The following is a 170186-nucleotide window of genomic DNA, read 5'->3' on the forward strand; positions in this document are numbered from 1 at the left end:
CTTCCAGAAGGCGGGCGTCGAGGCGAAGTTCGGCTGGACCTGGGACGAGTACTTCACCGCGCTGCAGACGATCCAGGACAAGCTCAAGATCGCCGGTGACACCGGCTACTTCAGCATCATGTACCTCTACGACCTGTACCTGCGTCAGAACGGCAAGGCCTTCTTCACCGACAGCGACCTCGGCTTCACCGAGGACGATGTGACGCAGTGGTGGGAGGACGGCTACAAGCGCGTGAAGTCCGGGCTGGTCGCCGACCCGAAGAAGATCGAGCAGGTCAAGCCGAAGTCCGGTCTCTCGGCGGGCCTCGCGGCGTCCGAGTTCACCTGGGACAACTTCTCCATCCGCTACGAGGGCGAGGGCGAGTCGGACTACGGGCTCGCGCCGATCCCCACGACGGACGGCAAGAACACCGGTCAGTACCTCGGCTCGCTGATGCTGAGCGCCTTCTCCGGGACCAAGCACCCGAAGGAAGTCGCCCAGTTCATCGACTTCATGGTGCACGACCCCGAGGCCGGCAAGATCATGGGCTACGACCGCGGCATCCTCTCCACCACCGAGCAGTACGCCGCCTTCAAGCCGACCGACGCCAACAACAAGGGCGTCGCGGCCTACGAGGACGAGGTCGCCAAGGCCGACGCCCTCGGGAAGATCACCCCGCACCCGTCCGGCGCGGACGTCATCGAGGCGGCCTTCCTGCGGATCGGCGGTGAGGTCGCCCAGGGCAAGACCAAGCCGGCCGACGCCGCGAAGGCGCTGTTCAGCGAGGCCAAGGCCGCGTTCGCGGGCTGAGGGGACGTACCACCATGACGCTCGTCAAGGAAGCGCCCGCGCGCCCGGCGAAGAAGCGGTCCGCCGCTCCCGTCGCCGGGCGGCGCGGGCGGCGCCGCGAGAACCTCGCCGGCTATCTCTTCATGTCGCCGTGGATCGCGGGATTCCTGCTGCTCACGGCGGGGCCGATGATCGCGTCCCTCTACTACGCGTTCACCAGCTACAACCTGTTCACGCCGCCCCGGTGGGTGGGGCTCGACAACTTCACGACCATGTTCCAGGACCCGCGCTGGCAGAAGTCGGTCGAGGTCACCCTGAAGTACGTCGTCGTGGCCACACCGCTGAAGCTCCTTCTCGCCCTCGGCGTGGCGCTGCTGCTCGCGCAGAAGCGGCGCGGTCAGGCCCTGTACCGGGCCGCCTTCTACATGCCGTCGCTCATCGGCGCCAGCGTCTCGGTGGGCTTCGTGTGGAGGGCGCTGTTCTCCGACGACGCCGTCGTGGACCGTACGCAGAAGATCTTCGGCGCCGACGTCGGCGGCTGGATCGGCAACCCGGACTACGTCCTGTACTCCCTGGTGGCTCTCAGCATCTGGCAGTTCGGCGCCCCGATGGTCATCTTCCTGGCGGGGCTCAAGCAGGTGCCGCAGGAGCTCTACGAGGCCGCCGAGATGGACGGGGCGGGTCCCCTGCGGCGGTTCTGGAACATCACGCTGCCGATGATCTCCCCGGTGCTCTTCTTCAACGTGCTGCTGGAGTCCATCCACGCGTTCCAGGTGTTCGGTTCCGCGTACGTGGTCTCCGACACCCGGTGCGGGCCGGCCGACGCGACCCTGGTCTACACCTGTTACCTCTATCAGAAGGGCTTCAAGGAGGCCCAGATGGGCTTCGCGTCCGCGATGGCCTGGACCCTGGTGGTCGCGGTGGCGCTCGTCACGGCGGTCCTGTTCTGGTCGCAGAAGAAGTGGGTGCACTACGAGGAGGCCGCCAAGTGACCAGTGCCACCAGCCCCGCGGTGCGCCCGGCGCACGAGCGGCGGCGCATCGGATCCCTCGCCTGGCACGTGGGCGCGGTCCTCGTGCTCGCGGTCGTCCTCTACCCGGTGGTCTGGGTGCTCGGCGCCTCGTTCAAGCCGAGCAAGGACATCATCGCCAGCCTCGACCTGCTGCCCACCGAGCCGGTCTGGGCGAACTTCTCCGGGCTCGCCGACGGCATCTCCGGCATTTCCATCACCAGCTTCTTCACCAACTCGCTGATGTACGCGGGCCTGGCGGTGGCCGGGGTGGTGCTCTCCAGCTCGCTGACGGCGTACGCCTTCGCCAAGATCCGGTTCGCCGGACGGAACCTGCTGTTCACCCTGATGATCGGCACCCTGCTGCTGCCGTACCACGTGCTGCTCATCCCGCAGTACGTGCTGTTCCGCAACCTCGGCTACATCGACACCCTCGTGCCGCTCGTCGCGGGCAAGTTCCTGGCCACGGAGGCGTTCTTCGTCTTCCTGATGGTCCAGTTCATGCGCGGGCTGCCGCGCGAGCTGGACGAGGCCGCCAAGCTCGACGGCTGCGGGCACCTGCGGACCTACTGGTCCATCGTGCTGCCGCTGAGCCGCCCGGCCGTCATCACCAGCGCCATCTTCACGTTCATCAACGCGTGGAACGACTTCATGGGGCCGTTGATCTACCTCAACACCCCGTCCAAGTACACCGTTTCGCTCGGCCTGATGATGTTCCGCGACCAGGAGGGCATCTCCAACTACGGCAGCATGATCGCGATGTCGCTGGTGGCGCTGGTGCCGGTCATCGCCTTCTTCATGGCTTTCCAGCGCTATCTCATCGACGGCATGGCGACCTCCGGACTGAAGGGCTGACGACGTCACCATGGCGCAAGCACGAGTGAAGCCCCGCAGGGAGTCGGTGTTCGGCGAGCGCTTCGCCGTCTTCGCCGAGTGTCTGCTCACCGGAGTGTGGATCGCCGTGGCCTGTCTCGGCGTCGTCACCTACCCCGCGGCCTTCGCCGCCGGCGCACGGCACCTGCGGCGGCGTACGACCCACCAGACCGGCGGCCTGAGGGCGTTCGTCGCGGACTTCCGGGCGGCCCTGCGCGGCGGGTGGGCCGTCGGGCTCGCCGGGTGGGCGGCGGTCGCCGCGGTCCGGGTGGACGTCCTGGCCGTGCGGGCCGGGGTTCCCGGCGGGCCGCTCGTCGGGGCCGTCGGGATCCTCGCGCTGCTCGGGCTCGCCGTGGCCCTGTTGCGAGCGGCGGCCCTGTGGACTCCGGGCCACTCCTGGCGGGCGCTGCTCGCGGACGCCGGGCGGCGGACCGTGCGCGATCCCGTCGGGTCCTTCCTGGTCGTCTGCGGGCTGGCCGTCGTCGTCCTGTCCGCCTGGGTCGTCGCGCCGTTGGCGGTCCCGGTGCTCGGGGCCGTCGCGGCGGCGGCCGTCGCCGTCGAGGAGCGGTACTCGCACCGCTGACGGCCGTTCCCCGCATCAGGCCGGCGCCCCGGGCGCCGTGTCTCTGTCTGTCATGCCCCTGACCACCCCTGCACCCGCACGGAAAGGAAAGGCTGCATCTCATGTCTCCCATCCCCCGTAGGTCCCTCCTCAAGGCGGCCGCCGTCGCCGGCGCCGCCGCTCAGTTCAGCTGGGCCCTGGGCGCCAAGGACGCGCAGGCCGCGCCCGCGGCCGCCGCGGCCGACGCCGATCCGGTGACCCTGGACTGGCTCGAGGACGGCGGACTCGGCGCCGCCCCCGGATCCACGCTCGGCGTGCCCTGGCCCATGGGCACGTACCAGGAGGACCAGACCTTCGCGCTGACGGACGCCGACGGCAAGGACGTCCCCGTACAGTCCTGGCCGCTCGCCTACTGGCCGGACGGCTCGCTGAAGTGGACGGCCCACGCGGTCGGTTCGGGCTCCGGCAAGCTCACCCTCGCCGCCGGCACCCCGGCCGCGCCCGCCGAGAAGGTCACCGTCGACAAGAGCGGCGGCACCATCGACGTGTCCACAGGCGTCATCACCGCGAGGATCGCCAAGGCGGGCGCCACGATCGTCAAGTCCGTCACCCGCGGTTCCACCGAGATCGCCAAGAACGGCCGGCTGGTCCTGATCAGGCAGCCCGAGATCGAGGACGAGGACCAGGGCACGGTCAGGACGGAGCACTTCGAGGGCGCCGTCGACGGCGTCACGGTCGAGCAGTCCGGCCCGGTCCGCGCGGTCGTCCGCGTCGACGGCAAGCACCGCAAGGGCAGCCGCAGCTGGCTCCCGTTCTCCATCCGCCTCTACTTCTACGCGGGCGCCGACTCCTTCCGCATGGTGCACACCATCACCTACGACGGGAAGCAGGAACCCGGCAAGGCGAGCGGCGACTTCATCCGCGGGCTGGGCGTCCGCTTCACCGTCCCGATGCGCGACGAGTCCTACGACCGCCACATCCGCATCGGCGGCGAGGGCACCGGTCTGCTGCGCGAGGCGGTCAAGGGCATCACCGGTCTGCGCCGTGACCCCGGCGCGGCGGTGCAGGCGGCCCAGTACGCGGGCCAGAAGCTCCCCGACCCCGCCACCTGGGACCAGCGCGTCACCACCCGCCTCCCGTACATCCCCGAGTGGGGCGACTACACCCTCTCCCAGCTGTCCGCGGACGGCTTCGCGCTCCGCAAGCGCACCAAGCAGGGCTACGGCTGGATCGGCGCCGGCGGCGGGAGGCGGGCCTCCGGCTTCGGCTACGTCGGCGGGGTGAGCGGCGGCCTCTCGTTCGGCCTCAGGGACTTCTGGGAGAAGCATCCCGCGCAGCTCGACATCCGCGACGCGCACACCGACGAGGCCGAAGTCACCCTCTGGCTCTGGTCGCCCGAGGCGCAGCCCATGGACCTGCGCTTCTACCACGACGGCATGGGCCAGGACACCTTCCCCGAACAGCTCGAAGGCCTCAACATCACCTACGAGGACTACGAGCCCGGCTTCGGCACCCCCTACGGCATCGCCCGCACCTCCGAACTCCTCTTCTGGGCGAACGAGTCGACGCCCGCCCCCGAGAAACTCGCCGAGCAGGTCGAGGCCGTACGGGTGCTGCCCCAGCTCGCCGCCCCGCCCGGGCAGCTGATCAAGGCCAAGGTGTTCGGCCCGGGCCTGTACGCCGAGCCGGACCGCTCCACGCCCGCCAAGGCGAAGATCGAGGACCACCTCGACTTCCTCTTCACCTACTACAAGGACCAGGTGGAGCAGCGCCGTTGGTACGGCTTCTGGGACTACGGCGACATCATGCACACCTACGACACCGTCAGGCACCAGTGGCGGTACGACATCGGTGGCTACGCCTGGGACAACTCCGAGCTGTCACCGGACCTCTGGCTCTGGTTCGCCTATCTGCGCAGCGGCCGCGCGGACATCTTCCGCTTCGCCGAGGCGATGACCCGGCACACCGGTGAGGTCGACGTCTACCACCTCGGCCAGTGGGCGGGCCTGGGCACCCGGCACGGGGTGCAGCACTACGCCGACAGCGCCAAGCAGCAGCGCATCGCCAACACCACCTACCGCCGCTACTACTACTTCCTCACCGCGGACGAACGCGTCGGCGACCTCATGCACGCCAACGTCGACTCCGACGAGACGTTCCTCGCGCTGGACCCGCTGCGCAAGATCCGCACCGAGCCGTACACCCCCGACCGGCACGCCCTGTCGATCGGCTTCGGCACCGACTGGAGCGGCCTGGTGTCGGCGTGGCTGACCGAGTGGGAGCGCAAGGGCCCGAAGTGGGAGAAGGCGAAGGCCCGCGTCCTGTCCACCATGGAGACCATCGGCGCCCAGCCCAACGGCTTCGTGCAGGGCAGCGGCCTGTACGACCTCGACACCGGCAGGTTCGCGGTGGCCACCACTCCGGTCGTCGGCGTCTCGCACCTGTCCGCCGTCTTCGGCCTCAACGAACTGTGCGCCGAACTCATCCACCTCGTCGACATCCCGAAGTTCAAGGAGGCGTACCTGGACTACTGCCGCTACTTCAACGCCACCAAGGCGGAGCAGGCGGCGCGCTACGGCAGCAACTTCGGCACCCTGCTGCTCTTCCAGGGCCACTCGCGTCTCGACGCGTACGCGGCCGTCCAGACCGGGGACGAGGTGCTCGCCAAGCGGGCGTGGACCAAGTTCTACAACTCCGACGGCTACCTGGAGTCCGCGCCGTGGAAGACGGAGCCGCTGAGCGGCCCCGCCACCCTGGTCGCGGGCGACGAGGCCGCCTGGGTGTCCACCAACGACACCGCCCTCTACGGCCTCGCCGCCATCGAGAACCTGGCCCTGCTCGGCGACAAGATGCCGTAGCGCGCGGCTAGTTCATCCTCCCCAGGACCTCCCGCACCCGCCGGACATCGCGCAGTCGCTGCTCGTACGTCGCACCGAGTGCGAGCAGCAGCAGCCCGGCGAGGGCGGGCGGCACCCAGCGGGGGAGCGCGTCGGTCACCTGGACCAGATACGGGGCCAGTTCGTGCAGCGTGACCAGGGCGAGCACCGAGCCGCCCAGCACGAGCGGGGCCCGCAGCCGGTGCCGGGCGCCCAGCAGGGTGAGCAGCAGCCCGGCCGCGCCCAGCAGCAGCGGGCGGGTCCACTCGACGTCGGTCCAGGCCGTCGCGAGGCTCGGCAGGAGCGTCACGGTGAGACCGGGGCCGTACGCCGTCCAGGACGAGGCGGCCGGGTCGCGGCGCCTGCGCAGGGCTCCGACGAGCAGCGCGGGGACCGTGACCGGCAGCGTGTACGCCTCCGGGAGCTCCACCTGCCAGGCCGCCAGCCGGACCCAGGCGGCCAGCACGAACAGCGCGACGGCCGCGTAGCCGACGTCCCGGCGGTCGGGACGCGCGGCCGTGCCGGCCGCGATCACCGCGCACAGGGACAGCACCAGGGCCAGCAGCGGCGGGTCGGCCACCGCGAGACCGACGGCGACGAGCCCGGCGACGGACCCCGTGACCTCGACTGCCACCGTCGTCACCGCGTCACCCGAGCGCGCCGCGAGCAGGGCCGCGGCCGCCGGGACGACGAGCACCAGCAGCGCGACGAGTTCGGGCCGCCAGCCGGCGGACGCTCCCGCGGCGCAGGCCAGGGCCGTGGCCCAGCCCAGGGCGGCGGCCGCGGACGCCGCCGTCTGCCGGCCGCGCCACGCGGCCACCGCGAACACCACGGTCAGCGAGGCGAGCACGGCGAGGGCCGCCTGCTCGGCGGCCAGCGACGACAGGCCGACGACGAGGGAGCCGAGCAGGGCGAGCCCGGTGGCCGTCCGCGCGGCCGGCGGCCCCTGGGGCGCGGGCCCCTGGAGCACCGGCGTCAGGAGCGCCGGCACGCTGAGTCCCTGGATCAACAGGCCCACGGCGTAGGGAAGTTCCAGCGCCGCGGGCGTGACCAGCACCGCGGCCCAGGCCAGCGTCAGTGCGGCGGGCAGGGCCCGGGGGCGCCACTTCTCGTCGCGGACCGCCGTGACCGACACCGCGGCGACCGCGAGGAGGACCAGCGGCACCGTGACGGCGTACGGCGGCCAGAAGGCGTCGACCGTCACCGCGGCACGGGCGTCGGCCGGCGCACCGGACCAGAGGTGCCCCAGCCACGCCACGGGCCCCAGCAGTGTGACGCCCACGGCAGGCACCGCCCACAGCACGGCGCCCGCCTGGACGACACCGGAGGCGAGCACGACACCCCGGCGCACCGCCACCGGACCCCGCGCGGCGGCCAGCAGCGCGATCCCGCAGGCCAGCCAGGCCGGCACCACCCAGTCACCGGCCACCGACACCCGCAGGAAGCCGCCCACTCCGGCCACCCCGCACAGGGCGCCGGCCGCCGCCAGACCCGTCGCGAGCCCCGCCCCCGGCGCGAACCGGGCCGCCCCCAGGGCGATCGCCGCCGCCAGGAAGAGGAGCGCCGCCGCACGGGCGGCGTCGGCCGGACCTGCCGCTCCGAGGCAGAACAGGCCGGCCGCCAGGACGCCGACGCCGCCCGCGCCGAACGCGCACACCGCGGCGACGAGGCGGACCGGCCGCTCGGACGCCCGGAGCGCGGCCCCCGCGTCGCACGCCGCCGTCAGCAGCACCGCGGCCGTGACCGTGAGCGGGCCGCCACCGGCCGCGATCGTCCAGAGCGCCAGGGGGAGTTGCGCGACCGCCAGGGCGGCCGGCCGGGGCAGCCGCAGCGAGGCCGCACCCGGCAGCGCGGCGAGCGCCGTGCCGTACGCCGCCCACAGCGCCGCCAGTGCCGTCGAGGCAGCCGCCGCGTACGTCGTCCCGTCCGCCGCGGTGAACACGACCTCGTGCAGCGCGTACGCGTCCAGCACGGTGAGCGCGAGTCCGAGGCCCGCCACCGACTCGGCGGTCGACCGCAGACCCCGTCGCAGCAGCGCCACGGGCGCGCCGAGCACCGCCAGGGTGACCGCGCCCAGCACCAGGGAGCGCCCGGCGATCCCCAGATGCCCCCAGCTGACCAGGGTGAACACCATCGCCGCGACGGTGAGCAGGACGCCGCCGAGCAGCAGGAGCACGTTCTGCACGCCGGGGGCGGTGGCCTCGGGGCGTACGGAAGGGCCGGGCTGCGCGGGGCGGCTCGGCCACGCCGGCGGGGCCGGCTGCTGGAGCATCGTGATCAGCCAGGCGCGGCGGGCCAGCAACTGGGCCCGGCGGGCGTCCAGTTGCCGGAGCTCGCCGTCGAGGAAGCGCAGCTCCTCGGCCGGAGGCGGGAAATACGTCATGTGACGGAGTGTGGTCGGCGTCACGCCCGACGGCATGAGCGCACGTACTCAGAACGTACTCAAATGCCCTCCGCCCCGACCCCGGGCCGTCGCCCCGGCCCCCGGACGGGCACACTCGGCCCATGGACTGGACCCGGTACCGCTTCCGCAGCCTGTGGGCCCTGCCCGCGCCGCCCGCCCGCGTGTACGAGGCGCTGGAGCGGGCCGAGGACTACCCGCGCTGGTGGCGCCAGGTGCGCGAGGTGACCCCGGTCGACGGGACGACCGGCGTGATCCGCGTCCGCTCCTTCCTCCCGTACGACCTGACCTTCACCGCGCGCGAGGTGCGGCGCGACGCCGCGGCCGGGGTCCTGGAGATCGCGATGACGGGCGACCTCGACGGCTGGGCGCGCTGGACGGTCACCGCCGACGGCTCGGGCACCCTCGCCCGTTACGACCAGGTGGTCCGGGTCGACAAGCCGCTGCTGCGGCGGCTGGCCGTCCCCGGGCGGCCGGTGTTCCGTCTCAACCACCGGCTGATGATGCGGGCCGGACGGCGCGGACTGACCGCGTACCTCGAAGCGGTTTGAAGGAAGCCCGCGAAGACCTGTATTGTTCGGTGCGTTCCCGGGCGATTAGCTCAGTGGGAGAGCGCTTCGTTCACACCGAAGAGGTCACTGGTTCGAACCCAGTATCGCCCACCGGGAAAAAGGCCGGTCCGCAGCACGCGGACCGGCTTTTTCGTGCCGTGGCGCCCCGGCCTAGGCCGCCGCCGGCAGCTCCGGGCGCAGCGGCCAGGAGGTGTCCACCGTCTCCGGGGTGCCGCTGCGCGCGAACCACGCCTGGAGCCCCCGCGCCTGCGCCGCGTGCCAGGTCGTCTGGAGCGTGTGCAGCTCGGCGGGGGACAGGCGTTCCAGACGGGCCGCGAACCGCCGGCCCAGAGCCCGGACGACCTCCAGCGCGGCCAGCGCGTCCGCCGCCGCGTCGTGCGCGTCGGCCAGCGTCACGTCGTAGTGCGCGCACAGGTCGGTGAGCGTGCGCCGGCCCTTGCGGTAGCGGTCCAGATGCTTGTCGAGGACCCGTGGGTCCAGCACCCGCAGCGGCGTCGCGTCCAGCCAGTTGCCCAGCGCGGAGGCGCGGTGCCTGCGCAGCTCGCGGTCGAGCAGCGTCAGGTCGAACGGCGCGTTCATCACCACCAGCGGACGCCCCGCGGCGGCCTGTTCGGCGAGCAGCTCGGCTATCTCGAACATCACGGGCGACGGCCAGCGGCCGTTGCGCTGGAGGTGATCGTCCGTCAGCCCGTGCACCTCCGTCGCCCCGGCCGGCACCGGCACGCCCGGGTTCACCAGCCAGCGGCTCACCCTCGGCCGGACTCCCGGCGCGTCCTGGACGACGAGGGCGGCCGACACGATCCGGTCGGTCTCCACGTCGACGCCCGTCGTCTCCGTGTCAAAGGCGGCCAGAGGCCCCTCGTACCAGTACGTCATACCCACACAACCCCTCGTTCACCCACGGCAGCTGACGCCCCGTCTTCTGCCTGTTTGGTGATACCCGGGCTGTTTGCGCCGTACGCCGGAAGGACACAACACGAGTACGGGTCAGCCCAGTTCAGCGGCCCGTCACGGGGACTGGCTTTGCGTGGAAGGCTGTTGGTCATGGCGATAGCGCAGCCCGAGCGGGGCGGGCTGCTGCCCGAACGCGAGGGCCTTCATCGCGGCACGCTCGCCACCACCGCCTGCATGGAGACACTGCAGGTGGGCTACCTGCACGCCGTCGCGGCGGCGGCGGGCTGCTCGCTGTCCCAGCCGTTCCCGGACAACGGCATCGACTGGCACGTCAGCCACAGCGCGCCCGGGCACACCGTCGACGACGAGGTCACCATCAAGGTGCAGCTCAAGGCGACCTACCAGATCCGGCCCGCCCCGCCCGGCCCCTTCTTCTCCTTCACGCTCGACAACGACCACCTGCGCAAACTCGCCCGCACCCCGGTGTCGGTGCACAAGATCCTCGTCGTGATGCTCGTCCCGCGGTCCCAGGAGCAGTGGCTGCTCGCCGGCCACGACTGCCTCGCACTGCGGCACTGCTGCTACTGGGTCAATCTCGCCGGCCACCCGATCACCGGCCGGACCCGGACCACCGTGCGGATACCGACCACACGCATCTTCGACGACCGGGCGCTGTGCGAGATCATGACGCGGGCCGGGACGGGAGGCAGACCATGACCCACCGCCCCCTCGACGAACCACTGCGGGCCGTGCGGCCGCACCCGGAGGCCCACTGGAACCGGCCCCCCGAGCCCGGCGAGGTCGACCCGGCCGTCCTCGGCGCCCTGCTGCGCCGGCACGGCTGGCAGCGGCGTGGCGGCGCCGCCGGACGCTACGGCCGCTGGACCCCGCCCGGACCGGGCGGCGGCGGGACGAGCCTGCTCGTGCCGGAGAGCCGGGCCTTCCCCGACAGCGACGACCTGCTCGGCGAGGCGCTGCTCGCGCTGGCCCGCAGCGGCACCCCCTCCGCGCGCGAGGTGCTCGTCGGGCTCGCCGTCCCCAGCGACGAGATCCGCTGGTGGCGGGACACGCCCGCCGGGCCGGCCGGGACCGCCTCCTGGCCGGTCGAGGAACAGCTGCGCGCCGCCGCCCGGCAGATGCTGCTGGCCGGCGCGCTCGCCACGCGCGCGCGTGCCGGGTACTACGGCGCCCGGCACCGGCGCGCCGCCTTCGCGATGCTGGAGAGCGTCCTGGTCGGCTCCGCGGCCGGTGGACGCCGTCTGACCGCCTTCGTGCCGGTGACGGGCGCCCGCCCGCTCGCCGTCCGCCTCCACCAGGCCCTGTACGCGGTCCGGGAGGCCGTCGACTACCAGCGGGCCACCGGCGGCATGGAGGCCTTCGACGGCGCCGTGGAGGCAGGCGCGAGCCGTGAGCTGACCGAGGCGCTGATCACCCTCGTCCGGGGCACCGAGGGCGCCCGGATCGCCGTCGAGTGGGCGCCCGCCGCCGGGATCCCCGAGGCGTGCGCCGCGGCGGGCGAACCGGTCGAGTTCTCGCCCGGGGACCTGTCCGTGCTGCGCGAGGCGGGCGCCCGCTATCTCCGGGCGGAGCCCTCCGAGCCCGTGCGGATCACCGGCACGGTCGTCCGGATGCGCAGGCCGGGACCGCGCGGCGCGGGCAGCGTGAGGCTGCGGGTGCTGGCCGGCGCCGACATCCCGCACGTCCGGCTCACCCTCGACGAGGAGGACTACCGCGTCGCCGGGCAGGCCCACCTGGTCGGGCTGCCGGTACGGGTGCAGGGCCGGCTGGAGAGCAGGGGCGGGTTCCGCAGGATCTCCGGCGCCTGCGGGGTCGTACCCGTGCAGGTCGACGAGGCCGAGCGGGACCGGATGATGAAGTCGGCGCAGGGGAACACGGGGGGCTCGGACTACTTCGAGGAGGCCGGTGAGGGGGAGCGGATCGGGGACTGATTTCGCGGTCGGCGGGTGCGGGTCGGTACGATCGCCTCTTGCGCGCGCCCAGCGTATGGCGCCGCACCCACCTTCAGTCAGGAGATACCGGTGTCAGACGTCCGTGTGATCATCCAACGCGATTCCGAGCGGGAAGAGCGCACGGTGACGACGGGCACCACGGCCGCCGACCTCTTCGCCGGCGAGCGCTCGATCATCGCCGCGCGCGTGGCCGGCGAGCTCAGGGACCTGTCGTACGTGCTCGTCGAGGGCGAGGAGGTCGAGCCCGTCGAGATCTCCTCCGCCGACGGCCTGAACATCCTGCGCCACTCCACCGCGCACGTCATGGCCCAGGCCGTGCAGGAGCTCTTCCCCGAGGCCAAGCTGGGCATCGGCCCGCCGGTCAAGGACGGCTTCTACTACGACTTCGACGTCGAGAAGCCGTTCACGCCCGAGGATCTCAAGGCCATCGAGAAGAAGATGCAGGAGATCCAGAAGCGGGGCCAGAGGTTCGCCCGCCGCGTGGTCACCGACGAGGCCGCCCGCGAGGAGCTCGCCGACGAGCCGTACAAGCTCGAGCTCATCGGCATCAAGGGCTCGGCCTCCACCGACGACGGCGCGGACGTCGAGGTCGGCGCCGGCGAGCTGACGATCTACGACAACCTGGACGCCAAGACCGGTGACCTGTGCTGGAAGGACCTCTGCCGCGGTCCTCACCTGCCCACCACCCGCAACATCCCGGCGTTCAAGCTGATGCGCAACGCGGCCGCCTACTGGCGCGGCAGCGAGAAGAACCCCATGCTCCAGCGCATCTACGGCACCGCCTGGCCCTCCAAGGAGGAGCTGAAGGCCCACCTCGACTTCCTCGCCGAGGCCGAGAAGCGCGACCACCGCAAGCTGGGCAGCGAGCTGGACCTTTTCTCCATCCCGGAGCAGATCGGGTCCGGCCTCGCCGTCTTCCACCCCAAGGGCGGCATCATCCGCCGGGTCATGGAGGACTACTCGCGCCGCCGCCACGAGGAGGAGGGCTACGAGTTCGTCTACACCCCGCACGCGACGAAGGGGAAGCTCTTCGAGACCTCGGGCCACCTGGACTGGTACGCCGACGGCATGTACCCGCCCATGCAGCTCGACGAGGGCGTGGACTACTACCTCAAGCCCATGAACTGCCCGATGCACAACCTGATCTTCGACGCGCGCGGCCGTTCCTACCGTGAGCTGCCGCTGCGCCTCTTCGAGTTCGGGACCGTGTACCGGTACGAGAAGTCGGGCGTCGTGCACGGCCTGACCCGCGCACGCGGCTTCACCCAGGACGACGCGCACATCTACTGCACCCGCGAGCAGATGGCGGAGGAGCTCGACAAGACGCTCACCTTCGTGCTCGGCCTGCTGCGCGACTACGGCCTGGAGGACTTCTACCTGGAGTTGTCCACCAAGGACCCGGAGAAGTTCGTCGGCTCCGACGACGCCTGGGAGGAGGCCACGGAGACCCTTCGCCAGGTCGCCGAGAAGCAGGGCCTCCCGCTCGTGCCCGACCCGGGCGGCGCCGCCTTCTACGGCCCGAAGATCTCCGTGCAGACCAAGGACGCCATCGGCCGCACCTGGCAGATGTCGACCATCCAGCTCGACTTCAACCTGCCGGAGCGCTTCGACCTCGAGTACACCGGCCCCGACGGCGCGAAGCAGCGTCCGGTGATGATCCACCGTGCCCTGTTCGGCTCGATCGAGCGGTTCTTCGCGGTGCTCCTGGAGCACTACGCGGGCGCCTTCCCGGCGTGGCTGGCCCCCGTCCAGGCGATCGGCATCCCGATCGGCGACGGACACGTGGAGTACCTGGAGAAGTTCGCCGCCGCCGCGAAGAAGCGGGGCCTGCGGGTCGAGGTGGACTCCTCCTCCGACCGGATGCAGAAGAAGATCCGCAACGCCCAGAAGCAGAAGGTGCCCTTCATGGTCATCGCGGGCGACGAGGACATGTCCGGCGGCTCGGTCTCCTTCCGCTACCGCGACGGTTCGCAGGAGAACGGCATCCCGTTCGACGAGGCCATCGCGAAGATCGCGAAGGTCGTCGAGGAGCGGACGCAGGTCTGACCCTGTCGTGTCCGGGCCCCCGGGGAGTTCACTTCTCCGGGGGCCTCACGTCGTCCCCGGCCCGTGCGAACCGCTGCATCAGATACGACGAGAACGAACCGGTCACCGCGCCCAGCAGCGCGAGGCCGCAGCCCATCAGCACCACCGCGACCAGCCGCCCCATCGGCGTCACCGGGACGACGTCGCCGTAGCCCACGGTCGCCAGCGTGGAGACCGCCCACCACAACGCGTCGCCGAACGTGCGGATCGACGCGTCCGGGGCGGTGTGCTCGTAGTGGTACACGGCCAGGGCGGCGGACACACCGAGCAGGGTGGACGCCAGGCCCGCGTACAGCATGACCCGTGCCTGGAGGGCCAGCCGGGGCGCCTCCTGGCGGCGGTCCTGCATGGCGTCGTAGACCCGCACGATGCGCACCGGCCGCAGCAGGGGCAGCACGACGACCAGCGAGTCCAGCCAGTGCCGGTGGACGAAGCCGGGGCCCTCGCCGCTCAGCCGCCAGCGCACCACGTAGTCCACGACGAACATCGCCCAGGAGCCGTAGAGAACCGCCAGGCTCAGGTCGTACACCGGGCCGGGCAGTCCCGCTCCCAGGATCCGCACGCCGTACGAGACGAGAAAGAGCAGTGAGGCCACCGCGAGCGGGGTCCCCGCGCGCCGCTCCCAGCGTGCCGTCCGGTTGTCGTCGTCCACCGGCCAAGCTTGGCCGAGGCCCCCTCTCCCGCTGCCCCGCCGACACGCCGCGAACGGGCGAAGCAATATGCTGCCTTGCATGACGAGTGAGCCGGAGCAGCAGATCGGAGTGGGCACGCAGGACGCGTTCCAGCGGCTGTGGACCCCCCACCGGATGGCCTACATCCAGGGTGAGAACAAGCCGACCGGCCCGGGCGCCGACGACGGCTGTCCCTTCTGCTCGATCCCGGCCAAGTCCGACGAGGACGGGCTGGTCGTCCGACGGGGTGAGCACGTGTACGCGGTGCTGAACCTGTACCCCTACAACGGGGGTCACCTGATGACCGTCCCCTACCGGCACGTCGCCGACTACACCGACCTCACGGCGCAGGAGACCGTCGAGCTCGCCGAGCTGACGAAGCAGGCGATGACCGCCCTGCGCCTGGCGTCCGGCGCGCAAGGCTTCAACATCGGCATGAACCAGGGGACCGTCGCGGGCGCCGGCATCGCCGCCCACCTGCACCAGCACATCGTGCCCCGCTGGGGCGGGGACACGAACTTCATGCCGGTGGTGGGCCACACGCGCGTGCTCCCGCAGCTCCTGGCGGACACGAGGAAAATGCTCGCCGAGGCCTGGCCGACCCCGGCCTAGATCCGGGCCCGCGCCGTCCCGACGGCCAGGGGGACGGCTTGGCCCGGCCGCGATTCCGTACCCGGCCCGCAAGCCCGGACCCGGCAGGGGTTCTCTGCCCGGCCCGCCGGTCCCGGCCTGCACGGGGGTCCACGGCCCGGCCCGCCGGTCCCGGCATGGCTGCGGGTCTCTGCCCGGCCTGCTGATTGCGGCCCGCCCGGCGTTCTAGGACGAGGCCGTTCAGCGGCCGAGAGCAGGGGTCCGGGGGTGCGGGGCGCAGCCCCGGGGGACCGGCGCCCCGGGCGCCCGCACGATTCCGGCCCCCCGCCGGAGGCCTACGCGTCGTAGCTGTCGGCCTTGCGCGGGGACACGTCCTGCACCGCGCCGCTCAGCGCCGACGAGCGCGAGCTGAACTTGTCGATGTCGACGTCGTGCTCCTTGAGCACCTTGATCGCGGCCGTGTGCACCACGCGCAGCACCGGCGTGGCCGCGCGCAGCGCGTCGTCGGCCATGAAGCGGTGCCGCCACGGCTGGTCGGCCCAGGCGTGCCGCAGACCGAAGGGCTCGGGCAGGCCGATGGAACCGCCGAGCCACTTCAGCAGCGGCGGATACCAGCTGATCGTCGCCCGCGCGGCCAGCCGCACCACCTCGTCGGGGGTGACCAGCGGAAGCTTGACCGTCCGCGTCTCCCAGAACCGGACGCTCTTGGCGACCTCCTTGGTGGGAGCCTCGGACTTCGTGGTGAACAGGCCGTTCACGGGGCCCAGGGCATGCCCGGTGACCTCGATGCGCAGCGTCTCGTGCAGCACCGTCACCGTGATCAGCATGGTGATGATCAACTGGCCGTCCCAGAGAGGCCACTGGACGCCCAGGTAGTGCCGGTCGCCGCCGCCGAACTGCTGGTTGTTGCAGATGTCCTCTATCGCCCGCGGCTTGACCTGGTACGCCTCGACGTCGGTGCCCTCCGGCCGGGCGACCGCCTTGGCGTTCTCGCCGACCGGGGTGACGATCCAGTGCCGGACCGAGGGCGGCGGGAAGCCGCCGGTCTTCAGGCTCTGTCGGGGCAGCAGCTTCAGCTGGTCGTGGATGGCCCGCACGACCGTCCAGCTGCGGAACTCGTGGACCCCCTTCACGGGGTCGAGCGGGGTCAGCTCCTCGGCGAGATGCCAGGCGCCCCAGCGCGTGCCCATGCCGAGTATGCCCTTGGGGCCGGCGTAGAAGACCGAGTTGGACTGCTGCTCGGCGCTGAGCCGGGCCAGGGACTGACGCAGCTGCTCGGCCGCCGTCTGGTTCGGGCTGGTCGGCACGGCCTCGGGGACCTTGGCGCCGACGCTGCTGCCGGACAGCAGGCTGTCCCAGCGCTCCCGCAGGTCCGTCGCGGTGCCCTCGCAGATCCGCTTGGCCAGGAACCAGCCGGCCACGGGCGCCACGACGCACCCGCGCGCGTACCAGCCCACGATGCCGCCGAACGGCATCTTGACCAGGAAGAGCACGGCCAGCGCGCCCACGGCGACGAGCAGCCCGGTGCCGATGCCGGAGACCCGTTTGTTGTCCAGCTTCCCCATCGTCGCCCGCAGTTGGAAGACGAGCAGCCACACCAGCAGCCCCGGCAGGAAGAGCACGCCGCAGAGCAGCATCACGCCGGTCAGCTTCTGGTCGCGCTCGCGGCGGATGCGGTTGGCCGCGAGGCAGTGCTCGACGACGGCCTGCGGCTCACTGCCGAAGGACTGGATGAGCGGCTTGCGGCCGACCCCCAGCATGCGGTCGATCACCGCCTGGGAGAACGCCTCGCCGAGGTTGGGCCGGAAGATCTTGGCCCAGCTGCGCCCGGGATTGACCGCGGTCTGGTGCCATTCGTTGTCGGCCTTCTTGATGTCCTCGACCGGGTTGTCCCGGTAGGCCGCAGAGGCCAGCGCGAAGGTCGGTGTCTGCCCCCCGTCGCCCGTCTGCGGCACCTGTGGTCCGAAGATGTCCGCGTAACCGCTGTCAACGGTCATTCCCGCCCCCGATCGCCGCCGCTCCCGCTTCTGCGGCTTTCCCGACTTCCGTACTTCGCACACCTGTTGATCAGGTCATCAGCGTATCCGCAGGCGGCGGCGTCCGTCGGCGGACGGCCGAAGCCGCCCGCCGGATCGGAGGGAAACCTTCCACTACGGTGCCCCACCGGCCACTTGGGAGCCGGCGGGCATCAACCGTCAGTCGCTCCGCGCCTGTTGGCGGACCTTCTCGGCGACCTGGGCCGGCATCGGCTCGTGCCGGGCGTACGTCCGCCGGAAGCGCGCCGTGCCGTGCGAGAGGGAACGCAGGTCGACCGCGTACCGGCCGATCTCGATCTCGGGCACCTCGGCCCGGACGAGGGTGCGTCCGCCGCCGGTCTGCTCGGTGCCCAGCACCCGCCCGCGGCGCCCCGACAGATCGCTCATCACGGCGCCCACGTACGCGTCGCCGACCAGCACGGTCACCTCGGCCACCGGCTCCAGCAGATGGATCCGCGCCTCGGCCGCCGCCTCGCGCAGCGCCAGCGCGCCGGCCGTCTGGAACGCGGCGTCGGAGGAGTCCACCGAGTGCGCCTTGCCGTCGAGCAGGGTGACCCGGATGTCGACCAGTGGATGCCCGGCCTCCACCCCCTTGGCCGCCTGGGCCCGCACGCCCTTCTCGACGGACGGGATGAACTGCCGGGGCACCGCGCCGCCGACGACCTTGTCCACGAACTCGATGCCCGCGCCGCCCGGCAGCGGTTCCACCTCGATCTCGCAGATGGCGTACTGGCCGTGGCCGCCCGACTGCTTGACGTGCCGCCCGCGCCCGCCGGCCGTCGCCGCGAACGTCTCCCGCAGGGGCACCTTGTGCGGGACGACGTCCACCTGGACCCCGTAGCGGGAGCGCAGCCGTTCCAGCGCCACGTCCGAGTGGGCCTCGCCCAGACACCACAGGACCACCTGGTGGGTCTGCTGGTTCTGTTCCAGCCGCATCGTCGGGTCCTCGGCGACCAGTCGGGCGAGGCCCTGCGAGAGCTTGTCCTCGTCCGCCTTGCTGTGCGCCTGGATGGCGAGGGGCAGCAGCGGGTCGGGCATCTGCCAGGGCTCCATCAGGAGCGGGTCGCCCTTGGCGGAGAGCGTGTCGCCGGTCTCCGCGCGGCCGAGTTTCGCCACGCACGCCAGGTCGCCCGCGATGCAGTGCGTCAGGTTCCGCTGCTGTTTGCCGAACGGCGCGGACAGCGCGCCGATGCGTTCGTCGACGTCGTGGTCCTCGTGGCCGCGGTCGGCGAGACCGTGCCCCGAGACGTGCACGGTCTCGTCGGGGCGAAGGGTGCCGGAGAAGACCCGGACCAGCGAGACCCGGCCCACATAGGGGTCGGACGAGGTCTTCACGACCTCCGCGACCAGGGGCCCGTCCGGATCGCAGGCGGTCAGCTCGCGCGGCTCGCCGTCGATCGTCGTGACCCGGGGCGCCGGTCGCTCCAGGGGCGTCGGGAAGCCCCTGGTGACCAGTTCCAGCAGTTCGACCGTGCCGAGGCCCTGCCGGGCGCCCTCGGCGGCCGGGGCGGCCGCGAGAACGGGGAAGAACGTGCCGCGCGCGACGGCCCGCTCCAGATCCTCGATCAGCGTCTTGACGTCGATCTGCTCGCCGCCGAGATAGCGGTCCATGAGGGTCTCGTCCTCGCTCTCGGCGATGATCCCCTCGATCAGCCGGTTGCGGGCCGTCTCGATGGCCGGCAGCTGGTCCTCGCCCGGCTCGGACTCCTTGCGCTCGCCGGTGGAGTAGTCGAACAGTTTCCGGGACAGCAGCCCGGTCAGCCCGGTCACCGGCGCGTGCCCGTCGGGCCCCTCGGGCCCGTGCAGCGGCAGGTACAGCGGGAGGACCGCGTCCGGGTCGTCGCCGCCGAAGGCCTCCGCGCAGATCCGCGTCATCTCCTCGAAGTCCGCGCGGGCGGCCTCCAGGTGCGTGACGACGATCGCGCGGGGCATGCCGACCGCCGCGCACTCCTCCCACACCATCCGGGTCGAGCCGTCCACGCCGTCCGACGCCGAGACCACGAAGAGGGCCGCGTCCGCGGCGCGCAGACCGGCCCTGAGTTCTCCGACGAAGTCGGCGTATCCGGGGGTGTCGAGGATGTTGACCTTGATGCCGTCCCAATCGACCGGCACCAGGGAGAGCTGTACCGAGCGCTGCTGCCGGTGCTCGATCTCGTCGTAGTCGGAGACGGTGCCGCCGTCCTCCACGCGGCCCGCCCGGTTCACCGCTCCCGCCGTCAGCGCGAGAGCCTCCACCAATGTCGTCTTGCCCGATCCGCAGTGGCCGACCAGCACCACATTCCGTACGGACGCGGGGTGGTCGGCCGCTGTAGCCCTGCCGGCGGCTCCGGGATGTGCATTCGCCTTGTCGCCCATTTCCTTGCCTCCCGAACACGGTGAGGTCACTGGGGGCGCGGGCACGGCGGCCCCGCGTGCGATGGCGGCTCCGGCGACGCCCGCGGTCCTTCGAGCTTTCCACTCCCGTCACGGCTCGTCCATACGGGGGACGGGACCCGGCCGAGACCCGGACGGGGTCGCGCCATGACACGGGGGTCCGGGTGCCCGACCGTCGCACACACGCGCGCGTGGCTACGATGGGCCAGCCGGCGGCCAGCAGGGGCCGCGCGGCGACACCGACCCTCGGGAAGGCCATGCTGAACAAGTACGCGCGTGCATTCTTCACGCGTGTCCTCACACCGTTCGCCGCGTTTCTCATCCGCCGGGGTGTGAGCCCCGACACGGTCACGCTTCTCGGCACCGCCGGCGTGATCGCGGGCGCGCTGGTCTTCTACCCCAGGGGCGAGTTCTTCTGGGGCACGATCGTGATCACGCTCTTCGTCTTCTCCGACCTGGTCGACGGCAACATGGCCCGCCAGCTCGGCCGGACCAGCCGCTGGGGCGCGTTCCTGGACTCCACGCTCGACCGGGTGGCCGACGGCGCGATCTTCGGCGGCTTCGCGCTCTGGTACGCGGGCAACGGCGACGACAACGTCCTGTGCGCCGTCTCGATCTTCTGCCTGGCCAGCGGCCAGGTGGTGTCGTACACCAAGGCCCGGGGCGAGTCGATCGGCCTGCCGGTCGCCGTCAACGGGCTCGTGGAGCGCGCCGAGCGCCTGGTGATCTCCCTGGTCGCGGCCGGTCTGGCGGGTCTGCACGCGTTCGGTGTGCCCGGCATCCAGGTGCTGCTGCCGATCGCGCTGTGGATCGTCGCCGTGGGCAGCCTCGTCACCCTGATCCAGCGGGTCGTCACGGTCCGCCGCGAGTCGGCCGAGGCGGAGGCCGCCGCGACCCGGGAGAGCGGGCAGACCCCGGAGAGCGGACCGACCCCCGAGACGCCGCAGACCCCGCAGTCCCCCCGGACCCCGCAGTCACCAGGACACGAGGCGCAGGGGAGCGAGGCCGCGAAGTGAGCGTCCAGGAGCGTCTGGCCGACGCGCTGTACGGCCTCGGCTGGAGCACCGTCAAGAAGCTCCCCGAGCCGGTCGCCGTACGCCTCGGCCGCACCGTCGCCGACCTCGCGTGGAAGCGGCGCGGCAAGGGTGTGCTGCGGCTCGAGAGCAACTACGCGCGCGTGGTGCCCGACGCCGGCCCCGAGCGCCTGGCCGAGCTCTCGCGCGCGGGAATGCGCTCGTACCTGCGGTACTGGATGGAGTCCTTCCGGCTGCCGGCCTGGAGCGCCGAGCGCATCACCGACGGCTTCACCGCCAAGGACCTGCACCATCTGACCGACGGCATCGCCTCCGGCCGGGGCGTCATCCTGGCCCTGCCGCACATGGCCAACTGGGACCTGGCCGGCGCCTGGGTCACCACCGCGCTCCGCACGCCCTTCACCACCGTCGCCGAGCGACTCAAGCCGGAGACGCTGTACGACCGGTTCGTCGCCTACCGGGAGGGCCTCGGCATGGAGGTGCTGCCGCACAGCGGCGGCAGCGCCTTCGGCACCCTGGCGCGGCGCCTGCGCGACGGCGGGCTGGTCTGCCTGGTCGCCGAGCGCGACCTGTCCGCCTCCGGGGTCGAGGTGACCTTCTTCGGGGACACCGCCACGATGCCCGCAGGACCCGCCCTGCTCGCCCAGCAGACCGGCGCGCTGCTGCTCCCCGTCACGCTCTGGTACGACGACTCGCCCGTCATGCGGGGCCAGGTGCATCCCCCGGTCGAGGTACCCGAGTCAGGTACGCGGGCCGAGAAGACGTCTGTCATGACACAGTCGCTGGCAGACGCCTTCGCCACCGGCATCGCCGACCACCCGGAGGACTGGCACATGTTGCAGCGGTTGTGGCTCGCGGATCTCGAACCGCGCCCGTCGGACGGGGAGCCCGCGTGAGAATCGGCATCGTCTGCCCCTACTCCTGGGATGTGCCGGGCGGCGTCCAGTTCCACATCCGCGACCTCGCCGAGTACTTCATCCGGCTCGGCCACGAGGTCTCCGTCCTGGCCCCGGCCGACGACGACACCCCGCTGCCGCCGTACGTCGTCTCGGCCGGCCGCGCGGTCCCGGTGCCGTACAACGGCTCGGTGGCGCGCCTCAACTTCGGCTTCCTGTCCGCCGCCCGGGTACGGCGCTGGCTGCACGACGGGTCGTTCGACGTCGTCCACATCCACGAGCCGACCTCGCCGTCGCTCGGCCTGCTGACCTGCTGGGCGGCCTCGGGCCCGATCGTGGCCACCTTCCACACGTCCAACCCGCGTTCACGCGCCATGATCGCCGCGTACTCCATCCTCCAGGCCGCCCTGGAGAAGATCAGCGCGCGGATCGCGGTGAGCGAGTACGCCCGGCGCACGCTGGTGGAGCACCTCGGCGGGGACGCGGTCGTCATCCCCAACGGCGTCGACGTCGACTTCTTCGCCCGGGCCGAGCCCAACCCCGAGTGGCAGGGCGGCACGATCGGTTTCATCGGCCGCATCGACGAGCCGCGCAAGGGCCTGCCCGTGCTGATGCGGGCCCTGCCGAGGATCTTCGCCGAGCGCCCGGAGGCCCGGCTGCTCATCGCCGGCCGCGGCGACGAGAAGGAGGCGGTGGAGAACCTGCCGAAGGAGCTGCACGCGCGCGTGGAGTTCCTCGGCATGATCAGCGACGAGGACAAGGCGCGTTTCCTGCGCAGCGTCGACCTGTACATCGCGCCCAACACCGGCGGGGAGAGCTTCGGCATCATCCTCGTCGAGGCCATGTCGGCCGGGGCCCCGGTGCTCGCCTCCGACCTGGACGCCTTCGCCCAGGTCCTCGACCAGGGCGCGGCCGGCGAGCTGTTCGCCAACGAGGACGCCGAGGCCCTGGCCGAGGCGGCGGTGCGGCTCCTGCGCGACCCGGAGCGGCTGGCCGGGCTGCGGGAGCGGGGCAGCGCGCACGTGCGGCGCTTCGACTGGTCGACCGTCGGCGCGGACATCCTGTCGGTGTACGAGACGGTGACGGCCGGCGCGGCCGCCGTGGCGGCCGACGACGACCGGGGATCGGCGGGCCTGCGGGGCCGGCTCGGGCTGGCGCGCGACTGACCCCGCCCCGCCGCCGTGAGGGTCACCGGTAGCCTTGCCGCCCGTGACCGCAACCCTGATCTGGACCCTGGTCGTCCTCGTGGCGATCGGCCTGTACCTGAGCTGGACGGCGGGGCGGCTGGACCGGCTGCACTCCCGTATCGACGCCGCCCGCGCCGCGCTGGACGCCCAGCTGCTGCGCAGGGCGTCCGTGGCGCAGGAACTGGCCACCTCCAAGGTGCTCGACCCGGCCGCCTCGATCGTCCTGTACGAGGCCGCGCACGCGGCGCGTCAGGCCGAGGAGGAGCAGCGCGAGGTCGCCGAGAGCGAGCTCAGCCAGGCCCTGCGGGCCGTCTTCGCGGACGCGCGGCAACTGGACGTCGTGCGCGAGGCGCCCGGGGGAGACGCGGCGGCCCGTGAGCTCACCGAGGCCGTCCGCCGGGTCCCCATGGCCCGCCGCTTCCACAACGACGCGGTGGGCGCGGTCCGCAGACTGCGCCAGCACCGCAAGGTCCGCTGGTTCCGGCTGGCCGGCCACGCCCCGTTCCCGATGGCGTTCGAGATGGACGACGAACCGCCGCCCGCCCTCGCGGACCGCGCGGCCTGAGCCGGTGGACGGCGGGGTGCGCCCGCCGAAAAGGGCCGTCGGCGGGCCCCGTGCGGCCTTCATGATCGACCAAAAGGATCCACGGGCTTGTCATTGGCCCTTGCTGTGGACTGGTCCACTCGCGTTTCCTCAGTGCTGCCCAACCCCCTTTTCCTACGAGTGAGGTCACTCCGTGTCCAGCACGATCTCCGAGAACCAGACCCCCGAGACCGGCACCGCGCGCGTGAAGCGCGGCATGGCCGAGCAGCTCAAGGGCGGCGTGATCATGGACGTGGTCAACGCCGAACAGGCGAAGATCGCCGAGGACGCCGGCGCGGTGGCCGTCATGGCACTGGAGCGGGTCCCGGCCGACATCCGCAAGGACGGCGGCGTGGCCCGGATGTCGGACCCCAACATGATCGAGGAGATCATCGAGGCGGTCTCCATCCCGGTGATGGCGAAGTCCCGTATCGGCCACTTCGTCGAGGCCCAGGTCCTCCAGTCGCTCGGCGTCGACTACATCGACGAGTCCGAGGTCCTCACTCCGGCCGACGAGGTCAACCACTCCGACAAGTGGGCGTTCACCACCCCCTTCGTCTGTGGCGCCACCAACCTGGGCGAGGCCCTGCGCCGTATCGCCGAGGGCGCCGCGATGATCCGCTCCAAGGGTGAGGCCGGCACCGGCAACGTCGTCGAGGCCGTCCGTCACCTGCGCCAGATCAAGAACGAGATCGCCCGGCTGCGCGGCTTCGACAACAACGAGCTGTACGCCGCCGCCAAGGACCTGCGCGCCCCGTACGAGCTGGTCAAGGAGGTCGCCGAGCTCGGGAAGCTCCCGGTCGTGCTGTTCTCCGCCGGCGGCGTGGCCACCCCGGCCGACGCCGCGCTGATGCGCCAGCTCGGCGCCGAGGGCGTCTTCGTCGGCTCCGGCATCTTCAAGTCCGGCGACCCGGCCAAGCGCGCCGCCGCCATCGTGAAGGCGACCACCTTCTACGACGACCCGAAGATCATCGCGGACGCCTCCCGCAACCTGGGCGAGGCCATGGTCGGCATCAACTGCGACACGCTGCCCGAGGCCGAGCGCTACGCCAACCGCGGCTGGTAACCACTGCCATGAGCCACGAAGCCCCTGTCATAGGCGTCCTGGCACTCCAGGGCGACGTCCGGGAGCATCTCATCGCCCTGGCCGCGGCCGACGCCGTGGCCAGGCCGGTGCGGCGCCCCGAGGAACTCGCCGAGGTCGACGGTCTCGTCATCCCCGGCGGCGAGTCGACCACCATCTCCAAGCTGGCCGTCCTCTTCGGCCTGATGGAACCCCTTCGCGCGCGGGTGCGGGCCGGTCTGCCCGTCTACGGAACCTGCGCGGGCATGATCCTGCTCGCCGACAAGATCCTCGACCCGCGCTCGGGCCAGGAGACCGTCGGCGGCATCGACATGATCGTGCGCCGCAACGCGTTCGGGCGGCAGAACGAGTCCTTCGAGGCCGCCCTCGACGTGGACGGCATCGCGGGCGAGCCGGTGGAGGGCGTGTTCATCCGCGCCCCCTGGGTCGAGTCCGTCGGAGCCGAGGCCGAGGTGCTCGCCGAGCACGAGGGCCACATCGTCGCCGTCCGCCAGGGCAACGCGCTCGCCACCTCGTTCCACCCGGAACTGACCGGCGACCACCGTGTGCACGCCCTGTTCGTCGACATGGTGCGCGCGAACCGGGTGGCGGGCTCCTTGTAGGATCTGGGGGTCCCCAGATCCCCGAGGTCTGCGGGAGTTCGGATCAGGTGGGTTACGCGAAGGAGACAGGCAGATGTCCGGCCACTCTAAATGGGCTACGACGAAGCACAAGAAGGCCGTGATCGACGCCAAGCGCGGCAAACTCTTCGCGAAGCTGATCAAGAACATCGAGGTGGCGGCCCGGATGGGCGGCGTCGACATCGAGGGCAACCCGACCCTCTACGACGCCATCCAGAAGGCCAAGAAGCAGTCGGTCCCGAACAAGAACATCGACTCCGCGGTCAAGCGCGGCGGCGGCCTCGAGGCCGGCGGCGCGGACTACGAGACGATCATGTACGAGGGCTACGGCCCGAACGGCGTCGCGGTCCTCATCGAGTGCCTCACCGACAACCGCAACCGCGCCGCCTCCGACGTCCGCGTCGCCATGACCCGCAACGGCGGTTCCATGGCCGACCCGGGCTCGGTGTCGTACCTGTTCAACCGCAAGGGCGTCGTCATCGTCCCCAAGGGCGAGCTGGCCGAGGACGACGTGCTCGGCGCGGTCCTCGACGCGGGCGCCGAGGAGGTCAACGACCTCGGTGAGTCCTTCGAGGTCCTCTCCGAGGCCACCGACCTGGTCGCGGTCCGCACCGCCCTCCAGGACGCGGGCATCGACTACGACTCCGCCGAGGCCAACTTCGTCCCGACCATGCAGGTCGAGCTGGACGAGGAGGGCGCGCGCAAGATCTTCCGGCTGATCGACGCGCTCGAGGACAGCGACGACGTGCAGAACGTCTTCGCCAACTTCGACGTCAGCGACGAGGTCATGGAGAAGGTCGACGCGTAGCTCCGCCGCGGGCTGAGCGCATCCGTCGGGCCGGTGGGACACGTCCTACCGGCCCGACGTCGTTGTCGGTGGCAGCGGATAGCCTGGCGGACGTCAGAGATCACCGTCCACGGACCGCAGCGGCGGTTCAGCCGCGAAGAGGGGAAGACGCGTGCGGGTATTGGGGGTGGACCCCGGACTGACGCGATGCGGTGTCGGTGTCGTCGAGGGCGTCGCGGGCCGGCCGCTCACCATGGTCGGCGTGGGGGTCGTACGAACGCCCGCGGACGCCGAGTTGGGGCTGCGCCTCGTCGGCATCGAGCAGGGTATAGAGCGCTGGCTCGACGAGTACCGACCCGAATACGTCGCCGTGGAGCGGGTGTTCAGCCAGCACAACGTCCGCACCGTCATGGGCACCGCCCAGGCCAGCGCCGTCGCCATGCTGTGCGCCGCCCGCCGCGGCATCCCCGTCGCGCTGCACACCCCGAGCGAGGTCAAGGCCGCCGTCACCGGCAGCGGCCGCGCCGACAAGGCCCAGATCGGCGCGATGGTCACCCGCCTGCTGCGGCTGGACGCGCCCCCCAAGCCCGCCGACGCCGCCGACGCCCTCGCGCTCGCCATCTGCCACATCTGGCGCGGCCCCGCGCAGAACCGACTCCAGCGGGCCGTCGCCCTGCACACGGCCGCAGCACAGACACCGAAAGGCCGTACGGCATGATCGCCTTCGTCAGCGGCACCGTCGCCGCCCTCGCTCCGGACACCGCCGTCCTCGAGGTGGGTGGCGTGGGCATGGCCATCCAGTGCTCGCCGAACACGCTGTCCACGCTCCGGCTCGGCCGGCCGGCCAAGCTCGCCACCTCCCTCGTCGTACGGGAGGACTCGCTCACCCTGTACGGCTTCGTGGACGACGACGAGCGCCAGGTCTTCGAGCTGCTCCAGACGGCGAGCGGGGTGGGCCCCCGGCTGGCCCAGGCGATGCTGGCCGTGCACGCCCCGGACGCCCTGCGCCGCGCGGTGGCCACCGGCGACGAGAAGGCCCTGGTCGCCGTGCCGGGCATCGGCAAGAAGGGCGCCCAGAAGCTGCTGCTGGAACTGAAGGACCGCCTGGGCGAGCCGCTCGGCGCCCCCGTGGTCGGCGCACCGGTCACCAGCGGCTGGCGCGACCAGCTGCACGCCGCCCTGATCGGCCTCGGCTACGCGACCCGCGAGGCCGACGAAGCGGTCGCCGCCGTGACCCCGCAGGCCGAGGCCGCGGACGGCGCCCCCCAGGTGGGCCACCTCCTGAAGGCCGCCCTTCAGACCTTGAACCGCGCCCGCTAGGAGACGTCAGTGAACTGGGACGACACGACCGAAGAGACCGCCCCGGAGCGGTTGGTCGGCTCGGTCGCCGACCGTGAGGACCAGGCCGTCGAGGCCGCGCTGCGCCCCAAGGACCTGGGCGAGTTCATCGGCCAGGAGAAGGTCCGCGAACAGCTCGACCTCGTCCTGCGCGCCGCCCGCGCGCGGGGCGCCACCGCCGACCATGTGCTGCTCTCCGGTGCCCCGGGCCTCGGCAAGACCACCCTCTCGATGATCATCGCCGCCGAGATGGGCGCCCCGATCCGCATCACCAGCGGCCCCGCCATCCAGCACGCGGGCGACCTCGCGGCGATCCTCTCCTCCCTCCAGGAGGGCGAGGTCCTCTTCCTCGACGAGATCCACCGCATGTCGCGGCCCGCCGAGGAGATGCTCTACATGGCGATGGAGGACTTCCGCGTCGACGTCATCGTCGGCAAGGGCCCCGGCGCCACCGCCATCCCGCTGGAGCTGCCCCCGTTCACCCTGGTCGGCGCCACCACGCGCGCGGGCCTGCTGCCGCCCCCGCTGCGCGACCGCTTCGGTTTCACGGCGCACATGGAGTTCTACGAGCCCGCCGAACTCCAGCGGGTCATCCACCGCTCCGCGGACCTGCTCGACGTGGAGATCGACACCGACGGCGCCGCCGAGATCGCCGGCCGCTCCCGCGGCACCCCCCGGATCGCCAACCGCCTGCTGCGCCGCGTACGCGACTACGCGCAGGTCAAGGCGGACGGCAGGATCACCCGCGCGATCGCGGAGGCCGCGCTGAAGGTCTACGAGGTGGACGGCCGCGGCCTGGACCGTCTCGACCGCGGGGTCCTGGAGGCGCTGCTGAAACTGTTCGGCGGCGGCCCGGTCGGTCTGTCCACGCTCGCCGTGGCGGTGGGGGAGGAGCGTGAGACCGTGGAGGAGGTCGCCGAGCCCTTCCTGGTGAGGGAGGGACTGCTCGCCCGTACTCCGCGAGGCCGGGTGGCGACCCCGGCCGCGTGGGCGCACCTCGGTCTCACCCCGGATCGGGGAAATGGACAACAGGACCTCTTCGGGGCGTGACGCGCAGGGCCGCGGCGGAGGTGTTGGCCGGGTCAGGAACCCAGGTGCCATGCTGAGCGTTGTTCCATGCGCGCGGACTCGCTTAGACTCCGCCGATGCCGCCGTTGTCGGCAGCACACAACCCCCATCCAACAGGCCGCTCCATCATCGCGGTCGTCCGAAGGAAGTCCGTCCCGTGAGTCCTGTGACCCTCCTCCCGTTCATCGTGCTCATCGGGGCCATGTTCCTGATGACCCGGTCGGCCAAGAAGAAGCAGCAGCAGGCCGCCGCCATGCGAAACGACATGCAGCCCGGCAGTGGTGTCCGCACCATCGGGGGCATGTACGCGACGGTGAAGGAGGTCAACGAGGACACGGTCCTCCTCGACGCCGGTCCGGGCGTCGACCTGCTCTTCGCGAAGAACTCCATCGGTGCCGTCCTGACCGACGACGAGTACAACCGCATCGTCCACGGCATCGAGCACGACCTGAAGTCCGACTCCGACGTCGTCCCGGACGACGCCTCCTCCCTCACCGGGTCCGCCGGGACCGACGACTCCGTCGACGAAGCTGCCGCCTCCGACGACAAGTCCGTCGACCTCGGCAAGAAGGACGCCACCGACGAGGTGCAGGAGAAGGCCGCCGACGCCGAGCAGGCCGAGGTCGCCGAAGAGCCGAAGAAGACCGACGGCGACTCCGACGCGAAGAAGTAGCCATGTCCCCGGCGCGCACGGGTCCCACCCGTCCGCGCCGGGGCGCGCGCATCTCGCCAGGGGATCCCGACACCATGTCATGGCCGCCGCCGCGCTGACCCGGCGCGAGGCGGCCCGAGAGGGAGTACGAGAAGGTGGCAGCACCTAAGAAGGGCCGGAGCGCGAGTGCCCAGAGCAAGCCAGGGCGCTCGCTGGCCCTGATCCTGATCGCCATCGTGGGGCTCACCGCAGGCATGTTCGCCTCCGGTCACACCACTCCGCGTCTCGGCATCGACCTTGCCGGCGGTACCAGCATCACGCTGAAGGCGAAGTCGGACCAGGGATCAGCGATCAACAAGGCCAACATGGACACCGCGGTCGAGATCATGAACCGCCGTGTCAACGGGCTGGGCGTCTCCGAGGCGGAGGTGCAGACCCAGGGCAGCGACAACATCATCGTGAACATCCCCAAGGGCACCAACTCGGAGAAGGCCCGGGAGCAGGTCGGCACCACCGCCAAGCTGTACTTCCGTCCGGTCCTGGCCCAGGAGGCCACCGGCGCCGCCGTCACCGCCTCGCCGAGCGCGTCCGCGACCGGCTCGTCCAGCGCCTCCCCGAGCCCCTCGGCGAGCGCCTCCGGCACCGGTGAGAAGGCGACCTCCTCGTCCTCCCCGTCGGCCTCCGCCACCTCGCAGGGCCGCGCCGTCACCGACGCGCTGAAGGCCGACGCCACCCCGTCGGCCTCCGCTTCCGCCTCCGCCGGCTCCTCCGCCAGCCCGTCGGCCTCCACGAGCGGCGGCGCCGTCACCGCGGACGACGCCGCGCTCCAGGCCAAGTACGCGGCCCTGGACTGCTCCAAGGAGTCGGTCCGCGCCACGGCCGGCGAGGGCGTCAAGCCCGGGGACACGACCGTGGCCTGCGGTGAGATCGACAAGGTCTGGTACAAGTACCTGCTCGGCCCGGCCGCCGTCGACGGCACCGAGGTCGACAAGGCCCAGGCCGTCTACGACACGCAGACCGCCGCCGGCTGGCAGGTCACCATGGACTTCAACAAGTCCGGCGCCAAGAAGTTCGCCACGATCACCGGCCAGCTCGCGCAGAACACCCAGCCGCAGAACGAGTTCGGCATCGTGCTCGACGGCAACGTCGTCTCCAGCCCGTACGTGAGCTCCTCCATCACCGGCGGCCAGGCCCAGATCTCGGGCAGCTTCACGCAGGAGGAGGCCCAGGGCCTCGCCAACATGCTGTCCTACGGCGCGCTCCCGCTCTCCTTCCAGGAGCAGAGCGTGACCACGGTGACCGCGGCCCTCGGCGGTGACCAGCTGCACGCCGGTCTGCTGGCCGGCGCCATCGGCCTCCTGCTGGTCGTGATCTACCTGGTGGCCTACTACCGCGGCCTGGCGCTCATCGCGCTCGCGTCGCTGCTGGTCTCCGCGGCCCTCACCTACGTGCTCATGGCGCTGCTCGGCCCGGCCATCGGCTTCGCGCTGAACCTGCCCGCCGTCTGCGGCGCCATCGTCGCCATCGGCATCACGGCGGACTCGTTCATCGTGTACTTCGAACGCGTCCGGGACGAGATCCGCGAGGGCCGTACGCTGCGTCCCGCCGTCGAGCGGGCCTGGCCGCGGGCCCGGCGCACCATCCTGGTCTCCGACTTCGTGTCGTTCCTCGCCGCCGCCGTGCTCTTCATCGTCACGGTCGGCAAGGTGCAGGGCTTCGCGTTCACCCTGGGCCTGACCACCGTCCTGGACGTGGTCGTGGTCTTCTTCTTCACCAAGCCGCTGATGACGCTCATCGCTCGGCGGAAGTTCTTCGCGAGCGGCCACAAGTGGTCCGGCCTCGACCCGAAGAGCCTGGGTGCCCAGCCTCCGCTGCGCCGCACCCGCCGTCCCGGCGGTCCCGCCGCCGGCCCCGTCGAGACGAAGGAGGCCTGAGCGATGTCGAAACTCGGTAACCTCGGCGCCCGGCTGCACCGTGGCGAGATCAGCTACGACTTCATCGGCCACCGCAAGCTCTGGTACAGCATCTCGATCCTGATCACCATCACGGCCATCGTCGGCCTGGCGGTGCGCGGCCTGAACATGGGCATCGACTTCCAGGGCGGCGCCGTCTTCACCACCGAGAAGACGAGCGTCTCCGTCTCCCAGGCCGAGGAGTACGCGAAGTCGGCGTCCGGCCACGACGCGGTCGTGCAGAAGCTGGGCAACGGCACGATGCGCATCCAGATCGCCGGCATGGACATCAAGCAGTCCACCGCGATCAAGACCGACCTCGCCAAGGACTTCAAGGCCGACCCGGAGACGATCACCGCCGAGCTGGTCGGTCCCAGCTGGGGCGACCAGATCGCCAGCAAGGCCTGGCAGGGCCTGGCGATCTTCATGGTGCTGGTTGTGATCTACCTGGCCATCGCCTTCGAGTGGCGCATGGCCATCGCGGCCCTCGTCGCCCTGATCCACGACATCACCATCACGGTCGGCATCTACGCCCTCGTCGGCTTCGAGGTCACGCCCGGCACGGTGATCGGCCTGCTGACGATTTTGGGTTACTCGCTGTACGACACGGTCGTCGTCTTCGACTCCCTCAAGGAACAGACGAAGGACCTCACCAAGCAGACCCGCTTCACCTACAGCGAGATCGCCAACCGCTCGATCAACGGCACCCTGGTCCGTTCCATCAACACCACGGTCGTCGCGCTGCTGCCGGTGGCGGGACTGCTGTTCATCGGCGGCGGTTTCCTCGGCGCGGGCACCCTCAACGACATCTCGCTGTCGCTGTTCGTCGGCCTCGCGGCAGGCGCGTACTCGTCGATCTTCATCGCCACGCCGCTCGTCGCCGACCTCAAGGAGCGCGAGCCGCAGATCAAGGCGCTGAAGAAGCGCGTCCTGGCCAAGCGCGCCCAGGTGGCGGCCGGGGAGGCGCCCGCGCCCACCCGCGGCGACGACACCTACGGCGACGAGCCGGAGGACGCCGAGGCCGCGGTCGTCGGCCCGCGCAACCAGCCCGCGTCCCGGGGCCGGGGCCGGGGCCGTCCGTCGGGGAAGCGCCGATGACCGAGCTCACCGACATCACGGCGCTGCTGCACAGCCGCATCCGTGACGTGGCCGACTACCCGGAGCCGGGGGTGATGTTCAAGGACATCACCCCGCTCCTGGCGGACCCGGTGGCGTTCACCGCGCTCACCGACGCGTTCGCCGGGATCGCCGGGCGGACCGGCGCCACCAAGGTCGTCGGCCTGGAGGCCCGGGGCTTCATCCTGGGCGCCCCGGTCGCCGTCCGGGCCGGTCTCGGCTTCATCCCCGTGCGCAAGGCCGGCAAGCTCCCCGGAGCCACCCTCGGCCAGGCCTACGACCTGGAGTACGGCTCGGCCGAGATCGAGGTGCACGCCGAGGACCTGTCCGCCGACGACCGGGTGCTGATCGTCGACGACGTCCTCGCCACCGGCGGCACCGCCGAGGCGTCGATCGCGCTCATCCACCGGGCCGGCGCCTCGGTGGCGGGCGTCGCCGTCCTGATGGAGCTGGGCTTCCTCGACGGCCGTCCCCGTCTCGAGGCGGCCCTCGGCGGCGCGCCTCTGGAGGCGCTGCTCACGATCTGAGCGCGGTCCAGGAGACCGTCGTACGCCGAGCGGGCGGGCCCGGAGGAATCCGGAGCCCGCCCCTGGTGTTTCCCGGTAGACGGCCCTCACATCGGCCTGAAGGCGATCCTGGAGCTCAGGATCGCTACGATGGGTGCTCCGGAGCCTGACCGGGGACCCGGATCGCGCACGAGGAGTCCTCTTGCCAGACGAGGCCCAGCACCTGACCGCCGCCAAGCCCGAGTCCGCCTCGGGTGCCGCGGCCACGCCCGCGTCGCAGGCGAAGGACGACAGCCGGGGGGCGGTCGAGCACGACCGGTCCGCGCCCGTCGACAAGCCGGCCGAGCAGTCCCGGCCCAAGCCGGCCCAGCCCGAGGGCTCCCCGGCCGTGCCCGCCGGGCGTCCGGCCGCCGGGCAGCCGTCGCCCCGCTCCGGCTCCTCCAACCGCGTCCGCGCCCGCCTCGCCCGGCTCGGCGTCCAGCGGCAGAACCCGTACAACCCGGTCCTGGAACCGCTGCTGCGGATAGTGCGCAGCAACGACCCCAAGATCGAGACGTCGACGCTGCGCCAGATCGAGAAGTCCTACCAGGTCGCCGAGCGCTGGCACCGAGGTCAGAAGCGCAAGAGCGGCGACCCGTACATCACGCACCCGCTCGCGGTGACCACGATCCTCGCCGAACTGGGCATGGACCCGGCCACGCTCATGGCCGGCCTGCTGCACGACACGGTCGAGGACACCGAGTACGGCCTGGAGGACCTGCGCCGCGACTTCGGCGACCAGGTGGCCCTGCTCGTCGACGGCGTCACCAAGCTGGACAAGGTCAAGTTCGGCGAGGCCGCGCAGGCCGAGACCGTGCGCAAGATGGTCGTCGCCATGGCCAAGGACCCGCGCGTTCTGGTCATCAAGCTCGCCGACCGGCTGCACAACATGCGCACGATGCGGTACCTCAAGCGCGAGAAGCAGGAGAAGAAGGCGCGCGAGACCCTCGAGATCTACGCGCCGCTCGCCCACCGGCTCGGCATGAACACCATCAAGTGGGAACTGGAGGACCTCGCCTTCGCGATCCTCTACCCCAAGATGTACGACGAGATCGTACGGCTGGTGGCCGAGCGGGCTCCGAAGCGTGACGAGTACCTGGCCATAGTGACCGACGAGGTCCAGGCCGACCTGCGCGCCGCCCGGATCAAGGCGACCGTGACCGGCCGCCCGAAGCACTACTACAGCGTCTACCAGAAGATGATCGTCCGCGGCCGTGACTTCGCGGAGATCTACGACCTGGTGGGCATCCGCGTCCTGGTGGACACCGTCAGGGACTGCTACGCGGCCCTCGGCACGGTGCACGCGCGATGGAACCCGGTCCCCGGCCGGTTCAAGGACTACATCGCGATGCCCAAGTTCAACATGTACCAGTCGCTGCACACCACGGTCATCGGCCCCAACGGCAAGCCGGTCGAACTCCAGATCCGCACGTTCGACATGCACCGCCGCGCCGAGTACGGCATCGCCGCGCACTGGAAGTACAAGCAGGAGGCCGTCGCCGGCGCCTCCAAGGTGCGCTCGGACCAGCCGAGGACCACCGGCAAGGACGACCACCTCAACGACATGGCGTGGCTGCGGCAGCTCCTCGACTGGCAGAAGGAGACCGAGGACCCCGGCGAGTTCCTGGAGTCGCTGCGCTTCGACCTGTCGCGCAACGAGGTCTTCGTCTTCACGCCCAAGGGTGACGTGATAGCGCTGCCGGCCGGCGCCACGCCCGTGGACTTCTCCTACGCGGTGCACACCGAGGTGGGCCACCGCACCATAGGAGCCCGGGTCAACGGACGCCTCGTCCCGCTGGAGTCGACCCTGGACAACGGCGACCTGGTGGAGGTCTTCACCTCCAAGGCGGCCGGGGCCGGGCCCTCCCGGGACTGGCTGAACTTCGTCAAGTCGCCGCGCGCCCGCAACAAGATCCGCGCCTGGTTCTCCAAGGAGCGCCGCGACGAGGCCATCGAGCAGGGCAAGGACGCCATCGCGCGCGCCATGCGCAAGCAGAACCTGCCGATCCAGCGCATCCTCACCGGCGACTCGCTGGTCACGCTGGCGCACGAGATGCGCTACCCGGACATCTCCTCGCTCTACGCGGCGATCGGCGAGGGTCACGTGGCCGCGCAGAACGTCGTGCAGAAGCTGGTGCAGGCCCTCGGCGGCGAGGAGGCGGCCACCGAGGAGATCGACGAGACGGTCCCGTCCCGCACCCGTGGCCGCAAGCGGCGCAGCAACCAGGACCCCGGCGTGGTCGTCAAGGGCGTCGACGACGTCTGGGTCAAGCTGGCCCGCTGCTGTACGCCCGTGCCCGGCGACCCGATCATCGGCTTCGTCACGCGCGGCAGTGGTGTATCGGTTCACCGCAGCGACTGCGTCAACGTGGAGTCGCTGTCCCGCGAGCCGGAGCGCATCCTCGAGGTCGAGTGGGCGCCCACGCAGTCCTCCGTCTTCCTGGTCGCCATCCAGGTCGAGGCCCTGGACCGCTCCCGCCTCCTCTCGGACGTCACCCGGGTGCTGTCCGACCAGCACGTCAACATCCTGTCCGCGGCGGTCCAGACGTCCCGCGACCGGGTGGCCACCTCCCGCTTCACCTTCGAGATGGGCGACCCCAAGCACCTGGGGCACGTCCTGAAGGCCGTACGCGGCGTGGAGGGCGTCTACGACGTCTACCGGGTCACCTCGGCGCGCAGGCCGTAGCCCAGCACGCGAGAGACCCCCGTACGCGATGTACGGGGGTCTCTTCGTGCGTCCGGCCCGGCGGGTCGGCGGCCCGGATCAGCCGCCGAACTCCTGGAGACCCTTCAGGGCCTGGTCCAGCAGCGCCTGACGGCCTTCGAGCTCACGCTCCAGCTTGTCCGCCTTCGCGGAGTTGCCCTGGGCGCGGGCCTGGTCGATCTGCGTCCGCAGCTTGTCCACGGCGGCCTGGAGCTGACCGGTCAGACCCGCGGCACGCGCGCGTGCCTCCGGGTTCGTCCGGCGCCACTCGGCCTCCTCGGACTCCTGCATCGCCCGCTCCACGGCGTGCATCCGGCCCTCGACCTTCGGCCGGGCGTCGCGCGGCACGTGGCCGATGGCCTCCCAGCGCTCGTTGATCGAGCGGAACGCGGCACGCGCGGCCTTCAGGTCGCCGATCGGCAGGAGCTTCTCGGCCTCCTCGGCCAGCTCCTCCTTGAGCTTCAGGTTCTCCGTCTGCTCCGCGTCCCGCTCGGCGAACACCGAGCTGCGAGCGGCGAAGAAGACGTCCTGGGCGCCGCGGAAGCGGTTCCAGAGGTCGTCCTCGTGCTCGCGCTGGGCGCGGCCCGCCGCCTTCCACTCCGCCATCAGCTCGCGGTAGCGGGCCGCCGTCGGACCCCAGTCCGACGAACCGGACAGCGCCTCGGCCTCGGAGACCAGCCGCTCCTTGGTCCGGCGGGCCTCCTCGCGCTGCGCGTCCAGCTGCGCGAAGTGCGCCTTGCGGCGCTTGGAGAACGCCGAGCGCGCGTGCGAGAACCGGTGCCACAGCTCGTCGTCCGACTTGCGGTCCAGACGCGGCAGCCCCTTCCAGGTGTCCACCAGCGCCCGCAGCCGCTCACCGGCGGCCCGCCACTGGTCGGACTGCGCCAGCTGCTCGGCCTCGTCGACCAGCTCCTCCTTGGCCTTGCGGGCCTCGTCGGACTGCTTGGCCCGCTGCTGCTTGCGCTCCTCGCGCCGCGACTCGACGGTCGTCACGAGCTTGTCCAGCCGGTCCCGCAGTGCCTGGAGGTCACCGACCGCGTGGTGCGCGTCGACCTGTTCGCGGATGTGGTCGATCGCGACCTGCGCGTCCTTGGTCGACAGATCGGTGGTCTTCACTCGCTTCTCGAGGAGGCCGATCTCGACAACCAGGCCCTCGTACTTGCGCTCGAAATAGGCCAGCGCCTCCTCGGGGGAGCCTGCCTGCCAGGAACCGACCACCTGCTCGCCGTCGGCCGTACGCACGTACACGGTCCCCGTCTCGTCGACGCGGCCCCACGGGTCGCTGCTCACAGCGCCTCCTCCACATGATGCCTCCGAGGGGCTTCAGCGCCCCCGGGCATCGTCCACAGTTTCGTCACGGCCAACATAGGCGACCGGCGGGCCGCCTGTCCGCATCCAGCGCGACCGAAATTGCGCAGTTGACCGCCCGTTAGTCGTCGGATCGCCGTCAGGATTTCGTGACCGTCGCCTTGTCGATCACGACCGTCGCGTTCGGGGCTCCGTCACCCGCGCCCGTGTTCTCACCGGCGGCTGCGATCTTCGCCAGCACCTTCATGCCGTCGGCCGAGACGGTGCCGAAGGGCGTGTAGCTCGGCGGCAGCTGACTGTCCTGGTAGACGAGGAAGAACTGGCTGCCCCCGGTGTGCGCCTGACCGGTGTTGGCCATCGCGATCGTGCCCGCCGGGTAGATGTTGTTCTTGAGGGTGGCGTCCTTCAGGTTCTCGTCCGGGATGGTGTACCCGGGACCGCCGCTGCCGCTGCCCGTGGGGTCGCCGCACTGCAGCACGTAGATGCCGCTGGTGGTGAGCCGGTGGCACTTGGTGTGGTCGAAGTAGCCCTTGCCGGCGAGGAAGCTGAACGAGTTCACCGTGTGCGGCGCGGCCTTCGCCTTGAGCGCTATGCCGATGTCCCCGCACGTCGTCGCGAGGGTCATCGTGTACTTCGCCGACTTGTCGATCGTGACCGCCGGCTCCTTCTTCCAGGTCTGCGTCTTGACCGAGCCCGCGGCCGCCTTCTCGCACGGGTCCTTGACGGCGCTGGGCGTCGCGGAGGGCGTCGTCTCCGCGCTCGCGTTCGTCTTGTCGTCGTCCTTCATGACACCGGTCGTGTACAGCGCCACACTGCCGATGACGATCACGCCGAGCACCGACGCGATCACCGAGTTGCGCACGCGCGCCCTGCGTCGCGCGGAGGTGCGCCGCTGCTGCTGCCGCAAGAACTTCTCCCGGGCGAGCTGACGCTTCCGCTGTTCCTGGGTGACCACCGGGTTCTCTCCTCGTGCGTCTCGTACGTCGACTGGGACGCGTGCGTCTTGTGAGCCGACCGCCTGCGTGTGCCCCGTACCGTATATGGGTTCGCTGAGGAATCGGCAGCGCCGGTAGGCTCTGACCACTGGCGCAGCCGCCCAGAAGCCCACGCGTATCGACACAAACGAAGGACGATCGTGCTCATTGCCGGGTTCCCCGCCGGGGCCTGGGGGACGAACTGTTATCTCGTCGCCCCCGCCGCCGGTGAGGAGTGCGTGATCATCGACCCGGGCCACCAGGCGGCCCCGGGAGTCGAGGAAGCGATCAGGAAGCATCGGCTCAAGCCCGTCGCCGTCGTCCTCACCCACGGCCACATCGACCACGTGGCCTCGGTCGTCCCGGTGTGCGGCGCGCACGACGTACCGGCCTGGATCCACCCCGAGGACCGCTACATGATGAGCGACCCCGAGAAGGCGCTCGGCCGGTCCATCGGGATGCCGCTGATGGGCGAGCTGACCGTGGGGGAGCCGGACGACGTCCGCGAACTGGCCGACGGCGTCGGCCTGCACCTGGCCGGTCTGGAGTTCTCCGTCGCCCACGCCCCGGGCCATACCAAGGGGTCGGTGACCTTCCGGATGCCCGAGACGGCCGACGTCCCGTCGGTCTTCTTCTCCGGGGATCTGCTGTTCGCCGGCTCCATCGGACGCACCGACCTGCCCGGCGGTGACATGGCCGAGATGCTCGACTCGCTGGCCCGTGTGTGCCTGCCGCTCGACGACTCGACCGTGGTGCTGTCCGGCCACGGCCCCCAGACGACCATCGGCCAGGAGCGCGCCACCAACCCGCATCTGCGGCAGGTGGCGGCCGGCGGCCAGGGAGCGGGTACGCACGCCCCTCCCCGACGAGGAATGTGACGAGAGACCTTCCGTGAGTACCTTTCAGGCCCCCAAGGGCACGTACGACCTGATTCCGCCGCGGTCCGCGAAGTTCCTCGCGGTGCGCGAGGCGATCGCCGCCCCGCTGCGCAACTCCGGCTACGGCTACGTCGAGACGCCCGGCTTCGAGGACGTCAACCTGTTCGCGCGCGGTGTGGGTGAATCCACCGACATCGTCAGCAAGGAGATGTACGCCTTCGAGACCAAGGGCGGCGACCGGCTGGCCCTGCGCCCGGAGGGCACGGCGTCGGTGCTGCGCGCCGCCCTGGAGGCGAACCTGCACAAGCAGGGCAACCTGCCGGTCAAGCTCTGGTACTCGGGTTCGTACTACCGGTACGAGAAGCCGCAGGCGGGTCGTTACCGGCACTTCTCCCAGGTCGGGGCCGAGGCGATCGGCGCGGAGGACCCGGCGCTGGACGCCGAGCTGATCATCCTGGCCGACCAGGCGTACCGGTCGCTGGGGCTGCGCGACTTCCGCATCCTGCTGAACAGCCTCGGCGACAAGGAGTGCCGCCCGGTGTACCGGGAGGCGCTCCAGACCTTCCTGCGGGGCCTCGACCTCGACGAGGACACGCTGCGCCGCGCGGAGATCAACCCCCTGCGGGTGCTGGACGACAAGCGCGAGGCGGTCCAGAAGCAGCTCGGGGGCGCGCCGCTCCTGCGCGACTACCTCTGTGACGCGTGCAAGGCGTACCACGAGGAGGTCCGGGAGCTGATCACGGCGGCGGGCGTGGTCTTCGAGGACGACCCGAAGCTGGTCCGCGGCCTCGACTACTACACCCGCACGACCTTCGAGTTCGTCCACGACGGACTGGGCTCCCAGTCCGCGGTGGGCGGCGGCGGCCGCTACGACGGTCTCTCCGAGATGATCGGCGGCCCCGCGCTGCCGTCGGTGGGCTGGGCGCTGGGCGTCGACCGCACGGTGCTGGCGCTGGAGGCGGAGGGGGTGGAGCTGGAGCTGCCCGCGGCGACCTCCGTGTTCGCCGTCCCGCTCGGCGAGGAGGCCCGCCGGGTCCTCTTCGCCAAGGTCACCGAGCTGCGCAAGCTCGGCGTGGCGGCGGACTTCTCCTACGGCGCGCGGGGGCTCAAGGGCGCCATGAAGAGCGCCAACCGCAGCGGGGCCCGCTACACGATCGTCGCCGGTGAACGCGACCTCGCCGAGGGCGTCGTCCAGCTCAAGGACATGGAGTCCGGCGAGCAGCGGGCGGTCGGCGTCAACGAGATCGTGGCGGAACTGGAGTCGAAGCTCGGCTGACGGGCGCGAAAGCCCGAGGAGGGCGCCGGGTCGGACGACCCGGCGCCCTCGTCATGCGCCACCGCGTCAACCTGGCGGCCGCCCGTTCCTCCTCCCGAGGCCGCCGTCGCCCGGGCACCCCGCGCGTGTGCCGTCGTACGCCTGGCCTTGGCCGGAACCGAACGCCGAGGGGCGCCCGTGCGTACTTCCTTATGCGCACCGAACGGTGCGCACCCGGCCCCGTGCGGCACAATGGCCCTGCCCGAAGATGGTCCAACTCTCAAGTGACGGAATCGGCGTGATGAGCAAGACGACAGTCAAAGACGTCTCCACGGAATCCGAGCCCGACCGCGTCACCACCGCGACCGAGCCCCGGACCGTGGGCGGCAGCCGTGCGTTCGCGATCCTGCTGCTGATCACCGGTGCCGCCGGTCTGCTGGCCGCCTGGGTCATCACGCTCGACAAGTTCAAGATCCTCGAGGCCAAGGTCGCCGGCGAGACCTTCACGCCGAGCTGCAGCATCAGCCCGATCATCAGCTGCGGCAGCGTCATGGAGAGCAAGCAGGCCGCCGTCTTCGGTTTCCCCAACCCGATGCTCGGCCTCGTCGCCTACGGCATCGTCATCTGCGTCGGCGTGAGCCTGCTGACCCGGGCCGCCTTCCCGCGCTGGTACTGGCTGACCTTCAACGGCGGCACCCTCTTCGGCGTGGGCTTCTGCACCTGGCTCCAGTACCAGTCGCTGTACGAGATCAACGCCCTGTGCCTGTGGTGCTCGCTGGCCTGGGTGGCGACGATCACCATGTTCTGGTACGTCACCTCGTTCAACGTGCGCAACGGCCTGCTGCCCGCCCCGGGCTGGCTGAAGCGATTCCTCGCCGAGTTCACCTGGGTCCTGCCGGTCACCCACGTCGGCATCATCGCCATGCTGATCCTGACCCGCTGGGGCGCTGACCTCTGGGCCTGAGCCCGGCGCCGGACAGGCGTCGCAGCGGGCCGCTCACCCGGCGCGGGACAGGACTGTCGGACCTCTGACGTAGGCTCCGACGTGTGGAGCCCGACCTGTTCACCGCCGCAGCCGAAGACCGCCAGGAGAAGGACCCCGCCGGGAGCCCCCTGGCGGTCCGGATGCGTCCGCGCACCCTCGACGAGGTGGTGGGCCAGCAGCACCTGCTGAAGCCGGGCTCACCCCTGCGCCGCCTGGTCGGCGAGGGCGCCACGGGTCCGGCCGGGCCCTCCTCGGTGATCCTCTGGGGACCGCCCGGCACCGGGAAGACGACCCTGGCGTACGTCGTCTCCAAGGCCACCAACAAGCGGTTCGTCGAGCTGTCGGCCATCACCGCGGGCGTCAAGGAGGTCCGGGCGGTCATCGACGGCGCCCGCCGCGCCATCGGCGGCTACGGCAAGGAGACCGTCCTCTTCCTCGACGAGATCCACCGCTTCAGCAAGGCCCAGCAGGACTCCCTCCTGCCCGCCGTCGAGAACCGCTGGGTGACGCTGATCGCGGCGACCACCGAGAACCCGTACTTCTCGGTGATCTCGCCCCTGCTCTCCCGCTCCCTGCTGCTGACCCTCGAACCCCTCACGGACGACGACCTGCGCGGCCTCGTCCGGCGCGCCCTGACCGACGACCGCGGCCTCAAGGGCGCCCTCACCCTCCCCGAGGACACCGAGGCGCATCTGCTGCGCATCGCCGGCGGCGACGCCCGCCGTGCCCTCACCGCCCTGGAGGCGGCCGCCGGGGCCGCCCTGGACCAGGACGAGACGGGGATCAGCCTCCAGACCCTGGAGCAGACCGTCGACCGCGCGGCGGTGAAGTACGACCGTGACGGCGACCAGCACTACGACGTCGCCAGCGCCCTCATCAAGTCCATCCGGGGCTCCGACGTCGACGCGGCGCTGCACTACCTGGCCCGCATGATCGAGGCCGGAGAGGACCCCCGCTTCATCGCCCGCCGCCTGATGATCTCCGCCAGCGAGGACATCGGCCTGGCCGATCCGGGCGCGCTGCCCCTCGCGGTGGCCGCCGCCCAGGCCGTCGCCATGATCGGCTTCCCCGAGGCCGCCCTCACGCTGAGCCACACCACGATCGCCCTCGCCCTGGCGCCCAAGTCCAACGCCGCGACGACCGCGATCGGCGCCGCCCTGGAAGACGTGCGCAAGGGACTGGCCGGCCCGGTGCCGCCGCATCTGCGTGACGGGCACTACAAGGGCGCCGCCAAGCTGGGGCACGCCCAGGGGTACGTGTATCCGCACGACCTGCCCGAGGGCATCGCCGCCCAGCAGTACGCCCCGGACGCCATCAAGGACCGCGAGTACTACGAACCCACCCGGCACGGCGCCGAGGCCCGCTACGCGGACGCGGTCGAGTGGACCAGGCAGCACCTCGGTCGCGACGGGTCCTGAGCACCCTGTAGACTCGCCCGAAGTGCCGCGTCCCGTGCAGTCAGAACAGGACAGTCGGCCGGAGCACCGGTCCTCGGACCTCGCTCCAGGAGCGTCGCGCACCGTCGAAGGTGTCGCGGGCAGCCCATCACCACCCGGGATTCCGGGATCGGTCGGTGGGCAACTCGCGTGCTGCACGTATGTGCCCAGACCAGGGGAGCGGCTGCCCGACAGGTTCCACGCGGACCCGACGGGTTTCCCCGGCTGCGGATGCGACCTCCCTTAACTCTGACAAGCCGGAAATTCTGGAAAGTGAGAGATCGTGGCGAACCAGCCCCGTCCCAAGGTCAAGAAGTCGCGTGCCCTCGGCATCGCGCTGACCCCGAAGGCCGTCAAGTACTTCGAGGCGCGCCCCTACCCGCCGGGTGAGCACGGCCGTGGCCGCAAGCAGAACTCGGACTACAAGGTCCGTCTGCTCGAGAAGCAGCGTCTGCGCGCGCAGTACGACGTGTCCGAGCGTCAGCTCGTCCGCGCCTACGAGCGTGCCTCCAAGGTCCAGGGCAAGACCGGTGAGGCCCTGATCATCGAGCTCGAGCGCCGTCTCGACGCGCTGGTCCTGCGTTCGGGCATCGCCCGCACGATCTACCAGGCCCGCCAGATGGTCGTCCACGGCCACATCGAGGTCAACGGCCAGAAGGTCGACAAGCCCTCGTTCCGCGTCAAGCCGGACGACGTCGTCATGGTGCGCGAGCGCAGCCGTGAGAAGACGCTGTTCTCGATCTCCCGCGAGGGCGGCTTCGCCCCCGACGGCGAGACCCCGCGCTACCTCCAGGTGAACCTCCGCGCCCTGGCCTTCCGCCTGGACCGTGAGCCGAACCGCAAGGAGATCCCGGTGATCTGCGACGAGCAGCTCGTCGTCGAGTACTACGCCCGCTGATCCCTTTCCGGATCGGTCCGCGGCGGACGTAGGACTCCTGCGCCGAGGCCCGTCGTCCCCCTGCCCTTCGGGGCAGGTGGGGCGGCGGGCTTTCGCGCGCCTAATCCGGTACGGAACGCCGGCGTCGGCGCGATAGGCTCGCCTCCAGAGATAGGTGTTCGTCAGACAGGGAGCGGGTGCGCAGTGTCCGGTGGAGAGGTGGCCGGCATCCTGGTGGCCGTGTTCTGGGCGATCCTGGTCTCCTTCCTCGCCGTCGCGCTGGCGAGGCTGGCCCAGACGCTCAGGGCGACCACCAGACTCGTCGCCGACGTGACCGAGCAGGCGGTCCCGCTGCTGGCCGACGCCTCCGCGGCGGTGCGTTCCGCGCAGACCCAGATCGACCGGGTCGACGCGATCGCCACCGACGTCCAGGAAGTCACGTCGAACGCCTCGGCGCTGTCCACCACGGTCGCCTCCACCTTCGGCGGCCCCCTGGTGAAGGTCGCCGCCTTCGGCTACGGCGTCCGCCGGGCCCTCGGCGGCCGCAAGGACGACGTGCCCGCCCGGGAGCCCCGGCGGACCGTGATCGTGGGCCGGACGGTCTCCCGGCGGGAGAAGCGCACGCCCCGTGGAAAGAGGGACTGAGACCAGCGATGTTCCGCCGTACCTTCTGGTTCACCACGGGCGTCGCCGCCGGTGTCTGGGCCACCACCAAGGTCAACCGCAAGCTGAGGCAGCTGACCCCCGAGAGCCTGGCCGCGACCGCGGCCAACAAGGCGCTCGAGACGGGAGCGCGCCTCAAGGACCGCGCGGTGGGCTTCGCGCTCGACGTCCGCGACAACATGGCCCAGCGGGAGGCCGAGCTGGGGGAGGCGCTGGGGATCCACGACGACCCCGAACTCCCCGCGCCCCGGCGGTACACCGCCATCGAGAACCACCGCAGCACCCCCACGTACCCCGAGCACATCGAGAACACGACGTACTCGCACAACCGGAATGAGGACCACTGATGGAGTCGGCCGAGATCCGCCGCCGCTGGCTGAGCTTCTACGAGGAGCGCGGGCACACCGTCGTCCCTTCGGCGTCGCTCATCGCGGACGACCCGACTCTGCTCCTGGTCCCCGCCGGCATGGTCCCCTTCAAGCCGTACTTCCTCGGTGAGGTCAAGCCGCCGTGGTCGCGCGCCACCAGCGTGCAGAAGTGCGTGCGCACGCCCGACATCGAAGAGGTCGGCAAGACCACCCGCCACGGCACGTTCTTCCAGATGTGCGGCAACTTCTCCTTCGGCGACTACTTCAAGGAAGGCGCCATCAAGTACGCCTGGGAGCTGCTCACCACGCCCCAGGACAAGGGCGGTTACGGCCTGGACCCGGAGCGGCTCTGGATCACCGTCTACAAGGACGACGACGAGGCCGAGCGGCTGTGGCACGAGGTCGTCGGCGTGCCGAAGGAGCGCATCCAGCGCCTCGGCATGAAGGACAACTACTGGTCCATGGGCGTCCCCGGACCCTGCGGCCCCTGTTCCGAGATCAACTACGACCGCGGCCCCGAGTTCGGCGTCGAGGGCGGCCCCGCCGTCAACGACGAGCGGTACGTGGAGATCTGGAACCTCGTCTTCATGCAGTACGAGCGCGGCGAGGGCATCGGCAAGGACAACTTCGAGATCCTCGGCGAGCTGCCGAGCAAGAACATCGACACGGGCCTCGGCCTGGAGCGCCTCGCCATGATTCTGCAGGGCGTGCAGAACATGTACGAGATCGACACCTCGATGGCCGTCATCAAGAAGGCCACCGAGCTGACCGGCGTCGAGTACGGCCGGGCCCACGAGTCGGACGTCTCGCTGCGCGTGGTGACCGACCACATGCGCACCTCCGTGATGCTCATCGGCGACGGCGTCACCCCCGGCAACGAGGGCCGCGGTTACGTCCTGCGCCGCATCATGCGCCGCGCCATCCGCAACATGCGCCTCCTCGGCGCCACCGGCCCGGTCGTCAAGGACCTCATCGACACCGTCATCGAGATGATGGGCCAGCAGTACCCCGAGCTCATCACCGACCGCGAGCGCATCGAGAAGGTCGCCCTCGCCGAGGAGAACGCCTTCCTCAAGACGCTCAAGGCCGGCACCAACATCCTCGACACCGCCGTCAGCGAGACCAAGCAGTCCGGCGGTTCGGTCCTCGCGGGCGACAAGGCCTTCCTGCTCCACGACACCTGGGGCTTCCCGATCGACCTCACCCTCGAGATGGCCGCCGAGCAGGGGCTGTCCGTGGACGAGGACGGCTTCCGCCGCCTGATGAAGGAGCAGCGGGAGCGCGCCAAGGCCGACGCCCAGGCCAAGAAGACCGGGCACGCCGGCGTCGGCGCCTACCGCGAGATCGCCGACCGGGCCGGCGCCACCGACTTCATCGGCTACACCGACACCGAGGGCGAGTCGACGATCGTCGGCATCCTCGTCGACGGCGCCTCCTCGCCGGCCGCCACCGAGGGCGACGAGGTCGAGATCGTCCTCGACCGCACCCCGTTCTACGCCGAGGGCGGCGGCCAGATCGGTGACACCGGCCGCATCAAGGTGGACACCGGCGCCGTCATCGAGATCCGCGACACCCAGAAGCCGGTCCCCGGCGTGTACGTCCACAAGGGCGTCGTCCAGGTCGGCGAGGTCACGCTCGGCGCCAAGGCCCACGCCTCGATCGACGGGCGCCGCCGCACGGCCATCGCCCGCGCCCACTCGGCCACGCACCTCACGCACCAGGCGCTGCGCGACGCCCTCGGCCCGACGGCCGCCCAGGCCGGTTCCGAGAACCAGCCCGGCCGCTTCCGCTTCGACTTCGGTTCCCCCTCCGCCGTCCCGACGGCCGTGATGACCGACGTCGAGCAGAAGATCAACGAGATCCTCGCCCGCGACCTGGACGTCCGTGCCGACGTCATGGGCATCGACGAGGCCAAGAAGCAGGGCGCCATCGCCGAGTTCGGCGAGAAGTACGGCGAGCGGGTCCGGGTCGTGACCATCGGGGACTTCTCCAAGGAGCTGTGCGGTGGCACGCACGTGCACAACACCTCCCAGCTGGGCCTGGTGAAGCTGCTCGGCGAGTCGTCGATCGGTTCCGGCGTCCGCCGCATCGAGGCCCTCGTCGGCGTCGACGCCTACAACTTCCTGGCCCGGGAGCACACCGTCGTCGCGCAGCTCCAGGAGCTGATCAAGGGCCGTCCGGAGGAGCTCCCGGAGAAGGTCTCCGCCATGCTCGGCAAGCTGAAGGACGCCGAGAAGGAGATCGAGAAGTTCCGCGCGGAGAAGGTCCTCCAGGCGGCCGCCGGTCTCGTGGAGTCCGCCAAGGACGTCCGCGGTGTCGCTCTCGTCACCGGTCAGGTCCCGGACGGCACGACCCCCGACGACCTGCGCAGGCTCGTCCTCGACGTGCGCGGCCGCATCCAGGGCGGCCGGGCCGCCGTGGTGGCCCTGTTCACGGTCAGCAACGGCAAGCCGCTGACGGTCATCGCCACCAACGAGGCCGCCCGCGAGCGCGGCCTCAAGGCCGGCGAGCTGGTCCGCACGGCCGCCAAGACCCTCGGCGGCGGCGGTGGCGGCAAGCCGGACGTCGCCCAGGGCGGTGGCCAGAACCCGGCCGCCGTCGGCGACGCCGTCGACGCCGTCGAGCGGCTCGTGGCGGAAACGGCGAAGTGAGCCTGCCGATGAGGAAGGGCCGCCGACTCGCGATCGACGTCGGGGACGCCCGGATCGGGGTCGCCTCGTGCGACCCCGACGGGATCCTCGCCACTCCGGTGGAGACGGTCCCCGGCCGGGACCTCCCCGCGGCCTACCGCCGGCTCGGACAACTGGTCGAGGAGTACGAGCCGATCGAGGTCGTGGTGGGTCTGCCTCGCTCCCTCAAAGGGGGCGAGGGCCCGGCGGCGGTCAAGGTCCGCGGCTTCGCCCAGGAGCTGGCGAACAAAATCGCGCCCGTATCCGTACGTCTGGTGGACGAGAGGATGACGACGGTGACGGCCAGTCAGGGACTGCGTGCCTCGGGTGTGAAGGCGAAGAAGGGCCGCTCGGTGATCGACCAGGCGGCCGCTGTGATCATCCTTCAGCAGGCCCTGGAATCCGAACGGGTGTCAGGCAAGGCGCCGGGCGAGGGCGTCGAAGTGGTTGTCTGATCGCGATACGGTAACGTTCCGCGCGATGCGGCGGTGTTCGAACAGCGGCCGCACAGAGAGAGACGGAACGGTGACGGGCCTGAGAAGCCGCGTGATCGCCGCCTCGCGGCTCTAGGGGATCGATGACTGAGTATGGCCGGGGCTCTGGCTCCGAACCGTGGCATCCGGAGGACCCGTTGTACGGGGACGGCGGATGGGAAGGGCAGCAGGCCCCCACGGGCCATCAGCCTGCCTACGGCGGCCAGCCACAGCACCACCACTACCCGCAGCAGCCGCAGCAGCAGGAGTACGGCGACTGGGGCCAGGGACAGGCGCAGCAGTACGACCAGCAGCAGTACGGGCAGCAGCAGTACGACCCGCAGTACCAGGGCTACGACCAGCAGCAGTACGGCGCGCAGGACCAGCAGTACGCCCACCAGGACCCGCAGGCCTACCACGAGGGGTATCAGGAGGGCGGCTGGGACGGCACCGGCACCCATGCCCACGTCCCGTACGCCGCCGACCCCGGTGACCCCTACGGTCAGCAGGCCGCGGCCTACGGCGCCGAGCAGCCCGACTTCTACGGCACTCCCGACGCGTACCCGCCGCCGGAACCGCCCGCGCGTCGCAGAGCCGAGCCCGAACCGGAGCCGGCGCCGGAGGCCGACACCGAGGCCGGGCAGCGGCCCGACTGGGACCCGGGTCCCGATCAGGGCGAGCACGCCTTCTTCGCGGGCGGAGGGGCCGAGGACGACGACGAGCCGGAGGGCCGCGGCGACCGGCGGGGCCGGGGCGGCAAGGGCACGAAGAGCAAGAAGAGCCGCAGCGGCTGCGCCTGTCTGGTCGTCGTGCTGGTGTTCGGCGGTGGCGTCGCGGGCGTCGGATATTTCGGCTACGACTACTACCAGAATCGTTACGCCGCGGCTCCGGACTACACGGGCGACGGCACGAAGCAGACCGTGAGCATCGAGGTGCCCAAGGGCTCCGGCGGCGCCGCCATCGGCAGGCTGCTCAAGGAGGCCGGCGTCGTCAAGAGCGTGGACGCGTTCGTCTCCGCGGTCACGAGCAACCCCGAGGCCGGCGGCATCCAGGCGGGCGCGTACATCCTGCGCAAGGAGATGTCCGCGAAGAGCGCCGTGGAGATGATGCTCGACCCGGCGAGCCAGGCCAATGTGATGGTCACCCCGGGCCAGCGGAACGTGTCCGTCTACAAGGCCATCGACACGAAACTCGGACTCGCCTCCGGTGCCACCAGAAAGGTGGCGGAGAACGAGTACAAGACGCTCGGCCTGCCCGCCTGGGCGAACGACAACGAGGACATCAAGGATCCGCTGGAGGGCTTCCTCTTCCCGGGGACCTACGGCGCGGCCAAGGGGATGAAGCCCGAGGCGGTCCTGAAGTCGATGGTCGCCCACGCCAACGAGGTGTACGGCGAGTACGACCTCGAGGCCAAGGCCAGGACGCTCAAGCTGGAAAGCCCGCTGCAGGTCATCACGGTCGCCAGCCTGGTCCAGGCCGAGGGCAAGACGCACGACGACTACCGCAAGATGGCGGAGGTCGTCTACAACCGGCTCAAGCCGACGAACGACCAGACCAACCAGTTGCTCCAGTTCGACTCGACCTTCAACTACCTGAAGGGCGAGAGCAAGATCAACATCAGCGAGTCCGAGATCAACAGCAACAAGGACCCGTACAACACGTACACCAACAAGGGCCTGACGCCGGGACCGATCGGCAATCCCGGTGAGGACGCGCTGAAGGCCACGATGAATCCGACCACCGACGGCTGGATCTATTTCGTGGCGACCGACGGCGAGAGCAATACCGAATTCGCCAAGACCTACGCCGATTTCCAGAAACTCAAGGACAAGTTCGATGCCAGCACGGGCAACTGACGCCCGCCGGGCCGCGGTACTCGGCAGCCCCATCGTCCACTCCCTCTCCCCGGTGCTGCACCGCGCCGCGTACGAGGCCCTGGACCTCACCGGCTGGACGTACGACCGCTTCGACGTCGACGAGGCGGCCCTGCCCGGCTTCGTCGCCGGGCTCGGCGCCGAATGGGCCGGTCTCTCGCTGACCATGCCGCTGAAGCGCGCGGTCATCCCGCTGCTCGACGAGATCAGCGAGACGGCCGCCTCCGTCGAGGCGGTCAACACCCTCGTGTTCACCGGCGACGGCCGTCGGCTCGGCGACAACACGGACATCCCCGGCATGGTCGCCGCCCTGCGCGAGCGTGGTGTCGAACAGGTCGACTCGGCCGCGATCCTCGGCGCCGGCGCCACCGCGTCCTCCGCCCTGGCCGCGCTGACCAGGGTCTGCACCGGCGAGATCGTCGCCTACGTCCGCAGCGCGGCGCGCGCCGCCGAGATGCGGCAGTGGGGCGAGCGGCTCGACGTCGACGTCCGGATCGCCGACTGGGTGGACGCCGCCGACGCGCTGCGCTTCCCGCTGGTCGTCGCGACCACCCCGGCCGGGGCCACGGACGCCCTCGCCGCCGCGGTGCCGGAGCGCCCCGCCACCCTGTTCGACGTGCTCTACGACCCGTGGCCGACCGAGCTGGCCGCCCGCTGGTCCATGTTCGGCGGCGCCGTCGTCAGCGGCCTCGACCTGCTCGTGCACCAGGCGGTCCTCCAGGTGGAGCGGATGACCGGGCGGGCCCCGGCGCCGGTGGAGGCCATGCGCAAGGCGGGCGAGCACGCTCTCGCCGCCCGCGGGACCGCTCACCCCTCCTGACCCGCCCCGGTTCCACCGTCCGCTGGCTGGACCCTCGACCGGTCGAGGAGCCAGGACGTGGGAGGATCGGAGGTGGCGGGCCAGGGCCGCGCACCCGGTCACGCCGACGACGTACGCGACGGACGCGCGTGCGCAGAGCAGTACCAGGGCGCGAGCACTGAGGAGCATCGTTGAGCAGGCTGCGTTGGCTGACCGCGGGGGAGTCCCACGGTCCCGCACTTGTCGCGACGCTGGAGGGCCTTCCCGCCGGCGTGCCGATCACCACGGAAATGGTCGCCGACCATCTCGCGCGGCGACGGCTCGGCTACGGGCGTGGTGCGCGCATGAAGTTCGAGCGCGACGAGGTCACCTTCCTCGGCGGTGTCCGCCACGGCCTGACCATGGGTTCGCCGGTCGCCGTCATGGTGGGCAACACGGAGTGGCCGAAGTGGGAGCAGGTCATGTCGGCCGACCCGGTCGACCCCGAGGTCCTCGCGGGCCTGGCCCGCAACGCCCCGCTCACCCGCCCGCGCCCCGGCCACGCCGACCTCGCCGGGATGCAGAAGTACGGCTTCGACGAGGCCCGGCCGATCCTGGAGCGCGCCTCCGCGCGTGAGACGGCCGCCCGGGTCGCGCTGGGCGCGGTGGCCCGGTCGTACCTGAAGGAGACGGCCGGCATCGAGATCGTCTCGCACGTCGTCGAGCTGGCCGCCGCGAAGGCGCCCTACGGCGTCCTGCCGACCCCGGCGGACGTCGAGAAGCTGGACGCGGACCCGGTCCGCTGCCTGGACGCGGACGCGTCGAAGGCGATGGTCGCGGAGATCGACCAGGCCCACAAGGACGGCGACACCCTCGGCGGCGTCGTCGAGGTGCTGGCGTACGACGTCCCGGTCGGCCTGGGCTCGCACGTGCACTGGGACCGCCGGCTGGACGCCCGCCTCGCCGCGGCCCTGATGGGCATCCAGGCGATCAAGGGCGTCGAGGTCGGCGACGGCTTCGACCTCGCGCGGGTGCCCGGCTCGAAGGCCCACGACGAGATCGTCACCACGCCCGACGGTATCCGGCGCACGAGCGGCCGTTCCGGCGGCACCGAGGGCGGACTCACCACCGGCGAGCTGCTGCGCGTGCGCGCGGCGATGAAGCCGATCGCGACCGTGCCGCGGGCGCTGCGGACGGTGGACGTGGCCACGGGCGAGGCGACCCAGGCGCACCACCAGCGCTCCGACGTGTGCGCGGTCCCGGCCGCCGGGATCGTCGCCGAGGCGATGGTCGCGCTGGTGCTCGCGGACGCGGTGGCGGAGAAGTTCGGCGGCGACAGCGTCACCGAGACCCGCCGCAACGTGCGGTCGTACCTCGACAGCCTGCACATCCGATGAGCGGGCCGCTGGTCGTCCTGGTCGGCCCGATGGGCGTCGGCAAGTCCACCGTCGGGCAGCTGCTCGCCGAGCGGCTCGGCGTCGGCTACCGGGACACCGACGACGACATCGTCGCCGAGGCGGGCCGCAGCATCGCGGAGATCTTCGTCGACGAGGGCGAGGAGACCTTCCGCGCGATCGAGAAGCGGGCCGTCCGGCGCGCGCTCGCCGGGCACGACGGTGTCCTGGCGCTCGGCGGCGGCTCGATCCTGGACGCGGACACCCGCGCGCTGCTGGCCGGACAGCGCGTGGTCTACCTGGCCATGGACGTCGAGGAAGCCGTCAAGCGCACCGGACTGAACGCGGCGCGCCCCCTGCTCGCCGTCAATCCGCGCAAGCAGTGGCGCGAGCTGATGGAGGCCCGCCGCCACCTCTACGAGGGTGTCGCCACCGCGGTCGTGGCCACGGACGGCCGTACGCCCGAAGAGGTCACCCAAGTGGCCTTGGACGCTTTGGAGTTGAAGGAAGCATGAGCAGCGAGTCCGTAACGCGGATCGGGGTCGGCGGCAGCGCGGGCTCGGATCCGTACGAGGTCCTGGTCGGCCGTCAGCTGCTGGGCGAGCTGGGCGGGCTCATCGGCGACCGGGTCAAGCGGGTGGCCGTGATCCACCCCGAGGCGCTCGCCGACACCGGCGACGCGCTCCGCGCCGACCTGGCCGGACAGGGCTACGAGGCCGTCGCCATCCAGGTGCCCAACGCCGAGGAGGCCAAGACCGCCGAGGTCGCCGCCTACTGCTGGAAGGCGCTCGGCCAGTCCGGCTTCACCCGCAGCGACGTCGTCGTGGGCGTCGGCGGTGGCTCCACCACCGACCTGGCCGGGTTCGTCGCCGCGACCTGGCTGCGCGGGGTGCGCTGGATCGCCGTTCCGACGACCGTGCTGGCCATGGTCGACGCGGCCGTCGGCGGCAAGACCGGCATCAACACCGCCGAGGGCAAGAACCTCGTCGGCTCCTTCCATCCGCCGGCCGGTGTGCTGTGCGACCTGGCCGCGCTGGACTCGCTGCCGGTCAACGACTACGTCTCCGGGCTCGCCGAGATCATCAAGGCCGGCTTCATCGCCGACCCGGCGATCCTCGACCTGATCGAGTCCGACCCCGAGGCCGCCCGCACCCCGGCGGGCCCGCACACCGCCGAGCTCATCGAGCGCTCCATCAGGGTCAAGGCGGACGTGGTCTCGTCCGACCTGAAGGAGTCGGGCCTGCGGGAGATCCTCAACTACGGTCACACGCTGGCGCACGCCATCGAGAAGAACGAGCGCTACCAGTGGCGGCACGGCGCGGCCGTGTCCGTCGGCATGCACTTCGCCGCCGAACTGGGCCGTCTCGCGGGCCGGCTGGACGACGCGACGGCCGACCGGCACCGCACGGTCCTGGAGTCGGTGGGGCTGCCGCTGCACTACCGCTACGACCAGTGGCCCAAGCTGCTGGAGAACATGAAGGTCGACAAGAAGTCCCGCGGTGACCTGCTGCGGTTCATCGTCCTGGACGGCCTGGCCAAGCCGAACGTCCTGGAGGGCCCCGACCCGGCCGTGCTGCTGGCCGCTTACGGGGAAGTGGGCGAGTAGGAACGCGGGACGGGCGAGAAGGTCCGCCCGCTTCCCTTCCGCCCGATTCGCTTTCCGCACCGGGCACTTCGGACCGCCCCCGGCCGTTCACCAAACGACGGCCGGGGGCGGTACCGTTCAGTAGCGAAGAGGGGGTCCGCACCCCTCACAACCAGCGCCCATTGCCTGTACGAGACGGAGTGGCACCGGATGCAGCACGCAGTGGGTTCTCCGCTGCCGCCGCCCCACCAGCCGGGCGGCGCCCCCCAGCAGCGGCCGGGGTACCTCGGCGCCCCCTCGGGCCCGGTCCCGCCCGCGCCCCAGCCGCAGGTGCCCCCCGTCCCGCCTCCGCCCGCCCCGCAGCACGCCCCGGTCCCGCAGGGCACCGACACCACCGGGCATGTCCCGCTGCCGCCGGGGGGTCCGGTTCCCATGCCCAGCGCGCCGCCCCCCGCCGTCGTCCCCGACCCGGCGGCCACCACGCTCGCGGTGCTGCTGATCGGCCCGGCGGGCGCCGGGAAGACGAGCGTGGCCAAGTACTGGGCCGACCACCGCCGGGTGCCCACGGCCCACGTCAGCCTCGACGACGTACGGGAGTGGGTCCGCTCGGGCTTCGCCGACCCGCAGTCGGGGTGGAACGACCATTCCGAGGCCCAGTACCGCCTGGCCCGCCGCACCTGCGGCTTCGCCGCGCGCAACTTCCTGGCCAACGGGATCTCGTGCATCCTGGACGACGCGATCTTCCCCGACCGCCCTGCCGTGGGCCTGGGTGGCTGGAAACGGCATGTCGGCCCGGGGCTGCTGCCCGTCGTCCTGCTGCCCGGGCTGGAGGTCGTCCTGGAGCGCAACGCCGAGCGCTCCGGCAACCGCCGCCTCACGGACGAGGAGGTGGCCCGGATCCACGGCCGCATGGCGGGCTGGTACGGCTCCGGCCTGCCCATCATCGACAACTCCCAGCTGGACGTCCCGACGACGGCGAGGGTCCTGGACGACGTGCTGGCGAGAGCCATCGCCAGCCCACCGAAGTGGTAGAGCGCTCCCGAACGCCGCGGTCCGCCCCGGACCGTTCCCCCGAACGCCCTCCCAACCGGCACGATCCGGCCAATCCTCCTACGCTCGTGTCATGTCAGAGGTCTACGCGTCCCGCCGCACCCGGCTGAGAGAACGCTGCAACGCGAGCGGCAGCGCCACCGCGCTGATCTCCCGCCCCGCCAACGTGAGATACCTCGCGGGTGCGGCCCCGCGCGGCGCCGTCCTGCTGCTCGGCGGACGTGAGGATCTTCTCGTCTGCCCCGACCCGCCCGACGACCGTCCGGACGAGGGCAAGCCGGACGAGGCCCTGCGGGTCCACTGCCTGCGCCGGCGCGGAGGCGATCCCGCGGTCGCCGCCGCCGATCTCCTCGTGGGCGAGGGCGGCGACTCCCTCGCGGTCGAGGAGCATCACCTCACGGTGGCCCGCCACCGCGAGCTGCGCTCCGTCGCGCCCGGGCTCCGCCTCGCCGACCTGGGCGGCGCGGTCGAGCAGCAGCGGGTGGTGAAGGACGAGGAGGAGATCTCCTGTCTGCGGATCGGCGCCGAGATCGCCGACCAGGCCCTGGGGGAGCTGCTGGAGTCCATCCTGGTCGGCCGCACGGAACGGCATCTCGCCCTCGAACTGGAGCGGCGCCTCGTGGATCACGGAGCCGACGGTCCCGCGTTCGCCACCTCGGTCGCCACCGGCCCGAACTCCGGGCGGCGCGGTCACCGGCCCACCGACCGGCGCGTCGAGGAAGGCGACTTCCTCTCCGTCTGCCTGGGGGCGAGCTACCGCGGCTACCGCTGCGAGATCGGCCGCACCTTCGTGATCGGCACGTCCCCCGCCGACTGGCAGATCGAGCTGTACGACCTCGTCTTCGCTGCCCAGCGGGCCGGACGAGAGGCCCTGGCGCCCGGCGCTGCCTTCCGGGACGTGGACCGCGCGGCCCGCCAGATCCTGGACTCCGCCGGGCACTCCGAGGGCCTTCCGGCGCTCACCGGGCACGGTGTCGGACTCGAAATCGAAGAGGACCCGCAGTTGTCTCCCGCGGCCATGGGTAAACTGGACGCTTGCGTGCCGGTCACCGTCGAACCGGGGGTCCACCTCCCGGGCCGGGGCGGTGTCCGGATCGATGACACGCTCGTCGTGCGCCCCGAGGCGGACGGCGGACCCGAGCTACTCACCATCACGACCAAGGAGCTGCTCGCCCTCTAGGCAGGTGCGTGCACCGGGGTCGTCCACGTCAGTCCAGGAGATTCCGCAACCGTGGCTTCCACGAACGACCTCAAGAACGGCCTGGTGCTCAAGCTCGAAGGCGGCCAGCTCTGGTCCGTCGTCGAGTTCCAGCACGTCAAGCCCGGCAAGGGCCCTGCCTTCGTGCGCACCAAGCTGAAGAACGTGCTTTCCGGCAAGGTCGTCGACAAGACGTTCAACGCCGGCGTCAAGGTCGAGACGGCCACTGTCGACAAGCGCGACATGCAGTTCTCGTACATGGACGGCGAGTACTTCGTCTTCATGGACATGGAGACCTACGACCAGCTGATGGTCGACCGCAAGGCCGTCGGCGACGCCGCCAACTTCCTGATCGAGGGCTTCACGGCCACCGTGGCGCAGCACGAGGGCGAGGTGCTCTTCGTCGAGCTGCCGGCGGCCGTCGAGCTCGTCGTGCAGGAGACCGAGCCCGGCCTCCAGGGCGACCGCTCCACCGGTGGCACCAAGCCCGCCACCCTGGAGACCGGTCACCAGATCAACGTCCCGCTCTTCATCACCACCGGTGAGAAGATCAAGGTCGACACCCGCACCAGCGACTACCTCGGCCGGGTGAACAGCTAACCGTGGCTGCCCGCAACACGGCCCGCAAGCGCGCCTTCCAGATCCTCTTCGAGGGCGACCAGCGCGGAGTCGACGTCCTGACAGTCCTCGCGGACTGGATCCGGCTCTCCCGGGCCGACACCCGGCAGCCGCCGGTGAGCGAGTACACGATGCAGCTGGTCGAGGGCTACGCCGGATACGCGCGTCGCATCGACGAGTTGATCTCGCAGTACTCGGTCGGCTGGACGCTGGACCGGATGCCGGTCGTCGACCGCAACATCCTGCGTCTCGGCGCCTACGAGCTGATCTGGGCCGACGAGACCCCGGACGCGGTCGTCCTGGACGAGATGGTGCAGCTGGCGAAGGAGTTCTCCACCGACGAGTCGCCGTCGTTCGTCAACGGTCTGCTCGGCCGGCTCAAGGAGCTCAAGCCGTCTCTGCGTCGCGAATAGCGGCCAGTTCCGCTGGGAGAGCCGGGGGACCGGGCTCCTCAGGAGGCCTGCGGGGCCCTCTGTGGCCCGTCGCACGGTTCCCCGCGCCCCCGGGGGGCGCGAACATGCCGGAGGGCCCACAGCGCACGCTGTGGGCCCTCCGGCATGTTCCGGCCAAAACGGGAGTGGCCGGAACCCTCGGGTTCCGGCCACTCCGGCGGCACGTTTCTGCTGAGCTCTGCGGGACCGCGGGGCCTCAGCCCTCCTCGTGGGAGACCGCGCGACGCGCGTCCGCGTCCAGGACGCCCCAGCTGATCAGCTGCTCGGTCAGGACCGAGGGGGACTGGTCGTAGATGACGGCGAGCGTGCGCAGGTCGTCCTGGCGGATCGACAGCACCTTGCCGTTGTAGTCACCGCGCTGCGACTGGATCGTGGCCGCGTACCGCTGAAGGGGGCCCGCCTTCTCGACCGGCACGTGGGCCAGTCGCTCCAGGTCCAGGACCAGCTTCGGCGGGGGCTCCGCGGCGCCGCCCGGAGTGGTGCCCGGCAGCAGTTCCTGCACGGGAACGCCGTAGAAGTCCGCCAGCTCGGCAAGGCGCTGCACGGTCACGGCGCGGTCGCCGCGCTCGTACGAACCGACCACGACCGCCTTCCAGCGTCCCTGGGACTTCTCCTCGACACCGTGGAGGGAAAGGCCCTGCTGGGTGCGGATCGCCCGGAGCTTGGCCCCGAGCTGTTTGGCGTATTCGCTGGACATATAGCTCCCCGGCACTGGGTCGACGCGGCACGAGCCGCGTGCTGGTAACTCACTGTGAGGTTACGCAGCGTGATTCTTCTGAGTCAAGCCGAATGGTCCACACCGACGCTTCCGTGGTATCCCCGGCCGATTACGCCAAGGGGGTGATCGGGTCGGCCTCCCGGCCTGCTACCGTGGATGGCGCAAATCCGACGTCCTTTAAGGTCCGTCCCGTGAGGCGGAGAAGGAGGTCCGTTTCTTATGGACAAGCAGGACATTCAGCAGGACTCCCGGCAAGAGCAGGATTTCCGGCAGTCCGATGCGCGGCCCGTTCTCGAAGGCCCCGACATCGCGCGGGTGCTGACCCGCATCGCGCACGAGATCGTCGAACGCGCCAAGGGCGCCGACGACGTGGTGCTCCTCGGCATCCCGACCCGGGGCGTCTTCCTCGCCCAGCGGCTCGCCGCCAAGCTCGAGCAGATCACCGACCGCACGATCCCGGTCGGCTCCCTCGACATCACCATGTACCGCGACGACCTGCGCATGCACCCGCCGCGCGCGCTGGCCCGCACCGAGATCCCCGGTGACGGGCTGGACGGCAAGCTGGTCGTCCTCGTCGACGACGTGCTCTTCTCCGGCCGCACCATCCGCGCCGCCCTCGACGCCCTGAACGACCTCGGGCGTCCGCGCGCGGTCCAGCTCGCGGTCCTCGTCGACCGCGGCCACCGGGAACTGCCCATCCGCGCCGACTACGTCGGCAAGAACCTCCCCACGTCGTTGCGGGAGACGGTCAAGGTCCAGCTCGCCGAGGAGGACGGTCGCGACACCGTGCTGCTCGGTGTGAAGCCGGCCGCCCAGCAGTAGCACGCGCGCGCGTGCGGCCCCCGGTGCCGTGCGTCCCACAGCCGTGCCCTGCACGCCCGTGATCTCCCCCGTCTGAACTGCCTTACGGAGCCTGACAGATGCAGCGTCATCTCATCTCGGCCGCCGACCTCACCCGCGACGACGCCGTCCTGATCCTCGACACCGCCGAGGAGATGGCCCGGGTCGCCGACCGGCCCATCAAGAAACTGCCGACCCTGCGCGGCCGCACGATCGTCAACCTCTTCTTCGAGGACTCCACGCGCACGCGCATCTCCTTCGAGGCCGCCGAGAAGCGCCTCTCCGCGGACGTCATCAACTTCTCCGCCAAGGGGTCGTCGGTGTCGAAGGGCGAGTCCCTGAAGGACACCGCGCAGACGCTGGAGGCCATGGGCGTCGACGCCGTCGTCATCCGGCACGGCGCCTCCGGGGCGCCCTACCGCCTGGCCACCTCCGGCTGGATCGACGCGGTCGTCGTCAACGCGGGCGACGGCACCCACCAGCACCCCACCCAGGCCCTCCTGGACGCCTTCACCATGCGCCGCCGACTGGTCGGGCGGGACGCCGGGATCGGCCAGGACCTCTCGGGCAAGCGCATCACGATCGTCGGCGACGTGCTGCACAGCCGGGTCGCCCGCTCCAACGTCGACCTGCTGCACACGCTCGGCGCCGAGGTCACCCTGGTCGCCCCGCCCACCCTGGTGCCGGTCGGCATCGAGACCTGGCCGTGCGAGGTGTCGTACGACCTCGACAGCACGCTGCCCAAGTCCGACGCGGTGATGATGCTGCGCGTGCAGCGCGAGCGGATGAACGCCGCGTTCTTCCCGACCGAGCGCGAGTACTCGCGGCGCTACGGCCTCGACGGCGACCGCATGGCGCGGATGCCCGAGCACGCCATCGTCATGCACCCCGGCCCGATGGTCCGCGGCATGGAGATCACCGCCGAGGTCGCCGACTCCGAGCGCTGCACCGTCGTCGAACAGGTCGCCAACGGCGTGTCCATCCGGATGGCCGTCCTCTACCTGCTCCTGGGCGGCAACGAGCCCGCCGTCAGCCACGCCCGCACCACCGAGGAGAAGTAAGAACCATGAGCAAGATCCTGATCCGAGGTGCGAAGGTGCTCGGCGGCGAGCCGCAGGACGTCCTGATCGACGGCGCGGTCGTCGAGGCCGTCGGCGCGGGACTGCCCGCCGAGGGAGCCGAGGTGATCGAGGCCGGCGGCAAGGTGCTGCTGCCGGGCCTGGTCGACCTGCACACCCATCTGCGCGAGCCGGGCCGCGAGGACTCCGAGACGGTGCTCACGGGCACCCGCGCGGCCGCCTCCGGCGGCTACACGGCCGTGTTCGCCATGGCCAACACCTTCCCCGTGGCCGACACCGCCGGCGTGGTCGAGCAGGTCTACCGGCTCGGCCGGGAGCACGGCTACTGCGACGTGCAGCCCATCGGCGCGGTCACGGTCGGCCTGGAGGGCCGCAAGCTCGCCGAGCTGGGCGCCATGCACGAGTCGGCGGCCGGCGTCACCGTCTTCTCCGACGACGGCAAGTGCGTCGACGACGCGGTGATCATGCGCCGGGCCCTGGAGTACGTGAAGGCCTTCGGCGGGGTCGTCGCCCAGCACGCGCAGGAGCCGCGGCTGACCGAGGGCGCCCAGATGAACGAGGGCGTCGTCTCCGCCGAGCTGGGGCTCGGCGGCTGGCCCGCGGTGGCCGAGGAATCGATCATCGCCCGGGACGTCCTGCTCGCCGAGCACGTCGGCTCCCGGGTCCACATCTGCCACCTCTCCACCGCCGGCTCGGTCGAGATCGTCCGCTGGGCCAAGTCCCGCGGCATCGACGTCACCGCCGAGGTCACCCCGCACCACCTGCTCCTGACCGACGAGCTGGTGCGCAGCTACAACCCGGTCTACAAGGTGAACCCGCCGCTGCGCACCGAGCGCGACGTGCACGCCCTGCGCGAGGCGCTCGCTGACGGCACGATCGACATCGTCGCCACCGACCACGCCCCGCACCCGCACGAGGACAAGGACTGCGAGTGGGCCGCCGCCGCCATGGGCATGGTCGGCCTGGAGACCGCGCTGTCGGTGGTCCAGGAGACGATGGTGGAGACGGGCCTGCTGGACTGGGCCGGGGTCGCGAGCCGGATGTCGTTCAAGCCCGCCCTGATCGGGCGGGCCGAGGGCCACGGGCGTCCCGTCTCGGCAGGTGAGCCCGCCAACCTCACGCTCGTCGACACGGAATACCGTGGGTCGGTGGACCCCGCGGGCTTCGCCTCGCGCAGCCGGAACACCCCGTACGAGGGGCGTGAGCTGCCGGGCCGTGTCACGCACACGTGGCTCCGGGGCAAGGCCACGCTCGTCGACGGGAAGCTCACGTGACATCTGCTGCACTACTGCTCGCGGCCGAGAAGGAATCGGCCGAAGTGACCGACTGGGCCGCGCGGATCGGCTGGGTGGTCGGTCTCGGCCTCTTCGTCGCGCTCGTCTACTGGCTGATGCGCGAGGGCTGGAAGTGGCGCGGCACGCTCCAGGGCGACCTCCCCGAGCTCCCCGCCGCGCCGGACGACCCCGGTCCGGTGAGACTGGGCATGAGCGGCCGCTACCACGGCTCCACCACCGCCGGGCAGTGGCTCGACCGCATCGTGGCGCACGGCCTGGGCACCCGCAGCCGGGTCGAGCTCACGCTGACGGCCGCGGGACTGGACGTCGTGCGCCCCGGCGCGACCGACTTCTTCGTCCCGGCCGCCGCCCTGCGCGAGGCCCGGCTCGACAAGGGCATCGCGGGCAAGGTCCTCACCGAGGGCGGACTGCTGGTGGTGACCTGGGCGCACGGCGGCAGACTGCTCGACTCCGGCTTCCGCTCGGACCACGCGGCCGAGCACGGCGAGTGGGTCGACGCCATCAACTCCATGATCGACAAGACGGAAAACCCGACGGAAACGGAAGGCGCACGATGACGACCTCCACCAGGGGAACCACCAGGGTTCCCGCCGTACTCGTCCTGGAGGACGGCCGCATCTTCCGCGGCCGTGCCTACGGGGCCGTGGGGGAGACCTTCGGCGAAGCGGTGTTCTCCACCGGCATGACCGGCTACCAGGAGACCCTGACCGACCCGTCGTACGACCGCCAGATCGTCGTCGCGACCGCCCCCCAGATCGGCAACACCGGCTGGAACGACGAGGACGACGAGTCGGCCCGCATCTGGGTCTCCGGCTACGTCGTGCGCGACCCCGCGCGCGTGCCCTCCAACTGGCGCGCCCAGCGGTCCCTGGACGACGAACTCGTCGCGCAGAACGTCGTCGGCATCTCCGGCATCGACACCCGCGCGCTCACCCGCCACCTCCGCGAGAGCGGCTCGATGCGCGCCGGCATCTTCTCCGGCGAGGCGGTCGGCCCGGAGACCGACCTCGTCGCGCGGGTGCAGGCCCAGCCGCACATGAAGGGCGCGAGCCTGTACGAGGAGGTCGCCACCAAGGAGGCCTACGTGGTCCCCGCGGTCGGCGAGAAGCGCTTCACCGTCGCCGCCATCGACCTCGGCATCAAGGGCATGACCCCGCACCGCATGGCCGAGCGCGGCATCGAGGTGCACGTGCTCCCCGCGACGGCCTCGGCGGCGGAGGTGTACGCCGTCGGCCCCGACGGCGTGTTCTTCTCCAACGGCCCGGGCGACCCGGCCACCGCCGACGGCCCGGTCGCGCTGATGACCGAGGTGCTGGAGCGCGGGACGCCGCTCTTCGGCATCTGCTTCGGCAACCAGATCCTCGGCCGCGCCCTCGGCTTCGGCACCTACAAGCTGAAGTACGGCCACCGCGGCATCAACCAGCCGGTCCAGGACCGTACGACCGGCAAGGTCGAGGTCACCGCGCACAACCACGGGTTCGCCGTGGACGCGCCGCTCGACAAGGTCTCCGAGACCCCCTTCGGGCGCGCCGAGGTCTCCCACGTCTGCCTGAACGACCAGGTCGTCGAGGGGCTCCAGCTGCTCGACCAGCCCGCGTTCAGCGTCCAGTACCACCCCGAAGCGGCAGCGGGCCCCCACGACGCCGCCTACCTGTTCGACCGCTTCGTTTCCCTGATGGAGGGCCAGCGTGCCTAAGCGCACCGATATCCAGTCCGTCCTGGTCATCGGCTCCGGCCCGATCGTCATCGGCCAGGCCGCCGAGTTCGACTACTCCGGCACCCAGGCCTGCCGGGTCCTCAAGGCCGAGGGCCTGCGGGTGATCCTCGTCAACTCCAACCCGGCGACGATCATGACCGACCCGGAGATCGCCGACGCCACCTACGTCGAGCCGATCACCCCGGAGTTCGTCGAGAAGATCATCGCCAAGGAGCGGCCGGACGCCCTGCTGCCGACGCTGGGCGGCCAGACCGCGCTCAACACGGCGATCTCCATGCACGAGCAGGGTGTGCTGGAGAAGTACGGCGTCGAGCTGATCGGCGCCAACGTCGAGGCGATCAACAAGGGCGAGGACCGCGACCTCTTCAAGGGCGTCGTCGAGGCCGTCCGCGCGAAGATCGGCCACGGCGAGTCCGCCCGCTCGGTCATCTGCCACTCCATGGACGACGTGCTCCAGGGCGTCGAGACGCTCGGCGGCTACCCCGTCGTCGTCCGGCCCTCCTTCACCATGGGCGGCGCCGGCTCCGGTTTCGCGCACGACGAGGAGGAGCTGCGCCGCATCGCCGGCCAGGGCCTCACGCTCTCCCCGACCACCGAGGTGCTCCTGGAGGAGTCCATCCTCGGCTGGAAGGAGTACGAGCTGGAGCTCATGCGCGACAAGCACGACAACGTCGTGGTCGTCTGCTCCATCGAGAACTTCGACCCCATGGGCGTGCACACCGGCGACTCGATCACCGTGGCGCCCGCGATGACGCTGACCGACCGTGAGTACCAGCGGCTGCGCGACATCGGCATCGCGATCATCCGCGAGGTCGGCGTCGACACCGGCGGCTGCAACATCCAGTTCGCGGTCGACCCCGACGACGGCCGCATCATCGTCATCGAGATGAACCCGCGGGTGTCGCGCTCCTCGGCCCTCGCGTCGAAGGCCACCGGCTTCCCGATCGCCAAGATCGCCGCCAAGCTGGCCGTCGGCTACACGCTCGACGAGATCCCGAACGACATCACCGAGAAGACCCCGGCGTCCTTCGAGCCCACGCTCGACTACGTCGTCGTGAAAGCCCCGCGCTTCGCCTTCGAGAAGTTCCCGTCCGCCGACTCCACGCTGACCACGACCATGAAGTCGGTCGGCGAGGCCATGGCGATCGGCCGCAACTTCACCGAGGCGCTGCAGAAGGCCCTGCGCTCGCTGGAGAAGAAGGGCAGCCAGTTCTGCTTCGTCGGCGAGCCCGGCGACAAGGCCGAGCTGCTGCGCGAGGCCGTCCGGCCGACCGACGGGCGCATCAACACCGTCATGCAGGCCATCCGCGCGGGCGCCACGCCCGAGGAGGTCTTCGACGCCACCAGGATCGACCCGTGGTTCGTGGACCAGATGTTCCTGATCAAGGAGATCGCGGACGAGCTGGCCGCCGCCGACAAGCTGCACCCGGAGCTGCTGGAGCTGGCCAAGCGCCACGGCTTCTCCGACGTCCAGATCGGCGAGATCCGCGGGCTGCGCGAGGACGTCGTCCGCGAGGTCCGGCACGCGCTGGGCGTCCGCCCCGTCTACAAGACGGTCGACACCTGCGCCGCCGAGTTCGCCGCGAAGACGCCGTACTTCTACTCCTCCTACGACGAGGAGAGCGAGGTCGCGTCCCGCGAGAAGCCCGCGGTGATCATCCTGGGCTCCGGCCCGAACCGCATCGGCCAGGGCATCGAGTTCGACTACTCCTGCGTCCACGCCTCCTTCGCGCTGTCCGACGCCGGGTACGAGACCGTGATGGTCAACTGCAACCCGGAGACCGTCTCCACGGACTACGACACCTCCGACCGCCTGTACTTCGAGCCGCTGACGCTCGAGGACGTGCTGGAGATCGTCCACGCGGAGTCGCTGGCCGGCCCGATTGCCGGTGTCGTCGTCCAGCTCGGCGGCCAGACCCCGCTGGGTCTGGCGCAGGCGCTGAAGGACAACGGCGTGCCGATCGTCGGCACCCCGCCGGAGGCCATCCACGCGGCCGAGGACCGGGGCGCCTTCGGGCGGGTGCTCGCCGAGGCGGGCCTTCCGGCCCCGAAGCACGGCACGGCCACCACCTTCGCCGAGGCCAAGGCCATCGCGGACGAGATCGGCTACCCGGTCCTGGTGCGGCCGTCGTACGTGCTCGGCGGACGCGGCATGGAGATCGTCTACGACGAGACCCGGCTGTCGTCCTACATCGCCGAGTCGACCGAGATCAGCCCCACCCGCCCGGTCCTCGTCGACCGCTTCCTCGACGACGCGATCGAGATCGACGTCGACGCCCTGTACGACGGCGAGGAGCTGTACCTCGGCGGCGTCATGGAGCACATCGAGGAGGCCGGCATCCACTCCGGCGACTCGGCGTGCGCCCTGCCCCCGATCACGCTGGGCGGCTTCGACATCAAGCGCCTGCGGGCCTCCACCGAGGCCATCGCCAAGGGCGTCGGGGTGCGCGGTCTGATCAACATCCAGTTCGCCATGGCCGGGGACATCCTCTACGTCCTGGAGGCCAACCCGCGCGCGTCCCGCACGGTCCCCTTCACCTCGAAGGCGACCGCGGTGCCGCTGGCGAAGGCCGCCGCCCGGATCTCGCTCGGCGCGACCGTCGCCGAGCTGCGCGCCGAGGGGCTGCTGCCGGCGACGGGCGACGGCGGCGAGCTGCCGCTGGACGCGCCGATCTCCGTCAAGGAGGCCGTGATGCCGTGGACCCGCTTCCGGGACACCTCCGGGCGCGGTGTCGACACCGTCCTCGGCCCCGAGATGCGCTCCACCGGCGAGGTCATGGGCATCGACTCCGTCTTCGGCACGGCGTACGCCAAGTCGCAGGCGGGCGCGTACGGCCCGCTGCCCACCAAGGGCCGCGCGTTCATCTCGGTCGCCAACCGCGACAAGCGCTCGATGATCTTCCCGGCCCGCGAACTGGTCGGCCACGGCTTCGAGCTGCTCGCCACCTCCGGCACCGCCGAGGTCCTCAAGCGCAACGGCATCAACGCCACCGTCGTGCGCAAGCAGTCCGAGGGCACCGGTCCCAACGGCGAGAAGACCATCGTCCAGCTCATCCACGAGGGTGAGGTCGACCTCATCGTCAACACCCCGTACGGCACCGGCGGCCGCCTCGACGGCTACGAGATCCGCACGGCGGCCGTGGCCCGGTCCGTGCCGTGCCTGACGACGGTCCAGGCGCTCGCCGCGGCCGTCCAGGGCATCGACGCCCTCAACCACGGGGACGTGGGCGTGCGCTCACTCCAGGAACACGCGGCACACCTGACCGCGGCCCGCGACTAGCAGCCCTCAGGGGGACACCGGAAACGGTGTCCCCCTCTTCATGACACCTCTTCGCGAGGCTCCTTGGAGGACATGATCATGTACCACCTCTTCTTCCGGCTGGTCTTCCGGCGGATGGACCCCGAGCGCGCCCATCACCTGGCCTTCCGCTGGATCCGGCTCGTCGTCCGGATCCCGGTGCTGCGCACGTTCGTCGCGGCCGCCCTGGCCCCCCGGTACGAGGAACTGCGCACCGAGGCCTTCGGGCTGCGCATGCACGGCCCCTTCGGACTCGCCGCCGGCTTCGACAAGAACGCCGTCGCGATCGACGGGATGTCGATGCTCGGCTTCGACCACGTCGAGATCGGCACGGTCACCGGCGAGCCGCAGCCCGGCAACCCCGCCCAGCGGCTGTTCCGCCTCGTGCAGGACCGGGCGCTCATCAACCGGATGGGCTTCAACAACGAGGGCTCCCTGGCCGTCGCCGCGCGCCTGGCCTCCCGTACGCCCGTCTTCAGGCCCGTGGTGGGCGTCAACATCGGCAAGACCAAGGTCGTGCCCGAGGAGGAGGCCGTCGGCGACTACGTGAAGTCGACCGAGCGGCTGGCGCCCTACGCCGACTACCTGGTCGTCAACGTGTCCTCGCCGAACACCCCGGGTCTGCGCAACCTCCAGGCCACCGAGGCGCTGCGGCCGCTGCTGAGCGCCGTCCGCGGGGCCGCCGACCGCGTGGTGACCTCACGGCGGGTGCCGCTCCTGGTCAAGATCGCCCCGGACCTGGCCGACGAGGACGTCGACGCGGTCGCCGACCTGGCCGTGGAACTCGGTCTGGACGGGATCATCGCCACCAACACCACCATCGCGCGCGAGGGTCTCGGTCTGCGGTCCGACCCCTCGCTGGTGAAGGAGACCGGCGGACTGTCCGGGGCGCCCCTCAAGGCGCGCTCCCTGGAGGTGCTGCGCCGCCTCTACGCGCGCGTGGGCGACCGCGTCACCCTCGTGGGCGTCGGCGGCGTGGAGGACGCCGAGGACGCCTGGCAGCGCATCCTGGCCGGTGCCACGCTGGTCCAGGGGTACAGCGCCTTCATCTACCAGGGGCCCTTCTGGGGCCGCGCGATCCACAAGGGCCTGGCCGCCCGCCTGCGGACGAGCCCGTACGCCACTCTCGCCGACGCCGTCGGCGCCGACGTGAGGAAGACGGCATGACCCTGGAGCCCTTCGGCGCGCGGCTGCGCCGGGCCATGGACGAGCGTGGCCCGCTCTGCGTCGGTATCGACCCGCACGCCTCCCTGCTCGCCGAGTGGGGCCTCGACGACGGCGTCGCCGGCCTGGAGCGGTTCAGCCGCACCGTCGTCGAGGCCACGGCCGACCGGGTCGCCCTGCTGAAGCCGCAGAGCGCTTTCTTCGAGCGGTTCGGCTCGCGCGGCGTCGCCGTCCTGGAGAAGACCGTGCAGGAGGCGCGGGCGGCCGGCGCCCTGGTCGTGATGGACGCCAAGCGCGGTGACATCGGCTCGACCATGGCCGCGTACGCGGAGTCCTTCCTGCACAAGGACGCCCCGCTGTTCTCCGACGCCCTCACCGTGTCGCCGTACCTCGGCTACGGATCCCTGGCCCCGGCCGTGGCGTCGGCGCGCGAGAGCGGCGCGGGTCTCTTCGTGCTGGCGCTGACCTCCAACCCGGAGGGCGGCGAGGTCCAGCACGCGGTACGGGCCGACGGGCGGAACGTGGGCGCGACGATGCTGGCGCACCTGGCCGCCGAGAACGCGGGGGAGGAGCCGCTGGGCTCCTTCGGGGCGGTCGTCGGCGCCACGCTGGGCGACCTGTCGTCGTACGACCTCGACATCAACGGTCCGCTCCTCGCGCCCGGTGTCGGCGCTCAGGGGGCGACCCCGGCCGACCTGCCGCGGGTCTTCGGCTCCGCGGTGCGCAACGTCGTGCCGAACGTGAGCCGGGGTGTGTTGCGTCACGGTCCCGGCGTCGTCGCTCTGCGTGACGCCGTGGACCGCTTTGCGCGAGAGGTCAGGGCGGCCGTGGACACTGCCTGACGGGCGTCGGCCGCCCGACCGGGGGCTCGGTCGGGCGGCTCGGGGGCGACTTGAGTCTGGATACATCCTCAAATCCGGGGGACTATGTCTTAAATGTCCGGCCTGACGGAGGCTGACCAGGACTTTTCCTCTGTTCTCGCTGACTCTGGCGGAGTTGGCCGCTAGTCTCCGACGGAGAGTGAACGGGCAGCGCGTGTTGCTCGTAACTCACCAGGTGTGGGGCGACTAGGTTCCTCACCGGTCCGTATCCGACAGTTCGACATCCGAGGTGACGTAGGCGTGGCTCTTCCGCCCCTTACCCCCGAACAGCGCGCAGCCGCGCTCGAAAAGGCCGCCGCGGCTCGCCGGGAGCGGGCCGAGGTCAAGAATCGACTCAAGCACTCCGGCGCCTCGCTTCACGAGGTCATCAAGCAGGGTCAGGAAAACGACGTCATCGGCAAGATGAAGGTCTCTGCCCTTCTGGAGTCGCTCCCGGGCGTGGGCAAGGTCCGCGCCAAGCAGATCATGGAGCGACTCGGCATCTCCGAGAGCCGCCGCGTGCGCGGCCTCGGTTCCAACCAGATCGCGTCCCTGGAGCGTGAGTTCGGCAGCACCGGCTCCTGATTCCCGGGTGCCGCGGGACGGGAGTCCCAGGCACTCCGGGATTGCTGGAATAATCGCTGCATGGCAGTAAAACTCCGGGGGACGACCCCCGAAACCCCGGACGCACGTCCGCGGCTGACCGTGCTCTCCGGCCCCTCCGGGGTCGGCAAGAGCACGGTCGTCGCTCATATGCGCAAGGAACACCCCGAGGTATGGCTCTCGGTGTCGGCCACGACCCGCAGGCCGCGGCCCGGCGAGAAGCACGGCGTCCACTACTTCTTCGTCACCGACGAGGAGATGGACAAGCTGATCGCCAACGGCGAGCTGCTGGAGTGGGCCGAGTTCGCGGGCAACCGCTACGGCACTCCCCGCACCGCGGTGCTGGAGCGCCTGGAGGCGGGCGAACCCGTCCTCCTGGAGATCGACCTCCAGGGCGCCCGGCAGGTCCGCGAGTCCATGCCCGAGGCCCGGCTGGTGTTCCTGGCCCCTCCCTCCTGGGAGGAACTGGTGCGCAGGCTCACCGGGCGGGGCACCGAACCGCCCGAGGTGATCGAGCGCCGTCTGGCGGCCGCGAAGATCGAACTCGCGGCCGAGCCGGAGTTCGACGTGACCCTGGTCAACACCTCCGTCGAGGACGTCGCGCGTGAGCTGCTAGCCTTGGTCGATGTTGTGTGATTACGAGCCTGTGATCACGACCGGTCTTTTCCCATCCATCGGAAGGTAGAGCGTGTCCTCTTCCATCTCCGCGCCCGAGGGCATCATCAACCCGCCGATCGACGAGCTCCTCGAGGCCACCGACTCGAAGTACAGCCTCGTGATCTACGCGGCCAAGCGGGCCCGCCAGATCAACGCGTACTACTCGCAGCTCGGCGAGGGCCTCCTCGAGTACGTCGGTCCGCTCGTGGACACCCACGTCCACGAGAAGCCGCTCTCGATCGCCCTCCGCGAGATCAACGCCGGTCTGCTGACGTCCGAGGCCGTCGAGGGCCCCGCTCAGTAGTATTTTCGGCTCACAGTGGGTTTCTCCACAGGCCCGGCAGCACGGCTGCCGGGCCTGTGGTGTCTGATGGACTCGTACGCCGGGAGCCGTGGCGTGCGTTTTCCGAGGTCCGGGGAGAAACGGTGGACAAGCCGAAGGTCGTTCTGGGGGTCAGCGGTGGCATCGCCGCCTACAAGGCCTGTGAGCTGCTGCGCAGGCTGACCGAGTCGGGCCATGACGTCCGGGTGGTGCCCACCGCCTCGGCACTGCACTTCGTCGGCGCCGCCACTTGGTCCGCCCTCTCCGGCCACCCCGTCTCCACGGAGGTCTGGGACGACGTCCACGAGGTCCCGCACGTCCGCATCGGCCAGCACGCCGACCTGGTCGTCGTCGCCCCGGCCACGGCGGACCTGCTCGCCAAGGCCGCCCACGGCCTCGCCGACGACCTGCTCACCAACACCCTCCTGACGGCCCGCTGTCCCGTCGTCTTCGCCCCCGCGATGCACACCGAGATGTGGGAGCACCCGGCCACCCAGGAGAACGTGGCGACACTGCGCCGCCGGGGCGCCGTCGTCATCGAGCCGGCCGTCGGGCGGCTCACGGGCGTCGACACCGGCAAGGGACGGCTGCCCGACCCGGCCGAGATCTTCGAGGTCTGCCGCCGGGTCCTGGCCAGGGGCGTGCGGGAACCCGATCTCGTCGGCCGGCACGTCGTGGTCAGCGCAGGCGGCACCCGCGAACCCCTCGACCCGGTCCGCTTCCTCGGCAACCGCTCCTCCGGCAAGCAGGGCTACGCCCTCGCCCGCACCGCCGCCGCCCGGGGCGCCCGCGTCACACTGATCGCGGCGAACACCGGCCTGCCCGACCCGGCCGGGGTCGACGTCGTCCAGGTCGGCACGGCCGTGCAGCTGCGCGAGGCGGTCCTGAAGGCGGCCGCGGACGCCGACGCGGTCGTCATGGCGGCCGCCGTGGCCGATTTCCGGCCGGAGACGTACGCGGCCGGAAAGATCAAGAAGCAGGACGGCCGCGATCCGGACCCCATCGTTCTTGTGCGAAATCCGGACATCCTCGCGGAGGTCTCCGCCGACCGGGCGCGCTCCAACCAGGTGGTTGTCGGCTTCGCCGCCGAGACCGACGACGTCCTCGCGAACGGCCGGACCAAGCTCCGCCGCAAGGGCTGCGATCTCCTGGTGGTGAACGAGGTGGGGGAGCGCAAGACCTTCGGCTCCGAGGAGAACGAGGCCGTCGTGCTGGGCGCCGACGGCAGTGAAACCCCCGTGCCGTACGGGCCCAAGGAGGCCCTGGCCGAAACCGTGTGGGACCTGGTGACGCGGCGGCTGGCCTGACTGTTTGATGCGCTTCCCCGTCGTCCTCCCCCTCGGTCGATTCGGGTGCGGCGACCCTGGCCAACGGTGCTCGGCATTCGGCAGAATGCCCGTGCCGCAGGTCACAGCGCTCCCGAGAGGCGAGACGGGTGGCCCGGTGGAGGGGCACGACCGATAAACTGTTCTCGGACGACGCCGGGCGCAGCTCCTGTCGCGTCCGCCAATGATCAGCCAGCAGCCGCTGCAACCCCAGGGAGCGTTGTGTCCCGTCGCCTGTTCACCTCGGAGTCTGTGACCGAGGGTCACCCCGACAAGATCGCTGACCAGATCAGCGACACCATTCTCGATGCCCTGCTGCGCGAGGACCCGGCCTCCCGGGTCGCCGTCGAGACCCTGATCACGACCGGTCTGGTGCATGTGGCCGGTGAGGTCACCACCAAGGCGTACGCGCCGATCCCCCAGCTCGTTCGCGACAAGATCCTCGAGATCGGCTACGACTCCTCGAAGAAGGGCTTCGACGGCGCCTCCTGCGGCGTCTCGGTGTCCATCGGCGCGCAGTCCCCGGACATCGCCCAGGGTGTCGACACGGCGTACGAGAACCGCGTCGAGGGCGACGACGACGAGCTGGACCGTCAGGGCGCCGGCGACCAGGGCCTGATGTTCGGCTACGCGTCGGACGAGACGCCGACCCTCATGCCGCTGCCGATCTTCCTCGCGCACCGGCTCTCGAAGCGTCTGTCGGACGTCCGCAAGAACGGGACCATCCCGTACCTGCGCCCCGACGGCAAGACCCAGGTCACCATCGAGTACGACGGCGACAAGGCCCTGCGTCTCGACACGGTCGTCGTCTCCTCGCAGCACGCGAGCGACATCGACCTGGACTCCCTGCTGGCCCCGGACATCCGCGAGTTCGTGGTGGAGCCCGAGCTGAAGGCGCTCCTGGACGAGGGCATCAAGCTCGACACCGAGAACTACCGCCTGCTGGTCAACCCGACCGGCCGCTTCGAGATCGGCGGCCCGATGGGCGACGCCGGCCTCACCGGCCGCAAGATCATCATCGACACCTACGGCGGCTTCGCCCGCCACGGCGGCGGCGCCTTCTCGGGCAAGGACCCGTCCAAGGTCGACCGCTCGGCGGCGTACGCGATGCGCTGGGTCGCGAAGAACGTGGTGGCCGCGGGTCTCGCCGCGCGCTGCGAGGTCCAGGTCGCCTACGCGATCGGCAAGGCCGAGCCGGTCGGTCTGTTCGTGGAGACCTTCGGCACCGCCAAGGTCGACGCCGAGAAGATCGAGAAGGCCATCGACGAGGTCTTCGACCTCCGCCCGGCCGCGATCATCCGCGACCTCGACCTGCTGCGCCCGATCTACGCGCAGACCGCCGCGTACGGCCACTTCGGCCGTGAGCTGCCCGACTTCACGTGGGAGCGCACGGACCGCGTGGACGCGCTGCGCAAGGCCGCGGGACTGTAGGTCCCCCTCACGGCGACGCGTCGGGCCCGGCTTCCCCAGGGAGGCCGGGCCTCGGCGTTCACGGGGGTCGGTGCGGCGGGGTGGCCGGTCCGCCCGACGACCTTCGCCGGGCGCCTGCCGGCTCACGGGCGACTCGTCGGTGAAGCCGCGGATCCAGGCGCCGGCGGAAGATCCGGGCAACCTCTTCGACGTCGTCTCCCCGTCCGAGTGCCTGCGGCGCCGGGCGGGTAACCGGGGGGTCGGCGGAGGGACCGTTGTCAGTGGCGTTTGGTAAAAAGGCAAGCGTGAGCAGCGAGAACGGGCAGGGGGACGGTGGTGCGGCCGGGGAGGGCGCGCCGCCGGAGCAGCTCGCGCTGATCCGGGAGAGCGTGCGGCAGGCGAAGACGCCGCGGGCCAAGCCCCGGACCTGGCGGGGGGCCGCGCTGGCCGACGAGCTGCCGGTCGCGCGGGTGCTCGTCGACAAGGGCGTCCTGCATCTGGACCGGTACTTCGACTACGCGGTGCCGGCCGAGCTGGACGCCGACGCCCAGCCGGGGGTGCGGGTCCGGGTGCGGTTCGGCGCCGGGCGCGGGCGGGTGCGGGACGGGCGGCGCGAGGGCGGGGGCCTCATCGACGGGTTCCTCGTCGAGCGGCTCGCCGCGTCGGACTACTCCGGGCCGCTCGCGGCGCTCGCCCAGGTGGTGTCGCCCGAACCGGTGCTGAGCGAGGAGCTGCTGGGACTGGCGAGAGCCGTCGCCGACCGGTACGCGGGAAGCCTCGCCGACGTTCTCCAGCTGGCCGTGCCGCCCCGCAACGCGCGCGCCGAGCAGCGGCCGTCCCCGGCGCCGCTGCCGCCCCCGGCGGCGCCCGGGGCCGGGTCCTGGGCGCGCTACGAGCGAGGGAGCGCGTTCCTCGATTCGCTGGCGTCCGGGGGCGCGCCCCGGGCGGTGTGGAACGCGTTGCCCGGCCCCCGGTGGAGCGAGGAGCTGGCGCGGGCCGTCGCCGCGACGCTCGCCTCGGGCCGCGGGGCGCTGGTCGTCGTGCCCGACGGACGGGCCGCCGCGCGGGTCGACGCCGCGCTGACGGCCGTGCTGGGGGAGGGGCGGCACGCCCTGCTCACCGCGGACGCCGGGCCCGAGAAGCGGTACCGGGAGTGGCTCGCCGTCCGCCGGGGTTCCGTGCGGGCGGTCGTCGGGACGCGCGCCGCGATGTTCGCGCCGGTCCAGGACCTCGGCCTGGTCGCGCTCTGGGACGACGGGGACGACAGCCACAGCGAGCAGCATGCGCCGCAGCCCCATGCGCGCGAGGTGCTGCTGCTGCGCGCCGCGCAGGACGGGTGCGCCTTCCTGATGGGGGGCTGGAGCTGCACCGTCGAGGGCGCGCAGCTCGTCGAGAGCGGGTGGGCGCGGCCGCTCGTCGCCGCGCGGGAGCAGGTGCGGCACAGCGCTCCGCTGGTGCGCACCGTGGGCGACCAGGATCTCGCGCGGGACGAGGCCGCCCGGGCCGCCCGGCTGCCCACCCTCGCCTGGCAGGCGGTCCGGGAGGGTCTGCGGCACGGGCCGGTGCTCGTCCAGGTGCCCCGGCGGGGCTACGTGCCGCGGATGGCCTGCGCGCAGTGCCGCGCCGCCGCCCGGTGCAGGCACTGCTCCGGGCCGTTGGAGGCGCGGGACCAGGGTGCGCTGTGGTGCGGCTGGTGCGGGCGCGAGGAGAACGCCTGGCACTGTCCCGAGTGCGGCTCGTTCCGGTTGCGGGCGCAGGTCGTGGGGGCCCGGCGGACCGCCGAGGAGCTGGGGCGGGCGTTCCCCGCCGTGCCGGTGCGGACGTCGGGGCGTGAGCAGGTGCTGGACACCGTCCCGGGGACACCCGCGCTCGTCGTGTCCACGCCCGGGGCCGAGCCGGTCGCCGAGGGCGGGTACGCGGCCGCGCTGCTGCTGGACGGCTGGGCCATGCTCGGCCGGCCCGACCTGCGGGCCGGGGAGGACGCGCTGCGCCGCTGGATCGCGGCCGCCGCGCTCGTCCGGCCGTCGGGGGAGGGGGGGACCGTGGTCGTGGTCGCCGAGCCGACCCTGCGGCCCGTGCAGGCGCTGGTGCGATGGGACCCGGTGGGGCACGCGGTGCGGGAGCTCTCCGAGCGGGCCGAACTGGGCTTTCCGCCGGTGTCGCGGATGGCGGCGGTGTCGGGGACGGGGGAGGCCGTGGCCGCCTTCCTGGGGGCCGTCGAGCTGCCGGCGGAGGCGGAGCTGCTGGGTCCTGTGCCGGTGCCCGCGGGCCCGGCGGGGCGGCCCCGGCGGCCGGGGGCGCCGCCCCCCGGGGAGGAGTGGGAGCGGGCGCTGCTCCGGGTGCCCCCCGGGCGGGGCGCCGCGCTGGCCGCCGCTCTGAAGTCGGCGCAGGCGGCTCGGATGGCGCGGGGCGGCGAGGAGGCCGTGCGGGTGCGGATCGATCCCCCGGACATCGGCTGAGGGAGGGGGCGGGGTTCGGCACGGGGCGGTCCCGGGGGCGGGGAGGGGCCGGGTGTGCGACTGCCCTCTCGGGCGGGTGCCGAGAGGGCAGGTCGGGCGGAGACGGGAGGGGGATCCGGGCGGTGCGGGACGCGGCGCGTCAGCCGTTGCGCGGACCGGGGAAGGCGGTCGGCCTGGCCTCGTCGCGCAGGGCCGGGGCGGCGACGTCGCGCAGGGCCGGGGCGGCGACATCGCGCAGGACCGGGGAGCCGGCCTCGCGCAGGGCCGGAGCGGCGACGTCACGCAGGGCGGGGCCCGCCGCCTCGCGCAGGGCCGGGGCCGCGGCGTCGCGCAGGGCCGGGCTGCCGGCGGTCGGCTGGGTGGGCATCGACCGGGCCGCCGGAACCGTGGGAACGGCCGGGATGCCCGTGTTCACGGTGACCGTGCGCGCGGCGGCGGGCTCGGCGGGTCGCTCGGCCTCGGCGGTGGCGGCCTGGGCCGCGGCCCGGCGGGCGCCGTAACGGCGGTGCACGGCCTGCTTGGTGACCCCGAGGGCGGAGCCCACCGCGTCCCACGAGAAGCCGAGCGAACGGTCGAAGTCCACTGCCGCGGTGACCAGGGTCTCGACGCTGTCCCGCAGCTCCTGGGCGAGGCGGACCGTCGGGGCGGGGGCGCGTCCGTAGACGACGAAGCCCGTGGACGGGCCGGAGCGGCGGGGGCGGTAGACGTTGCCCAGCTGGGCGGTGAGGGTGCGCAGTGCGTCCACCTGCCGTCGGACGCGCTCGATGTCCCGCACCAGCAAGTGCAGGCTGGCCCGGGCCTGGGCGTCGTGGGTTGCATGGTCGGCCATGAACAAGCCTCTCGAACCGGCGTTGAAGAAGGTGTGGTCAACTCTTTCTTGACCAACGCGGGTTCGCGCCGCTGGTCACGGTGTGGGGGCGTATGGGCATATGCGTACGCCCCCCGGAGAGCGTGGCTCGTGGGGCCTCCCGCCCGTCGGCGGCCCGCCCGGCCGGCGTCATAAACTTGTGCGTCGCCCGTCGTCCGTCCCGCCCGAGAGGCCCCGCCCACTCATGAAGCTCGTCTTCGCCGGTACCCCCGAGGTCGCCGTTCCCGCCCTGGACGCTCTGATCGCCTCCGGGCGGCACGAGGTGGCTGCCGTCGTCACGCGGCCCGACGCGCCGGCCGGGCGGGGGCGCAGGCTGATCGCCTCTCCCGTGGCCCAGCGCGCCGAGGAGGCGGGCATCGAGGTGCTGAGGCCCGCCAAGCCCCGCGACCCGGAGTTCCTGGAGCGGCTGCGGCAGATCGCGCCCGACTGCTGTCCCGTGGTGGCCTACGGGGCGCTGCTGCCCAAGGTGGCGCTGGACATCCCGGCCCACGGCTGGGTCAACCTGCACTTCTCGCTGCTGCCCGCCTGGCGCGGGGCCGCTCCCGTGCAGCACGCCGTGATGGCGGGGGACGAGATCACCGGCGCCTCCACCTTCCTCATCGAGGAGGGGCTCGACTCGGGGCCGGTCTACGGGACGGTCACCGAGGAGATCCGGCCCACCGACACCAGCGGCGACCTGCTCACCCGGCTGGCGTTCGCGGGCAGCGGGCTGCTCGCCGCGACCATGGACGGGATCGAGGACGGCGCCCTCGAGGCCGTCCCCCAGCCGGGTGAGGGGATCACCCTCGCGCCGAAGATCACCGCCGAGGACGCCCACGTCGACTGGGCCGCCCCGGCTCTGCGGGTCGACCGGGTCGTGCGCGGCTGCACCCCCGCCCCCGGCGCCTGGACCACCTTCCGCGGGGAGCGGCTCAAGCTCATCCAGGTCCACCCGGTTCCCGAGCGGACCGATCTCGCCCCGGGCGCGCTTCTCGTCGGCAAGAACAGCGTGCACGTCGGCACCGGCTCGTACGCGGTCGAGCTGCTGTGGGTGCAGGCGCAGGGCAAGAAGCCGATGCGGGCCGCCGACTGGGCCCGGGGCGCCCGGATCGAGCCCGGGGAGGCCGTCGGGGCGTAACGCTCCTGCACGAGCCCCGCCCGGCCCGTGGACCGCGCCCCTGGCCCGCGCGCCCTGCCCGGCCCGACCCGTGGGCCCGCCCGCAGGCCGGCCTCCGTCAGCAAGCTCGTCCGGCGTTTCCACCGACGTACGCTGGACGCACCTTTCTCCTGCAATCCGGAGCACCTTTTCGTGAGCGACCAGCCCCACCGTTCCCGCAAGCCGGGCAAGCCCTACCGCCGGCCTCAGAAGGACCCCGTCCGCATCCTCGCCTTCGAGGCGCTGCGGGCCGTGGACGAGCGGGACGCGTACGCCAACCTCGTGCTGCCGCCGCTGCTGCGCAAGGCGCGCGAGAAGGAGGGACCCGACAAGTTCGACGCGCGGGACGCGGCCCTCGCCACCGAGCTGGTCTACGGGACACTGCGCCGGCAGGGGACGTACGACGCGGTCATCTCCGCGTGCGTCGACCGGCCGCTGCGCGAGGTCGATCCGCCGGTCCTCGACGTGCTGAGCCTCGGCGTGCACCAGCTGCTCGGGACGCGGATCCCGACCCACGCGGCCGTGTCCGCCTCCGTCGAGCTCGCCCGGGTCGTGCTCGGCGACGGACGCGCCAAGTTCGTCAACGCGGTGCTGCGCAAGGTCGCGGCCCACGATCTCGACGAGTGGCTCGACAAGGTCGCTCCGCCCTACGACGAGGATCCCGAGGACCACCTCGCCGTCGTGCACTCGCACCCGCGCTGGGTCGTCTCCGCGCTGTGGGACTCCCTCGGCGGCGGGCGGGCCGGCATCGAGGAACTGCTGGCTGCGGACAACGAGCGGCCCGAGGTCACGCTCGTCGCCCGGCCCGGGCGGGCCACCACCGAGGAGCTGCTCCGGGAGGAGGCCTCGGTCGCCGGGCGCTGGTCGCCGTACGCGGTGCGGCTCACCGAGGGCGGTGAGCCCGGGGCCATCGACGCCGTACGGGACGGCCGGGCGGGGGTGCAGGACGAGGGCAGCCAGCTCGTGGCGCTCGCCCTGGCCAACGTGCCGCTCGACGGAGCCGACACGAAGTGGCTGGACGGATGCGCCGGACCCGGCGGCAAGGCCGCGCTGCTCGCGGCGCTCGCAGCCGAGCGGGGCGCCGCGCTGCTGGCCTCGGAGAAGCAGCCGCACCGCGCGGGGCTCGTCGCCAAGGCGCTGGCCGGCAACCCCGGGCCGTACCAGGTCATCGCCGCCGACGGGACCCGGCCGCCGTGGCGGCCCGGCACCTTCGACCGGGTGCTGATGGACGTGCCGTGCACGGGCCTGGGCGCCCTGCGACGGCGGCCCGAGGCGCGCTGGCGGCGCAGGCCGGAGGACCTCGACGGGTTCGGGCCGCTCCAGCGAGGGCTGCTGCGGACCGCGCTGGAGTCCGTGCGGGTCGGGGGCGTTGTCGGGTACGCCACCTGCTCGCCGCACCTGGCCGAGACCCGGGCGGTCGTCTCCGACGTCCTCAAGCAGTACCCGGAGGCCGAGCTGATCGACGCGCGGCCGCTGCTGCCGGGCGTGCCGGACCTCGGTGACGGCCCCGACGTCCAGCTGTGGCCGCATCTGCACGGGACCGACGCCATGTACCTGGCGCTGATCAGGAAGACGGGCTGAGGCCCGCCCGCCCCGGACGGACAGACGAGAAGGCCGGCCCCCCACCGTCGACGGTGGGGGGCCGGCCTTCTCGCGTGCGGGCGCCTCCGCTGGGGTCAGTCCGTGCCGAACTCCATCGCGGCGCGGTCCAGCAGCTGGTCGTCGTCGGAGACCTCGCCGCGGGAGGCGATGGCCTCGGCGCCGCCCTCCGGCAGCTCCGTCATGGTGCCGATGAGACCGGTCGCGGCCGCCTGGGCGGCGCCGATCGCGGGGCTCCCGCTGCCGATCAGGCCGAGCGTGGCGTACTGCTCCAGCTTGGCGCGCGAGTCGGCGATGTCGAGGTTGCGCATGGTGAGCTGGCCGATCCGGTCCACCGGGCCGAACGCGGAGTCCTCGGTGCGCTCCATGGACAGCTTGTCCGGGTGGTAGCTGAAGGCCGGGCCTGTGGTGTCGAGGAGCGAGTAGTCCTCACCGCGCCGCAGCCGCAGCGTCACCTCGCCGGTGACGGCCGCGCCGACCCAGCGCTGGAGCGACTCCCGGATCATCAGCGCCTGCGGGTCCAGCCAGCGGCCCTCGTACATCAGCCGGCCCAGGCGACGGCCCTCGTTGTGGTACTGGGCGAGGGTGTCCTCGTTGTGGATCGCGTTGACCAGACGCTCGTAGGCCGCGTGCAGCAGGGCCATGCCGGGCGCCTCGTAGATGCCGCGGCTCTTGGCCTCGATGATCCGGTTCTCGATCTGGTCCGACATGCCGAGGCCGTGCCGGCCGCCGATGGCGTTGGCCTCCATCACCAGATCGACGGGGGAGGCGAACTCCTTGCCGTTGATCGTCACGGGGCGGCCCTGGTCGAAGCCGATCGTCACGTCCTCGGTGGCGATCTCGACCGCCGGGTCCCAGAACCGCACGCCCATGATGGGCTCGACGGTCTCGACGCCGGTGTCCAGGTGCTCCAGGGTCTTCGCCTCGTGGGTGGCGCCCCAGATGTTGGCGTCGGTGGAGTACGCCTTCTCCGTGCTGTCCCGGTAGGGCAGGTCGTGGGCGACGAGCCACTCCGACATTTCCTTGCGCCCGCCGAGCTCGGTCACGAAGTCCGCGTCCAGCCAGGGCTTGTAGATCCGCAGGTGCGGGTTGGCCAGCAGGCCGTAGCGGTAGAACCGCTCGATGTCGTTGCCCTTGAAGGTCGAGCCGTCGCCCCAGATCTGGACGTCGTCCTCGAGCATCGCCCGGACCAGGAGCGTGCCGGTGACGGCACGGCCGAGGGGGGTGGTGTTGAAGTAGGCGCGCCCGCCCGAGCGGATGTGGAACGCCCCGCAGGTGAGCGCGGCCAGGCCCTCCTCGACCAGCGCGGCGCGGCAGTCGACCAGGCGCGCGATCTCGGCGCCGTAGGTCTTCGCGCGGCCGGGCACCGAGGCGATGTCGGGCTCGTCGTACTGGCCGATGTCGGCGGTGTAGGTGCACGGGACGGCGCCCTTGTCGCGCATCCACGCGACCGCGACCGAGGTGTCGAGCCCGCCGGAGAAGGCGATGCCGACGCGCTCGCCGGCGGGAAGGGAGGTGAGGACCTTGGACATAGGAAGATTATGCATGAACTCGCATGGTCATGCAAAGGGTGGCCGGGTCTCGGCGCTCTCGGCCTGCTGCACGGGGTCCTTCCGCGGCGCCGGCCGGGTCTCCCGGGCCAGCCGGTGCGGCCACCAGATCCTCGGTCCGATGTCCAGGAACAGCGCGGTGACGAGCACCGACCGCACGATGAAGGTGTCCAGCAGGACGCCCAGGGCGACGGCGAAGCCGATCTCCGCGAAGGCGACCATGGGAAGAGTGGCGAGGGCCGCGAAGGTGCCGGCCAGCACCAGACCCGCCGAGGTGATCACCGAGCCCGTGGCCGCCAGACCGGTCACCACACCCTGCCGGGTGCCCTGACGGGCGGCCTCCTCGCGGATCCGGGTGGTCAGGAAGATGTTGTAGTCGATGCCCAGGGCCACCAGGAACACGAAGACGAACAGCGGGAAGTCCGTCGACTCGCCCGCGTAGTCGAAGAGGTGACGGAACGCCACCGCGCTGAGGCCCAGGGCCGCCGCGAAGGACAGGATCACCGTCCCCACCAGCAGCAGCGGGGCGATCAGGGCGCGCAGCAGGGCGCAGAGGATGAGCAGCACCACGGCCAGCACCAGCGGGATGATCAGCAGGTTGTCGTGGGTGGTCGCCTTGTCCATGTCGAGCAGGGCGGCCGTGCCGCCGCCGACCTTGGCGTCGGCGTCGGGTATCCCGTGCACCGCGTCCCTGACCCGCTCCACGGTCTGCTTCGCGGCCTCGCTGTCGGCCGGGGCGGTCATCGTCGCCTCGAACAGCACCTGGCCGTCATGGACGGGTTTCGTGCCCGGGGGCACCGCGAGGGAGGTGGGCACCACGCCCTCCGTCCCCGCGACCGCGCGGCGGACCTGCCCGGCCCGGCCCTGGTCGGCGATCACCACCAGCGGGTCGCCGCTGCCCGCCGGGAAGTACTTCGCCGACACCTCCTGGCCCGTGATCGAGTCAGGCTTGCCGGTGAACGCGTCCGCGTTGCCGATGCCCTCGGCCCGCAGCTGGATCAGACCGAGCGAGCAGACCGCCAGGACCAGCGCGGTCACGGCCCAGACCATGCGCGGGCGGCGGGCGATGCCATGGCCGGTGCGGGCCCAGACACCGTGTTCGGTGGGGTCCGGGGAGCCGAAGTGCGGGATCACCGGCCAGAAGATCCAGCGGCCGCAGATCACCAGCAGGGCGGGGAAGAGGGTCATCATCGCCAGCAGCGCCACGGCCACGCCGATGGCCGCGACCGGGCCCAGACCGCGGGTGGAGTTCATCTCGGCGAACAGCAGCATCAGCATGCTCAGCACGACCGTGGCGCCGGAGGCCAGGACGGCGGGGCCCGCGCGGTGCAGCGCCAGGGCCATCGCCTCGTGCCGGTCCTCGTGCCGGCGCAGCTCCTCCCGGTAGCGGGCCACCAGGAGCAGGGCGTAGTCCGTCCCCGCGCCGAACACGAGCACGGTCAGGATGCCGGCGCTCTGGCCGTTCACCGTCAGACCGGCGTACTCGGCCAGGAAGTAGATGAGCGCCTGCGCGGTGAACAGCGCGGCGACCACGGCGAGCACCGGGACGACGAGGAGGGTGGGGCTGCGGTAGGTGATCAGGAGCATGACGACGACCACGCCCATCGCCGCCAGCAGCAGGGTCGAGTCGATGCCCTCGAACGCCTCGGAGAAGTCCGCGGAGGTGCCGCCGGGGCCGGTGACGTGCACGGCCAGACCGGCGCCGCCGTCGCCGACGACGTCACGGATCGAGTCGACGGCCGGGGCGATGCGTTCCCAGCCCTTCTCGTCCATGGTGATCGGCACATGGATCTGGGCGGCGCGCGGGTCGGCCGGGCGGTCGTAGACCGGACCGCGGGTCTCGGCGCCGCGGATGCCGTGGCCGGTGAGCTGCCTGAGCTGAGCCGCGTCCTCGGTGATCTGCGCCCGGTCCTCGGCGGTGAGGCCCGCGTCGCGGGCGTAGACCACGACGGCGGGGATCTGCTCCGGCCGGAAGTCCTGCGAGATCTCCAGCACCTGGGTGGACTCCGCCGACCCCGGCAGCCAGGAGGCCGCGTCGTTGTCCTGGGCGTCGGTGAGCTTCTGGGCGAAGGGCGCCATCAGGAACAGCACCACCAGCCACAACGCCAGCACCAGCCACTTCGCACGCCGCCCGCAGACCAGGTGCGCGACACCGCGATTCTCGGCCATGGCTACCCTCCCAGCCGTTCTGTCACCGCCGTGAGCGGCCGCGTCCGGTGAGGGGCGCGGGGAGCCGCGCGATCCGCCCCGGCCGGTCCGCGGACGACGAACAACGCTCCCCCCGCGGGACCGATGCCCGCAACCCTTGGAGGGCATGGCACGCTTGGGTCATGGCCGTGCAGATCAACCCCAGCATCCTGTCCGCCGACTTCGCCCGCCTTGCGGACGAGGCGGAGGCGGTCGCCGGAGCCGACTGGCTCCACGTCGACGTCATGGACAACCATTTCGTCCCGAACCTCACGCTCGGTGTGCCGGTCGTAGAGTCACTGGCCCGTGCGACGGACACTCCGCTGGACTGTCATCTGATGATCGAGGCCCCCGATCGCTGGGCTCCGCAGTACGTCGAGGCGGGTGCCTCGTCCGTCACCTTCCACGTCGAGGCCGCCGCCGCGCCCGTGCGGCTCGCCCGCGAGATCCGGGCGAAGGGCGCCCGTGCCTCCATGGCACTCAGGCCGGCGACGCCCATCGAGCCGTACGAGGACCTGCTGCCCGAACTCGACATGCTGCTGATCATGACGGTCGAGCCGGGCTTCGGGGGCCAGGCCTTCCTCGACATCATGCTCCCCAAGATCCGCCGCACCCGCGAGTTGATCAGCAAGCACGGCCTCGACCTGTGGCTCCAGATCGACGGCGGGGTCTCGGCCTCGACGATCGAGCGGTGCGCCGAGGCGGGCGCCGACGTGTTCGTGGCAGGCTCGGCCGTATACGGGGCGGACGACCCCGCGGCGGCGGTCCGTGGCCTGCGGGCTCAGGCGGAGGCGGCGACCGCCGGCGCCTCCTGGGCATGCGGCCACTGAACCAACCACTTACCGACAGGTATGTGAACGGCTCCCATCAGAGCTGATCAACTGCGCCGGATCTGCGAGGATGAACGGCGTATCCAGAGTGTGAACAGCAGTGAGGAGAACGCCGTGTCGGGTATGTCGGCGGGCCGGTCAGCCATGCGGATGGGACCCGCTGAGCTGGTGCAGGCGGCGGCCATGGCCCGCCGCTTCTACCTCGAGGGAAAGTCCAAGATCCAGATCGCGGAGGAGTTCGGCGTCAGCCGCTTCAAAGTGGCCCGGGTCCTGGAGACCGCCCTCGAACGGGATCTCGTACGGATCGAGATCCGTGTGCCGGCCGAGCTGGACGCGGAGCGCTCGGACGCGCTCCGCGCCCGCTACGGCCTCAGGCACGCCGTCGTGGTCGAGTCCCCGGCCGAGGCGGAGGAGACCACGGACCCCGAGAACCTGGGGGAAGTGGCGGCGGACCTGCTCGGCGAACTCGTCGACGAGGGGGACGTGCTGGGACTGGCCTGGGGCCGGTCCACGATCCACATGGCGGCGGCGCTGGACCGGCTGCCGCCGTGCACGGTCGTGCAGCTGACGGGTGTCTACGACGCCGGCACCGCGGAGCGGGGGTCGGTCGAGGCCGTCCGCCGTGCCGCCCAGGTGTCCGGCGGCGACGCGCACCCCATCTACGCGCCGATGCTGCTGCCGGACGCGGCCACCGCGGCCGCGCTGCGCCACCAGACCGGGATCGCCCGGGCCTTCGAGTACTTCGACAAGGTCACGGTCGCCTGTGTCTCCATCGGCTCCTGGGAGCCGGGCATCTCGACGGTGCACGACATGCTCAGCGACGAGGAGCGGGCGCACTACGCCTCGCTCGGGGTCGCCGCCGAGATGTCCGCGCACCTCTTCGACGCCGAGGGCCGCCGGGTCGGGCGGGACCTGGGCGAGCGGTGCATCACCGTCAAGACCGACCAGCTGCGCCGGGTCCCCGAGGTCGTCGCGATCGCGGGCGGCCAGCGCAAGGCGGCCGCGATCGACGCGGTGCTCCGCTCCGGGCTCGTCACCAGCCTGGTGACGGACACCTCGGCGGCCGACTTCCTGATGACGGCGGGGCCGACCCCGAAGCCCGCCCTCAACCGGTCGGACCCCGACGGGATCTGACCGGTCCCCCGGCAGCAGGTCAGGAGGGGACGGCCGTGACAGCACCGCACGCGTGCTGCCGCGGTTCGTCCCCCGCGTGCCGGTGCGTCCGCTCCGCCCGCTCGCCCTGGTCACCGGCTGTACGGCGGGGCGGCCGGGCCCGCCGATCCCCCTTCGTCCGGGACCGCTGCCCGCGCACGAGCGGGCCTGTCCCCGCGAACACACCGTCGAGACGCCGGGCTCGCGCGACCGCGGGGCCCGGCGCGTTGTCACCGGGCGGGGCGACGAGATCTACTACACCGATGATCACTACGACACGTTCCGGGCGGTGCTGAGATGACGCAGTTCGTGGTCACGCTCGATCTGGACGGGGTGACGGACAAGTCCGCCCTCATGGAGCGCTGCGCCGAGGCCCTCGGCCTGCCCGACTGGTTCGGACGCAACTGGGACGCCCTCGCCGACAGCCTCACCGACCTCCCGGCCCCGCCCGGGGACGGCGGGCTCCAGATCGTCGTACGGAACTGGCGGCCGTACGCCGAGGCGCGGCCGCAGGAGTGGGCGATCGCGCAGGACGTGTTCGCGCAGGCCGTCGACCGAACGCCGGCGCTGTCGGTGCTGCTCGCCCTCGGAGGATCCTCCTAAGACCCCCCTGAGCTGCTTGGACGTTCTGTCCGGGCATCGCATCACGGCCGTCGTGGGAGAATGAAGTACGTGCTTCTCCCCCTGGCTGACCTGTCCGGGGGTCACCTCTGATCGACTGGGATGTGCAGCACGTGCGTTTCCTCAACGACATCCAGCCCGCGTACGACCTCACCTACGACGACGTCTTCATGGTGCCGAGCCGCAGCGCGGTCGGATCGCGTCAGGCCGTCGACCTCGCCGCCCCGGACGGCACGGGCACCACGATCCCGCTGGTCGTCGCCAACATGACCGCCGTCGCCGGTCGCCGGATGGCCGAGACCATGGCCCGGCGCGGCGGACTGGTGGTGATCCCGCAGGACATCCCGATCGACGTCGTCACCGACGTCGTCACCTGGGTCAAGAGCCGCCACCTGGTGCTGGACACCCCCATCGTGCTCGCCCCGCACCAGACGGTCGCCGACGCCCTGGCCCTCCTGCCCAAGCGCGCGCACAACGCGGGCGTCGTCGTCGACGAGGAGTTCCGCCCGGTCGGTGTCGTCACCGACGCGGACCTGAGCGGGGTCGACCGCTTCACCCAGCTCGAGGTCGTCATGTCCCGGGACCTGCTGCTCCTGGACGCCGGCATCGACCCCCGCGAGGCCTTCAACACCCTCGACGCGGCCAACCGGCGTTACGCCCCCGCGGTCGACCGGGAGGGCAAGCTCGCCGGCATTTTGACCCGCAAGGGCGCCCTGCGCGCCACCCTGTACACGCCGGCCGTCGACGCGGCGGGCAAGCTCTGCGTCGCCGCGGCCGTCGGGATCAACGGCGATGTCGCGGGCAAGGCCAAGCAGCTCCTCGACGCGGGCGTGGACACGCTCGTCATCGACACCGCGCACGGCCACCAGGAGTCGATGATCAGCGCGATCCGTACGGTGCGCGCGCTCGACCCACGGGTGCCGATCGTCGCCGGCAACATCGTCTCCGCCGAGGGCGTCAAGGACCTGATCGACGCGGGCGCCGACATCATCAAGGTCGGGGTCGGCCCGGGCGCCATGTGCACCACCCGCATGATGACCGGTGTGGGCCGGCCGCAGTTCTCGGCGGTCCTGGAGTGCGCGGCCGAGGCGAAGAAGTACGGCAAGCACGTCTGGGCCGACGGCGGTGTCCGGCACCCGCGCGATGTCGCCATGGCGCTGGCCGCCGGTGCGTCCAACGTGATGATCGGGTCCTGGTTCGCGGGCACCTACGAGTCCCCGGGCGACCTCCAGCAGGACGCGGACGGCCGTCTGTACAAGGAGTCGTTCGGCATGGCGTCCGCCCGCGCCGTCGCCAACCGCACCTCCGACGAGTCGGCGTACGACCGGGCCCGCAAGGGGCTCTTCGAGGAGGGCATCTCCACCTCGCGGATGTTCCTCGACCCGGCCCGGCCGGGCGTCGAGGACCTGGTCGACTCGGTGATCGCGGGCGTGCGCTCCTCCTGCACGTACGCGGGCGCCGCCTCGCTCGAGGAGTTCGCCGAGAAGGCCGTCGTGGGCATCCAGAGCGCGGCCGGTTACGCCGAGGGCAAGCCGCTGCACGCCAGCTGGTAGCTCCTCGTCGGGCCGCCTGAACGGCGCTCGTCGCCGTCGTCCGGTTCCGGTGCGCCGTGGCGGGTGGCGCGGTTCCCCGCGCCCCGTGCCGGGCGCGTTCAGCCGAGCTGCAACGAATGTGCAGCTCGGCCCGATGAACGCAACGATCTTGCGTGTGTGCGCAAGGTTGCAGCATTACAAGCGCGACGGCCCTGCTCGTAGGGTCGTGCGCTGTACGTAGCGTGGCGGGGACCCCGCTCGGTGGGTTCCTGCTCGCGCAGGTGTGCCGCCGGTCCCCGTCGCGCCGAGAGGCAGACGAAGGAGTCAGCGCGTGCTCGATCAAGGCGCACCCCCGCAACAACGCAGCCGGACCGCCCCCGCGTCCCCCGGGCCCCTCGCGCGTCTCATGCGGCGCAAGCCCGTGGAACACCTGGTCGCCGAGGGTGGACAGGGCGAGGGAGGGTCCCTCAGGCGCTCCCTCGGGCTGTGGCAGCTCACGATGATCAGCATCGGCGCCACCCTCGGCACCGGCATCTTCGTCGTCCTCGGCGAGGCGGTGCCCAAGGCCGGTCCCGCCGTCACGCTCTCCTTCGTGATCGCCGGGCTCACCGCGCTCTTCTCGGCGCTGTCCTATGCCGAGCTGGCGGGCACCATCCCGGTCGCCGGCTCCTCGTACTCGTATGCGTACGCGACGATGGGCGAACTGATCGCCTGGATCTGCGGCTGGTGCCTGGTCCTGGAGTACGGCGTCTCGGTCGCCGCCGTGGCCGTCGGCTGGGGCGAGTACCTCAACGAGCTGCTCGACGGGACGATAGGCGTCACCATCCCGGACGCGCTGTCGGCGCCGCCGGGGGACGGGGGCATCTTCAACCTGCCGGCCCTCATCGTCGTGGTGCTCGCCATGGCGTTCCTGCTCGGCGGCGCCCGCGAGTCGGCGCGCGCCAACACCGTCATGGTGGCCGTGAAGATCGCCGCGCTGGTGCTGTTCTGCGCCATCGGCGTCCAGGGTTTCCGCTCCGGCAACTACGAGCACTTCATGCCGCTGGGCATGGCGGGCGTCAGCGCGGCCGGCGCGACGCTGTTCTTCTCGTACATCGGCTTCGACGCCGCCTCCACCGCGGGCGAGGAGGCCAAGAACGCGCAGCGCGACCTGCCCCGCGCGATCATGCTGTCGCTCGTCATCGTGACGGCGTTGTACGTCCTGGTCGCGGCTGTCGCCGTGGGCGCCAAGCCCTGGCAGCGGTTCGGCGACTCCGAGGCCGCGCTGGCGCAGATCATGCGCGAGGTGACCGGCCAGTCCTTCTGGGGCACCCTCCTCGCCTTCTGCGCGGTCATCGCCATCGCGAGCGTCGTGCTGACCGTGCTGTACGGCCAGACCCGCATCCTCTTCGCGATGTCCCGGGACGGTCTGGTGCCCAAGGTGTTCTCCCGCGTCCACCCGAAGACCGGCACCCCCCGCGCGAACACGGTGATCGTGTCGCTGTTCTGCGGTGTGCTGGCCGCGGCGATCCCGCTGGGCCAGCTGGCGGACGCCACCAGCATCGGTACGCTGTTCGCGTTCGGGCTGGTCAACATCGCGGTCGTGGTGCTGCGCCGGACCCGTCCCGAGATGCCCCGGACCTTCCGGGTGCCGCTCTCCCCGGTGCTGCCGGCCCTGGGCCTCGCCTTCTGCGTCTGGATGATGGGCAGCCTTTCGGCCGTCACCTGGGTGGTCTTCGGAGTCTGGATGGCGGTGGGGCTCGTGTTCTACTTCCTCTACGGCCACCGCCGCTCCCGCCTCGCAGCTCCCGCGCCATCTGAGAAGTGATCGACCCACTGTGCTGAACGATCTCGACGAACGCATCGTGCACGCCCTCGCCGAGGACGCCCGCCGCTCCTTCGCGGACATCGGGCACCTGGTCGGCCTGTCCGCGCCCGCTGTGAAGCGGCGCGTGGACCGGCTGCGGGCCACCGGGGCCATCACCGGCTTCACCGTACGGGTCGACCCGGCGGCCCTCGGCTGGGAGACCGAGGGGTTCGTCGAGATCTACTGCCGGCGCAACACCTCCCCGGAGACCATCCAGCGGGGCCTGGAGCGTTACCAGGAGGTGGTGGCCGCGTCCACCGTCACCGGGGACGCGGACGCCGTCGCCCAGGTCTTCGCCGCCGACATGCGGCATTTCGAGCGGGTCCTGGAGCGCATCGCGGGGGAGCCGTTCGTGGAACGGACGAAGTCCGTGCTGGTGCTGTCGCCGCTGCTGCGCCGCTTCTCCGCGGGCGCCCCGACCTGAGCCGGTCCGCCGATCGGCGGACCGGCAGCCCCTCGGCCCCTCGGCCGGGCGGCCCGGCAACCCCTCCGGCGCCCCCGCCCGGTCGACAGGTCGCCCCGCCGCCCGGGTCAGCACCCGGAAACCGGTGGGCGGCGGCCCGGGAACTGTCTACCATCGGTGTCATGACCTGGCGACATTGATCCACGACCGGCTCCGACGTCCGTCGACTGACCGCCACGCTGTACGCGTACGCGTTCCTCGACGAGTTCGTGCTGCTCTACCCGGTGTACGCGCTGCTGTTCGCCGACAGCGGCCTGTCCGTGGGCGAGATCTCCTCCCTGTTCGTCCTGTGGTCGCTGACCGGCGTCCTGCTGGAGGTGCCCTCGGGCGCCTGGGCGGACGCCGTCTCCCGGCGGACCCTGCTGTGGACCGGCCCGCTGCTGGGCGCGGCGGGCTTCGCCCTGTGGGTGCTGTTCCCGTCGTACGGGGCCTTCGCGGCCGGGTTCGTCCTGTGGGGCGCGCGCGGCGCGCTGGGCTCCGGCGCCCTGGAGGCACTGGTCTACGAGGAGCTGGACCGGGCGGGCGCCGCGGACCGGTACGCCCGGCTCATGGGCCGCGCGCACGCGCTGGGCCAGGTGGCCGTGATGGCGGCGACGGGCCTGGCCGGGCCGGTCCTCGCGGTCGGCGGGCACCGGGCCGTCGGCGCGGCCAGCGTGCTGGCGTGTCTGCTCTGCGCCGCGACGGCGACCCGCTTCCGGGAACACCGCGGGCCGGACGGCGACGGCGACGGCTGGGCCGCGACCCTGCGGACGGGACTGGCCGACGCCCGTCGCGACCGCTCCGTGCGCGGTGCCCTGCTGCTCGTCCCGGTCGTCGCCTCGGTGTGGGGCGCCCTCGACGAGTACACACCCCTGCTGGTCAGGGACATGGGCGTGCCGGAGGCGGACGTCCCGTCCCTGCTGGTGCCGATCTGGGCCGGCGTCACCGTCGGCAGCCTGGCGGCGGGACCGGCCGAGCGCCTGGGCCGCGGCTGGTTCGCCGCGCTGCTCGCCCTCTCCGCGGCGGCCCTCGCCGTCGGGGGGATCAGCGGCACGCCGGCCGGCATCGCCCTCGTCGCCCTCGCCTTCGGCGGCTTCCAGCTGGCGACCGTGCTGGCCGACGTCCGGCTCCAGCAGCGCATCGAGGGCACCGGCCGGGCCACCCTCACCTCGGTGGCGAGCCTCGGCACGGAGGTGGTGACCATCGCGGTGTACGGCGCGTACGGCGCCCTCGGCTCGGCGTTCCCGCACGGTGTCGTCTTCGCCCTGTGCGCGGTGCCGTACCTGATGACGGCGGCGGCGGTGTCGGCGGCGGCCCGGGGGAGGGGCCGCTAGCCGGGGAGGGGCGACCGGGGCGGCGCAACGAATCGCCGTCCCGGGGCCCGCGCACGCAACGTTGCGCTCACCGGCGCGCAACGGCTCCTTCTTGTCCGGCCCGGGTGGGCGCCCGTACCGTCTAGATGGCCCCCACAACCACCCCGTCGCCCGGTGAGGATCACGCATGCGCACCGCCCTGCTCCAGAGCTCCGGCCGCCCCGGCTCCGTCGTCGAGAACCTCAAGGTCCTCGACGAGGCCGCGGACCGGGCCGCCGCCGCGGGCGCCGGGCTGCTCGTCGCGCCGGAGATGTTCCTCACCGGATACGCGATCGGCGACGACATCGCCCGCCTCGCCGAGCCCGCCGACGGTGACTCCGCGGACGCCGTGGCCGAGATCGCCGGCCGGCACGGCCTCGCGATCGCCTACGGCTACCCGGAGCGCCACGGCGAGACGGTCCACAACTCCGCGCAGCTGATCTCCGCCGACGGCGCCCGGCTCGTGAACTACCGCAAGACCCACCTCTTCGGCTGCTTCGAGCGCGACCACTTCCGGCCCGGCGGACAGCCGGTCGTCCAGGCCGAACTGAACGGCCTCACCGTCGGCCTCATGATCTGCTACGACGTCGAGTTCCCGGAGAACGTCCGCGCCCACGCCCTGGCCGGCACCGACCTCCTCGTCGTGCCGACCGCGCAGATGCACCCCTTCCAGTTCGTCGCCGAGTCGGTGATCCCGGTGCGCGCCTTCGAGAACCAGATGTACGTGGCGTACGTCAACCGGGTCGGCCGGGAGGGCGAGTTCGAGTTCGTCGGCCTGTCCACGCTGGCGGGGCCCGACGGGGTCGCCCGCACCCGCGCCGGACGCGGCGAGGAGCTGGTGTTCGCCGACGCGGACCCGGTCGCGCTGGCCGCGTCCCGCGAGGCGAATCCGTATCTGAAGGACCGCCGCCCCGGCCTCTACGGGTCCCTGGTCTGACCCCGGCCCGCCCCGCACCCGTCACCCCCGAGCCTTCCCCCGAGTCACCACGCGCAAGGAGTCCGTACCCCATGACGTCCACCGTGCCCAACGCCGTCGAGCACGCAGACGAGCAGCAGCCGCCGATCACCATGTTCGGCCCGGACTTCCCCTACGCGTACGACGACTTCCTCGCCCACCCGGCGGGCCTCGGCCAGATCCCCGCGACCGAGCACGGCGCCGAGGTCGCCGTCATCGGCGGCGGACTGTCCGGCATCGTGGCCGCGTACGAGCTGATGAAGATGGGCCTCAAGCCGGTCGTCTACGAGGCCGACCGGATCGGCGGCCGGCTGCGCACCGTCGGCTTCGACGGCTGCGACCCCTCCCTCACCGCCGAGATGGGCGCGATGCGCTTCCCGCCGTCCTCCACGGCGCTCCAGCACTACATCGACCTGGTGGGGCTGGAGACCCGGCCCTTCCCCAACCCGCTCGCGGAGGCGACCCCGTCGACGGTCGTCGACCTCAAGGGTGAGTCGCACTACGCCGAGACGGCAGAGGACCTGCCGCAGGTCTACCGCGACGTCGCGGCCGCCTGGAACAAGTGCCTCGAAGACGGCGCCGACTTCTCCGACATGAACCAGGCCATGCGCGAGCGGGACGTGCCGCGCATCCGCGAGATCTGGGCGAAGCTCGTCGAGAAGCTCGACAACCAGACCTTCTACGGCTTCCTCTGCGACTCCGAGTCCTTCCGGTCCTTCCGGCACCGCGAGATCTTCGGCCAGGTCGGCTTCGGCACCGGCGGCTGGGACACGGACTTCCCGAACTCCATCCTGGAGATCCTGCGGGTCGTCTACACCGAGGCCGACGACCACCACCGCGGGATCGTCGGCGGCTCCCAGCAGCTGCCGCTGCGCCTCTGGGAGCGCGAGCCGGAGAAGATCGTCCACTGGGCGTACGGCACCTCGCTGGCGACGCTGCACCAGGGCGGCGAGCCCCGCCCGGCCGTGACCCGGCTGAACCGCACCGCGGGCAACCGGATCACCGTGACCGACGCGAACGGCGACATCCGCACCTACCGGGCGGCGATCTTCACCGCGCAGTCCTGGATGCTGCTGTCGAAGATCGCCTGCGACGACTCGCTCTTCCCGATCGACCACTGGACGGCGATCGAGCGCACCCACTACATGGAGTCCAGCAAGCTGTTCGTGCCGGTCGACCGGCCGTTCTGGCTCGACAAGGACGAGGAGACGGGCCGGGACGTCATGTCGATGACGCTCACCGACCGTATGACGCGCGGCACCTACCTCCTCGACGACGGCCCCGGCAAGCCGGCCGTCATCTGCCTCTCCTACACCTGGTGCGACGACAGCCTGAAGTGGCTGCCGCTGTCCGCGAACGAGCGGATGGAGGTCATGCTGAAGTCGCTCGGCGAGATCTACCCGAAGGTCGACATCAGGAAGCACGTCATCGGCAACCCGGTGACGGTCTCCTGGGAGAACGAGCCCTACTTCATGGGCGCGTTCAAGGCCAACCTCCCCGGCCACTACCGCTACCAGCGGCGCCTGTTCACCCACTTCATGCAGGACCGGCTGCCCGAGGACAAGCGGGGTGTCTTCCTCGCCGGCGACGACATCTCCTGGACCGCGGGCTGGGCCGAGGGAGCGGTGCAGACCGCGCTGAACGCGGTCTGGGGCGTCATGCACCACTTCGGCGGGACGACCGACGCGACCAACCCGGGGCCGGGCGACGTGTACGACGACATCGCGCCGGTGGAACTCCCGGAGGACTGAGGCCGCACGGCACGAGGCCCCGACGCGCGAGGCCCCGACGCGCGAGGCCGCACCGCGCGAGGTCTCACAGCACGAGCCCCGACATCGGCGTCAGCATCATGCGGCCCGCGAAGCCGACGGCCGTGTCGAGGCGCTCGGTGAACTCCTGGGCCACGTCGGGCAGTTCGCGCAGCGCCCAGAGAGCCCGGGCCGTCGTCCAGGTGGCGTCCCGGGCGCGGTCCAGGCTCCAGGAGCCGAGCAGATGGGTGAGCGGGTCGGCGATCTGCAGCAGATCGGGGCCCGGCATCAGCTCTTCGCGGATGCGTTCCTCCAGCGAGCCGAGCAGCTCGCCCACGCGGTCGAACTCGTCCTCCAGCTCCGCCGGTTCGCAGCCGAGGCTACGACAGGCGTCCACCACGGCGAGCGCCAGGTCGTGCCCGATGTGCGCGTTGATGCCCGCGAGCGCGAACTGCAGCGGGCGGACGCCGGGATGCCGGCGGAACTGGAGCAGCGGCCGCCAGCAGGCCGGTGGCGGCCGGTCGTCCGGCCCGGGGTCCACCGCGTCCAGGTAGCGCTCGGCGAACCGCACGTCCAGCGTGGTCGCGGCCCGCGGGTCCGGGAAACGGCCCGTGTCGATGCGCCGGCCGACCTCCCGGGTCACCGCGAGGTAGACGCGGTTGAAGACCGCGACGCCGTCCCCGGGCGGCAGGGCCGCGTCGAGGGCGCGCATCCGGGCGAGCACATCGCCGACACGCGTACGGTCCGTGTCGACGCCTGTCTCGACGGGAGCGGTGAACTGTTCCGATTGCGGCATGGGGGCAGGGTGACAGTCCTAGGCTGGCCCGCGTGCCGGCGGGCCCGACGCTTCCCCGGAACGGGGGAACGAGCCCGCCGCGCGGGAGGGGAACAGCACGGTGCGAGGCGTACGTGAGCGACGGGCGGGACGGCGGGGTGTCATGGTCGCCGCCGCCTCGGTGGTGGTGGCCCTGGGCATGGCCGCCGGGGTGCTGACCGCACTCGGCGACGGGGACGACGGTGACGGTCCGAGCGGCGCCGACCGGGCCCGCCCGAAGGTGAGCGCGACGCTCCTGGCCCCCTCGACCGCGCCTTCCCCGTCCCTTTCGGGGTCCCCCTCGGCCTCCGCCCCGACCGCGCGGCCGACGCCCTCGCCGAGCCGTACCGCGCGCAGGCCGCAGGCCGCCGCCGTGACCACGAGCCTCTACCGCCACCCCGAGTCCCAGGTCCTCGACTGGGTCCGCGCCAATCCGGCGGATCCGCGCACCGCCGTCATCGAGTCCCGGATCGCGAGCCGCCCGGCGGCCGTCTGGTTCACCGAGTACGCCCCCGACACCATCGCCTCGCGGGTCCGCGCGGTCACGGCGGGCGCCGCCCGGCAGGGCCGGGTGCCCGTCCTCGTGGCCTACGCGATCCCGGACCGCGACTGCGGCGGGGCCTCCGAGGGAGGGGCGCCCGACCTCGACGCCTACGCGGGCTGGATCGACGGGTTCGCCGCCGGGCTCGGTTCCGGCGAGGTCGTGGTCGTCCTGGAGCCCGACTCGATAGCCCAGACCGACTGCCTCGACGAGGCCGGACGGGCCGATCGCCTCGCCGCGCTCGCCCGGGCGGGACGCGTGCTGAAGGCGGCCGACCCGAAGGCGCGCGTCTACTACGACGCCGGGCACTCCGGCTGGAACGACCCGGCCGCGCAGGCCGCGCTGCTGAAACAGGCCGGCGCCGCCTCGGCCGCGTCCTCCGACGGGATCTTCAGCAACGTCTCCAACTTCCACCGCACGGCGGACGAGGTGGCCTACGACCGCCGGGTCCTGGACGCCCTGGGCGGACCTCCCGGCCTGGGCGCCGTCATCGACACCAGCCGCAACGGCAACGGCCCGCCCACCGGGGGCGAGTGGTGCGACCCGGACGGCCGGAGCATCGGCCGGGCCCCGACCTTCCGGACCGGTGAGGCCCGGATCGACGCCTACCTGTGGGTGAAGCTGCCGGGGGAGTCGGACGGCTGCAAGGGCGCGGCCGGCGAGTTCAGCCCGTCGTACGCCTACGAACTGGCCTCGTCGTAGCTGCTGGTGCCCTCGTCCAGCAGGGGTTCCTGCGTCTTGAGGTGCGCGGGCGCGAACGCGCGCAACGCGTGGTAGCCGGTGATGACGACGACGGTGCCGAGCGCGATGCCGCTCAGCGAGAAGGTGTCGGTGAACTCCAGCGTGACGTTGCCGACGCCGATGATGATGCCCGCCGCGGCCGGCACCAGGTTCAGCGGGTTGCGCAGGTCGACCCCGGCGTTGATCCAGATCTGCGCGCCGAGCAGCCCGATCATGCCGTACAGGATGACGGTGATGCCGCCGAGGACCCCGCCGGGGATCGCGGCGACGACCGCGCCGAACTTGGGGCACAGACCGAAGAGGAGGGCGAACCCGGCGGCGGCCCAGTAGGCGGCCGTCGAGTAGACCCGGGTCGCGGCCATCACGCCGATGTTCTCGGAGTAGGTGGTGTTGGGCGGGCCGCCCACCGCCGTGGACAGCATCGAGCCGACGCCGTCGGCGGAGATCGCCGTGCCGAGCCGGTCGTCCAGGTTGTCGCCGGTCATCTCGCCGACCGCCTTGACGTGCCCCGCGTTCTCCGCGACCAGGGCGATGACGACGGGGAGCGCCACGAGGATCGCCGACCACTCGAAGGACGGGCCGTGGAAGGACGGCAGCCCGATCCAGTCGGCCTGACCGACCCCGGACAGGTCGAGCCGCCAGTGGTCGGTGACCTTGCCGCTCGCGTCGGCGGAGTGGACCCGGCCGAAGATCCGGTCGAACGCCCAGGAGACGCCGTACCCGAAGACGAGACCGAGGAAGATCGCGATACGGCTCCAGAAACCCCGCAGGCAGACCACCGCCATCGCGGTGAACGCCATGACCAGCAGGGCCGTCCACTGGTCCTGGGGCCAGTAGGTGGTGGCGGTGACCGGGGCGAGGTTGAAGCCGATGAGCATCACGACCGCGCCCGTCACGATCGGCGGCATCGCGGCGTGGATGATCCGGGCCCCGAACCGCTGCACGGCCAGGCCCACGAGGAACAGCGCGACGCCCACGACGAACACCGCGCCGGTGACCGTGGCGCTCGTCCCGCCCTGCGCCCGGATCACCGCGGCGACGCCCACGAAGGACAGCGAGCAGCCGAGGTAGCTGGGCACCCGGCCACGGGTCGCGAGCAGGAAGATCACGGTCGCGACGCCGGACATCATGATGGCGAGGTTGGGGTCGAGACCCATGAGGACGGGCGCGACGAAGGAGGCCCCGAACATCGCCACCACGTGCTGGGCGCCGAGTCCCGCCGTGCGGGGCCAGGAGAGCCGCTCGTCGGGACGGACCACCGCGCCGGGCGCCGGGGTGCGTCCGTCGCCGTGCAGTTTCCAGCGGACGCCAAGATCCATGGTGCGGGTTCGCTTTCCTCGGGGTGCGGGGTGTCCGGACCATTCTCACGTGAAACCGGAGGGTGAGCGACCGCTTAGCGACCTCGTAGGATGAGGGTGATTTCCTCATACACGCACATCTTCGTCACCCGCACAGGAGTTCCGCCGTGACCGCCGAAGCCCCGAGCGCCCCCGCCGTGTCGTACGGCCGGCTCATGCCCGTCACCGTCCACTTCGACGACCTCGACGCGCTGGGCATGCTGCACAACGCGCGCTATCCGCTGCTCGTCGAGCGGGCCTGGACCGAGTTCTGGCAGGACAACGGCGTCCGCTTCGAGGGTGACTGGGCGAGTGCCGGCGACGCCTGCAACGTCGTCAGGGAACTGCTGATCGGCTACGAGTCCCCGGTCACCCGGACCGGCACGTACGCCGTCCACCTCTGGCTGGACCGGCTCGGCGCCACCGGACTGACGTACGGCTTCCGGTTCTGCTCGGCGGACGGGGTCACCACGTACGCGCGGGGCACCCGCGTCCTGGTGCGGCTCGACGCCGCCACCCTGCGGCCCACCCCGTGGAGCGACGCCTTCAGGGCCGCGGGTCGGGCACTGCTTCGGCCCGCGGACTGACCTTCGCGCCGATCCGCTCGCCGCCCCGCAGCACCCCCGCGAACAGCACGAGTCCGCACGCCAGGACGGTCACCACGACGAACGACACCACCAGGCTGGTCGCCTGCGCCACCCCGCCGATCAGGCTCGGGGCGACCAGGCCGGAGGTGTAGGTGATCGTCGCGACACCGGCGATGGCCTGACTGGGGTTCGGGCCGCTGTGCCCGGCCGCCGCGAAGCACAGCGGCACGACGACCGCGATGCCCAGCCCCATCAGCCCGAACCCGCCCATCGCCACCGCCGGGTGCCCGGCGACGACGATCAGCAGCCCGCCCAGCGCGGCCAGGACGCCGCCCGCCCGGACCGTGCGCACCGCGCCGAACCGGTTCACCACCGCGTCGCCCGCGATCCGGGCCACCGCCATCGTGAACATGAAGCCGGTCGTACAGGCGGCCGCCGCCCCGGCCGACGACGCGAGCTGGTCGCGCAGGTAGACGGCCGACCAGTCGAGGCTCGCGCCCTCCGCGAACACCGCGCAGAAGCCCACCGCGCCGATCAGCAGCGCGGACCGGGGCGGCAGCGCGAACCGCGGCGGCGGCTCCTCGTCCTCGGCGGGCCGCAGATCCAGCACCCAGCGGCAGGCCAGCAGGCCGAGCAGGGTGAGGACGGCCGCCGCCAGGACATGGTGCACGCGCGCGTCCGCGCCGAGGTGGGCGGCCAGCGTCCCGCCCGCCGAACCGATCAGGGCGCCCGCGCTCCACATGCCGTGCAGCCCCGACATGATCGACCGGTCGAGCAGCCGCTCCACCTCGACGCCGAGCGCGTTCATCGCCACGTCGGCCATGCCGGCGGCCGCGCCGTACGTGAACATCGCCAGACACAGCGTCGGCAGGTTCGGGGCGAGGGCGGGCAGCGTCAGCGACAGTGTCCACAGCGCGAGCAGCCCGCGCAGGGCCGCGCGGCTGCCGAAGCGATGGGTGATCGAGCCGGCCAGCGGCATCGCGCAGGCCGCGCCGAACGCCGTGAAGGCGAGCGCGAACCCGAGCTGTCCGGTCGACACCCCGGCGTGGTCCTGGATCCACGGCACGCGGGTGGCGAACGACCCGGTGACCGCGCCGTGCACGGCGAACACGGCCGCCACGGCGTGCCGCGCGCGCCGGACCTCCGACGGTGTGTGGAGCACCTCGTCCACTCCGCTCATTCTCCCCGTCCCCTCCGGATCGGCGCCGCGCCGTCGCGATGCCGTCGTAAACTATCAGGAACCCTGCCTGATAAATAGAGGCCGACGTTCGGCAGCCGCCGACCGGGCCCCGCTCGGCCATGGGAGGATTCCCGCCATGCCCGCATCCCCGAGCACCGCCCGGGCCATCAACGACCGGCTCGCCCTGCGCCTGCTCCAGCACGAAGGCCCGCTGACGGCAGGGCAGTTGAAACAGCTCACCGGACTGTCCCGGCCGTCGGTCGCCGACCTCGTCGAACGCCTCACCGCCTCCGGCCTGATCGAGGTGGTCGGTGAGGCGGGCGAGCAGCGCCGCGGGCCGAACGCCAGGCTCTACGGCATCGTCGCCGACCGCGCCCATCTGGCCGCCCTGGACGTACGCACGGAGGGGGTCGCGGTGCTCGTCTCGGACCTGGTCGGCGAGGTGCTCGCCGAGGCGTCCGTGCCGATCGGCGGCGACACGGGCACCGGGACGGCCGTGGAGCAGGCGGTCTCGCTGGTCGAGCGGGCGGTGAAGGAGGCCGAGGCGGCGGCGCCCCCGCGCGAGGGCGCCCGGACGTGGGGACGGCTGCACACCCTCGGCATCGGCGCCCCCGGGCTGATCGACCCCGCCAGCGGCGAACTGCGCGACTCCAGCGGCCTGCCCGAATGGCACCGCCGGCTGGTGGCCGCGCTGCAGGAACGCTTCCCGGAAGCCCGCGCGCACGTGGAGAACGAGACCAACCTCGCCGCCCTGGCCGAACAGCGCGAGGGTGCGGCCCGGGGCCGCGACACCTTCGTCCTGCTGTGGCTGGGTCACGGCACCGGCGCGGCCGTCGTGCTGGACGGCGCACTGCGCCGCGGCGCCTCGGGAGGCACCGGCGAGATCGGCTTCCTGCCGGTGCCGGGCACGAACGGCCTGCCCTCGGCGACCGACTGCGAGGGCGGCTTCCACTCACTGGCCGGCTCGGCGGCGATCGCCGTGCTGGCGGGGGAGCACGGCCTGACGGCGCCCGCGCGCCCCGACGAGCCCGTGGCGGCGGCGCTGGTGCGCGCGGCGGTCGACGCGCCGGACACGGGGGCGCCCGCCGCCTTCCTCGACGCCCTGGCCGACCGTCTCGCCCTCGGCGCCGCCTCGGTCGTCGCCGTCCTCGATCCCGGCTGCGTGGTCCTCGGCGGGGAGGTGGGGCAGGCCGGCGGCGAGGTGCTCGCGCGCCGGGTGGCACGGCGGCTGCGACGGATGGCGCCGCTGCCCACGGAGGTGCGCGCCGGCGCGCTGGGCGGCGGCGGGGTGCTGCGCGGGGCGCTGCTGACGGCCCGCGACGCCGCCCAGGAGGAGCTGTTCGCGACGGCGCACAGGCCCTAGCGGCGGATGCGCGTCGCCAGATGGTCCTCGAAGGTGCCCTTGCCCACCGCGCGCTCCGGCGCCAGGTGACCGCCCGCGCGAAAGCCCCGGTAGGCCGCGCCCCACAGCGGCACGTTCACCACCGCGCACCGGCGGCCGCTCGCCCCGAGGAACGCGCGGGCCAGCGACTCGAAGGTGCGGACCTCGGGCCCGCCCATGTCGTCGACGCGGCCGGCCGGTGCGCCCGCGGCCAGCTCCGCGAGCCGGTCGGCCACCTCGGCGACCTCCACCGGCTGGTCGCTCACCCCGGCCGGCAGCACCATCACCGGCACCTCGGCCAGCCCCTGGAACAGCTGGACCAGCAGGTTGTGGAACTGGGTCGCCCGCAGCACCGTCCAGCCGAGCCCCGACTCCGCCAGCTGGTGTTCCACGGCGAGCTTGGCCTTGTAGTAGCCGAACGGCACCCGGTCGACGCCCACGATCGAGATGTAGAGCAGATGCGCCACGCCCGCCCGCCGCGCCGCGGCGATCAGGTTGGCGGCCGCCCGCTCGTCGCCCCCGCGCGCAGTGGTCGCGCAGTGCACGATCGTGTCCACGCCCGCGACGGCCGCGTCCAGTACCGGCCCGCCCTCGCGCAGGTCGACGGCGTACGGCGGGGTGTGCCGGCTCAGCACCCGCACCTCGTGCCCGTCCGAGCGCAGACGGGCGGTGACGAGCCGGCCGAGGGTTCCCGTGCCGCCGGTCACGAGGATCGTGGTCATACCGTTCAGCCCCTTCGGACGCCGGACGCTCCCGGCCGGAACGCCCCTTGTCGGTCCAGCTTGTCCGGGCCGGCCGGGGCGCGCACGTCCCGCAGCTCACGGCGGGGCCCGCGGGACCGCGACGCGCGGCGACCGGCCGGAGCGAAGGGACCCGGCGGCGGGCAAGGGCCGTCGTCACCGCCGCCGGGCCGTATTCCGCCGACCCTAGAAAGGACTAGACCAGTACGTCAATAGGTATGGACCAATGCCGAACCCGCCGGGACCGTCGTCGAACCCGGCCGGTTGCCACCCGAATTGACGACCTGTGAGCCACTCCACATCTTTCACCTGTATGGACGCCCGGACGGCGTGGCACACTGGCCCTGTAAACCAAAGCAGCGCACTCCGGGGTCGGTGAAAGTCCGAACCGGCGGTTACAGTCCGCGACCCGGTCGCTTCCAGCGACCGGTTGACCAGGTGAAATTCCTGGACCGACGGTTAAAGTCCGGATGGGAGGCAGTGCGCGGCGGGCGGGCATTCGTGCGCGCCGCCGTATACGTACTCGTCCGCGGACGAGTCTGTCCGGCGTCGCCCCCGGTGTCGTTGCCCGTACCTTCTGTCGTCATCGACAGGCCCCGGAGTCCGTGCCCGAAGAGGCAGGAGGACCCGGGAAGTGTTCACCGGAATCGTCGAAGAGCTGGGTGAGGTCACCGCCGTCGAGAATCTCGGCGACGGCTCCCGCTTCCGGCTGCGCGGCCCCGTCGTGACCGACGGCGCGAAGCACGGCGACTCCATCGCCGTGAACGGGGTCTGTCTCACCGTCGTCGAGCACGAGGGCGACGAGTTCACCGCCGACGTCATGGCGGAGACCCTGAACCGCTCCAGCCTCGGAGCACTCGGCGTCGGCTCCCGCGTCAACCTCGAACGCCCCACCGCCGTCGGCGACCGCCTCGGCGGCCACATCGTGCAGGGCCATGTCGACGGCACCGGCGCGGTGCTGGAGCGCAAGCCCTCCGAGAACTGGGAGATCGTCAAGGTCTCCCTCCCCGCGGACCTCGCCCGGTACGTCGTGGAGAAGGGCTCGATCACCGTCGACGGCATCAGCCTCACGGTCGTCGAGGCCGGCCCCGACTTCTTCACCGTCAGCCTCATCCCCACCACCCTCGCCCTGACCACGCTCGGCCTCAAGCAGCCCGGCGACCCGGTCAACCTCGAGGTGGACATCGTCGCCAAGTACGTCGAGCGCCTGCTCGCCACCACCCGGGGAGCGGCACAGTGAACTCGCTGAACTCCGAGGCCTTCACGCTCCTCGACCAGCACATCCTGTGGTCCGACATGATCGGCAACATCCTCGGCCTGATCACCCTCGCCCTCGGCTGGCGCCGCTCGCTGTGGACCTGGCCGGTGCAGTTCCTCTCCGGACTGGTCCTCTTCGGCGCCTTCTTCGGGCATCTGACCGGCAGCGCGGGCAAGCAGGTCGTCGTCATGGTCGTCGCCCTGTACGGCTGGTGGCAGTGGAACCGCAGCAAGGGGCGGTCCGAGGACGGCCAGATCACGCCGCGCTTCGCGACCTGGACCGAGCGCGGGGCCATGGTGGGCGCCGCCGCCGTCGGCACGGTCGCGGTGGCCCTGCTCTTCAAGGCCTACCCGTCCCTGTCCTGGGACCCCTGGCCGGACGCCTACATCTTCGTCGGCACGATCGTCGCCATGTACGCCCAGGCGCGCGGCATGGTCGAGTTCTGGATCGCCTGGCTCCTCGTCGACGTCGTCGGCGTCCCGCTGAACTTCGCCAACGGCTACGCCTTCTCCGGCTTCGTCTACGTCATCTACGGCGCGCTCGTCCTGTGGGGCATGCGCGACTGGTGGCTGCGTTCCCGCAAGGCCTCGCACACCGCTCTGGAAGGAGCGCCGGCATGAGTACCGCACCGATCCTCTACAGCACGGACGGCATCGAGGACTTCGCGCTGGACCCCGTGGAGCGGGCCATCGCCGACATCGCCGCCGGCCGCCCCGTGGTGGTCGTCGACGACGAGGACCGCGAGAACGAGGGCGATCTCGTCATCGCCGCGGAGAAGGCCACCCCCGAGATCGTCGCCTTCATGATGAGCGAGTGCCGCGGCCTGATCTGCGCCCCCATGGAGGGCGACGAGCTGGAGCGCCTGGAGCTCCCGCAGATGGTCGAGGACAACACCGAGTCGATGAAGACCGCGTTCACGGTCTCCGTCGACGCCTCGGCCGCCCACGGGGTGACCACCGGCATCTCCGCCGCCGACCGCGCCACCACGCTGCGGCTCCTGGCGAGCGGCACCACCGAGGCCGCCGACTTCGTCCGCCCGGGGCACATCTTCCCGCTGCGCGCGAAGCCCGGCGGCGTGCTGACCCGCGACGGCCACACCGAGGCGGCCGTCGACCTGGCCCGTCTCGCGGGGCTGCGCCCGGCCGGCGCGATCGTCGAGATCGCCGGCGAGGACGGCCGGATGCTGCGGCTGCCCGAACTGATCCCGTTCGCCCGCAAGCACGGCCTGACGATCATCTCCATCGAGGACCTGATCGCCTACCGCCGCAGCGCCGAGCCCACCGTCCGCCGCGAGGCGCAGACCCGGCTGCCCACCGTCCACGGCGCCTTCACCGCGTACGGCTACCGCTCCACCGTCGACGGGGTCGAGCACGTGGCCCTGGTCCACGGCGAGATCGGCGACGGCGAGGACGTCCTCGTCCGGATGCACTCCGAGTGCCTCACCGGCGACATCTTCGCCTCCCAGCGCTGCGACTGCGGTCCCCAGCTCGACGCGTCCCTGGAGCGCATCCAGAGCGAGGGCCGGGGTGCGGTGGTCTATCTGCGCGGGCACGAGGGCCGCGGCATCGGGCTGCTGTCCAAGCTGCGGGCCTACGAGCTCCAGGAGCAGGGACACGACACCCTCGACGCCAACCTGGAGCTGGGCCTGCCCGCCGACGCGCGGGACTACGCGGCCGGCGCGCAGATCCTCCAGGACCTGGGCGTGCGCAGCGTGCGTCTGATGACCAACAATCCCGAGAAGACCGACGCGCTCGTCCGGCACGGCGTCGAGGTCACCCGGCGCGAGCCGATGCCCGTGCAGGCGGGCGAGCACAACATCCGCTACCTGCGCACCAAGCGGGACCGGATGGGACACGACCTGCCCTGGCTGGACACGGCCCCCGTGTCCCCCTGCGGCAACCAGTAACGCACCACGCGAGTCGGCAAGGCACGAGAGGCACGAGGAGAGACGTGAGCGGCAAGGGCGCACCGGAACTGTCCGTACGCAATGTGGGCGACCTGCGGGTCGCCGTCATCGCGGCGCAGTGGCACGAGAAGGTGATGGACGGACTGGTCGACGGCGCGCTGCGCGCCCTGCACGACCTGGGCATCGACGAGCCGACCCTGCTGAGGGTCCCCGGCAGCTGGGAACTCCCGGTGGTCGCCAAGGTGCTGGCCGGACGGGGCTACGACGCGATCGTCGCCCTCGGCGTCGTCATCCGCGGCGGCACCCCGCACTTCGAGTACGTGTGCCAGGGCGTCACCCAGGGACTCACCCAGGTCTCCGTCGAGACCGGCGTCCCCGTCGGCATGGGCGTCCTCACCTGCGACACCGAGGAGCAGGCCCTGGACCGCGCCGGCCTGGAGGGCTCCCACGAGGACAAGGGGCACGAGGCGGTGACGGCGGCGGTGGCGACCGCGGCCACCCTCCGCTCAGTATCCGAACCCTGGCGGTAGGCAGGCCGGCACAACGGCTAGGGTGGGATCACCATGTCCAAGAAGACGTTCGAGGAGCTCTTCACCGAGCTCCAGCAGAAGGCCGCCAGCGGCGACCCCGCCACTTCCCGCACCGCAGAACTGGTCGGGAAGGGCGTCCATGCCATCGGCAAGAAGGTCGTCGAAGAGGCCGCCGAGGTCTGGATGGCGGCCGAGTACGAAGGCAAGGAGGCAGCCGCCGAGGAGATCTCGCAGCTGCTCTACCACGTGCAGGTGATGATGGTCGCCCGCGGAATCTCGCTGGACGACGTGTACGCCCACCTGTAAACCTCATTCAGGCACCACCGCACATATCCACCCCGATCGTCACGTTCCACTCGAAGGAAGCCGACCTCATGCTGCGCATCGCCGTCCCCAACAAGGGTTCCCTGTCAGGCCCCGCGGGGGAGATGCTGCATGAGGCCGGCTACCAGCAGCGCCGCGAGTCCAAGGAACTGCGGATCGTCGACCCGGTCAACGACGTCGAGTTCTTCTACCTCCGCCCCCGGGACATCGCGATCTACGTCTCCTCGGGCCGCCTCGACATCGGCATCACCGGCCGCGACCTGCTGATCGACTCCGGCGCCAACGCCGAGGAGATCCTCCCGCTCGGCTTCGCCCGCTCCACCTTCCGCTTCGCCGGAAAGCCGGGCACGGCCGACGCCATCGAGGACCTCCAGGGCCGCACGGTCGCCACCTCCTACGAGGGCATCGTCGCCAAGCACCTGGCCGAGCAGGGCGTCGACGCCTCCGTCGTGCACCTCGACGGCGCCGTCGAGACCGCGATCGAACTGGGCGTCGCCGAGGTCATCGCCGACGTCGTCGAGACCGGCACCTCGCTGCGCAACGCGGGCCTCGAGGTCTTCGGCGAGCCCATCATGAAGTCCGAGGCCATCGTGATCCGCCGCACCGGGGCGGACGTCGAGGAGCCCAAGGTGCAGCAGTTCCTGCGCCGCCTGCAGGGCGTCCTGGTCGCCCGGACGTACGTGATGATGGACTACGACTGCCGGGTCGAGCAGCTCGAGAAGGCCGTCGCGCTGACCCCGGGCCTGGAGTCGCCGACCGTCTCCCCGCTGCACAACGAGGGCTGGGTCGCGGTCCGTGCCATGGTCCCGGCCAAGGAGGCCCAGCGGATCATGGACGACCTCTACGACATCGGCGCCCGCGCCATCCTGACCACGGCCATCCACGCCTGCCGCCTCTGACCTCAGCCGGGAACATGTCCGACCTGCCGAACCTCCCCGTCACGTTCCGGCCGGGGCGCACCCGTGTGGTGCTGCTCACGGCCGGAGTGGTGATCCTCCTCGTCATCTCCGCCGTGGCGATGCTGCTCGAGCAGCTCGGCCCGGGGGAGCGGCTCAGCTTCATCCTCACCGGCGCCCTCATCTTCTGGGTGCTGGCCCAGCTCGCCCGGGTGCGGGTCGTCGCCGACGACGGCGGTGTCACCGTCGTGAACATCGCCAGCAAACGGCGCCTGGACTGGGCCGAGATCGTCCAGGTGAACCTCCGTCCGGGCGATCCCTGGGTGTTCCTCAACCTCAGCGACGGCACCAGCCTGCCCGCCCTCGGCATCCAGCCGGGCATCGACAAACAGCAGGCCATCGCCGACGCGCGCGCCCTGCGGGCCCTCGCGGAGGCCCGGTCCGTCCGGGACCCCGAGGAGTCCACGGAGCAAGATCAGGGCTGACTCGGGGCCGTCCACCCTGCCGCTGAAGCGCATGTCTTGATTAATCTGGTGACGGAGGCGTTCCCCTTGCGCCTCCACCCCTGTGGCTCCCAGCCGGGTGCACAGGGGTTCCTGCTACCCGAGGAGTGACTCCCTCCGGCGATGGACGGTTCGTCCTGTAGTACCTGCGCCGCCCCTGTCCGACCTGTTTCGGAGGCGGCGGCATCATGACCACCCCCTTGCTGCTCCTGGCAGCCGCGTTCCTGCTCATCCTCGCCAACGGCTTCTTCGTCGCCGCCGAGTTCGGCCTCATCACGGTCGACCGACCGGACGCCGAGAAGGCCGCCGCCGAGGGCGACAGACGAGCCCGCACGGTCGTCGCGTCGCTGAAGGAACTGTCCTTCCAGCTCTCCGGCACCCAGCTCGGCATCACCATCACCTCCCTGGTCGTCGGCATGCTCGCCGAACCGGCGCTGGCCGAGCTGCTGAACGCCCCGTTCACCGCGATCGGCGTCCCCGAGGGCGCCGTCTCCGGTGTCGCCGTGGTCGTCGGCATGCTGCTGGCCTCCGCCGTGCAGATGGTGATCGGCGAACTGGTGCCCAAGAACTGGGCGGTGTCCAAGCCCCTCCAGGTCGCGCGTTTCGTCGCGGGCCCGCAGGCCGGTTTCTCCCGCCTCTTCCGACCGGTGATCGCGGCGCTCAACACCGTCGCCAACCGGCTGGTGCGCGCCCTGGGCATCGAGCCCACCGCGGAGCTGGCCTCCGCGCGCACCCCCGGCGAACTCGTCTCGCTGGCCCGTCACTCGGCCCAGGCGGGAGCGCTCGAACAGGACACGGCCGACCTCTTCGTCCGGACCCTGTCGCTGGCCGAGCTGACCGCTCAGCACGTCATGACCCCGCGGGTGAAGGTGAGCGCCCTGCAGTCGTCGGCCACCGCCGAGGACGTGGTCAACCTGACCCGCGCCACCGGCCTGTCCCGGTTCCCCGTCTACCGCGAGAAGATCGACGAGATCGTCGGCATGGTCCACCTCAAGGACGCCCTGGCGGTCCCGGTCCACGACCGGCTGCGCACCCCGCTCGGCCGTATCGCCCGTCCGGCGCTGCTGGTCCCCGAGACCCTGCCCGTCCAGCCCCTGCTGGCCCGGCTGCGCAGCGAGCAGCCCATCGCGGTCGTCGTCGACGAGTACGGCGGCACCGCCGGCGTGGTCACGCTCGAGGACATCGTCGAGGAGATCGTCGGCGAGGTCCGCGACGAACACGACGGCCAGGACACGCCCGAACTCGCCGCCGCCCCGCCCGAGGAGGGCAGGCCCGCCTGGGACGTGGACGGCAGCTGCCGCGTCGACACCCTCCAGCGCATAGGCCTGACGGTCCCCGAGGGGCCGTACGAGACGGTCGCCGGGCTGGTCGCCGACCTGCTCGGCCGGATCCCGGCCGTCGGCGACCGGGCCGAGCTGCCCGGCTGGCGGGTCTCCGTGCGCCGCGTCGGCCACTACCGCGCCGAGCGGGTCCGCCTGGTGCGGACCGGCCAGGTCGTGGAGGTCGCCCGATGAGCGCCCTCCAGCTTCTCTTCGCCGCGCTGCTCGTGCTCGCCAACGGCTTCTTCGTCGGCGCCGAGTTCGCGCTGGTCTCCGTCCGCCGCAGCCAGATCGAGCCCCTGGGCACCGCGCGGGCCCGTCAGGTCCTCTACGGCCTGGAACGGCTGCCCCAGATGATGGCGGCGGCCCAGTTCGGCATCACCGTCTGCTCCCTCACCCTGGGCGCGGTCGCCGAGCCGACGGTCGCCCACCTGCTGGAGCCCGTCCTCGAGGCGGTCCGCCTCCCGCACGGCATGATCCACCCGCTGGGCTATGTGGTGGCCCTCGCGGCCGTGGTCTTCCTCCACCTCGTCATCGGCGAGATGGTCCCGAAGAACCTGGCCATGGCGGCCCCCGAGAAGGCCGCGCTGTGGCTGAGCCCCGGCCTGGTCGCCTTCGCCCGGGTCTGCCGGCCGATCACGGTGGCCCTCGGCGCCTGCGCCCGGGGCATCCTGCGGCTCTTCCACGTCGAGCCCAAGGACGAGGTCGAGGCCGTCGTCACCAGCGAGCAGCTGAACCGGCTGCTGGAGGACTCCGGCCAGGCCGGTCTTCTCGACCCCGAGGAGCAGGAACGGCTGGAGGACGCGCTGGAGCTGGGTTCCCGCCCGGTGACGGACGTGCTGCTGAAGCGCGAGTCCCTGGTGACGGTCAGTCCGTCGGTCACCCCCGGGGAGATCGTCGGGCTGACCGCCCGCACGGGCTACTCCCGCTTCCCGGTGGCCGCGGAGAACGGCGCCTTCATGGGCTACCTGCACGTGAAGGACGTCCTCGACCTGGAGGACTCCGAGCGGGCGGTGCCGCAGCAGGTCTGGCGACCGATGACGAAGCTCCGCTCCGAACTGCCGCTGGACGACGCGCTGACGGTGATGCGCCGGGCGGCGACCCACCTGGCGCAGGTGGCCGACGCCTCCGGCCGGGTGCTCGGCCTGGTCGCCCTGGAGGACGTGCTGGAGCTGCTGGTGGGCGAGGTCACCGACCCCGCGCACCGGGAGGTCGCCGAGATCCGGCTGACGGAACCGAGGGGGAGCTCCCCCAAGGTCTCCGCCCCGCTGGACCAGGGCGGACCCCCGTCCCCGGAGGAAGCGCTCGCGAGCTGACAGGAGCCGCGGGATCCGTCACAGCGCCGGATCCTGCGGCCCCCTCCCCGACAGCACCTCCCCGTACGCCTGCATCAGATCCGGCAGCCGCAGGGTCGAGAGGTCGTCCCGGGTGAGCCCGCCCGGATAGGTGGACAGCCGCAGATCCCGGTAGGCGCAGCTCTTCTCGTACAGGGTGCGCAGGAACCGCCCGTTGCCCAGTTCGTCGATCCATCCCTGGTCCACCACGTGCCCGGCGATGGAGCGCAGCTCGTCCAGCGCCTCCTCGTCCCACCCGTCGCCGTTCTCCGCGGCCAGCACCTCGCCGATGGCGGTGAGTTCGAGGGGCCGGTAGGACGGGAAGTCGACGCGGGTCGTGAAGCGCGAGGACAGCCCGGGGTTGGCGGCCAGCAGACGGTCCATGCCCTCCGGATAGCCGGCCAGGATCACCACCAGGTGGTCCCGGTTGTCCTCGGCCCGCTTCAGCAGCACCTGGAGCGCCTCGTCGCCGTACGCGTCGCCCTTGCCGTAGCCGGAGTTCGAGAGCGAGTACGCCTCGTCGACGAAGAGCACACCGCCGAGAGCGGAGTCGATCAGCTCGTTGGCCTTCACCGCCGTCTGACCGAGGTACTCGCCGACCAGGTCGGCCCGCTGGGCCTCCACGAGATGGTCGCCGCCCAGCAGGCCGAGGGCGTAGAAGACGCGGCCGAGAATGCGGGCCACCGTGGTCTTGCCGGTGCCGGAGGGGCCGGAGAAGACGAAGTGACGCTTCGGCGGCTGGACCGGAAGGCCCTGGCCGGTCCGCAGCCGCGCCATGTTGAGCTGCGCGGACAGGGCCTTGACCTGCCGTTTCACCGGCTCCAGGCCGACCATGCCCTCCAGTTCCGCGAGCGCCTCCTCCAGTAACACGGGATCGGTGGGCCCGGCTGGCAGCGATGAGGACACCGCGCTCTTCTCCCGCACCGCCGGGTCGGTCACCGACGGCAGCGGGACGACGGGCGGCAGGTCGGAGGGCTCGGTGAGCCGCAGATCCCGGCCCTCGGTGCCGAACAGCGGGTCGAAGCCGTCCGGGCCGTCCACCATGTCCTGCCCGACCCCGGTGAGCGTGATCGCGGCGAAGTCGGCGGGATCGTCGTAGCCGTCGCCCTCGGCGATCGCGGCCAGCCGGGCCGAGGTGTCCATGAAGGCGGCGTCGACGCGGTGCACCGCCCGGTACAGGGGGAGGGCCGCCGCCGAGCGGCCCGTCCCCTCGTGGGCCCGGGCCAGCCAGTACCGCAGCTCCTTGCGCTGCGGCTGTTCGCTGCGGCAGCGCATCAGGGCCGACGACAGCAGCGGCTCGGCCTGGCCGTACATCTCCAGGCGGACCCGGGCCATCCCGCCGAACAGACCGGCCTCGATGCCCAGCAGGGGGTCGTCGAGCAGCGGGTCGGTGTGCCGGACCAGCTGCTCCCAGTCCTTGACCAGGTAGGCGCGGCAGGCGTGCAGGAAGCGGACCTGGTGATCGGTGTCGACGGGGGGCAGTCCGGCGAGCGCCCGGTCCAGTTCGGGCACATGGCGGCCGTCCAGCCAGTGCGAGGCGTGCGCGAGCAGCAGGTCGCGGGGGCTCTCCAGCACCGGTTGCACCCACCAGCCGAGCCAGTACCAGGAGTTGAGGGTGCGGCGGTGCCGGGTCCGCTGCTCGCCGAAGCGCTCGCGGTGCCGGAACATCCTGAGCAGCGCGGTCGTCGTGTCGACGCGCAGCGCGTGCAGCCCGAGCCAGCCGTCGGCCATCCCGGGATCGATCCGCACCGCGGTACGGAACTCCTCCTCCGCCTGCGGATAGGCGCCCATCGTGTAGGCGTCCACGCCTCGCAGCCAGGCGAGGTCGGCCGGGGCGTCGGGGCCCTGCGTGCCGAAGTCCATCACGTCCCCCACAAACCGTGCCCCGTCGGTGTGCCGCCGGGCGTCGCCCTTCGGCTGCCTTGGTCGAACCGCTGTGCCGCGGACCGGAGTTGCAAGGTGCGCGAGGCAGTCGCCCGGGTCGCACCGAGGGCATCGTACCTGCGGGGGAGTCGCTCGCCGTAGGGTGCCGCACAGGCCGTTCGGCGAGGTGGGAGCACACGGGGCGCATGCCGCACGGTGACCCTGGGTGAGCGAATCGTGCCGAGACGCGTCCGGAAAGGGGGCGTCGGACGGGACGAGGACAGAACGAAGCCCCCGATCACGGGGGAACAACCGGGGGCTTCGCGTCCGAGAGCGGCTGCGATAGCCGCACATTCAGAACGTAAGTCCTGTACGGGCCGTCGGTCAAGCACAGTTGAAGCAGTTGGCGAAGTTCGAACGCGGGCCCCTTCACACGTTCACCACATCGCGGGTGGTCCGTCACGGTGAGTGAAATCCCGGTATGGTCCAAGGTCCCCCGCAGGCCCCGGCAGCACCTCGTACCCCTGCTTCAACTGCCGTACCAGCAGGGCGGCATGGGGGCGCGAAGGATCATCGGCGAAGTGACGCATCTCGGCCGCGACCCACCCGTCCCAGAACTCCCGTTGCTCCTCCCCGTCCCGGGAACGTCCCCGCGCCCAGGCCTCCTCGGGAGGCATGTCCATCCACAGCAGACACGCCAGGAACGGTCGCAGGGCCCGGCGGCCGGCGCCGACCCCCTCGACCAGGACGACGGGGGCCGCGGGCAGCGGCCGCGGCGGGCCGAAGCGGCGGGCGCGCCAGTCGTAGGGGGCGTAGTGGGCTGTCTCGCCGCGGCCGAACGGCTCGATGACCTGGCTCAGCAGCCGCCCGGTCCAGCTGAACAGCTCCTCGTGGCTGGCGAGGTCGTCGAGACGCAGCACCGGCGCGCCGCCCAGGGCCTCGGCCAGCCTCCCGGCCAGGGTGGACTTCCCCGAGCCGGCGTGTCCGTCGACGGCGATCAGCCGGACCGGCCCGCAGGACGGCGGCAGTCGGCGCAGGAGGGAGGCGAGCTGACGGATGGCGGTTCCCGGGGGCGAGGGGTGCGGGCGTGGGGGAGACGTCGTACGGCCCGGAATTCTACGGCGGCCCGTCCCGCCAGTGGCCCAGACCAATATTGGTGGCGTGGCACGGGCGGAAGTGCTGGAAGGCGGAGCCCGCTGCGTCCATAGTTGGCGCACAGCCGCGCAGACACCCTGGGGGTCTTCCGCTCATGAGCAGAGCCGAACAGCCGTCCCGCAGAACCGTCCTCGCCGCCGCGGTCGCCGCCGCGGTGGCAGGGGGCTCGGCCACAGCGGCCGCATCGGCCACCGCCGCCGTCCCGGCGGACACCGCGGCCGCCGAGTCGGCCCCGGCCCGGACCGTCGACCACCGCTCCTGGACCACGTACGCCGACTGGCGGTCCGGCACGGCCAAGGGCACCCGTGCCGTGCCGGGCCTCCGCCCGGGCGTCGCCGTCGGCGCCCCGCTCGGCACCGTCGACTACACCGACCCGCACACCGGGACCACGGCCGCCTGGGAGTACGCGACCTGGACCTCCCCGGTCCAGCGGCTCGCGGTCCCCGCGACCGAGGTGATCGCCTCCTGGAACGCGAGCACCCCGGCCGGGACCTGGCTCCAGGTCGAGCTGAGGGGGACGTACTCCGACGGCACGGACACCCCCTGGTACGTGATGGGCCGCTGGGCCTCCGGCGACCAGGACATCAAGCGCACCTCGGTCGACGACCAGAGCGACGGCCGGAGCACGGTCTGGACCGACACCTTCGCCATCGACGACGCCTCGACCGGCCTGCGTCTCGCCTCCTGCCGCCTGCGCCTCACGCTGTACCGCCGCCCCGGCACCGCGCTCACCCCGACCGTGTGGCGGCTGGGCGCGATGGGCTCCGACGTCCCGGACCGCTTCACCGTCCCGGCCACCGTGCCGGGCCTCGCGCAGGAGCTGACCGTCCCGCGCTACTCCCAGGAGATCCACCTGGGCCAGTACCCCGAGTACGACAACGGCGGCGAGGCGTGGTGCAGTCCCACCTCCTCGCAGATGATCGTCGAGTACTGGGGAGGCCGCCTGACCGCCGAGCAGCTCGCGTGGGTCGACCCGTCCTACGCCGACCCGCAGGTCTGCCACGCGGCCCGGCACACGTACGACCACCAGTACGCAGGCTGCGGCAACTGGCCGTTCAACGCCGCCTACGCGGCCACCTTCGAGGACCTCCAGGGCGTGGTCACCCGGCTCGGCTCGCTCACCGACCTGGAGACGCTGATCGCGGCGGGGATCCCGGCCATAACGTCCCAGTCCTTCCTCAAGGAGGAGCTCACGGGAGCGGGGTACGGCACCTCCGGGCACCTGATGACGGTGATCGGCTTCACGGCCGAGGGCGATGTGATCGCCAACGACCCCTTCTCACCCGACGACGCGGCGGTGCGGCGCGTGTACCGGCGGCGGGAGTTCGAGAACATCTGGCTCAGGACCAAGCGGTACAACGCGAGCGGCAAGGTCGTGTCCGGCACCGGAGGGGTCTGCTACCTCTACTTCCCGGCGCGTCCGACGGGCCGCCAGTGCAAGGCCCTCACGGCGGTGGGCGTCCCCGTGTGAGCAAGCTCTCCGCCGCACACGCCCCGGCGGGTGGCAGAGTGGACGGATCGGCGGGGGAGCCGGTGGGGGGCCACCTGTACGTCGACCTCAGCGAGACACGATGACCACACAGACAGCCACCGTCACCCGCGCCCGCACCGGCGGCCCCGAGACCGACGGCCCGAAGATCGTCGAGCACGTCATGGGCTGGGTCCTCGTCGCCGTCGTCGCGATGCTGGTCACCCAGCTCGGGCTGCTGTGACGGGCGTGTCCTGACGCACGGTTGACCTGACATACTGCGGATGTCCCGCCGACCGCCCGAGACCAGGGTCGAAATTGAATATCAGTGATCAGCGCGAAGTTGCCCGTCCCCGGGCACGCGGCACCGAGCGTTCACTGGCGCGCCGCGCCGAACTCATCTCCATCGGGCGGAAGTTGTTCGCCGACACGTCCTACGACGCGCTCTCGATGGACGACATCGCCCGGCAGGCGCACGTCGCCAAGGGGCTGATCTACTACTACTTCCAGTCGAAGCGCGGCTACTACCTGGCGATCATCCAGGACTCCGTCGCCGATCTGGTCACCTTCGCGGCGAGCGGCCTCGAACTCCCGCAGGTGGACCGGGTGCACCGCACCATCGACAGCTATCTGCGCTACGCCGAGCACAATACGGCCGCCTATCGCACGATCGTCAGCGGTGGCGTCGGCTTCGACACCGAGGTGCACGCCATCCGGGACGGGGTGCGCGCGGCGATCGTGGCGACCATCGCCGAGGGCGCGTACGGCCGCAGCGACATCCCGGCGCTGCCCCGCATGGGCCTGCTCGCCTGGGTGTGCAGCGTCGAGGGCGCCACTCTGGAGTGGCTCGCCCGCCCCGAACTCTCCCGCGAGGTGATGGGCGATCTGCTGGTGAAGACCCTGGGCGGCGCCCTGCGCGCCGTCGAGGAACTCGACCCCGCCTTCGCCGCCCCGGAGCCGGCCCGCCGCGAGGACTGACGCCCGCCGGGCGACGCCCGAGGAGCCGCACGCGAGGCGGACGCACCGGGGGCGGAGGCTCGTGGTCCCCCGCCCCGGGTGCCCCGTGACCGGGCTACTTGATCGCGTGGATCAGCTCACCGTCGGCGGTGTCCCCGCTCAGCTCCCAGAAGAACGTGCCGCCCAGCCCCTGCCGGGACTTGTACGTCATCTTCGTCGCGATGGTCGCGGGGGTGTCGTAACTCCACCAGTCGTTCCCGCACTTGGCGTAGGCGGTGCCGCCGACCCTGCCGGTCGCCGGGCACGTGACCTTGAGGACCTTGTAGTCCTCGTTGCCGGCCTCGTACGTCCCCGCCGCCGGGCCGGTGGCCGTGCCGCCCGGCTTCGCCTGGGTGACGCCGGTCCAGCCGCGCCCGTAGAAGCCGATGCCGAGCAGCAGCTTCCGCGACGGGATGCCCAGGCTCTTGAGCTTGTCGATCGTCGCCGCGGTGTCGTAGCCCTGCTGCGGGATGCCCGGGTAGGAGGTCAGCGGCGAGTGCGGCGCCGTGGGACCGGTGGCCGCCCAAGTGCCGAAGTAGTCGTACGTCATCGGGTTGTACCAGTCGACGTAGCGTGCCGCGCCCCCGTAGTCCGCCGCTTCGATCCTGCCGCCGGCGCTCGCGTCCGCCGTGATCGCCGCCGTGACCAGCTCGCGCCCGCCGAACTCGGCGCGCAGCGCCCTCATGACGTCCCGGAAGGCCGCGCGGCCGCTGGTGTCGCAGGTGAGGCCGCAGGCGTTGGGGTACTCCCAGTCGATGTCGATGCCGTCGAAGACGTCCGCCCACCGCGCGTTCTCGACCAGGTCGTGGCAGGACCTGGCGAAGGCCGCCGGGTCCTTGGCCGCCTCGCCGAACCCGCCCGACCAGCTCCAGCCGCCGAACGACCAGATGACCTTGAGCTTCGGGTGCAGCTTCTTGAGCTTGCGCAACTGGTTGAAGTTGCCGCTGAGCGGCTGGTCCGCGGTGTCGGCGACGCCGTCGACGGACTCCTCGGCGGTGAACGGCCGGTCGGTGTCCGCCCAGGAGTCGCCGAGGGCGCACTTGCCGTCGGTGACGTTGCCGAAGGCGTAGTTGATGTGCGTGAGCCGGTCCGCCGAGCCCGACGTCTCGATGTTCCTGACGTAGTACCGGCGGTCGTAGATGCCCCAGTCGGTGAAGTAGCCGACGACTTTCGAGCCGTTCGCGTGGGCCGCGGCGGGGCGGGGTCCGGCGGCGGTGGCGGTGCCCGCGCCTACCGGCAGGGCGGCGACGAGCGCGGCGCAGCAGGCGGCGGACAGCAGCGTCCGGAACCGGGCGCGGGGACGGGGCGGGGTGTGCATCGGGTGTCTCCTCGCAGGGACGAGAGGCGATCGCACGCCGATTGGCATGAACGCGGAGAAGCGTCGGAGCCAAACGGTAGGAGGACTAGACCACTACGGTCAATGGTTCGGACCAATCCGCCGTCCTGTCGTCCCGTCGCCGTCGCCCGGCCGTCCTGCCGTCCCGTCGCCGCCGCGCCCGTGCGGCGGCGGTGTCCCGCGGGCATACTCACAGCGCGAAGCCGCTGGTCGGTCCGGGAGGAGGAAGCCGCCATGCCCGATCGCGCGCCGTCCCCGGTGGACCGCAGCCTGCCCACGGCAGAGGCCCGGGAACTCATGACGCTGGTGCGTGACATCGCCCGGCGCGAGATCGCTCCGGCCGCCGCCGAGGAGGAGGACGCGGGGCGGTTCCCGCGCGAGCTGTTCACCCTGCTGTCCGCATCGGGACTGCTCGGCCTGCCGTACGACTCCGCGCACGGCGGCGGCGACCAGCCCTACGAGGTGTATCTCCAGGTCGTCGAGGAGCTCGCCGCGGCCCGCCTCACCGTGGGGCTGGGCGTCAGCGTCCACACGCTGGCCTCCTACGCGCTCGCCGCCCACGGCACGGACGCGCAGCGGGCTGCCCACCTGCCCGCCGTGCTGGGCGGCGGGCAGCTCGGCGCGTACTGCCTCTCCGAGCCGTCCGCCGGGTCGGACGCGGCCTCGCTGCGGACCCGGGCCGTACGGGAGGGCGGCGGGGCCTGGGTGATCAGCGGCACCAAGGCCTGGATCACCCACGCCGGCCTCGCGGACTTCTACACGGTCCTGGCCCGGACCGGCGGGGCGGGCGCGTCCGGGATCACCGCGTTCCTGGTGCCCGGCGACGCCCCGGGACTGAGCGTCGCGGCGCCCGAGCGCAAGATGGGGCTGAAGGGCTCGCCCACCGCCCAGGTGCACTTCGACGGGGTGCGGATCCCCGACGACCGGCGCCTGGGCGACGAGGGCCAGGGCTTCGCGATCGCCCTGGCCGCGCTGGACTCGGGGCGGCTCGGCATCGCGGCCTGCGCGGTCGGCGTGGCCCAGGCGGCTCTCGACGAGGCCGTCGCGTGGGCGACGCAGCGACGGCAGTTCGGGCGGCGGATCGCCGACTTCCAGGGCATGCGCTTCCTGCTCGCCGACATGGCGACCCGGATCGAGGCGGGCCGGGCGCTGTATCTCGCGGCCGCGCGGCTGCGGGACGCCGGACGGCCGTTCGCCCGGCAGGCGGCCATGGCCAAGCTGCACTGCACCGACGCGGCCATGCAGGTCACCACGGACGCCGTCCAGGTCCTCGGCGGGTACGGCTACACCGCCGACTTCCCCGTGGAGCGCTACCTGCGCGAGGCCAAGGTCCTGCAGATCGTCGAGGGCACGAACCAGATCCAGCGGATGGTCATCGCCCGTCACCTCCTGGGTCCGGATACCCGCTGAACTGCCCCGGCCTGACCTGCGGCGCCGCCAGTCGTACCCACTCCGGATCGTGGCGCCCCGGCAGCGTGCGGCCCCGGTCGGCCCAGGTGCGCAGGAGGTCGCGGTAGATGGGCGGGTCCTGCGGGGGCGGCGGGGCCAGCGGAACCGATTCTGCCCGGACGGGTTGCGGACGCGCGGGGACGAAGAGCTGGCGGTGACGCCCGGGCGCGACCGACTGGGTGAGGGTCATACCAGGCCAACGCCGAGCCACCGGACAGGTCACCGGCAGGCGCGGTCGAGCGTGAGTTCGGGGAGTGCCCCCTTTTCCGCCCGAGCCGCGTCAGGCCGACCGGCCACGGGGTGCGCACCGTCAGATCCCTTACGGGGCAACGGGTTTGCCGCGGGTGGCCGCGCTTCACCCACCCGGCGGGCGCACCTCGCCCGCGTCGGCTGCCCGGCCGCCGCGGACGCACTGATCCCGCACCACGGCGACCTGCCGGCCGTGGTGCGGGGCGGCTACGGGAGTCGGACCGGTGAGCCGGGCGCGGAAACGGCGCTCAGGCGGCCAGGCGGCGCATCGACGGCACCCGCATCGGGCGCGAGCCCGGGCCGCCGACGTGCGAGAAGGGCTGCGTGCGCCAGTCCAGCCCCTGAGGGAGCGTCAACAGGAGCGCGCTGTCCTGCTCCTGGAGCTCCACGGACTCGTCCGCGGGCCGGGCCTCGGAGGCCTTGCGTCCCGTCCCGGCGCAGACCGTCAGCCCGAAGGGGTTCCACGGAGAGGCGCACAGCGCGTGCTCCGGCAGGACCTCCTCGTCCGCCAGCAGCGCGATGGGCTGCGCACAGTCCGGGCAGATCACCCGGTACATCTCGAAGGTGTCGTACGCGTCGACGTGCTCGGCGTCGTCGAAGCCGTCGGAGTGGTCGGCGTCGGGTTCGACGCCCTCCGGCTCGGGTTCGACGACGGACTGGAGCCGCTTGGGCGCGGTGCGACCAGGGCGCTTGACACTCTGCATGGGATTCTCCCCCTCGTGCTGGGCCGTGAAGGCACTGCGGCCTCGACCACAGCAAGCACTTCCCGCCCCGTCTCGGCGGTAATCACGAGGACATCACGAAGAGTTGGCGATCGCTGTGGCATTCGTCACATGCCACTTGCAGGTGCCTCGTGATCCGGTCGAGCCCCGGGCGGACCGCCTGCGTCCGCCGTCGGCTCCCGGCCACATCACGAACCGGCTATGACCTGGGCTGCATAGGTATACGCGGAGATCACCCGCACGGTAAGTTCTTGCGTCATGGAGGAGCTGGACCGACAAATCGTGCAGCTGCTCGTCAAGGACGGGCGGATGAGTTACACCGATCTGGGCAAGGCCACGGGCCTGTCCACCTCGGCCGTGCACCAACGGGTGCGGCGACTGGAGCAGCGCGGTGTGATCCGCGGTTACGCGGCCGTCGTCGACTCCGACGCCGTCGGGCTGCCCCTGACCGCCTTCATCTCGGTGAAACCGTTCGACCCCAGCGCCCCCGACGACATCGCCGAGCGACTGGCCGGCGTACCGGAGATCGAGGCCTGTCACAGCGTGGCAGGCGACGAGAACTACATCCTCAAGGTGCGCGTGGCCACCCCGCACGAGCTGGAGGAGCTGCTCGGACGGCTCCGGGCGCTCGCCGGCGTCTCGACCCGCACGACGGTCGTGCTGTCCACCCCGTACGAGGCCCGGCCGCCCCGCATCTGAGCGGATCCCCGCCGATCCGAGGGGGTCCCGTCCCGAGCGGTCCGGGCGAGGCGCGAGACTGTTACCCATGAGTGAGCGCACCGCCGAGCCGAAGACCGTCCTGCTCCGCCGAGGAGAGGTACACAGCCCCGCCGACCCGTTCGCGACCGCGATGGTCGTCGAACGAGGACAGGTCGCCTGGGTCGGCTCCGAAGGCGCCGCCGACGCCTTCGCGGACGGCGTCGACGAGGTGGTCGACCTGGACGGCGCCCTGGTCACCCCGGCGTTCACCGACGCCCATGTGCACACCACCTCCACCGGCCTCGCGCTGACCGGCCTCGACCTCTCCTCCGCCCCCTCCCTGACGGCCGCCCTCGCCCTCGTACGGTCCTTCGCGGCGGCCCGCCCGCGGGACAAGGTGCTGCTCGGGCACGGTTGGGACGCCTCCCGCTGGCCGGAGGGCCGCCCGCCGCGACGGGACGAACTGGACGAGGCGACGGGCGGCCGGCCGCTCTACCTCAGCCGGATCGACGTCCACTCGGCCGTGGTCACCACCGCCCTGCTGGAACGGACGCCCGGGGCCCGCGCCGAACCCGGCTTCGAGGACGGCGCGCCGCTCACCCGCGACGCCCATCACGCGGTCCGCGCCGCCGCGTTCGCAGCCGTGACGCCCGCCCAGCGCGCCGAGGCCCAGCGGGCCGCCCTCGCGCACGCCGCCTCCCTCGGTATCGGCTCGGTCCACGAGTGCGGCGGACCCGAGATCTCCTCCGAGGACGACTTCACGGACCTCCTGCGCCTCGCGGCCGAGGAGCCCGGCCCCAGGGTCGTCGGCTACTGGGCCGAGCGGGATGCCGACAAGGCCCGGCAGCTGGGCGCGCTCGGCGCCGCCGGAGACCTGTTCGTGGACGGCGCCCTCGGATCCCACACCGCCTGTCTGCACGACGGCTACACGGACGCCGGCCACACCGGCACCGCCTACCTGGACTCCGCCGCGGTCGCCGAGCACGTGACCGTCTGCACCGAGGCGGGCCTCCAGGCGGGCTTCCACGCCATCGGCGACGCCGCCGTGACCGCCGTCGTCGAGGGGGTGCGCGCCGCCGCGGAGAAGGTCGGCCTCGCCCGGATCCGCGCCGCCCGGCACCGCGTCGAACACGCGGAGATGCTCACGCCCGAGACGATCGCCGCCTTCGCCGAACTCGGCCTCACCGCCTCCGTCCAGCCCGCCTTCGACGCCCTGTGGGGCGGCGAGCAGGGCATGTACGCCCGGCGCCTCGGCGTCGAGCGGGCCCGCACCCTGAACCCCTTCGCGGCCCTGCTGCGCGCGGGCGTCCCGCTCGCCTTCGGCTCCGACAGCCCGGTCACCCCCCTCGACCCCTGGGGCACGGTCCGCGCCGCCGCCTTCCACCGCACCCCCGAGCACCGGGTGTCCGCCCGCGCCGCCTTCACGGCCCACACGCGCGGCGGCTGGCGCGCGATCGGCCGGGACGACGCGGGCGTGCTCGTCCCAGGCGCACCCGCCGACTACGCGGTCTGGCGCACGGACGCGCTCGTCGTCCAGGCCCCCGACGACCGGGTCGCCCGCTGGTCCACCGACCCCCGCTCCGGCACCCCCGGGTTGCCGGATCTGACCCCCGGCGTCGACCTCCCCGTGTGCTTGCGCACGGTGGTGGGCGGCCGGACCGTCTTCCTGCGGCCGAGCGAGTGATCTCCCGGTCGGGCCCGGTGAAGATCACCCGTCCGCCCGCCGACATGCGCCCGGCGTCTTGTCCGCGCTGACCTGCGCATTGACGGAAGATCCGCAGGTCACGAGGCTGTTGACAGCCGATGGCGGGGGGCCGGTAGGTTCGGCGTAGTCCACCACCGGACGCCCCGTCCGGGGAACGCCCGCGCACTCGCCGCGGCGCCGCTGGGTCAGCGACGGTGAGCCGTACCGGCGCACCGCCACTGGCAGCCAGGCTCAGCGCCCGCGCCGCAGCGAGGGAACGTTCCGGCCGGTCGGGGAGGTGTGACCCGGATGGGGCCCGGGCGCTCAGTAGACAACGGCTTTCGGTCGACCCGCAGCCAGCGGGTCCCGGGCCGGCCCGAAGAGCGCCGGGCCCCCATCCGCAGTCGACCCGCGCCCGTCCGGCTCGCGCCCACCCGGCTCGCTCTCACCCGTTCCCGTTTTCGCTCGGGCTTGTACTCCCCCCCCTCACGGGGCAGGTGCGTACATACAAGCCCAAAGGCGCGTTCTTACCCCGCTTTCGCGGGTTCGACACCGGTGTTCGTACGTCCTGTCACGTCATCGCAGGCGGCGGCCACTATGGTGGTCCCCTGCGTACGGACTTGAAGGGGCAGTAGTGAACGACGGCGACGGGACCCTCGCGGCACAGGACCGAGGAAGGCAGTTCGGTCCGCTCGGCACGGCCTTGGTGATCATCCCGACCTACAACGAGGCGGAGAACATCAAGGCCATCGTCGGCCGGGTGCGCAAGGCCGTCCCCGAGGCCCACGTCCTCGTGGCCGACGACAACAGCCCCGACGGCACCGGCAAGCTGGCCGACGAGCTGGCCGTCGGTGACGACCAGGTCCAGGTCCTGCACCGCAAGGGCAAGGAGGGCCTCGGCGCCGCCTATCTCGCGGGCTTCCGCTGGGGCCTGGAGAACGGCTACGGCGTGCTGATCGAGATGGACGCCGACGGCTCCCACCAGCCCGAGGAACTGCCCCGCCTGCTCACCGCGCTCAAGAGCGCCGACCTGGTCCTGGGCTCCCGCTGGGTGCCGGGCGGCCGGGTGGTGAACTGGCCCAAGTCCCGTGAGGTCATCTCCCGCGGCGGCAGCCTCTACTCCCGCCTCGCCCTCGACCTCCCGCTGCGGGACATCACCGGCGGCTACCGCGCCTTCCGCCGCGAGACCCTGGAGGGCCTCGGCCTGGAGGAGGTCGCCTCCCAGGGCTACTGCTTCCAGGTCGACCTCGCCCGGCGTGCCGTCAAGGCCGGCTTCCACGTCATCGAGGTCCCCATCACCTTCGTCGAGCGTGAGCACGGTGACTCCAAGATGAGCCGGGACATCCTCGTCGAGGCCCTGTGGCGGGTCACCGCCTGGGGTGTGGGGGAGCGGGTCGGGAAGATCACGGGCCGGAGCGCCGACCAGCCGCAGCGCCCGGAGGCGCCCGCCAGGTCTCACAGCGACGGCTGATCGTCCCCTTATCCCGCTCTGAGCCCGTTGCGGGCACACTGGGAGTATGACGACTGGCTCTCCGACCCCCGCGTACCAGACATCCGGCCGGCCCTCCGCCCAGCAGCCCCGCCGCTCCCGTCTGCGGACGTTCCTGCCGCTGTCGCTCGCCGCCTGGCTGGTGCTGGAGATCTGGCTGCTGACCGTGGTCGCCGGTGCGACGAGCGGGCTGGTGGTGCTCCTGCTCCTGGCCGCCGGGTTCGTCCTGGGCGCCGTGGTGATCAAGCGCGCGGGGCGCCGGGCCTTCCAGAACCTGAACGAGGCGCTCCAACGCGGCACCACCTCCTCCGGCCGGGGCGGCAACGGTCTCATGATGCTCGGCGGCCTGTTCCTGATGATCCCGGGCCTGGCCTCCGACGTGATCGGCCTGCTCCTGCTACTCCCGCCGGTCCAGAAGGCGGTCAGCGGCTACGGGGAGCGCAGGCTGCGGGCGTCCGCGGCCACGCCCGGCACCCTGGGGGACGCGTTCCAGCAGGCCCGCATCCACCGCCCGGACGGCAAGGTGGTGCAGGGCGAGGTCATCCAGGGCGAGGTCGTCAGGGACGAGCCGTGAGCCACGGGTCCTGACCGGCCGGCCAGGGAGGCGAACCCCGGGGGGGGCCGGGTCGGCCTGCGGTGACGCGATGCGCTCACCCCGTCCCGACCAGGCCCTCCGCACCGCGATCCCCACGGCGGGCAGCACGACGACCGCGGGCGCCGTACGTATCTCACGTACGGCGCCCGCGGTCGTTGTCGTGCGCTGCGGAAGCGGGTCACTGCCCCGCAGGGTTATGCGCTTTTGCGGCTGTCGCGGGGATGCACCGCAAGGTTCATCGCACCGGACCGCAGAACGGCGAGCCGCTCCTCGAGGACCTCTTCGAGTTCCTCGCGGGTCCGCCGCTCCATCAGCATGTCCCAATGCGTACGCGCGGGCTTGGCCTTCTTCTCCTCAGGGCCGTCACCGTCCACGAGGAGTGCAGGGGCTCCACAGACCTTGCACTCCCACTCCGGCGGAATCTCCGCCTCGACCGAGAAGGGCATCTCAAATCGGTGCCCCTTCTCGCATGCGTACTCCACGGCCTGGCGCGGGGCCAGGTCGATGCCGCGGTCCGTCTCGTAGCTGGTCACCACGAGGCGCGTGCCGCGAAGAGCTCGCTCACTCATGAATCGTGCCTCCCGGGCTTGTCGCCCACAGGACAGGTGTCGCTGTCGTCGTCATCCGGTCAACGTCCGGTCGGCGGTAAAGATTCCCGTTCGGAGTCCCGTTCCGGGTCATGCGTCGCCGTCGTAGCCGCGGTCTTGTCAACCAGTGCAGTACCCACCGGCGCCCGGTTTGTCACATCTGAAAGGAGATGTCACCCAGCGTTTCGGCATCTTTGACGCGCAGTAACGGTACGCCTGGCAGGCCAAACGCGTACACTACCGCCCTTTCGCCTTGAGTGCTAAATCTTCTCGGGCACGGGGTTCCCCGCGTCGCCGATCGCCCGCCGTACCGGCACCCGGGCGAGCAGCAGGAAACCCACGACGAAGAAGACCACCAGCGAGATGATCGCGTCCCGGTAGCTCCCGGTCAGCTGGTAGGTGACCCCGAAGAGGAGCGGGCCGAGCCAGCTCGTCCCGCGGTCGCTCATCTCGTACGCCGAGAAGTACTCGGCCTCCTTGCCCGGCGGGACCAGGTGGGAGAAGAGGGAGCGGGACAGGGCCTGGCTGCCGCCCAGGACCAGGCCGATCGCGGCCGCCAGCAGGAAGAAGCCGACCGGCGCCCCGGCGGGCAGGAAGTAGCCGGCGCCCAGGGTGAGCGTCCAGGCCGCCAGGGAGCCGAGGATGGTGCGCTTCGCCCCGTACGTGCGGGCCAGACGCCCCATGCCCAGGGCGCCCGCCACGGCCAGCACCTGGACCAGCAGGACGGCCCCGATCAGCGTGGACTGGCTGAGGCCGAGTTCCTCGGAGCCGTAGACCGAGGCCTGGGAGATGACGGTCTGGATGCCGTCGTTGTAGATCAGGTACGCGAGCAGGAAGGCGAGGGTCAGCGGGTGGCGGCGCATGTCGCGGACCGTCGCCGCGAGCTGACGCAGCCCGGGGGCCGTGCGGCCCGTCCGGTCCGCCCCGGATATCGCCTCCGGGGCGGCGGCCGGCCGGTCGCGCAGGCGCAGCAGCGGGATCAGCGTGAAGCCGCCCCACCACAGACCGGCCGAGGCCAGACAGATCCGCACCGCCATCGACTCGGAGACGCCGAACGAGTCGTGGGCGAGGTAGAGCACCAGGTTGACGACCAGGACCAGCGAGCCCGCCGCGTAGCCGAAGGCCCACCCCCGGGAGGAGACCGCGTCGCGCTCCTCGGGCGGTGCGATCTGCGGCAGATAGGAGTTGTAGAGCATCATCGCCACCGACTGGGCCGCGTTCGCCACGATCAGCAGCACGCCCCCGAGCAGGTAGCGGTCGCCGCCCAGGAAGAACATGCAGGTGGTGGCCGCGGCGCCCGCGTAGGCGGCGGCGCCCAGCAGGGGCTTCCTGCGGCCGCTGCGGTCGGCGGCCGCGCCCACCAGGGGCATCACCAGCACGGCCACGATCACCGACAGGGACACCGAGTACGCGAAGAAGGAACCGGCCCGCACCGGTATGCCGAGCGGATGCACATACCCGTCGGCGTCCGCCGCCCGCTTGGCGACCGAGGTCAGATAGGGGCCGAGGAACACGGTGAGCACGCTCGTCGAGTAGACGGAGCACGCCCAGTCGTAGAAGTACCAGCCGCGCTGCTCGCGCCGCCGCCCCGCGGTCTCGTCGGACTCCGCCGTCCGCACGGTGTCGATGTCCACCCGTGCCCTCGCTTCCCGCTGCCGCAGCCGCGCGCGGGCGACGGGCCCGAGGTCAGACCCAGACGCCGCGGTCCTTCATGACCTCGCGCAACGTGTCGATGTGATCGGTCATGATGCCATCGACTCCCAGGTCCAGGAGCCGGTGCATCCGATCCGGATCGTTGATCGTCCACACGTGCACCTGGAGCCCGCGCGCGTGGGCCGCCCGGACGAAGCGGCGGTCCACCACCTGGACGCCCGACTGCCTCTCGGGCACCTGCGCGGCGACCGCCGAGCGGCGCGGCGCCACCGGCACGCCCCAGGACCGCAACCGCAGGTCGAGCACGCCGCGGGTGCCGTACGAGGTCGCCAGGCGCGGCCCGGCCAACCGCTGGGCCCGCACCACCCGCGCCTCCGAGAACGAGCCGACGCAGACCCGGTCCCACGCGCGGGTCCGGGCGATCAGGTCGAGCAGCGGGTGCAGCGCGGGCTCCGCCTTGAGGTCGACGTTCCACCGCACCTCGGGGAAGGCCTCCAGGAGCTCCTCGAAGAGCGGCACCGGCTCCTTGCCCGCCACGCGCGCGTGGCGGACGTCGGACCACAGGAGATCGGCTATGCGGCCCGCGCCGTCGGTCATCCGGTCCAGCGTCGCGTCGTGGAAGGCGACGAGTCTGCCGTCCCGTGTGGCGTGCACATCGGTCTCGATATAGCGGTAACCCGCCTCGACCGCGCGCCGGAACTGCGCGGCGGTGTTCTCCAGGCCGTCCGCGGCCCCGCCGCGGTGGGCGAACGGGATGGGCCCCGGATGGTCGAGATACGGGTGGGACAGGAGGCTGGTCACGGACGCAGTATGGCTCCCCGGGGTGTCCCGGTGGCAACGACCGTGCTGCCGCCCGATGCCGCGGGGACGGCGAACATGCGCAGGAAGAGCTGGGCGAGCGGGCCGATCGTCACCGCGTAGAGCAGGGTGCCGACGCCGATCGTGCCGCCGAGGGCGAATCCGGTCACCACGACCGCCACCTCCACGGCCGTCCGCATCAGCCGGATCGAGCGTCCGGTGCGCCGGTGCAGCCCCGTCATCAGCCCGTCGCGCGGGCCCGGCCCGAAGCTGGCGGCGATGTAGAGGCCGGTGGCCGCGCCGTTGAGGACGATCCCGGTCAGCAGCAGCGGCACCTGGACGGAGAGACCGTGCGCTGCGGGGACGTACGCGAGCGTGCCGTCCATCGCGAGGCCGACGACGAAGACGTTGGAGACGGTGCCCAGGCCCGGGCGCTGGCGCAGCGGGATCCACAGCAGCAGGACCGCCGCGCCGACGACGATGGACACGACGCCGATGGTCAGGCCGGTCAGCTCGGCCAGGCCCTGGTGCAGCACGTTCCAGGGCTCGAGGCCGAGGCCCGCCCGCACCAGGAGCGCGGAGCTGGCGCCGTAGAGCGCGAGACCGGCGTACAGCTGGATCAGTCGGCGGGCGAGGTGGCCGTGCCCGTCCCGCGGGGCCGGTTCCTGCGGTGGCGGCTCGGACAAGGGGTCCCCCTGGTGGTCGTGGTGGCCTGGCTCGTGACACTCTGTGGCGGGGAAGCCGATGGCATCCATGGCCAATTCGGGGAAGGTGGACTGGTAATCATGGCGCAGTGGACCTCTGCGGTCGGGGCCGCGCAGCTGGCTCGGCTGCTCAAGTCCCAGCAGGACCGCCCGGCCGGCCCCGGAACGCGCCGGCCGCCCGCCTACCGGGCGCTCGCCGACGGCATCCGGCTGCTGGTGCTGGAAGGCCGCGTCCCCGTCGCCGCGCGCCTGCCCGCGGAGCGGGAACTGGCCCTCTCCCTGTCCGTGAGCCGTACGACCGTCGCCGCCGCCTACGAGGCGTTGCGCGCCGAGGGGTTCCTGGAGTCCCGGCGCGGCGCGGGCAGCTGGACGGCCGTCCCGGCGGGCAACCCGGTTCCGGCGCGCGGCCTGGAACCCCTGCCGCCCGAGGCCCTCGGCTCGATCATCGACCTGGGCTGCGCGGCGCTGCCCGCGCCCGAACCCTGGCTCACCCGGGCGGTGCGGGGCGCGCTGGAGGAGTTGCCCCCGTACGCCCACACGCACGGCGACTATCCGGCGGGCCTGCCCGCGCTGCGGTCGATGATCGCCGAGCGGTACACCGCGCGCGGCATTCCGACGATGCCCGAGCAGATCATGGTCACCACCGGCGCGATGGGAGCCATCGACGCCATCTGTCATCTGTTCGGCGGACGGGGCGAGCGCATCGCCGTCGAGTCGCCCTCCTACGCCAACATCCTGCAGCTGATGCGCGAGGCGGGCGCCCGGCTGGTGCCCGTCGCGATGGCCGAGGGCCTCGCCGGGTGGGACATGGACCGCTGGCGCCAGGTCCTGCGCGAGGCCGCGCCGCGCATCGCCTACGTCGTCGCCGACTTCCACAACCCGACCGGCGCGCTCGCCGACGAGGACCAGCGGCGCCGACTCGTGGAGGCGGCCCGGTCCGCGGGGACCGTCCTGGTCGCCGACGAGACCATGAGCGAACTGTGGCTCGACGACGGTGTCGAGATGCCCCGGCCCGTGTGCGGCTTCGACCCCGCCGGGTCGACGGTGATCACGGTGGGGTCGGCGAGCAAGGCTTTCTGGGCCGGGATGCGCATCGGCTGGGTGCGGGCGGCCCCGGACGTGATCCGCAGCCTCGTCGCGGCACGCGCCTACGCCGACCTGGGCACGCCGGTGCTGGAACAGCTGGCGGTGAACTGGCTGTTCAGCACCGGCGGCTGGGAGCAGGCGGTCGAGCTGCGCCGCCACCAGGCCCGGCAGAACCGGGACGACCTGGTCGCGGCGGTGCGCCGGGAGCTTCCGGAGTGGGAGTTCGCCGTGCCCCGGGGCGGCCTGACGCTGTGGGTGCGGGCCGGGGGACTCTCCGGGTCGCGCCTCGCCGAGGCCGGGGAACGGGTGGGCCTGCGGGTGCCGTCCGGGCCGCGGTTCGGCGTCGACGGCGCCTTCGAGGGGTATGTGCGGCTGCCGTTCACCGTGGGAGGCGCGGTGGCGGAGGAGGCGGCCGCCCGGCTGGCGGCCGCGGCCCGGATCGTCGAGAGCGGCGGCACGGTGGGCGCCGAGGGGCCGCGCACCTTCGTCGCCTAGCAGCGCGCGCCACGGGGGCGGCGGGGGCGGTCACCCGCCCGCGCCCGACACCTGCTCCGCGCCCACGGGGCGGGCCGCCATCGCGTCGGCGTCCGGGGCGTCGGCCTCCGCGGCCTTCGCGGTCCCGGCGTCCGCTTCCCCGGTCTTGGTGAGCACCACCTCGGCCGGTACCGGCGGCAACGTCTGCGTGTCGGCCGGCGCGGAGCGCGGCGGCAGGAGGTCCAGCACCGCCTGCCGATGCGCGTCGCTCGTCGCGTCGTCGTACGGGTCCGGGGTCGCCGGGACCTGGAGCCGGTGCACCGGCCCCGATCCGAGCCGGGCGTAGCCGCGGCCCGGCGGGACGTGGTCGACGGGCGTGGTGTGCGGGGGCGCGCCGAGGACCGCCTCCAGTTGCTGCTTCGTCGCAGGTCCGAGCGCGACCCGCGCGCGGGTGTGCTGCAGTACGGCGTCGCTCAGCGTGTCCAGGGCGTCGAACTGCTCGGCCACCACCACCGTGACCCCGACCGCGCGGCCGTGCCGGAGGGGGACCTGGAGGAGGGACTGCGGGTCCGTGTGGCCGTCCGTGTCGGCCAGGTGGGTGAAGGCGGTGGGGCGGTCCAGAAGGATCCACAGCGGGTGCCGGGTGTCGTCCGGCGGCGGGTCGCCGGCCTGCCGGGCGTGGTTGGCGGCGACGAGCCGCCGCTCCGTCTCCTGCACCGCCCACTCCAGGGCGGCCAGCGCCCCGGCCAGTCCGACCTCGACGGCCAGGACGCCGTCCCGGCCGGTGAGGCAGGCGTACTCGCCGGTGCCGCCGCCCTCGATGACCAGGACCTCGCCGTGCGGGAGGGCCTGCAGGGCGATGGAGCGCAGGAGTGTGGAGGTGCCGCTGCCGGGCTGGCCGACCGCCAGCAGATGCGGCTCGGTGGAGCGGACGCCGGTGCGCCAGACCACCGGCGGGACGTCACGCCGCTCCTCGCCGTGGGCGAGGGGGAGCGTGCGCTGGACCCCGGAGGGGTCGGTGAAACCCAGGACCGTCTCGCCGGGGGCGGTGACGAAACGCTGGGCCGCGAAGTCGGTGGGGAGGGGGGCGAGGACGCTGAGGGTGAGTTCGTTGCCCTCCTCGTCCCAGACGAAGTGGTATTCGCGGCCACGGCCGGACTTCGCGGCGAGCAGCTGCTCGATCCGGGCGCGTGCGGCGGCCTCCCCGTCCGGGAAGAACGCGGGGTAGCGGATCACGAGGAGGGCCACGCGGCCCGAGTCGTCGAACTCCTGCGTCGGGAAGACGGTCTCCCAGTCGCCGCCGTGGGCGTACAGGGGAGCGGGATCGTCGGCCGTCGAGAAGTACGGGACCAGGGCCTCGTACAGCACCTGGAGCCGCTGGATCTGCGACTCGTCGGGGCCTTCGGGAGCCGGTGGGGTGCGGTCCCTGCCCTGCCAGGCCGCTGCCGCCATCAGGGTGATGACGGCGAGCAGCGGGCCGTACGGCACCAGCACCACGACCAGGATCAGCGAGGCCGCCAGGAACAGCAGCGGTCCGCGCTTGTCCTTGGGGGTCTCGGCCCACCTGCGCCGCCCGGCCGAGGCCAGCCGGCGCAGTCCGCGGGTGATCGTGATCAGCGGATGGAGGACATCGGTGGCGCTGTCGGCCGCCGTCCGGGCCAGCTCCCGGCTCCGGGCGATCTGCGCGCTGCCTGTGCTCAGGATGCTGGGAAGGGGGCGCCGTGCCACTGCTGTCTCCTGTGAGGTGCGTACGGACGGGACGGGCGGCGTCAGAACTTGATGCCGCCGAGGAGGCTCGCCAGACTCTCGCCGCCTGCCTTGATGCTCGGGGCGATGGCCGTGCTCGCCATGTAGAACCCGAACAGGGCCGAGACCACGGCGTGCGACGCCTTGAGCCCGTCCTTTCGGAAGAAGAGGAAGACGATGATGCCGAGCAGCACTACGCCTGACATGGACAGGATCATTTGGGTTCTCCTGGTTCGCGGGGGACAGTCACCATGAGTACTTCCAGGATCACAGGATGTATCCATACTATAAAAGGTGCAACTGGGTGAAATACGGCTGATTTCCCCCGGCTGGCGGAAGGCCTGATGGGTCGCCTGAGCAGGAGAATTGCGTCGAACGTGGCTGTCCGTGATCTTTGCCGCAGAGGGGACCGGCCATGTTTCCGGCGAGCCAGTACGCTGGCGATTCACCTGAACGGTTGTAGTGAGAGGCGGACCGGCCGATGAGCGAAGGCCCCGACCCCGAGGTCGTGGAGCTGGCGACCAAGATCTTCGATCTGGCCCGCGGGGGTCGGACCGAGGAGCTCGTGGCGTACGTCGACGCGGGCGTTCCGGCCAACCTCACCAACGACCGCGGCGACTCCCTGGTGATGCTCGCCGCGTACCACGGCCACGCCGACGCGGTCCGGGCCCTGCTGGCCCGCGGCGCCGAGGCCGACCGGATCAACGACCGAGGCCAGACCCCGCTCGCCGGGGCGGCCTTCAAGGGCGAGACGGACGTCGTCAAGGTCCTGCTGGAGGCCGGCGCGGACCCCTCCCAGGGGACACCGTCCGCCGTCGACACCGCTCGCATGTTCGGCAGGGCGGAGCTGCTGGACCTGTTCGGCGTGCGCTGAGCCGACGGTCCTGAGCAGGCCGAAGGAAGTTCCTGACCAGGAAAATCGACGACCACGGGGGAGGCGGTACAAGGCCGCCGGAAATTTCGGTCGCGGCAGGTAGAACAGCCGGGTCATCATGACGTCGTGATTCACGGACGCGATGGCTGGGCAGGTGTTGCCGCACCGCGCGGGCCGTGATGCGGTCCGCATGGGCCACCGACGAGAGGCAGAGGAAAATGGTCTACAGCAAGCAGGAAACGGCGGGCGCCCCGACGTGTTGTCACGCGGCCAGGTAATGCACGTCCCCGGTTGCGTCGACGCTTGATGTGAGGCTGTTTCCCATGTTCGATCCGGTCATAGCGCCCAGCGGTACGCTGCTCGGCCTGCTCCAGAGGGGCCGCGGCGACGGCACGCTGCACGCGCTCACCGCCCCGCGGGCCGAGGCGCTCGCGGCGTTGAACCACTGTGTGCTGCGGGATCCCCGCCACGACTGGCAGGTGGAGAACCGCTCCCTCTACTACGCCCGTCTCTACCTCGATCTGCACGGCGAACTCGACGAGATCGAAGCCCACCTCTTCGACGTCGAGGACTCCTTCGACACCGAGGAGTCACGCACGGGCCTGGCCCTCGCCGTCCTCGGCCACCTCGCCTCCTACGGCAGACGGGAGGCCCTGGTCCTGCTGCGCCGGTACGCGGCCTCGGGAGCCAACTGGGCCTGGGCCCTGGACGAACTCGCGCTGCGGGACGACGACGCCGGTCTGCGGGCCCTCGCGGCGCCCGTGCTCGCCCGGTTCGCCACCGATGCCGAGGGCGAGGCCGAACTCGCCGCCGCCGTACGGGACGCCTTCGAGCCACGGCCCTGGCGGCTGTGGGCCGAGGACCCCCGCGAGTACGTCTCCGCACGCGTGCGTGCCGCCCAGGAGGCCGGCTGCTTCGACCGCTGGCAACGCCAGATGAGTCCGAGCGGACCGCGCCCGGGCTGGAGCGTCCGGGCCGTCTTCGAATGGGCCCAGCAGGGCGTCGAACGCGGAGCCGCGCTCCATGTCCCCGCCGCCCGCTGCCTCTCCGCCGTGGCCGGGCCCGAGGACCGCGCCGAGATCGTGCAGGCGGCCAAGGACGGCACCGAGGGAGCCCGGTGCACCGCCCTGCGCTACCTCGCCGACTTCAACGACCCCGACGCCCTCGTCCTGATCGAACAGGCCGTGGTCACCGGCTCGACACCCGTCGTCGAGGCCGCCGTCGACGCCTTCGAACGCATGCGCAGCGTCGCCGCCGTGGACCGGGCCCGCGGCTGGGCCCACCGGCCGGACGCCCTGGGCGCCGCGGCGGGCCGCATGCTCGCCTGCCGGGGCGGCACCCAGGACAGCGACCTCGTCCTCGGCGCGCTGCGCGAGGCCGTACGCGGCGAGGGCTGTGACTCGCCGAGCCTGTGGACCCTCGTCGACGGCGCCGGACGGCTCGGCATCGTCTGCGCGGCACCCGTGCTGCGCCATATCTACCGCGAGACGGCCTCGTCCCATCTGCGCGGGCGCTGCGCCCGCGCCCTCGCCGCCACCGACCCGTCCTACGCCACCGGCTTCGCCGTCGAGTGCCTGTGGGACTGCGAGGAGGGCACCCGCGAGATCGCCGCCCGGCACGCCGAGACCGGCGATGCCCGGGTCGTGGAGCGGCTGCGCCGGCTCGCCGCCGATCCCGCCGAGGAGGCGGAGGTCCAGACGGCCGTACGCAGCCGGATCGGGCCGGACGCCGCGTCCGCGATGTGAACGCGAGGACCGGCCGCCGCCCGAGGGGAGCCTGGCGGCGGCCGGTCCGGCGCATGAACACCCGACGGCCCTGCCGTGCCGACCGGCATGGACACCGTCCGACCTGCGCGGTCCGTATCGAGCGAGCACCGGCTGCGCAGCGCAACGCTCACGGGACGTTCGTCGTGCGGAAAGATCCACTTTGACGCGTCCACGTCCGGGGCGGCGACAACACGGGTATGCGTGTCGTCATCGTGACCGAATCCTTTCCCCCCGACGTGAACGGCGTGGCCCATTGCGCCTTCCAGACCGCCCGGCACCTCGTCGATCGCGGTCACACCCCCGTCGTCCTCGCCCCGGCCACCGCCGCCGGGACCGGGCCGGACGCCGGAGCGCCCTGCCCCGTGGTCCGGGTCCCCTCCCTTCCGCTCCCCGGCTACCCCCAGGTCCGCGTCGCCCTCCCCAGCCGACGCGTCGCCGCCGCCGTCGCCGAGCACCGGGCCGACATGGTCCACCTGGCCAGCCCGTTCGTCCTCGGCGTCCGGGGCATGGCGGCCGCCGCCCGGCTCGGCATCCCCGCCGTCGCCGTCTACCAGACCGACCTCGGCGGCTACGCCCGCACCTACATGGGCGCCGGCGAGGCAGCCGCCTGGCGCCGGATACGGTCCGTCCACGCCGCCGCCGACCTCACCCTCGCCCCCTCCAGCGCGGCCCTGCACGACCTGGACACGCACGGGGTGCCCCGGGTGAAGCTGTGGCCGCGGGGCGTGGACACCCGGCGCTTCCGCCCCGACCTCCGCGACGAGGCACTGCGCCGCGCACTGGCCCCGAACGGCGAGCTGATCGTCGGCTACGTCGGACGCCTCGCCCCCGAGAAGCACGTCGAGCTGCTGGCCGGCGTCTGCGGGCTGCCGGGCGTCCGGGTCGTGGTGGTGGGCGACGGCCCGAGCAGGGCAGGCCTGGAGGAGACCCTGCCGGGCGCGGTCTTCCTGGGCGGCCGCACCGGCGACGACCTCGCCCGGATCTTCGCCTCGCTGGACGTGTTCGCGCACACCGGCCCCTTCGAGACCTTCTGCCAGACCGTGCAGGAGGCCATGGCCAGTGGGGTCCCGGTGGTCGCGCCCGCCGCGGGCGGCCCGCTGGACCTGGTCGCCCACGGGCGCACCGGCCTGCTCGTCCCGCCCCGGGACGCCGACGCGGTGCGGGACGCGGTGGCGGCGCTGGCGGCCGACCCCGCGCGGCGGGCCGCCTACGGCGCCGCCGGGCGGACCACGGTCGAGGGACGCACCTGGGCCGCCGTCGGCGACCGGCTCCTCGGCCACTACGAGGACGTGCTCGCCGCGCGCCGGCCGGTGGTGGCGGCATGAGCGGCGCGACCGCCCTGAGCGGCGACGACGGCGGCAACCGCCCGGCCCGGCCCGTCGCCACGAGCGCCGGGCCGCTGCGGATCGTACGGCTCGCCAACTTCGTGGCCCCGGCGTCGGGCGGGCTGCGCACGGCCCTGAGAGAACTCGGCAAGGGCTATCGCGCGGCCGGTCACGAGCCGGTCCTGATCGTTCCCGGCGAGCGGGAGAGCGACCGCCGCACCGAGCAGGGGCGGGTGATCACCCTGCCGGGGCCGCTGCTGCCCGGCACCGGCGGCTACCGCGTCCTCACCGACAAGCGCCGGGTCGCCCGGCTGCTGGAAGGGCTCGCCCCCGACCGCCTGGAGGTCTCCGACCGCACGACACTGCGCTGGACCGGCAAGTGGGCGCGGCGGGCCCGCGTCCCCGCCCTGATGGTCTCCCACGAGACCGCCGACGGCGTCCTGCGCACCTGGGGGGTGCCGGACGGCGCGGCCCGGCGCGCCGCCGACGCGCTCAACGTCCGTACGGCGCACACGTACGCGCGCGTGGTGTGCACCACCGAGTTCGCCGAGCGGGAGTTCGTGCGGATCGGGGCGCGCAACGTCGTGCGGGCACCGCTGGGCGTCGACCTCGTCGAACGGCACCCCGCCCTGCGGGACGCCGGTCTGCGGGCCCGCCACGCGCGCGAGGACCAGATCCTGCTGGTGATGTGCACCCGCCTGTCGGTGGAGAAGCGGCCCGGCACGGCGCTGGACGCCCTGGAGGCGCTGCTGCGGCGCGGTGCGCGGGCGGTCCTGGTCGTCGCGGGCGACGGACCGCTGCGGCCCCGGCTGGAGCAGCGGGCCCGTGAGCGCGGGCTGCCGGTGACGTTCCTGGGGCACGTCGCCGACCGCGGGGCGCTCGGGGCGCTCCAGGCCTCGGCCGACGTGTGCCTGGCCCCCGGGCCCGCGGAGACGTTCGGGCTCGCCGCCCTGGAGGCCATGGCGTGCGGGACCCCCGTCGTGGCGAGCGCCTCCTCGGCGCTGCCCGAGGTGATCGGCGCCGCGGGGGCCACCGCTGCCGACCGGGGGGAGGCGTTCGCGGACGCCGTGGAGAACCTGCTGGAGCGCCCCCTCGCGGGCCGCCGGGAGGCCGCACGCGCGCGTGCGGAGTGCTTCGGCTGGGGTACGGCGGTCGACGCCTTCCTCGCGGCCCACGACGCACCGCCCTCGGTCACGACGCCGGTGACCGCCCCCGCTCGTCCCTTCGCGCCCGGAGGCCTCGCATGAGACGCGTCCGCTTCGTCGCCCTCGGGGACTCGCTCACCGAGGGCGTGGGGGACCCCGTGGACGGAGGATGGCGCGGCTGGGCCGCCCTGCTCGCCCCCGGGCTGGTCGACCCCCGGGGCGCCGAGCGGGCGGCCGGCGGCGAGGGGCTCGCGGGAGCCGACGGGCTTGCGGAGGTCGAAGGGCTCGCGGGAGCCGAGGAGTCCACGGGCGCCGAGGGGCCGGCGGGCGCCGACGGGCTTGCGGCTGCCGAGGTGCCCGGGGGATGCGGGGGACCCGGAGGACCGCTGGAGGCCGTGGAACCCCCGGAGCCCCTGGAGTCCGTCGAGTTCGTCAACCTCGCGGTCAGCGGCGCTCAGACGCGGGACGTGCGGGAACGGCAGCTTCCGGCCGGGCTGGAGCTGCGGCCCGACCTCGTCTCCGTGGTCGTCGGCGTCAACGACACCCTCCGCTGCACCTTCGACATCCATGCCGTCGCCGCCCGGCTCGACACGGTCTACGCCGCCTTCGCCGAGCAGGGCGCGGTCCTGCTCACCGCGTGCCTGCCGGACCCGGGCGGCGCCCTGGGGCTGCCCGGGGCACTCGCCCGCCCGCTGGCCCGGCGGCAGCGCGCGGTCGACGCCGTCGTGCACGCGCTGTCCGAGCGCTACGGCGCCGTCCACCTGCACGCCGCGCAGGGCGCCTGGCTGACGGACCGGGCCATGTGGAGCGCGGACCGGCTCCACCCCGGGGAGCGAGGGCACCGGCAACTGGCCCTGCGCTTCCACGCGGTGCTGACCGAGGCGGGCCTCGCGACCGGGCCCGCACCCTCGCCCGAGCCCGAATTCCCGGCGCCGACGACCTCGGCGAGCCTGTGGTGGCTGGCGACCGCGGGCACCGGATGGGTGGCCCGGCGGTGCACCGACCTGCTCCCGCAACTGCTCACGCTGGCCGCCGACGAGCTGCGGCACCGCGCGCGGGGGACGAGCGCCCGCCTCGATCTGCGGGCCTCCGCGGCGGTGTCCGCGGCGCTCGCCGCGCTGTCCGTGGCGGAGCGGCGGCCGGACGCCGCCTGACGCCCGGAGCGGCCGACGCCGGCCGCGTCCGCGTCACCTGCGGCGTACGGCCACGAAGCGCACCGGCGTGCCGGGCACGGCCTGGGCCGCCGCCGCGAGATCGCCTGCGCGGACGACCCCGATCACCGGGTAGCCGCCGGTGGTCGGGTGATCGGCCAGGAAGACGACCGGCCGGCCCGCGGGCGGAACCTGCACGGCCCCCAGGACCATGCCCTCGCTCGCCAGCTCACCGCTCCGGGCGCGCTCCAGGGCGGGGCCCTCGGTGCGCAGCCCGATGCGGTTGCTCGCCGAGGACACCAGGAAGGTCCGCGAGGTGAAGGCGCGGAGCGCGTCCGGCGTGAACCAGTCGTCCCGCGGGCCGAGCGTCACCCGCAGCACGAGTTCGGCCGGCGGCGCAGGGTGCGGCGCGACGTCCACACGCGTGTGCGGGAGGAGGTCGCGCCCCAGCGGCAGGACCATGCCGTCCGTGAGCGGCGCGGGACCGAGACCGGAGAGCAGATCCGTGGACCGGCTGCCGAGCACCGGCTCGACGATGATGCCCCCCGCCACGGCCACGTAGGCGCGCACCCCGGAGAGGGCCGGCCCGACGTCCAGCACCGCCCCGGCGCGCACGCGCACGGGTGTCCCCCAGGCGACCGGCCGGCCGTCCAGCGTGACCCGGCAGGGAGCGCCGCCGACCGCCAGGGTCACGTCGGAACGCGGCCTGAGGGCGCAGCCGGTGAGCGTGGTCTCCAGGACGGCCGCGTCGAGCGGGTTGCCCACCAGCCGGTTGACGAGGGCCGCCGCGGGCGGGTCGAGAGCGCCGGAACGGGGCACGCCGAGATGCGCGTGCCCCGGCCGGCCCCGGTCCTGGACCGTGGTGAGCGCCCCGGCCCGGACGACGAAGAGTGCGCGGTCGCTCATGGGGCGCCCATCGGTCCCACCGGGACGAAGCGCACGCGTGTGCCCGGCGACAGCAGCGCGGCCGGCACGCGCGTGTGGTCCCACAGCACCGCCTCCGTGGTGCCGATCAGCTGCCAGCCGCCCGGCGACGAACGCGGGTACACGCCCGTGTACGGTCCCGCCAGCGCCACCGAGCCGGCCGGCACGGCGGTGCGCGGGGTGGCCCGGCGCGGCACGTCGTAACGCGGAGGCAGGCCGGTGAGATAGCCGAAGCCGGGCGCGAACCCGCAGAAGGCGACCCGGAACTCGGTGACCGCGTGGATGCGGGCCACCTCCGCCTCCGGGACACCCCAGTGGGCGGCGACGTCGGCCAGATCCGGGCCGTCGTAACGGACCGGGATCTCCACGGCCGGCTGCTCACGCGGGGGAGCGGGCGGTACGTCGGACGCGGCCAGCTCGGACGCCAGCCGGCCGGGATCGGTCAGACCGTCGAGGAGGACGGTCCGGGCCGCCGGGACGATCTCGCGCGCGCTGAGCAGACCCGCCTCGCGGCGACGCAGCAGCTCCGCGTGCAGGGCCTCGGCCTCCGCGCCCGACCCCACCTCGACGAGCAGGGCGTCGTCGCCGACGGACAGCACGCGCACGCTCATGCGAAGGCCTCCACCCGTACGCCCGACTGCTCCAGTCCACGCCTGACCCGGCGGGCCAGCTCCACCGCGCCGGGCGTGTCGCCGTGCAGGCACAGGGAACGCGCCTGTACGTCGACGGACGATCCGGCCCGGGACGTGATCTGCCCGAGGCGCGCCAGCCGCACGGACCGTTCCACGACGGCGTCCGGATCGGTGATCACGGCCCCGGCCCGCCCGCGGGGGACGAGCGTGCCCTCCTCGGTGTAGGCGCGGTCCGCGAAGGCCTCCGGGATCGCGGGGAGCCCCGCCTCCCGGGCCCGCTCCAGCAGACGCGACCCGGCCAGCCCGAGCACGGGCAGCGTGGCGTCGGCGAGGAGCACGCCGTCGACCAACGCGCCGGCCTGCTCCTCGTCGTGCACGACCCGGTTGTGGAGCGCGCCGTGCGGCTTCACGTACGCCACGCGCGCGCCCGCCGCCCGGGCGAACACCTCCAGGGCGCCGATCTGGTAGGCCACCTCGGCGGCCAGTTCGTCGGGCGGCACGTCCATGGCGCGCCGGCCGAACCCGGCCAGGTCCCGGTAGGAGACCTGCGCGCCGATCGTCACGCCCCGCTCGACGGCCAGGTCGCACACCCGTCGCATGGTGACCGCGTCCCCGGCGTGGAAGCCGCAGGCCACGTTGGCGCTGCTGACGACGGACAGCAGTCGCTCGTCGTCGGTCAGCTGCCAGCGGCCGAAGCCCTCGCCGAGGTCGGCGTTCAGATCCATCGCGGTCGTCGCGGTCATGGTTCCTTCGTATCTCCTTGTCAAGCCACGCGGTACTGCTCGTCGCGGGCGTCGGTGAGGAACATCTGTCCCGGGGCGTGGGTGAGGGCGAACGGCGGGCGTGAGGCCATCACCGCGGCCTGCGGGGTCACACCGCAGGCCCAGAACACCGGGATGTCGTCCGGCGCGGCTTCCACCGGGTCGCCGAAGTCGGGCCGGCCGAGGTCGTCGATGCCCAGTCCCGACGGATCGCCGCAGTGTACGGGGGCGCCGTGCACCGCCGGGAGCAGACTGCTCTCCCGGATGGCCGCCGCGAGGTGCTGCGGCGGCACCGGACGCATGGACACCACCAGGGGCCCGTGCAGCCGCCCCGCGGGCCGGCACGAGCGGCTCGTCACGTACATCGGGACGTTGCGCCCCTGCTCGACGTGCCGGATCGGGACACCCGCCCCGGACAGCGCCCACTCGAAGGTGAAACTGCACCCGATGAGGAACGACACCAGGTCGTCGCGCCAGTACGCGCGCACGTCCGTCGGCTCGTCCACCAGTTCCCCGTCCGCCCACACCCGGTAGCGCGGCAGATCGGTGCGCAGGTCCGCGCCCTCTGCGAGGACGGTCGTTCAGGAGCCGGCGTCCGTGACGTCGAGGACCGGGCAGGGCTTCGGGTTGCGCTGGCAGAACAGGAGCATGTCGTAGGCCCAGTCCGCGGGCACCGAGATCAGGTTGACCTGGGTGTGGCCGCCCGCGACCCCGGCCGTGGGGCCCGCCAGACCCGCCCGGAAGCGGGCCCGGGCGGCGGCGGGGCTCCACGCGCGCGCGTGCTCGTCGAGGAGGGTGACAGGACGGTCGACGGCGGACGGCCGCCGGTCCTGGGCGCGGACCGGACGCTGGTCCTGCGTGAGGATCGGACGGTTCACTCCAGCTCCTTCCCACGCGTCTCCGGCAGCCCCAGCAGGGCCAGGGCGGCGAGGGCGTAGCCGATCGCGCCGAACACCAGCGCGCCGCCCACGCCCCAGCTGTCGGCGAGGAAGCCGACCGTGGTGGGGAAGACGGCGCCCACGGCGCGGCCGGTGTTGTAGGTGAAGCCCTGCCCCGTGCCGCGCAGGGCCGTCGGGTACAGCTCGCTCAGGTAGGAGCCGAAGCCGCTGAAGATCGCCGACATGCAGAACCCGAGCGGGAATCCGAGCACGAGGAGCAGGGTGTCCGCGCCGGTCGGGATACGGGCGTAGGCCAGGATGCACACCGCCGACAGCAGGGCGAACAGCCAGATGTTGCGGCGCCGGCCCAGCCGGTCGGTGAGATAGCCGCCGGTGAGGTAGCCGAGGAAGGCCCCCGAGATGAGGAAGGTCAGGTAGCCGCCGGTGCCGACCACCGACAGGCCGCGCTCGGACTTCAGATACGTCGGCACCCAGGTCGCCAGGGTGTAGTAGCCGCCCTGTACGCCGGTGGAGAGCAGGCCCGCGAAGAGCGTCGTCCGCAGCAGCGGCCCCTTGAAGATCGCCGGGAACGAACCCTTCTCGGCGCTCTGCTCGCGGGCGGCGGTGGCCTCCGGCGCGTCCTGCACCCAGCGCCGCATCCACACCACGAGCAGCGCGGGCAGGGCGCCCGTCCAGAACATCACGCGCCAGGCGACGTCGTCGCCGAAGAACGAGAAGACCAGCGTGTACGCGAGGGCCGCGAGCCCCCAGCCGACGGCCCACGAGCTCTGGATCGCGCCGAGCGTGCGGCCCCGGTGCTTCGCGCTGGCGTACTCGGCGACCAGGATCGCGCCGACCGCCCACTCGCCGCCGAACCCGAGGCCCTGCAGGGACCGGAAGACCAGCAGCGTCTCGTAGCTCGGGGCGAAGCCGCAGGCGACGGTGAAGACCGCGTACGTGATCACCGTGATCATCAGGGCCCTGACCCGGCCGATCCGGTCGGCCAGCACCCCCGCCACGGCACCGCCGATCGCCGAGGCGACCAGGGTGACGGTGGTGAACAGCCCGGTCTGGCCGCTGTCCAGACCGAAGTACGCCGCCAGCGCGACCATGCTCAGCGGCAGCGTGAAGTAGTCGTACGAGTCGAGCGCGTAGCCGCCGAACGCGCCGGCGAAGGCACGCCGGCCACGCGGCCCGAGGGCGCGCAGCCAAGCCAGGGCGCCGTCGTCGGGAGCGTGTACGGCGCCGCCCGGACGGGTCTCGGCGGCCGGGGTCCGGGGTGGAAGGGGCGTGCTCATGAGGCACCTCGCTGAGGGAGGACGGAGGGTGCGGGGAGTGAGCCGTGCCGTGCGGAGGCGGGTCACCGCGGTGGGGACGGGCGCCATGGAAGGAAGGTAGAGGATCGTTGAACGATCCTTCAATACCTGTGTTGTTTCGTTCTCGTGTCTGCGGTTGAATTCCGGGCATGGCAGAGCAGCTGACGGGACTGGCCGACGACCGTGCCCTCCTGGGCCGCACCAGCACGGCCGAACGGGTGTCGGACATCCTCAGGAGCCGCATCGCCGAGGGCTACTTCCCGCCCGGGACACGGCTGTCGGAGGACAGCATCGGTGGGGCGCTCGGCGTCTCCCGCAACACGCTGCGCGAGGCGTTCCGGCTGCTCACCCATGAGCGCCTGCTCGTCCACGAGCTGAACCGGGGCGTCTTCGTCCGGGTCCTGACCGTCGAGGACGTCGCAGACATCTACCGCACCCGCATGCTCGTCGAGTGCGCCGTCGTGCGCGGACTGGGGGAGCCGCCGTACGCGCTGGACGGCCTCCGGGCGAGTGTCGCCGAGGGGCAGCTCGCGTCCGTCGGGAGTGACTGGAAGGGACTGGGCACGGCCAACATCCACTTCCACCGCGAACTGGTGGCCCTGGCCGGCAGCGTGCGCACCGACGAGCTGATGCGCAGCGTCTTCGCCGAGCTGCGGCTCGCCTTCCACCTCGTCGACGAGCCGCGCGGGCTGCACGAGCCGTACCTGCGGCGCAACCGCCAGATCCTGGAGGCCCTCCAGGACGGCGACAGGGCCGAGGCGGAGAAGCTGCTCGGGGTGTACCTGGCCGACTCGCTGGAGCGGGTGGTCGAGGCCTACCGGCGGCGGACGCGCGACGAGACGCGCACCGCCGGCCGAGGTTCTCCCGGGCCGCTGTGACGCCGGTCGCTTCTGCGTCGTTTGGGCCGATGTCAGACCGAGGACCTAGTCTGTGCACCGTGACTTCGCCTGTGTCGACGGACCGTGTTCCGCCCCAGCTCAGCGCGGCGCCGCGCCCCGCACCGGGCCCGGCTGCCGACGAGGGGCTGGCGCGGCGGCTGCGCGCGCTCGCCTGCACCGCGCCGATCCACGACCTGGACGCGCGCAAGGTCAACCTCGCCGGTGAGTACACGGTCTACGGCATGGCGGAGATCGCCCTCGCCGCCATCGACCTCGTCACGCTCAACATGGACTTCGACACGGGCGCCGACCACGACCAGATAGTGGCCCGCCTCATGCCGCGCATCGCCGCGCAGGCCCCGCTGCGGCCCGTCGCCGAGCACGAGCGGGTGGCCCGCTGGGTCCTGGAGAACCTGATCAACGTCGGCAGCGTCGACCGGGGCTTCCGCGCCGCGTACGGCACCTTCGCGCCGGACGGCACGTACGTGCGCCGCGACTACGACTTCAAGCTGATCGAAGAGGTCCCCGGCTACGGTGGCGCGGTCTACCTCCGCACGACCGACGAAGCGGTCAACGTCCTCGTCGGCGCCCTCGACACCGACGTCACCAGCGCGCAGATCGCCGCCGAGGTCAAACTAGAGGTGCTCGTCCGGCGCGGTCGTCTCGCCGACGCCCAGCTGGCCGCCGAGCAGGCCCGCTACCGCACCGTCCAGTACTCGGAGACGCTGCGCCGCGCCCTGGAGGCGACCCGGCGCAACGTCCGCGCGGTGGACTGGCTCAACGCCGTGCCCGACATGATCGCCGAGGCCCTCGACCATGTCGCCGACCGCTACCGCCACGAGAACGCGATCCTCACCAACATCCGCAAGGCCCGGGACGAGATCGAGGACGCGGAGAACAAGCGGCGGGCCGCCGAGCTCGTCGACATCGTGAAGGACTGCATCCGCCGCCACACCCAGCTGCAGTCCCGGCTGCTGGAGGCGGGCCCGCTGTTCCGCGCCGAGCAGGACCGGCAGGCCTTCGCCACGCCCATGACCTCGTCGGGCATAGACCTGTACGGGCACCTGGTCACCCCCGTGCTGCCGCTGCCGCTGGAACAGGCGGTCCGGGTCACCGACGCGTTCTTCGCCCGCGGGACCGGACTGCGCACGCCGGTGTCGGTGCGGGTCGGTGATCTCGTCGACCTGCTGCTGACGCCGCCGGTGGAGCGGGAGCACCTGGGCGCGGAGATGCCGGAGCCGGACCTCATCGCGACGCCGGACGACAGCCGGTTCAGCGAGGAGCAGCTGGCGATGGCCAAGGAACTCCTCGATCTGCCGGCGGACGCGCCCCGACGGCTGTCGGGTCTCCTGGAGGAGGCACGGGCCAAGGACGGCGAGGAACTGGCCTACCTGGTGGCGCTGCTGGCCGTGCACGCCGCCAGCCCGGCGGTGGGCACCGCCTACCGTCAGGGCGAGGAGAAGCTGCTGTTCGCCGTGGACGACGGCAAGGAACTGGACGACCCGGGGTTCGGCGGGGCCGATCTCATCGTCGGCACCGCCCTGCTGGACGCCGCGGGGATGGCGGCCGACCGCACGGAGGCGGCATGAGCCGGACCGGGAACCGAGTGGACCCGCACGAGAACACCAAGGAGCCGAAGCAGTGACCGAGCACGTCGAGTGGAGCGACACGGAGGCCCCCGCCCCGGCGGGGAACGCCGCCGTCACCCCCGCCGACGCCGCCGACGCGGCGCGGCTCGTCGCCTTCGGGCTGCAGCCCAAGCTGCAGCCCGCGCGGGACCAGGAGTACGCGGACCTGCTGCGGCGCTACCGGGAGGACCCGGCCTTCGCGCGGCTCGCCGACGCCGTGGCCACCGGACTCGGGCTGATCGTGCTGGAGGTCTCCCCGCGCGCGGGGATGGCGGTGACCGCCGCCGAGGACTCGGTGTTCGCCGTGCGGATGGGGGACTACGCGCGTCGTACGTCCGCCGACGGCGGCGACCGCTTCCTGCACGGGCTCGCGCATCTCGCCGTCGCCGCGATGGCGTTCCCCCGGCCCGAGGACCTGGCCGACGACGGTTACATCGGCCGGGTCAGCGTCAACGGGGTGGACGCCTTCGTCCGCCAGGCCTGCCGCCGGCTGGAGGAGCGCGCGGACGAGCAGGGCGAGAACACCGACCCCGCCACGGACGCGCCCGGCCTGGAGGCCGCCTGGCGGATCTGGGCCCGGCGCAGCTCCACCGGCGCCACCAAGGACGCGCGCAGACTCGCCGGTTCGACGACCGGCATCGTCGGCAAGGCCGTCGCGTTCCTCACCGACTCCGGGTTCCTCCAGCGCACCGGTGACGACAGCGGCGGCACCTACCGGACGACCGCCCGCTATCAGCTCCAGGTGCGGGACATGGCGGGAGGCGCCGCCATGGCCGAGCTGCTGGAGCTGGGCGTCGTCCCGGTCACCGACGGCTCTCCGACGCTGCTGCCCCCCGAGGAGACCGACGACCTGGACCTGGTGGCCGACGCCGGGCTGCCGTTCCACTCCTGAAGCCTTTGAGCTCGCGGGCTCCCGGGATTCCGGGCCTGAGGGCTCACGGACATCAGCGCCCCTGAGCCTCCGACGCGCCACCCCCCTGATCTGCCGAAAGACTTACGAGAGTCCGCCATGTACGAGCTGTCCCGGGTCCGCCTCTACTCCATCGGGCCTGCCGGTGCGCGCTACGCCGACACCGTGCTTGACCTGCGGGGCGTGGGCGACATCGTGCCCGACCCCGCACCCACCCAGGCGGAGTTCTTCGCGGAGGAGCCGACCGGCCCGCCACGCCGGCCGGCGCCCGCGGGCGTGCTCTTCCTGGAGAACGGCGGCGGCAAGTCCGTCCTGCTCAAGCTGATCTTCTCGGTGATGCTGCCGGGCCACCGCAACACGCTCGGCGGCGCCAGCTCCGGCGTGCTGCGCAAGTTCCTGCTCGCAGACGACTGCGGACACGTGGCACTGGAATGGCAGCACGTCCTCACCGGCGAGTGCGTCGTCGTCGGCAAGGCGAGCGAGTGGCGCGGACGGCAGGTGTCCAACGATCCGCGGAAGTTCGCGGAGGCCTGGTACTCGTTCCGGCCCGGGCCCGGGCTGAGCCTGGACAACCTGCCCGTCGCCGAGTCCACCGCCGTACGCCCGCCCGTCGAGGGCGCGTCCGGCGCCCAGGGGCGACGACGCACCATGAAGGGTTTCCGGGACGCCCTCACCGAGGCGGGCAAGGCGTATCCGCACCTGGAGGTGCACTGGGAGGAGATCCACGACCGGTGGATCGAGCACCTCGGCGAGCTGGGCCTGGACCCCGAACTCTTCCGCTACCAGCGGGAGATGAACGCCGACGAGGGCGAGGCCGCCGGTCTCTTCGCGGTCAAGAAGGACTCCGACTTCACCGACCTGCTGCTGCGCGCGGTGACCGACACACGGGACACCGACGGGCTCGCCGACCTGGTCAGCGGCTTCGGCAACAAGCTGGGCCGCCGCGCCGAGCTGATCGCCGAACGGGACTTCACCGCCGGTTCGGTGGACCTGCTCGGGCGGATCGTCGAGGCCGCCGAGGCGCGGGCACGCGCGCGTGACGTCCACGCCGGCGCCGAGCGCCGCACCCGCGCGCTGGCCCGCCGCCTGTCCGCGCGGGGCCTGCGGGAGAAGGCGCGGGCCGGTGACCTCGCCCAGCGGGTCACGGCCGCCGCCTACGCCGTCACGCACGCCGAGAGCGCGCGCGAGCGCAGCGCGCTGATCGCCGCCGAACTCGCCTACCGCCATGCCTCCCTGGCGCTCGCCGGAGCCGAGAAGTCCGCCGCCGCGCAGAAGCGCGAACTCGCCGACGCCCGCACCCTGCACTCCGCCTGGCAGGCCGCCGAGGCCGTGCTGCGGCACCGTGCCGCGGCCGACCGGGTCGCGCGCGTCTCCGCCGCGATCCAGGAGGCCGAACGCGACGCGGCCCCCGCGCTCGCCGCCCGCGCCAAGGCCGCCGTCGACCTCGTACGGGCCCTGCACGCGGCCGCCGAGAACGCCGAGACCCTCGCCGACGAGGAGGAGGAACGCTCGGCGGCACTCCAGGAGGTCGGCGAGTCCGCGCACCGGGACTCGACGTCCGCCGCCACCGACGCCCAGCGCGCCCGCAGCGAGGTCGGGCACCTGCGCCAGCGCCTCTCCGAGGTCGAGCAGGAGACCGCCGAGGCCGTACGCGCGGGCTGGCTGGACGACAGCGCGCCCGACGCCGACCCCGCCCGGGCGGCCCTCGCCGCCAGCGACGCCGAGAAGAGCGCCGTCGCCGCCTGGGACACCGCACGGGACGCCGCACGCAGGGCCGCCGAGCACGCGCGAGAGGCCGCCTCCGCGGAGTCCCGCGCCGAACTCACCGCGGCCCGGGCCGCCGACGCGGCGACCGCAGCGCACCGCTCCTGCGAGGCCGAGCTGCGGCTCGCCGAGTCCCTGGCCGGTGAGGAGCGGCTCGCGGAACTGCTCGGACTGACCGGCGGCTCCGCCCGCCCGCGGATCCCGCAGCCACGGCACAACGGCCCCACGGCCGACGACTCCCTGCTGAGCCCCGAGGACCTGGACCGCTGCGCCGACGAGCTGCGCGATCTCCTCGACGACGCCGTGTCCTCCGCCGAACGGCAGCTCTTCGAGCTGCGGACCGCGGCCGCCGACGACTCCCGCATCCTCGGCGCGCTCGGCGACGGCGGACTGCTGCCGCCCGGCCCGGACGTGCTGGCCACGGTCGAGTTCCTCGGCGAGCACGGCATCCCCGCCCTGCCCGGCTGGCGCTACCTCGCGCAGGCCGTCGACCCCGCCGACCACGCGCGCGTGCTCGCCGCGCGGCCCGAACTGGTCGACGGCGTGATCATCACCGACCCCGCCTCGCACGCACGCGCGCGGGTGGCGCTCGGGGACGCCGCGCTGCTGCCCCGTTCGGCCGTGGCCGTCGGCACGGCCGCCGCCCTGCTGGCGCCGACCCCGGCGGCCGACGCGCACACCGGCGACGTCTTCCTCGTCCCGCCGAACCCGGCCATGCACGACGAGCACGCCGCCGACGAGGAACGGCAGGCGCTGCGCGCGCGGGCGACCGAGCGGGACGACGACATCCGCCGGCTCGCGGCGCGCCTCGGCAAGGACCGGGAGCTGGCCGCCCGGCTGGCCTCCTGGCGCACCGGCTGTCCCGCCGGGCGGCTCACCGAACTGGCCCGGTCCGCCGAGGAGGCGCGCGCGTTCGCCGAGGAGTCCGAGGCCGAGCTGTCCGAGGCACGTTCCGCACGCGCGGAGGCCGACGAGATCGCCGCCGAGGCGGCCCAGGTGCGCGACGAGCGCCAGGAGGCCGCGCAGAAGGCCCGACGAGCCGCCGACGCCCTGGCCGGCCTCGCCTTCCGGCTGCGCGAACGCGCCGGCTGGCAGGTGAAGGTGCGGGAACTCGCCGACGAGGCCGCCGAGTCGGAGGCCCGCGCCCAGAGCTGCCTGGAGCGCGCCCGCGCCGCCGACGAGGACCGGCGCGCCGCCCAGCGTGCCGCCGACGACGCCCGCCGCACCGCGCGCACGCTGCGCGCCGAACGCGCCGAGATCGCCGGCGCCCCCGACGACGTCCCGGAGGACGGCACGGACGCCTCCAGGGCGTCCCTGCCCGCGCTGCGTGAGGCCTACCGGGCGGCGTCCCAGCTGTACGAGAAGGTCGGCGTCGGCGCGGACCTGCGGGCCGAGCAGGCCCGCGCGGAGAGCGACGAGAGCGCGGCCCGCACCGAACTGGACCGGCTCAGCAACAAGGTCCGCACGCGCGCGGAGCAGTTGCTCCAGTCGCCCGACGGCTCCGACGGGCCGTCCCGGCAGGCCGCCGCCGCACGCGCGGAGGAGCTGGTGCAGCTCCTGGAGACCAGGGCGTCCACCGCGAGCGAGCAGCTCGGACGGCTGCGCGGCGAGACCGAGCGGCACGCCCCCGAGGACGGCGAGGCCCACACCGAGCTGCCCGAGGAGCTCCGGCCGCGCGACGCCGAACACGCCCAGGCGCTGCTGCGCACCGCGACGACCGAACTCGCCGCCCGCACCGAGGCGTTGAGCCGCTCGCGCGAGGCCCACGCCGAACTCCTGGCCGGTCATCGCGCCGCCGAGGACGCGGCCGGTGGCTTCGACGAGGTCGCCGCGATGCTCCGGGACCTGCTGCGCGAGCACACCCCCGAGGAGGAGCAGGAGGAGACGGAGCCCTACCCCGGCACCCTGGAGGAGGCCCGTCAGTCGGCCGCCGAGGCCCGCCGCTCGCTGCGCGGCTGCGCCGCCGACCTGTCCGCCGCCGAGTCCGCCGTCCGCGAGGCCGCCGACATCCTCGTCCGGCACGCCAACTCCACGCGCTACGAGCAGGTCCGCACCCCGGCCCGCCAGCAGATCCGTGAGCTGCCCGCCGCCACGCTGCCCGAGCACGCGCAGAAGTGGGCGAACGCCTTCGCGCCCCGACTGCGTGTCCTGACGGACGAGTTGGAGCAGCTGGAGCGCAACAGGGACTCGATCGTGGACCGGCTGCGCGGGCTCGTCGAGTCCGCGCTCGCCACCCTGCGCTCGGCCCAGCGGCTCTCCCGGCTGCCCGAGGGGCTCGGTGAGTGGTCCGGCCAGGAGTTCCTGCGCATCCGTTTCGAGGAGCCCGACCAGAGCACCCTCACCGAGCGGCTCGGCGAGGTCATCGACGAGGCGACCCGGGCGGCCGTGAAGAAGAACTCCGACCTGCGGCGCGACGGCATGTCGCTGCTGCTGCGCGGGGTCGGCGCGGCCCTCCAGCCCAAGGGCGTCGCCGTCGAGATCCTCAAGCCGGACGCCGTGCTGCGGGCCGAGCGGGTCCCCGTCGGCCAGATGGGCGACGTGTTCTCCGGCGGCCAGCTGCTCACCGCGGCCATCGCCCTGTACTGCACCATGGCGGCGCTCCGGAGCAACGACCGGGGCCGGGACAAGCACCGGTACGCCGGCACGCTGTTCCTGGACAACCCCATCGGGCGCGCCAACGCGACCTATCTGCTGGAACTCCAGCGCGCCGTCTCCGACGCCCTCGGCGTGCAGCTCCTCTACACCACGGGGCTGTTCGACACGACGGCGCTGGCGGAGTTCCCGCTGGTCATCCGGCTGCGCAACGACGCCGACCTGAGGGCGGGCCTGAAGTACATCAGCGTCGAGGAGCACCTCCGGCCGGGTCTGCCGCAGCAGGCCCCGGCCGGAGACGGCGAGGCGGTGCAGGTGCGCAGCGAGATCACGGCGACCCGGATGTACAAACGGCCCGCGCCGAACGCCGGTTGATCAGCTGCCGGGCAGGCGGTGGTCCTCGAGGACACCGGTCCGGTGCCGCTGCACGAACCAGTAGGAGGCGAAGCCGCCGCCCGCGATCACGGCGACGAACAGGACGGCGCCCCACCGGAGGTACCAGTGGAAGGGCGCGGCCGCGTTGTAGACCGAGGCGCGCGGCCAGATCAGGTTGACCGTCATCGCCGCGCCCCAGACCACCGCGACGAGGTTGACGGGGAGCCCCCAGCGGCCGAGCGAGAACTTCCCGTCGCTCGCCGGCCGCCAGGCGCCGCGCAGCCGCGCCACCAGCAGCGGGCCGGTCACGCCCAGGTAGGCGAGGTAGATCATGATGATGCCGATGCTGGTGACGACCGTGAAGATCTGGGGCTGGCGGATGTTGACCACGAGGATGGTCAGTGCCAGCACACCGATGATCACGGTCGGCAGCACGGGGGTCCGGAAGCGCGGGTGGCACTTGGCCAGCCGCGAGGAACCGGGCAGGTTGTTGTCCCGTGCCATCGCGAACGCCAGCCGGATCGCCGCCGTGTGCACGGCCAGGGCGCACACCGTGACGGCGATCAGCACACACCACAGCATCGCCTTGCCGGCCGTCGGACCGAGCACGTCGAGCACGACGTACTGAAGCCCGTCCGTGGACAGTTTCCCGCCTTTCAGGCTGGAGACGCTCATCAGCGCGAGCAGCAGGACCAGGCCGCCGAGGACGAAGGAGGCGACGATCGCCCGGATGATCGCGCGGGGCGCGTTGCGGGACGGGTCGATGGACTCCTCGCCCAGCGACGCGGCCGTGTCGAAGCCGTACATGACGTACGCCGAGGCCAGCGAGGCCACGAGGAAAGCGCCGAGGTAACCGGCCCCGTGACCCGATCCCGTGCCGTTGGTCTCCATGACCACCTGCGGGCCTCGGGTGATGTGCACGGCGAACAGGACGATCAGCACGACGGTGGCGATCAGCTCGATGAACACACCGGCCGTGTTGATGGTCGCCATCAGCTTGACGCCGAACGCGTTGACCAGGGTGGTGAACAGGATCAGCACGGCGGCCAGGACGACCGCGTTGGTCGCCACGTCGTACTTCCCGGTGCCGTCGCCGACGAACTGGAAGACCGAGGAGATCTGCGGCAGCGTCAACTGGTAGGCCAGCGCCACGGCCGCGATCGACACGATGGAGGCGGTCAGCATCATCCAGCCGGCCAGCCAGCCCAGGTGCGGATTGCCGATCTTCTTCGACCAGTTGTAGACCGACCCCGCGACCGGGTAGCGGGCGGCCAGCTCCGCGAAGCACAGGGCGACCGTGAACTGGCCGACGAACACCATCGGCCAGGACCACCAGTAGGCCGGTCCGCCGCTGCCGTAGCCGAAGTAGAAAAGCTGGAAAGTGCCCGTCAGGATGGAGATGTAGCTGATGCCCGCGGCGAACGTGTGGAAGTGGCCCAGGGTTCGCTTGAGTTCGGGTCGGTAGCCGAACTCGGCAAGCTCGGCGTCGTCCTGCTGAGGGCCTGGCGGATGCTGGGCTGTCGTCATGGGCGGACTCCTGCTGCTCGGGGGAGTTCAGCACACCACCGGCTCTGCCGCGCCCGCGAGATCACCGCCCGTCGGGTCCGTTCACACGCCTCGACGAACCGCGCCCACCCTGTGAACGGACGCGGCACCGACCGGGACCTGTCACCGTCCCCGGTCGGTGCCGCGCCGACCGCCTCAGGAGTGGGACAGCTGTCCGGTCCCGCCCTGCCTGCGTATCCGTTCCTGCGCGCGCTCGGTCGTCCGCGCCTGCCGCTGCGCCCGGCGGCGCTCACGCCGCAGGGAACGCGCGGTGCTGCTCGGCGCCGACACCACGCCGTTGCGCTGGTTCCAGACCTGCCGGGTCACCCAGACGTCCAGGACGCCCCAGGTGGCCAGCACCGTGCTGACCACGCTGCTGATCACCATGGGGAACGCCAGCCAGGATCCCGCCAGCGTGCACAGGAAGGCGACCATCGCCTGTATCAGCGTCACGGCGATGACCAGCACCGCGCGCACCGCCGCCGTACGCACCGGGTCGGGCATCCGACGCCGCCGCGCCGGCTCCTCCACCCACAACGGCCGGTAGACCGGCCGCGCTTGCGCCGGGGCTGCCTTGCCGCGGGCCTCACCGCCACCGGTCCGCCGGACCTCGTGCGCCGTGTCCACGGCCTGCGCGGGGATGCCGCGGCCCGCCGCCCCGCGTCTGTCCGCCCGCTCGGCGGTCCGCTCCGCCTTCACCTGCCCGTTCGCCGGAATGTCGCGATCCGATGCCTCGGGATCCCGCAGCGCGGTATCGCCCGCCACGCTCTCCTCGGGCGCCTCACGCCGCTCCGCCGTGCCCATCACTGTGTCACTCCCCACCGCCAGCAGACCGCTCGCCTCCGAGTCGAAGACCCGGTTCCCCAGTGGCTGCCCGGCTTGCGCTGTTCTACGCCGCCCAGGTGCGGCAAACGGCTCGTGTGGCCGATTCCGCCCCCAATTCCCAATCAGTAGGACGAACGACATGCCCTGAAGATTCCCGTGTTGCGAAAAATTCTGGCCAACTCGTAGACACAGCCGAACGGATCCGGCCGGGTCCTCAGGAACGGATCCAGGGAGACAATCTCCCGTAATGAGCGGACAACGCACCATGTCTCGCCCCCAGGGCGGAAGTTCAGCTTCCGGACAGCTCTTCGAGTTCACTGCGCGTCGGTAGTAGGCTCGCGCCGTTTGTTGACGCACATGCGTACCCCCTGCCGGTGGGGGTTCGAGCTGGGGGAGGCCATGCGCTTTCGCGGGAAGTCGATCCGCCGGAAGATCGTGGCGCTGCTTCTCGTGCCGCTGGTGTCCCTGACCGCCGTCTGGGGCTTCGCCACGGTACTCACGGGACGCGAGGCGAGCCGTCTGTTCACGGTGTCGTCCCTCGTCGAGAAGGTCGGCTATCCGATCGAGGACACCGTCCGCGTCGTCCAGCAGGAGCGCCGTCAGACGCTCGTCTACCTCGCCGACCCCCGGGCCTCGGACGCGCTGTCCGCGCTGCGCCGCACCCGGACCGCCACCGACAGGGCACTCGCCGAGATCCGCGGGAACGCCCAGGACCCCGACGTGCGGGACGTCCTGGACCAGGACGACGGCGAAGGCCTGACCGCGGTGCTCGACGCCTTCGACGGCGTCGACTCGCTGCGCCGCAGCGTCGAGGAGGGCACCGTCACCCGGGCCCAGGCCCTCGCCCTCTACACCCAGCTGATCGACCCCTGTTACACCCTCCTGGCCAAGCTGGACGTCGTCGACAGCGTCGAGATGGACAAGCAGTACCGGGCGCTCGTCAGCGTGGCCCGGGCCCGTGAACTGCTCTCCCGGGAGGACGCCCTGCTCGGCTCCGCCCTGGTCGTCGGCCGGCTCAGCCGCGAGGAGATCCGCGACGTCTCCGACCTCGAGGCCCAGCGCGAAGTGATCTACGAGATCAGCCTCGCCCAGCTGCCGACGGCGGAACACGACCGCTACGACAGCTTCTGGAAGAACGCCACCACCGCCCCGCTGCGCACCGCCGAACAGGCCGTCGTCGGCACCGCGCCCGGCGACATGCCCCGGGGCGTCAGCGCCAAGAACTGGGACACCGCGGCCGGGAACGTCCTCACCGAGCTCGGCGCCCTGGACGAGCAGGCCAACGACCGCTACCAGGACCGGGTCCGCCCGGTAGCGATGGAGGTCATCGTCAAGGCGGTCGTCGCCGGGGTCTTCGGACTGGTCGCGCTGCTGGTCTCCCTGGTCCTGTCGGTACGCATCGGCCGTGGCCTCATACGCGACCTGCGCCAGCTCCGGCAGGAGGCCCACGAGGCCTCCGGCGTGCGGCTGCCCAGCGTGATGCGCCGCCTGTCCGCGGGCGAACAGGTCGACGTGGAGACCGAGGTGCCGCGGCTGGAGTACGACAGGAACGAGATGGGCGAGGTCGGCCAGGCCCTCAACACCCTCCAGCGCGCCGCGGTCGAGGCCGCCGTCAAACAGGCAGAACTGCGGTCCGGGGTCTCCGAGGTGTTCGTCAACCTCGCCCGTCGCAGCCAGGTCCTGCTGCACAAGCAGCTGACCCTGCTCGACACCATGGAGCGCCGCACCGAGGACACCGAGGAGCTCGCGGACCTCTTCCGCCTCGACCACCTCACCACCCGCATGCGCCGGCACGCCGAGGGCCTGGTGATCCTCTCGGGCGCCGCCCCTTCCCGGCAGTGGCGCAGGCCCGTGCAGCTGATGGACATCGTCCGCGCCGCCGTCGCCGAGGTCGAGGACTACGAGCGCATCGAGGTCCGCCGGCTGCCGCGCCTCGCCGCCACCGGCCCGGCCGTCGCCGACCTCACCCACCTGGTGGCCGAACTCCTCGAGAACGCCACGGTGTTCTCCCCGCCGCACACCGCGGTCCAGGTGTTCGGCGACCGGGTCGCCAACGGCTTCACCCTCGAGATCCACGACCGCGGCCTCGGCATGGCGCCCGAGGCCCTCCTCGAAGCCAACCTCCGGCTCGCCGAGACACCGGAGTTCGAGCTGTCCGACACCGACCGCCTCGGCCTGTTCGTGGTCAGCCGGCTCGCCCAGCGGCAGAACGTCCGCGTCTCCCTGCAGCCCTCGCCGTACGGGGGGACGACGGCCATCGTCTTCATCCCCGACGCGCTGCTGACCGACGACGTCCCCGACACCAACGGCATCGGCTTCCGGCTCGACCGCCCCCGGCCCCCGAAGGAGGCCGACCCCGCGGAGACCCGCAGGACGGCCCTCTCCCCGGCGTCCACGCAGCTTCCCGGCGTGCCCGCCTCGGTGCTCGACGGTCCGGTCGAACTCGAGGCCCCCGTCGGCCTGGACGCCCTCGACGACTTCCCCGCCGCCCTGGACGAGGACGACGAACACGGTGGCCTGTTCCGCCCGCGGCGCTCCCTCACCCGCACCGGGGACGAGCCGGCGGCGGACGCCGTCGAGCAGCACCACAGGCTGTCCGACAGCCCCGGCGAACCCCAGGGGCCTCTCGTCGGCGATCCGGCCGGCCGCCGTCTGCCCAAGCTGGTCAGCTCGCACGGCCGCCCGGTCCCGGAACAGCGGCCCCGGCGCGCCGAGACGGACCCGGAGCCCCCGGCCAGGCCCGGCCCCCGCCGGGTGGAGAACGACGGTCCGGCGCCCCTGCCCTCGCGCCGCCGCGGCATGGCGGCGCAGATCCCCCGCGGCGGCGGCGCGACCGAGCGCCCCGTGCTGTCGGAGCGGCCCGGCCACGGCGCACAGGAGCCGACCCGGCCGCCCGCCCTTCCCCAGCGCACCCGGCAGGCCACGGCCCGGCCCGGCGGCCCCGACGGCACGCCCGAGCGCGCGGACACCACGTCCGCCCGGCCCGGCGACATCGCGCCCGGCGGCACGGGCGGCAGCGGGCCCGGCACGGGGGCGCTGCCCCGGCGCGTCCGGCAGGCGAACCTGGCCCCGCAACTGCGGCAGGGCCCGGCCCCGCGTACCGAGGACCGAGCCGACCCCGCGGACCGGGACGCCGACGAGGTACGCAGCCGTATGGCCTCGCTCCAGCGCGGCTGGCAGCGCGGCCGCGTAGAGAACGCCGCGGGCGACGACGCCCACAGCGGCACAGCACCGCAAGGAACGAAAAAGGGGGACGGTCGATGACCGCACCGAAGGCGACCGGCCACAGCACCACCGGCAACGGCGAGTTGAACTGGCTCCTCGACGAACTCGTCGACCGCGTCGCCAGCATCCGCAAGGCCGTCGTCCTCTCGGGCGACGGCCTGCCGACGGGGGTGTCCAAGGACCTGTCCAGGGAGGACGGCGAGCACCTCGCCGCCGTCGCCTCGGGATTCCACAGCCTCGCCAAGGGCGTCGGCCGTCACTTCGAGGCGGGCAGCGTCCGCCAGACCGTCGTCGAACTCGACGACGCCTTCCTGTTCGTCACGGCCGCGGGCGACGGCAGCTGCCTCGCCGTCCTCTCGGACGCCGACTCGGACGTGGGTCTCGTGGCGTACGAGATGACGCTGCTCGTCAAGCGGGTCGGCGTGCATCTGGCCACCACCCCCCGTACCGATCTGCCCTCGGGCGGGTAGTGGGACGGCATGAGCACAGACGGTCGGGGAGCAAGTCACTGGTTCGACGACGAGGCCGGGCCGGTCGTCCGTCCGTACGCCATGACGCGCGGCCGCACGAGCAGTGCGGTCCAGCACCGCCTCGACCTGATCGCGCTGGTCGTCGCCGAACCCCACGCCGAGGAAGCGGACACGGATCCGTCGCTGTCCCCTGAGCACGTGGACATCGTGGAGCTGTGCCTGGAGGCACCGCAGTCGGTCGCCGAACTCGCCGCAGGACTCGACCTGCCCATCGGCGTGGTGCGGGTCCTCGTCGGGGATCTCGTGGACGCGGAGTTCGTCCACGTGAACCGGCCGGTGCCCCCTGCCGAACTGCCCGACGAGAGTATTCTGCGCGACGTGATCAACGGCCTCCGAGCGCTGTGAGCGGCGGGGGAGCGAGGTGAGGACGTGACCGGTCGGCGATCCCCGGCGACCCCGGCGGCACCCTCGCCGACCCGGTCGCGGCCCGTCCGGACGGCCGGCTGCCGGTGCGCGGACCGCCGGACGCGGCTCCGCTGCCGGAGAACCCCAGTCAAGCCATCAAGCAGGAGAAGTGATCGATGATCTTCGGGCGTTCTGAGCGCGGCAAGCCCCCGGTCGAACCCGTCACGCTCAAGATCCTGGTGGCCGGCGGCTTCGGCGTGGGCAAGACCACCCTCGTCGGCGCCGTCAGCGAGATCAGGCCGCTGCGTACCGAGGAGTACCTCACCGAGGCGGGCCGCCCGGTCGACGACACGACCGGCGTCGAGGCCAAGCACACCACCACCGTCGCCATGGACTTCGGGCGCATCACCCTGCGCGAGGACCTGGTGCTCTACCTGTTCGGGACGCCCGGCCAGGAGCGGTTCTGGTTCATGTGGGACGAGCTCTCCGAGGGCGCTCTCGGCGCGGTCGTGCTGGCCGACACCCGCCGGCTCGAGGACTGCTTCGCCGCCGTCGACTACTTCGAACGGCGCACCATCCCCTTCCTCATCGCCGTCAACTGCTTCGAGGGCGCGGCTCGTTACCCGGAGGAGGACGTCCGCGCCGCCCTGGACCTCGACGACGGCATACCCGTGGTGCTGTGCGACGCCCGCGACCGGAGATCGGTGCGGGACGTCCTGGTCGGCGTCGTGCAGCACGCGATGGACTTCGGGGCCGAACGCCGCCAGGCGATCCCCACCTGACAAGCCCGCGCGCTCGGCACGGTCCGTACCCCCGCCGACAGGGGTACGGACCGTGGCTCTCGGGGCCGTACGCGCGCGTACTAGCCTTCGCCGTCCTCCAGCCAGCCGAAGCTCTTCTCCACGGCCTTGCGCCAGTTGTGGTACTCGCGGTCACGTACCGACGGGTCCATCGCCGGAGTCCACTCGGCGTCCTTCTGCCAGTGCGCCTTGAGCTCGTCGAGGTCGTTCCACACACCGACGGCGAGTCCCGCGGCGTAGGCGGCGCCCAGGCAGGTCGTCTCGGACACCCGGGGCCGGATCACGGGCACCCCGAGCACGTCCGCCTGATGCTGCATGAGCAGGTTGTTCCTGGTCATGCCGCCGTCCACCTTCAGGGTGGTGATCGGCACCCCGGAGTCCTGGAACATGGCGTCCACGACCTCGCGCGTCTGCCAGCTCGTCGCCTCCAGCACGGCGCGCGCGAGATGCCCCTTCGTGACGTACCGCGTGAGCCCGGTGACGACACCCCGCGCGTCGGAGCGCCAGTACGGCGCGAACAGCCCCGAGAAGGCGGGGACGATGTAGGCGCCGCCGTTGTCGTCGACGCTCGCCGCCAGGCTCTCGATCTCGTCGGCCGTACGGATGATGCCGAGCTGGTCGCGGAACCACTGCACGAGCGCGCCCGTGATGGCGATCGAACCCTCCAGGCAGTAGACGGGCGCCTCACCGCCGATCTTGTAGCCCATCGTCGTCAACAGCCCGCTCTTCGAAGGCACCGGCCGGTTCCCGGTGTTGAGCAGCAGGAAGCTGCCCGTCCCGTACGTGTTCTTCGCCGTGCCCACGTCGTAGCAGGCCTGGCCGAACACCGCCGCCTGCTGATCGCCGAGCGCCGAGGCGACCGGCACTCCGGCGAGTTGGCCGACGGCCGTGCCGTACACCTCGGCGGAGGAGGCGATCTCCGGCAGCACGGCCTCGGGCACGTCCATCGCGGACAGGATGGCGGCGTCCCACTGAAGGGTCTCCAGGTTCATCAGCATGGTGCGCCCGGCGTTGGTGACGTCGGTGACGTGCCGGCCGCCGTCGACGCCGCCGGTGAGGTTCCAGATGAGCCAGGAGTCGATCGTGCCGAAGGCGATCTCACCGCGCTCGGCCCGCGCCCTGAGGCCCGGGACGCTGTCGAGCAGCCAGGCCGCCTTGGGCCCCGAGAAGTAGCTGGCCAAGGGCAGTCCGGTCTGCTCGCGGAAACGATCCTGCCCGTCGGATCCCCCCAGCCGGGCGCAGAGTCCCGCGGTGCGGGTGTCCTGCCACACGATCGCGTTGTGCACCGGCTTGCCCGTGGCGCGGTCCCACAGCACGGTCGTCTCGCGCTGGTTGGTGATCCCGAGAGCGCTGATCTGGTCGGCGCGCAGTCCGGCCCTGGCGATCGCCCCGGCGACCACGGCCTGCACCTTGGACCAGATCTCGGTGGCGTCGTGCTCCACCCAGCCCGGCTTGGGGAAGATCTGGCGGTGCTCGCGCTGATCGACGGCGACGATCGCGCCGTTCCGGTCGAAGACGATGCAGCGGCTGGAGGTGGTGCCCTGGTCGATCGCGGCGACGTACTTCTCGGCGTGGTCCGTCATGGCTACCCCTTGGGCTCATTCGGATGGCTGCGTGGATGGCTGCGCGGCGGTCGGACGGCTGCTCAGAAGGCGGCGTTGTAGAGGAGACCCGCGAGCACCCCGCCGACCAGCGGGCCGACGGCCGGGATCCAGGCGTACCCCCAGTCCGAGGTGCCCTTGTTCGGGATGGGCAGGAAGGTGTGCACGATGCGGGGCCCGAGGTCGCGTGCCGGGTTGATGGCGTACCCGGTGGGCCCGCCGAGGGAGAGCCCGATGCCGACGACGAGCAGCGAGACGATCAGCACGGTGATGCCGGACTCGCCCAGGCCCTCGGTAAGTCCGAAGGCCAGCACCGGCAGGACCAGGGCGATCGTGGCGATGATCTCCGTGATCAGGTTGGCGACCGGGTTCCGGATCTCGGGGATGGTGGAGAAGATGCCCAGGGTGGGCGTCGGCTCCTCGGCCGTGTCCTCGCCGGCAGCCCCGGCGGCGCCCTCAGGCCGGACGTTCGCCTGGAACTGCGCGAGGTACACCAGGTACGCGAGACCGGCGCCGAGCATCGCCCCGGCCATCTGCCCCACCAGGTACACCCATACGTCGCCCCACTCGCCCGTGTCGACGGCGATGCCCAGGGTCACGGCCGGATTGAGATGCCCGCCCGACAGCGGCGCGGCGGTGTAGGCGCCCGCCAGCACGCCGAACCCCCAGCCGAAGGCGATCACGATCCATCCGGAGGCGCGGGCCTTGGAGTGCCTGAGGGTGACGGCGGCGCAGACTCCCGCGCCGAACAGGATGAGGATCGCGGTACCGATGACCTCGCCGACGAATATGTCTCCGTTGCTCATGGCGGCTCCTGGGCCCGGCCCGGGGCGGATCGACCCCGGTGCTCCTGCAGGGTGCGGTTCCCGTGGCTGTCGAGGCCGAGGCAGGGAGTTCCCGCGCCCCGCTCGGCGTCCGTGACGAGCGTGCCGTCCTGGCCGAATCGCCCCTGGGGGAGCGGGCCTTCCCTCGGGAGCCCGCGCGGCGCGTGCCTGGATACGCCGAGAATGTACGGCGATGTCGGCTGACACCGGGAAGTGTTCACCGGCGCCCGGGGAGCGTCAAGGAGGCCGACGGCAACGGTTGGAGACGCGGCGGACGGCCGACCGTCCCGACGCGCGGGCGTCCCTCACCGCCCTCGGGCCCCGGCCGGCCCTCCCGGTGGCCCGGGGGCGGCGCCTGCCGGACACGGCCCCCGGGAGACCGGCCGTCGCCGCCGAGCCCGCCGTCGTCCCGCAGGGCCTTTCCGGCTTCTGCCGCTCCGGCTCCGTCTGCGGCGCTGCCGCCCCCTCGGACCCGCCGTCGGTGCGGCCGCTGACGTGCGGTCAGCCCACCCCCGGTTCGGCCCCGGCAGCCGCTCCCGTTCCCGCAGGGGTCATCGACCGCACCCCGCGCCGGATCTCGTATCCGGCCAGCCCCGCGTGCCCGACCACCCAACTCGCCCCCCGCAGCGACTTCGCGGCCTTCTTGAGGGGCGCCAGACACGCCGCCGCCCGGCGGTGATCGGCCACACTGCCGGGCCGGCACAGCACCGTGGCCAGCGACATCGTCACCGGGTGGCCGCCCGCCGACCACGGCACGTCCAGCACGGTGGAGACCAGCGGCTCCAGGCCCTCCGGATCGGCCAGCACCAGGAAGTCGTCGCCGCCGATGTGGCCCACGCGCGCGTTCCCCGACGCGGTCGTCTGCAGCGCCCGCCCCACCGACCGGATGAGCTCGTCGCCCGCCGCGAACCCGGCCCCGTCGTTGACCTGCTTGAAGTGGTCGATGTCCAGCCAGCTCAACGCGAACACGCGCCCCTCGGCGATCCTCCGGTCCACCTCCCCGGTGATTGAGTCCGACCCCGGCAGCCGCGTCAGCGGATTCAGGCCGGCCGCCTCCTCGACGCGGCTCTCGGCCAGTGCCCGTACGAGATCGGCGAGCCGGACGACTCCCACGCAGCGCCCGTCGCGGTCGACGACCGCCACATCGTCGGAGGTACGGTCCCGTTCGCCGACCGCGACCACGTCCAGCACCTCCCACGCCGTCGCGTCGACGCCGACCGTCCGCGGCGGATCACCGAGCTTGGCGGCGGGACGGTCCGCGTACAGGGCATGGCCGTAACGCCCCGACATCGACAGCAGGAAGCGTGAGCGGTGCACCGACCGGACGGGGACCCCCGCGTGGTCCACGAGCAGCACCCCGGACACGTCCGGCGAACCGGTCAGCAGCGCGCGCACCCGACCGGCGGACGCGGTCGCGGGGAGCAGCGCGGCCGGCCGGACGAACTCCCGCACCGACGGCCCCGCCCGGAGCGCCGCCGGGACGGCCGGACCGAGCTGCGGGACGTAGACGTCGGCGGCGGGCAACCGGCTCGGCGGCGCGAAGAGCGTGCCCTGGGCCAGCTGCGCCCCCGCCGACAGCGCGGCCGCGCACTGGAGTTCGGTCTCCACGCCCTCGACGACCAGCAGCGCCCCCAGCTCGTCGCACAGTGTCCGCATGGCCCTGACCGCCGCGGGGCGGGCCAGCAGCGAGGCGTCGAGCTTGACCAGGTCCGGCGCGATGTCGACGAGCAGCCGCAGGGGCGCGTCCCCGTCCCCGACCCCGTCCGCGCTGACGCGGAAGCCTTGGTCCCGGAGCGCCGCCAGGGCCTCCAGCAGCGCGGTCTGCGGGACGTGGGTGTAGGGCGGGACGACATCGAGCGTGATCTCCCACGGCAGCCGCCCTGCCTCCCGCACGGCGTCGTGCAGCGCTCCGAGCCCGCCGAGATCGGCCAGCGTGCCGGCGAACACGTTCACATGGAGGGGCAGCAGGGTCTCCTTGCGGACCGCCGCGCGCACCGCCGTCACGGCCAGCAGGGCGTCGAGTGCGGGATCCCGGCGCGCCTGCGCCAGGATGTCGCCGGCCTCCGGGCGGGCGAGTATCTCCAGCCCCGCGACCCCTCCGGTGGTCAGGTTGACCACCGGCTGGAAGGCGAAGCGGAGAGTGTCCGTCCAGGAGTGCACGGCAGCATGATGGCGCTGCGCGCGTGCGCCCAGGCGCAGTTCATGAGACGTTCACGCAGAATTCCGGAGTGAACACGGAGGGTGAGAGGCGCCTGGCGGGACCGGGAAACCGGGGCGCCGGTGGCGTGGCGGTCCGCTTCACCGCACCGCGACCACCGCCGAACCGTGCCCGAACAGCCCCTGGTTCGCCGTGACGGCCACGCGCGCGTGCGGGATCTGGCGATCGCCCGCCTGTCCGCGCAACTGCCAGGTGACCTCGCAGACCTGGGCGATCGCCTGCGCGGGCACCGCCTCCCCGAAGGAGGCGAGTCCGCCGCTCGGGTTCACCGGTATGCGGCCGCCCGGCGCCGTCGCGCCCTCCCGCAGCAGCTTGGCGGCCTCCCCGTCACCGCACAGCCCCAGATCCTCGTACCACTGCAACTCCAGCGCGGTGGACAGGTCGTAGACCTCCGCGAGGGACAGGTCCTCCGGTCCGACGCCCGCCTCCTCGTAGGCGGCCCGGGCGATCGACGCCCGGAAGGGTTCCCCCGGCGGCTCCGCCCCCGCCGAGGAATCGGTCGCGATGTCCGGCAGGTCCAGCACCGTGTTGGGGTACCGGGGCGTCACGGTGGACACCGCCCTGATGCGGACCGGATCCGCCGCCCCGTGCCGTCGGGCGAACTCCATGCTGGACAGCACCAGAGCCGCCCCGCCGTCCGACGTGGCGCAGATGTCCAGGAGCCGCAGCGGATCGGCGACGACCGCGGAGGCGGCGACCTCCTCGGCGGTCACCCGCGCGCGGTAGCGCGCGTTCGGGTTCAGCGCGCCCATGGCGGAGTTCTTCACCTTGACCTGCGCGAAGTCCTCCGGCGTGTCCCCGTGCACGGCCATGCGCCTGCGCGCGTACAGCCCGAAGTACGTCGGGTTCGTCGCGCCGAGCACCCGGAACCGCAGCCAGTCCGGGTCGTCCGGCCGGTCCCCGCCCGCGGGCCGGAAGAAGCCCTTGGGGGCGGCGTCGGCCCCCACCACCAGCACCACGTCCGCCAGGCCCGCGAGGATCCGCGCCCGGGCCGTGTCGATCGCCTGAGCGCCCGACGCGCAGGCCGCGTAGACACTCGCGACGCGGGCGCCCTGCCACCCCAGGGCCCTCGCGAACGTCGCCCCGGCCACATATCCGGGATAGCCGCCACGCACCGTGTCCGCGCCCACGACCGCGCCGACGTCCCGCCACTCGACACCGGCGTCCGCGAGAGCCGCGCGCGCCGCCCGTACGCCGTACTCGACGAAGCTGCGCCCCCACTTGCCCCACGGGTGCATCCCGGCGCCGAGCACCGCCACCTCTGCCGTCATCACGCCACCCCCGTCGGCCGCCATCGCCAGGTCGTCCAGGTCGTTTCCGCGTCCTCGTCGAGCACGCCCGGGACGACCTCCACCTCCATGCCCACCGTCAGATCGGCGACGGTGACCCCGGGAACCGCCTGTCCCAGCACCACGATCCGCTCGGACTCCAGCTCCACAGCGATCAACGTGTACGGCTCCCACGGAAGTTCCGGATCGGTCACATAGGGTGACGGAGGGCGGTACCGGCTGTCCGTGTACGACCAGACGCGCCCCCGCCGCGAGAGCGGAACCTCCTCGAGCTCTCCGCTCCCGCAACCCGGATTGCGGCAGTACGTGTCCTCGCGCGGGAAGAAGACCGATCCGCATGCCGGGCAGCGCGTGCCGAGGAGCCTGAAGTCGTCCCCGTCCCCGGTGAACCAGCCCGTGACCACAGGCGTGCGTGCGCGTGCCATGACCCCTCCCGGCATCATTTCTGACGGAACGTCAGAAGTGTGTCACGGCCGTGGTGGAATGGGCAGGGCCAAGGACATGACACGACTCTCCGGCGCGGTACGCGCTGTCGTCGCCGCGCTCGTCACCCTGATGACCATGAGCACCGCCGCCACGACCGCGCGGGCGGACGCCGATCCCGTGGCCCCCGCGGACTTCGTGGCCCTGAGAACCGTGGACCCGACGATCCTTCAGGAGATGCGCTACTTCACCCCGCACAACTTCGTCGGGGAACGCGTCGACGGCTACCGCCGGCCGATCTGCATCCTCACCCGGCCGGCCGCCGAAGCCCTGCACCGGGCCCAGCGGACCCTGCTGAGCCGGGGATACACCCTCAAGGTGTACGACTGCTACCGCCCCCAGCGCGCCGTGGACCACTTCGTCCGCTGGGCCGAGGACCTAGGCGACCGGACGACGAAGGCGGAGTTCTATCCGAACGTCGACAAGACCCGGCTGTTCGCCGACGGCTACATCGCCGAGAAGTCCGGTCACAGCCGCGGCTCGACCGTGGACCTGACCATCGTCAAACTCCCCGCCGTCCCCACCAGGCCCTACGTGCCCGGCGAGCCCCTCGTGCCGTGCTACGCGCCGCGAGAAGAGCGCTTCCCCGACAACTCGATCGACATGGGCACCGGATTCGACTGCTTCGACACCCTGGCCCACACCCTCGACCCGCGCGTCCAAGGAGCGCAGCGCGCCAACCGGCTGCTGCTGAAGGGCACGCTGGAGGGCCACGGCTTCGTGAACCTCGCCGAGGAGTGGTGGCACTACACCTTCAGGCCCGAGCCCCACCCCGACACCTACTTCGACTTCCCCGTGTCCGCCAGGTCTCTCGCCCGGGGGCATTGAGCCGCCTCTGTACGACGCCCTCCCCAAGATCGGATACGCTCCGCCGCGTGTCCGAAACTCTGCACTCCACTTCGAACTCCGCGCGCGACTCCCACTGTTCGAGTTGCGGAGCGCCCTACGGGGAGGGCGTCACCGGCTGGCCCCGCACCTGTCCGGCCTGCGCCACCGTGGCCTACCGCAACCCCCTGCCGGTCGCCGTCGCGCTCCAGCCCGTGTACGACACGAAGGGCACCGCCCTGGTCGTCATCACCCGAACCATCGCCCCCGCGCGCGGGGGCATCGCCCTGCCCGGCGGCTACATCGACGACCGCGAGGACTGGCGCCAGGCCGTCGTGCGCGAACTCGGCGAGGAGACCGGCATCGACGCCGCGCCCCGCGACGTGCGGCTGGCCGACGCCATGAGCTCACCCGACGGCCACCTGCTGCTGTTCGGGCTGCTGCCGGAGCGCCCGGCGGACCGGCTCCCGGCGACCGCCCCCACGGACGAGACCGAGGGCTGGCACCTCCTGCACCGGCCGGAGGAGCTCGCCTTCCCCCTGCACACGCTCGCCGTACGGGCGTTCTTCGAAGGCCGCTACATCTGAGCTCACCGCCGGCTCCTGGCTCACCAGGCGTCGAGCCCGCGTACCCGCACCGGGTGGGACGGCACCCGCACACCGTCCGCACCCTCCCGCTCGACGACCACCCGCGGCCCCTCCCAGCGGGCGACGTACCGTTCGATCTCCGGCTCCTCCCAACCGTCGCCCGCGTCCCGCACGACCACACCGCCACCCGTCCGCCCCCGCACCGGCGCCCACACCTCCAGCTCCGGACGGCCGTCGTCCCCGAGCACCGGTATGACGGCGCCCGCGCGCGCGAGCACCGGGATCCGCGACAGCGGGGCATCCACGAGGACCCGCCCCGGCCCCTGGTACGGCCGCCCCGTCGCCGTGTCGTACCAGCGCCCCCGGGGCAGCTGCACCGCCCGCCGGTCGCCGCCGGGGCCGAACACCGGCGCCACCAGGAGACAGTCACCCAGCAGAAAGGCGTCCTCGCAGTCACGCAGCGCCCGGTTGCCGGGCGACCCCCACCACACCGGACGCACATAAGGGGCCCCGGTACGCCGGGCCAGATGCGCCAGCGTCACGAAGTACGGCAGCAGCCGCCGGCGCCCGACGAGCGCCGCACGCGCGTGCTCCCCCACCTCGGGACCGGACTCCCACGGCTCCCGGTGCACCGCCCGCACGCTCGCGTGCGTACGGAACAGCGGCAGGTACGCCGCCAGCTGGAGCCGGCGCAGATACAGCTCCGGCGACGGACCGCCGTCGAAACCGCCCGTGTCCGGTCCCGAATACGGCACTCCGCACAGCCCGAGACCCAGCACCAGGGACAGCGACGCCCGCAGCCCCGGCCAACCCGCGCCGGCGTCCCCCGACCAGACGCCGCCGTAACGCTGCACGCCGGCCCAGCCGGACCGTGAGACGACGAAGGGACGCTGGTCCGGCACCAGTTCCCGCAGCCCCTCGAAGGCCGCCGAGGCCATGCACAGGCCGTACACGTTGTGGGCCTCGCGATGGTCGCCCCCGCGCCCCTCCAGCGCGTGCCGCGCCGACCGCGGCAACGTCGGGTCCCCGAAAGCGGCGAACACCGTCGGCTCGTTCATCTCGTGCCGGAAGCCGGCGAACCCCTGCGCGATCCGCTCCGCGTAGAGACCTCCCCACCACTGCCGCACGCGCGCGTCCGTGAAGTCCGGGAAAACGGCCTCCCCGGGCGACGCCGGCGCCGTGACGACCCGGCCCGACGCGTCCCGCACGAACGCGTCCTCGGCCACCCCGCCGTCGTACACCGCGTTGCCCGGCGCGGCCTTGACCGCCGGGCCGACGGCCGACACCAGACGTATCCCGTCCCGGCGCAGCTCCTCGGAGAGCACCGCCGGTTTCGGGAAGCGCTCCTGATCGACGGTGAACACCTGGTGCTCGTCGTAGTGGTCGACGCCGAGGTGCACGGCGTCGAGCGGCAGCCCGTGCTCCAGGTGACCCGACACGGTCCGGCGTACCTCCTCCTCGCTCCCGAGGCCCCGGCCCGCGAGCTGATGCCCGAGCGCCCACGCGGGCGGCAGCGCGGGCGTCCCGGTCAGCGCGACCCAGGCGAGCAGCACGCGCGCGGGGGTACCCACCACCACCCAGCAGCGCAGCGGGCCCCCGTCCATCCGCACCTCGCACGCCCCGGACCGGTCGTGCCCGGAGCCGGCTCCCTCCTCGCCCTCCCGCAGCGTGACCGTGCCGTCCCAGGAGGTGTCGTGGAACACCAGGTGCGTGGCCGCGTCGGCCACCACCAGCTGCACCGGCATCGTGACCGGGCGCGGATCGTCCCCACGGCCGGACGCCCGTCCGGGATCCGTGTTCCACAGCCGGTACGTCCCGTCGCGCAGCCGCGGCCCGGACCCCCGCCCGCCGAGACCGAAGAAGCGGGCGTCCGCCGTCACCTCCGAACGCTGCATCCAGCGCGCGGGGCCGCCCCCCGCCGGTTCCCACCACCGGGGCGGCAGCTCACGCCGCAGCATCACGCCGCCGGGCGTGCACACCTCGATGGCGCCGTGCCGCGAGACCACGACCGTCACCCGCTCGGCGATGACCCGCCACCCGCCGTCCTTGTCGGGCTCCAGCACCGCGCGCGGATCCGGCTCCGGACAGCGGCCGGCCAGCGCGTACGACGGCTCGGGTCCGGCGCCGTCCCACCCCCAGAACACCGCGCCGTTCACGGCCACCCGGATCCTCAGCTCGGAGCGGCTGAACCGCAGCGTCCCACCACCGGGCCCCGGCTCCGCCTCCCGCACCGCGCCCGGCACCCGCGCGCGCTCGGGACCCCGCGCCGGCAACCCGGCGGCGTCGGCCCGGTTCCTGCGCCAGGCGGCCCGCACCGTGCGCAACCCCTGGGCAGCCCCCGCGGAACCGACCGCCTTCATCGAACGCACCAGGTCACGACCGTCCATGCTGTTCACCCTGTCACTGACCGCGTCACACGCGCGGGTCGTTCAACTGCCGTTCACCCGTGGTGAGGCCACATCTTCACGAAGCGGACTGTGGGGAGCCCACCCTGGTGCAGAAGTCGATCACATGGCATCGTCCGTGTCAGCCGCGTCACGCGCACCACCCCAGCCCGTGCGCGTGCGACGCACACGACGCGTACAGCCCGGGAGCCGCCCCATGCCGACCGAGAACCCCGAGCCGCTCTGGCGGCCCGATCCGCAGCGCATCGCTCAGGCCCAGGTCACGAAGTTCCAGGCCTGGGCCGCCGACCAGCACGGAGCCCCGTCCGAAGGCGGCTATCCGGCACTGCACCGCTGGTCCGTGGACGAGCTGGACACGTTCTGGAAAGCCGTCACGGAGTGGTTCGACGTCCGCTTCTCGACGCCGTACGCGCGCGTACTGGGCGACCGCTCCATGCCCGGCGCCCGGTGGTTCCCCGGAGCGACGCTGAACTACGCCGAGCACGCGCTGCGCGCGGCCGCCACCCGCCCGGCCGAACCGGCCCTGCTGTACGTCGACGAGACCCACGAACCCAGCCCGGTGACCTGGTCCGAGCTGCGCCGCCAGGTCGGATCACTGGCGAGCGAACTGCGCGCCCTCGGCGTCCGCCCCGGCGACCGGATCAGCGGCTACCTGCCGAACGTCCCGCAGGCCGTGGTGGCCCTCCTCGCCACGGCCGCCGTGGGCGGCGTCTGGACCTCCTGCGCCCCCGACTTCGGCGCCCGCAGCGTCCTGGACCGCTTCCAGCAGGTCGAACCCGTCGTCCTGTTCACGGTCGACGGCTACCGCTACGGCGGCAAGGAACACGACCGCCGCGACGTCGTCGCCGAGCTCCGCGCCGAACTTCCCACCCTGCGCGCCGTCGTCCACATCCCCCTGCTGGGCACCCAGGCGCCCCCGGGAGCCCTGGAATGGTCGGCCCTGACGGCCGCGGACGAGGAGCCCGTCTTCGAACAGGTCCCCTTCGACCACCCCCTCTGGGTGCTCTACTCCTCCGGTACGACCGGTCTGCCCAAGGCCATCGTCCAGTCGCAGGGCGGCATCCTGATCGAGCACCTGAAGCAGCTCGGCCTGCACTGCGACCTGGGCCCCGAGGACCGGTTCTTCTGGTACACGTCGACCGGCTGGATGATGTGGAACTTCCTCGTCTCCGGCCTGCTGACCGGCACGACGATCGTCCTCTACGACGGCAGCCCGGGCTATCCCGACACCGGCGCACAGTGGCGGATCGCCGAACGCACGGGCGCCACCCTCTACGGCACCTCCGCCGCCTACGTCATGGCCTGCCGCAAGGCGGACGTGCACCCCGCCCGCGACTTCGACCTCTCCCAGGTCCAGTGCGTCGCCACCACGGGATCACCCCTTCCGCCCGACGGCTTCCGCTGGCTGCACGACGAGGTCCGCGACGACCTGTGGATCGCCTCCGTCAGCGGCGGCACGGACGTGTGCTCCTGCTTCGCCGGCGCCGTCCCGACGCTGCCGGTCCACACCGGCGAGCTCCAGGCGCCCGGCCTCGGCACCGACCTGCAGTCCTGGGACGCGCACGGTCACCCCGTGATCGACGAGGTGGGCGAACTCGTCGTCACCAACCCCATGCCGTCCATGCCGGTCCGGTTCTGGAACGACCCCGACGGCAGCCGCTATCACGACAGCTACTTCGACACCTACCCCGGTGTGTGGCGCCACGGCGACTGGATCACCGTCACCTCACGCGGTTCCGTCGTCATCCACGGCCGCTCCGACTCCACGCTCAACCGCCAGGGCGTCCGCATGGGCTCCGCCGACATCTACGAGGTCGTCGAACGGCTCCCCGAGATCAAGGAATCCCTGGTCATCGGCATCGAGCAGCCTGACGGCGGCTACTGGATGCCCCTCTTCGTGCACCTCGCCCCGGGAGCCGCCCTCGACGAGGCACTCCTCGGCCGCATCAAGCAGGCCATCCGCGAGCAGCTCTCGCCTCGCCACGTCCCCGACGAGGTCATCGAGGTGCCCGGAGTCCCGCACACCCTCACCGGCAAACGCATCGAGGTCCCGGTCAAGCGCCTCCTCCAGGGCACCCCACTGGAAAAGGCGGTCAACCCGGGCTCCATCGACAACCTCGACCTGCTGCACTTCTACGAGGACCTCGCCCGCAAACGGTCCTGAGCCGCCTGACGCGGCCTCGGACCCACCCGGCACCCCCCGGAGTCCGAGGCCGACCGCCCCTGGGCGCCCCCACGCCACTCGCCGCCCCCACACCCCCGTGACCTGCGCGGTTCCGCCCCTCCAGCCTCGCGAGCCGACCGAGCGGGTCCCGTTGTCAGTGCCGCCGATTACTCTGAGTGAGCATTCATCGACTGCGCGCACAGGGGGAACCATGCCACACACCGACCACCGGACCATGCGACGCGTCCTGCGCCGTGAGATCGCCGGCACCATCGGCCTGCTCACCGACGAACACGACTTCCGCGCCATGCGGCGCTACCGCACCTTCACGTTCGACGACCACGCCGTCTACCTCCGACAGGTCGAAGACCTCCTGAAGGCACGTGCCCTGCAGGGCGCTCACACCACCGTCGCCCTCTTCGACCCCCAGGAATACGCCGAGTACTGCGCCGGCAGGGGCCTCGACCCCGACATCCCCGCCCACCGCACCCGCTTCACGGCCGAACTCGCGACCACGGGCCCCACCATCCCCTACGAGGGCCAGCCCCTCACCGACCTCCTGCCCGCCCTCGTCGACGAAGCCGTACGGCAGGCGACCTGGGAATACGCGGCCACCCTGCTCTCCCGCCTCGGCGGCTGCGCGACCTGCGGCGAGGACATCGGCCGCGCCGCCTTCACCCGCGCCTCCGACCTCGTCGCCCGCGTTCTCGACACGGCGCCACCCGGCAACCGGCACCTCGTGTGCAGCGTGACCGCCAGCCCCGAGACGCTGGTGGCCGTCCTGCACGCGGACGAGGAAGCCGACGGCGTGACCCGGCTCGACGAGGCCGAAGCCCTCGAGTTCACCACCGTCCTCGCCCTCGGCCTGGCCACCGACGGTCCCGGCGGCCTGGTCATGCGCACCACCGCCCCCGACACCGCCGACCGGATCTACGGGTGGCGGCTGCGCGGCGACGGCCTCGAACCCCTGACCGCCGGCGAGGTCTTCGACGCCTACTGCACCGACGTGGAGTCCGGCGACCTCATCTCACCCGAGTCCAACGTGGACTACTGCTTCCCACCGGACCTGGGCCAGGAGGGGAGGCCCCCGGGGCACAGTCACTGACCGAGGGGGGAGGCCCAGGACGCTCGCACACACCAGGGGCGCTCCACCCGAAGGCGGAGCGCCCCTGATCACCGGCCGATCGCCGACCGGAACCGACTACTCGCCGGAGAGCACGGCCTGCGCCGCGTTCCGCGCTTCCTCGGCGCTGTCCGCCGCACGCGCGGCAGCCGCGGCACGCTCACACTGCGCCAGCGTGTACTTCGCCAGTGCGGTCCGGACGTAGGGGATGGACGCCGCCCCCATCGAGAGCGAGGTGACTCCCAGACCCGTCAGCACACACGCGAGCAGCGGATCGGACGCGGCCTCGCCGCACACGCCGCAGCTCTTGCCCTCGGCCCGTGCCGCCTCGGCGGACAGCGCGACGAGGTCGAGCAGCGCGGGCTGCCACGGGTCCTGCAGCCGGGACACCGCGCCCACCTGCCGGTCGGCGGCGAAGGTGTACTGCGCGAGGTCGTTGGTGCCCAGCGAAAGGAACTCCACCTCCTGCAGGATCGAACGAGCCCGCAGAGCGGCGGACGGAATCTCCACCATCGCGCCGAACTTCGCCCGCAGCCCCGCCTCGCGACAGGCGTCAGCGAACGCCTTGGCGTCGGCCCGGTCCGCCACCATCGGCGCCATGACCTCGAGGTGGACGGGCAGCCCCTCGGCGGCCTTCGCCAACGCCGTCAGCTGGGTCCGCAGGACGTCGGGGTGATCCAGCAGCGTCCGAAGCCCGCGCACGCCCAGCGCCGGGTTGGGCTCGTCGGCCGGAGTGAGGAAGTCCAGCGGCTTGTCGGCCCCCGCGTCCAGCACCCGCACGACGACGCGTCCCTCGGGAAACGCCTCGAGCACCTGCCGGTACGCCTCGACCTGCTTCTCCTCGGACGGCGCGCTCTTGCTGTCGTCGAGGAAGAGGAACTCGGTCCGGAAGAGTCCGACACCCTCCGCACCGGCCTCCAGGGCAGCCGGCACGTCGGCGGGCCCTCCGACGTTCGCCAGCAGCGGCACCCTGTGACCGTCGGCGGTGGCGCCGGGACCGGTCGAGGCCGCCAGCGCCGCCTTGCGCTCGGCGGCCGCGGCCTCGAGCTGGGCCTTCTTCTCGCCGCTCGGGTTCACGAAGATGTCGCCGGTGCTGCCGTCGACGGCGATCACGGTTCCCTCGGGGAGCTCACCGGCACCGGGCAGGGCCACGACGGCCGGTACGCCGAGCGCGCGCGCCAGGATGGCGCTGTGACTGGTGGGCCCGCCCTCCTCGGTGACGAATCCGAGCACGAGCGTCGGGTCCAGCAGCGCGGTGTCGGCAGGCGCCAGGTCCCGGGCCACCAGCACATAGGGCTCGTCACTGTCCGGGACACCCTGCATCGGGACGCCCAGCAGACGGGCGACGATGCGATTCCGCACATCGTCGAGGTCGGCCACACGGCCCGCGAGGTACTCGCCGGCTCCGGCCAGCAACTCACGGTAGGCGGCGAACGCGTCGTACACGGCACGCTCGGCCGTGCTGCCGACGGCGATGCGCCGGTCCACGTCGACCATCAGCTCGGGGTCCTGGGCCATCATGGCCTGCGCCTCGAGCACCGCCTGGGCTTCGCCCCCCGCCAGATTGCCGCGCGCCATCAGATCGGCCGCCACAGCTTCCACGGCCTTGCGGGCGCGCCCCTGTTCGCGCTCCGCGTCCTGCGCCGGGATCTGCTTGGCGGGCGGTTCGAGCACCGCCGTTCCCATGTGCCGAACCTCGCCGATCGCCACACCGTGACTCACGCCGACGCCTCGCAGCGTTGTCTCCATCTCACCCGTCTCCGATAGTGCGGCGGGTCCCGCCGCCGCGGTGGTTGTCCTGCGTGCCGTCGGGAGGACGGCGTCAGCACTACTGCCAGAAAAAGAGGACGTCGCCGGTCTTGACGTCGCCGTCGTCACGGAGTTCGCCGAGCGCGTCGGCCGTGGCCTCCAGCGCGACGACCGGGCACACCGGGGACTTGCCGGCCTCCTCGACCGCGGCCGGGTTCCATCGCACGATGCCCTGCCCGCGCGTCACGGTGTCGCCCTTGTTCACCAGGAGCTCGAAGCCCTCGCCGTTGAGCTGCACCGTGTCGATCCCGAGGTGGGTGAGGACCCCGTGCCCTTCGGAGTCGACCACGACGAAGGCGTGGGGGTGGAGGGAGACGATGACTCCGTCCACGGGGGCGACGGCCTCGGAGGGCTCGCGCACCGGGTCGATCGCCGTGCCCGGGCCGACCATGGCCCCGGAGAAGACAGGGTCCGGCACGGCCGCCAGCCCGATGGCGCGTCCTGCTAGAGGGGACGTCACGGTGGTCATGGGAAGCCTCCCAGGGGTGGAGATGTATATGGGCCGTCACTGCTGGACCAGGTCGGGCGCACTGTGCAGCAGGGTATGTCAGATGAAGTACCGGCTCCCTGCGAGAGCACCCGATCCGTGGTCTAGACCACTAGCGTAGTCGATTTGCAGCGTCTCCGCGGCCCCGTGTACAGTCGTACTCCTGCTTGAGGGTGAGCGACGCGATCAAGCGCGCTTACCGAGCAGCACCCAACTTGTCAGATCCTAATCTCTGGATCATCTTCTGCATGTCTGCGGAACGGTGGTCAGGGGCCCGGAAAAACCCTGATAGAGTTGGAAACGCAAGACCGAAGGGAAGCGCCCGGAGGAAAGCCTGAGAGAGTCTCTCGGGTGAGTACAAAGGAAGCGTCCGTTCCTTGAGAACTCAACA

At 72.2% G+C, this 170186-nt stretch carries 144 protein-coding genes, 1 tRNA gene, 3 pseudogenes and 1 riboswitch (1 of these 149 only partly in view); of the genes and pseudogenes, 108 read left to right on the forward strand and 40 right to left on the reverse strand.

Features of this window, described 5'->3' with window-relative positions; translation table 11 throughout:
- From J2X68_RS19995 to J2X68_RS20015, 5 genes are all read left to right on the forward strand, one after another.
- Nucleotides 1–790, forward strand: partial view of an extracellular solute-binding protein gene (locus J2X68_RS19995; RefSeq protein WP_310433895.1) — the 3' portion only. Its footprint begins 500 nt before the window's first position; only the last 790 of its 1290 coding nucleotides appear in the window; its start codon lies beyond the left edge, outside the window; it ends in the stop codon at nt 788–790.
- Between the two features lie 14 nt (nt 791–804).
- On the forward strand, nt 805–1761 hold the full coding sequence (locus tag J2X68_RS20000; RefSeq protein WP_310433896.1) for a sugar ABC transporter permease: 957 nt from the start codon (nt 805–807) through the stop codon (nt 1759–1761).
- Nucleotides 1758–2633, forward strand: a complete 876-nt coding sequence (locus J2X68_RS20005) for a carbohydrate ABC transporter permease (protein ID WP_310433897.1) — start codon at nt 1758–1760, stop codon at nt 2631–2633. The genes J2X68_RS20000 and J2X68_RS20005 overlap by 4 nt, the downstream gene beginning before the upstream one ends.
- Nucleotides 2634–2643: 10 nt before the next feature.
- Nucleotides 2644–3234, forward strand: a complete 591-nt coding sequence (locus tag J2X68_RS20010) for a hypothetical protein (RefSeq protein WP_310433898.1) — start codon at nt 2644–2646, stop codon at nt 3232–3234.
- A 101-nt stretch (nt 3235–3335) separates the two neighbouring features.
- Nucleotides 3336–6071 (forward strand): Tat pathway signal sequence domain protein, encoded by a 2736-nt coding sequence (locus J2X68_RS20015; protein WP_310433899.1) that lies wholly within the window; start codon nt 3336–3338, stop codon nt 6069–6071.
- A gap of 7 nt (nt 6072–6078) precedes the next feature.
- Here the strand turns inward: J2X68_RS20015 and J2X68_RS20020 are convergent, their stop codons facing one another.
- Nucleotides 6079–8508 (reverse strand): SCO7613 C-terminal domain-containing membrane protein, encoded by a 2430-nt coding sequence (locus J2X68_RS20020; protein WP_310433900.1) that lies wholly within the window; start codon nt 8506–8508, stop codon nt 6079–6081.
- An 86-nt stretch (nt 8509–8594) separates the two neighbouring features.
- On the opposite strand from J2X68_RS20020, the gene J2X68_RS20025 reads away from it, so the two are divergent.
- Nucleotides 8595–9041, forward strand: coding sequence for an SRPBCC family protein (locus J2X68_RS20025; protein WP_310433901.1), 447 nt, complete (start codon nt 8595–8597; stop codon nt 9039–9041).
- A 39-nt stretch (nt 9042–9080) separates the two neighbouring features.
- Nucleotides 9081–9152, forward strand: a tRNA-Val gene (locus J2X68_RS20030).
- A 60-nt stretch (nt 9153–9212) separates the two neighbouring features.
- On the opposite strand, the gene J2X68_RS20035 is transcribed toward J2X68_RS20030, so the two are convergent.
- Nucleotides 9213–9938, reverse strand: a complete 726-nt coding sequence (locus J2X68_RS20035; RefSeq protein WP_310433902.1) for a 3'-5' exonuclease — start codon at nt 9936–9938, stop codon at nt 9213–9215.
- 168 nt (nt 9939–10106) lie between these two features.
- On the opposite strand from J2X68_RS20035, the gene J2X68_RS20040 reads away from it, so the two are divergent.
- From J2X68_RS20040 to thrS, 3 genes are all read left to right on the forward strand, one after another.
- Nucleotides 10107–10673: a DUF4365 domain-containing protein gene (locus J2X68_RS20040; RefSeq protein ID WP_310433903.1), complete on the forward strand. Its 567-nt coding sequence runs from the start codon at nt 10107–10109 to the stop codon at nt 10671–10673.
- Nucleotides 10670–11905, forward strand: a complete 1236-nt coding sequence (locus J2X68_RS20045) for a hypothetical protein (protein WP_310433904.1) — start codon at nt 10670–10672, stop codon at nt 11903–11905. The genes J2X68_RS20040 and J2X68_RS20045 overlap by 4 nt, the downstream gene beginning before the upstream one ends.
- Before the next feature lie 90 nt (nt 11906–11995).
- On the forward strand, nt 11996–13972 hold the full coding sequence (gene thrS, locus J2X68_RS20050; protein WP_310433905.1) for a threonine--tRNA ligase: 1977 nt from the start codon (nt 11996–11998) through the stop codon (nt 13970–13972).
- 28 nt (nt 13973–14000) lie between these two features.
- On the opposite strand, the gene J2X68_RS20055 is transcribed toward thrS, so the two are convergent.
- Nucleotides 14001–14663: an ion channel gene (locus J2X68_RS20055; protein ID WP_310433906.1), complete on the reverse strand. Its 663-nt coding sequence runs from the start codon at nt 14661–14663 to the stop codon at nt 14001–14003.
- 67 nt (nt 14664–14730) lie between these two features.
- On the opposite strand from J2X68_RS20055, the gene J2X68_RS20060 reads away from it, so the two are divergent.
- On the forward strand, nt 14731–15294 hold the full coding sequence (locus J2X68_RS20060) for an HIT domain-containing protein (RefSeq protein ID WP_310433907.1): 564 nt from the start codon (nt 14731–14733) through the stop codon (nt 15292–15294).
- A 314-nt stretch (nt 15295–15608) separates the two neighbouring features.
- Here the strand turns inward: J2X68_RS20060 and J2X68_RS20065 are convergent, their stop codons facing one another.
- Nucleotides 15609–17270, reverse strand: a complete 1662-nt coding sequence (locus J2X68_RS20065; RefSeq protein WP_310433908.1) for a hypothetical protein — start codon at nt 17268–17270, stop codon at nt 15609–15611.
- A gap of 198 nt (nt 17271–17468) precedes the next feature.
- The gene (locus J2X68_RS20070; RefSeq protein ID WP_310433909.1) at nt 17469–19664 is read right to left on the reverse strand and encodes an elongation factor G-like protein EF-G2; all 2196 of its coding nucleotides are present in this window, start codon (nt 19662–19664) and stop codon (nt 17469–17471) included.
- Nucleotides 19665–19882: 218 nt separating this feature from the next.
- On the opposite strand from J2X68_RS20070, the gene pgsA reads away from it, so the two are divergent.
- The 15 genes from pgsA (at nt 19883) to J2X68_RS20145 (ending at nt 35230) form a co-directional block, all read left to right on the forward strand.
- A complete protein-coding gene (pgsA, locus tag J2X68_RS20075; protein WP_310434025.1) occupies nt 19883–20698 on the forward strand; it encodes a phosphatidylinositol phosphate synthase in 816 nt (271 codons plus the stop codon).
- Nucleotides 20695–21612, forward strand: a complete 918-nt coding sequence (locus J2X68_RS20080) for a phosphatidylinositol mannoside acyltransferase (RefSeq protein ID WP_310433910.1) — start codon at nt 20695–20697, stop codon at nt 21610–21612. Before pgsA ends, J2X68_RS20080 begins: the two co-directional genes overlap by 4 nt.
- A complete protein-coding gene (locus tag J2X68_RS20085; protein WP_310433911.1) occupies nt 21609–22778 on the forward strand; it encodes a glycosyltransferase family 4 protein in 1170 nt (389 codons plus the stop codon). The genes J2X68_RS20080 and J2X68_RS20085 overlap by 4 nt, the downstream gene beginning before the upstream one ends.
- A 34-nt stretch (nt 22779–22812) precedes the next feature.
- Nucleotides 22813–23364, forward strand: coding sequence for a hypothetical protein (locus J2X68_RS20090; RefSeq protein ID WP_310433912.1), 552 nt, complete (start codon nt 22813–22815; stop codon nt 23362–23364).
- 172 nt (nt 23365–23536) lie between these two features.
- Nucleotides 23537–24448 carry a pyridoxal 5'-phosphate synthase lyase subunit PdxS gene (gene pdxS / locus J2X68_RS20095; protein ID WP_171396135.1) on the forward strand — a complete coding sequence of 304 codons (912 nt, stop codon included), beginning with the start codon at nt 23537–23539 and terminating at the stop codon, nt 24446–24448.
- An 8-nt stretch (nt 24449–24456) separates the two neighbouring features.
- On the forward strand, nt 24457–25068 hold the full coding sequence (gene pdxT / locus J2X68_RS20100; protein ID WP_310433913.1) for a pyridoxal 5'-phosphate synthase glutaminase subunit PdxT: 612 nt from the start codon (nt 24457–24459) through the stop codon (nt 25066–25068).
- 73 nt (nt 25069–25141) lie between these two features.
- Complete coding sequence (locus J2X68_RS20105) at nt 25142–25894, forward strand: YebC/PmpR family DNA-binding transcriptional regulator (protein ID WP_310433914.1); 753 nt, start codon at nt 25142–25144, stop codon at nt 25892–25894.
- A 151-nt stretch (nt 25895–26045) separates the two neighbouring features.
- Entirely contained in the window at nt 26046–26591 is a 546-nt protein-coding gene (gene ruvC, locus J2X68_RS20110; protein ID WP_310433915.1) for a crossover junction endodeoxyribonuclease RuvC, read from the forward strand.
- The gene (ruvA, locus tag J2X68_RS20115; protein WP_310433916.1) at nt 26588–27193 is read left to right on the forward strand and encodes a Holliday junction branch migration protein RuvA; all 606 of its coding nucleotides are present in this window, start codon (nt 26588–26590) and stop codon (nt 27191–27193) included. Before ruvC ends, ruvA begins: the two co-directional genes overlap by 4 nt.
- A gap of 9 nt (nt 27194–27202) precedes the next feature.
- Nucleotides 27203–28261: a Holliday junction branch migration DNA helicase RuvB gene (ruvB, locus tag J2X68_RS20120; RefSeq protein ID WP_310433917.1), complete on the forward strand. Its 1059-nt coding sequence runs from the start codon at nt 27203–27205 to the stop codon at nt 28259–28261.
- A gap of 175 nt (nt 28262–28436) precedes the next feature.
- Entirely contained in the window at nt 28437–28952 is a 516-nt protein-coding gene (gene yajC / locus J2X68_RS20125; RefSeq protein ID WP_310433918.1) for a preprotein translocase subunit YajC, read from the forward strand.
- A gap of 134 nt (nt 28953–29086) precedes the next feature.
- Nucleotides 29087–30865 carry a protein translocase subunit SecD gene (gene secD, locus J2X68_RS20130; RefSeq protein ID WP_310433919.1) on the forward strand — a complete coding sequence of 593 codons (1779 nt, stop codon included), beginning with the start codon at nt 29087–29089 and terminating at the stop codon, nt 30863–30865.
- Nucleotides 30866–30868: 3 nt separating this feature from the next.
- Nucleotides 30869–31981 (forward strand): protein translocase subunit SecF, encoded by a 1113-nt coding sequence (gene secF / locus J2X68_RS20135; RefSeq protein ID WP_310433920.1) that lies wholly within the window; start codon nt 30869–30871, stop codon nt 31979–31981.
- A complete protein-coding gene (locus J2X68_RS20140; protein ID WP_310433921.1) occupies nt 31978–32526 on the forward strand; it encodes an adenine phosphoribosyltransferase in 549 nt (182 codons plus the stop codon). The genes secF and J2X68_RS20140 overlap by 4 nt, the downstream gene beginning before the upstream one ends.
- A 181-nt stretch (nt 32527–32707) precedes the next feature.
- Nucleotides 32708–35230 carry a RelA/SpoT family protein gene (locus J2X68_RS20145; protein WP_310433922.1) on the forward strand — a complete coding sequence of 841 codons (2523 nt, stop codon included), beginning with the start codon at nt 32708–32710 and terminating at the stop codon, nt 35228–35230.
- A 78-nt stretch (nt 35231–35308) separates the two neighbouring features.
- On the opposite strand, the gene J2X68_RS20150 is transcribed toward J2X68_RS20145, so the two are convergent.
- A complete protein-coding gene (locus J2X68_RS20150) occupies nt 35309–36538 on the reverse strand; it encodes a DUF349 domain-containing protein (protein ID WP_310433923.1) in 1230 nt (409 codons plus the stop codon).
- Nucleotides 36539–36695: 157 nt separating this feature from the next.
- On the reverse strand, nt 36696–37511 hold the full coding sequence (locus J2X68_RS20155; protein WP_310433924.1) for a peptidylprolyl isomerase: 816 nt from the start codon (nt 37509–37511) through the stop codon (nt 36696–36698).
- Nucleotides 37512–37691: 180 nt separating this feature from the next.
- On the opposite strand from J2X68_RS20155, the gene J2X68_RS20160 reads away from it, so the two are divergent.
- The 18 genes from J2X68_RS20160 (at nt 37692) to nusB (ending at nt 56044) form a co-directional block, all read left to right on the forward strand.
- On the forward strand, nt 37692–38408 hold the full coding sequence (locus J2X68_RS20160) for an MBL fold metallo-hydrolase (protein WP_310433925.1): 717 nt from the start codon (nt 37692–37694) through the stop codon (nt 38406–38408).
- Nucleotides 38409–38421: 13 nt separating this feature from the next.
- Nucleotides 38422–39684 (forward strand): histidine--tRNA ligase, encoded by a 1263-nt coding sequence (gene hisS / locus J2X68_RS20165; RefSeq protein ID WP_310433926.1) that lies wholly within the window; start codon nt 38422–38424, stop codon nt 39682–39684.
- 280 nt (nt 39685–39964) lie between these two features.
- Entirely contained in the window at nt 39965–40627 is a 663-nt protein-coding gene (locus tag J2X68_RS20170) for a vitamin K epoxide reductase family protein (RefSeq protein WP_310433927.1), read from the forward strand.
- A gap of 83 nt (nt 40628–40710) precedes the next feature.
- Nucleotides 40711–42066, forward strand: a complete 1356-nt coding sequence (locus tag J2X68_RS20175; protein ID WP_310433928.1) for a replication-associated recombination protein A — start codon at nt 40711–40713, stop codon at nt 42064–42066.
- A 301-nt stretch (nt 42067–42367) separates the two neighbouring features.
- Nucleotides 42368–42982: a 30S ribosomal protein S4 gene (rpsD, locus tag J2X68_RS20180; RefSeq protein ID WP_020128844.1), complete on the forward strand. Its 615-nt coding sequence runs from the start codon at nt 42368–42370 to the stop codon at nt 42980–42982.
- Between the two features lie 183 nt (nt 42983–43165).
- A complete protein-coding gene (locus J2X68_RS20185) occupies nt 43166–43606 on the forward strand; it encodes a DUF948 domain-containing protein (protein WP_310433929.1) in 441 nt (146 codons plus the stop codon).
- A gap of 8 nt (nt 43607–43614) precedes the next feature.
- A complete protein-coding gene (locus J2X68_RS20190; protein ID WP_310433930.1) occupies nt 43615–43971 on the forward strand; it encodes a hypothetical protein in 357 nt (118 codons plus the stop codon).
- Nucleotides 43971–46643, forward strand: coding sequence for an alanine--tRNA ligase (gene alaS / locus J2X68_RS20195; RefSeq protein WP_310433931.1), 2673 nt, complete (start codon nt 43971–43973; stop codon nt 46641–46643). The genes J2X68_RS20190 and alaS overlap by 1 nt, the downstream gene beginning before the upstream one ends.
- A gap of 8 nt (nt 46644–46651) precedes the next feature.
- On the forward strand, nt 46652–47116 hold the full coding sequence (ruvX, locus tag J2X68_RS20200; protein ID WP_310434026.1) for a Holliday junction resolvase RuvX: 465 nt from the start codon (nt 46652–46654) through the stop codon (nt 47114–47116).
- Between the two features lie 122 nt (nt 47117–47238).
- Nucleotides 47239–48990, forward strand: a complete 1752-nt coding sequence (mltG, locus tag J2X68_RS20205) for an endolytic transglycosylase MltG (RefSeq protein ID WP_310433932.1) — start codon at nt 47239–47241, stop codon at nt 48988–48990.
- A complete protein-coding gene (locus J2X68_RS20210) occupies nt 48971–49828 on the forward strand; it encodes a shikimate dehydrogenase (RefSeq protein ID WP_310433933.1) in 858 nt (285 codons plus the stop codon). The genes mltG and J2X68_RS20210 overlap by 20 nt, the downstream gene beginning before the upstream one ends.
- Before the next feature lie 170 nt (nt 49829–49998).
- Nucleotides 49999–51183 carry a chorismate synthase gene (gene aroC, locus J2X68_RS20215; RefSeq protein ID WP_310433934.1) on the forward strand — a complete coding sequence of 395 codons (1185 nt, stop codon included), beginning with the start codon at nt 49999–50001 and terminating at the stop codon, nt 51181–51183.
- Nucleotides 51180–51695 (forward strand): shikimate kinase, encoded by a 516-nt coding sequence (locus tag J2X68_RS20220; protein ID WP_310433935.1) that lies wholly within the window; start codon nt 51180–51182, stop codon nt 51693–51695. Before aroC ends, J2X68_RS20220 begins: the two co-directional genes overlap by 4 nt.
- Nucleotides 51692–52786, forward strand: coding sequence for a 3-dehydroquinate synthase (aroB, locus tag J2X68_RS20225; protein WP_310433936.1), 1095 nt, complete (start codon nt 51692–51694; stop codon nt 52784–52786). Before J2X68_RS20220 ends, aroB begins: the two co-directional genes overlap by 4 nt.
- A gap of 189 nt (nt 52787–52975) precedes the next feature.
- The gene (locus J2X68_RS20230; RefSeq protein WP_310433937.1) at nt 52976–53797 is read left to right on the forward strand and encodes a Pro-rich N-terminal domain-containing protein; all 822 of its coding nucleotides are present in this window, start codon (nt 52976–52978) and stop codon (nt 53795–53797) included.
- A 91-nt stretch (nt 53798–53888) separates the two neighbouring features.
- Entirely contained in the window at nt 53889–54995 is a 1107-nt protein-coding gene (locus J2X68_RS20235; protein ID WP_310433938.1) for an aminopeptidase P family protein, read from the forward strand.
- A 51-nt stretch (nt 54996–55046) separates the two neighbouring features.
- A complete protein-coding gene (efp, locus tag J2X68_RS20240) occupies nt 55047–55613 on the forward strand; it encodes an elongation factor P (protein WP_020128856.1) in 567 nt (188 codons plus the stop codon).
- 2 nt (nt 55614–55615) lie between these two features.
- On the forward strand, nt 55616–56044 hold the full coding sequence (gene nusB / locus J2X68_RS20245; protein WP_310433939.1) for a transcription antitermination factor NusB: 429 nt from the start codon (nt 55616–55618) through the stop codon (nt 56042–56044).
- Nucleotides 56045–56279: 235 nt separating this feature from the next.
- Here the strand turns inward: nusB and bldD are convergent, their stop codons facing one another.
- Entirely contained in the window at nt 56280–56780 is a 501-nt protein-coding gene (gene bldD, locus J2X68_RS20250; protein WP_020128858.1) for a transcriptional regulator BldD, read from the reverse strand.
- Nucleotides 56781–57020: 240 nt separating this feature from the next.
- Between bldD and pyrR the strand changes: the two genes are divergently transcribed.
- The 14 genes from pyrR (at nt 57021) to J2X68_RS20320 (ending at nt 73830) form a co-directional block, all read left to right on the forward strand.
- Nucleotides 57021–57623 (forward strand): bifunctional pyr operon transcriptional regulator/uracil phosphoribosyltransferase PyrR, encoded by a 603-nt coding sequence (gene pyrR / locus J2X68_RS20255; protein ID WP_310433940.1) that lies wholly within the window; start codon nt 57021–57023, stop codon nt 57621–57623.
- Between the two features lie 98 nt (nt 57624–57721).
- Nucleotides 57722–58702, forward strand: coding sequence for an aspartate carbamoyltransferase catalytic subunit (locus tag J2X68_RS20260; protein WP_171396107.1), 981 nt, complete (start codon nt 57722–57724; stop codon nt 58700–58702).
- Between the two features lie 5 nt (nt 58703–58707).
- The gene (locus J2X68_RS20265) at nt 58708–59994 is read left to right on the forward strand and encodes a dihydroorotase (RefSeq protein ID WP_310433941.1); all 1287 of its coding nucleotides are present in this window, start codon (nt 58708–58710) and stop codon (nt 59992–59994) included.
- The gene (locus J2X68_RS20270; protein ID WP_310433942.1) at nt 59991–60572 is read left to right on the forward strand and encodes a hypothetical protein; all 582 of its coding nucleotides are present in this window, start codon (nt 59991–59993) and stop codon (nt 60570–60572) included. Before J2X68_RS20265 ends, J2X68_RS20270 begins: the two co-directional genes overlap by 4 nt.
- Nucleotides 60569–61711: a glutamine-hydrolyzing carbamoyl-phosphate synthase small subunit gene (gene carA / locus J2X68_RS20275; RefSeq protein ID WP_310433943.1), complete on the forward strand. Its 1143-nt coding sequence runs from the start codon at nt 60569–60571 to the stop codon at nt 61709–61711. Before J2X68_RS20270 ends, carA begins: the two co-directional genes overlap by 4 nt.
- Entirely contained in the window at nt 61704–65012 is a 3309-nt protein-coding gene (carB, locus tag J2X68_RS20280; protein ID WP_310433944.1) for a carbamoyl-phosphate synthase large subunit, read from the forward strand. The genes carA and carB overlap by 8 nt, the downstream gene beginning before the upstream one ends.
- Nucleotides 65013–65090: 78 nt before the next feature.
- Entirely contained in the window at nt 65091–66197 is a 1107-nt protein-coding gene (locus tag J2X68_RS20285) for a quinone-dependent dihydroorotate dehydrogenase (RefSeq protein WP_310433945.1), read from the forward strand.
- Complete coding sequence (gene pyrF, locus J2X68_RS20290) at nt 66194–67036, forward strand: orotidine-5'-phosphate decarboxylase (RefSeq protein WP_310433946.1); 843 nt, start codon at nt 66194–66196, stop codon at nt 67034–67036. Before J2X68_RS20285 ends, pyrF begins: the two co-directional genes overlap by 4 nt.
- Before the next feature lie 279 nt (nt 67037–67315).
- Entirely contained in the window at nt 67316–67639 is a 324-nt protein-coding gene (locus J2X68_RS20295; RefSeq protein WP_003977346.1) for an integration host factor, read from the forward strand.
- 60 nt (nt 67640–67699) lie between these two features.
- Nucleotides 67700–68293, forward strand: coding sequence for a guanylate kinase (gene gmk / locus J2X68_RS20300; protein ID WP_310433947.1), 594 nt, complete (start codon nt 67700–67702; stop codon nt 68291–68293).
- A 52-nt stretch (nt 68294–68345) separates the two neighbouring features.
- Nucleotides 68346–68618, forward strand: coding sequence for a DNA-directed RNA polymerase subunit omega (rpoZ, locus tag J2X68_RS20305; protein ID WP_003988945.1), 273 nt, complete (start codon nt 68346–68348; stop codon nt 68616–68618).
- Between the two features lie 122 nt (nt 68619–68740).
- Entirely contained in the window at nt 68741–69943 is a 1203-nt protein-coding gene (coaBC, locus tag J2X68_RS20310; RefSeq protein WP_310433948.1) for a bifunctional phosphopantothenoylcysteine decarboxylase/phosphopantothenate--cysteine ligase CoaBC, read from the forward strand.
- A 240-nt stretch (nt 69944–70183) separates the two neighbouring features.
- Nucleotides 70184–71392: a methionine adenosyltransferase gene (gene metK / locus J2X68_RS20315; protein ID WP_310433949.1), complete on the forward strand. Its 1209-nt coding sequence runs from the start codon at nt 70184–70186 to the stop codon at nt 71390–71392.
- A 284-nt stretch (nt 71393–71676) separates the two neighbouring features.
- The gene (locus J2X68_RS20320; protein ID WP_310433950.1) at nt 71677–73830 is read left to right on the forward strand and encodes a primosomal protein N'; all 2154 of its coding nucleotides are present in this window, start codon (nt 71677–71679) and stop codon (nt 73828–73830) included.
- Between the two features lie 337 nt (nt 73831–74167).
- Here the strand turns inward: J2X68_RS20320 and J2X68_RS20325 are convergent.
- Nucleotides 74168–74659 (reverse strand): annotated as a pseudogene (locus J2X68_RS20325) (hypothetical protein); the annotation flags it as partial.
- Nucleotides 74660–74882: 223 nt separating this feature from the next.
- On the opposite strand from J2X68_RS20325, the gene fmt reads away from it, so the two are divergent.
- Together fmt and J2X68_RS20335 are read left to right on the forward strand one after the other, a co-directional pair.
- Nucleotides 74883–75815, forward strand: coding sequence for a methionyl-tRNA formyltransferase (gene fmt, locus J2X68_RS20330; protein WP_310433951.1), 933 nt, complete (start codon nt 74883–74885; stop codon nt 75813–75815).
- Nucleotides 75816–75986: 171 nt separating this feature from the next.
- Nucleotides 75987–77414 (forward strand): transcription antitermination factor NusB, encoded by a 1428-nt coding sequence (locus tag J2X68_RS20335; protein WP_310433952.1) that lies wholly within the window; start codon nt 75987–75989, stop codon nt 77412–77414.
- 95 nt (nt 77415–77509) lie between these two features.
- Here the strand turns inward: J2X68_RS20335 and argG are convergent, their stop codons facing one another.
- A complete protein-coding gene (gene argG, locus J2X68_RS20340; RefSeq protein WP_310433953.1) occupies nt 77510–78964 on the reverse strand; it encodes an argininosuccinate synthase in 1455 nt (484 codons plus the stop codon).
- Between the two features lie 27 nt (nt 78965–78991).
- Nucleotides 78992–81151, reverse strand: a complete 2160-nt coding sequence (locus J2X68_RS20345; RefSeq protein WP_310433954.1) for an MMPL family transporter — start codon at nt 81149–81151, stop codon at nt 78992–78994.
- 161 nt (nt 81152–81312) lie between these two features.
- On the opposite strand from J2X68_RS20345, the gene rpe reads away from it, so the two are divergent.
- From rpe to J2X68_RS20395, 10 genes and pseudogenes are all read left to right on the forward strand, one after another.
- Nucleotides 81313–81999 carry a ribulose-phosphate 3-epimerase gene (gene rpe, locus J2X68_RS20350; protein ID WP_062646655.1) on the forward strand — a complete coding sequence of 229 codons (687 nt, stop codon included), beginning with the start codon at nt 81313–81315 and terminating at the stop codon, nt 81997–81999.
- A 90-nt stretch (nt 82000–82089) separates the two neighbouring features.
- Nucleotides 82090–83133 (forward strand): sugar-binding domain-containing protein, encoded by a 1044-nt coding sequence (locus J2X68_RS20355; protein ID WP_310433955.1) that lies wholly within the window; start codon nt 82090–82092, stop codon nt 83131–83133.
- Nucleotides 83134–83299: 166 nt separating this feature from the next.
- Nucleotides 83300–83452, forward strand: a pseudogene (locus J2X68_RS20360) (ribonuclease domain-containing protein); the annotation flags it as partial.
- Nucleotides 83449–83754 carry a barstar family protein gene (locus J2X68_RS20365; protein WP_310433956.1) on the forward strand — a complete coding sequence of 102 codons (306 nt, stop codon included), beginning with the start codon at nt 83449–83451 and terminating at the stop codon, nt 83752–83754. The pseudogene J2X68_RS20360 and the gene J2X68_RS20365, both read left to right, overlap by 4 nt.
- 122 nt (nt 83755–83876) lie before the next feature.
- A complete protein-coding gene (locus J2X68_RS20370; RefSeq protein ID WP_310433957.1) occupies nt 83877–85325 on the forward strand; it encodes a GuaB1 family IMP dehydrogenase-related protein in 1449 nt (482 codons plus the stop codon).
- Nucleotides 85326–85635: 310 nt separating this feature from the next.
- A complete protein-coding gene (locus J2X68_RS20375; RefSeq protein WP_310433958.1) occupies nt 85636–87111 on the forward strand; it encodes an amino acid permease in 1476 nt (491 codons plus the stop codon).
- Nucleotides 87112–87121: 10 nt separating this feature from the next.
- The gene (locus J2X68_RS20380) at nt 87122–87574 is read left to right on the forward strand and encodes an Lrp/AsnC family transcriptional regulator (RefSeq protein WP_310433959.1); all 453 of its coding nucleotides are present in this window, start codon (nt 87122–87124) and stop codon (nt 87572–87574) included.
- 206 nt (nt 87575–87780) lie between these two features.
- The gene (locus tag J2X68_RS20385; protein ID WP_310434027.1) at nt 87781–88926 is read left to right on the forward strand and encodes an MFS transporter; all 1146 of its coding nucleotides are present in this window, start codon (nt 87781–87783) and stop codon (nt 88924–88926) included.
- 166 nt (nt 88927–89092) lie between these two features.
- The gene (locus J2X68_RS20390; protein ID WP_310433960.1) at nt 89093–89881 is read left to right on the forward strand and encodes a carbon-nitrogen hydrolase family protein; all 789 of its coding nucleotides are present in this window, start codon (nt 89093–89095) and stop codon (nt 89879–89881) included.
- A 71-nt stretch (nt 89882–89952) separates the two neighbouring features.
- On the forward strand, nt 89953–91650 hold the full coding sequence (locus J2X68_RS20395; protein ID WP_310433961.1) for an NAD(P)/FAD-dependent oxidoreductase: 1698 nt from the start codon (nt 89953–89955) through the stop codon (nt 91648–91650).
- 64 nt (nt 91651–91714) lie between these two features.
- On the opposite strand, the gene J2X68_RS20400 is transcribed toward J2X68_RS20395, so the two are convergent.
- Nucleotides 91715–92443, reverse strand: coding sequence for a DUF5995 family protein (locus tag J2X68_RS20400; RefSeq protein ID WP_310433962.1), 729 nt, complete (start codon nt 92441–92443; stop codon nt 91715–91717).
- A gap of 142 nt (nt 92444–92585) precedes the next feature.
- On the opposite strand from J2X68_RS20400, the gene J2X68_RS20405 reads away from it, so the two are divergent.
- Nucleotides 92586–93704 (forward strand): glycoside hydrolase family 6 protein, encoded by a 1119-nt coding sequence (locus J2X68_RS20405; protein WP_310434028.1) that lies wholly within the window; start codon nt 92586–92588, stop codon nt 93702–93704.
- Here the strand turns inward: J2X68_RS20405 and J2X68_RS20410 are convergent.
- Nucleotides 93683–95062: a solute carrier family 23 protein gene (locus J2X68_RS20410; RefSeq protein WP_310433963.1), complete on the reverse strand. Its 1380-nt coding sequence runs from the start codon at nt 95060–95062 to the stop codon at nt 93683–93685. The genes J2X68_RS20405 and J2X68_RS20410 overlap by 22 nt on opposite strands.
- Before the next feature lie 146 nt (nt 95063–95208).
- Between J2X68_RS20410 and J2X68_RS20415 the strand changes: the two genes are divergently transcribed.
- On the forward strand, nt 95209–95667 hold the full coding sequence (locus J2X68_RS20415; protein ID WP_310433964.1) for a thioesterase family protein: 459 nt from the start codon (nt 95209–95211) through the stop codon (nt 95665–95667).
- On the opposite strand, the gene J2X68_RS20420 is transcribed toward J2X68_RS20415, so the two are convergent.
- Nucleotides 95627–96847 (reverse strand): MFS transporter, encoded by a 1221-nt coding sequence (locus J2X68_RS20420; protein WP_310433965.1) that lies wholly within the window; start codon nt 96845–96847, stop codon nt 95627–95629. The genes J2X68_RS20415 and J2X68_RS20420 overlap by 41 nt on opposite strands.
- A 136-nt stretch (nt 96848–96983) precedes the next feature.
- Here J2X68_RS20420 and J2X68_RS20425 point away from each other — a divergent pair, with 136 nt between their 5' ends.
- The gene (locus tag J2X68_RS20425; protein ID WP_310433966.1) at nt 96984–98210 is read left to right on the forward strand and encodes an ROK family transcriptional regulator; all 1227 of its coding nucleotides are present in this window, start codon (nt 96984–96986) and stop codon (nt 98208–98210) included.
- On the opposite strand, the gene J2X68_RS20430 is transcribed toward J2X68_RS20425, so the two are convergent.
- Nucleotides 98207–98950 carry an SDR family oxidoreductase gene (locus tag J2X68_RS20430; RefSeq protein WP_310433967.1) on the reverse strand — a complete coding sequence of 248 codons (744 nt, stop codon included), beginning with the start codon at nt 98948–98950 and terminating at the stop codon, nt 98207–98209. The genes J2X68_RS20425 and J2X68_RS20430 overlap by 4 nt on opposite strands.
- Before the next feature lie 375 nt (nt 98951–99325).
- A riboswitch (FMN riboswitch) is annotated at nt 99326–99456 on the forward strand.
- Between the two features lie 146 nt (nt 99457–99602).
- On the opposite strand from J2X68_RS20430, the gene J2X68_RS20435 reads away from it, so the two are divergent.
- The 9 genes from J2X68_RS20435 to J2X68_RS20475 all read left to right on the forward strand — a co-directional run bounded on the left by J2X68_RS20435 (nt 99603) and on the right by J2X68_RS20475 (nt 107020).
- Complete coding sequence (locus J2X68_RS20435) at nt 99603–100208, forward strand: riboflavin synthase (RefSeq protein ID WP_310433968.1); 606 nt, start codon at nt 99603–99605, stop codon at nt 100206–100208.
- Nucleotides 100205–100846, forward strand: a complete 642-nt coding sequence (gene pnuC / locus J2X68_RS20440) for a nicotinamide riboside transporter PnuC (protein WP_310433969.1) — start codon at nt 100205–100207, stop codon at nt 100844–100846. Before J2X68_RS20435 ends, pnuC begins: the two co-directional genes overlap by 4 nt.
- Nucleotides 100843–102132 (forward strand): bifunctional 3,4-dihydroxy-2-butanone-4-phosphate synthase/GTP cyclohydrolase II, encoded by a 1290-nt coding sequence (locus tag J2X68_RS20445; protein ID WP_310433970.1) that lies wholly within the window; start codon nt 100843–100845, stop codon nt 102130–102132. The genes pnuC and J2X68_RS20445 overlap by 4 nt, the downstream gene beginning before the upstream one ends.
- A gap of 44 nt (nt 102133–102176) precedes the next feature.
- Entirely contained in the window at nt 102177–102662 is a 486-nt protein-coding gene (ribH, locus tag J2X68_RS20450; protein ID WP_054239552.1) for a 6,7-dimethyl-8-ribityllumazine synthase, read from the forward strand.
- A 33-nt stretch (nt 102663–102695) separates the two neighbouring features.
- Nucleotides 102696–102968, forward strand: a complete 273-nt coding sequence (locus J2X68_RS20455; RefSeq protein WP_054239553.1) for a phosphoribosyl-ATP diphosphatase — start codon at nt 102696–102698, stop codon at nt 102966–102968.
- Nucleotides 102969–103036: 68 nt separating this feature from the next.
- The gene (hisG, locus tag J2X68_RS20460; RefSeq protein WP_310433971.1) at nt 103037–103885 is read left to right on the forward strand and encodes an ATP phosphoribosyltransferase; all 849 of its coding nucleotides are present in this window, start codon (nt 103037–103039) and stop codon (nt 103883–103885) included.
- 14 nt (nt 103886–103899) lie between these two features.
- Nucleotides 103900–104367: a PH domain-containing protein gene (locus J2X68_RS20465; RefSeq protein ID WP_310433972.1), complete on the forward strand. Its 468-nt coding sequence runs from the start codon at nt 103900–103902 to the stop codon at nt 104365–104367.
- A gap of 206 nt (nt 104368–104573) precedes the next feature.
- The gene (locus J2X68_RS20470; RefSeq protein WP_310433973.1) at nt 104574–105899 is read left to right on the forward strand and encodes a hemolysin family protein; all 1326 of its coding nucleotides are present in this window, start codon (nt 104574–104576) and stop codon (nt 105897–105899) included.
- Complete coding sequence (locus tag J2X68_RS20475) at nt 105896–107020, forward strand: hemolysin family protein (RefSeq protein ID WP_310433974.1); 1125 nt, start codon at nt 105896–105898, stop codon at nt 107018–107020. Before J2X68_RS20470 ends, J2X68_RS20475 begins: the two co-directional genes overlap by 4 nt.
- Nucleotides 107021–107038: 18 nt before the next feature.
- Here the strand turns inward: J2X68_RS20475 and J2X68_RS20480 are convergent, their stop codons facing one another.
- Both J2X68_RS20480 and J2X68_RS20485 read right to left on the reverse strand, forming a co-directional pair.
- Complete coding sequence (locus J2X68_RS20480; protein WP_310433975.1) at nt 107039–108901, reverse strand: AAA family ATPase; 1863 nt, start codon at nt 108899–108901, stop codon at nt 107039–107041.
- 437 nt (nt 108902–109338) lie between these two features.
- The gene (locus J2X68_RS20485; RefSeq protein ID WP_310434029.1) at nt 109339–109959 is read right to left on the reverse strand and encodes a hypothetical protein; all 621 of its coding nucleotides are present in this window, start codon (nt 109957–109959) and stop codon (nt 109339–109341) included.
- A 191-nt stretch (nt 109960–110150) separates the two neighbouring features.
- Between J2X68_RS20485 and J2X68_RS20490 the strand changes: the two genes are divergently transcribed.
- The 3 genes from J2X68_RS20490 to J2X68_RS20500 all read left to right on the forward strand — a co-directional run bounded on the left by J2X68_RS20490 (nt 110151) and on the right by J2X68_RS20500 (nt 112502).
- Complete coding sequence (locus tag J2X68_RS20490; RefSeq protein ID WP_310433976.1) at nt 110151–111527, forward strand: peptidase C39 family protein; 1377 nt, start codon at nt 110151–110153, stop codon at nt 111525–111527.
- A 100-nt stretch (nt 111528–111627) separates the two neighbouring features.
- Complete coding sequence (locus tag J2X68_RS20495) at nt 111628–111768, forward strand: SCO1431 family membrane protein (protein WP_310433977.1); 141 nt, start codon at nt 111628–111630, stop codon at nt 111766–111768.
- A gap of 74 nt (nt 111769–111842) precedes the next feature.
- Nucleotides 111843–112502 (forward strand): TetR/AcrR family transcriptional regulator, encoded by a 660-nt coding sequence (locus J2X68_RS20500; protein WP_310433978.1) that lies wholly within the window; start codon nt 111843–111845, stop codon nt 112500–112502.
- A 94-nt stretch (nt 112503–112596) separates the two neighbouring features.
- Here J2X68_RS20500 and J2X68_RS20505 read toward each other — a convergent pair whose 3' ends face one another.
- Nucleotides 112597–113838 (reverse strand): glycosyl hydrolase family 18 protein, encoded by a 1242-nt coding sequence (locus tag J2X68_RS20505; RefSeq protein ID WP_310433979.1) that lies wholly within the window; start codon nt 113836–113838, stop codon nt 112597–112599.
- A gap of 252 nt (nt 113839–114090) precedes the next feature.
- On the opposite strand from J2X68_RS20505, the gene J2X68_RS20510 reads away from it, so the two are divergent.
- Nucleotides 114091–115266, forward strand: coding sequence for an acyl-CoA dehydrogenase family protein (locus J2X68_RS20510; RefSeq protein ID WP_310433980.1), 1176 nt, complete (start codon nt 114091–114093; stop codon nt 115264–115266).
- A gap of 536 nt (nt 115267–115802) precedes the next feature.
- Here the strand turns inward: J2X68_RS20510 and J2X68_RS20515 are convergent.
- Nucleotides 115803–116258, reverse strand: a complete 456-nt coding sequence (locus J2X68_RS20515) for a hypothetical protein (RefSeq protein ID WP_310433981.1) — start codon at nt 116256–116258, stop codon at nt 115803–115805.
- A gap of 276 nt (nt 116259–116534) precedes the next feature.
- Between J2X68_RS20515 and J2X68_RS20520 the strand changes: the two genes are divergently transcribed.
- The 4 genes from J2X68_RS20520 to fxsA all read left to right on the forward strand — a co-directional run bounded on the left by J2X68_RS20520 (nt 116535) and on the right by fxsA (nt 120722).
- On the forward strand, nt 116535–116975 hold the full coding sequence (locus J2X68_RS20520) for an Lrp/AsnC family transcriptional regulator (protein WP_310433982.1): 441 nt from the start codon (nt 116535–116537) through the stop codon (nt 116973–116975).
- Between the two features lie 67 nt (nt 116976–117042).
- Nucleotides 117043–118659: an amidohydrolase gene (locus J2X68_RS20525; RefSeq protein WP_310433983.1), complete on the forward strand. Its 1617-nt coding sequence runs from the start codon at nt 117043–117045 to the stop codon at nt 118657–118659.
- A gap of 634 nt (nt 118660–119293) precedes the next feature.
- A complete protein-coding gene (locus tag J2X68_RS20530; RefSeq protein WP_310433984.1) occupies nt 119294–120130 on the forward strand; it encodes a polyprenol monophosphomannose synthase in 837 nt (278 codons plus the stop codon).
- A gap of 46 nt (nt 120131–120176) precedes the next feature.
- The gene (fxsA, locus tag J2X68_RS20535; RefSeq protein ID WP_310433985.1) at nt 120177–120722 is read left to right on the forward strand and encodes an FxsA family membrane protein; all 546 of its coding nucleotides are present in this window, start codon (nt 120177–120179) and stop codon (nt 120720–120722) included.
- Between the two features lie 215 nt (nt 120723–120937).
- On the opposite strand, the gene J2X68_RS20540 is transcribed toward fxsA, so the two are convergent.
- The 4 genes from J2X68_RS20540 to J2X68_RS20555 form a co-directional block, all read right to left on the reverse strand.
- Complete coding sequence (locus J2X68_RS20540; RefSeq protein WP_020128921.1) at nt 120938–121312, reverse strand: RNA polymerase-binding protein RbpA; 375 nt, start codon at nt 121310–121312, stop codon at nt 120938–120940.
- Nucleotides 121313–121590: 278 nt separating this feature from the next.
- Nucleotides 121591–122964, reverse strand: a complete 1374-nt coding sequence (locus J2X68_RS20545) for an MFS transporter (RefSeq protein ID WP_310433986.1) — start codon at nt 122962–122964, stop codon at nt 121591–121593.
- A gap of 52 nt (nt 122965–123016) precedes the next feature.
- Entirely contained in the window at nt 123017–123784 is a 768-nt protein-coding gene (locus J2X68_RS20550) for a glycerophosphodiester phosphodiesterase (protein ID WP_310433987.1), read from the reverse strand.
- The gene (locus tag J2X68_RS20555) at nt 123781–124467 is read right to left on the reverse strand and encodes a hypothetical protein (RefSeq protein ID WP_310433988.1); all 687 of its coding nucleotides are present in this window, start codon (nt 124465–124467) and stop codon (nt 123781–123783) included. Before J2X68_RS20555 ends, J2X68_RS20550 begins: the two co-directional genes overlap by 4 nt.
- 99 nt (nt 124468–124566) lie before the next feature.
- Here J2X68_RS20555 and J2X68_RS20560 point away from each other — a divergent pair, with 99 nt between their 5' ends.
- Entirely contained in the window at nt 124567–126066 is a 1500-nt protein-coding gene (locus J2X68_RS20560; protein ID WP_310433989.1) for a PLP-dependent aminotransferase family protein, read from the forward strand.
- 30 nt (nt 126067–126096) lie between these two features.
- Here J2X68_RS20560 and J2X68_RS20565 read toward each other — a convergent pair whose 3' ends face one another.
- Together J2X68_RS20565 and J2X68_RS20570 are read right to left on the reverse strand one after the other, a co-directional pair.
- Entirely contained in the window at nt 126097–127773 is a 1677-nt protein-coding gene (locus tag J2X68_RS20565; RefSeq protein WP_310433990.1) for a hypothetical protein, read from the reverse strand.
- Between the two features lie 41 nt (nt 127774–127814).
- Nucleotides 127815–128009 carry a hypothetical protein gene (locus J2X68_RS20570; RefSeq protein ID WP_020128927.1) on the reverse strand — a complete coding sequence of 65 codons (195 nt, stop codon included), beginning with the start codon at nt 128007–128009 and terminating at the stop codon, nt 127815–127817.
- A 263-nt stretch (nt 128010–128272) separates the two neighbouring features.
- On the opposite strand from J2X68_RS20570, the gene J2X68_RS20575 reads away from it, so the two are divergent.
- The 5 genes from J2X68_RS20575 to J2X68_RS20595 all read left to right on the forward strand — a co-directional run bounded on the left by J2X68_RS20575 (nt 128273) and on the right by J2X68_RS20595 (nt 134055).
- On the forward strand, nt 128273–128665 hold the full coding sequence (locus tag J2X68_RS20575; RefSeq protein WP_310433991.1) for an ankyrin repeat domain-containing protein: 393 nt from the start codon (nt 128273–128275) through the stop codon (nt 128663–128665).
- 323 nt (nt 128666–128988) lie between these two features.
- Nucleotides 128989–130410, forward strand: a complete 1422-nt coding sequence (locus J2X68_RS20580) for a HEAT repeat domain-containing protein (RefSeq protein WP_310433992.1) — start codon at nt 128989–128991, stop codon at nt 130408–130410.
- Nucleotides 130411–130628: 218 nt separating this feature from the next.
- Nucleotides 130629–131756 carry a glycosyltransferase family 1 protein gene (locus J2X68_RS20585; protein WP_310433993.1) on the forward strand — a complete coding sequence of 376 codons (1128 nt, stop codon included), beginning with the start codon at nt 130629–130631 and terminating at the stop codon, nt 131754–131756.
- Nucleotides 131753–133003, forward strand: a complete 1251-nt coding sequence (locus tag J2X68_RS20590; protein ID WP_310433994.1) for a glycosyltransferase — start codon at nt 131753–131755, stop codon at nt 133001–133003. Before J2X68_RS20585 ends, J2X68_RS20590 begins: the two co-directional genes overlap by 4 nt.
- Nucleotides 133000–134055, forward strand: a complete 1056-nt coding sequence (locus tag J2X68_RS20595; RefSeq protein ID WP_310433995.1) for an SGNH/GDSL hydrolase family protein — start codon at nt 133000–133002, stop codon at nt 134053–134055. Before J2X68_RS20590 ends, J2X68_RS20595 begins: the two co-directional genes overlap by 4 nt.
- A gap of 33 nt (nt 134056–134088) precedes the next feature.
- Here the strand turns inward: J2X68_RS20595 and J2X68_RS20600 are convergent, their stop codons facing one another.
- The 5 genes and pseudogenes from J2X68_RS20600 to J2X68_RS20620 form a co-directional block, all read right to left on the reverse strand.
- Entirely contained in the window at nt 134089–134958 is an 870-nt protein-coding gene (locus tag J2X68_RS20600) for a biotin-dependent carboxyltransferase family protein (RefSeq protein WP_310433996.1), read from the reverse strand.
- Entirely contained in the window at nt 134955–135581 is a 627-nt protein-coding gene (locus J2X68_RS20605; protein ID WP_310434030.1) for an allophanate hydrolase subunit 1, read from the reverse strand. Before J2X68_RS20605 ends, J2X68_RS20600 begins: the two co-directional genes overlap by 4 nt.
- A gap of 2 nt (nt 135582–135583) precedes the next feature.
- Complete coding sequence (locus J2X68_RS20610) at nt 135584–136351, reverse strand: 5-oxoprolinase subunit PxpA (protein WP_310433997.1); 768 nt, start codon at nt 136349–136351, stop codon at nt 135584–135586.
- Nucleotides 136352–136371: 20 nt separating this feature from the next.
- Nucleotides 136372–137235: pseudogene (locus J2X68_RS20615) on the reverse strand (putative hydro-lyase).
- 8 nt (nt 137236–137243) lie between these two features.
- Entirely contained in the window at nt 137244–138545 is a 1302-nt protein-coding gene (locus J2X68_RS20620; protein WP_310433998.1) for an MFS transporter, read from the reverse strand.
- A gap of 167 nt (nt 138546–138712) precedes the next feature.
- Between J2X68_RS20620 and J2X68_RS20625 the strand changes: the two genes are divergently transcribed.
- The 4 genes from J2X68_RS20625 to J2X68_RS20640 all read left to right on the forward strand — a co-directional run bounded on the left by J2X68_RS20625 (nt 138713) and on the right by J2X68_RS20640 (nt 146710).
- Entirely contained in the window at nt 138713–139441 is a 729-nt protein-coding gene (locus J2X68_RS20625; RefSeq protein ID WP_310433999.1) for a GntR family transcriptional regulator, read from the forward strand.
- 59 nt (nt 139442–139500) lie between these two features.
- A complete protein-coding gene (locus tag J2X68_RS20630) occupies nt 139501–141030 on the forward strand; it encodes a hypothetical protein (RefSeq protein WP_310434000.1) in 1530 nt (509 codons plus the stop codon).
- Nucleotides 141031–141082: 52 nt separating this feature from the next.
- Nucleotides 141083–141961, forward strand: coding sequence for a hypothetical protein (locus J2X68_RS20635; RefSeq protein ID WP_310434001.1), 879 nt, complete (start codon nt 141083–141085; stop codon nt 141959–141961).
- A gap of 117 nt (nt 141962–142078) precedes the next feature.
- On the forward strand, nt 142079–146710 hold the full coding sequence (locus J2X68_RS20640; RefSeq protein WP_310434002.1) for a hypothetical protein: 4632 nt from the start codon (nt 142079–142081) through the stop codon (nt 146708–146710).
- On the opposite strand, the gene J2X68_RS20645 is transcribed toward J2X68_RS20640, so the two are convergent.
- Both J2X68_RS20645 and J2X68_RS20650 read right to left on the reverse strand, forming a co-directional pair.
- Nucleotides 146711–148237: an amino acid permease gene (locus J2X68_RS20645; RefSeq protein WP_310434003.1), complete on the reverse strand. Its 1527-nt coding sequence runs from the start codon at nt 148235–148237 to the stop codon at nt 146711–146713.
- A 174-nt stretch (nt 148238–148411) separates the two neighbouring features.
- A complete protein-coding gene (locus J2X68_RS20650) occupies nt 148412–149059 on the reverse strand; it encodes a hypothetical protein (RefSeq protein WP_310434004.1) in 648 nt (215 codons plus the stop codon).
- A gap of 420 nt (nt 149060–149479) precedes the next feature.
- Here J2X68_RS20650 and J2X68_RS20655 point away from each other — a divergent pair, with 420 nt between their 5' ends.
- The 4 genes from J2X68_RS20655 (at nt 149480) to J2X68_RS20670 (ending at nt 153962) form a co-directional block, all read left to right on the forward strand.
- Nucleotides 149480–152344 (forward strand): nitrate- and nitrite sensing domain-containing protein, encoded by a 2865-nt coding sequence (locus J2X68_RS20655; RefSeq protein ID WP_310434031.1) that lies wholly within the window; start codon nt 149480–149482, stop codon nt 152342–152344.
- Complete coding sequence (locus J2X68_RS20660; protein WP_310434005.1) at nt 152341–152775, forward strand: roadblock/LC7 domain-containing protein; 435 nt, start codon at nt 152341–152343, stop codon at nt 152773–152775. Before J2X68_RS20655 ends, J2X68_RS20660 begins: the two co-directional genes overlap by 4 nt.
- A gap of 9 nt (nt 152776–152784) precedes the next feature.
- The gene (locus J2X68_RS20665) at nt 152785–153180 is read left to right on the forward strand and encodes a DUF742 domain-containing protein (protein WP_310434006.1); all 396 of its coding nucleotides are present in this window, start codon (nt 152785–152787) and stop codon (nt 153178–153180) included.
- A 176-nt stretch (nt 153181–153356) separates the two neighbouring features.
- Complete coding sequence (locus J2X68_RS20670; protein WP_310434007.1) at nt 153357–153962, forward strand: ATP/GTP-binding protein; 606 nt, start codon at nt 153357–153359, stop codon at nt 153960–153962.
- 80 nt (nt 153963–154042) lie between these two features.
- Here the strand turns inward: J2X68_RS20670 and glpK are convergent, their stop codons facing one another.
- The 5 genes from glpK to J2X68_RS20695 all read right to left on the reverse strand — a co-directional run bounded on the left by glpK (nt 154043) and on the right by J2X68_RS20695 (nt 160316).
- Nucleotides 154043–155563: a glycerol kinase GlpK gene (gene glpK, locus J2X68_RS20675; protein ID WP_310434008.1), complete on the reverse strand. Its 1521-nt coding sequence runs from the start codon at nt 155561–155563 to the stop codon at nt 154043–154045.
- 62 nt (nt 155564–155625) lie between these two features.
- Nucleotides 155626–156387, reverse strand: coding sequence for an MIP/aquaporin family protein (locus J2X68_RS20680; RefSeq protein ID WP_310434009.1), 762 nt, complete (start codon nt 156385–156387; stop codon nt 155626–155628).
- Between the two features lie 519 nt (nt 156388–156906).
- Complete coding sequence (locus J2X68_RS20685; protein WP_310434010.1) at nt 156907–158565, reverse strand: GGDEF domain-containing protein; 1659 nt, start codon at nt 158563–158565, stop codon at nt 156907–156909.
- A 138-nt stretch (nt 158566–158703) separates the two neighbouring features.
- Entirely contained in the window at nt 158704–159894 is a 1191-nt protein-coding gene (locus J2X68_RS20690; RefSeq protein ID WP_310434011.1) for a lipid-transfer protein, read from the reverse strand.
- Complete coding sequence (locus tag J2X68_RS20695) at nt 159894–160316, reverse strand: zinc ribbon domain-containing protein (protein ID WP_310434032.1); 423 nt, start codon at nt 160314–160316, stop codon at nt 159894–159896. The genes J2X68_RS20690 and J2X68_RS20695 overlap by 1 nt, the downstream gene beginning before the upstream one ends.
- Before the next feature lie 97 nt (nt 160317–160413).
- Here J2X68_RS20695 and J2X68_RS20700 point away from each other — a divergent pair, with 97 nt between their 5' ends.
- Both J2X68_RS20700 and J2X68_RS20705 read left to right on the forward strand, forming a co-directional pair.
- Nucleotides 160414–161223: a M15 family metallopeptidase gene (locus J2X68_RS20700; RefSeq protein ID WP_310434012.1), complete on the forward strand. Its 810-nt coding sequence runs from the start codon at nt 160414–160416 to the stop codon at nt 161221–161223.
- A 47-nt stretch (nt 161224–161270) separates the two neighbouring features.
- Nucleotides 161271–161807, forward strand: coding sequence for an NUDIX domain-containing protein (locus tag J2X68_RS20705; protein ID WP_310434013.1), 537 nt, complete (start codon nt 161271–161273; stop codon nt 161805–161807).
- A 20-nt stretch (nt 161808–161827) separates the two neighbouring features.
- Here the strand turns inward: J2X68_RS20705 and J2X68_RS20710 are convergent, their stop codons facing one another.
- Entirely contained in the window at nt 161828–164194 is a 2367-nt protein-coding gene (locus J2X68_RS20710; RefSeq protein WP_310434014.1) for a TIM-barrel domain-containing protein, read from the reverse strand.
- Between the two features lie 214 nt (nt 164195–164408).
- On the opposite strand from J2X68_RS20710, the gene J2X68_RS20715 reads away from it, so the two are divergent.
- Nucleotides 164409–166376: an acetoacetate--CoA ligase gene (locus J2X68_RS20715; RefSeq protein ID WP_310434015.1), complete on the forward strand. Its 1968-nt coding sequence runs from the start codon at nt 164409–164411 to the stop codon at nt 166374–166376.
- 211 nt (nt 166377–166587) lie between these two features.
- Nucleotides 166588–167481: a hypothetical protein gene (locus J2X68_RS20720; RefSeq protein WP_310434016.1), complete on the forward strand. Its 894-nt coding sequence runs from the start codon at nt 166588–166590 to the stop codon at nt 167479–167481.
- A gap of 96 nt (nt 167482–167577) precedes the next feature.
- Here J2X68_RS20720 and ptsP read toward each other — a convergent pair whose 3' ends face one another.
- Both ptsP and J2X68_RS20730 read right to left on the reverse strand, forming a co-directional pair.
- Nucleotides 167578–169248 (reverse strand): phosphoenolpyruvate--protein phosphotransferase, encoded by a 1671-nt coding sequence (ptsP, locus tag J2X68_RS20725; RefSeq protein WP_310434017.1) that lies wholly within the window; start codon nt 169246–169248, stop codon nt 167578–167580.
- 79 nt (nt 169249–169327) lie between these two features.
- Nucleotides 169328–169777, reverse strand: coding sequence for a PTS glucose transporter subunit IIA (locus J2X68_RS20730; protein ID WP_310434018.1), 450 nt, complete (start codon nt 169775–169777; stop codon nt 169328–169330).
- Nucleotides 169778–170186: the final 409 nt, after the last annotated feature.

This window comes from Streptomyces sp. 3330, assembly GCF_031456635.1.
GTDB lineage: Bacteria > Actinomycetota > Actinomycetes > Streptomycetales > Streptomycetaceae > Streptomyces.

Coding starts and splice junctions, on each gene's coding strand:
- pgsA (WP_310434025.1), top strand. CDS start 19,883: ATGGGCCAGCCGGCGGCCAGCAGGGGCCGCGCGGCGACACCGACCCTC.
- J2X68_RS20020 (WP_310433900.1), bottom strand. CDS start 8,508: ATGCCGTCGGGCGTGACGCCGACCACACTCCGTCACATGACGTATTTC.
- alaS (WP_310433931.1), top strand. CDS start 43,971: ATGGAGTCGGCCGAGATCCGCCGCCGCTGGCTGAGCTTCTACGAGGAG.
- J2X68_RS20365 (WP_310433956.1), top strand. CDS start 83,449: ATGACGCAGTTCGTGGTCACGCTCGATCTGGACGGGGTGACGGACAAG.
- J2X68_RS20230 (WP_310433937.1), top strand. CDS start 52,976: ATGCAGCACGCAGTGGGTTCTCCGCTGCCGCCGCCCCACCAGCCGGGC.
- J2X68_RS20515 (WP_310433981.1), bottom strand. CDS start 116,258: ATGCAGAGTGTCAAGCGCCCTGGTCGCACCGCGCCCAAGCGGCTCCAG.
- J2X68_RS20000 (WP_310433896.1), top strand. CDS start 805: ATGACGCTCGTCAAGGAAGCGCCCGCGCGCCCGGCGAAGAAGCGGTCC.
- J2X68_RS20140 (WP_310433921.1), top strand. CDS start 31,978: ATGACCGAGCTCACCGACATCACGGCGCTGCTGCACAGCCGCATCCGT.
- J2X68_RS20455 (WP_054239553.1), top strand. CDS start 102,696: ATGTCCAAGAAGACGTTCGAGGAGCTCTTCACCGAGCTCCAGCAGAAG.
- J2X68_RS20220 (WP_310433935.1), top strand. CDS start 51,180: ATGAGCGGGCCGCTGGTCGTCCTGGTCGGCCCGATGGGCGTCGGCAAG.
- J2X68_RS20655 (WP_310434031.1), top strand. CDS start 149,480: ATGCGCTTTCGCGGGAAGTCGATCCGCCGGAAGATCGTGGCGCTGCTT.
- J2X68_RS20420 (WP_310433965.1), bottom strand. CDS start 96,847: ATGAGCGGAGTGGACGAGGTGCTCCACACACCGTCGGAGGTCCGGCGC.
- J2X68_RS20445 (WP_310433970.1), top strand. CDS start 100,843: ATGAGTACCGCACCGATCCTCTACAGCACGGACGGCATCGAGGACTTC.
- J2X68_RS20540 (WP_020128921.1), bottom strand. CDS start 121,312: ATGAGTGAGCGAGCTCTTCGCGGCACGCGCCTCGTGGTGACCAGCTAC.
- J2X68_RS20040 (WP_310433903.1), top strand. CDS start 10,107: ATGGCGATAGCGCAGCCCGAGCGGGGCGGGCTGCTGCCCGAACGCGAG.
- J2X68_RS20580 (WP_310433992.1), top strand. CDS start 128,989: ATGTTCGATCCGGTCATAGCGCCCAGCGGTACGCTGCTCGGCCTGCTC.
- secF (WP_310433920.1), top strand. CDS start 30,869: ATGTCGAAACTCGGTAACCTCGGCGCCCGGCTGCACCGTGGCGAGATC.
- J2X68_RS20645 (WP_310434003.1), bottom strand. CDS start 148,237: ATGACGACAGCCCAGCATCCGCCAGGCCCTCAGCAGGACGACGCCGAG.
- J2X68_RS20590 (WP_310433994.1), top strand. CDS start 131,753: ATGAGCGGCGCGACCGCCCTGAGCGGCGACGACGGCGGCAACCGCCCG.
- J2X68_RS20490 (WP_310433976.1), top strand. CDS start 110,151: ATGAGCAGAGCCGAACAGCCGTCCCGCAGAACCGTCCTCGCCGCCGCG.
- J2X68_RS20465 (WP_310433972.1), top strand. CDS start 103,900: ATGTCCGACCTGCCGAACCTCCCCGTCACGTTCCGGCCGGGGCGCACC.
- J2X68_RS20520 (WP_310433982.1), top strand. CDS start 116,535: ATGGAGGAGCTGGACCGACAAATCGTGCAGCTGCTCGTCAAGGACGGG.
- J2X68_RS20610 (WP_310433997.1), bottom strand. CDS start 136,351: ATGACCGCGACGACCGCGATGGATCTGAACGCCGACCTCGGCGAGGGC.
- rpe (WP_062646655.1), top strand. CDS start 81,313: ATGGCCGTGCAGATCAACCCCAGCATCCTGTCCGCCGACTTCGCCCGC.
- gmk (WP_310433947.1), top strand. CDS start 67,700: ATGGCAGTAAAACTCCGGGGGACGACCCCCGAAACCCCGGACGCACGT.
- J2X68_RS20025 (WP_310433901.1), top strand. CDS start 8,595: ATGGACTGGACCCGGTACCGCTTCCGCAGCCTGTGGGCCCTGCCCGCG.
- bldD (WP_020128858.1), bottom strand. CDS start 56,780: ATGTCCAGCGAATACGCCAAACAGCTCGGGGCCAAGCTCCGGGCGATC.
- J2X68_RS20285 (WP_310433945.1), top strand. CDS start 65,091: ATGTACCACCTCTTCTTCCGGCTGGTCTTCCGGCGGATGGACCCCGAG.
- J2X68_RS20265 (WP_310433941.1), top strand. CDS start 58,708: ATGAGCAAGATCCTGATCCGAGGTGCGAAGGTGCTCGGCGGCGAGCCG.
- J2X68_RS20405 (WP_310434028.1), top strand. CDS start 92,586: ATGGTCGCCGCCGCCTCGGTGGTGGTGGCCCTGGGCATGGCCGCCGGG.
- J2X68_RS20470 (WP_310433973.1), top strand. CDS start 104,574: ATGACCACCCCCTTGCTGCTCCTGGCAGCCGCGTTCCTGCTCATCCTC.
- J2X68_RS20510 (WP_310433980.1), top strand. CDS start 114,091: ATGCCCGATCGCGCGCCGTCCCCGGTGGACCGCAGCCTGCCCACGGCA.
- J2X68_RS20430 (WP_310433967.1), bottom strand. CDS start 98,950: ATGACCACGATCCTCGTGACCGGCGGCACGGGAACCCTCGGCCGGCTC.
- J2X68_RS20015 (WP_310433899.1), top strand. CDS start 3,336: ATGTCTCCCATCCCCCGTAGGTCCCTCCTCAAGGCGGCCGCCGTCGCC.
- pyrF (WP_310433946.1), top strand. CDS start 66,194: ATGACCCTGGAGCCCTTCGGCGCGCGGCTGCGCCGGGCCATGGACGAG.
- ruvX (WP_310434026.1), top strand. CDS start 46,652: ATGAGGAAGGGCCGCCGACTCGCGATCGACGTCGGGGACGCCCGGATC.
- J2X68_RS20715 (WP_310434015.1), top strand. CDS start 164,409: ATGCCGACCGAGAACCCCGAGCCGCTCTGGCGGCCCGATCCGCAGCGC.
- ptsP (WP_310434017.1), bottom strand. CDS start 169,248: ATGGAGACAACGCTGCGAGGCGTCGGCGTGAGTCACGGTGTGGCGATC.
- J2X68_RS20595 (WP_310433995.1), top strand. CDS start 133,000: ATGAGACGCGTCCGCTTCGTCGCCCTCGGGGACTCGCTCACCGAGGGC.
- fmt (WP_310433951.1), top strand. CDS start 74,883: ATGAAGCTCGTCTTCGCCGGTACCCCCGAGGTCGCCGTTCCCGCCCTG.
- J2X68_RS20190 (WP_310433930.1), top strand. CDS start 43,615: ATGTTCCGCCGTACCTTCTGGTTCACCACGGGCGTCGCCGCCGGTGTC.
- J2X68_RS20560 (WP_310433989.1), top strand. CDS start 124,567: ATGGCGCAGTGGACCTCTGCGGTCGGGGCCGCGCAGCTGGCTCGGCTG.
- J2X68_RS20730 (WP_310434018.1), bottom strand. CDS start 169,777: ATGACCACCGTGACGTCCCCTCTAGCAGGACGCGCCATCGGGCTGGCG.
- mltG (WP_310433932.1), top strand. CDS start 47,239: ATGACTGAGTATGGCCGGGGCTCTGGCTCCGAACCGTGGCATCCGGAG.
- J2X68_RS20475 (WP_310433974.1), top strand. CDS start 105,896: ATGAGCGCCCTCCAGCTTCTCTTCGCCGCGCTGCTCGTGCTCGCCAAC.
- J2X68_RS20065 (WP_310433908.1), bottom strand. CDS start 17,270: ATGACCGTTGACAGCGGTTACGCGGACATCTTCGGACCACAGGTGCCG.
- J2X68_RS20625 (WP_310433999.1), top strand. CDS start 138,713: ATGGCAGAGCAGCTGACGGGACTGGCCGACGACCGTGCCCTCCTGGGC.
- J2X68_RS20665 (WP_310434006.1), top strand. CDS start 152,785: ATGAGCACAGACGGTCGGGGAGCAAGTCACTGGTTCGACGACGAGGCC.
- J2X68_RS20260 (WP_171396107.1), top strand. CDS start 57,722: ATGCAGCGTCATCTCATCTCGGCCGCCGACCTCACCCGCGACGACGCC.
- hisG (WP_310433971.1), top strand. CDS start 103,037: ATGCTGCGCATCGCCGTCCCCAACAAGGGTTCCCTGTCAGGCCCCGCG.
- ruvA (WP_310433916.1), top strand. CDS start 26,588: ATGATCGCCTTCGTCAGCGGCACCGTCGCCGCCCTCGCTCCGGACACC.
- carA (WP_310433943.1), top strand. CDS start 60,569: ATGACGACCTCCACCAGGGGAACCACCAGGGTTCCCGCCGTACTCGTC.
- J2X68_RS20060 (WP_310433907.1), top strand. CDS start 14,731: ATGCTGCCTTGCATGACGAGTGAGCCGGAGCAGCAGATCGGAGTGGGC.
- pyrR (WP_310433940.1), top strand. CDS start 57,021: ATGGACAAGCAGGACATTCAGCAGGACTCCCGGCAAGAGCAGGATTTC.
- fxsA (WP_310433985.1), top strand. CDS start 120,177: ATGACGACTGGCTCTCCGACCCCCGCGTACCAGACATCCGGCCGGCCC.
- J2X68_RS20070 (WP_310433909.1), bottom strand. CDS start 19,664: ATGGGCGACAAGGCGAATGCACATCCCGGAGCCGCCGGCAGGGCTACA.
- J2X68_RS20105 (WP_310433914.1), top strand. CDS start 25,142: ATGTCCGGCCACTCTAAATGGGCTACGACGAAGCACAAGAAGGCCGTG.
- J2X68_RS20570 (WP_020128927.1), bottom strand. CDS start 128,009: ATGATCCTGTCCATGTCAGGCGTAGTGCTGCTCGGCATCATCGTCTTC.
- J2X68_RS20390 (WP_310433960.1), top strand. CDS start 89,093: ATGCGCACCGCCCTGCTCCAGAGCTCCGGCCGCCCCGGCTCCGTCGTC.
- J2X68_RS20600 (WP_310433996.1), bottom strand. CDS start 134,958: ATGAGCGACCGCGCACTCTTCGTCGTCCGGGCCGGGGCGCTCACCACG.
- argG (WP_310433953.1), bottom strand. CDS start 78,964: ATGTCCAAGGTCCTCACCTCCCTTCCCGCCGGCGAGCGCGTCGGCATC.
- glpK (WP_310434008.1), bottom strand. CDS start 155,563: ATGACGGACCACGCCGAGAAGTACGTCGCCGCGATCGACCAGGGCACC.
- J2X68_RS20210 (WP_310433933.1), top strand. CDS start 48,971: ATGCCAGCACGGGCAACTGACGCCCGCCGGGCCGCGGTACTCGGCAGC.
- J2X68_RS20710 (WP_310434014.1), bottom strand. CDS start 164,194: ATGGACGGTCGTGACCTGGTGCGTTCGATGAAGGCGGTCGGTTCCGCG.
- J2X68_RS20660 (WP_310434005.1), top strand. CDS start 152,341: ATGACCGCACCGAAGGCGACCGGCCACAGCACCACCGGCAACGGCGAG.
- J2X68_RS20720 (WP_310434016.1), top strand. CDS start 166,588: ATGCCACACACCGACCACCGGACCATGCGACGCGTCCTGCGCCGTGAG.
- J2X68_RS20690 (WP_310434011.1), bottom strand. CDS start 159,894: ATGACGGCAGAGGTGGCGGTGCTCGGCGCCGGGATGCACCCGTGGGGC.
- J2X68_RS20650 (WP_310434004.1), bottom strand. CDS start 149,059: ATGGGCACGGCGGAGCGGCGTGAGGCGCCCGAGGAGAGCGTGGCGGGC.
- J2X68_RS20010 (WP_310433898.1), top strand. CDS start 2,644: ATGGCGCAAGCACGAGTGAAGCCCCGCAGGGAGTCGGTGTTCGGCGAG.
- J2X68_RS20170 (WP_310433927.1), top strand. CDS start 39,965: ATGAGCAAGACGACAGTCAAAGACGTCTCCACGGAATCCGAGCCCGAC.
- J2X68_RS20575 (WP_310433991.1), top strand. CDS start 128,273: ATGAGCGAAGGCCCCGACCCCGAGGTCGTGGAGCTGGCGACCAAGATC.
- J2X68_RS20620 (WP_310433998.1), bottom strand. CDS start 138,545: ATGAGCACGCCCCTTCCACCCCGGACCCCGGCCGCCGAGACCCGTCCG.
- J2X68_RS20345 (WP_310433954.1), bottom strand. CDS start 81,151: ATGGCCGAGAATCGCGGTGTCGCGCACCTGGTCTGCGGGCGGCGTGCG.
- J2X68_RS20700 (WP_310434012.1), top strand. CDS start 160,414: ATGACACGACTCTCCGGCGCGGTACGCGCTGTCGTCGCCGCGCTCGTC.
- J2X68_RS20410 (WP_310433963.1), bottom strand. CDS start 95,062: ATGGATCTTGGCGTCCGCTGGAAACTGCACGGCGACGGACGCACCCCG.
- J2X68_RS20495 (WP_310433977.1), top strand. CDS start 111,628: ATGACCACACAGACAGCCACCGTCACCCGCGCCCGCACCGGCGGCCCC.
- J2X68_RS20505 (WP_310433979.1), bottom strand. CDS start 113,838: ATGCACACCCCGCCCCGTCCCCGCGCCCGGTTCCGGACGCTGCTGTCC.
- J2X68_RS20480 (WP_310433975.1), bottom strand. CDS start 108,901: ATGGACTTCGGCACGCAGGGCCCCGACGCCCCGGCCGACCTCGCCTGG.
- J2X68_RS20400 (WP_310433962.1), bottom strand. CDS start 92,443: ATGCCGCAATCGGAACAGTTCACCGCTCCCGTCGAGACAGGCGTCGAC.
- J2X68_RS20235 (WP_310433938.1), top strand. CDS start 53,889: ATGTCAGAGGTCTACGCGTCCCGCCGCACCCGGCTGAGAGAACGCTGC.
- J2X68_RS20525 (WP_310433983.1), top strand. CDS start 117,043: ATGAGTGAGCGCACCGCCGAGCCGAAGACCGTCCTGCTCCGCCGAGGA.
- J2X68_RS20035 (WP_310433902.1), bottom strand. CDS start 9,938: ATGACGTACTGGTACGAGGGGCCTCTGGCCGCCTTTGACACGGAGACG.
- J2X68_RS20680 (WP_310434009.1), bottom strand. CDS start 156,387: ATGAGCAACGGAGACATATTCGTCGGCGAGGTCATCGGTACCGCGATC.
- J2X68_RS20395 (WP_310433961.1), top strand. CDS start 89,953: ATGACGTCCACCGTGCCCAACGCCGTCGAGCACGCAGACGAGCAGCAG.
- pdxT (WP_310433913.1), top strand. CDS start 24,457: ATGAGCCACGAAGCCCCTGTCATAGGCGTCCTGGCACTCCAGGGCGAC.
- aroB (WP_310433936.1), top strand. CDS start 51,692: ATGAGCAGCGAGTCCGTAACGCGGATCGGGGTCGGCGGCAGCGCGGGC.
- J2X68_RS20045 (WP_310433904.1), top strand. CDS start 10,670: ATGACCCACCGCCCCCTCGACGAACCACTGCGGGCCGTGCGGCCGCAC.
- J2X68_RS20425 (WP_310433966.1), top strand. CDS start 96,984: ATGCCCGCATCCCCGAGCACCGCCCGGGCCATCAACGACCGGCTCGCC.
- J2X68_RS20640 (WP_310434002.1), top strand. CDS start 142,079: ATGTACGAGCTGTCCCGGGTCCGCCTCTACTCCATCGGGCCTGCCGGT.
- J2X68_RS20585 (WP_310433993.1), top strand. CDS start 130,629: ATGCGTGTCGTCATCGTGACCGAATCCTTTCCCCCCGACGTGAACGGC.
- J2X68_RS20670 (WP_310434007.1), top strand. CDS start 153,357: ATGATCTTCGGGCGTTCTGAGCGCGGCAAGCCCCCGGTCGAACCCGTC.